Below are 230,686 nucleotides of genomic sequence, written 5' to 3'. Positions count from 1 at the left end.
GAACTTACCATATATAGGGTGTTTTTCCTTAAATTTGGCAGCAACTGTGATGGTTTTATCCATCTTATTGCTCAACACAACCCCTGTTCTTTCTTTTCTTAAATTTCTTGCTTCCATCAAGCTGATCATTTATTGTTAAGTTCTCTTTCGCGCAATTCTGTTTTCATACGCGCAATAGTCCTGCGTAATTGTTTGATTTGAGCAGGATTTTCCAAAGGAGAAATAGAATGATTAATAACCATTTGGTTATAATTAGCTGTTTCCGCCTCTACTCTTTCTACTAAATCATTAGTAGTCATTTCTTTTATTTCTGCAATTTTCATAACACTTACGCATTTTGATTTTGAATATCATAATCACGTCTTACGACAAACTTCGTTGTAATAGGAAGCTTTTGAGCAGCTAAGCGCAATGCTTCTTTCGCGATTTCGTAAGATACTCCTTCAGCTTCAATAATGATTCTACCTGGAGTCACAGGAGCTACAAATCCCTCTGGAGCACCTTTACCTTTACCCATACGTACATCGGCAGGTTTTCTAGTGATCGGTTTATCCGGGAATATACGGATCCAGATCTGTCCTTGACGTTGCATATATCTTGTTACTGCAATACGAGCAGCTTCGATCTGACGGCCTGTAATCCACTTAGTCTCCAAAGCCTTTATGCCAAAAGAACCAAAGGCCAGCTGGTTGCCTCTCTGGGCATTACCTTTCTGACGGCCTTTTTGTTGTCTTCTGAATTTTGTCTTTTTCGGTTGTAACATAGTTTCCTAAAATTCAAATTCGTTTAGCGATTATTTTTCTTTCTTTTGAAGTTCTTTCCGCCGTTGTTTCCACTATTGTTTCCACGACCACTTTCTTTGCTTTGTGTAAAGTTCGGAGCCAATTCTTTCTTACCAAACACTTCACCTCTACAAATCCAAACTTTGATACCTAAAAGACCTACTTTAGTCAATGCTTCTGCATGACAGTAGTCGATATCAGCTCTGAAAGTGTGCAACGGAGTTCTTCCTTCTTTATACATTTCAGAACGGGCCATTTCAGCTCCATTCAAACGTCCTGAAATCTGAATTTTGATACCTTCAGCACCCATACGCATTGTGTTTGCGATAGCCATTTTGATGGCACGGCGATAGGCAATTTTACCTTCAACCTGACGAGCGATGTTGTTAGCAACAATCACAGCATCCAGTTCCGGTCTCTTCACTTCAAAGATATTGATTTGAATATCTTTGTCGGTAACCTTCTTCAACTCCTCTTTTAACTTATCAACTTCTTGGCCACCTTTACCGATAATAATACCCGGGCGAGCAGTGCAAACAGTAATAGTAACGAGCTTCAGCGTACGTTCAATTACGATTCTTGATACACTTGCTTTTGCAAGTCTTGCATTAAGATATTTACGGATTTTGCTATCTTCCAGCAAAGAATCACCGTAATCATTTCCACCATACCAGTTAGAATCCCATCCTCTGATAATTCCTAAACGGTTGCTTATTGGATTAACTTTTTGTCCCATCTACCTTAATTTTGATCTTCGTTATTACTTTTAGCACCAACGAACAATGTTACGTGATTTGAACGTTTGCGAATTCTATAACCTCTACCCTGTGGTGCCGGTCTCATTCTTTTGAGTGTAGCTCCACCATCAACAAAAATCTGTGTTACGAACAACTCGCCACTTTCCGCTTTACGTTCGTTTTTCTGTTCCCAGTTAGCAATTGCAGAGCGAAGCAATTTTTCCACTCTTGCAGCAGCTTCTTTTGAAGAAAATTTCAAAACACCAAGTGCTCTGTTCACTTCCATACCACGGATCATGTCTGCAACCAGACGCATCTTACGCGGAGAAGTAGGAACATTTTGCAATTTTGCAAAATACATGGTCTTAAGGGCTTCTTTTCTCTTTTCAGCCGATATTTTTTTTCTTGCTCCCATTATTATTTATTACTTTATTATTTCAAATAAATCCTGTTATCTTTTCTTGTTACCAGCGTGTCCTCTGAATGTACGAGTTGGAGCAAATTCGCCCAACTTGTGTCCTACCATATTCTCGGTAACATAAACAGGAATAAATTTATTTCCATTGTGAACTGCAACTGTATGGCCTACAAAATCAGGCGAAATCATTGAAGCTCTGGCCCAAGTCTTTACTACGACTTTCTTACCTGATTCATTCATGGCAAGAATTCTCTTTTCAAGCTTAACGTTAATATATGGACCTTTTTTTAATGAACGACTCATAGTTTACTCAATTAATCAGATTACTTTTTTCTTCTCTCAATAATGTACTTAGACGACTGTTTCTTAGGAGCTCTAGTCTTAAGTCCCTTAGCGTACAATCCCTTACGTGATCTTGGGTGACCTCCAGAAGCACGTCCTTCACCACCACCCATCGGGTGATCAACCGGGTTCATTACAACACCACGGTTACGAGGACGACGTCCTTGCCAACGAGAACGTCCAGCTTTACCTGAACTTTCCAATCCATGATCAGAGTTACCTACACTACCGATAGTAGCTTTACAAGTGCTAAGAATCTGTCTAACTTCACCTGAAGGCAACTTAATTACACAATACTTACCCTCACGAGAAGTCAACTGTGCAAAGTTACCAGCTGAACGAACCAGAGCAGCACCCTGTCCCGGACGTAATTCGATATTGTGAATCACAGTACCCACCGGAATGTTTTGAAGAGGAAGAGCATTACCAATCTCTGGCGCTGCTGTTTCACCTGACATCAGAGTCGCACCAACTTGCAATCCATTGGGAGCAATAATATATCTTTTTTCTCCATCAGCGTAAAATAACAGAGCGATACGAGCCGAACGATTCGGATCGTATTCAATTGTTTTAACTACTGCTGGAACACCGTCCTTATTTCTCTTGAAATCAACAATTCTAATCACCTTTCTATGACCGCCACCAATGTAGCGCATAGTCATCTTACCTTCGCTGTTACGACCTCCAGATGATTTCTTACCATATACAAGAGACTTTTCTGGTACTGATGCAGTAATTTCTTCGAAAGTACCAATAATTTTATGTCTTTGCCCCGGTGTTGTGGGCTTAAATTTACGTACTGCCATTTTTATTAAATATTGCTATAAAAATCAATAGTATCTCCTTCTTTCAATGTCACGATTGCTTTTTTGAAAGCATTCGTACGACCATTGATGATACCTGCTTTGGTATAACGGCTCTTATTTTTGCCAGCATACTTCACAGTATTCACATCAACTACTGTAACATTATAAAGAGCTTCAATTTCCTTCTTAATTTCCAGTTTGTTAGCTTCAGGACGTACAACAAAGCCGAAACGATTCAGCTTATCTGTGATTGCAGTCATTTTCTCTGTTACCAACGGTTTAATAATAATTCCCATTATTTAAGCCTCCTTTTTAAATTAAGATATTGTCAATAGCCTTCAGAGAGTTTTCAGTAAGCACAACAACCCCAGCATTCAATACTCTGTAAGTATTTAATCCCGAGATAGTCTGCACATTAGCACCCTCAATGTTACGAGCTGACAAATATACGTTTTTATTTGCTTCCGGTAAAATTACAAGTAGCTTTTTATCGGAAACTTTAAGATTTTTTGTCATTGCAACGAAATCTTTTGTCTTAGGAGCTTCAAATGTGAAATCCTCAACGACAACGATTGCATCGTTTTGAGCTTTATAAGACAAAGCTGACTTACGAGCCAATGTCTTAACTTTTTTATTCAACTTGAAGAAGTAGTCTCTTGGTTTCGGACCGAAAACGCGGGCACCACCTACAAGAACCGGTGAGTTCATATCACCACGACGAGCTCCGCCACCACCTTTCTGGCGACCGATCTTACGAGTTGAACCACTGATTTCACTTCTTTCTTTTGACTTATGAGTACCCTGACGCTGATTAGCCATAAACTGTTTTACGTCCAAATAGATAGCGTGGTCGTTGGGCTCAATTCCGAAGATAGATTCGTTTAACGTAACCTTTCTCCCAGTGTCTTCACCTTTAATGTTATATACGTTAACTTCCATTATTTCTCAATTAATACGATTGAACCTTTGCAACCCGGGATAGAACCTTTAATCAAAAGAAGGTTATGATCCGCGATTACTTTTAATACCTGCAAGTTTTGTACAGTGACTCTGTCACCACCAAGTTGTCCACCCATGCGCATTCCCTTGAATACTTTTGCAGGGTAAGAACAAGCACCAATAGAACCCGGTTTACGAGCGCGGTTGTGCTGTCCGTGAGTAGCCTGACCCACACCACCAAAACCATGTCTTTTTACTACACCCTGGAAACCTTTACCTTTAGAAGTTCCAACAACGTCAACAAAGTTAGCATCGTTAAACATCTCTACGGTAATAGTATCACCCAGATTCAATTCTGTTCCAAATTCTTTGAACTCAGCCAAGTGTCTCTTCGGTGTTACTCCTGCTCTTTTAAAATGTCCCATCAACGGTTTAGTTGTATGTTTTTCCTTTTTGTCTTGGAAACCCAACTGAACAGCTGCATAGCCATCTTTTTCTACAGTTTTAACTTGAGTAACAACACAAGGACCTGCTTCGATAACAGTGCATGGTACATTTTTACCATCGGCACTGAAAACGGATGTCATTCCGATTTTTTTTCCTAATAATCCTGGCATTTCACTAATTTTTAATTATCAAACTTTAATTTCTACTTCCACACCACTTGGCAATTCCAACTTCATCAGAGCGTCTACTGTCTTAGCAGTTGAGCTATAGATGTCGATCAATCTCTTATAAGAAGAGAGTTCAAATTGCTCACGAGACTTTTTGTTTACGAAAGTCGAACGGTTCACAGTAAAGATACGTTTGTGCGTAGGCAGAGGTATCGGACCGCTAACAATAGCACCTGTAGCTTTTACAGTTCTTACAATTTTCTCAGCTGACTTGTCAACCAAGTTGTGGTCGTAAGATTTCAATTTAATTCTAATTTTCTGACTCATTATTTTTTTAATTAATACATTTATAATAAGATAAAGCGGCAGGCTAAGAGTCATTCGCTAGCCTGCTGCTTTAGATATTTTAGAGTAAATCAGCACGTCCTTTTACTTCTTCCAATACAGCCTTAGCAATAGAAGAAGAAAGTTGAGCGTGATGAGAGTAAGTCATTGATGAAGTTGCACGACCAGAAGTGATAGTACGTAAAGCTGTTACATAACCAAACATTTCTGCCAGCGGAACCATCGCCTTCACGATACGGGCACCAGAACGACTAGATTCCATACCTTCAACCTGGCCACGACGTTTGTTCAAGTCACCGATAACATCACCCATATTCTCTTCCGGAGTTACAACTTCCAGCTTCATGATAGGTTCCATCAAAACAGGACCTGCCTTAGCACATGCATTTTTATAAGCCTGCATTGCACAGATTTCGAATGACAACTGATCAGAGTCAACCGGATGGAATGAACCATCAACCAAAGTAACTTTCAATGAATCCAGCGGATAACCTGCCAAAACACCACTCTTCATAGCATTCGTAAAGCCTTTCTGAACAGCAGGAATAAATTCCTTAGGAATGTTACCACCTTTCACTTCGTCAACAAACTGCAGACCACCCAAAGTGAAATCTGCATCAGCCGGACCAATATTCACGATGATATCAGCAAACTTACCACGCCCACCAGATTGCTTCTTATATACTTCACGCAAATTAACTGTCTTCGTGATAGCTTCTTTGTAGTTAACCTGCGGCTTACCCTGGTTACATTCTACCTTGAACTCACGTTTCAAACGATCAATAATGATATCCAAGTGAAGCTCACCCATACCAGAAATAACCGTCTGACCTGTCTGTTCGTCTGTCTTCACAGTAAACGTCGGATCTTCTTCAGCCAATTTAGCCAAACCGTTAGACAGCTTATCCATATCCTTCTGCGTCTTAGGTTCTACAGCGATACCGATAACTGGTTCCGGGAAGTCCATAGATTCAAGTACGATCGGAGCGTTTTCATCACACAAAGTATCACCAGTGTGAATATCCTTAAAACCTACACCTGCACCGATATCACCAGCACCGATTACTTCAACCGGATTCTGTTTGTTAGAGTGCATCTGGAACAGACGAGAAACGCGTTCTTTCTTACCAGAGCGAGAGTTGTAGATATAAGAACCTGCTTCAATTTTACCTGAATAAACACGGAAGAAAGTCAAACGACCTACATATGGGTCAGTTGCGATCTTAAATGCTAAAGCTGATGTTTTTTCATCATCACTTGGTTTACGATCTTCTTCAGCTCCAGTATTAGGATTTGTACCTATTACATTCTCTGTATCAAGCGGAGAAGGCAAAAAAGCACAAACATAGTCAAGCAATGTCTGAACACCTTTGTTCTTGAAAGAAGACCCACAAAGCATGGGGACTACGGCCATCTGAACTGTTGCATTGCGAAGAGCTCTCAACACTTCTTCTTCAGTAATAGTAGAAGGATCATCGAAATATTTCTCCATCAAAGCATCATCAAATTCAGCTACTTTTTCAAGCATCTTGTCTCTCCACTCGTTAGCTTCATCGACAAGTTCTGCCGGAATTTCCTCAACACTGTAGTCAGCACCCATTGTTTCATCGTGCCAATAAATAGCTTTCATTTTGATAAGATCAACAAGACCTTTAAAAGATTCTTCAGCACCAATAGGAACAACAATCGGACACGGATTAGCTCCAAGCACATCCTTCATCTGGCGAACTACTTCAAAGAAGTCTGCACCAGAACGGTCCATCTTATTAACATAAGCAATACGAGGAACGTTATATTTATCAGCTTGACGCCATACAGTTTCTGATTGGGGCTCAACACCACCAACAGCACAATAAGCAGCCACAGCTCCATCAAGGATACGCAATGAACGTTCTACCTCTGCAGTAAAATCAACGTGCCCCGGAGTGTCAATCAAGTTAATTTTATAAGTATCACCAGCATATTTCCATCTTGTTGTTGTAGCAGCAGATGTAATAGTGATACCACGTTCTTGCTCCTGTTCCATCCAGTCCATAGTAGCAGCACCATCATGAACTTCACCTATTTTGTGAGTCAATCCAGTGTAGAACAGGATACGTTCAGAAGTAGTTGTTTTTCCGGCATCGATGTGAGCCATGATACCGATATTACGAGTTAAATGTAAATCATGTTTAGCCATCTTCTAATTCCTTTACTTTAAGTTTATATTTGGTTTCTTACAGTATTAGAATCTAAAATGAGCAAATGCACGGTTAGCTTCTGCCATTCTGTGCATATCTTCTTTACGCTTGTATGCACCGCCTTGTTCATTGAAGGCATCCATAATTTCAGCAGCCAACTTGTCAGCCATTGATTTACCACCTCTTTTGCGAGCAAACAGAATCAGATTCTTCATAGAGATTGATTCTTTACGATCCGGACGGATTTCAGTAGGAACTTGGAAAGTTGCACCACCTACACGGCGAGACTTTACTTCCACTTGCGGAGTTACATTATCCAAAGCCTTTTTCCAGATTTCGAGAGCTGATTTTTCTTCGTTAGGAAGTTTTGCTTTCACTGTTTCCAAAGCGGCATAAAAGATTTCATAAGATGTATTTTTCTTTCCATCATACATCAAGTGGTTCACGAACTTGGAAACCTTTTGGTCATTAAACACGGGATCCGGAAGAATCAGGCGTTTTTTTGGTTTTGCTTTTCTCATTTGTTTGAAAAATAATGTTTTTGTTCTTGGTTGTCTACTTCTTGACTTCTTCAACTCTCCCTCCGGAGAATTTACTCAACCTTTAGCATTTCCAACAAACTAAAACGTAAGTTATTACTTTAATTTTAATTAGGTCTTAATCCTTATTTTTTCTTACCCTTAGCAGGAGCAGCAGCTTGTCCTGGTTTCGGACGCTTAGCACCATACTTTGAACGTCTTTGAGTACGACCAGCAACACCTGCTGTATCAAGTGTACCACGTACAATGTGATAACGCACACCCGGAAGGTCTTTTACACGACCACCACGTACCAAAACGATTGAGTGTTCCTGCAAGTTGTGTCCTTCTCCCGGAATGTATGAGTTCACCTCTTTTTGGTTAGTCAAACGTACACGAGCTACTTTACGCATTGCAGAGTTCGGCTTCTTCGGAGTAGTAGTGTATACTCTCACGCAAACGCCACGTCTTTGAGGACATGAATCCAAGGCTGGAGATTTACTTTTCTCCACCAGCACTTCGCGTCCTTTTCTTACTAATTGCTGAATTGTAGGCATTTTAATTGTTTTTTGATTTATATTATTGTTATATTAATTTCGTAACTATACATTTTGGGCTGCAAAAATACGAATAATATTTGAATATTCAATGCGCTACAACTTTTTTTTCTTTTTTAATGTTTTTATATCATCCTCACGCTTCGCCTTTTACACCCGTCAAAGGAGAAATAGGGGGTTCATCCGAAGTACGAATCGGACCGAATACGCGCTCATACTTTGCTATATTATCTTCTAATGCCCGCAGCAGGCGTTTTGCGTGCTCTGGAGCCACAATAATACGAGATTGCACACCAGCCTTCGGTATGCCCGGCATTACGCGCACGAAGTCAAGGATGAATTCAGAACTCGAATGAGTAATAATAGCAAGATTTGCATAAGTTCCCTGTGCAACCTCTTCTCTCAATTCAATCTGTAATTGTCCGTTGTTATTTTGTTCTTCCATATTTAATATGATTAAAAAGTTATCCTGCAAAATAACACATTTTTCCTGAAACTAATGGTAATACACGCGAGTAAAAAAGAAATAAAAAAAGGAGCAATTACCCAATCTGGCAATCGCTCCTTCTCATATAGTCAATTGAATTGTATTTATTCTACTTCATTGTAGTCAAGTACTGTTTTCTTGTTAGCCAAGATACGGTCATACTCTTCTTTTGATCCAACGATGAGCTTTTCGAACTCGCGCTGTCCGGTACCGGCAGGAATCAAGTGACCACAGATCACATTTTCCTTCATACCTTCCAACTTATCGATCTTACCGTTGATAGCAGCCTCATTCAAGACTTTCGTTGTTTCCTGGAAGGAAGCAGCCGACATAAAGCTTGAAGTCTGCAAAGCAGCACGTGTAATACCCTGAAGGATCTGAGTAGAGGTAGCAGCAACAGCATCACGAACCTCAACCGGTTTCAAGTCACGACGTTTCAACATACTGTTCTCATCACGCAACTTGCGGGCAGTTACAATCTGACCAGCTTGCATATTTTGAGAATCACCAGCATCCACTACGACTTTCTTACCCCAGATACGATCATTTTCTTCCATGAATTCCAGTTTGTCTACGACTTGCTGTTCGAGGAAACGAGTATCTCCCGGTTCATCAATCTGAACCTTGCGCATCATCTGACGAACGATAATCTCGAAGTGCTTATCATTGATCTTCACACCCTGCAAGCGGTATACATCCTGAACTTCATTCACGATATATTCTTGTACAGCTGTAGGACCTTTAATTGCCAAGATGTCTGCTGGAGTAGTAGCACCGTCAGACAACGGAGTACCTGCACGTACATAGTCATTTTCCTGTACCAGAATCTGCTTAGACAGTGCAACCAAATATTTTTTAACCTCACCAGTCTTGGAAGTTACAATGATCTCACGGTTACCACGCTTGATCTTACCCATTGTTACCTCACCGTCGATTTCAGAAACGACAGCCGGATTTGACGGGTTACGAGCTTCAAACAATTCAGTAACACGAGGAAGACCACCCGTGATATCACCCGCTTTACCTACGGCACGCGGAATCTTCACGATTACTTCACCAGCTTTTACCTTCTGACCATTCTCGATGATTACGTGACCACCTACCGGTAAGTTATAAGTACGGATCAAATCACCGTCCTCTGTCAAAATATGAGCTGTAGGAACTTTGGTTTTATCCTTGGATTCAATAATAATAATTTCACGAAGACCTGTTGCTTCATCCGATTCAACCTTATAAGTAACGTTTTCAATTACGCCCTCAAATTCGATCTTACCGGTTGCTTCTGTAATAATAACAGCATTGAACGGGTCCCACCTAGCGATCAGTTTGCCTTTTTCTACCAAGTCGCCGTCACTTACATACAGTGTTGAACCATAAGGTACGTTATGAGTAGAAAGAACAATACCGGTATTTACATCCACAAAACGTACTTCGGCCAAACGACCTACTACCACTTTTGCAGATTCACCCATCTCGTCAACGATATCTACTGTACGCAACTCTTCAAATTCAAGACGTGCATTATTTTTAGCAACGATACTGGCGTTAGCTGCAATATTTGCAGCAGTACCACCGGCGTGGAATGTACGCAATGTCAACTGTGTACCCGGCTCACCAATAGACTGAGCAGCGATTACACCGACAGCTTCACCCTTCTGAACCATGCGGCTCGTTGCCAAGTTACGTCCGTAACATTTAGCACAAACACCCTTCTTAGCTTCACAAGTCAATACCGAACGAATTTCAACACTCTCGATCGGAGACTCCTGAATCTTCTTGGCTACTTCTTCTGTAATTTCTTCACCACCGGCAACAAGCAATTCACCTGTGGTAGGATGAATAATATCATGTACGGAAACACGGCCTAAGATACGTTCGTACAGAGTAGCAATAACCTCATCGTTATTCTTAAGGTCCGTACAAACCAATCCGCGGAGTGTACCGCAGTCTTCTTCTGTAATAATCACATCGTGTGATACGTCCACCAGACGACGGGTCAGATAACCAGCATCGGCAGTCTTCAAAGCGGTATCCGCCAAACCTTTACGAGCACCGTGGGTAGAGATAAAGTACTCCAACACCGAAAGTCCTTCTTTAAAGTTTGACAAAATCGGGTTCTCGATGATCTGACCACCTTCAGCACCTGCTTTCTGCGGTTTTGCCATCAAACCACGCATACCTGACAACTGACGAATCTGTTCTTTAGAACCACGAGCACCAGAGTCAAGCATCATATATACAGAGTTGAATCCCTGATCATCCGAAGAAATTGTCTTCATCAGGATATTAGACAACTCAGAGTTTACATGTGTCCAGATATCGATCACCTGGTTGTAACGTTCGTTGTTGGTAATGAAACCCATGTTATAGTTGTTTACGACTTGTTCTACTTCGTCGTAACCTTTCTGTACCAACGTTTCTTTTTCCTTCGGAATGATAATATCACCCAAGTTGAATGACAAACCACCCTTGAACGCCATCTGATAACCTAAGTTCTTGATTCCGTCCAGGAAGTCGGCAGCCTTAGCCACACCACATACCTTAATTACATCACTAATAATATCACGAAGAGATTTCTTAGAGATAATTGTATTGATATAACCTGCTTCAGGCGGAACAATTTCATTAACAATCACACGTCCTACCGAAGTTTCGCGCATTACGTCTACAATGTTACCATTTTCATCAACGTCTTTCACGATAACTTTCACCGGAGCATGAATATCGACCTTACCTTCATTGTAAGCGATCAACGCCTCTTCCGGTCCGTAGAATGTCAAACCTTCACCTTTCGCACCAGCACGCAACTTAGTAATATAGTACAAACCAAGAACCATATCCTGTGCAGGCACAGTAATAGGCGCACCGTTTGCCGGGTTCAAGATATTATGTGATTGAAGCATCAACATTTGTGCTTCCAGAATTGCTTCATTACTCAAAGGCAAGTGAACAGCCATCTGGTCACCGTCAAAGTCGGCGTTGAATGCCGTACATGCCAACGGGTGCAACTGGATAGCTTTACCTTCGATCATCTTAGGCTGGAAAGCCTGAATACCCAAACGGTGCAATGTCGGAGCACGGTTCAACAGTACCGGATGTCCTTTCATTACATGTTCCAGAATATCCCAGATCACCGGTTCCTTGCGGTCAACGATCTTCTTGGCAGACTTTACAGTCTTAACGATACCACGTTCGATAAGCTTACGAATAATAAACGGCTTGTACAATTCGGCAGCCATCAATTTAGGAATACCGCATTCACCCATCTTCAATTCCGGCCCCACGACGATTACCGAACGAGCAGAGTAGTCAACACGTTTACCCAGCAAGTTCTGACGGAAACGTCCTTGCTTACCTTTCAAGCTATCAGACAATGACTTCAACGGGCGGTTGGCGTCTGTCTTCACAGCACTTGACTTACGTGAGTTATCAAACAAAGAATCGACAGATTCCTGAAGCATACGTTTTTCATTACGCAAGATCACTTCCGGAGCCTTGATTTCAATCAGTCGTTTCAGACGGTTATTACGGATAATTACACGACGATAAAGGTCGTTCAAGTCAGATGTAGCAAAACGGCCACCATCCAACGGAACCAACGGACGAAGTTCGGGCGGGATAACCGGTACGATACGTACAATCATCCATTCCGGTTTGTTGCGTCCACGTGATGCACGGAACGACTCTACTACCTGAAGACGTTTCAAAGCTTCATTCTTACGTTGCTGTGAAGCATCGTTACCTGCACGGTGACGCAATTCGTAAGACAAAGCATCCAGATCCAGACGAGCCAGCAAATCATAGATAGCTTCAGCCCCCATCTTTGCAACAAATTTGTTCGGATCATTATCTTCAAGATATTGATTGTCTTTTGGAAGTGTATCCAAAATATCCAGATATTCTTCTTCAGAGAGCAAATCATATTCAGCTACACCGTCTTCAGCTTTTACACCCGGCTGAATAACAACGTAACGTTCGTAGTATATAATCGAATCCAGTTTCTTCGTCGGCAGTCCGAGCAAATAACCGATTTTATTAGGGAGCGAACGGAAATACCAGATGTGAGCCACCGGCACAACCAACTGGATATGTCCCATACGTTCACGGCGTACTTTCTTTTCAGTAACTTCCACACCACAACGGTCGCAGACGATACCTTTATAACGGATACGCTTGTATTTACCGCAATGACATTCATAATCCTTGATAGGACCAAAAATGCGCTCGCAGAACAAACCATCACGTTCGGGTTTGTACGTACGGTAATTAATGGTTTCAGGCTTCAAAACTTCACCACTCGAATTCTCAAGGATTTCTTCCGGAGAAGCCAGACCAATTGAGATCTTCGAGAAATTACTTTTCGTCTTATTTTCTTTTCTAAAAGCCATACTCTATATAATTGAGATTTGATAATTGAATCATTGGAAATTGAAAAGACACGGATGTCAACAGACCGTCATCGGCTTGTTGACACCACATATTCTTTATTATTTTATTCTAGGTTGATACTCAAACCTAATCCTCTCAACTCGTGCAACAATACGTTCAAGGATTCCGGAATACCAGGTTGCGGCATCGGTTCACCTTTCACAATTGCTTCATAAGCTTTCGAACGTCCTACCACGTCATCAGACTTGATAGTAAGGATTTCCTGCAGGATATGAGCAGCACCAAAACCTTCGAGTGCCCAAACCTCCATTTCTCCGAAACGCTGACCACCGAACTGTGCTTTACCACCAAGAGGTTGCTGAGTAATCAATGAGTACGGACCGATAGAACGAGCATGCATCTTGTCTTCAACCATGTGGCCCAACTTCAACATGTAAGTCACACCCACAGTAGCTGCCTGGTCAAATTGCTCACCTGTACCACCATCACAAAGATAAGTTTTACAGTAACGAGGCAATCCTGCCTTGTCTGTCCACTGATCCAGATCTTCCATTGTAGCACCGTCAAAAATAGGAGTTGCAAATTTCACACCCAATGTTTTTCCGGCACGCCCTAATACAGCTTCGAAAATCTGACCAATGTTCATACGAGAAGGCACACCCAACGGATTCAATACGATGTCAACCGGAGTACCATCGGACAAGAACGGCATATCTTCCTGACGAACAACACGGGATACAATACCCTTGTTACCGTGGCGACCTGCCATCTTATCACCCACACCAATCTTACGCTTCTTAGCAATATATACTTTTGCCATCTGGATAATACCAGCTGGAAGTTCATCACCAATTGTAATAGCAAACTTCTTACGTTTCAATTCTGCATCCAGCTCTTTGTATTTCTTAATGAAATTCATTACCAGATCACGAATCATACCGTTAATATGATCATCACTAGTCCAGTTGCTCAATTGAATAGAAGTAAAGTCGAGTGAATCAAAATCAGAAACACTGAACTTAGAACCTTTCGCAATTACTTCCGCACCCAGATAATCCTTCACACCTTGAGAAACCTTGCCTTCAGTCAAAGTCATCAGTTTCTTAACCAGAATACGTTTCAGGTCAGCTACCTTAGCTTCAAATTCATCATCAATCTTAGGCAATAATGCTTTATCGGCCAGTTTAGAGCTACGATTCTTAATCACACGTGAGAAAAGTTTCTTATCGATCACAACACCTTTCAAAGAAGGAGAAGCTTTCAAGGAAGCATCTTTCACGTCACCTGCCTTATCACCAAAGATGGCACGAAGCAATTTTTCTTCTGGAGAAGGATCAGATTCACCCTTCGGTGTAATCTTACCAATCATTATATCACCCGGCTCGATACGAGCACCGATTCTAACGATACCATTTTCGTCGAGGTCTTTTGTAGCTTCTTCACTTACATTCGGGATATCAGAAGTCAACTCTTCCATACCACGTTTTGTTTCACGAACTTCCAGAGAATATTCTTCTACGTGAACCGAAGTCAACAAGTCTTCGCGCACCACACGTTCGTTCAATACGATAGCATCCTCATAGTTGTAACCTTTCCAAGGCATGTAAGCAACCAACAAGTTCTTACCCAATGCCAATTCACCCTTTTCTGTAGAATAACCTTCGGTCAAGATGTCACCTTTCTTCACACGCTGGCCTCTGTCACAAATCGGACGCAGGTCAATCGTCATGTTCTGGTTAGTCTTACGGAACTTAGGTATTCTATATTCTTTCAAAGCAGGTTCGAAACTTACGAACTCTTCGTCTTCTGTACGGTCATACAAAATACGGATAGTAGTAGCATCAACGTAGTCAACAACACCATCTCCTTCTGCAGTAATCTGCGTACGAGAGTCTCTTACCAACTGACGTTCGATACCTGTACCTACGATCGGCGCTTCACTTCTCAACAAAGGAACCGCCTGACGCATCATGTTTGATCCCATCAATGCACGGTTAGCATCATCATGTTCCAGGAACGGAATCAATGAAGCAGCAATTGATGCAATCTGCTGAGGAGAAACGTCCATCAAATCAACCTCTGTCGGTTCAACAACCGGGAAATCAGCATCCTGACGAGATTTAACTTTGTTACGCACAAATGTACCGTCATCATTCAACGGAGCATTTCCCTGTGCAATAACCTTTTCTTCCTCTTCTTCAGCAGTCAGATAAATCAGACCGTTATCAGAAAGATCCACTTTCCCGTTTTCGACCTTACGATACGGAGTTTCAATGAATCCCAGATCATTAATCTTAGCAAATACACACAATGAAGAAATCAAACCGATGTTCGGACCTTCAGGAGTTTCAATCGGACAAAGACGACCATAGTGTGTGTAGTGAACGTCACGAACCTCAAATCCGGCACGTTCACGGGAAAGACCACCAGGACCAAGGGCAGACATACGACGCTTGTGCGTAATTTCAGCCAAGGGATTTGTCTGGTCCATGAATTGAGACAATGCATTCGTTCCGAAGAATGAGTTGATTACAGAAGAGATTGTCTTCGCATTAATCAAATCAATCGGAGTAAACACTTCATTGTCACGAACGTTCATACGTTCGCGAATCGTACGAGACATACGAGCCAGACCAACAGCAAACTGATTAGAAAGCTGCTCACCTACCGTACGTACACGACGGTTACTCAAGTGGTCAATATCATCCACATCTGCTTTTGAGTTGATCAACTCAATCAGATATTTGATGATTTCAATGATATCTTCCTTCGTGAGGACACGCACGTCCATATCAGTCGTCAGATTCAACTTTTTGTTGATTCTGTAACGACCTACATCACCAAGGTCATATCGTTTTTCAGAGAAGAACAAGTTGTTGATAACCTCCCTTGCACTTGCGTCATCAGCCGGATCGGCATTACGCAACTGACGGTAGATATACAACACAGCTTCTTTTTCCGAGTTACTCGGGTCCTTCTGCAGCGTATTATATATGATAGAGAAATCGGACTGGTTCGGTTCATCTTTATGTAAAAGGATGTTCTGAACTCCCGACTCCAAAATTTCATCAATATGCACCTCTTCCAGTACGGTTTCACGGTCGATAATAACTTCGTTACGCTCAATAGAAACCACTTCACCGGTATCTTCATCAACGAAATCTTCAATCCATGTTTTCAAGACACGTGCAGCCAATTTACGACCTAGCACTTTCTTCAGATTTGTCTTGTTCACCTTTACATCTTCTGCAAGGTTGAAAATCTCAAGAATATCTTTGTCATTCTCGAAGCCAATTGCACGCAACAAAGTCGTTACCGGCAATTTCTTCTTACGGTCGATGTATGCGTACATCACATTATTGATGTCAGTAGCAAACTCAATCCACGAACCTTTAAACGGAATAATACGAGCCGAATAAAGTTTCGTACCATTGGCATGTACACTCTGACCGAAGAACACACCCGGAGAACGGTGAAGCTGTGACACAACTACGCGTTCGGCACCGTTAATGACGAAAGTAGCCTTATCAGTCATATAAGGAATCGGGCCGAGGAATACGTCCTGAATCACTGTATCAAAATCCTCATGATCGGGGTCCGTACAGTAAAGCTTAAGTTTCGCTTTTAAGGGAACACTATAAGTAAGCCCACGCTCTATACAATCATCGATGGTATAACGCGGCGGATCAATATAATAGTCCAGAAACTCAAGAACAAAATTGTTTCTTGTATCGGCAATAGGGAAGTTTTCAGCAAATACTTTATACAATCCCTCATTCTTGCGCTTTTCAGGTGGGGTATCTAATTGTAGAAAGTCTTGGAATGACTTCAATTGTACTTCCAGGAAATCCGGGTATTCGAGCGGATTCTTAGTCGAAGCAAAATTAACTCTTTGATTTACAGTATTTGAAGACATCTATTAATGAATTTGGAGAACTTAATTTGAAATATATACACAAAAAGGTTAAGAACCCTCTTGTGAAGGATTCTTAACCGAATTACCTGATTACCAGGCCAATGTTATTTAAGTTCAACTTCAGCTCCAGCTTCTTCCAATGTTTTCTTCAATGATTCTGCTTCGTCTTTAGCCAAACCTTCTTTAACTGTGCTAGGAGCACCGTCTACCAAGTCTTTAGCTTCTTTCAAACCTAGACCACAAGCTTCCTTAACGGCCTTAACTACCTGAAGTTTAGCTGCACCAGCGCTCTTCAATACTACGTCGAAAGAAGTTTTTTCTTCTGCGGCAGCAGCACCAGCTGCAGGACCAGCAGCAACAGCTACAGCTGCAGCAGCAGGTTCAATACCATATTCTTCTTTAAGGATAGTTGCAAGTTCATTAACTTCTTTTACTGTCAAGTTAACTAATTGTTCTGCAAAAGCTTTCAAATCTGCCATTTTTTGTATGATTTTAATTGTTTAAATACTTTGTTGATTTTTGAAAATTATTCGGGATGTTATTCCCAAGGCTATAACACCTTTTTCCATTTTTACGCTTCGGTACGTTCACCAAGAGTCTTGAGAACTCCGTGTAGGGTGTTACCACCTGATTGAAGAGCAGAAATAACATTCTTGGCCGGAGATTGCAGCAAGGCAACGATATCGGCGATAACTTCATTCTTACTCTTGATTGAAACGAGAGCATCCAATTGGTCAGCACCAATGTAGAAGCTTTCCTCTGCATATGCAGCTTTCAGTCCGGGAATACCGTCTTTTGCTTTGTCTTTGATCAGCTTAGCAGGAACGTTTGCAGTATTGCTAAACATAACAGCAGTAGTACCTTTCAAAGAACCGTAAAGAGGTGAAAAGTCTTCTTCCAAACTTTCGAGTGCCTTGTGAAGCAGAGTGTTTTTAACCACCATCAATTTGATGTCTGATTTAAAGCAATCTCTTCTCAATGCGCTGGTAGCGGCAGCATCCATAGCTGTAACGTCCACCAAGTAGAAGTGACCATATTCCTTTACTGTAGCAGCAATTTGCTCTATAATCGTACTTTTATCTTCCTTTCTCATTATTTCTCTGTTTTATTAGATTTCATCCACTGATTTCGGGTCGATCTTAATACCCGCACTCATTGTACTAGAAAGATAAATACTCTTAATATATGTACCCTTTGCTGCGGTCGGTTTCAGTTTGTTCAGAGTAGAGATGAACTCTTTCGCATTGTCGCGAATCTGATCAGGACTGAATGATACCTTACCGATAGAAGTGTGAACAATACCGCTCTTATCAACCTTAAAGTCAATTTTACCTTGTTTTACTTCTTTTACAGCCTTAGCAACATCCATAGTTACAGTACCACTCTTAGGGTTCGGCATCAATCCACGAGGACCGAGTACACGACCGAGTGCACCAATTTTACCCATGATAGATGGCATAGTGATGATTACATCAATATCAGTCCATCCACCTTTGATCTTTTCAATATATTCGTCAAGACCAACATAGTCAGCACCTGCTTCTTTTGCAGCAGCTTCAGCATCCGGTGTACAAAGTACCAACACACGCACTTCTTTACCAGTACCATGAGGAAGTGAAACAACACCTCTCACCATCTGGTTAGCTTTACGTGGGTCAACACCTAAACGTACATCAATATCCAGTGAAGCATCAAACTTGGAAAAAGTGATTTCTTTTACCAAAGATGCAGCTTCTTTCAGTGAGTATGCTTTCCCTGCTTCAATCTTTTCTGCAGCTAACTTTTGATTTTTTGTCAGTTTACCCATTACAATTGAAGTTTATTAGTTATTAACCGGGAACTCCCCTTTTACAGCGATACCCATACTTCTAGCTGTACCTGCAACCATTCTCATGGCAGCTTCCACAGTAAAACAGTTCAAGTCAACCATTTTGTCCTGAGCAATCGTACGAACCTGTTCCCAAGTAAGCTCGGCAACTTTCTTACGGTTAGGCTCAGCAGAACCACTCTTTACCTTAGCTACTTCAAGTAATTGAATAGCAACGGGAGGAGTCTTGATTACAAAATCGAAAGACTTATCTGCGTAGTAAGTAATGATAACAGGTAAAATCTTACCTGCTTTGTCTTGGGTTCTGGCATTGAATTGCTTGCAAAATTCCATGATATTAATACCCTTAGAACCCAAAGCAGGTCCAACGGGAGGTGATGGATTTGCAGCGCCTCCTTTAATCTGTAACTTGATTAGTCCAGCAACTTCTTTAGCCATTTTTTTATTGATTTATATATAAACATTAAACGAAGAACAACAACAGCGTAACAATTCCGTGTTATTCCTTTTCCACTTGCATAAAGCCCAATTCAAGCGGAGTTTTGCGCCCGAATATCTTCACCATGACCTTTAGTTTCTTTTTTTCACTATTCACTTCTTCAATGATGCCACTGAATCCGCTGAAAGGTCCAAAAGTAACTTTTACAGTTTCTCCCACTACGTACGGAATATTGAGTTCTTCACCCGTTTCCTGCAGTTCGTCCACTGTACCAAGTATACGATTCACTTCTGATTGTCTGAGAGGCACCGGTTTTTCGGAGCCGCCTAAAAAGCCTATCACATTCGGAGTGTTGCGCAGGTGATGAGCGACCTCACCAACCAAAGCAGCCTCCACTAAAACGTAGCCAGGAAGATAACTTCTTTCCTTCACAATTTTTTTACCATTGCGAACCTGGTAAACTTTTTCAGTAGGAATCAATACCTGAGATACATATTCACCAAGGTCGCTGTTCTTAAGATCAGCTTCAAGATATTCCTTTACCTTAGCTTCTTTTCCACTAATAGCACGCAGAACGTACCATTTCTTTTCAATCTCAGCCATTTTCAATTCCTAATTTTTAATGTGGATAAACGATTTTTTCCATGAAGTTCTGGAAACAGACATCCATACCCCATACTACCAATGCAATAAGCAGGGAAGCATATAAAACAACTACTGCACTGTTAGCAAGTTCAGAATACGTAGGCCACGATACTTTATGTACAAGTTCGTCGTAAGATTCTTTAATATAAGCTATTACCTTTTTCATTTCAATAATATTAGCACGGGAGGAGAGGCTCGAACTCCCGACACCCGGTTTTGGAGACCGGTGCTCTACCAACTGAGCTACTCCCGTGTGTACATAATCAGTTCCCGATGAAAACCGGGAACTGATTAATTATTGTGTATTAGTCGATAATTTCAGTAATCTGACCAGCACCTACCGTACGTCCACCTTCGCGGATAGCGAAACGAAGACCCGGGTTCAATGCTACTGGGTAAATCAACTCAACTGTAATAGTTACGTTATCACCCGGCATTACCATTTCTGTTCCTTCCGGCAAAGTGATTTCACCTGTACAGTCCATAGTACGCAAGTAGAACTGAGGACGGTATTTGTTGTGGAACGGAGTGTGACGACCACCTTCTTCTTTCTTCAAGATATAAACCTCTGCTTTGAATTTAGAGTGCGGTTTAATCTGACCTGGTTTACAAAGAACCATACCACGTTTGATTTCGTTCTTGTCAACACCACGAAGCAAAAGACCTACGTTGTCACCAGCTTCACCTTGATCCAACAGTTTACGGAACATTTCAACACCAGTTACAACTGATTTCTTATCTTCACCTAAACCAAGGATTTCGATTTCATCACCAACGTGGATGATACCTGTTTCGATACGACCTGTTGCTACAGTACCACGACCTGTGATAGAGAACACGTCTTCAACCGGCATCAAGAAAGGTTTATCAACATCGCGCGGAGGAAGTGGAATCCAAGTATCAACTGCATCCATCAGTTCCATAACTTTGTCTTCCCATTTTTCAACACCGTTCAATGCGCCAAGAGCAGAACCACGGATGATAGGAGTATTGTCACCGTCGAAATCATAGAATGAAAGAAGTTCTCTCATTTCCATTTCAACGAGTTCCAACATTTCTTCGTCGTCTACCATATCGCATTTGTTCAAGAATACAACCAGACGAGGTACGTTTACCTGACGAGCCAACAGAATGTGTTCGCGAGTTTGAGGCATCGGACCATCAGTTGCAGCACAAACGATGATAGCACCGTCCATCTGAGCAGCACCAGTAACCATATTCTTTACGTAGTCGGCGTGACCCGGACAGTCTACGTGTGCATAGTGACGGTTAGCTGTTTGATATTCAACGTGAGAAGTATTGATAGTAATACCTCTTTCTTTTTCTTCAGGAGCGTTGTCGATAGAATCGAAAGAACGCAATTCTGAAAGACCTTTTTTTGCCAACACTGTAGTGATAGCAGCTGTCAACGTTGTCTTACCGTGGTCTACGTGACCGATTGTACCAATGTTTACATGCGGTTTGGTACGTTCAAATTTCTCTTTAGCCATAGCTTTACTTGTTATTTATTTGATTAATAATCAGCATTTACATCCTTTATGAGCTGTTACCGGGACTTGAACCCGGGACCTCTTCCTTACCAAGGAAGTGCTCTACCACTGAGCTATAACAGCAAGAAAAGAGAGCGGAAGACGGGGCTCAAACCCGCGACCCTCAGCTTGGAAGGCTAATGCTCTATCAACTGAGCTACTTCCGCATTCTTGCCAAAGTTGTCACTCTGATTGTGGGCAAAGATGGATTCGAACCACCGAAGGCGTAAGCCAGCAGATTTACAGTCTGCCCCATTTGGCCACTCTGGTATTTGCCCTTTTCAAAATCAAGAAATAAAAGAACTATTTTCAAACAATATGATAAAGACAGATGTTCTATCTTTGTTCTTCGGTTTCTTTTTGAGCCTCTTGTCGGATTCGAACCAACGACCCCGAGATTACAAATCACGTGCTCTGGCCAACTGAGCTAAAGAGGCAAACTTACTAAAAAATGCAACCGTCACGTTCTAACGCGAGCGAAACGGCTGCAAATTTAGTTATTTATTTCTTTCCCGCAAAATATTTGGGATTTTTTTATTTGCTACGTTGCTTTTCCTTGTATTTAACCAGTTGTTTTACGAGTGCTTCCACATCTAAATCAATTGCCTCTTCAAATGTATCACACACTTTGCTTGCATAAAACTCCCCATTGGGGATTAATATTTTAATGCCTGCTTCTTTATTTTCAGCAACTTCCGGTTTTACTACCTTTAATGACACCTCTACTTTCTTTATATCTTCGTAATATTTTTCCAACTTGGACACTTTCTTCTGAATAAATGCCTGCAATTGCTCTGACGCATCAAAGTGAATTGATTGAATTCTAACATCCATACTTACCTCCTTTTTTTAAGCTCTTGGATGAGCTTGTTTATACACTTTTTTAAGTTCTTCAAATGTGGCATGCGTATAGATCTCGGTAGTCGTAATACTCTCGTGACCCAAAAGTTCTTTTACCGCGCCCAGCTCTGCTTCATTATTCAGCATTGTGGTAGCAAAAGTATGCCTCAACACGTGAGGACTCCTTTTCTTCAGCGTTGCCACCTTTGACAGGTTCCGTTTCACTAAATTATAGACCAGATTCTTATAAAGTCGTTCGCCATTCTCTCTAATAAAGAAAGCCTCCGACCTTTCCGGAATCGTTTCGTTTCTTACATTAATATATTCAAGCATCAACTCCCGCAGTTCATCACCGAACGGTATCAGTCGTTGCTTATTTCTTTTCCCGGTCACTTTCAGAAGAGAAGCCGAAAAATCCACATCCTTATCATCCAAACCTATTAATTCCGAAAGTCTCATGCCAGTAGCATAAAACACTTCAATCACCAACCGGTCCCGACAACCTTTAAATCCTTCGCCAAAATCCGTATCATCCAATAACCGATTCATTTCGTTCTCTTTTAAGAACACAGGCAACGGCTTTTTGTTTTTAGGTCCTTTTATTTTACGCAAAGGATCTATAGTCGTTTCTCCCTGCCTCAAGAGATACTTGTAAAACGTTCGGAGCGAACTTAGCTTACGATTTACAGAAGTTGAGGTATACCCTTTATCCATCAATGAAACAATCCATTCACGAATCAGTTCCGCCTCGACCTCTAACGGATTAAATTTTCCATACTCTTCCTGAGCAAACTCCTGCAGTTGCTTTATATCTTCACCGTACGCAAGAACGGTTTTTTCAGAATAGTTCCGCTCATACTGGAGATAATCAAGAAAAGATTCTATCAACATAATATCGCTACATCTAAAATCGTGCAACGAATGTATGAAAAGAATTCAATAATTCAAAGGAAATTACGAATTATTAATCTTCTACTTGCTGAAGTTGTTGTACGTAAACTGCGCGTTCTTTCTTAAGTCTTTTAGTTACAGACGGTTTATCAAACTGCTGTCTGCTTCTCAATTCTTTTACGATGCCAGTTTTCTCAAATTTTCTTTTGAACTTCTTCAGCGCTTTTTCAATGTTTTCGCCTTCTTTTACAGGTACTACAATCATTTTGTTATTATTAATATGTTATGATTAAAAAAATTCCGCAGTCAAATTGCGCCGCAAAATTACACATACTTTCTTTATTCACAAAACTTTCGGCAAATATTTCTCAAAAACTATTCATAAACAAGTCATTAAATGCGGAAAGTTAGTACCTTTGAAACACTTACATGTCTATAATAATATAATAAGGTATGAAACAGAACATAAAAGAACGAGTACATGCTTTGCGCATGACATTCCATCCCAATTACATCAAAGCATTCATTATCCCCAGCACCGACCCTCATCTTAGTGAGTATGTGGCTCCCCACTGGATGTCACGCGAATGGATTTCCGGTTTTACGGGTTCTGCAGGAACAGCGGTCATCCTGATGGACAAAGCGGGATTATGGACCGACTCACGTTACTTCCTTCAGGCAGCGAAAGAACTGGAAGGGAGCGGCATCACACTCTACAAAGAGATGCTGCCGGAAACTCCAAGCATAACAGAGTTTCTCTGCCAGCACTTAAAACCCGGAGAATCTGTAAGCATTGACGGGAAAATGTTCTCCGTGCAACAGGTAGAACAAATGAAAGAAGAACTAGCGGCACATCAGTTACAGGTAGATATATTTGGAGATCCATTAAAAAATATCTGGAAAGACCGTCCCTCCATACCTGACTCTCCAGCCTTTATTTATGATATCAAATATGCAGGAAAAAGCTGCGAAGAAAAAATATCCGCCATCCGTGCGGAGTTGAAGAAGAAAGGCGTCTATGCTTTATTCATATCTGCACTGGACGAAATAGCATGGACTCTCAATCTACGAGGAAACGATGTACATTGCAATCCAGTTATAGTGAGCTACCTGTTAATTACACAGGACGAGGTGACTTACTTCATTTCACCGGAAAAAGTGACACCGGAGGTCAAAACTTACCTGAAGAAACAACAAATAGGAATACAGAAATATGATGAGGTAGAGACATTCCTGAATTCTTTCCCCGGAGAAAATATTCTTATTGATCCACGGAAAACGAATTATGCGATTTACTCGGCCATTAATCCGAAATGTTCCATTATTCGTGGCGAGTCTCCCGTCACATTATTGAAAGCCATTCGTAATGAACAGGAAATAGCCGGCATCCATGCTGCCATGCAACGGGATGGAGTGGCACTTGTCAGATTCCTCAAGTGGCTGGAAGAATCTGTATCCACCGGAGAAGAAACTGAATTAAGTATAGATAAAAAGCTGCATGAATTCAGAGCAGCACAGCCCCTCTACATGGGAGAAAGTTTCGACACCATTGCAGGATATAAAGAGCACGGAGCAATCGTGCATTATTCGGCAACGCCGGAAAGCGATGTAACTCTTCAGCCTAAAGGATTCCTACTCTTAGATTCAGGGGCACAATACTTGGACGGAACCACTGACATCACTCGTACCATCGCATTAGGCGAACTGACGGAAGAGGAAAAGACGGATTATACCTTAATATTAAAGGGACACATAGCATTGGCTATGGCTAAATTCCCAGCCGGAACCCGTGGTGCGCAACTCGATGTACTGGCGCGTATCCCTATCTGGAATCACAGAATGAACTTTCTCCATGGCACAGGGCACGGCGTCGGGCATTTCTTGAGTGTACACGAAGGCCCACAAAGTATTCGTATGAATGAAAACCCTGTAATTCTCCAGCCCGGTATGGTTACATCCAACGAACCTGGTGTTTATAAGGCAGGCAGTCACGGGATACGTACGGAGAATCTGACGTTAGTCTGCAAAGATGGAGAGGGAATGTTTGGAGAATATCTTAAATTTGAGACTATCACTTTATGTCCTATCTGCAAAAAGGGGATCATCAAGGAGATGTTGACAAAGGAGGAAATCGAATGGCTGAATAATTACCATCAGACTGTCTACGAAAAGCTATCTCCAGATCTTAACGAGGAAGAAAAAGTCTGGCTACAGGAAGCTACCACTTCTATTTAAGAAATAAGATGTCTGACACCCGGGTGTCAGCATGTCCAACACCCGGATGTCAAGCATACCAAGACCCGGGTGTCAAGCATACCAAGACCCGGGTGTCAGGATGACCGACACCCGGATGTCGGACAACATAATATAGTACCAAATAAAAAACATTATTAAATCAAACAAATCTCATGGCTTTAATAAAATCAGTACGCGGATTCACTCCCGAAATCGGAGAAAACTGTTTTCTCGCAGATAACGCAACTATTATAGGAGATGTAAAAATAGGAAATGATTGTAGCATCTGGTTTAGTACCGTATTAAGAGGGGATGTCAACTCTATACGAATCGGCAATGGCGTTAACATCCAAGACGGAAGTGTTTTGCATACATTATACCAGAAATCGACTATTGAAATAGGCGACCATGTATCTGTAGGACACAATGTCACGATCCATGGGGCAACTATCAAAGACTATGCTCTAGTTGGAATGGGATCAACCATCCTGGACCATGCCGTAGTAGGAGAAGGCGCAATTGTTGCTGCCGGTTCATTGGTATTAAGCAATACCATTATTGCACCCGGAAGCATCTGGGGAGGAGTACCTGCCAAGTTTATCAAAAACGTAGACCCTGAGCAAGCCAAAGAACTTAATCAGAAGATCGCTCACAATTATCTGATGTATTCTCAATGGTATAAGTAGAAGATAAACATCAGATAACTAAACAGATATAAAATGAGAGATACATTTCAAAACAAGTATCTCTCATTTTTTATCCACCTAATAACATTCATATAATTATTTCTCATTCTATTTTTAGCTGTCTCCCATCATTCTCCCGCTATATTATTTGACTCCAACCAATCCATTCTGTTGAGTTATTCATATTTTTTCCACATTCAAGTTATTTAACCTATTGGATATAGATAAATTACGAATTATTCGTAGATTTGTAAATCCGTCAAAGTAACACACATAATATAGAAACATATAACCCTACATCATTTATGAGAATAAAACAACTACTTATCATCTTCTTTCTTCCGGCACTGCCCACCATCTATGCCCAAAACTCTGGAAAAGAATATTTAAAGAAGGTACTTACCAAACTGGGAAAGATTGAATCCGCCACATATAACATCACTAATGAAAGCTGGCAGCATGGCGATTCAACAGCATTATCCATCCTGCATGGATTCGTTAAAGAATACAATAATCCCATGGACTCGACCATAGGTGCAAGTTATGTTTCACTGGATGCCAATGATACAACAAAGATGGATTTTTATTATGACGGTAACATAAGAGCATTGACCTATCATGATAACAAAAAATTAGTAATTGATGATTTTACATTCAGGCCACTTCCTTTTAGACCAGTGAGCCCTCCATTCTTCAACCACGCAAAAAACATCATCCAATATGCGCTTACTACCAAAGATCATACTACACTAGAACTAAAAGATGAAGGCAATGATTACTATTTCAAATTAGTAATTGACGAAAATCAGCAGGTTGAATTCTTTGGAAAAGCTTATCACCTGCCTCTTCCTCCATTCGACATTGGCAATACGACTTCCATATACGAACTATGGATTGATAAATCGAACGATCTACCTTATAAGAAACGAAGAGAAATGTCCCATGACATTAGCGTTTCAACGTGTTCGGATCTTCAGATTAATAATTTAGCAATCAACGATTTCAATACAGCTCATTATTTCCCGGAAGATTATGAAATAGTAAAATACAGCGACCTCCATAAGAAAGACGGAGATTCATCAGCCTCCGAACTTATCGGTAGAAAAGCTCCCGCCTGGATATTAGAAAACATAGAAGCACAACCCGTATCATTAGCCGACTGCAAAAGCAAAATCATACTAATCAACTTCACCGGTATTGGTTGTGGTGCTTGTCAAGCAGCTATTCCTTTTTTAAAACAGTTAAAAGATTCATTCAATAGTGAAGAATTTGATCTCATTGCCATAGAATCCTGGAGTCGAAAAACATCTGCTATCCGGAACTATGCAAACCGAAAGGAACTGAATTATATCATTCTAAATGCAACCAATGAGGTTATCAAACAATATCAGACAGGTGGTGCTGCTCCTTACTTTTTCATTATGGGCCATGAGCGAATTATACGAAAAGTCATCAGAGGTTATAGTAAAGAGAATACTGATAAAGAAATAATAAATGCAATAAAAGAACTACTATGAGAAAGTTAGAAGTCAACAAATAAAGTGCCTAGCTACCAATATAGAAAAACAATGAGAAGTGTGCCAAAACTCCTTAATAAACGAAGAATCACCTTTATTACAATTATCTGTGGTAAAGGTGATTCTTCGTTTATTAAGGTTTTGTATTGCCCTCTTATATCGAATTCACATTGATCTACACTATATATTTAGAAATTAATCATGTGCATAATCTTTTCTGTAGCCCCGGCATTACTAGTCACATAATAACCGGCATTTGTTCCTGTTTCACGCAAGAACAATTCATCCGTCAGGAAACGATCCAGCAAAGTTTTCAGCTCATCATAGTCTTTGATAGAATAAGCACCTTTTGCTTCCAGCAATTGAACAGCCTCCATGAATTTCTGATACTTCGGTCCGAAAATCACCGGAATACCATATACAGCCGCTTCCAAGGTGTTGTGGATTCCTACCCCGAAACCACCACCGATATAAGCTATTTCACCATAGCGGTAAATAGAGGATAACAGACCGAAGCAGTCTATTATAAGGCAATCCGCTTTCAATACATTTCTTTCGTCAGCACGGGTATAGCGCACATACGGACGTTTCAATTTACCGATGATCTCAACCAGGTGATTCTCATCGATCACATGCGGAGCAATAATCAGTTTCATTTCCGGATGATTATTGAAATATTCGAGGAATAAATCCTCATCAGGCCCCCATGAGCTTCCTGCAACAAAAGTAAAAGAATTGTCTCCTTTAAATTTCTCCACCAACGGGAGCTCTTTAGCCTCTTCGCGGATTTGCAGTACACGGTCAAAACGGGTATCCCCCACCACTGTCACACGACTAATGCCGATTTTTGACAAATAACGTTTGGATGCCTCATTCTGAACAAACAGATGATCGAAATCTTTCAAGACATTGCGATAAGTGCCACCATACCATTTAAAGAATATTTGTTCGCGACGGAAGATAGACGACACACTATATACCGGAATACGGCGCTTGTGAAGCTCATCCAGATAATTCTTCCAAAACTCATATTTGATAAAGAACGCCATGCAAGGATTTGCAATATCCAGGAACTTCTTCACATTCCTCGGCTTATCAAACGGCAGATAACAAACAATATCCGCCCCCCGGTAATGCTTGCGCACTTCATAACCGGAAGGAGAGAAAAATGTCAGCAATATCTTATAGTTAGGATATTTCTCACGAATCATTTCTATCAGAGGGCGTCCTTGTTCAAACTCCCCCAGTGAAGCAGCGTGAAACCAAATATACTGTTCCCCTTTTTCCACTTGTTGGCGTAAGAGTTCATACACCACCCAATGCCCCTTCATCATCTTCCGGGGCTTGCGGCTAAACGGAGCAGCCAAATGGACGATAAAGTCATAAATGACTATTGCCAGGTCGTAAAGCATAGTACTGTGTCGATTACTTCAAAACCTCTACCGCTCGCTTCATACGAGCTATCGTCTCCTCTTTACCCAATACCCAGGAAATATCGAACATGTGCGGGCCTTTTCCTTCACCCACCAATGTCAGACGGAAAGCATTCATGATATTACCGGTATGGTAACCTTTCTCCGCAATCCAGTCCATAACGACTTTTTCCTGTCCTTCAATGCTAAAATCTTCAATACCGGCAATCACTTCTGCCAATTCGGTCATACATTTGGCAGAATCTTCTTTCCAGCGTTTCTTCACCGTCTTTTCATCATATTCTGTAGGAGCCACAAAGAAGAAGCTACATACATCCCACAGTTCTTTAATGAAACTTACCCGGTCTTTCATCATGCCAACCACAGTCACTACCTTTTCGAAAGGAGCTTCTACGCCTTGTTCTTTCAAGAAAGGTAAGAACAGTTCCGCAATTTCTTCGTTAGGTTTCTGCTGTATATATTGATGATTGAACCATATCCCTTTTTTATAGTCGAACTTAGCTCCCGACTTGCTGCAACGGTGAAGATCAAACAATTTAATCAATTCGTCCATCGACATCACTTCCAGATCATTACCCGGATTCCATCCCAATAAAGCCAAGAAATTAATCACAGCTTCAGGTAAATAACCGGATTCGCGATAACCTGAAGAAATTTCTCCGGATTTCGGATCGTGCCATTCCAATGGGAATACTGGGAATCCGAGACGGTCACCGTCACGCTTGCTTAATTTTCCATTACCTTCCGGTTTCAATAACAAAGGCAGGTGAGCAAATTCCGGCATCGTATCTTCCCAACCGAAAGCACGGTACAACAACACATGCAAAGGAGCGGAAGGCAACCATTCTTCACCACGAATCACGTGGGAAACTTCCATCAAATGGTCATCCACGATATTTGCCAAATGGTAAGTAGGCAGTTCGTCAGCCGATTTATAAAGCACTTTGTCATCCAGAATAGATGAGTTGATTACTACTTCGCCACGAATCAGGTCATTTACATGTATATCTTCATTCGGTTCGATTTTGAAACGAACAACATATTGTTTGCCTTCAGCAATCAGTGCATCCACTTCTTCTTTCGGCATAGTTAATGAATTGCGCATCATACCACGGGTAGATGCATCATATTGGAAGTTAGCAATTTCAGCACGCTTAGCGTCCAGTTCCTCCGGAGTATCAAAAGCGATGTAAGCTTTTCCATTTTCCAGCAAAATCTGCACATATTTCTTGTAGATTTCGCGGCGCTCCGACTGACGGTACGGACCACACTCACCACCGAAACTCACTCCCTCGTCAAAGTGGATACCCAGCCACTTAAAAGATTCGAGTATATACTCTTCCGCTCCCGGAACAAACCGGTTAGAGTCAGTGTCTTCAATACGAAATATCAAGTCTCCGCCGTGTTGACGTGCAAATAGATAATTATACAAAGCTGTACGCACACCACCGATGTGCAATGCTCCCGTAGGACTTGGAGCAAAACGAACTCTTACTTTTCTTTCTGCCATAATTTGGGTTAGTATAGGTAAATCGTGGCAAAATTAAACCTTTTTTTCCACACTATTGTTTTTTTTTGTACTTTTCGCAAAAATTTCAGTGGATATGGAACATTTGAAGAAGAAAAAAAGATTTTCATGGAGAGATTTACTATATAAATCACTGCTGTTTGTAGGCACTGTGGCGCTGATTGTTTATTTCCTGCCACGTGACGGAAAATTCAATTACCAGTTCGACATCAACAAGCCCTGGAAATACGGACAGTTGATCGCTACTTTCGACTTTCCTATTTATAAAGAGGATGCAGTGGTAAAAAGGGAACAAGATAGCCTGATGGCTTTCTTCCAACCTTATTATCAACTGGATAAAAATATAGAAAAAGACGCAATCGCCAAGCTGAAAGAGAATTACCATACGAATCTGAAAGGTATTCTCCCTTCCATCGATTATTTGCGGTACATTGAGCGCACTTTAAAAGAAATCTATCAGGCAGGCATCGTTTCGACAGAGAATATACAGCAGCTTCACAAAGACAGCACTTCATCTGTCATGGTGATTGATGATAAACTGGCTAATCCACAGGCTACCGAGAATCTTTACACGGTAAAAAAAGCCTATGAGCACTTGCTGTCGGCAGACTCCACTCATTTCAACCGGGAAATTTTAAGGCAATGCTCACTGAACGAATACATCACTCCCAACCTGACCTTTGACGAGGAACGTACCCAAGCTGCCAAAGAAGAAATCCTGAACAACTATTCCTGGGCAAACGGATTAGTAGTCAGCGGGCAAAAGATTATTGACCGGGGGGAAATCATCAGCCCGCATACCTATAATATCTTGGAGTCATTACGCAAAGAATCCATCAAACGGAATGAGTCCATGGGACAGAACCGTCTGATTCTCGGCGGACAGATTCTGTTTGTAGGAATGCTGATGCTTTGTTTTATGCTTTATCTCGACCTGTTCCGAAAAGACTACTATCAACGAAAAGGCAGTCTGTCATTGCTATTCACGTTGATTGTATTTTACAGTGTCATAACCGCTTTCATGGTAACACATAATCTATTTAATGTGTATATCATCCCGTACGCGATGCTACCCATTATCATCCGCGTCTTTCTTGATTCGAGGACTGCTTTCCTGACGCATGTCATCACTATATTGATATGCTCCATATCCTTACGCTTTCCGCATGAATTCATCCTGACACAGTTGGCAGCAGGATTGGTGGCGATATTCAGTCTAAGAGAGCTATCGCAAAGGTCCCAACTTTTCCGGACGGCTTTATTGGTTATACTGACTTATGCTGCCATCTACTTCGCCTTCGAATTAATGACAGAGAACGGTCTTTCCACCGACTTTTCGAAGTTGAACATACGAATGTACACTTACTTCATCATCAATGGAATTCTGTTATTATTCACCTATCCTTTACTCTTTTTATTGGAAAAGACTTTCGGATTTACTTCCAATGTAACGTTGGTAGAACTTTCGAATATCAATAATGACCTTTTGCGGCAAATGTCCGAGACGGTTCCAGGAACATTCCAACATTCCATGCAAGTGGCCAATCTTGCTGCGGAAGCAGCCATCCGTATTGGAGCCAAAAGCCAGTTAGTACGTACAGGAGCCTTGTATCATGATATTGGTAAGATGGAAAACCCTGCTTTCTTCACAGAAAATCAGTCAGGAGGAATTAACCCGCATAAGAACCTGAATTACGAACAAAGTGCACAGGTCGTCATCAGTCATGTGACGGATGGATTGAAATTAGCCGATAAACACAATCTGCCTAAAGCCATCAAGGACTTTATCAGCACGCATCATGGACGGGGGAAAACAAAATATTTCTATATTTCCTGGAAGAACGAGCATCCGGACGAAGAGCCGAATGAAGAATTGTTCACTTATCCCGGCCCGAATCCGTTCACCAAAGAACAGGCTATCCTGATGATGGCGGATGCCGTGGAAGCCGCCTCACGCAGTCTTCCGGAATATACAGAAGAAACAATCAGCAACCTGGTCGATAAGATTATCGATTCCCAGGTCACTGAAGGTTACTTTAAAGAATGTCCTATCACTTTCAAGGATATAGCAACAGTGAAAGCTGTGTTCAAAGAAAAACTAAAGATTGCTTATCACACCCGGATCAGTTATCCTGAGTTAAAGAAGTAAGCAAACCTGCGCAAGCATCTTCAAGAACATCAAGTACATATTCAAACCCCTCGGCCCCTCCATAATAGGGGTCGGGGACATGATCTGCAGGAATACGGGTGCAATACTCCGTCATGCGATGAATCTTCTTCCATTCTTCGGGAGAAGGAGCTTTGTCTTTCAAGTCATCTATGTTCCGGTCGTCCATACCGATAATCAGATCAAAATTATAAAAATCTTCCGTACGGACGGGGCGAGAACGATGCACCAATTGATAACCGCGACGGGCTGCATGAGCACGCATCCGGCTATCCGGCAATTCCCCCTGATGATAAGACAGGATTCCGGCAGAATCTATCACAAATTCTTTTTCCAGTCCCGCTTCTTCTATTAAATGAAGCATTACGCCTTCAGCCGTAGAGCTACGGCAGATATTTCCTAAACAGACAAATAATATTTTCTTCATATATACATGATTGTTTCTCAAAATGAGTTCAGTATCTGATTAGCCCGGTTCACGGTTACTGCGGCCGGGATTTCCGGCATACTACCCAAATTGAACGGAGCAAGCATTTTTTCTATTTTCTTTAATCCGGCCTTATTTCCTTTTTTCTCAAATTCCTGACGAAGGATATTGATCTTCTCATGCGCCTGTATGCCTTCAATCAAACGTTCGAAACGAATACAGCTACGAGCTCCCGGATATACAAGATAAGTATCTCCGCCTGCCCAACTGCGGAAACGGGAATCGAGCAGCGGCTCCAATGGCCAGCTGTTATATGCCCAACGCAGATAACCATCCAGATGTTTCTTAGATGAATAATAACTCATCCAGGCTGCTTCTGCAGGATCAGAGAAAGTAAACGTGTTGGGATGGGCTTCCGTACAGCAGGTATAATAATTAGTACGCTTGTTCTCGGCAACACGACGCAGACGCACTTCTTCCGGGAAGTTCTGTCCTATAACAATACAATAATCATATAGATCGGGCTCAATCTCTTCATGATAGTTCCCGGCCAACGATACTTTAAAATCCGGATCAGCTTTACGAATCACTTTCAACGTCTTCTGCATTACTTCCATCGGACGTTCGTCCATCGCAATAGCACAGATATCAAACCATCCCTTTTCTTTCAGATGCTTGGAGAAAGAGGCAAGCATCGCTCCCCACATTTCTTCATAAGCCGCTTCACCCAGTGCAGTTTTCACGAATTGCAAAGAGTTGGTTGCCTGATCGTAGTATTGAAATGACAATTCCCATGGAACCATTGAGTAACAATTAATCTGTTTGTCAATGCCTACACTCATCATAAATTCCACCCAGCGGTCAAAGATAGTATAATCAAAAGCCCATGTTCCATCTGCCCGTTTCATCCAAGTGACCATTGTATCAAAATAATCTTCTGTCTGACCATTCCAAGGCTTGTGCGTCAAAGTAGCCGTGATAATCTTCTGTCCGGCATCTGCCAACATTTTCATTAAAGGACGCATAGCGTCAAAATGCTCCTGACCCCATAAAGGAACCTGATAATAACGTGCCACTGCATAAGGACTTTGCCATAAATCCAAGTGATAAGCCCATTCCGAAGGTTGAGGAAGTTCACGGGAAGAAACGGTAATTTCGAGATTCAGGCGTTGCAATAAACGCGAGCCGTCATTGATTAACAGTTCCCCTTGATAAGTTCCGGGAGTAGCCGATTGAGGAATCCAACACTGCACCCAAACCGGTTGAACAGTACGAGCGGGCAAAGCCATCGTTTTCAGGTTGGTATCAATAGGATCGGCCACCAATAATGAATCATAATCTATAGACTTCCGATGTCCGCAGGCACCTCTCCCATCCTTATTCAATTCATCCGTCATCACATAACGAACAAAACCACCTGTAAATGCACCTTTGGGAAGAATATTTCCCTTTTTGTCTTTAAAATCACCAAAGCTGAAATTCAGGTCTTTCAGTTCTACGCCTGTCCACACAACAGCTTGCGCGTTCACACGTTCGCCACGCCAGCCTTTCAGGGAAACAGTCTGTTGTTTCTTCAACTGCGGGAGTTGATGTTTCGCATACCGGGTATCTGTTGTACCCCAAGAGACTTGAGTGGAAGTCACCGCTGCCCACTCTTTATCAGAAGGTGCAGTAGGATCAGGCAACTCCTGATAAGTCAGTAAAGGGAACTTCGGTTGTCCTGTCGGAACACCACATTGAGTTACTCCCTGCTGGGCAAAAACTGCCCCCACGCTAAAGAGACAAGTCAGAGAAAAAATAGTAAGTCGTTTCATGGTTAGTTAATTAAATTAATAAAGGTTATTATATGGGGAAAATTATTAAATCACATAGGGTCTACATCATAATAGACAATCAAAGATTTATAGCGTTCGTCCGCCAACATCTCGCGCTGAATACGTAGCAACAATTCCCGTGCACGTCCCATTGGGGCATTCTGCTCAATCTTGACAACGATCTTCTTGATAAACAAAGTCTGGATACGGGCAACAGGAGGTTTATCCGGGCCTAATACCCGATTGCCAAATACAGCCCGCAACTTATCCGCCATCACTGCCGCCATCTGATCCAGCAACGCTTCATTATGATTTTTCAGATAAACATATACCAGCCGGTAATAGGGAGGATAATGGAACATCTGACGTTCCACCAATTGTCCACCTACCATATCTTCATAATCATTGGCAATGACCTGATGAATGATAGGATGATCGATGCTCTTGGTTTGCAATACCACCCGTCCGCGTTTATTCTTACGCCCGGCACGTCCTGCTACTTGTGCCATCAACTGAAAAGCACGTTCATAGGAACGGAAATCAGGATAATTCAACATGGTATCGGCATTCAATATACCTACTATACTGACATGATCGAAATCCAACCCTTTTGATACCATTTGCGTACCGATCAATATGTCCGTCTTTCCCTGCTCAAAGTCTGCAATAATCTTCTCATAGGCAGAACGGGTACGTGTAGTATCCAGATCCATCCGGGCTACGGCAGCTTCCGGGAAAAGGATTTTGATATCATCTTCAATCTTTTCCGTACCGAAACCACGGTTCACCAATTCTGTTCCCTCGCAGGCAGGACAGGATTTCGGTAGTTGATACGTATAACCGCAGTAGTGACAGGTTAATTGATTGATTCCTTTATGATAGGTAAGGCTTACGTCGCAATTCTTACACTTAGGCACCCAACCGCAGGTACGACACTCCACCATCGGAGCAAACCCACGACGGTTCTGAAAGAGAATCACTTGTTCTTTCTGTTCCAAAGCCTCTTTCATATATTGTATCAGAAGTGGTGAGAATTGTCCGACCATCCGCTTTTTGCGATGCAGTTCCTTGATATCCACCGGAATAATCTCCGGCAACTGGATTTCTTTATATCGTTCTTTCAGTTGTACGAAACCATATTTTCCCTCCCTTGCATTCTGCCATGACTCGATAGAGGGAGTGGCCGTACCCAACAGGGTTTTAGCTCCGTACATGGCGGCCAGTACAATAGCCGCGCTACGTGCATGATAGCGGGGAGCGGGATCTTGTTGTTTATACGTATTTTCGTGCTCTTCGTCCACAATCACCAATCCCAGATTTCGAAAAGGCAGAAAAATAGAAGAACGAACACCCAAAACAATATCATACCCGTTCTCTCCCAGTTGCTTCCGCCATATTTCAACCCGTTCAGCATCGGGGAACTTAGAATGATAGATACCCAGACGAGCACCGAAGACCCGTTGCAAACGCTCCGTGATTTGAGTGGTTAATGCAATTTCCGGCAACAAATATAATACCTGCTTTCCCTGACGAATCGCTTCTTCTATCAGGTGGATATAAATTTCAGTCTTACCGCTGGACGTTACCCCATGAAGCAGACAGACATTTTTCTCTTGAAAAGACTGTACGACTTCATCAAATGCACGCTGTTGAAACTCATTCAAAGGATTTAATTCGACAATCTCCTTCTCCTGCTTATCCAACCGGCCGATTTCATGATAGTAGATTTCAAAAATCTTCTTATCTACCAATCCATTCAATACAGAAGGGGCCACATTAGCCCGCTGCAACAGTTCTTTCTTGGAGACTTCCTTCGGAGTTCCCGCTCCTAAAACACCGGAACACTCCACATATTTCATGAGTAACGCCAACTGCTTCGGAGCACGAGACAGAATATCAAACAAGATATGAAGCCGCTTTTCATCCGCTGTACCCGCAAGCCGAACCCGTGCCTCTGTTTTAGGTTTATAAGTACGCCTCAACTCTTCCTTTACGAAAATCGCTTCTTTATCGAGCAGAGACTTAATGACAGTAAGAATATTTTTGATGCCGCTGTCCTTCTCCAATTTAGTAACGCACTGTTGCAAATCTACGGCAAGTAAGTCCAAAATACGTTGCTCACGTTCCGGCAATGGCGCATCCGCTTCAAAATCTGGGTTATATTCTACAATCGTTTCACTCTCCAGTTTCAGACCGGAGGGAAGTGCCGCTTTATAGACATCGCCTTGTGTACAGAGATAATAATCAGCTATCCACTCCCAAAATTTGAATTGAGCGGGTAACAGAATGGGAGAAGCATCCAGCAATGCAGATATATCTTTCACTTCGTACTCCGTTGGAGCACAATAATGAACGTTAAGGACGATAGCCGTATAAAACTTCTTCCGCCCGAAAGGAACTACCACACGGCAGCCTATCTTCACATCTTCCGCACATTCATCCGGCAAAGAGTAAGTAAAACTCTTCGGAAGCGGAAGCGGTAATATGACATCTACGTACTTTTTCATTGCAGCTACAAAAATACAATAAAAAAACGGGGATTTAAAAGAAGGGAGAGAGAACACTTAAAAAGAAAAACTCTACTTCATACGAGAATTGGAGAAAATATATTTGAGAGCGCAGCAGGACAATCCCAAACAAAAAAGAGTTTCCGGTTATCGGAAACTCTTTTTCAAATACTATGTAAAGTGATAGACTACTTAAAAAATATAGGCTACAGACACTTGCCAAGTCTTAGTCTTATAAGAAGCATCTGTTCCTTCAATATCAGCAGTATTGCCCAATGGGATATTGTAATTAGCACCCACCTGCAAATGGTTCAGCAACTTCAAACCGGCGCCCACATTGATACCTACTTCAGCTTTCTTCTTATCAATTCCCGATTTCTTTTCAAAATCGAAATAAAAGTCAGGACCTGCAGCCAGATAAATACCAGCCAGGCTTCCCAAACCAATGGTATATTTCAGGTTTACAGGAATATCAATACCGTTTTGTTTAACAGTAATATCATCATTTCCTTCTGAAACTTTGATACCCCGTTGAGCAAAAAGCAAAGATGCATCTACTCCCAACCCTACGATTGGAATATTAAACTCTGCCATCGGGCCGATAAAGAAACCAGTGAAATTATCCTTTTTAAAGTTTTCGCTCACATTAGAGAAACTCGCCTTTGACAAGTTCAAACCTCCCTTTACACCAAAGTGTATCTGCGCCTGAGCAGGCATTGCCATAGCTATACATATAGCAATCATTAAAGCACCAAAAATCTTTTTCATAAATTTACGTGTTTATAATTCGGGACAAAGATATATATTTAGATTAAATAAACACAAATTATTGGTTTTTTGTTCGCTCAAAGTCGTTGTTGTTCACCCAATCCTGCTCCTGTACCTTTATATTTACTTTTCTGCAAATTAAACTTATAGTGAACAGTCAGTTTCACTTCCTGCGTATTCCGTTTTGTCTCCCGGAACATTTTAACCCGATCATCATATTGAGTATTAGCATCCCTCATCGAATGAAACAAGTCGTTCCCCTCCAGCAAGCAATCCACACGTCCGTTGAAAAACGATTTATAGATACTTGTGCTCAAGCAACTAACGGGCCTTGTATAACAGTTCTGATACACTCCCTTGCCTGTATATTCACCATTCAAGCGAAATATATATCCGGCAGGCAATTGAAATGAATTATTCCACCGGACCCCGAATGTCGTTCCGTTCATATTCTTCATTTCATTCAGATAACCGATTTTGAACCATTGAGAGTTGAGGGAAGCCGTCCACTCCGGTTTCCAGCATCCGATACTTGGAGCAAAGACCAGAGAAGCAGTCATTTCATCCCGATGGTCGACATTGCGAAACTTAATAAGAGAGATTTTCGGATCGGAAGTGATCTGTTCGATAGAAAACAGGATATCATCATTATACCGATTGTAGCCGACGGAGAGTTGCAGATCCCGATAGATAGCCCTCATCTCTGCCGCATGAATATAGGTAGGTTGCAAATTGGGAGCTCCTCCCAGATAGGTAAACCGGTTCCCGTAATGAATGGCATTTTTCAACTGTTCATAATGAGGGCGGGCAACCTGAATATGATACCCCAATGCCCACTGCACCTGCCCCATCGCCCCTTCCAGTGACAGGGACGGAAACAGATTGCGATAGTGTTTGCTCTCATCCGACTGATAAAGACTGTTTTCATAGAAATCATAATACACATCTTCATAACGAAGTCCTGCCGAAGCATTTACACCACCCAAACGATAAACACAATCAAGAAAAAAAGCCAGATTCTTCTCTCTGATTTTATCACTGGTTCCCTCTATTTCATCACCGAACCCCGAAAAGTCGCTGGTGCGATGCGTATAACTATATTCACTGCCTCCGGAAATTCTTCCACCTGCCAGCGGATAAGACAAAACTAACTTTTCGGCATACAACTTATTATCGGTTCTGCTAAGAGTTGTTATGTAGAAATCATCATAATTGCGGCTCAATTCGCTAATATGCTCCTCTTCCTTATTCTTGCCAGCCAATACATCTACATTCAAATCCATTTCCAGACTATTCACCTCTCCATGATAATATACATTGGAATGATGGCTGGGATATTCTTTCTCAATCGCAAAGGTATACGTATTCCACACATCGTATAATGCTTGCCCGTCATAGACCTCCGTCCGGTTGTCATTGTTCATTTTATTGCGTGGGGCAGAAGTCAATTCATAAGTAGCGCCCAGAGAGTGTTTTTCATTTATTTCATAATTAAATCCTATCTGACTGAAATAACTGATATTTCTTCCTAAATCCGTTGTTTGAGCTTTCTGCTGCCACGAAGCATCCACATACGTATCTTGTACCGATTCTCCCGTTTCCTTGAGATGCTCCAGACGATATTGGAAAGCTCCGAACACATCCAGTCCCTTCCGGTGATATTCCATATTGATCTGATCGTTGTTTCCTACCTTATGCGCATAATCCACTACCGAGCGCACTCCCACTCCAAAGCCATCGTTTTTATTCCCGGTTGTTTTCAATTTCAAGACAGCTCCTACCGATGCTCCATATTCCGCTCCGGGATTGGTTATCAGTTCAACCTGCTTGATATTTTCAGAGTTCAAACGGTCGAGTTCGTCCAAGTTGCGGACTTTCCTGTTATTGATATAGATAAGCGGAACGCCTTTTCCCAACACTTCCAACGTGCCATCCTGCTTCTTTAGCACTCCCGGCAAAAGCCCTACTACGTTCATGGCAGTACCTGCCTTACTTAATATTGTATTCTCCACTTTCGTAGTCAATCCTCCATTATCCAACCGAAACTGGGGAAGACGCTGCGTAATCACCACTTCATCCAACATCAAATCATCAGGAATCAGCGTGATATTTTCCTCCACAGAGGACGTAACCCTCTGAACACACTTCTTATAACCCACAAAAGACACGGACAACAAATAAGGTCCGGCATCCTGTGCCGTTATTTTAAACACACCTTTGCTATCCGTCACAGTTCCGCCCACAAGTGCAGAATCCGGCACGGACAATAGTGCAACCGTGGCATACTCCACAGGAAGCTGATTTTCACCAATAACCCGGCCGCTAAATATCTGTGCAGAAGATTTTAAAGACACCATCAACATCAGCGCAAACAGTAAAATATAGTTTGTTTTCATTTTTTCTTTTCGTTTATGTAAGTGATTAGTAAGTACCCGGTAGGGCATAGAATCCCCCTTACCAATATCCCGCAAGGGAGATTGATATAACTATTTGCATAGACAGGAGTTTTCCAAACTATCCGCCGGACGGCAGATAGGAAAGAGAAAGTAATTAGTTAATAGAAATCATCAGTAAGTAAGAATATCGTTATACAGTCCTTCCAGTCGTTTACGCAAATGCTTGACGGCATAATGTTTGCGCGAAAGCACCGTATTTGCAGAAGCACCGGTCGCTTCGGCTACCTCTTTTACAGAAAGTCCTTCCAGCTCCATCAGTTCGAAAACCGTCCGCTGTTCGGCAGGCAATTCACCAAGAGCTGCTTCCAACTCCTGCCATACCAGCGAACGCATATATTCCGTTTCAGGCGAAGGAGCCAGATCATCATTGGCAAACAACACTTCCGAAAATTCACTCAAGACGCTTTCTTCCTCTGCGTAGGCAGAAACAGGCCATTCTTCTTCACTTTTCTTTTTTCCCTTATTGATAATCGTGTTTCGTGTCACTCTGTAAAGCCACAACGTCACCTGCTCAATCGGATTCAAAGTGTTGCTGACCGCTTTTACCAACTGATAAAATACATCCTGTAGAATATCTTCCGCATCTTCCTTACTGGAAACCCTCCGGTGGATAAAGGCTTTCAGTTGCGGCTGATGTTCTTCGATCAGCCGCTCCACATCGCCTTCGTGCCCTTTTTGCTTATTCATCTTTTTTCGAAGAGTCTACATTTTCATCCATCTCGAAGTCTTTATCCATCCCGAAGTCACCCCTGTTAAAGAAGTCGTCTCTACCCCAGGGACCGAATCCCATTTTCTTCCTTTTATTAATAAACTCCTTGCGTTGTTCCGGAGTCATCTTCATCCATTTCTCACGAACCGGATTCATTCCTCTTCCGGGCATTCCAGGTATCCCTCCTCCGGGCCTCCCTCCTCTACGGCCAAAACCGAAACTTCCGAAAAGAATACGCATCAGGACGAGCAAGCCCAATGCCTGCCACAGACTAAGTGCAGGCAGACCAAAAATCACGGGCATCAGCCAATTCCACAATAACATGACTATTGCTCCTATTCCCGCAGCTACAACTAGCCAAAGAATTACAAACACAAATGGATTTCTGAAAAAAGAAAACTTACCGCCACATCTTCCATGAAATCTTCTATTAAAACTTTTTGTTGCCATTATACTTCATTTTTTTAATTCATCATTCTTATTAGTTAAAAGAGCCCTCTACTCTTATAGACAATCGAGATGAAGAAATATTTTATGAAGTTACAAAAAAAATAATAGTACCTGCTATTTTTTGTATAATTGCAATGATCCATACAGTAGTTTCACCGGTTGTTGATGTTCCTGGTCCCGGTTATTCAGTAACATACTACGAGTAGAAAAAAGATAATCCGATTTTACTTCCTGATTTTCATACAGATTCTTTTCAGCCAACAGGTACAGCAAGTAGTCTGCCCCAAGACGAGTTCTTTTTCCAACTTCCGCAATCGGTCGCATTGTTTCAGCCATTTGATTTGTAAGGTATCATAGAGGATTCCGGCTGCTTTATATCTTGTGATTTCTTTGTCCTGTTTGCCTAAAAGTGATAGGTATATTGAACAAAGTTTTGATTTATCTATGCAATATCGTTCCAGTTTTTCGATATACATCAAAGTAGCCCCTCTTTCATTTCGACTCATAAACTCCTGAACACTGTCATCACTGATGATGTCGATGCCCGGCCTTTCGTAGTCCACAGTGATTTCTCGCATCTCTATCAAGACCCAGATATATTCTGTCTCGAATCCGTACTTTGCGGCTGCCTCTTCTATACTAATCCATTGTGCCATAGCGTTTGTTTTTCATGTGTGATACAAATAAGGGATGAATAATATTTTATTCATGTATATTAGTACAACGGGCATCCACGCTTTTTTGCAGTCTGCCGATTGGCTAGGTTAAAATTGGGGCAATTTATTACTGGCCGAATACAAGAAAGACGTAGATGCTGCTGTACCATTATCCGATTTCAAGGCTAGCTACACCCTCCAGAGAACAATGATGACAGCAGACACCCACGTCAATCGTTTATATATAACACATCTCTTACGAATATGTTGATATACATCCGTTCACGTGGAGTATCTACCGTATCATCTCCCTCTGTTTGAATTAGCTATTTCTGAAATCGAGAGATAATACGCTTTTACTCCATATAGGAAATAAAAACCGCTTCCTGCCTGTTCCATCACGCTGATGGGCTGAAAGCGTACGGCAAAGATATATGTTTTTTTTGAAACGCAGTCGAAATATGGAAATAAATACTGGAAGTTATGTATTAAAATGAATCTGACAAAAGACGACTCTACTTCTCATTCTTGATTACTGAAATATCTCTCACAAATAAAAGTTATAGCAGTTTTTACTCTCACACTCTCACCCATTGGTTCAATCCCTTTATTCATCGGCATTACAGGTGTGGGAGTAAAGGTAAGGGCATGGTGAGGGTAACTTTTTACCCTCACCATGCAACAGGTTTCTCCATACGAAAGTTCCAGTCCAATAGTACGAATTTTAGTTTCATATAGTGAAACTAAAAGTTTCTCGGTGTGAAACCAATAGTTTCACCGTACGAAACAAAGTGTTTCAAACCTATAAATAAAGAGTTTCAAGCGTATGAAACAAATTGAAACTGCCGTTAACCAAAACTCAGGTTACTTATTATAAGATTAAGAAGTCAAAACAGTCAACCTAAATCCGGACGAGACAATATGATATTCTAAAAGATTAGCAATTATTTCCATATCGAATAAAAGCAGTACATCATCAAAAATCGCCGGAACAGATCAATGATCTGCCCGGCGATTTCTCATCTTAAACCAATCTCCACTTACTATATATCAATCAACGATTCGGGTGAATGTCCAACTTCACCGGTTTTATCATATTTTCAGGTTTTAAGATAGTATCCAAGTCTTCTTTGGAAAGAATGTTATGTTCCAAAACAAGTTCATAAACTCCCTTCCCGGTTTCCAATGCTTCTTTGGCTATTTTGGTAGAGTTCTTATATCCGATCACCGGATTCAGGGCTGTCACTACTCCAATGCTGTTATGCACATCTCTCCGGCATTTTTCTTCATTAGCCGTAATGCCGTCGATGCATAAGGTGCGCAAAGTGTCGAAACCATTCATCAGTAAATCGGCGGACTCGAAACAGCATTGTGCCATCACCGGCTCCATTGCATTCAGTTCCATTTGAGCTGCTTCACCGCTCATGGCCACACAAAGGTCATTTCCTATTACCTTGTAGGCCACCTGGTTCATCACTTCAGGAATCACCGGATTCACTTTTCCGGGCATGATGGATGAGCCCGGCTGCATTGCCGGCAGATTGATTTCTCCCAATCCACAACGCGGACCGGAAGCCAGCAACCGCAAGTCGTTACATATCTTATTCATTTTAACAGCAATACACCTCATCACTCCCGAATAACCTACCATGCAGGAAGTGTCCGAAGTAGCTCCCACCAAATCGTCTGCTAGTTTGATATCCAATCCCGTAATCTTGCGCAAAGCGGCAATGCACTTCTCCGCATATTCCGGTTCGGCAGTGATTCCTGTTCCAATGGCTGTTGCTCCCATATTGACTGCCAGAAAATCCTGTGCAGCAAAATCAAGGTTCTTTATTTCATGTGACAAAATACTTGCAAAGCCATTAAAGGTTTGCCCAAGAGTCATCGGTACGGCATCTTCCAATTGGGTACGCCCCATTTTGATGACATGTGCAAACTCATTCGCTTTCTTCCGGAAAGACTCGATCAGAACCTCCAAATGCTTAACCAATTTCAAATGAGTATAATACAGTCCAATGTGAATGGCTGTAGGATAAGCATCGTTGGTAGATTGTGAACGGTTGACATGATCGTTAGGCGAACAGTATTGATACTCTCCACGCTGATGTCCCATCAGTTCCAAGGCCCGGTTGGCAATCACTTCATTGGCATTCATGTTCGTGGTAGTACCGGCTCCCCCCTGAATCATATCTACGGGGAACTGTTCATGATGCTTTCCTTCAAGTATTTCTTTACAAGCTCTCAAGATAGCATCCGTTTGTTCTTCGGTTAATAAGTCCAGTTCGCGATTGGCGACGGTAGCTCCCATCTTTGTGATAGCCAATGCCTGAATAAACAATGGGTACTCATTTAAATGAAACTTGCTGATGCGAAAGTTTTCGATACCGCGGAGTGTCTGTACTCCGTACAGTGCACTTTCCGGCACTTCACGACTACCTATCAGGTCACTCTCCGTACGAGTTTTTTTTGATAAATTTTGTTCCATATCGGTTGTTTTATAATAATAACAGTTTCGTTAGTTCTTATAATAACCAATGAGTTTAGTTATTGTTTTAATAAATATGCAAAAACTATTCAATAACTTTTTTGTTGTTAATACAAGAAAAAGAAAATACAAAGAAAGAAATCACTTATCTTTGTTTGGAACTTAAAACAGCATTCTATGATATTACAATTAGCATTTGTTCTGACAGCTATTATTATTGGCGCACGCCTGGGAGGTATCGGTCTCGGCGTGATGGGAGGAGTTGGGTTGGCTATACTTACGTTCGTTTTTGGTTTACAACCCACCTCACCTCCTATCGACGTTATGTTAATGATTGCCGCAGTGATTTCGGCCGCCTCCTGTATGCAAGCAGCCGGCGGACTGGACTATATGGTGAAACTGGCAGAACATTTGCTTCGTAAAAATCCTTCACACGTCACCTTGCTTAGCCCGCTGGTGACTTACCTGTTTACTTTTGTAGCCGGAACGGGACACGTTGCCTATTCTGTGTTGCCGGTCATCGCGGAGGTTGCCACCGAAACCAAAATCCGTCCGGAACGTCCGCTGGGTATTGCCGTCATTGCTTCCCAACAGGCCATTACGGCCAGTCCGATTTCCGCGGCTACCGTAGCACTTCTCGGGCTCTTAGCCGGATTCGATATTACTCTGTTCGACATTCTCAAGATTACGATTCCCGCTACCATTGTCGGCGTGTTGGTCGGTGCTTTATTCTCTATGAAAGTCGGTAAAGAATTGGTGGAAGACCCCGAATATCAGAAACGTCTGAAAGAAGGATTATTCAACAATAAAAAGATAGAGATTAAAGATGTGAAGAACAAACGTTCCGCTATGGTTTCCGTCCTTATCTTTATATTGGCAACTGCATTTATCGTACTCTTCGGTTCTTTTGAAGGAATGCGCCCCAGTTTCCTGATCAACGGGGAAATAGTTACATTGGGAATGTCTTCCATCATCGAAATCGTGATGTTATCGGCTGCCGCCATCATCCTGTTAGTAACCAAGACTGACGGAATCAAAGCAACGCAAGGTTCCGTATTTCCGGCAGGTATGCAGGCAGTGATTGCCATCTTCGGTATTGCCTGGATGGGAGATACCTTCCTTCAGGGAAATATGGGACAGCTGACTCTTTCTATTGAAGGAATCGTGCAACAAATGCCGTGGCTGTTTGGTGTCGCACTGTTTGTGATGTCTATTCTATTATACAGCCAGGCTGCCACAGTTCGGGCACTCGTGCCTCTGGGCATTGCGTTGGGGATTTCGCCTTATATGCTGATCGCCCTATTCCCGGCAGTAAACGGATATTTCTTTATTCCGAATTATCCTACCGTAGTGGCCGCCATTAATTTCGACCGTACCGGGACAACAAAAATCGGTAGATACGTGTTGAATCATTCGTTCATGATGCCCGGCCTGATATCGACGATTGTTGCCATTGCCCTGGGATTGCTCTTTATACAAATATTTTAATATACATATATTATTAACCTAAACATCATTCAGTTATGAAACAATTCAAAAGCTTTGGACTGGTAGTAGTCACACTACTATTTTCTGTAACAATGGCATTTGCCGCAAAACCGAACATTCATATCCTTGCCACCGGAGGAACGATTGCAGGCACAGGAAGTTCAGCTACCGGAACCAGCTACACAGCAGGACAAGTTGCCATCGGCGCACTGCTCGATGCTGTACCCGAAATTAAGGAGATCGCCAACGTGACCGGAGAACAGATTGTCAAAATCGGTTCGCAGGACATGAACGACCAAGTTTGGCTGACACTTGCCAAAAAAATAAATGAACTATTGAAACGCCCGGACATTGACGGCATCGTGATTACTCACGGAACCGATACAATGGAAGAAACTGCCTACTTCTTGAACCTGACCGTTAAAAGTGATAAACCGGTGGTACTGGTAGGTGCCATGCGTCCGTCTACTGCTCTAAGTGCCGACGGCCCGTTGAATCTTTATAACGCCGTAGTTACCGCCGCCGCAAAAGAATCCAAAGACAAAGGAGTACTGGTTGCCATGAACGGACTGATCCTTGGAGCACAGAGTACAGTTAAAATGAACACGGTCGACGTGCAAACTTTCCAAGCTCCCAACTCCGGCGCGCTAGGTTATGTGTTAAACGGAAAAGTATTCTATAATCAGGTGACGCTAAAAAAACATACCACCCAATCCGTTTTCGATGTTACTCATCTGAACGCACTTCCTAAAGTAGGTATCGTATACAGCTATTCCAACATTGAAGCAGATATGGTCACTCCGATGCTCAACAACGGCTACAAAGGCATTATCCATGCAGGAGTAGGAAATGGAAATATCCATCAGAATATCTTCCCGGTACTGACAGACGCCCGTCAAAAAGGAATCCTTGTAGTCCGTTCTTCCCGTGTCCCGACAGGTCCTACCACGTTGGATGCAGAAGTAGACGACGCCAAATATCAGTTTGTGGCTTCACAAGAACTGAATCCGCAGAAATCACGCGTTTTGTTAATGCTTGCACTAACCAAAACAACTGACTGGAAACAAATTCAGCAATATTTTAACGAATACTAAAAGCCTGACCTACTTATGAAAAAATGGATATTTATGTTGCTCCTCGCGGGCAGCATACAGGGAGTATATGCTCAAAAAACGGAGAAGAAGGATAAATTCAACCCGAACACTCCCCTGTTTGAAGAACTGACAGACGTGAAAAAGAAAACAGATAAGTTCAATCTTTATCTGAATATGCAAGGGAGCTTTGACGCTCATTTCCAAAATGGTTTTCAGGAAGGTGACTTCAATATGCACCAGCTCCGTATCGAAGCCAAAGGAAATATCAACAACTGGCTTTCTTACCGCTATCGTCAACGCCTCAACCGCTCGAACGATGCAAACGGTATGATTGACAATCTGCCTACTTCCATCGACTATGCCGGAATTGGTATCAAACTGAATGACCAGTTCAGCCTCTTCGCAGGAAAGCAATGTGCCGCATACGGTGGTATCGAGTTCGACCTCAACCCAATCGACATCTATCAGTACAGCGATATGATCGACTATATGAGTAACTTTATGACCGGACTGAATGTAGGCTATAACATTACTCCCGAACAGCAACTTAACCTGCAAATACTGAACAGCCGCAACAGTTCGTTCGACAGCACTTACGGAATCACGGAAGATGCCGAAGGAAATCTTCCCGATCTGAAATCCGGCAAAATGCCGCTGGTTTATACTTTGAACTGGAATGGTAATTTCAATAACGTATTCAAGACCCGTTGGTCGGCTTCTGTCATGAACGAGGCCAAAAGTCACAATATGTATTATTATGCTTTAGGTAACGAATTGAATCTCGGCAAATGGAATGCTTTTGTCGATTTCATGTATTCAAAAGAGGACATTGACCGCAAAGGTATTATTACCAGTATCGTAGGCCGTCCGGGCGGGCATAACGCTTTTGATGCTAACTATCTTTCGGTTGTTGCCAAATGTAATTACCGCTTTCTTCCGAAATGGAATGTTTTTGTGAAGGGTATGTACGAGACGGCTTCCGTGAGCAAGGCATCCGAAGGAATAGAGAAAGGCAATTACCGTACTTCCTGGGGATATTTGACCGGTATCGAATATTATCCGATGGAAACCAACCTGCATTTCTTTGTGACGTATGTAGGACGTTCGTATGATTTCACCTCCCGCGCCAAAGTGCTGGGACAGGAGAATTACAGTACCAACCGGATTTCCGTAGGATTCATCTGGCAGATGCCTGTATTCTAAAAAACAGCCTCATTATTATACAAAAAATACCCGATAGCCTTCTTGCAAAGGTTATCGGGTATTCTTATATGTTCGGTCTTTTTTAATCAATACTCTTCCTCATTAAAGAAGAAATCCTCCTTACTAGGATAATCCGGCCAAATATCTTCGATACTCTCATAGATTTCGCCCTCATCTTCCATCTCTTGGAGGTTCTCAATAACTTCAAGAGGAGCACCCGAACGCATGGCATAATCAATCAATTCATCCTTGGTTGCCGGCCAGGGAGCATCTTCAAGTTTTGATGCTAGTTCCAATGTCCAATACATAATCTTGAGTATTTAAAATGAATACTAAATTTGTCTCGTTTTCTATTTTTCGGCAAAAGTATAATAAAATCTATCATTTCCAACTATTATCCCAAAATATTTCATTATTTTGTTCATCAAAATTAATTTTTCGGGATAATACAAACAAATAATCTGATAATCTGTTGACAAAAGCTAATACTTCGGGAGAAATTGTACAAGTTTCGGACAAAGCCAGAATGCGTCTTTCAGCTCTCCGGCAAATCGTGCGGCAAACATGGCAAACGGCTGCTCCACGACTTCCGCCGGGAATGATGAAAGCACAAAGTTCGGGTAATTGCTCGTCCAGCTTATCAATCTCCCGCTCAATACTTTCCACATGTTCAGGGGTAATGATACTGGCGGGTTTCAGTTGTGTTTTCTCCTGGTCGGTGGCCAGGTGTGAACCGATGGCGAATAACTTATGTTGAATACTCAAGATAAAATCCCGGTCGGACTCCTCCTGCAGATAAGTGTGCAGCCATCCCAGGTGAGAATTTAATTCATCCACCGTTCCGTAAGCTTCCAGGCGGATATGAGTCTTTGGAACGCGACTTCCGCCGACAAGACTGGTAGTTCCTTTGTCTCCGGTCTTTGTATATACAAGGCTCTTTTTCATAACTTTCTTTTTTACTATTATAGATGGTAAACGTACAAAGGTTCTTAGAAGTTGATGATATACTGCTGTTTTATCTTCGTTTTATCAAAAAATAGCAAACCGACATCATACAGGTCGAAAGTTATTCCGACCCTTTCGTCAGCCTGCCACTTTTTCCAAAGCACTTTCATCTCTTTGGAATAGCAGATACCATGGACTACAAATACACTTTTAAGGGTAGTACGGTGTACGCAAACCCGAAATACGTCTTCCAATAAGTCCGGATTTTGGTAATCGTTCAGATACAGAAAATCGACTGAAGTATCCGCATCCAGAAACAGTTCCGACAAATCGGAAGCAAAGAGATAAGAAGCCGATGGTTTAGCAGACTGTAAGTACAGGGCTGTCGAGGAAGGACGCCCAACCTCAATAATCGTATCAGGCTGCACTCTATTTACCAACCGGAACAAAAAACGGTTTACCTTTTGAGAACCTTTGGTCCACCCACACTCTCTTACCATCTTTTTTTGTTCTTCTTTCAAAGAAGAATAAGCATAGTAAGGCATCTTCTCATAAATTACATCGGTAATGAGACTGAAAGCAAATGGGGAATGGACACCATATCCGCAACGATGACGAAAGCGGGAAAGCCAGATAAAAGGTCTTTTTATACAGAGTAGAAGATTCATAAAACAATCATTCGTATTTTTATTCTCCCGACAAAGATATATTTTTTTATTGAAAAAGGGTTGGTTCTTTGCAGGAACCAACCCTTATTCATTTATTCCAAGTTACTACTGCAGTCTGAATGACACAGGCACAGTATATTTCACTCGAACTTTCTTACCATTTTGCACTCCGGGAGTCCATTTCGGCATAGAACTTATCACGCGGATAGCTTCTTTATCCAAATAAGGATCAACCCCTCGCACCACTTCAGGATTAGAAATCGTTCCGTCTCTATCTACTACAAACTGAACAATGACTTTTCCCTGTGAACCAGTTTCTTGCGAAATCGTCGGATATTTGATATTGCTACCTAAATATTTCATTAAAGCAGCTGTACCTCCAGGAAACTCCGGCATAACTTCAACACTTACGTGAATAATGTCTTCAACTACCGTTTCTGTTTCTACCACTGGTGGTATCCAAATAACGTCATGAACTGCATTCATATCCTCTGACACTGTAGAAACGTTATCCGTCACCTCCATATTGTTTTCCACTATTTCGAACAATTCTGTTACCTTAGTTTCGGGAGGAGGAGGCGGTTCCAGTTTCTCTTCAGGGAATGTGATCGGAACTAGCTCTGTTACAAAGATGGATTCATCATCTGGTGATAGTGCTACAACTCTGACATCATGTTGTGTCCATTCGAACGAAACGAACATGAAGGCTAGCGCAACAACCAAACCCATCAACAACCAAGAACCCCGTTGATTCTCAATTGCAGCCTTTTTTGATTTCTTGGCTTCCATAAAAAATGTGTTTAAGTAATTAATAATAGAAAATATATAGTATATATACTACTTTTCGTTTTTCCTCTTAAGCATTACTTAAAGTGCTCTCTCGCTGCAATAAATATAGTCTTTTTATGGATAGGTTGTTACGACGCCCCTTGTTTATTTTATTCTTTTCTCTTCTTTTCGATAAAATTTATGAATTACTCCTCATATCAGGCGACCTGTCCATTCCTGTCAACAATAGTCCTTGAATATATGTCTTTCAAAGCACACAAGAATAAATCTTTGCTACTCGCCCAATCTTTCATCTTTCACCACTTATCACATTCAAAGGAACAGCTATTTCTTTCCTGAACTATTAATAGATAAGTTCTGTTTCATTAAATATAAACTTCCTTTTCATTAATAGACAACTTATTCTTCACCTGATTCAAACTATAAATGCAAGTTCTGTTTTTATAAATGAAACTTGCGTTTATAATAACAGAACTTGCATTTATATAATCAAAGCTTTCATTTATAGATTACAAACAGCCAAAAGTAACTTCTCTATTAGACGAAAGAAACTTTGCATAGGAAAGAAAGGAAGTTTTCTATTAATAGCCAATGCAAGAGATAGTACATAAGAAGATTCCAATAAAGAGAAGATTATATATTTGGAAAAACAATCAACGGTATGTAGTTAACCGGATATAACGGCATATTTCAGCAATAAGCGGGATGCCGAACTGTCGCTAAATAGGTTCGCACTCATCAATATGGATGAATTTGACCAGAACCGAGTGAGCCAGCAGTCACTTCTGAAACATATTCTTCAAAAATCGGTTGTCAACGTCCGGCGTCCGCATAGCACCGCTACTCAAGAGATGCGCCGATACAGAGGATAAATTTGCAATAAAATGAGATACGGTGAAAGATGGCAGATCAGTGACAGATCATTTTACATCTATCACCAACGTACAACTACCATAGACAGGAAGTTTCAGCAGAAGGTGAAAGATTGAAAGATAAAAGCATGAAAAAAAGCTTTAGTGGAGGGAGTATAGATATAAGACGAAACATCGTCTAACTAATTTTCGTTCTACTTAAATTGAAAAATAGACTCATTTAAATGGAGCCTGCATTCAACTTTAGTAGAACGAAAATAGTCATGTAGATTAAATAAATTATTTATGAAAGAACCGAAAATAAGTATAGCGTCATAACAGATTATCTTTTACGATTCTCCGTTTGACAGGTTTAGATTAAACGAATAGTACTTATTTTGCTTTTTTCTTTTTCTTCGCGTTATCCTTCTTACGCATATCCTGGTATTTCTTATATTGTTCATCGGTCAGAATGCTTTTTATTTTAGCATCTATTTCCTGCCTTTTCTTTTGCATTTCTTCCCGCGTAGGCCTTTCATTCGATTTATTTTTCGCAGGTCTCATTTCTTTCATTGCAGCTTTGAAATCTTTGGCCTGCTTTTCATTCAAGCCCAGATCGGCAACAATCTGTTCCATACGTTTCTCTCTATCAGCCTTTCCATTCTGACGATTTTGAGCCATACATACAGTTGAGCCAATCAATAACGCAACTGCCAAACTTAAAATTTGCTTTCTCATCATTTTAATTCTCATATTAAATAAGTTATGTATGTTAGACCTCACAAATGGGTGAAAGTTAATTCGATAATGAGGCTAAAACTGTTTTTTCACATTATTTATCAAAGGGCAGCTAGTATCACATCGAAAAACGAATAAACGTTTTCTTATCCGGTAAAAAAACAGCAGCATCCAGTTTATCGGTTTAGAAATATTATTTCTATATTTGCAGGAAACAGATCAAAAGCTTGACATACCCTTATGCAAACCTATTACAAAACCGATTAATAATTAAAACGATGAGAACACTTTTCTTTATTCTGCCATTTATCTTTATCACTACAGGATGTATTAAACAGAATACAGAAAAAAGTGATATTTTGACAACAGAGGATATAGCCAAATTTGACAGTTTATTTAATGCCTGGGAAAAAGAAATACACAACAATCCCAAAGTACAATTAAGTTCAAGTACCCGTGCTTACACCATTTTACCCCAATTCAAAGAGCTAAAAGCTATGGGTAAGAAAATTATCCCATGTATCATAGAACAGTTTGAAAAGGACAATAACACTTTTTTTGCTTTACCTCTTTATGACGAATTACAAGATAATGACAGCCTAAAATCTCACAGAGAAACAAGCGAACAAGATAAAGTGAGCGAGATTGTACAGAAATTCAGAGAACAGGAAAAAAGAAAGATGTGGGAAGAAGCCAATAGCTACAAGACGTCTATAACCGACACTACTTTCCTGAAGACAAGAGGGACGATGTCGTATGCTGCAATAGATTTATTCACGGGACGAGGTTTCAATAAAGATTACGCATTTAATCAGGTTGTCTATTTGAAAGCCTTACAAAGAGCCCAGAAACATCTGTCTGTCGTAAATGGTCAGTTGGCATGCGACTTAAAGTCAGGTACAGAAATATATATTTCCGAAGATTTATACCTATTTATCACCGACCTTTTTAAGGATTGGAATACGTGGCTGGAATCGGGAAAATATGAGATAATAAAAGACGAACAAGGGCTTTATACAGTGTTACCTAAGAAAACCAACCAGTCATCGCAAACGAACTCCGTCACATTGCGACCTATTCCCCGTGACATTCCGACTGGAGAGAACATAAGTCCCGCTTCGCTTTCTATAGAAACAGAACACGATCATTATCCGCTATCAACTACAGAAGTAAAAATAACCATCACCAACCACTCTCACTATGAATATGAGTGCGGAGAAAAATACAGCCTTGCTTACTATAACAAAAGTAAACGGCAATGGGAAACATTGCCGACCGATCCTGTCGTTAATGATATACTGTGGATTTTCCCACCGGAGCACCCGAGTCACCAACAAACAATTAAACTCTATACATCAGAATCCCCCAACCATCCAGGGAAATACCGTATCTACAAATCATTCAACAGAGGCACCAAAGTGGCTTATGGAGAATTTGAATTACTACCTTAATGTGAATTTCCAACAACAAGCACACTCCAGATCAGTAACATTCGGATAACGGCTCAGTTGTAATTCTTGGGGGATTAAGTTTAGTCAATTCCCTTCATGCATATACCTTTGCTAGCCTAAAAAGGAAGAAACTCATATCCACTACTCCTCTAAATGATGCCCTAAATGCTTTGATTTTAGCATTAAATGCTTCCGCTGCTGCATTTGTACTCCTGTTCACAAAGAAGTTCAAAATCCTTTCATAATGGTTCTCAATAGAGTTTGCTACTGTTGTGAATGTATCGTATCCATATTCTTCAATCTTATTATACCATAGTGCCAGCTTTGCTCTTGCTACATCCTTGTCATAGTTTGTGGAAAAGATCTTTCCCAACTCCAATGAGTAGTAATATACGTGCTTAATATCTTCAAACTGCTTGAAAAGTAATTCTGCCCTGATTTTCTGGCTCTTGGTCCATTTATCAGGTGATTTAAATAATAAATATCTGCTTCTGGCTAATAATTGCCTGAGTGTATCTCCGTTTTCGAGTTCTTCTGCTTTATGTACTTCCCCCTTCTCTTTTGCCGCTTTCATGGCTTTATTCTCCTCTTTTATCACTTGCCATCTATATGTAATACGCAACTCTTGTACCGCTTCGTATACAAGTTTTTGTACATGAAACCTATCAATCACCTGCATGGCACGTGGAAAGCACGTTTTCGCAATCTTTTGCATGCTCCCGGCCATATCCAGTGTAATCAAACTCCAGTCACGACTATATGTCTGCCCAGTGGATGGATCTTCCCAGCGACGACGCTTGATACGTAAATAAACGGCTTTACCACGGATAGGGAAGTCCTGAACTTCAATCTCAGGGAGGAAACCTTTGGAGTGAAGATGTAGATCTGAGTACTCAGCAGGAATAGTGGCTTTCTCCTCTAAATAAAGAATAAAGCAAGTATCCTGAGAAACATGATTGACTAGGGTAAAGTAATCAAGGATTCCTGAAGGCAAGAACAAGCTTAAAGAAGCAACAGGATCAATCGTTTGGGAAGAGGATGTTTTCATGATGCAAAAATAAGAATTTTAACGCAATCCCCCAAGTTTTCAGACTGAGCCGCAATCCCCCAAGTTTTCAGACTGAGCCGGTATGACCAACGAGTTACGAGGAGTAGAAAAGAAAAGCGGAGAGAGTATTTCTACTTTCTCCGCTTCAGTACCCAGACCCGGGGTCGAACCGGGATGGAAGTGAATCCACTGGTGTTTGAGACCAGCGCGTCTACCGATTCCGCCATCTGGGCGCATACTTGATTTCTCAATTGCGGTGCAAAGATACGACATTATTTTGATTCCACAATAGTTTGGCAAAAAAAAGGAGAAAAAAATAATAAAACATATCTTAAACACTTCTCTATTCAGAGAATAAACCGTACATTAGCAGAAACTTTAAAATAGAGTCACTATCATGACAAACCAGGATAATTATTGCGTGATTATGGGTGGCGGCATTGGAAGCCGCTTCTGGCCGTTTAGCCGCAAAACATTGCCCAAACAATTCTTAGATTTCTTCGGAACGGGCCGTTCACTTTTACAACAGACTTTCGACCGGTTCCAAAAGGTTATCCCAACAGAAAATATTTTCATCGTTACCAATGCAATGTATGCGGACTTAGTGAAGGAACAATTGCCCGAAGTGAACGAAGAACAGATTCTGCTGGAACCCGCAAGACGAAATACCGCTCCGTGTATAGCATGGGCCGCTTACCACATCCGGGCACTGAACCCGAACGCCAATATCGTAGTCGCTCCTTCAGACCATTTAATTTTAAAAGAGGATGAGTTTCTTGCCGCTATCGAAAAAGGACTTGATTTTGTTTCACGCTCGGAAAAGCTACTGACATTAGGTATTAAACCCAATCGCCCGGAAACAGGGTACGGATATATACAAATAGACGAACCCGCAGGAGGAAACTTCTATAAAGTAAAAACATTCACTGAAAAACCGGAACTGGAATTAGCTAAAGTATTTGTAGAGAGCGGAGAATTTTATTGGAATTCCGGCCTATTTATGTGGAATGTAAATACAATCATCAAAGCAAGTGAAGATTTACTGCCTGAATTAGCTTCCAAACTGGCACCGGGAAAAGATATTTATGCCACCGACAAGGAGAAAGCATTCATCGAAGAAAACTTCCCAGCATGTCCTAATGTATCCATCGACTTCGGCATTATGGAGAAAGCGGATAATGTGTATGTATCATTAGGAGATTTTGGCTGGTCCGATCTTGGAACTTGGGGATCACTTTATGATTTATCGGAAAGAGACCCGGAAGGCAATGTTACGCTGAAGTGCCATTCACTTATATATAACAGTAAAGATAATATGGTAGTACTTCCGAAAGGCAAACTGGCCGTTATCGATGGACTGGAAGGATTTCTGATAGCCGAATCGGACAACGTTCTTTTGATTTGCCGCAAAGATGAAGAACATGCCATCCGTAAATATGTAAACGACGCCCAAATGCAACTGGGCGATGATTTCATTTAATAACACGCAACCTGACGCCGGAGCCAAAACCGGATAAGACCATACAAATAGTGAACGGTGAACAAACTGCATAATTGATTGCAGAGAGTTCACCGTTCACTGTTTATAATCGAAAAACTTTGTGTGTCTTTAAATAATCATGAGTCTCTAAATAATCTCTATACCCTGCTCTTTACAAAGTTGTAGTCCCAGATCTTTCAATCTGAACTTCTGAATCTTTCCACTACCCGTCATCGGGAATTCATTCACAAAGAAAATATATTTCGGAATCTTATAACGGGATATCTTATTTCTGCAGAAATCACGTACATCGGCTTCCTGCATTTGTACTCCTTCCTGCAAAATAATAAATGCTCCGACTGCCTCACCATACTTTTTAGAAGGAATACCAGCTACTTGAACATCTTTCACTCCATCAAGCTTATAAAGAAACTCTTCTATTTCGCGCGGATAAATATTCTCGCCACCACGAATAATCATATCTTTGATACGTCCGGTAATCCGATAATTTCCATCTTCATCCTTAATACCCAAGTCGCCGGAATGCAAGAAGTTGTTTTCATCAAGCACTTCCGCCGTTGCTTCCGGATTCTTATAATATCCTTTCATGGTATTATAACCACGGTTACACATTTCACCTTGTACCCCAACCGGACATTCTTCACCTGTTTCAGGATCAATCACTTTCACCTCCGTAAATTCGAAATCATGTCCTACCGTATTACAACGTACATCGAACGGATCATCAATACGGGTGGCCGTCATACCGGGAGCGGCTTCTGTCAATCCGTAGACACTAGTCACCTTCATATACATTTTCTCTTCTACCTGCTTCATTAGTTCGACAGGACACAGAGAACCTGCCATAATACCTGTACGAAGACAAGACATATCAAAGAGATCGAACATCGGATGATGCAACTCGGCGATAAACATAGTCGGCACACCATAAAGAGCCGTACAACGTTCTTTATGAATAGAGGCCAGCACAACCAACGGGTCGAAACGTTCTACCATCACTTGTGTACAACCATGAGTCAGACAGTTCATGGTAGCCAATACTACCCCAAAACAATGGAACAACGGAACGCAACAACAAAGTTTGTCATCTGCCGTGAACTTCATGTGTTCCCCCGTCAGAAATCCATTATTGGTGATATTATAATGTGTCAACATCACCCCTTTCGGAAAACCGGTAGTGCCCGACGTATATTGCATATTTACTACATCGTGACAATCCACTTTGCTTTTTAGTTCGTTCAAACGGTCATCTTCCACATTATCTCCCAACAGCAGGATCTCCGCTGTATTATACATACCACGATGTTTTTCCTGACCTACATATACTACATTTCGCATATATGGAAAGCGTTCGCTCTTTAAATGTCCACGCTCACAAGTCTTCAATTCAGGAAGCATCGTGTATGTCATCTGCACAAAATCACTATCCTTCTCACCATTCACAATACAAAGCGTATGCATATCCGAGTTCTGGCAAAGATACTCCAATTCCGATTGCTTGTAGTTCGTATTCACTGTAACATATACCGCACCAATCTTCGCGCAGGCATATAGCAATGTCAACCAATCGGGAACATTAGCCGCCCAGATACCCACATGAGTACCACGTTCCACACCAATGGCAATAAGCCCTTTTGCCATATCATCCACACGACGGTTCAACTGACTCCAGGTAAAACGGAGATTTCGGTCGGAATATACGATATATTCCTTATCGGGAGTCTCTTCAGCCCAGTGTTCCAGCCACTGCCCCAAAGTACGATCAAATAATTGCATGTAATTATACTTAAGTCTTGGTTCCTACTATTTCATTAAATCGGTGTGTAAACTACTGCCAGGATTTTTGCAGCCTGTCCCTCATAAGCATGTACATGATGAGGAACAATGGAATCATAATAAATACTATCACCCTCTTCCAGCAGATAAGTGTTCTTGCCATAGCTGATTTCCATGATACCTTCCATAACCATGATAAACTCTTCTCCTTCATGAGAAGAAAGCACGAAGTCAGTATCTTCCGTCGGCATCACATCGATAATAAACGGTTCCATGTGACGGTCCGCCTTTGACTTGGACAACGAGTGATATTCCATGTGTTTGCGAGAGTGAATCGCATTATTGGAAAAACTGATCGCATCCTTGGCTTCTTTCTTACGGCATACGACCGGTCCGACTTCATCCTGATCATCAAGGAAAGTACCCAGACGTACTCCCAACACACGCGCAATCTTAATCAGCGGTGCGAGAGAAGGTATATCAATGTTATTCTCAATACGTTCAATCTGTTCGATAGCCAAACCTGAACGTTGCGCCAACTCTTCTATGCTTATTGATTTATCTTCGCGGAGGGCTTTAATTTTTTCGCCAACAATCTTACTTGTATCCATTTTGAAAGCATTTTAGTTATCAAAGGTGATAAATTATAATAATTAAGCTGCAAAAATAGCAAAATCTTTAGATGAATACAATTATAACCGAAGAAAATACGATTGTCAGGAAGAAAAAGAAGAAACTAAAAAAAGCCGCTCCTCTATCATGAGGAACGGCTTTAAATCTTTTCGCGACAAGTAGATTACTTACGCAAACCGAGCTCTTTAACAATAGCACGATATCTTTCGATATCTCTTGCTTTCAGGTAGTCGAGTAAGCGACGACGCTTACCTACCAACATTGTTAACGCTCTTTCAGTACTATAATCTTTTCTGTTGAGCTTCATGTGCTCAGTCAGGTGAGAAATACGGTAGGAAAACAATGCCACTTGGGCCTCAGCTGAGCCGGTGTCAGTGTTAGACTTTCCGTACTTTCCGAAGATTTCTTGCTTTTTAGCAGCGTCTAAATACATAATTCTTAGAATTTTAATTGATAAATTATTCTTTTGAGCGTGCAAAGATAGGCATTATCTTTATATCACACAACGATTTACAAGAAAAAATTGCTATCATTGCATATATTTCTAATCCTATTTTCGTACCTTTGCAGCCAAATAATAGGTATTATATGCAAAATATTCGAAACATTGCAATCATTGCCCATGTTGACCATGGGAAAACAACGCTGGTTGACAAGATGCTATTGGCCGGAAATTTATTCCGCAGCAACCAAAATAGTGGTGAACTTATCCTGGATAACAACGATTTGGAACGTGAACGTGGTATAACGATTCTCTCCAAAAACGTATCCATCAATTACAACGGTACAAAAATTAATATTATTGATACTCCGGGACACAGCGACTTCGGTGGTGAGGTAGAACGTGTATTGAATATGGCCGACGGTTGTATTCTGTTGGTAGACGCCTTCGAAGGTCCGATGCCCCAGACTCGGTTCGTACTGCAAAAAGCGCTGGAAATCGGTTTGAAACCTATCGTGGTAGTTAATAAGGTAGATAAGCCTAACTGCCGTCCGGAAGAAGTTTACGAAATGGTTTTCGATTTGATGTTCAGCCTGAACGCAACGGAAGACCAACTGGACTTCCCAGTAATCTACGGTTCCGCCAAAAACAACTGGATGAGCACCGACTGGAAGCAACAGACTGACAGTATTACTCCGCTACTGGATTGTATCATCGAAAATATTCCGGCACCTAAACAACTGGAGGGTACGCCCCAGATGTTGATTACTTCTCTGGATTATTCTTCTTATACCGGTCGTATCGCCGTAGGTCGCGTACATCGCGGTACATTAAAAGAAGGTATGAATATAACGCTTGCGAAACGCAACGGCGATATGTTCAAGAGCAAAATCAAAGAACTCCATGTTTTCGAAGGTTTAGGCCGCGTGAAAACAAACGAAGTTTCTTCCGGTGACATCTGCGCACTGGTAGGTATCGACGGATTCGAGATTGGAGATACAGTTTGTGATTTCGAAAATCCGGAAGCATTGCCGCCAATCGCTATTGATGAGCCGACCATGAGTATGTTGTTTGCGATCAACGATTCTCCTTTCTTCGGCAAGGATGGTAAGTTTGTGACTTCACGCCACATCCATGACCGCCTGATGAAAGAACTCGATAAGAACCTGGCTCTCCGTGTAAGGAAGAGTGAAGAAGACGGTAAATGGATTGTTTCCGGCCGTGGTGTACTCCACCTTTCTGTATTGATCGAAACGATGCGTCGTGAGGGATACGAATTACAGGTAGGTCAGCCGCAGGTTATCTTCAAAGAAATCGACGGTGTGAAATGCGAACCGATTGAAGAGTTGACCATCAACGTACCGGAAGAATATTCCAGCAAGATTATTGATATGGTTACCCGCCGTAAAGGTGAAATGGTAAAGATGGAAAATACAGGCGAACGCATCAATCTTGAATTCAATATGCCTTCACGCGGTATCATCGGTTTGCGTACCAATGTACTGACGGCTTCTGCCGGTGAAGCCATTATGGCACACCGTTTCAAAGAATATCAACCGCACAAAGGAGAAATCGAACGTCGTACGAACGGTTCTATGATTGCTATGGAAAGTGGAACTGCTTTCGCTTATGCCATCGACAAATTGCAGGATCGCGGTAAGTTCTTTATCTTCCCGCAGGATGATGTTTATGCAGGACAAGTAGTAGGTGAGCATTCTCACGACAACGACCTGGTTATCAATGTTACCAAATCGAAGAAGTTGACGAATATGCGTGCTTCCGGTTCGGATGATAAAGTACGTCTGATTCCACCTATCCAGTTCTCACTTGAAGAAGCACTGGAATATATTAAGGAAGACGAATATGTAGAAGTTACTCCTAAAGCAATGCGTATGCGTAAAGTGATTTTGGACGAAATCGAACGTAAACGTGCAAACAAGAGCTAACACCATACTTATATATATAAGAAACGGGAGACAGAGTTATCTGCCTCCCGTTTTTTTTAAATCAGGAAAACTGAAATCATTTCCGGTTTACAATTTCAAAAGGAACACGTAAGGATACTCCCTTTTTCATCAAATTCATCATATTAGGATAAAAACGTTTTTTAAAAGATTCCCAATCACGATGTTCCATTTGTGTCCATCCGGCTTCCGCCAATGCCATACCACGCGGATAAGTCATGTAGGTCACCCGGTTCATATCCCGTATCGCTTCTCCCCAAAGGGTTCCCATAATACCTTGAATATGTGCCTGATCCGCGGCAGATACTCCATATCCCGGATCGAATTGATAGCACTTCTCTAAAGTGGTGACAGGCATTCCCCAGTTATTAAATTCCGGAAGGTCACCTTTATACTGGGGATAATCCAGATAAGCATATTCACTCGGTGCCATAATCAACGGATTACCATATTTACGGGTAAGTTCCAGACAAGTAGGAGTCAGTCCTCCCCGCCAACTAACCAATGTTACATTCTTGGGATAAGGAAACAAATAATCATTGGCCGGCGGATAAATACGATCCAATTCACACCAAAGTATAGGAGTCTTACCATTCTCCTGAACAAACGTAAGCATACGGTCGAAGAAAGGAATCATCAACTGGGAAGCTTTCTGATATCCCAGTTCTTTCATCATCGCCTGGCAACGTTCGCATTTGGTCCAGTTCTTCTCTACTACCGCTTCGTCTCCCCCAGATGGATATAGCGGGATGGGAATAACTCCGATATTTCTTTGATAATATTCCGATAGACAGTATACACTTTCTCATTGTTGGCACACAACATCAAATCCAATGTCTTGCCTACAATCTTCGGTAGTGTATCCGTATGTGTACAACCCAGTTCAGGATAGGTGGCCAATATAGCAACAGTATGTCCGGGAATATCCAGTTCAGGTACAATCTCCACATGGCGTTTTGCGGCATATTGAATCAAGTCGGCAAGTTGCTCTTGGGTATAATAATCTTTCCCCACCAGTCCGGGATACTCTTTTATCTCTACGCGCCATCCCTGATCGTCCGTCAAATGCAGTTGCAGCGTATTGTATTTGTACCGAACCATCTGATCGATGAAAAATTTCACATCCTCAACCGGAAGAAAATTCCGGGCAGGATCAAGCATCAATGCACGATAAGAGAATCTTGGCGCATCGTCTATAATAACCGAAGATATTTTCTTCTGAGCTGTGACACACATATCACCTAAAAGAAGCTGGTCCACGGTCATCACTCCGTAATAAACAGCTGCGGCAGTCTTTCCCCGGATAACCATTCCTTTAGTATTTGTTTCAAGACGGTAATGCTCTTCTCCATCCATAGCAGGATCAATCAGTAACCGGATATCTGCACGATCCGATTTCGAAAAAGGAACTTCCACCTGCATTCTGTCATGCAGAATATCTTGCAGGCTATGCGCCGCAAATTCCAGTTCAGACTGGTTCAGGTAAATACACGTTTTCCCACTATGAACGGCAAACGGTTTTTCCTTACCAAAAAGAATCCGATTGGGCATGGGCAACAATGCGGAAGTACAGTTTTGAGCAGATAAGCATCCCGCCAATGCACACAAACAAATACAAATAAAAGTTCTCATAGCAATATAGATTTAATCAAATATTTGAATTCTCAATATAAAACGAATCCTACCACACCCGCCAGACAAATCAACAGAATAGGATGAAGATTCCATTTCCATGTAACCAAAAAGGCGGCTGCGAAAATACCGATACTTTTATAGTCTATAAAATTCTCTCTATTCATCATAAGCAATGCAGCCGAAGCAATCAGGGCGACCGACATAGGAAGCAGTCCGGACATAGCCGCTTTAATATACTTATTATCCTTACACTTCGCAAAGAAATAAGAAATGAGCAACACCAAAATAAAAGAAGGCAAACAAACAGCTACAGTAGCCAACACAGCTCCCCAAACACTTTGTGTTACCGCATAACCTACGTAAGTAGCACTATTTATACCAATCGGTCCCGGAGTCATCTGCGAAATTGCGACCACATCCGTAAACTGTTGAGGAGTCAGCCAATGATGGAGATCCACTATTTCATGTTGAATCAGGGAAAGCATCGCATATCCACCCCCAAAACCAAACATACCTATTTTAAGATACACCCAAAGTAATTGCCAATATATCATACCTGTTTATTCGCTATTTTTTCTTTCAACCATAATGTATATACCAATCCCCCTATAATTCCGGCCAACACAATATAAATAGGTGATAAGCCGAACTGCCAGATCAACACGGTGGCTATGGCAGGAGCAACCAATTGCAAATACTTCAGCTTCAAAGCTCTAACAGCAGAAATGCAAGGAAACAGAATCAATGCTACCACGGCAGGACGTATTCCATTAAAGATACGAATCATCACTTCATTATCCTGAAACTGTGCAAAAAACATGGCTATCAGCATCATGATAACGAAAGAGGGAAGAATCGTAGCCAATGCACACACCAGGCTACCACCCACCTTATACAACTTATACCCTACGAAAATGGAAATATTCACCGCAAACACACCCGGAAGCGACTGCGTCAAAGCAAACATCTCCATAAATTCTTCCTTATTCATCCATTGCTTGTTAACAATCTCCCGTTCAATCAACGGAATCATGGCATAACCGCCACCAATAGTAAACATCCCAATCTTCGCAAATGTCACGAATAATTTTAAATACTCCAGTACCATCCTTTCTTTCTAATTTTCCGATATTTTGTGTTTAATTTTTAATGAGCCCTTTGGCTGCATCATATCCAATCTGATAACTGCGTCCTTTCACAGTTTTAAAGGAGATAGTCTGATCCGCATACTTTATGACACAGTTGCCTCCTGCATTAGAGCGTACAACAGCTTCTTTCAATTGATGATTCTCCCAAATCATATCCACCTCAAAATTTCCTTTTGCACAGATACCACTGATAGAACCGTCTTTCCATGCATCCGGCAAAGCCGGTAATAATTGAATAAAGCCCATGTGACTTTGGAGCAGCATTTCGGTGATTCCCGCTGTCCCACCAAAATTTCCATCAATTTGGAAAGGCGGATGCGTATCCCACAAATTATCCATGGTTCCGTTCTTCAATAAATTGCCGAATAAAGTATAAGCATGATTACCATCCTGCAAACGCGCCCACTGATTCAACTTCCAACCCATACTCCAACCGGTAGCACCATCACCACGATGCACCAATACCACTTTAGCAGCTTTCGCCAGTTCGGGAGTAGTGACCGGAGAAACAGTATGTCCCGGATGCAGGCCGAACAAATGATTCACATGACGATGTTCATCTTTCGGATCATCAATATCCACCGACCATTCCATCAACTGACCATAACGACCTATTTGATAGGGAACGAGATTGGCAAGCACATGCTCCCATTGCTTACGTTCTTTCTTATCTACACCCAACACTTTGCTTGCTTCAATCGCATCCATCAGAATTTCACGCACTACGGCATGCACAAAAGTAGCTCCCTGATCGATAGGACCATGCTCGGGCGAAGTGGACGGAGCAGCCGTATAGGTTCCATCCGGCTTATGCCACAGGTAATCGACTGCAAAATCCGCACTACTCTTAATTAGTTCATAGCCGGTTTCTTTCAGAAATTTCAAGTCTCTTGTATAGTCGTAATACTCCCATATATGAGTAGCCAGCCAGGGACCTGCCATCGGATTGAAGTTCCACGACATATCCTGACTTTCCAACGGAGTGGTAAAGCCGAAAATATTGCCGGAGATAGATGCCGTCCATCCTCTTGCTCCGAAATAAGCTTGCGCAGTCTTCTCCCCCGGTTTCACCAGTGTACGGATAAAGTCAATCAACGGAAGCACGCACTCATTCAAGTTGGTAGAACAAGCAGGCCAATAATTCATCTGGATATTGATGTTATTATGATAATCCACACGCCACGGTCCATCGACATTATTGTGCCAAATCCCCTGCAGATTAGCAGGCATATTGCCCGGACGGGAACTGGCAATCAGAAGATAACGTCCAAATTGATAATACAACTCTTCCAGATAATAATCCGGCTGTCCTTTCCGATAATTTTTCAGACGTTGGGAAGTAGGCAGATTCACTCCTTTCACCGCTGGGTTCAGATTCAGCCGAACCCGGTTGAACAGAGTAGCATAATCATTATAATGTTGATTGAATAAAGCCGTATATCCCTGCGCCACTGCATTATTCATCCACTGCTTTGTCGTTTCTTCGGGGTTAACGCCTATATATGTTTTCGGATCTTTGAAATCCGGATCAAAGTTAATCTTATAGTCAGTGTCCGCTGTGATATAAAATACAACTTCGTCTGCATCCTTCACCGTCAACTTTCCATCTGCATTACACAGTGTTCCTCCTTTTGTTTCTGCCTGGATGCGCACAACATATTTCATTCCATTATTATCCAAAGAAGCTGTGTAAACCAGTCCTTTATTTCCATCAGAAACCATGCTGCCGGTAGACAGGGGATTAGGTGCATAACTGAAAACCAGATTTTGCTTCCCCGATTGATCCGCGCTGAAACGTACCACCATTACATTGGCAGGGTAAGAGATAAAAAAGTTGCGTTGATAAGCCACACGATCCTTTTTGAATTGTACGACTGCCATAGCCGAATCCAAAGAAAGAATGCGCTTATAATCGCTCATTCCTATCATATTCAGTCCGGTTTCTACATAAAACTCTCCCATTGTAGTAAAGCTACCAAAACGGAAAGGATTTTCTCCGTCAGCTTCATACGAAACTTCACTATTGAAGTTCTGTCGCGTCAGCATTTCAGCCTTTTTCTGATCTCCCTCTGTAAATGCTTTGCGTATTTCATCTAAAAGACGGGCCGATTGTTTATTGACATTCCAATAATAGTCCGCACCTTTCGCTGTGTTCGGACCACCGCGCCAAAGCGTTTTTTCATTGAAAGTGATACGTTCGGCTTCCACCGATCCCATAATATTTGCGCCGAGGCTACCGTTACCAATAGGCAATGACTGTGACTCCCAACTGGCATCCAGATTATGTCCGCTTCCTGCTGTTATCGGTTTATTTTCACCTTTCCACAAATCCGGTCTTCCGCCATACCAGGCAGCATATCCCTGCAAAGTATTCGGAGTATCAAACCAGATGGAAAGCCCTTGAGTATAATCTGTTTCTCCCGCATAAAGCCCGGAGGTAAGGAATAGGGAACTAATAAGAAGGAAATAAAAATTCTTCATGGTCGTCGCGTCGTTATTTAAGATTAATAACCCATTTATAGTCTGTACAAAAGTAGTCAAAATATGCTTCTATTAAAAATAAAGCAACTTCTTATATTTTCAAAAATACTCCATGTTTATACATCATTCGTAATATCAGGAATACAATCAAATAGTTGGCAAAGCTAAGCCACACTGCATAGTAGTTTCCCATATACTGTTCCAACCCATAACTGACAGAAGCAGCAATGCAACGGAAGTTTACCACTTCCCCCAGAATATAAGCTGTTATGGAGTTCATCCCATAAATTTTCAGCCAGTTCAAGCCATTGGAATGTCCTTTATAGTCAATCCAGTAGTAAAATATTCCCATCAAAAGGAAACAAAGTCCACCAGAGAACAGTGTCATACTACATGTCCATATTCTCTTAATAATAGGCATTTGCAGACTCCAAAGCAAGGAAGCACCTATCAATGCAACGCCTACCAACAATAGAACCTGTACCACTCGCTTTCTATCAGCTTTTCCCTCTTTCATGATACGCCCGGCAAAAGTACCCAGCAACACGGTCACTCCAAAAGTTAGACTGCTTAAAATCCAGGTATAGGTATAATAAGGTGAGAAATGCCAGTTCCCGTCTTCGCTCCAATATGCACCGTCGCGGAAATGCCCGAGCACCATACGGTCCACTTTCTCCGCAAAGTTCCCCTCCGGAGTAAAATCTCCCAGAAAAGTCATCGGCACCCAGTATGCCAAAAGCAACAGACAAGTGACGATGATCTGCCACTTAAAAGAGCAATGCAACAGAGTGACAGATGCAATCAGATATCCGGTCGCTATAGCCTGCAAGGTATTGGAATACAAGTAAAGCCTTTGAGGGTCAAGTCCCAACAAATTACCTTGCACAATCATACCAAAAATAAAAAGCAGAATAAAACGTTTGATGATTTTACGATAAATAGCTCCCTTGTTCGGGTCATCCTTAAACTTGGAAAAAGAAAAAGGCATCGATACCCCTGTCATAAACAAGAAGAGAGGCATGATAATATCCCAGAAACGGAAACCAACCCATACCTCATGATCAAACTGATACAAAACTGTGTTGAGCCAAGGCAGGTTAAGACAATGCGCCAGGGCAACAAATACCGGTTGAAAAAAGACTAAAAGAAAAAGGTCGAAACCACGTAAAATGTCAAGGGAAGCTAAACGCCCGGAGGGCGTGGGGGGAATAAGCTTGTTCATAAAATAGTATTAGTTAATAATTAGAAATCGCAATAAAGATACGATAAATCTAGGCTATATCAAACCCGACAGTAATTTTTTCACGACCCAATACCCGACTCTGGCCTCTGAAATCCCCATCAACAACCGATGAGGACAGACAAACGCATCATCAATAATTTCTGCTTCCATATAATAAAAGCAACAGGAAGAATCCTTTTCAAAGGCTTTCGCATATTCCAGAATATGTGTCGATATCAAAAAATGACAATGAGAGAAGCCTTTCAATAATTCATTGACGGCAACGGAGGCTTCAAACGCATCTTTAGCATTCGTCCCGCGAAACATCTCATCCAATACCACCAAACAGCGTTTTCCGGTCACGGCTTTTTGCATCACGTCTTTAATACGGAGCACTTCCGCCATAAAATGACTTCGTCCATCCCGCAAAGAATCCGGCAGATTGATAGAGGTATAAATCCCCTCGTAAAGAGGACAAATCATTGATTTCACAGGAACAGGCAAACCGCAATGTGCCAACCAGACAGCCAAGGTCAATGCCTTTAAAGTTGTTGACTTTCCCGCCATATTAGAGCCTGTAAAAATGCATATATTTCCCCGGGACATCTGCCAACTGTTTGGCTGCGCATCTTTCACAAAAGGATGAACGACTCCCTCCACCGAGAAGTCCATTGTCGGTACCATTACCGGCATACAACAGAAGTTCTTCTCTTTTGCCACCCGGTGAGCTGTACGGCAAACATCAAGTAGATATATAACAGACAGAAGTTCCTTCAAAGATAACAACCGAGTACACCGGAATAGATAATCGAATTTGTCTATGACAAAGTTAGATAGTCGTTTTTCCTCATCAGAGGTCTGCTCCAATACTTCCTCCAATTCACTTCCATGGAGAATATTATCAATCATAGCAGCAGATTCTTTCATGAGTTGTGGGGCGTCCTGTGGTAGTTCTGTCGCCCATTCCTTCAGACAATGCAAGAGATGAACCACTAATTTCACCCCTCTGCAGATCACATAACGGGTCGAATCATATCGCACCAGACGGTCGATAACAGTAGCACATGAAAGTAAAATATGAGCTTCCCGTATCTGGTCACGATAAGCCAGGTAATACTCAATAAAATCCAGCTCTTCTTCATTCAAAAGAAGTTCAGGCAAAGCATCCCAGACAATAGCCTTCTGTCTTTTACGGATTTCCCCCAAATCACTTAGCGGATACATAATCCAGTTCAACATCAGCGCTTTTCCTTCTTTTGTCTCTGTTTTGGAAAACAAAGAGAAAAGAAATTGCTCATTATTAGCAGTCTCTGTAATGCTTAGATCCGCATAGGTCTGTTTGTCAGTAGCTAGATATACCATAACCGCCTTTAAAGGTTAGTACTCCTGTTTTGGCAAATATAGGGAAAAGTTTTAAACAAACAGCATTTATTCTCATAGAAAGGCACAGGCATAAACAAAAAAGGCGGTTCGAAATCGAACCGCCTTCCATATTATATCTGATTCTCCAATTAGAGTTTCGGACCAGCAGCAACCAAAGCCTTACCAGCTTCGTTACCAGTAAATTTAGCGAAGTTCTTGATGAAACGTCCAGCCAAATCTTTTGCTTTTTCTTCCCATTGGCAAGCACATTCGTAAGTGTCGCGTGGGTCAAGGATCTTCGGATCAACACCCGGAAGTTCTGTAGGAACAACGAAGTCGAAGTAAGGCATAACCTTAGTAGGAGCTTTGTCGATAGAACCGTCAAGGATAGCGTCGATGATACCACGAGTATCTTTGATAGAGATACGTTTGCCAGAGCCGTTCCAACCTGTGTTCACCAAGTATGCTTTAGCACCAGCTTTCTTCATCTTCTTAACCAATTCTTCACCATATTTAGTTGGGTGCAATGACAAGAAAGCAGCACCGAAACAAGCAGAGAATGTCGGAGTCGGTTCAGTGATACCACGTTCTGTACCAGCCAATTTAGCTGTAAAACCAGAAAGGAAGTAGTACTGAGTTTGTTCCGGGTTCAGGATAGATACTGGAGGCAATACACCGAATGCGTCAGCTGACAAGAAGATAACTTGTTTAGCGTGAGGACCTTTAGACACCGGTTTAACGATGTTTTCGATGTGATAGATAGGATAAGAAACACGAGTGTTTTCAGTTACTGACTTGTCAGCGAAGTTGATTTCGCCTTCAGCGTTAACTGTACAGTTTTCCAACAGTGCATCGCGTTTGATAGCATTCCAGATGTCTGGTTCGCTTTCTTTATCCAAGTTGATAACTTTAGCGTAGCAACCACCTTCGAAGTTGAATACACCTTCGTCATCCCATCCGTGTTCGTCATCACCGATCAACAGACGTTTCGGGTCAGTAGACAAAGTAGTCTTACCTGTACCAGACAGACCGAAGAAGATAGCAGAGCTCTTACCTTCTTTGTCAGTGTTAGCAGAGCAGTGCATAGAAGCCATGCCGTTCAAAGGCAACAAGTAGTTCATGTAAGAGAACATACCTTTCTTCATTTCACCACCGTACCAAGTATTCAGGATAACCTGGATCTTTTCAGTCAAGTTGAATACAACTGCAGTTTCTGAGTTCAAGCCCAGTTCTTTGTAGTTTTCAACCTTAGCTTTAGAAGCGTTCATGATAACGAAATCAGGTTCACCGAAGTTAGCCAATTCTTCAGCTGTCGGACGGATGAACATGTTTGTTACGAAGTGAGCTTGCCATGCAACTTCCATGATGAAGCGCAATTTCAAGCGAGAGTTTTCGTTAGCACCACAGAAAGCATCAACAACGAACAGTCTCTTGTTAGACAATTCTTTAGTTGCCAATTCTTTAACTGCTTTCCAACATTTTGCGTCAACTGGTTTGTTGTCGTTTTTGTATTCTTCAGAAGTCCACCATACTGTATTTTCGCTGGTTTCGTCTTTTACGAAGAATTTATCTTTAGGAGAACGTCCTGTATAAACGCCAGTCATTACGTTTACAGCGCCCATGTTAGTTACCTGGCCTTTTTCGAAACCTTCCAAACCTGGTTTTGTTTCTTCAGCGAACAAAACGTCATAAGACGGATTGTGCACAATCTCGGTCACACCTGTGATACCGTACTTGCTTAAATCTAAATTTGCCATTTTCTTTTGAATTAATTAAAATTGGTATTTTGTTTTCTATCTCTTTTCACCTTAACATGGGGAGCTTTGGATACCCCCTTGTAAATCCGGCTACAAAAGTAATACTTTCTTTGGAAAGGAAGAAGGTATTAGAGAAATTTTTCCCTAATTGAAACTCTTTTATAAATTCCTAACAATATCTGCAAACTGAATATTGCAATTTGAAAGATTATCGTTTACTTTGCAAGCCAGTATGTTATCAATACTATGAAAATGAGATTAAAATTTGATTAAAATATAATATGAAAGTAATTGATTTTGGCCAAACTAATTCGATTCTAAACCAGTACATATCCGAAATTAGAAATGTAGAAGTTCAGAACGACCGCCTGCGTTTCCGCCGTAACATTGAACGGATCGGAGAAATCATGGCTTACGAAATGAGTAAAGAGTTTAAATACTCGGTAAAGAATATCCAGACACCACTGGGAATTGCTCCGGTCAGTACGCCGGACAACAATTTAGTAATCAGCACTATTCTACGTGCAGGTCTGCCTTTCCACCAAGGTTTCCTTAGTTATTTCGACGGGGCGGAAAATGCATTTGTTTCTGCTTACCGCAAATATAAAGATACGCTGAAATTCGATATACATATAGAATATATCGCATCTCCCCGTATTGATGACAAGACATTGATTATCACCGATCCTATGTTAGCAACAGGAGGCAGTATGGAACTAAGTTACCAGGCAATGCTGACGAAAGGTCATCCCGCTGAAATTCACGTTGCTTCCATTATTGCCAGCCAAAAGGCCATTGACCATATAAAGAATGTATTTCCTGAAGACAAGACAACCATTTGGTGCGCTGCCATTGATCCGGAAATCAACGAACATTCTTATATTGTTCCGGGACTGGGTGACGCAGGCGATCTTGCTTATGGTGAAAAAGAATAAATGATTCAAACCGATACACAATCTGCTGATCCAACCGGCACAGGAATAGATATAGAAATCTATGTATATCCGGTTCTCTCTCATATATAAAAACTGAAATCCTCTTTCAACCTATCACCAGCATTATCAAACCCTTTATCCATAGTGTTTTCAGAGCGGTGATAGGTTGTCAGTAACCTATCACCTCATCTATCACCTATCACCATCTAAATTAAATAAGAGTTATTGCTAAAGAGAATATCAACACGTTCTTTATAGTTTTTCCCGTATTGAAACTATTTATTTCAGGCTGTGGAACTATCAGTTTCAAGCGTTAGAAACTAAAAGTTTCAAGGCAGGAAACTAAGAGTTTCACACCGGGAAACCAACAGTTTCAAATAGGGAAACTACCAGTTTCAACGCTTGAACTACTTGTTTACCACCTCGTAACTCCTTTCCGTCCCAGGGCATAGATGATATAAGGCCGCAGGAGAAAGTAGAGTCGAGCTTTTGATAGACAAATCTCCGCACTTAGTCGATTTTATTTTTATCTGTTCCGATATCTGCTTAGCTTTGGAGTATTAAAACAAATAAAAGCATAAGAGAGATGAGAAAAAACATGAAATTGATAGGATTGGCAGTCTGCTTAACGTGCTGTGCAGGTTTTATAAATGCACAAGAAGCCAATGAGCCGCAAGAAAGGCAACAAGAAAAGCGTCTTCCGCGTGAGGTGTTGAATCCGGAAAAGGTAGCCACGCAGATGACAAACCAAATGAATAAGTTACTCCAGCTGACAGATAAACAATATAAAAAAATATACAAGCTGAACCTGGAAGAGCAGAAAGCTTTCTTCAAGGCTATGCAAAATTCGGATGACCAACGTCCGCCAATGGGAGAAGGCCCTGGAATGCGGGGAGGACGCCCACCAATGGGTGGAGGCCAACCGCCTATGATGGGAGAAGGTGGTTTTCCCGGCAGAATGGGAGGTGGACCGATGATGAACAAAGACAGCAATTCTGCCGATTCACAAAAGAAAGCTGCAGAAGCCAAAGAAAAGAAGATAAAAAAGATTCTGACAAAAGAACAGTACGAAAAGTGGCAGGCTGAACAAAATGCCGCACGGAAAAAGGCTGCTCAAAGAAGAATGCACAAAGATAATCACTCTGGCGAAAAACCGGATTTTGAACAGAAAAATCTCTAAAACATCACACTTAATATGTTTCTATGAACAGCGTTTGTTTTTCATAATTTTTTAGTGAATGCAAAGTAGCGGCTCTCTTCGTGAGGAAGAGAGCCGCCCTTATTTTATAACCTTACAATACACTATAAGGTTGATGCTGTTACATTTTTGCTTAAGGCTTCTTCGCTATCTTGCTCCGCTGCGTCCACGCAAGAAGCATAACTCCGATTAACAATAAAGCCAATGCTGCATAAGCAATACTTTCCGTGACGTGTATGCTTTGCGGATCAAACCACATCTCGATGGTATGTTCCCCTGCCGGCATATTTATCGCACGCAAGATATAGTCTGCACGGGCAATATCCACCGGCTGGCCATCGATAGTCACCTGCCATCCCGGATAATATATTTCAGAGAAAACAACAACTCCGTCTTTAGGAGTGGAAGCCTTATAAACCAAACGATTTGGCTCGTAACTGGTTAACTGGATGGTAGATAGTGAATCTTTATATCCTTCTGTCACACCTTTCAGCTGTTCTTTAAACTTCACATCCACTACGGCTGTTTCCGTTGGAAGAATATCGTTCAAAGCATCTATTTCTTCATTTGCATTATTTACATACTGCACCTTATCTACGAACCATGCATTACCGTATGCATAAGGATTCACGACAGGAACAGCCTGCCCTTGCTCTCCGGCAGGGAAAATGAAGTATTTGGTATTCAGCATATTCAGTACACGGAATTTGGAAGCATCCACACTGTCCATCTGTCCACCGACAGTAGCCACAGCCTGATAAGTTTCTTTCATTTCGGGCACGATGTGATGGTCTATCATTTCCTGATAGCGGCGAAGTTTCGCTGCATGATAGCCGCCGACACTCTTATGCCAATATGCTGTATTGTTTTCATTAAATGTATTACCGGGGAAACCGATGAAGTTCAGTACACGATAATTCGGAGTCGTATCCTGAAGAATAATCTCATCCGCCTGTGTTTTCACGAATGCTTCTGACTGCTTCGACTTCGGCACGAACTGTTCGTCATTCAAATAGCGTTTATTGACACTCCACATATCTATCAGACACAAAAGCGCAATACCCGCCAGTGTGAAAGAGGCTTTCAACTTCCGCAGTTGATACAAGAATAAGAACAGGCAACCGATCACTATAATAAAGAAGCTGCGCCATGCATCCGAAGCAATAATGGCTTCGCGCATTTCAGTCAGATTAGCCACAAACGGAGCCAAATGTTCGGCAGGAAGTGCTTGTTTCGAAGCAGTCATCTCCTGTGTCGTTATAAAGCTGGAGAAGAAAACGCCCGGTGCGACAGCTAAAATGAGTGCAACACCGGCAGTCAGTACCAACGCAGCAATCACTCCTCTGCAGTTCTTTTCCTGTTTCAGCATATCCGGTTTACTCAAAATCTCTTTCAAGGCAAAAATCGCCAACAAAGGTATTGTAAATTCAGCTATTACCAGAATAGAAGATACAGCGCGGAACTTATTATACATCGGGACATAATCGATAAAGAAGTCCGTCAGTCCCATGAAATTCTTTCCCCATGAAAGCAGAATCGAGAAGATAGTAGCTCCCAGCAGCGCCCATTTAAGAGGCCCTTTCACAATGAAGCACCCCAATACAAAGAGGAACATCACAAATGCACCCACATATACCGGACCGGCTGTCCACGGCTGCTCACCGAAATATTGAGGTAACTGTGAGTAAATACCGTTATACATTGGATTAGCCTTTGCCATAGCAGCTTCGCTCTGTGACATCGTAGATCCTGATCCTCCGCCCTTTACATTCGGAACCAGCAACGTCAACGTTTCACCGATACCATAACTCCAGTTGGTTATATAATCACGATCCAATCCGCTACTAGTCTGACTGGCAGCAGCTCCCTCCTGCTTCAATTCGCTCTTGCCGCGCATCGTCTCCTTACTATATTCATACGTATGATACAGATTGGAAATATTGATGCAGACTCCTACCACGGCAGCCAGTGCTAAAACCCCGCTAGCCTTGAAGAAATGAGGCAGTTCTTTCTTTTTATAAGCATCTTCAAAGTAAGCTCCTACAAAAAACAGGATCACAAACATGAAATAATAGCTCATCTGAATGTGATTCGACTGAATCTGAAGGGCGATGAACAGGGCCGTAATGATTCCGCCCAACAGGTATTTCTTCCGGTAAGCCAGAACGACACCTGCAATCGTAGGTGGTATATAAGCCAATGTCACAAACTTCCAGATATGCCCTGCCGGTATCAGAATGAAGAAATAGGAAGAGAATGCCCATATCACTCCGCCTAATCCTGCCAGCCAGGCCGATATTCCGAATGCCCGCAAGAGGATATAGAATCCCAGCATCATGATAAAAGTCAGCACTACATAATCCGGGAGAAAGAGGCGATAAACCCTCTCCACCCCTTTCAGAGACGTTGTCGAGTCGTAACTCGGAGACATCTGATAGGTAGGCATACCTCCAAAAATCGAATTCGTCCAGCGTGTACGTTCTCCGGTACGTTCGAGGTACTCTTTCGATTCTTGTCCTGCACCCACTCCGGCAGCCGTGTCATGCTGAAACAAGATACGACCTTCGATATCAGCCGGAAAAAAATAGGCGAAAGAAAGAATGATAAAAGCCAGAATGGCTATTAAGTCGGGAAGAAACTTCTTCATATAATTGAGAATTGAGAATTGAGAATTGAAAACTAAAAACCGAAAATAACAACCGCCGAATCATACCTTATCCCGCCAATTATTTCTCAATTTTTAATTCTCAATTCTCAATTTAATTAGTATCTATAATGATCTGCTTTATAAGGACCATCCACTGACACACCAATATAAGCGGCCTGTTCGGGAGTCAGCTTAGTCAGTTTCACACCGATCTTTTCAAGATGCAGGCGAGCCACTTCCTCGTCCAGATGCTTCGGCAAGCGATATACATTGATATCATATTTCTTGTTGAACAGTTCTATCTGAGCCAACGTCTGATTGGTAAATGAATTACTCATCACGAATGACGGGTGTCCTGTTGCACATCCCAGATTTACCAGACGACCGTCAGCCAACAAGATGATGCTATGTCCATCCGGGAAATAATAACGGTCTACCTGCGGTTTGATATTCACACATTTGATACCCGGATAATGTTTCAAAGCATCTACCTGAATTTCATTATCGAAATGGCCGATGTTGCAAACGATAGCCTGATCTTTCATCTTCGCCATGTGGTCGATACGGATAATATCGATATTACCTGTCGTTGTCACGAAAATGTTACCTTCCAGACAAGCCTCTTCCATCGTCACTACTTCGAAACCTTCCATTGCAGCCTGCAATGCACAGATCGGGTCTACTTCCGTTACGAGCACCCGCGCTCCGTAAGAACGCATGGAGTGAGAACAGCCTTTACCCACATCACCATAACCGCATACCACTACTACTTTTCCGGCAATCATCACATCTGTTGCACGCTTGATTCCGTCGGCCAACGATTCGCGGCAACCGTACAAATTATCAAACTTAGATTTCGTTACCGAATCGTTCACATTGAATGCCGGGAACAGCAATTTGCCTTCTTCCTGCATCTGATACAAACGGTGTACGCCTGTCGTTGTCTCTTCAGATACGCCACGCACTTCTTCCGCTACACGATGCCAGCGAGTACTGTCTTCTGCCAACACTTTCTTCAAGATGGCATTCAGTTCTATTTCATCCTCTGCGTGTACTTCCTTATCCAATACGGCAGCATTATTTTCTGCATCATAACCCACGTGGATCATCATTGTCGCGTCACCGCCATCATCTACAATCACATTCGGTCCCTTGCCGCCGTCAAAGCTCAATGCCTGCAACGTGCACCACCAATAATCGGCAAGAGTCTCGCCCTTCCATGCAAATACCGGTACACCGGCAGCAGCTATCGCAGCAGCAGCATGATCCTGCGTTGAATATATATTACAAGAGCACCAACGTACTTCAGCTCCTAAAGCCACTAATGTTTCAATCAGCACAGCCGTTTGAATGGTCATGTGCAACGACCCCATAATGCGGGCACCTTTTAACGGTTTGGATTCTCCATACTTTTCGCGAAGAGCCATCAGGCCGGGCATTTCTTTTTCTGCCAAATCGATTTCCTTGCGTCCGAAATCAGCAAGTGTAATATCTGCCACCTTATAGGGCAGAGTAGAGAATAATTCTGTAGACATATTGTAAATCATTTATATATAATGGATGCAAAGATAGAACATTCTGATTAGTAGGGCAAAAGCTATCCGTTTTTTTTATATTATAATAACTAGGGAGGCTGTCAGCATCTCGGAATATTGTTTTATATTTGCAACAGATAAAACAACTTCTACAACATTCTAATGAATAATAACGAATCTTCTATGAGAAATTACGAAAACAAAACAAAGGAAGATCTTTTAGAAATAATCGAACAATTAGAGGAGAAAATAGATTTTCTTTCCTCTCATTCTTCTGATTCTTCCTCTCCTTCCAAAGAACGTTTTCGTGATAAATATAGTACCCGGATACTGGATGCTCTTCCTGACATGCTCACCGTCTTCGACCATGACGCCAATATCATAGAGCTTGCTTCTTCTCCGGCAACTAATCACGTAGAAGGTATCAGCCCCAACAATATCACTACCACTAACGTAAAAGACATTCTGCCCAAAGAGGCTTATGAAAGTGTCCGCAAGAATATGGATAAGGTGATTCTCACAGGAGAAAGTTCAACAGCCAGACACGATCTTATGCTGGATGGTGTTTTACATCACTACGAAAACCGTATCTTTCCTTTGGATAAAGAGTATCTGTTGTGTATGTGCCGTGATATATCCCAACAGTGGGAGGCGGAACAGACGAATGCCCAACAACAGAAAGAACTAAAGGCCGCCAGAATCAAAGCGGAAGAGTCGGACCGGTTGAAATCTGCTTTTCTGACAAACATGAGCCATGAAATACGTACCCCGCTCAATGCCATTGTAGGATTCTCCAAACTAATCACTTATGCAACATCTGCAGAAGAGAAGAATCAATATTCGGAAATCATCGAACGAAATTCGGAAATGCTGCTGAATCTATTCAATGATATTCTGGATCTGGCATCGCTTGAAGCTGATTCTCTAAAATTCAATATCCGCCCGATCAAATTAATAGATATCTGCCTGCAGCTGGAACAACAATTCTGCCATAAGACGCAAAACGGTGTCAAACTTATTTTGGACGACGTAGATGCGGACATGTATACTTCGGGAGACTGGAATCGCATCATACAAATTATAAGTAACTTGCTTAGTAACGCTACGAAGTTTACTCCGAAAGGAGAAATTCATTTCGGATATCGGGAAAAAGAGGATTTTGTAGAGTTCTACGTTAAAGATAGCGGTATCGGCATTCCGGCAGCAAGAATTGCCACAATTTTCCGACGCTTTGGAAAGGTCGACGATTTTGTTCAGGGAACAGGATTGGGATTAACTCTTTGCAGAATGTTGGTAGAGAAGATGGGTGGACGTATCTGGTTGCGCTCCCAGGAAGGACAGGGAAGCAGATTTTATTTCACCCTGCCTTTGATTCGCCAATAAAAATCGATTAAGGATACAAATATCAGTGTTCGGGCATGACCTTACAGGACTTTTACAATTAAATATGGATATACAGAAAACGCGGCTTGTTGGTAACAAAGCCGCGTTTTCCGCATATATCTATGTTCGAAATATATTCATTTATTCCTTAGCAGCCGGAGCACTAAGCATTTCTTTATATTTCACCGGATCATTCAGAATTTTCATTGCTTCCTTCAAACCGTCATCATCCTTCAACTGCTGGATGATATTACCACGTTGGTAATAGTAACGCTTGATAATTTCAGTAGCAATCATCTTCTTTATATCAGATGAGAAATAATCCAAGTCGCGGTCAAGATCATGGTTCAACTTCTTTTCAAGTGCTTTGAACTCCTCTGAAGCATCATCCATATACCCTTCAAACTCGGCAGCTTCTTTCAACGTTTTCAGAATTTTCTCGCTTTGCTGGTCATATTTGAAGTCGGCTTTCTTCACCAACGCTTTAAAATCATTATAATCGGCATCTGTCACCTCAAACTTCTCCGGAGGAACGATGGTAGGATGTTTCAAACAATACTGTGTTGCATAATCGAAAATCAGATTATCGCGTACCAGATAGAAGAGGATATTCGGTAATTTCTCCTGTTTGATAACAATATCCGGCATTACACCACCTCCGTCGCGTACTTCACGTCCGGCAGCCGTATGGAATACCTTAGTCAAACTATCAGGAATGGTTCCTACACTTCCATCTTCATTACGATGCTTGTAATCAATAGCCTGTACACAACGTCCACTTGGAATATAATATTTAGAGGTAGTCACTTTCATCGTTCCGCCATAAGGCAAAGAGCGGGGAACCTGTACCAATCCTTTTCCGAAGGTACGGTTACCAACGATAACGGCACGGTCGAGATCCTGCAGAGAACCTGATAAAATTTCGGAAGCAGAAGCGGTTCCACTATTTACCAATACTGCAATCGGAATATCCAAATCCAACGGTTCGCGCAATGTCTTATAAGTGTTACTAGCCTGTTTGATTTTTCCTTTTGTCGTCACAATCACCTTTCCACGCGGTAAGAAATAATTCGCAATTTCTACTGCTTCATCCAGCAATCCGCCGCCATTACTACGAAGGTCTATCACCAACGAAGTAGCGCCCTGTTTCTTCAAATCCAGAAATGCTTTCTTAAACTCTTTGGAAGGGTTGCCGGAGAAAGTGCTAAGGCTGATGTAACCCACCTTATTATCCAATACGGCAGTATAAGGAATCGCCGGATTCTGAATAGACTCACGTACAATCGTGAATTCCATCGGTGTACGTCCACCTTTCTCATTCGGGCGCTCAATCTTTAGCTTAAAGCTGGTACCTGCCTGTCCGCGTAACATCTGGCTGACTTCCGCGTTATTCTTACCGGCAAGATCCTGTCCGTCAATCTCCATCAGGATATCTCCCGCTTTCAGACCGGCTTTTGCAGCAGGCGTTCCCTCGAAAGGTTCAGAAATCATCGAACGCTTTAGTTTCGTATTATAAGCAATGTAAGAACCCATTCCACCAAATGATCCTTTAATCATCTGCTCCAGTTCACTCTGATCTTCTTCCGGGAAATATTCCGTATAAGGATCCAGCGTATAAAGCATATTATCGATTCCTTCCCGAATCGTTTTATTCGGATCAATGGTATCTACATAGAACATATCCAGTTCTTTCACAATCGCATTAAATATATCCAGATTCTTTGCAATCTGGAAATTACGGTCGTCTCCACTCTTGAAACTAAAGAAAGCAACTGTGGCTATCACCGCTACTGCAACAATAGCTATCTGCCTGTTCAGCAATTTTTTCATACCTCTTTCAATCTAAATGAGTCGTAAAAGTAGCTCAATCCTTTGTTATTCCGCCAGAATCCTGTTAATATTTAACTTAATTTCATCCCAACGTTCCTGTGGTATCGTTGTTCCGATTACCTGAATAACATTTCCCGAGAGAATAGAACCTATTTTTGCACATTTATCCAACGAATATCCGCAAGTCAATCCGTATAAGAATCCGGAAGCAAAATAGTCACCGGCACCGGTAGTATCCACCACTTTTTGAACCGAAATGGCAGAAACCTTTATTTCTTCTGTCCCTTTACGGATATAAGAACCGTTTGCCCCAACTTTTACAATAGCAATACTACATTTCTTGGCAATCACTCTCAAAGCTTCCTCCGGCTCCTTGCCGGTAAAGGCTTTCGCTTCCTCTTCGTTTGCAAAGACAATGTCGACATATTTGTTGATTAGCAAGGTGAAGAATTCCAGATCATTAGCCACAATGTTATAACTAGCCATATCGAGACAAATCTGCAAACCAGCTTCTTTAGCCAGTTCAATGGCATGAAGAATCATTTCATGGTCCTGAACAAGATAGCCTTCTATAAATAGGTACGCATAACCTTTAAACATATCCAAGGTCAGTTCCTCTGCTCTCAAAGAAGCCGCTGCTCCCAGATAGGTTCCGAAAGTGCGCTCTCCATCCGGTGAAATAAAAGTGGATGCCACACCGGAAGGCAGTCGATCTGAAGTCAATAATTTGTCTTCAATCTTATTTTTCCGCAGATTTTCACGAAAAAATTCTCCATAATTATCATTTCCCACTTTTCCGATAAACCCTGTTCCGGCACCCAAACAAGCCAGTCCGAGGATGGCATTTCCTGCCGATCCGCCTGTTGCCAAGTGGGTTTTCATCTGTGAAAATTTCGTGTTAATCTGCTGTAACTTAGCGTCATCGATGAGCTGCATGCTTCCTTTGGGTAAACCCATTTCATCCAAAAGAGTATCATCCTTCAGGGTTGCGAGTACGTCTACCAGGGCGTTGCCCAATCCTATTATTTTGTCCATTCCTAATATTTTTTTTGCAAAGATATTGCATATTTCAAAAAAACCTAGTACTTTTGCATCGCAATTGAGAAAAACATTCTTCCTTAGCTCAGTCGGTTAGAGCATCTGACTGTTAATCAGAGGGTCCTTGGTTCAAGTCCAAGAGGAAGAGCAAAGTTGAAAATCTTGATTGCAAACATTCTTCCTTAGCTCAGTCGGTTAGAGCATCTGACTGTTAATCAGAGGGTCCTTGGTTCAAGTCCAAGAGGAAGAGCAAAAAAGAAGCCACCTGAATGGGTGGCTTTCTTTTTTTAATATCATTAATAGAACTTTCTTTTAAAGAGAGTTACGTATAATCACTTTCGTCGGGTTACGCTTATATATTATATTTTTATTCAAGATAACAGAAGCCGCAGCCTTCCCCATCATCTCAAAATCTGTAGAAATGACAGTAATACCTCCTTCCAATATTTCTTTTACAGCTGTGTCATTATAAGAAATCAAACCTATTTCCTTACCTAACTCATATCCTTTCTTCTTTGCCAGTTTAATCAAGGATACATCATCCGTATCATATCTACTAAAAGTAATATAAGCATTCCCTTTACGGAAATTTTTCTCTTCTACATTCGATTCTATAGAATATGGCAGTTCACTTTTTACACAATAGTGCAGAAAACCATCAATTACTTGTTGTGCATGAATTGCTTCCGGACGCGCTATCAGAATCAGTTTTTCATATTTTTTCAACCGATCCTGCAACTGTAAAAGACTACAATAGATATCATAGCCATAATCTTGATAAATACAACTATAGTTACCACTCAATCCTTGTTGGTTATAATCTATGATTATTCTTTTTTCAGCCGGAATCAGGTTTAAAACATCTGTCACATCTTCCTTCAAAAAAGTAGCTATAATATAATGCGTATAATTGCCCAAGTTTTCTTTAATGAGTTTCTCAAAAACTTTATAGTTATGATGATGAAAGTAAATGTCAATATCTCCCACATCCTTCAAAGATTTGAAGATAGAACGATAGATCTGTTCACGCATCACATTCATCTTATCCAATAACAGAAATACATGATAAGAATGGTTTATAGAGACCTTCTTTACAAAATACCCTTTTCTATAAATTGCTTCAATTACCCCCATCTCCAACAAGTAATTCAACCCTTTCAGCAAAGTCTCCTTACTCATGCGCAATTGCGTTTGCAGTTGGTTAAGTGAAGGTATTTGATCGCCTATCTGAAGTGTTCCATCTTCAATTAGTGAATTAATATAATCCACTAACTGAAGATACTTCATTCGTGAAGCAGGTTTCTTCTGTTCCGTTATATCAAGATTTTCGTTTTGCATTACGACCAAGATTAAATAAAATTTTAGCAAATATACTTAAATACCATGATAAAGCAAACTATTAGACAGACAAAATCTTGTACCTTCTCCACACTCTCACAAGAACAATATTTTATTCAAAATATATTGAGTTATTCATAACACTTTACTGCAAATAAAGCTGCTGGAATCAGGCCGGAAGGATGTTCCAGAACGATTCTGATCTCATCCGTAACCAACTTCTCTGGAAATATAATCTCATTTATCGATTGATGATTATCATTCTTCTCATAAATCAATTGATTTGTGCCATCATATATTCTATATTTCTCTACACAGAACGGCATTTTATATTCCGGATGTGTCATTTGAACTGTTTCCATAGGCTGATCATAATCTGTATCAAAAAAGAGAGAGAGCTTCCCGACAGAAATAGCAGCATCCCATTTAATTGTCAAAGTCGGATTCGGATCTTTCAATTCTGCCACCCAAGCATTGGGTGATTGAACTGGACGGTCAATACCATTATTAATATTCGAAACAGGAAAAGCATAACAGTCTTTTTCTGTTCGAATAGCGATATTATATCCCTCTGGTCTCCGCTTCGGACACCAGAATTCAAATTCCTCTATTCCAATATCTTCTGGGGGAGTTTGTTTTCCAAAATTGGAAACAGCTTCATTCACCGTATTAAATACAGACAAAATTCCAGTAATCCTTTCTTGAGTATATTGCAACTGCACCAAAGGATTTTTCTTGAAAACAAGAAAAATATATTGCTCCTCCGGCATCACAGTTCCAAAAACTAACTCTAACTGTTGTTTACCTTGATGCAAAGCTAGTATTTTAGTTTCCAGAACCACATCCGGAGTATGATTGAATGCTTTACTGCTAATACGAAGTTCCACTTCCAAAGCTGTTTCTTCAGAAGCACAAAGATCAACTTGCACTTTTCCCAATACATCCCCTTTTTGTAAAGGAATCATTTGAGCTACAGACTCATCCAGCACCTGCATCTCCCCATCCGCCGGAAACCCCTTAAAATGGTACTCACTGGATGCAGTCAAAGTAGCTTTCGTTACCAAATTCTCTTCGTCCCTGATTATCATATCAGGGATATACTGCCCCATTCTTGATAATTTCTTCTGCAATTCAGATACTTTCCCTAAAGAATATACTTCTCTCGGAGAGATGTTTTCTTTCAGACACATCGCCGCAGCCATCGCAACAGCCTGAGCACTGTGTGCAGAAGTAGCCATTACACGGGTTGAACCGAAAGCAACATGCGATACACTAATAATTCTTCCTGCAAGAAAAAGATTCTCAATTCCCCTGCTATAAAGACAACGGTAAGGAATCTGATATACCCCTTTCGCATGCCACTGATTACAAGCAGATTCCTCACCGAACACGCCGGCTGCCGGATGTAAATCAATACTCCATCCGCCATAAGAGACCGCATCTTCATGATGTCTTTGTTCTATGACATCCTGCTGAATCAGCATATAGTCGCCTTCAAACCTTCTGCTCTCCCGTTTTCCGGGAATACAGCCTACCCATTCCAGCGTCATTGTCTCCGCTTCCGGATATTTACCCGAGTTCTTGATATAATCCCACGCTCCATAAATAACCTTCCACAGTTCCCATTTAATTTGTTCCGTATCATGTACCGTATCCAAGTCGCCACCATATTCAACCCACCATAATTTACAACCATGTTCTTTCGCATTGAAACTACGAAATCGGGGAACAGTCTTCGTTACATCCATTGCATAAGAAGGAGCTACATATTTAACCGGCTTGCCAGTATCCTTTGTGTAGAAATATAAACTGTGTCCCAAAAGTTCACCATAATCCTCTGCCGGTGCAAACTTTTCGCCAAACTCCTCTCTGCTTTCAGCCCCCATACGGTAAGGAGCCCCGGAAAGAAAACCGACAACGCCATCACCGGAAGCATCACAAAATAAAGGAGCAGTTATTTCGTACATAGTACTGTTCTGGCTACAAAACCCTCTGACACTTTCTATTTTATGACCGGCACTCTTTTTTACCTCATACACGCAAGTATTCAGCAATAAAGTTATATTTGGTTCGCTTACCACCTTGTCAAGCATGACAGAATCAAAAATGATCGGATTCCCCTCCGAATTACGGAACGTATTTTCCACCATAATTTCATCTATCACACCGCCTTCACGCGCCCAGCGATTATTATTTCCCATATGAGAAGTTGCTCCAAGCATCCACAACCTTATTTCGCTGGAACCATTCCCCCCCAATACCGGACGATCTTGTATAAGTACCACTTTCAGACCTTGGCGAGCCGCGGTTATAGCAGCACAAACCCCTGAAATACCTCCACCTACTATTACAAAATCAGCCTGAAGGACATCCGTGTTAAACATTCTCACACTATTAAACTTATCAAGTACCATCTTCTCGTATCTAATTAATTTTACTTCTATTTTAGCTCTAAACCTACTTTTCTATCTGTATCACCTTACGCAACCGGATGTCGTCAGACGCACTTCCTACAAGCACTTCGTAACTTCCCACATCATAATCAAAATCTTTCAATTCCGTCTTATAATAAGAAAAAGCATCCTTATCCAACGTTATTTCTATTTCTTGTACGGTATTTTTCCTAATAAAATGCTTGGCAAACCCTTTAAGCTCCTTATAAGGTCTTTCAACCTTCGGGTTTATAGGTCGAATATATACCTGTGCTGTTTCTGCTCCGTCATGCTTCCCTGTATTTTTTACAGTAAACCGAATCTTAACCACCAAGTCTCTGCCTTTTTCCCTATCTATACGTAAGTCAGAGTATTTAAACGTGGTATAAGACATTCCATAGCCGAATGCAAATTGAGGTTTCGTTTCACTGACATCATAATGCCTATACCCCATAAAAAGTCCCTCTTTATATTCTACCCGCTTATCACCATCCACATCGTAATAATATGGATAGGCCGGATTATCTTCCCATTTCTTTTCAAAAGAGATAGGTAGTTTCCCACTGGGGTTTACCTTCCCAAACAGAATTTCAGCAACAGCCGTTCCACCCTCCTGACCGGCATACCACAAATGTAACAAAGAAGGAACTTTATCTATCCATTTTGACATATCCACATTTCCACCCGCATTCAGCAACACAACCGTATTGGGATTGGCAGCCGTAATACACTGTACTAAACTATCCTGATATTCGGGCAACTCGAAAGGACGATCATTACTTTCACGTTCACTACTTTCATTAAATCCAATGTTCACAATAGCCACATCAGATTTCCTGGCAATCTCTACAGCCTCATCAAAAAGCAATCTATCCTCTCTCCATCCAAAAGAAATATCAACAGGATGCACATTAGCAAAATATTCAAGGACAACAGGATATTCCTTCCCGGCCTCCAACGCCAATACAGTCTCACGAGTCGTTATTCCTTGGTCTCTCCACTCATTAATCAGCATTTCCGTACCAATCTTCAAGCGGAACCCATCGAATCCTCTGACTATGAACCGGTAATTAGCAGTCTTCTCCGGACGTACGACTCCACTCCATCGCATGGAACAGTGGTCATACGGAATACCTTTGTTTTCGGCAGCAATATGCCAGCCGTTACCTATATTAACAATCGTATCTATCACAGTTCTTGCCGGCGCTCCCTTTAAACGAATATTATCAAAGTATTCAGCTTTAAGTCCTTTAATCCGACTCCCCGCTTCTGTGTAAAAAATTGCATTAACAACTGTTTCTGTCAAGGTAGGTACTCCGGGTGCATACGAAATCTGAAGATCCTGTCCGACATTCTTTAACCCATCCAATACTGAAACAGAATGAAACGGAAATGTATAAGAACTTCCACCTCCCGATATATAAGAGTTTGCATTAGGACCAATCACAGCAACTGACTTCACTTTTGAAGGATTCAATGGAAGTAGATCATTCTCATTCTTCAATAATACAATACCTTCTCTAGCCAACTCCAATGCCACTTTTGCCGCTTCCGGATTATTGTATGGAATAGAGCTATCCAACTGTTCATTATCAAAAAAACCGAACCGAAACATTATCCTCAGAATTCTCTTCACTTTCTCGTCAATAGTCGCTTCCTTCACTTTTCCAGCTTTTATCGCAGGCATCAGATTCTCCTTATTCATCCATTTGGCACGCGGCATTTCCAAATCCAAACCACCATTAGCAGCCTCCACAGCGTCATAAGTAGCCGACCAGTCACTCATAACAATTCCATCAAATCCCCATTGTTTTCTCAACACCTGATTATTCAAATAATCATTCTGCGTGGCATGTACTCCATTCACCGGATTATAGCTATCCATAACGGCACCCGCACCAGCTTCCTGAATGGCGGCTCTATAGACAGGCAGATATATTTCATGCAACACACGCTCATCAATATCACTGCTTACATTGTTCCTGTCCCACTCCTGATTGTTCGCAGCATAATGTTTCAGAGTAGCCACCACTTTCTGATCCTGCAATCCTTTTACGTAACCTATAGCTACCTGAGAGTTCAAATATGGATCTTCCGTGAAATACTCAAAATTTCTTCCGCACAAAGGAGAACGAACGATATTCACACCCGGTCCCAATAATATATGTACACCACGTGCTTTAGAATCTCTCCCCAATTGCTTTCCCAATTCATACACCAGCTCTCTGTTCCAGGTCGAAGCAGTCAGTACCCCTGCCGGATAAGCTGTCGATTTTCCATCTTTATGCGTACCGACAGGACCATCCGTCAACTTTATCTCGGGCACGCCCAAACGTTCGATTCCCCTTATATAAAAGCCTTTATATCCTCCTATATAATCTAATTTTTCTTCCAATGTCATGCGGTGGAGCAAATCATTCGTCCTGTCCTCCACAGGAGCTGTTTTATCTTTATATATCTGAGCAAAGCCGCCCATAGAAAAACAACTCAAAATCCCAGCGATCATTAAATGCTTCATCATTCTATTCTACTATTTGTTATTTAATATACTTGGAGATAACCTCTTTCCACACTGCATAACCTTCAGCCGTCAGATGTAACCCATCCTCCCGATAATGTTCCGGAAATAATTCCCCTTTTGGTGTAAACATCGGATTATATACATCTGCGTAAGCAGTATTCATTTGTTGCTCTACAAACTCTTTTATCAACGCATTTGTCTGCTCGATCCTCTCTTTGTCCTTCAATCTCCGCACAGACGGTTTGATAGAAATAAAGATAATTTCCGCTTCCGGTTTTTCTTTCCGGAGAATAAAGAACAATCTCTTAATCTGCTCCAATATTTCATCCGGAGTCCATTGGTAACCAATATCATTATCTCCTTCGTAAACAAAAATCTGTTTAGGATGATAAGGGCTTATCAAGCGGTCTTTGTAATTAATCAAATCTATTGTTTTCGTGCCGGAAACTCCCCGGTTAAGAACCGGCTTCCCGGGAAAATCATCTGCCAAAGTTTTCCAATTCTCCATCGTCGAACTACCCACAAAAAGAATCAAATCTTTTGCCGGAGGATTGATGGAATCCGCCTTTTCATAACGCTTCATTTTCTGTTCCCACTTCAGTTGTTGTGGCAGTTTAGGCACTCCCTTTATGCGTTCGCATGGAATCGGTTTTCCACGTAAGAGTATCCTTCCTAAATAAATTGTAGACTGATCATACTTTTCAGGATGAGCTGTTATATCCTCCCATTGTTTATTACCGAGTATTTTTTTCTTGTCAGCTTTCTCAGAAGAGACTCGAATAGTTACTTGATGAATACCTTTTTTCAACTTTATCACATCATACTGCCCCCGATAACGATTGTTACACCAAGAATTAAAACGATTCAAAGTATAATTCCCGATACGATCATTCGCCTCATATAGATGAAAACCTTTAGTACTAATCTCTTTCAATCGAACAAATTTTCCATCAATCAGAACTTCCACTTGCCCTACTTCTGGACCGCCAATATCAAATAAGCCTATCATATCTCCTTCAAAGCCAAAAGAAAATGATGACCCTTCCTTACTACTAGTCATCACTGTATCGAACCAGCCAGAAAACTTCTTTAAAGAAGGGGTCACTGATGTATTAATCTCTTTCCATGAATTATCACAAGAAGCAATCTGTGAAGGGATATACATTTCGGCTTCTTCCCACTCCGAACCGAAAAGCGGTTCAGGAAGCATATGTACCTGCGAAGCACTATTTTCTTTTCGTATTTTCTCCAGTCCTCGTGCAATCGCGGAAGCATATAAGTTCCCTCCATCAGTGATAGGGTGTACCCCGTCATTAGAGAATAAAATTTTCCCAACGGCAACTTCTTTGGTCCCTTTCCAAAGTAGCTTACCAGCCTTTTCAAGTGCTGCCGCCTCCATGCCTAAATGAATAGAAGGGAGTTGGTAATACGTTGCAATATCTTCCAATCTTTTAATCACTTGTGGAACATCCCCTTTCTGATAGACAGTAGCCTGATTCGTATAAATCGTATAAATCAAACAAATATCCGTATGAGGATTCTCTTTTATAATCTTTCGGATCATTCCCTCCATTCCGTCAGGATAACCACCATTTACGGCAAATTCAATAAAAATAAGATCCGGTTTGTACTGTAATACTTGTTCCCGAATCCGGAAAGCACCCAAATCCGTACCCGTACCAGACACTCCGGCATTAATCCATTTAAAACAGGTATTAGAAAAAGTATTTTCCATGTATCGGGTAGTTTGCAAACGATAGCAATAATCTCCTTGCGTTATGCTACCACCAATAAAAGCAACCGTAATTTCCTGCTCTTTCTTTATTTTTGAGTAAAAGTTAGGAAGCCCCTTTCTTACCGTACATTCTTTCTCATCATAATAATTTCCGAGTTGTATCAATGGAATTTCCTTATCTGCCGTTGTATACACCAAAGGAGAGGCCCCTGCCTGCGAAGCAGCAATCTTATCCAAATCAGCGCGACTTTGTCCATAAACGCAGGGAAATACCGTCATTAATACCATTCCTGCAATAATAGTCCCTAATTGTCGTATCTGTATCATTTTCATTTTGAATTAAGTATGATTTCCTCCGTTTTATCTACCTGTCCTTTCGAACTCACCGTTACTTTGACAATGGCTTTTTCGTCCATTCCCAATTTATAGAAACTCCATTCAAAGGGATAAGAAGAAACAGTACAAGATTGTCCATTACACACCACCGATACCGACATTTCTTTTTCCTTAGCCGGCGCAGTTTCAGCAAACCCATATACTGAATCCCATCCGAATGGAGAACGGATACGGAATAAGAACACCTTACCGAAAGGTTCTCCCATATCAACCACTTTTATTCCATTTTTCAATACAGGGTAACGATTCTCCTTGCGAGTTTCAGCTAAAGGAAACGCCAAAGCCCTGAAACCTTTCCCCGAAACAGATACCTTAATCGCATTTCCAACCCGGTTTACTTTTGCTGTCTTCCCTTTCTCCGTATATTGTACAATATCACCTTGACCAACCAATTCGGCAACCTTGTCCAAGCGAATAGTAAGTGATTCTTCTTGTTTAGATTCACCGGATAAAATCACCCAAAAATACTTATCGGAAACCGCAGTCAGATAGTTTACTGTCGGATTATCTATCTGAATCAACCCTTTCTTTATCCAAAGCTTTGCCTTGCTGTCTCCAAATATTTTCCCCTTCTCATTCCCGTAGATACGGTTCGTAAACCATACAAAGCCTTCCTGCTTGCAGAATGGAAAGTTAATATTCCCATTAGAACGTTCTATAGCTTCAGACACCAGGTAATCCCACGTAAATGCCAAATGGGGCGGAATATGGTGATAATAGATAGAGCTTACATCCGGACCCTTATAAGGAAAGTCTGGTGACAGAGTAATATCTGTATATCCTGTAGCATAATATCCCGGATAATTTGTAAACCGCCCAATTACTCCATTCCGGGCATAAGTCTCGTAAATAGGCTTACGAGTATATTGATAGAGACGAAGCAGATGAGGAGCCCAGTTACTCATAAAGACCGGACGCACTTGCTTTCCCTTTGTCCGCAGGAAATAAGTGGAAGGCTGTTCAAAACCTAGTCCGACCGGTGAAACAAGCCATTCCGGCACTTGCTTCTCTTGCGCATCGTTCGCCACGCGGGGGAATCCCAGACGATATTTCTCTTTTCCTTTCCACCACAGGTTTGTATTCCCATCAAAACGGTTTCCCGGATGAATCGTTTGTAAATCCTCTGTAACGGTAGGGAAAGATCTGATTCCCGCGATGGTATTAGAAGCTCCATATTGAGCCGCTTTCAAATATTTCTCTTCTTTTGTCAACTCATACAAGTCAATCAAGTCCCACCACGGAGCATACACATTCGTATTATAAAAAGACATCAATCCCACCGGTTGGGATGAGTTCTTATATATCTGCAAATCTATATACCGGTCGGCTGTAGAAGTAGCAAACCGTTTCCATTTCTCGTCTCCTGTCAAATTATAAGCGGAGATAGCCTGCACCCAAGAGAGAACTTGTGTAGAATATCCCTTTGTTTTTCTCAATGTATCCCCCGGCAAAGCAATAGAAACCAGCCACGGATTCAACCCTCCTAACAGACGATGTAAACCTTCATAATAAGAAGTATTGAACTGGGAATTAAAAGGATTGAGCCGAAGCGTCTCAAGCGTCTTGTTGTATCCGCTTGGAACCAGGTCTGTAGCCCATCTGTATCCACTCCGAGACAATGTATATTCTATTGTTGGCAAAGAGCGTGACAGATAAAACTCCTCGTCTTCCGAGAGGACAGACGCTGCGATAATTGCCAAAGGAGCAGCATGTACTACCGTCGGAGCCGTTTCCGGATCCCCTTCAATATCATAGAATCCTTTAAGATGGGCATCCCATCCGCCATACTCTTCATTACGCATCAAATCCAGAATATTAAACATTGCCTCAGTCAGTGATACCTCTTTTTGCTTCCTGTAATCTTTTACCTTATATACTTGATCCGAAATATATTCTATCACCTCATTCCAACCTGCCGGAAGTATGCCTACCACAAACTTACGTTCAATCACCTGTCCTGCCTTCACATGAGAATCCTTCATCCCCATAACAGGAGCAAAAGCTACCGGCTGAACCACATTCTGCTCATTCTTGACGGAAAATCCCATCGGAGAAAAATCTACACTTCCCCATTCTTGCGGGAAAGTACTATCATCCCCACATATAAACGATGACATTACTCCACCCAAAGGAGTAGCAGATTCTGCAATAGCTAACGGCTGTTGCATCATTGAAGAAAGCATCATCACCGGATGTGAAGAAACTCGTTTATACTGAAACATCGGCGAAAGAAGTATATTACTCATATTCGGTTGGGGCACAGGCTGAAAAGCTGAAAGCCCCATACTATACATTCCATCAGTAGCCGGACGACAAGATAATCTCACCTCAACATGATTGCCTTTGGCAGGCAGCGTCCAGTAACCAGTGATAGAAGATCCATTCTTCGTAATGTATTGTACTTCAATACTGTTATTGTCCTTGTTCACAGCTTTCACCGGAATAGCTTCACTGAGCACTCCCGCAACATAAGGATTCAAATAATCCTCGTCAGACTGTACCGTGTATTCTTTTCCACCAACAGTAAATGAACTTTTTGACACCGCATTCTTCCAGGAAGGAAAGAATTTATCATTATCTACCGGACTTTGCTCCGCAGTAATAAGAAATACCTTATGGTCTTCCATAGTAGACAAGAAACGGCGCCAGGTTCCTTTCACCTTAATTTCTGTCCGGCAGGCAATCGCCTGGTTGTTTGCTCCAGCTTTTACAAAACTCACCCGAATATTCGGATTCTCTATATTAGCCACCACCTCTGCATCGGGCGATAATAAAAGCGGAGTAGACACATTATCAAAACCCGAACCTTTCGTCTCTATTTTAACGGGATTTTTTCTCCATTTGCCCACTTCTTTTCTATCCATCTCATTGGGGTTGATAGAGTGATCTTTTACCAATAGGATTGCGTCACATCGGCCGAAATTCCTCTTCGTATCATGCAATCGCAATAATACCTGTTTTTTTGCCAACTGCACACAGCCTGCATTTTCCCAATAGAATCCGACTTTTCCATGTTTTCCAGATTCTTTCATTGGTTTCTCATCCACACTTAAACGGAATAAGCGTGTCCCCGGCAGTTTATCATAATCCGCTGACCTCACCCATACATTATAGTCTCCTTCTTCCATTATATTGACGACCGTAAGCGCATCAAACTGTTCATCAAGACTTCCGCCACCGTTCAAACGGAGCATTGCACTCCCCATGCAATCTGCCGATCTATCTGTTGACCATTTTCCTTTGAACTGAAAAGCCTCAGCTTCAATCAAATATTTATCTTTTTGCGCATATATATTCAATCCTCCAACCACCAAAAAAAGGGTGCAAACAAGATTCTTTACTATCCAGTGATTTATGCTCATATCCTATTTATATTTAATCTTTAAAACCGTCAAGCCATATGCATCAATCGTTACATTCCAATTCTCCACTCCATCTACAAGTGTAGAATGACCTTGATTATTCAAGCTAGCAACGTTCTTCACCCGGATTTTCTTTCCAGAGAACAAACATTTCGTATCCATTTCAATCAGAGAAGTCTGCTTTTCATCATCATTATTCAGCAAGATAAGGAAAACTGTTTTCTCCTTCTCGTTCAAAGCAGCCATATATTCTATATAAGGATTATCCAGTTTAAATAATCCCGGGCGCATTATCAAATCGGCTTTCGTACCAAATACCATACCAGACGTAAAACCATAAGTTAGATGGGGGCCCACTTTAGGAGTAATGAATCCACCCGGATAAGTTATCCCGCCATTTGAACGGAGAGATATTTCAGACAATAAATAGTCGGTAATCCATCCCACCTGCCACCAAGCATGATGTGGATAAGGTCCGGCTCCATTATTCATCGAGTCCCAATAATAGGAAGCGACTCCCGTTTTAAAATCCACAAATGCATCTCTTCCTATGGCAGCCGCACGTGCCATATTCAAAAATAATGAATCTTTTGTCAGCCTATACATCCGTACGAACATTCCGGCATGGCTAGCCAATAATATTGGTCCGCGATGATTGGCAGAACCAGCTACTCCACCATGCTCAAAACTCAATCCCACCTGACTGATCTCCCAATCTTTTCGTTCTATCCCTTTCACTTGTTTTACTACTGACGTCGGTATAGGATGCGTATAAACCGATGCCGTATAAATCTTAGCAGTTGATATAGCAGCTTCCTTATACTTTTCGTTTTTCGTCACATTATACAGTTCCAATAAGGCTTGTGCACTTTGGGCTGTGGCGAAATCCGGAACAAAACGAGTATCACCGCAAACGCCTAGGAAATGTCCTTTCTTTACAGCGTTCTCCACATACCAATCCGCTCCTTGTATAGCTGCCTGCAGATATTTCTTATCTTTCAATATCTCGTAAGCAATCAATAATCCATAAAACGTTGGTCGTAAATCTGTAATATCAGTAAAAGTAGGCTTTAATGTCTTATTCTCATAAGCTACTTCCCATTGTCCGTTGGGCTTCATCCATTCCAACAAACGGTCGGCAGCCAGTTTGACATGCTGTTTTAATTCCTTCTGCTGCGGTTCAAAAAGCAGAATATTACCCATATCCATCAACATATAATAAGTGGTTGCAATGGGTTCCGTATAAGGTCCCCACTCTTCGGTAAACCGTTTACTTTTATACAAATAATACTGTCCGGCAGAGGAACCACAAAGGAAATCTTCCTCCGCATGTTGTTGCATCAATTTAAAGTTCAACGCATTCGGCAGTCTTTTCTGTGTCAAGCGAGGATCATCCGTCAACTTTGCCAACATCCACATAGCTCCATAATCGGAGTTTTTCATGGCATCTTTTTCTGAATCATACACACCACCCAGATAGTCTTGTGCTCCAATTGTTACTCCCTTATATACAAGGTTATGCCATTTGGAAGTGCTGTCATTAGTAAGATATGCGTGCATATCATAAAGTCTTTGTGTCAATGAATATTTTGTCTGTTTCAACCTTAGAAAATCAGTGAAACGATAAATATCATTAATCGTATGTTTCAATACAGCATACCAATCTGCTTTCTGAATAGTATAACGGAAAGAGAAAGAAAGACTGTCCCCTACATTCATCAATGAATTCTTCTCTCCCAACACAGGATGATAAAGTGTAGGCGAGAATTCCCCTTCCCGGTTCATAACCGACAATCCGAGTTGCCATTCCGCATGCATCTTTTTATCCTTCGGCCAAGGATCTCTGCCAGTACCAGGTTCCGCTGTTACAGCAATAGTCACACCCTTTCTATCCGTTATCAGTGAGGATAATGTAGAAGCAGTACGTTCTCTTGCCACTACCGGTATGTCGGGGATTCCCTGACCATAGCCATACGCTTGTACAAAGTCTGTATTTATAGCATTCCCCTGAAATATTCCGGGAACGGTAGCCCATTGGAAATTATATTTATCTATTGAAACCAGCGAAGGGGTTGCCAAAGAATAATAACCTGTCTTCTTGGAATGCAATATAAAATCAACTTTTATATCATTCTGATGAAGAGAATCCATACACCATTTTTCCGTAATCCGCATCGTCTCATTTTCGTATCGGAAACAGATTTCTGTATCAGAAACACGTTTCACTGCCGAAGGATAAAAAACTATATTCTCTCCTGCTTTATTCATGGCAACAGCATTTGTGTTCTGTTGCCATGAAGGTATAATATAACGATATTGCGGAGCCGGGAAAAGAATCTCTTTTCCCGTATTATCATATAGTGCCTGTGGTGCCGTTTCCGGTTTTGAGGAAGCATATAAAACATTATGCTGATACTTAGCTATTTCCATTATCTCCCAACCATTCGTTCCCTTCACTTTCAACGTTTCTAATGTATATCCACCAACGCCCTTTTTCCATCCAAGTTCAAGTTGCTCATTAGTCAATCGCACAACGGACAATTCCTGGGCTGATAAAGCGATAGATAAGCTTAAAACTACGACTACAGAAAAATAGTTAATGAAATTCTTTGGCATCCCTTTCATTTTTATCAGTTATTCTTTTACTTCAATATTTAATTTCACTTGCGAATAATTACTTCCATCATACCAGTCAAATACAACCTTATAAACACCGGGAGTATTGTAAGTGTAGGTATAATCTTTGGAAGTAACACTATTTAAAGAGACTCCTTTATCGGGAGTACCTTTTCTGATATAAACAGGTTTGGAGATAACCCAATCGTCATTAGTTGGCTTATTAGTACCTCCTATTAACACTAGCTGTTGAAGAGTTACATTCCAATTTCGGTTCGGATTTAAACAGTCAACGGCTGTCCACCAATCTTTCGTAGACATCTTCGCTAAATTACTCCTAAAACCTTCCGGAGAAATCAAGTCCATTTCGAACGTTCTGACAATCCAATCATTCCGTTTCTCTACAGCTTCCTCTTCATCTTTATGATGAAAAGCCACAAATATCCGGGCATTAGGATCATCACCAGCAGCTTCTTTCAGACTAACTTCACCTGAAGGCGTTTTATCTGCTCCTGTCGAGAAAGCAAATTTATCTGACAAATCAACCCACGTAGCAGCTTCTACATGTCCCTTTTCGTACACACCATCAAAATCTGTTGATATTTTAAACTTTAAAAGTTGATCCACATCATAACGCACCCATGTCGAAAAATTCACCACGATGTCATTATCCGCATAAAACCTTTCTCTGAAATCAAAGTTATGTCCACTTTCTCCGGAATAGAAAACTACATTGCTGGCATTATTACCTGTCAAACTAAACGTTATAGGCTCTCCTACCTTACATTCCACTTTATCCGGCAAGACACTCAACGAAGCAGGAATCTCTTCTTCTACTTTACCTTGCACCTCCACAGTAAGCTTCGTCAATGCATGATCATTGCCATTATACCAGTCGGATGTGGTTTCGAATACAACCTCATAGATTCCCGGTTTAGTATATACGTACTTATACTCATCCATCGTGGTACTGATATTCTTCAACGCAACGCCCGTATCCGGAGTTGTTTTTCGGACATCAAAAGCCTGCGAAATAACCCAGTCTACATTCTTCGGCTGATTAGCTCCACCATCAATTAATATCTGGCTGGTAGAAGCAACATTCCATGTCACTGCTGGATTTTCAAAATCAACCACCTTCCAGCCCATAGTAGACATCGTAGCCAAATTGCTTCGTACCCCTTCGGCAGAAACGCAGTCAAGTGTGATGGAACGAATAATCCAGTTGTTCTGCCGTGCTTTCTGTTCATCTTCATAACGGAATGCAACAAATAACTTTGCATCCTCTTCCGCACCGACATACTCTTTCAAATTTACCTCCCCGGAAGGAGTCTGATCATCCCCTACTGAAAAACGGAACTTATCAGACAAGTCAATCCATGTAGCTGCTTCCACATTCTCCTTGTCATAGATTCCACTAAAATCAGAAGAGACTAAGAATTTCAGATTATGATAAATATCTCCATAACGCACCCAAGAATTGAATTTGACCAACAGGTCACCATCCGCATGATATCTTTCTTTATAAGCATAATTATGCCCTACCTCTCCCGAATAGAACACTATATTATCCGGATTTCCGTTCAACTTGAAAGTTACAGGTTCGCCCACCTGATAGACTTGTTTATCCAGCGCCACGTTCAGTTCCACACTTGGAGCCTCATCTTCCATGCAGGAAACCAGCCCCACAAGTAACAAACCGCAATATCTTATTATATTTTTCATGTTCGATTATTTTAAAAAGATAAAAAATCAATTACCAACCCTCATTCTGCGTCATTAGCTTGTTGACGGTAATCTCCGTATTCGGAATCGGGAAGAGAACATTACGGTCCGTTATATTCTGCCCTACTCTACTTGCATATTTGAATTCCGACGGAGCAGTCGTTGAAATTTCCGTACCAAAAGCCTTCATTGTAGCCACATATTCTCCCCAACGAAGCAGATCGAGTTTACGCATCCCCTCAAAGCAAAGTTCCCTAAACCGTTCTTTTTTTACTTCTTCCAAGAAATCCGTCTTAGCCAAATCTGCGGGAAGGTCCACTGTCGCATCAACAGTATGAATCGGCTTCCCATAAGCTCTTCTTCTCACCTGGTTGATTGCGTCGTACGCTTCGTCGGTAGGACCGTTAACTTCATTCTCTGCCTCTGCTTTCATCAGCAGGACATCACTGTAGCGGACAACAGGAAAATTTGTGGAATTAAAGAGACGTGCTTTTTGTCCTATTTCGTACTCTCTTCTCCATTTACCTGGGTTACGATTATATATCTGAGTAGCCGAGAACATTACTTTCTTAGTTACCTGAACCACTTCCACCTCCTGTGTTTCCTCATTGACCTTTGTTTCTTCCACTACATTATAGTAATAAGGAGCTACATTCCAGTCCTTACGCAAATCACCTTCTCCATATGAATCATAAAGTCTTTTAGAAGCCTTCATCGGACCTCCTGAGTAGCCTATTGATTCATCACGGCACAAAATGCCATTCTCCACTCCTACGGAGCCGGCCAAATCTACCGTACCAATTTTGTTACCATACATGCCTATTTCCCAGATACACTCCTTGCTTTCATTAATATCTTGCGAATGATTAATAAAGATTTGTTTATAATCGGGGTTCAACTCATGCTTCGTAGAAGCAATCACCTTGTTGGCATATTCCAAAGCATCCGCATAGCGCGTCTCGTCTTTCAGAGGTTCACCCGCCATTTTAAGAAATACTCTTGCCAAAATAGCCTGAACCCCCGTTTTGGAAATTCGTTCGTTATAGCCAAGTGCATCAATATCCAATACCAGTTTTTCCGCCTCTTGCATATCCTTTACAATCTGTTTGTAAATATCCGTCAATGGCGATTTCGCCAAATAGTTATCATTGGCAGACATTGTCGGAGCAAGTTTCAAAGGTACTTCACCAAAGAAAGAGGTCAGCAAATAATAGTAATATCCTCTCAAGAAAAGAGCCTCTCCCTTTGCTGCTTTCATCATGTCGGTATCCAATTCTTTACCTTCAACACTATACAACAGAAGATTGGCTCTGTTCACTCCTTCATACAACACTTCCCAGAAACGTCCGACATCCAGATCAGCGGCGTCCATTACGCCTGCACGGATATTAGTGTTATTAAAATTATTAGTATAAAAAGACTCGTCACTCAGTACAAATAAGCTAAAAAGTCCCTTACTGTACATTCTTCCGTTTGTGTCAATCAGACGATTATACACTCCGTTCAACGCCTGTAACAGTTCGCTTTCCGTATTATAATAATAATCAGGAGAAACAAAATCAGGTTCCTTATCAAGTATGTTCGAGCAGGAAGTTCCTAACAGACATACAGTCATCCATAACAATATATTATGCTTCATATATACGATTTGATTTTAAAGGTTTAAAAAGAAATATCAACTCCTAGTGTTAAAGTTCTCGGCCTTGGATAAGGAGACCAATCGAAAGAGGGCGTCAACGCTGTAGGGCGAGTAGAAACTTCCGGGTCCGGTCCTGAATATCTAGTCCATGTAATCAAGTTCTGCGCAGAAGCATATACTCTCAATGACTTAATATTTATCTTTTTCAGCCATGCGTTCGGCAATCTATATCCTAATGATACCGTTTTCAAACGCAAGAAAGAACCGTCTTCAATAGTACGCGACGAATAAACAGCCGGTCCTTGCCCACCTATCCGGTAGAGTTCGTTTGTCTGGTTCTCGGGAGTCCAACGGTTGGCAAACGAAGCAAACATATTGAGTGAGGTACGAGCATTCGGATCACCACCTTCAAACTCAATACGGTTGGCATTCAGCACATCACCGCCATAGCTCCATTGAAAGAATACGTTTAAGTCAAAATTCTTGTACTGAAAGTTATTACCAAATCCGCCGATATGCTTTGGATTCGGATTACCGATAATAGTCAGGTCATAGTCATTCACCACTCCATCGCGATTAATGTCCTTGAATTTGATATCTCCCGGCTGAATTTTCTCACGTGCATTTCCATTATTGGGAACACCGTCTTTCAATATATAAGATTCCCCTACCTTATCGAAATCTGTGTACTGATAAACTCCATCAAAAATATGTCCGTAGAACATAGCAATCGGATGTCCCGGAATGGCAATATAAGGATAAGCATTGTTGAAATTACCCCAGTTCACACGGCTTGCCAAACTCGGTTCATCATCGTTCAATGACAAGACTTTGTTGCGATTGAATGATATATTGAAGCTGGAAGTCCATGAGAACTCTTTCGTTTGTATATTTTTAGTGTCAATGGTCAGCTCAAGTCCCGAATTGGAAACCGATCCTACATTTCTATAAGCAGACAAAAATCCCATACTAGGTGCCAATGTAGCATTCAACAGCAGGTCTTTCGTTTTCTTATAGTAATAATCTGCCGTCAACGAAATCCGATTATCCCAAAACGACATATCCAATCCAATATTAGTCTGTACGGTAGTCTCCCATTTTAGTTTAGGATTCCCCAACGTTTTCGGCACTACCCCTTTACCCGGTGTATTACCTGTACTGTACCCAGAGTCTGCCGTTATCTGTAAGGCTGTCAGTGCAGCATAGTCCGTCACACGATTGTTACCTGTCGTACCGATACCTGCCCTCAGCTTACCACTACTAATCCATTTTACATTTTTCACGAATTTCTCTTCACCAAATCCCCAAGCAGCGGAGGCAGACGGGAAATAAGCCCAACGGTTATCTTTTGGGAACTTCGACGAACCGTCGGCACGGAATGAAACGGTCAACAGATATTTGGACTTATAATTATAATCCGCTCTTCCTAAATAAGAAACCAAGCCGTTGGCTGTCTTGCTGATAGTGGCGGACGTCAGCTCACCCTCATCCAGTCCGGCGATCCCCAACGCCTCATTAGGAACATTGATTGCTCTGATTTCATCAATAAATGTACTATTATCCTGCACAGTGAAACCGCCCAACACTTTCAGACGATGTCCCTTCTTCAAAGGAACATCATATGTCAACGTATTTTCGTTCAACAGGCTAGTTCGCTCCGTGTTGGTTATCCAACCATTCACCTTGTTATTGGTATGACGATGTCCCCCTCGAGAGTTAGAGTTGAAAAAGACTTCTTTCCGTTGATGTATCTTATTATATCCACCAGTAATCTTGAGAGTCAGGTTTTTTAAAATTTTATACTCAAAATAAGCGTTACCGATGAAATTGTAAGTAAACAATGGGTTATACTCATTCTCGGCTGCCATCAGAGGGTTGATACGAAGATCAGTAGTCGGATCGGTTGTCTCATCATACAAGTCATTCAGCAAATCACCGTCATTGACACCTGCCACTGGACGGTACCCCCACAACGCATACATCAAACTTGCCGTCGGACTAGTCTGCGATTCAGATACAATGGTACCATATTTCTTCGAATACGTATAATTAGCATTAATACCTACTTTTATTTTCTTAGTGATTGTCTGATCCAATACAAAACGACCTTGATATTTTTTGTAACCGCTGTTCAACATAATACCTTGCTGATCCACCAATGAACCGGAAACAGAGTATCTCGTCTTTTCAGTACCACCCCTGACAGCTATATTGTGGCTATGCACCAAAGCATCCCTATACACCTTGTCCTGCCAGTTAATACCTTCGATATTCCGATAATCTTCCAATGTCCTTTCGCCAGCCAAGTAGCGCTTACTGTAAACGTTGTAATCTGCTTCCAACTGATAACGCACAAATTCATAAGGGTCAAGCATTTCCTGCTTCTTGATAATCTGTTGTACACCTACCCAGCCACTATATGTCACGGTAGGCGAACTAACTTTTCCTTTCTTTGTAGTTACCAAAATTACCCCGTTCGCACCTCTCGCACCATAGATAGCCGTAGCCGACGCATCTTTCAATATTTCAATAGACTCGATTTCTTCGGGGTTCAGCATATTCCCCACTGCCATTTCCAGTGGAAAGCCATCCACTACATATAATGGGGAATTATCCTGAGTTACCGAATTATTACCACGGATAACAATCTGCAAGTCACTACCCGGCTGTCCGTCGGAGGAAGTTACCTGTACACCTGCTACACGACCTGCAAGACTTTCTTCAAAGTTAAAAACCGGTGCTTTACGCATATCTTGCACATTCGCCTTTGCAATAGCTCCTGTCAAATCCTTACGAAGTCCGGAACCATACGCAGTAATCACCACTTCATCTAACAATTCTGAAACGGCACGCAAACGAATAGTCAGCTTCTTTCCATCCTCTACCATTACTGCCTGTTTTTCGTACCCAATAAAAGAAATCTCTAATTTTGTATTATCTCCATCTACCCGGATAGAAAAATTCCCATCCAAATCACTGATAGTACCCACACTTTTCCCAGCAACTGCCACAGAAGCCCCAATAATAGGTTCTCCTGTTTCAAAATCAATCACCGAGCCAACTACCGTTCGCGTTTTTGCCTGTTGGGCAATCGCTACACTGTTCATTTTTGAAACATCTTCTGCTGAATGTACTACAGAAGAAAAGGAAATAGATAAATACACAAGACTACAGCATCTAATGTACCACTTCGCTTTTGAAATAACTGCGTTCTTCATGGTGCAATACTTAATTTCTCGTTAACAATTTAAATGGTATATCTAAGTTTTCAATCTTAGCAACTGGTCTATTCTGGTCTGCTAGGTTTTGCAAACATAGCGATTATTTATTAAACTCCAAATAAATTTAAAGAAAAAAACATAATCACTCTTTCAGAGCTCACTAGAAAGCCCATAAACAAAGGAAAGTGTATTTTTATTTATTTTCAGAAACAAGAAAAAGAAAAACGGAACATACCTCTTTAATATAAAAAGGCTATGTCCCGCAAATAATTCGATCTGAAAAAACGAGGTTTCAACTCGTCCTTCTAAGAGAAGATTCCCTGATATTTAATTTTGCATCCAGAATAATCGACTTCGACAGCATTTTATCCTCATTATTGACATTATGCTTGATTTGCTCCAATAATAATTGTGCAGCATTCCGCCCCATTTCAAAAGTAGGTTGTTCCACACTAGTCAGATTAGGTTCCACAATAAACGCTTCCTTAGATTCGGAAAAACCAACTACTGCCATATCCTCCGGAATTCTAATCTTGTTTTTCTGAAGAGTTTTCATCGCTCCTATCGCCACCGGATCGTTCACTGCAAAAATTCCATCTGGCATTTTTTCCATTTCAAGAATCTGATGAGCCGCCATGATTCCTTTCTCCATCATTATTCCGCAGTCGATAATCAAAGACTCTTCAACCAGCAAGCCATACTTTCGCAAGGCATCCATATATCCATTTTTGCGTTTCTGCGCGATAAGCAAATCTTCAGAACCTGCCAAATGAACAATCCGCCTACACCCTTGCTGTATCAAATGTTCAACTGCAGCAAAAGCCCACTTATAATCATCAATAACTACATGGGGAGCACTCAACTCTGCACAAATCCGATTGAAGAAAACCACAGGAAAATTATTCCAGATCAAGTCAGAAAAGTAACTAGTATTTTCCGATTCCTGGGTAACCGAAATCAGAAAACCATCCACCATCTGCGCTTCCAACGCCTTCATATTCCGCAATTCATTCTCATGCGATTCATTAGATTGCATTATCAGCACATGATATCCTTCAGGATTCAGCACACTCTGAATACCCATAATTACTTCAGAAAAGAAAGAATTGACAAATTCAGGGACAATCACTCCGATAAACATGGACTGGCTTTGTTTCAGACTCAAAGAAATCGGATTCGGCTTATAATTCCATTTTTCTGCAAGCTCCAGAACAGCTTTGCGTGTTTCTGGATTAACATCCCATTTATCACATAAAGCTCTGGAAACAGTAGAAGTCGAAATCTTCAGTTCCTTGGCTAAATCCTTGATAGTCACTCTTGGTTTACTCATAGACTGTCACTCACTCTAAAAAATTTCCCGAATATAATCAAATTCCGGCAATTGGAATGTTAAAACTCCAAGAGTTTAATTTCGGGAACGTTTGCGGTAACGTTCCCGATGATTTATATTCCGAATTGTTTGTTTATCTGTAGAATCAAAAATATATTTGCTGTCAACTTAGATGTTTTTCAAACCTGTTTTGTTAACTAAATCATTTGATATGACTACTCTCGACATCATTACTATCGTACTATTTTCCCTTGGAGTTGTTTTAGTCGGATTGGCTTTCTCCCAAAAAGGTAAAAGTATGCAATCTTTCTTTGCCGCAAACGGAACCATGCCGTGGTACATGAGCGGCCTCTCACTGTTCATGGGATTTTTCTCTGCTGGCACATTCGTCGTATGGGGTTCTATCGCTTATTCTATGGGCTGGGTTTCAATCACTATCCAATGGACAATGGCGATCGCCGGTTTCATTGTAGGATTACTCATCGCGCCCAAATGGCATAAAACAGGAGCACTCACAGCAGCAGAATACATACATAAGAGATTAGGCAAGTCCACACAGAAGATATATACCTACCTGTTCTTATTTATCTCTGTGTTTCTTACAGCATCTTTCCTGTATCCAGTAGCCAAAATATTAGAGGTTTCCACCGGGCTGCCTTTAAATACTTGCATTTTATTATTAGGAGGGTTATGCATTTTGTATGTGTCTGCAGGCGGATTATGGGCAGTAATTTCCACAGACGTACTTCAATTCGTTATTCTGACAGCAGCGGTTATCATCGTGGTTCCTTTATCTTTCGATAAAATTAACGGAGTTACCGCACTAATAGAGCAAGTGCCCGACACATTCTATAATCTTCTGAACGATGAATATACTTTTGGCTTCCTGGTAGCTTTTGGAATCTATAATACTATATTCCTGGGTGGAAACTGGGCATATGTACAGCGATATACCTGCGTCAAAACACAAAAAGATTCCCAAAAAGTAGGTTATTTGTTTGGAGCCCTATACATAATCAGTCCAGTGCTATGGATGCTTCCACCAATGGTTTACAGAGTATATGACCCTTCGCTCTCATTACTTGATGCAGAAGGCGCATATCTGATGATGTGCAAGGAAGTACTTCCTAACGGGCTTTTGGGCTTAATGATCGGTGGCATGATTTTCGCAACGACCAGTGCACTGAATTCAAAGCTGAATATTGCTTCAGGAGTCATCACCAATGATATATTCAAAAACCTAAGGCCAAAAAGTTCCGACCGTACCCTTATGTACGTTGCAAGAATCTCGACTATTCTCTTCGGAGTATTCAGCATATTGATAGCCATGCTTATTCCTAAAATGGGGGGAGTTGTAAACGTTGTTATCAGCTTGGCGGCATTGACAGGCGTTCCTTTATATCTGCCTATCATTTGGACACTATTCTCTAAAAGACAGACTGCGACTTCTAACATCACGACTACTTTATTAAGCTTGGCTATCAATGGTTTATTCAAATTCATCACTCCACTAATGGGTTTCTCCCTCAATCGTGCCGAGGAAATGATTCTTGGAGTTACTTTCCCAATCCTATGCCTGGCCATTTTTGAGATATATTATAAAGCAAAGAACAAGGAATCGGAAAAGTATCAATCTTACTTAATATGGAATAAAGAAAACAATGCCCGGAAATTGAAAGAAATCGAAGAAAATGAATCGACAGAGAAAGCGGGCAATAATTTCAGCAAACGGGTAATCGGTTATGGCATCTTCGCTTCCGGAGCTGGCATTGCGATATTGGGTGGTATGGCAGATAACGGACAAAAACTTATCATCACAACTGGCGTCGTTTTTGCTCTGCTCGGATTACTAATGACAAGAAAGTCCAAACCAACAATATCTAAAGATTGAGAATTATGAGAAGCTACTATTTTCTTATCACACTGATGAGCATTTGTGTCATCTCCAATACTATACAGGCACAGAACAAGAAAAAGAAAAGCTTCAAACCCGGAACAGTGTGGGTCGATAACAATGGAAAAACTATTAATGCACACGGCGGTGGTATTATATATGTAGATGGCATCTATTATTGGTATGGTGAGCACAAACTGCCCAATAAATCTGAGAAAGAAAAAGCAGATGGTGGTGTACATTGTTATTCATCCACTGATTTGTATCATTGGGAAGACAAAGGAATAGTATTATCCGTTGACTATAAAAATGAAAAAAGTGATATTGCTGACGGCTGTATTCTCGAACGCCCTAAAGTAATATACAACAGGGCGACTTCTAGATATATGATGTATTTCAAACTCTATCCCAAAGGACAGGATTATAAATACGGTTATCTAGGAGTCGCTGCGGCAATTTCTCCTACAGGCCCCTTTACATACAGTCACAAGTTTTTAGGAGCAGATTCTCCATACGGTTCAGGAGATTTTTGTATCTACAAAGATGATGATGGCAAAGTATATCATTTCACGGTACGCAAGCCTGATAAAGCTTTTGTGGCAGGTGAATTAAATAAGGAATATACTTACCCACAGGGAAAGTACAAGGTAGTCACGGGAATCACTAACGAAACAGAAGCACCTGCCATCTTCAAGCATAAAGGTACCTACTATTTGCTGGGATCAGGCTCTAGCGGTTGGAAGCCCAATGCCGCGCGCATATTCACATCAAAATCAATAACGGGTGACTATACGGAAAAATCAAATCCCTGTCATGGCGTCAATCCATATAATGGACTTGGCCCCGAAAAAACTTTTGGGGGACAATCATCCTTCATTATTCCTGTACAAGGAAAGAAAAATTCCTATATTGCCATGTTCGATATATGGAAACCGGAAATGCCAATTGAAGGACTTTATATATGGCTACCCATTAAAATCCAAACTAATAGTATAAATATAAAATGGAGAGATGAATGGAATTTAAATATATTCTCTGACGAAAAGAAGATTATTCCACCGTTGCCAACGTCAATATACTAATCCGTATTCCCTCCACTTTCACCAGACAAGAAGCACATGCCAGCGTAGTAGAACCGGTGGTCAACACATCGTCAACGATCAGTATGTGTTTCCCGACAAGTGCTTCGGGACGTTGAAGTTCAAAGATACCTTCCACATTATCCCGACGTTCAAGTATGGATTTGTGTGTTTGCGTTTCCGTATTTTTCTTACGCAATATGGATTCTGTATCTATGGGGATTCCTGTTACAGCAGTGATTCCACGGGCAATCCATTCACTCTGGTTATAACCGCGGATTTGCTGTTTCTTCTTGTGAAGCGGTATAGGGATTATAACATCAATTCCTTGAAAGAAATGGGAAGATAAAAGTTCTGCTGCCATATACCGTCCCATAATTGCACCTATTTCCTTCTGTCCACCATATTTCAAACGGTGAAGAATCAGCCGGAAGTCACTTCCTTTCTCATAAAAGAAAAAAGAAGTAGCCCGTTCCAGAGGAATTTGTCCCCAGAAAAGCCGCTCTACCGGATTATCTTTTCGAAGATGATAGTTCGTACGAGGTAGTTTGATATTGCATACTGTACAAATACATTCCTCGCCCTTTGCTAACGGTCGGCCGCAAACAACACAGCAACGGGGAAACAGTAAAGATAAAAAAGAACTAAGCCAGTCTTTTACAAGAAGTGTGTGTTTCATAATAATAGAGATTTTAAAGTTGCAATACCACTTACATATTCAATGGAGGGACTTCTGCCAAAAGTTTCTGAAAGAAAGAATGCAGAGTTCCGTTCGTTGCAATAATATGATGTCCTTCTATGAAGTTATCTTCGCCATAGAAGTTAGTAACCTTTCCTCCCGCTTGCTGGACGATCAATGCCGCTGCAGAATAATCCCATTTTCCGAGAAACGCTTCCATCCACGCATCGAAACGCCCAATAGCTACATAGCAAATTGCAGCGGCAGCCGAACCATTCATGCGAATACCTCCCACTACTCCATAAAGTTGATCGATGAGATGAAGAGCGGTCTGTTTATATTGTAGATGATTATAAGGTAATTCTGTAATAACAAAAGCATCTTGAATATCCTCAACACTCGACACATGAATTTCTTCACCATTCATAAAAGCCTTTCCACCTTTCCAGGCATAGAAACATTCATCCCGGCAAACTTCATAAACAACACCTAAAAGAAGTTCGGTACGATTGCGTAAAGCGATACATACACAATAAGGAGCCTCATCATGAATATAATTTGTAGTTCCATCCAACGGATCAATGACCCAACAGTAGGGTTCGTCCTGATAAGTGGCAGAGCCTTCTTCTGTTATGAATCCCGCTTCGGGCAGTAGAGCAGCAAGTGCTTTCACCACTCGCACCTCTGACTCTTTATCTACATAAGACACATAATCATGTGCATGTTTTTCCTCCACACGCTCACGACGGAAGTTCTTCCGTTCTTCTTTCAAAAAATGTCCAACCTCTGTAGCAATCTGGCATACATCAGTGGTAAGTTGCTTTAAATCTAACATTCTATCTTTCGTAATTTAGGCAATCTGCAAATTAATGCCAAAATTATCACTTTTTTTGATAGAAATAAGAGTTTTACAGGAAAAAGATAAGTAATTCCAAGGCATACTCTATTAAATTACTTTTGCACAGAAAACCTATATTCCGTAACGGAATGATATTTCTCATGAGGTCGTAACACACAGGATGGAAATTCAGGATGATGTGGCGTGTCCGGATGATGGATGGTTTCCAATATAAAACCACCATATTTCTGTTGTGGACCACCTTTAGCCACAATCTTTTCAGAGAGTCCGATGCCAGTATAAATCAGTAAACCGGGCTCTGTTGTGTAAGTTTCTATTCGACGTCCACTTTGAGGTTCTGTGATCGTTGCGGCATAACGCAGATCTCCATTATAATCACGAAGTATCCAATTGGCAGAATAACCACCCATAAGTTTCATATGCTCATTGGGAGAGTTGGCACGTTCCGCAAAACTGTGAGGAGTACGAAAATCCAAAGGGCCTCCTGCTATCGCTTCTACCGAAGCCGGCACATACCACGGAGTATTAACCGTGACTGAATCCGCATTAATTTGCACAATATGATTTAAAACCGAACCTCCGTCATACCCCTGAAGGTTAAAATAGCAATGTTGCGACATATTGACGATAGTCGGTAGATCGGTTACCGCCTCATATTCTATACGCCAAGTATTATCCGAAGTCCAGAAATAAGTGACTTTACAATCTAAGTTACCAGGATATCCTTCTTCTCCGTCAAGACTGCGGCGGGTAAAAACAATTCCAAGCGTATCAGGAGTATTGATTGGCATAGCTTTCCACATAACACGATCAAATCCTTTCATACCACCATGCAAATGCCCCGGATATCCGTTGGGAGATTCATTGCACGATAGCTGATACCGAATCGAGTCAATCATAAAAGCACCACCGGCAATACGGTTGGCATAACGCCCTAATAAAGCCCCGAAAAATCTCTCGGCTCCAATCTCGTAATCTTTAAGATTCTCATATCCAAGCACTACATCTGCCATTTTCCCCTCTCTGTCCGGCACTATAATATTCGTTATACGACAACCATAGTCAATTACTTTGATTTGAGCACCTGAAGCATTAGTCAGAGTATATTGAGTAACGGTATCACCATCTTGAGTAATACCATAAAACGCTGTTTTCATTCCAGGAATAACTTCACATTCCGCACAAGCAGTAACAAACACAGCTAAATACAAAAAAGCAAAAAATCTATTCATCTGACATTCAATAGTAAAGAATAAATATTTTATCGAATAAACAGCCACAAAAATGCAAATGCAGAAGAAGATAAGATCTCTCTTATTCGTTTGAGCGCAATGCTTATTTGTGTCTCTACTGTTTTTACAGAAATCCCGAGACGTTCGGCAATCTGCCTATAAGAAAGTCCCTCCTTCCGGCTCAAGGAAAATATCTCCCTACATCTCTCCGGAAGCTGTTCAATTGCCCGATTCACCACTTTTGTCAAGGCATCAATGTCAAAACAATCTTTATATTTCCTTTCTTCCAGTTGCTGGTTAAACCAATTTTCTAACAACTGATGCCTGTTTTCCTCATCACGAAGATAGTTTAATACCCGATTTTTGGCAGCCCGGAAAAGATAGGTTTTGATATAGGTTATTTCAATACAATCTTTATTCTCCCATAGTTTGAGAAACACCTCCTGAATAACATCTTCTATGACTGCTACATCATGCGTATAGAAGTTGAGAAAACAACAAAGTTGTTCATAGTATGTATCGTAATAATTTCGAAAGGCTTGAATATCCATCGTTCCCGGAATTGTGTTTATCAGTCTCACAAATCTACAAAAAATAATCTTCTTTCGGAATATATTTTCGTAAAGAAAACCATACCTTCAAAACACTTTCTAATACTAAAACCGAAATTACATTAATTGCACTAAACAAAGATGCTGATAATGAAGCGGATCATACAGATTCTTTCTAAATATAAATCTGTATGAATCCGCGTCCAAATGAGCTTTACAAGATCGTTCAGAATTGTCTTTCTGCAAAAATATTCAGAGCATAAGGATCACTCACCGCTGCCTGCTCAATATATTTCTGTGCCAGCTTCGTATCACCGGTGTAGCGATAAGCCAGCGCTAGTAAATAACTATAATAAGCACTCCTTTGCTGTACGGCACGATCGCAGAAACTTATAAAGAAAGGAGTAGTGGCAAAATAACCCGCATCAACAGTCTTCATGCCTTCTTTCCAATCTTGCAGTTTATAATTGATGAGCATATCCCCCTTGAAAGGCATACCCGTTTCACGATAACAAAGTGCCTGATAAAATGGCAATTCCGGTAAGTTCATATTACTAAAATAATCGACCTCAATACCCGTTATAAAATCAAAATTCTCATTGGCCTTGTCTTCCTGCCCCAAAGATTTCAAACAGATTGCTTCATAATATTTAAATGGAACCAATCTAACGATATTCCACAAACCTGCTCCCAGATTTTGAGGCAGAGTTTGCGCAGCCTTAAAACAATCAACCGCTTCTTGCATTTTATTTTCTTTCATTAATCTACGCCCTTTCAGGAAATAAGCAAACATATACTGTTCTGCTACGGCATGTTCTCCACCTTCAGCCGGGACAAAGTTACGTCCCCTAAGAAGTTCTATTGCCTTATCCTCCTGTCCTGCCATGTTATAAGCTCGTGCCCATTCAAGCATAATATCATCGCGGCTAATTACAGACTTATGATTATTCAGGAAAGAAATACGTTCAATAGGAGCAACTCCTAACTTACCCATTACATAGACCGTTTCAAAAATCAACTGTTCGTCATTCGGCTTCAAGGATAATGCCTGCTTCAATAAGGGTAACACTTCATTTTTACGATCCATGTGTGAATAGTAAGCGACAGCCAGATTTCGTGCAGCACGATAATCAGTACCGGACAAGCCTTCCCAAAGAGCGACTGCCTTCTCATAATGTCCTTTGGCGTAAAGGGCACATCCCAACAGCAACTGCGCCTTCCGACTTCCCTGTTTTGCCCAATGAGACAAACTGTTCATTTCAATTCGCCGACTTGGGAAAGCAATCCCCTCCGTTGCCGAATCATTCGGAGAACCGCCTTTTATATCTGCATATATGGCAGACAGACTAAAAATCAGAGGTTCGTGTGTTTGCAACATCTCTATCAGGGAAACAGTCTCTTTCTGCAGATTAGCGACAAGCAAAGTTTCTATAAGATCGAGACATACCTGATTCTTATCCGTCCGTATCTTTTCCATAAAATCCCGGGCACTAACTTTACCGGTCAACACACCGAAATAACGTGCCAAATGATTAAGTTTATCATTCGCTTCTACAGACAAATATTGACGTTCCGATGCTTTTTTATCTCCCTGCAAATAAGAAGCATATATCATCAACGCATTGGCTACAGCATTATCTTTATGATAAGTAATGGCAGTAGTAAGATGTTGAACAGCCTTGTCATACTCCAGCTTACGTATGTCAAGCATAGCCGCATAAGTCATGGCTGAAGAAACATAAGCACTGCTCCATGCCGCTTTCCGGAAATAATCATAGGATTTCTCCTGCTCATCGAGCGCTAAATAAACATGCCCTAACAAATAGTACAGTTTCCCATTTTCAAGACGCGTATTGAACCGTGTCAACACTTTTTCCGCCCTCAAAAGATATTCCAAAGCCTCACTGTAAAAAGCATTGCGTAATTTTGCTTCTCCTAAAGCGATCAATGCAGGAGCAAAATTCGGATCACGTTCAAGAGCTTCTTTATAATAACTCTCTCCTTTAGTGGCAGGATCACGGTATTGGTCCACATGCAAACCTTCAAGATACAACAAATGCGGACTTTCAACCTTTTTGATATTCGGCATATCCTGTGTTGTATGAGGAATATTAAAAGTATCGTGTTTCTTCACTGTATAAGACATTAAAACAGTTCCGTCATTAGCGGTGACATCTATTGAATATCCCAACTTCATTCTTACATCCGCAGGTAGCATATATTCTTCTCTGGCTTTGACCGTAGCTTTTCCTGAATACAAAATCTGATTATCACCTTTGACCGTAATCTTCACATTACGAGTCTTGTTCAGTTGCACTTTAATCGTATCCTTGACGTATATAGCTCCTGTCGTGTTCGCAAAATCCGGAACCCCGATTTCTCCGATCGGGAACCAATATTGCGAGAAGGTTTTAGTCTCCATCGGTTCAAGCCATGTAAAGTCCGGCTGATTGTCAGAATAACTGCCTGCCATTAACTCACAATAGGCTCCATCTGTATCTGTGAGAGCATTTTCCCAAGACTGGGACAACTGATTGTAAGCCCATGTAAACATCTTCTTACCAGGTGATACGTGATGATCTCCGATGTGTACAACCCCGCATTTCCTGCCCGTATCATAACCGCCAAAGAAATCATACTGTGATGCCGCACTAAAATAAGAGGTAGGCTGAATCGTATTCTTATGCTTGCTTATATCAACTGCACCGTCATAACGAATACCGTTAAATATTCCTGCCGCATTTGTTGCAACCGGATAAGTAGTAACCGAACGTTTGTAATGGAAAAACACATGGCTTACATCGTGCGGAAAGAATATCTCATAATTCTTATTCGAAGGTACCGCCACATTCTCCCACCATAAAAACGAATGTCTTAACGGGGTGATATTCGACAATTTGACTCTCGTTTCAAAGATAGACTCACCGGGGTTAAGCACAATGCCAACCATACCTTTCATCCGGTCTGTCGGATCATGTTCCGAAACCCAAACGATCACTCCACCCCCCGGCAGTTTTTCTATTTCATAATCAGTGGGCATAAAAGACGAAGCCCGATGATGAAAAGGCCAGTTAAACTCCAGTCCACCGGAAATCCACGAGCCCAAAGCACCGATAAGAGCAGGTTTTATGACATGGTTCTTATAGAAAAAATCATATCCATTCGTTTTATCTTTGGCAGCATATATCTTACCTCCAATTTCCGGCAATATTTGTAGTTCCAAATATTCATTCTCTAATTTGATAAGCGTATATTCTTTATCCACTTTTTGTTCCCGATTCACTTTCAGAACGATTTTATTAGGATAAGGATTGCCACTCGAACGCTGGTGTACCCTGTTTTCGGCAAACATCGGCAATTCTTCACGCTCCGGTTCTGTGTATGTCGGAATACTGACTTTGCTTACAGACACCTTGACCGATTGCGCTTTTGCGCTTGTAGTAAGAAACAAAATCAGAAACAAAATATTGAAATATTTCATGAGTGCATGTATTATTATGATTAAAAAATATCTTTCATTTTACTCCATCCTGACGCAACGGACAGATGCTGCCGAAGCACGATCCATACCTGTAAAATTAAGATTTGCATTATTATAATAGAAGTAATAAGCTCCTGTTGTTCCTGGATTACTAGTCCATTGATATCCCCGATATTCCTGATAAGCAATCTTATTAGTTCCCTTATCCAGATAGCCTCCTGTCGGGAAGTAAGAAGTTTGCGAACCATCAATCACAAACAGATGCCCGTAATTGCTATCACATTCCGTTTTTGAAGTAAAGGTGAATCCCTGATAGCAATTCTGATCGGGCACACAATAGCCTTCCGGACAAGGATCATACACAGTCTTTACATTCTTAGTCAAACCGTCTGAATTTCCCCACAGTCCGTTATTCCGCCATTCATTATGCCAGTCATTCGCAGAAAAGATTCTTGTATCAGGATTGGAGATAGTATAACTCACAGTTCCTACTTCGGCAGAAGTGGTTGCATTGGCAGTTAATTCCTTATCACTCACAGTCGTCGCACTCGAACGGACAATATCAAGCGGACGCGGGAACGGATCTTTGCGCCCCCACTGATACCATGCACCATAAGCATTCTGGTCTTTAGGAGTAACAGAAGTTGCACCCAAATTACGATCCATCATTTTGAACGTTCCCCGTTCCTCGTTAATATAGGTAAGATCCGATGCTTCAGTCACCCAAATATGGAAAGACCATACATTCTTGCCCGATGCATCTCGAATAGCCACAAGGGCATTTCCTTTCACGCCGCTTACAGGGACTTTTAAAGTAGTTCCCTCCAATGCAGGAACAGCAGAAAGAACATCTCCTGATGAAGACGAATTCGTTTGTGTCCACAAAACAGCCGCAGACACAGCCTTATCTACCAATTCCCCATTGACATTCACTCTCGGACGATTTTCATAAGTATAATCTCCTGCCAATGAATAATAAGGTGTAACATCTATTTCAAGTGTTCCAGCAGATGCCGTACGATAACAGTTTGCCTTACCATAATACAACGTCACCGGCAACAATTCCATCGGTTTTACAACTCCGACTTCAATAGTGAAAGCGCCCGGAGTTGCTTGTTCGTAAATCCGTCCGGCAGCATCCGTTATGACGAAAGTCAACCCTTTGGTATAATTTACCGCAGGAAGAAATAAAACAAAGTCTGTATGAGCCGAGGGATTATTATCCGTAGAAAGAGGTACGCTTGTATCACAAGTAACCAATGCAGTAGCCGCAGCAGAAGGAGTGGAAGACTTCCGAAGTGATACGATTCCATCCGCTACATTAACATCAGCTATACCCGACACCTGTTCTCCGTCATTACCGCGTACTGCTACAGACTTAATACTAATTCCCATTAATTGATAATCAGTCAGCTGTAGTCGTACTCCACCACACAGATTCTTAAAAGAGAAGGCTTCACCATCAGAGGCTGCCGCCATCGGCAAAGATGATATTTCACTATCGGCATTGAACGCACCCATCCATTTCTGTCCGGCAAGTGCCGAAAAGTCAACAGCAAGTGTCGTACCTTCAAGTTGGCTGCCTGACGCAGCCGACGCCGGATAAACAGCATATCGGATGGCATCATCTACAGAAGTGTCCACCGGGTCAAAAACAGCGGTACGAACACTACTGGCAGAAGTAGTATAAACAGCTCCATTCGGTGTTGAAGTGCCAAACAGCCGTATCTCATCATTTTGGGTCCAAACCACATTCATGGATGCATTAAGCGACGTGCGTGTTGTGGCGGTAACAGCACAAATGGCCGTAATGGATTTTTCTCCTCCTTTTACGGCCGGTTCCGGAGAAAACGCCTCGTCATCAGTTTGCACACAACTACCCAATGATAAACCAATTACCAGAAGAATCAGGATTTTATTTTTTTTCATGGTCTCGCAAATTTAAAATGTTATCATTATTTCCATGTACCTTCCGTATCGCCATTATTCCAGGACGGTCCGGTACCGGTATCTCCTTCCCCCGGGAGAGGTTCAGGATCCGTAGCAGCTTTCAAAACGATTGGTAACCATTTCTCATAATTCGTAGCAGTCAGTCCAGTGAAGGTATCACTACCATTCTGATCGTATAAGGTAGCATTAAACATCAAACGGTCGGCCAGCACCCGAAGTAAAGTCCGTGGAATAGCCATTTCGACTACATATCCCTTATCGGCTGCCGTATCACCAAAAGTTCCATGAACCGCACCTTTACAAGTTACTGAAGAATGACTACATTTAATGGTATATTGAACTGCATCCGGAATAAGAGAGATTTTAAGAGGAGTTCCGGTAGCATCTCCACCCTGAAAAATCAATTCCATGCTGTCGTCTGTAGTCAAGTCTTTATCAAGACGTTCCACCAGACAATATACATTTTCTGCATCATAAGCAAAGCGGAACACGGCTTGTGTAGTGGACACACTTCCGATAAATAGTGCATCACTGACTGCACTCCAATCCGAATTGTCGGCGTCTATCACCGGTGTCATTCCGGAAGCATTAATCCGATGATTCAAAACAAACTGTCCAATCTGAATACGGGCAGCATCTTTATTCTCGCTATTGACAAAAGTAGCAGGCATGGCAGCTACAAGAGTATGCGGATCAATAATTTCCGTTGCTCCCCAATATCCTTTTCCACTGAATGGCTGATACGTTTCTCCCCATTGGGAAGCCTCTGCGTTACCCACCTGCATGGTAAAGAGAGAAGAAGCATTGTACGACAAGACAGTCTCTCCCGAGGGGAATTGTACCAGATAAGGTGCTGCAGCCTTCTGCACAAAATTGAGTTTACGGTCCGAAGGCCCTACTTCATCTCCGGTCAATGGAGCCGAAGCCCAGTTGTCGGAGCTCCACGCCATTGAAATATGATAAACGTCGCCTTCATCTCTGAAACGTGTTTCTGTAGCTACTGCAATCTTCGTCGAATTATTTAATTCGCGGGCAGAAGGCATCTGATCCGAATAAATTTGTTTGCCCGAACCATCTATAGCCAGTCCAGTCTTTTGACGGATCACCTTTCCAACGACCGTCCATGTCCGCCCATTATCCATAGAGCGCAGCATGGCAGTCCCCGAATCGGCTGTGAGAGGCTCGCTATCCGTAAAATAGACCTGTATTTCACCCGAACGAAGTTGTAATGCATAAGGTTCCCAAGTCGTTCCCTGATAAATAATCTGGGCAGTCGACCAGGTACGTCCATTATCGGAAGAACGCCTCATCATAATGCCATTACTCTGCGGATCGACCCTGTATCCCTGATTCAAGCGAAAGGAAGCGAATGCCAAAATATCCTTATTTGCCAGAACGACTGCATCACATGATGAGAAACAGCGTGTATCACTGGCACCGGAAGTTTGTTGGGCACTTTCGCTCTGAAACAGAGGACTGGATGCATTCTGCCATGTAATCAGATTAGTACTTAAAGCATAATAGACATTCCAAGCCTGTGGTCCCTGCTGGTATAATAGCAAATAGGTCCCATCACCTAATTTCTTGATACGGGGATAAAGAGCATTCACAGCCGACAGTGCCGGACTTTCCAAAGTCAGCAACCGGCGATAGTCTAATTCGAGAGAACTATTCCCCCATTCATCCGCATGAGAGTTCACTGCTACATTTTCACTTTTATTGAGCGACTGAATAGAGGTAATCTCTCTAGTGACCGGTTCAGGGTCAGGATTTGAATTAGGGCGCGGATTGGGCCACTCATCCGTTGAGGTATAAGATGTACAAGCAACGAGAAGCCCCATCACTGTTACCAAAAGGTATCTATGAGTTTTTAACTTTTTCATCATATTCATTCTTTTATTTATTCAATCCGTTATCTATCAGTTTGAAGTCATACTTTTTATAAAATCAATTTCTTGTTGACTATAAGGTGTACCATCCAGACGGAATATATCATGAAACCAAATTTCAGGTTCCGGATCTCCGGCCTTGCTCGACCACTGTAAATGGAAATTACACTTTCCTGCTGTCAATCCCCAACTGATGGCACCTACCTTTTCACGTTTAAGAATCGGCATTATTTCTTCAAAAGTTGAACGAGGACGTCCCATATACTCCTGACAGATAACCGGACGATCAAACTGCCTCATGAAAGCGATGAATTTTTCCATTTCTTCAGGTCCATAATAACAGTGAAAGGTCATAACGTCACAATTCTCACCCAGAAAACTGATAATCGGCAAATTACTGCGTGTGCCATGTCCTCCGGGATAAATCCATATCGGAGACGACAGCGGTTGCGAGGGATTCACCTCACGCGCCCAACGGAACACTTCGCGCAACAATGGCATACTGTGTGCTTTCTGCTTGAAGTTTTCCGGTTCGTTATATAAACACCACAATAAAATACGATCATCTGCTTTAAAGGTAGTCATCACATCTTTCACGTAACGTTCCAGACGCGGATACGTTGACGGATCATTGACGGATGGCGCTCCGGGACTCTGTATCCATTGAGAGTTATGAACACCCTGTACAGAAGCCGGTTGTACACCGAGTTTCGGACTCTCAAAACGCCCGCCATTCGTAAAGAAAGTGACGATGGCACGCATACCATGTTTCTGACAGATACCCAGAAATGTATCCAGTCGTTGTTTAAACCCTGCCGGATCCGCTTCCCACACCATATCATGCAGGAATATGCGTACCGTATTGAATCCGAGTTCCCCGGCACGTCCCAACTCCAACTCCATGGTTTTCGGATCAAAAGTCTCCTCTTGCCACATCTCAAACTGATTGATTGCCGTAGCAGTAACGTAGTTGATACCCACCGGCCATTTTTGAGATGCGTACCATGCGTTTGCTTTTTCCGTCGACCATCTTTCAGCCTGTTGGGCACAACCGGTTGTTGTCAATAAAAAGAGAATTGTTACAATCAGTATATTCAATCTATTCATAAGAAATCAAATTAATTAAGTTGTTAATACCCAGGATTCTGGTCTTTTGTCTGATCCAATGCCATATTATAATTAAATTCATCGGTAGGGATAGGCCACCAGTAGGCTGCATCTCCCACTTCGGATAAAGCCGAAATACGTCCGGCAGCCAAAGCTGCTTCTGCAAGCTTTCCACAACGCTTCAGGTCATTGTAGCGTTTACCCTCAAAAATCGTTTCGTAGCCACGCTCCTGCAACACCAGTGCAAGGAAAGCATCTTTACTTGCATAATCAGCCAGTTTGTAGTCTGAAGAAGAAGCTTGTGTCGGTTTCTGTCCGTAAGCACGTCGCCGCACCATATTCAATTTTTCCATGGCATCATCGGTAGGAGCTCCTTTCCAGCGACAAACAGCTTCTGCATAATAAAGCAGAATATCAGCATAACGATATACCGGGTTGTCATTGGAAGTTGTACTGCTCCCTGTCCATTCCGAATCTCTGAATTTCGAGCAGACCATACCCGTTTTAGTCAGTGCATTGAGTGTTCCATTCTGCGTTTGTTTATACAATCCGAACTGATAGCGTAAATCATTCTGGTCCCAATTCTGAATAAATTTATTCTTCTGATAATCGGTATAAATTCCTACAGCTCCCATATTCACGAAAGGATTGGGCTTGCAGAGATACATATAGGCGATGGTCGATCCACTATCGCGGTTGAACTTTATATAGAAAATTTCTTCAGAAGTGGCATTAGCTGTATGACCGTAAAGGTCGAGGAAATCATCCGCTTTGCCAACCTCAACCAGAGAATATCGTTTGGATGAAATAATTAAACCGGCTGCTTCAGCCGCTTCTTCATAACGACCGGCATAGAGACAAGCTTCTGTTTTCAATGCCAATGCGGCATAACGCGAAGGACGTCCGGCAGATTTAGCCACTTCCGGTAGATTGGATGCAGCATAATCGGCCTCATCAATCACAAACTTCCAGATATCAGCTTCCGGAGTACGGGGTTTATTAAAGTCATTCATGTTCTGTTCATCGAAAAAAGGAACGGCGCCCCAATTTCGTGCCAGCCATGAATAGGCGAATGCACGTAGAAAACGTGTTTCCCCGGTGAGGTTGTTATACTCCTGTTGCGAGAGTGGAGTATTACCTATACCGTCAAGAATATTATTGGCAAAACGAATGGCACGATACAACACCGCCCAGCTGTCTTTGGAGAAGCCCACCCCACCACTGGTAAGCCCGGTATCATAAGCTGTGGCATAGTTACCTCTTCCAATACAATAATCCGCCAGTCCTTCTTCCAGAACAATCAGATAACGGCTGAATCCCGGATCACGACGGAGTTGGAAATAGATGGAATTGATAACACTCTCCACTTCTTTGGCATTCGCCATAAAAGTCGTTGCATCCACTTTCTTCGGATGTTCTTCCAAAGAGCCCATATCTTCACAGGATGTGTTCATTGCCAGTATCATAGCAAAAGCGGCAATATATATCAATAATTTTTTCATAAGACATCAATTTTTATATGTTAGAAAGTGAGTCGGCATCCAATCGTATAAGTACGGGCACTAGGATAACAATACGAATCTACCCCCTGAATCATCGAGCTTCCACCACCATTGGCATTTATATCCGGATCCCAGAAAGGGTAGCTCGTAATAGTAAACAGGTTTTGGGCACTCACATAGACACGGGCGCGCTTGATGAATTTGCTACGGGCACAAGGTACATCGTAGGCCAATTCGAGGTTTTTCAGTCTGACGAAGCTGCCGTCATAAACAAACCGGTCGGACATTTTATAGGAAGTCTGGTCGAGATTGGGATATTTTGCGGTAGGATTCTCGGGGGTCCAGTGATTGTAGTACACCTCGCGCAACGTATTCCCGTTATATCCATAATCATAAGCTTGTGCAGCCATACTAAGCGAATATATATCATTACCTATTGAACTCTGGAAGAAAGCGCTTAGCGTAAACCCTTTATAACTGACTGCTGTAGTTAGATTGACCAGAAAATCAGGATTAGGATCACCGATGATGGTCTTGTCTGCTGCTGTGATGGCAGGATCGTCATCCATATTCTTATATACGATATGACCGTTCTCATCGTATCCATCTTCAACATATCCGTAGAAAACATACATTGGCTCACCCACACGCATCAGATTGAGCTGGTCTTTCAGAATGGTGTTATCCAATTCGCCACCGAAAATATCCTTATCTTCCGAAAGGACTAACACTTTGCTGCGATTAAGCGAGAAGTTGACACCCAAATCCCATTTCACAGCACGATCAATAATCCGCCCGTCGAGTTGCAACTCAAACCCCGAGTTACGGATGGAACCGATGTTACGCAGGGCAGTGGTGTATCCACTTGAACGAGGCATCTCTACATTGTTCAGCAAATCAGTCGTTTTCTTCCGATAGTAATCCGCAGTCATGCGGAGACGATTATTAAACAGGGACAGATCAACCCCCACATTAAACTGTGAGGTTGTTTCCCATTTCAAATCGCCGGTGTAGGTATCTGACGGGACATACGCCACTGTTGTATTCTTATCGAATACTACATTTTCCGTCCTCAATGTGTTCTGCGTAGAATACGGTGAGATGGCAGTGCTACCGGTCACTCCGTAACTCAAACGGAACTTTAGATCCGAAAGCCACTCTACATCACGCAGAAAAGACTCTTGCGAAAGACGCCAGGCCGCTGCTGCTGAAGGGAAGTATCCCCATTTGTTTCCTTTACTATAACGTGAGGAACCGTCAGCACGAAGACTGGCAGTCAACAGATAGCGATCAGCATAATTATAGTTGACACGTCCCAGAAATGAGAACAAGCGCCAATCTGAATAAGAAGATGTCGGCAGCCCCTTAACGGTAGCTGCATCCATGTCATAGGTTTCGGTCACATCACTCAAGAAGCCTTCGGCCGTACCCGTTCCCGCAGTTTTCGATGTACTCTGTTCGTAGGTAAAACCACCCATCACACTCAAATGGTGTTTTTTTAGAAAACTCTTATTATAGGTTATGATATTATTACTTGTGATACCGACTGTTTCTCCAAATGTAATAGAGGCAGCCCCTTGTGAATTAGGGTATTGCAATGATTTGTAATAATCTTTGCGATTCTGGTTATTGTTAACGTTGGCAGATAACTGAATTGAAAGTCCGTCTATCGGTTTTATTGTCAATGAAGCATTTGCCATAATCCGGTTGGCGTACCATTTATTATCCACTTCTTTCACATAAGCCAACGGATTTACCGGTGCAATCGGTTGTGTCTGGAAGTCATTCCAAGTTCCGTCGTCATAATGAGGTGTCGCTGTTGGCGGCAGAATCAGTGTAGAACCGATAACAGACGTTCCCCGGCTACCTCCCTGCGAATTCATCTGATTATGATTGGAGCGGCTGAAAATCAAGTTGCTCGACACGGTGACATATTTTGATATATGATAATTCAGGCTCGAACGGATAGACATACGTTTATAGCCACTTTCCTTCACGATACCTTGCTGATCGAAATAGCTGGCGCCTAACGTTCCCTGAACTTTTTCCGTACCACCAGAGACATTCACAGAGTGGTCGGTAACGAGGGCATTACGAAACAGTTCACGCTGCCAGTTGGTACTATGCCGGGTAGATTTAATCTCTTCATCGGTATATATCGTCGGCTGATTATTAATCGCTGCTTTTTCATTCAGATAGCTCATATATTCCCAAGCATCGAGCAGCTCAAGTTCTTTAGCCAGACTCTGCACACCGAAGCTGGCATTGTATTCCACGGTAATCTTCCCCTCTTTAGCTTGCTTCGTCGTAATCAGAATGACACCATTGGCACCACGTGAACCATAGATAGCAGTTGCGGAAGCATCTTTCATCACTTCAACAGATTCGATATCGGCCGTATTAATCATATTAATGTCACCCGGAAATCCGTTGATAATCCAAAGCGGTTCATTGTCACCCCGAATAGAATTAGAACCACGTACCCTCACTTGTATTCCGGCTCCCGGCTGGCCATTAGTTTGCTGAATCTGTACGCCTGACACGCGCCCCTGTAATGCTGACGCAACAGAAGTATTTGCATATTCAGTAATGATATCGCCTTTGACGGAAGCTATCGAACCGGAAAGGTCCCGTTTGCGTTGTACGCCGTAACCTACCACTACTACTTCATCCAATGTCTCTGTATCTTCTTCAAGAACGAAATTCATTGAACGTACTCCGGCCACCACCTTTTTGCTCTGTGGGGCGTAACCTATAAACGTCACATCAATAGTGGCACTTTCTGGTACATTCTGCAACTCAAACTTTCCGTTAAAATCGGTAACCGTACCGTTGGTGGTACCTTTTACCAATACGCTCGCTCCGATGACCGCTTCTCCCTGCTCATCTTTCACCACACCCGAAATCGTCCGGTTGGTCTTCGTCTGCACCTTTTGTAAAACAATCTGTTTGCCTACTATTTCATACGCAATGTCACTTTTATCAAAGGCCTGTTTCAACACATCCGAAAGATATTGAGAACCTCCTTTCAGGGAAACAATACGTGACAGAGGGATAGAATTATCGAACACAAAAGTATAATCTGTCTGTTTTTCAACAGCTTGTATCAGTTTTTTTAAAGAAATCTGCCTGGCAGCGATATTGACTTTAGTCTCTTTCTGCGCCCATAGCGAAGGGCTGGAAAGCAGGCTGCCCAAAACAAGAATGCTACATAATATTTGTTTTAGCTTCAACATTGTAAACTCATTTAAGGTTAAATAAAGGAATTAATTATTACCTTTGTCTGCATAAAGCAAGGCTATACCTGTGCCATCCGTCTGACGGATAGCATACATACGCAGGTTTTGCTCTTCGGACGTGGAAGATGGCACTCTTCTGCGTCCTTTTTTATTCTTCGATTACTTTCTTCCGGTTATGCTCACCTCCTCTCCGTTAATAGTGTATGTAATCGGAGTCACCCGATTAATGATCTCAAGCATCTCTCGCAAAGATTCTGTTTTAATTGTCATCCAATAACGTTTATTTTCCGGTACATCATGTAATTGAATTTTGATGCCATACCATCGTTCCATTTTTTGAACTATTTCCTGCAGATTCTCATTTTCAATTTTCAGCTTGCCCAATCGCCATACAGATTCTACTTCAGCATCGCAAGCCGCCAATTTACACTTCTCCATTTCACGCAAAGGAATAATGGCTTTCTGATTGGGTTTCATATCTGCCAGCAGCTTGTCCGTTAAAGCCGAGACAACCGTCACGTGCCCTCTAAGCAGTACAACTTCCAATTCTGAATGGTCTCCATATCCATTGACATCGAATGCCGTACCATGAACCAACACTTTCACATCACCCACTGATACATCAAACTGTCTCTTACTGTCTCGCACCACATCAAAAAAGGCCTGTCCGTTCAATTTTACAGAACGGCGGTCTTTGGCATAATCCGTAGAATAGGTCAAAGTAGAACCGGAATTCAACCAAACTTTAGTGCCATCCGGCAAACTGACTTCAGCTTTCTGGCCAACAGGAGCTGTAAATGAGACTAATCCTACTTCTTCCTCTTCCGAAACCAGCAGAGAGAGTGAGAAGCCCAACACCAGTGCCAGCATAGCAGCAATTCCCACTGCCCGATACAACAACCGCCGCGTGTACATCTTCACAGGTTTCACCAGATTCAGATTACTCATTATCTTTCCCCACACACGTTCTTTATCAGGAATTACCGGGTGTATTCCCGCATGAGCTATCTGCCAGCTCTCGCACAGTTCCTGAAATTCCTGTTCGTGCCCGGCATCAGCATTCCGCCATTCCATGATTTCTTTCTCCTCCTGCGGAGAAGCAGTTCCCAATAGATATTTAGATATGATAATATAAATGTCTTCCATATTTAAATGTGTTTTATAAGCTCTTTTATTAAATAGACCCGTAACTTTTGAATTACCCTGAAAGAGCTTAGCTTTTTTTTTATAACATGCATAAAAGAAACCTATTTTCTTGTTTAATGCACAAACTAGTACCTATACCCGAAAAAAATAATAACTTTGAGTGCACAAATTAATTCGTCGGACTGTAGTCTATCTTTCATCGGACTATAGTCCAACGAAAGGAACACTATAGTTAACGTTGCGTCGGACTATAGTCCGACGAATAAAATCATGCAATCGGAGACAATATTTACTGAATAACTAAAAACAAAATAAAACATGAGTGTTTATTATGATCTTTATGCCAGTGGCAACCCACAAAAAAAGGATGAGCAGCAGCCACTTCACGCACGAGTGATTCCATCAGGAACTCTTGATGCCAAGAAATTCATAGAGTTAGTATCTAAAAGTAATGGCTTCAGCCAAGCCACCATTGAAGGATGCCTGCAAGCTATTACTGATGAATTACAACATTGGTTAAAACAAGGTTGGACTGTAGAAGTTGGAGAACTGGGCCATTTCTCTTTATCGCTGAAATGCGGCCGACCGGTTATGGAAAAGAAAGAAATTCGTTCTCCTTCCATCCACCTGAACAAAATAAACCTCCGTATCAACAAAAAATTCCGCGAAAGCATGGAACCGTTACAGTTGGAACGTATGGAATCTCCCTACCGTAACGATGGCAGTCTTAATGAAGACAATTGCCGTACCGTCCTTATACAACACTTGGAAGAACAAGGCTGCATCACCCGAACAGATTTTATGAGACTGGCTGGAATAAACCGGGACAAGGCAATTGGATTATTGAATAAATATATAGAAGAGGGAATAATACGAAAATATGGAGGAGGCAAGACAGTAGTATATTTAAAAAGGTAAAACATACAGTTTACGCTCTACATTTCGGATAACATCAATAAACGTAAAGAATATAAAACATACAAACAGTTATACCACAAGGAATTATCTCAATATTAATTATTTTGTGAACGCACTTCTTCAAAATCGCTTGCCCAGCAATTTGAGACACCATATCTTTGCAATGTGATCACAAAATAATAACTAGATTTACTAACGATTAAAACTATTAAGAATTATGGCACTGAAATATGTAGTCAAGAAAACGACCTTTGGCTTTGATAAGGAAAAAGCCGAAAAGTATGTAGCTAAACCATTCAACGTGGTTACTGTTGATTTTAAAATGCTATGCGATCAAGTAACAAAAGTAGGATTCGTTCCACGCGGTACTGTAAAATCCGTCCTCGATGGATTGATTGATTCACTGATAACGTATATGGAAATCGGGGCATCAGTCAGCCTTGGAGAATTCGGAACTTTCCGCCCTTCTTTCGGGTGTAAAAGTCAGGATGATGAAAAAGAGGTAACTACGGAAACTTTAAAGAACCGTAAAATTATTTTCACTCCCGGAAGTATGTTTAAAGGTATGATAAAATCGATAAGTATCCAAAAGTTGGATAGCTCTAAAACCAATAGTTCCGGTACGCCTGACAATGGAAATGGAGGCAGCGGAGAAGGTGGTGGTGAAGCACCGGATCCAGCAGCATAAGAAATCGTATGAATGATTAATATTTAAAGACAAATCCGGCTTAAATGAGCTTAAGCTGGATTTGTTAATTTCTCAAATAACTTGTTTTTCTCACAGAAATTCCCGATTATTGCAACCTAATACTAATCGAAAGGGCTTCATGAAAAGAGTCGATTCCGTTATTTCCTTAATATATTCACTATCGAAATCTGAAAAGAAACACTTCTCTTTGCAAGTCGTCAAAGATAAGGAGGAGAAAGACTATCTGGTTATTTATGATATTATCACAAAGGGCAAACAGCCCAATGGAAATGCAGTGAAAGAAGAATTTTATAAGCGCAGACCTAAAGGTTCTTTCGAAGTATCCATTCAATATTTATATGAGAAACTGGTAGATACGCTACTCACATTAAGAAAGAAGAAAGACATCTACTATGATTTGCTAAATGATCTATGCAAAGCCCGTATGCTTTATGAACGCTCTCTATTCGAAGAGTGTTTCGAGATTTTATCCAATACAATAGAGCAAGCACAATTTTATGAGAATAACGAAATTCTGACGATTGCTCTGAAACAGGAACTGGAATATCTGCTACGGCTGAATTTCCCTAACATGACAGAACAGGAACTTTTTCACAAGCATTTTATTCAGAATGAATCTTTAAAGAAAATCCGAAAGATAACGGAGCAATCCTCACTACACAATTTACTGAAATATCGTCTCTCTCATATCGGGGCGATACGGACTTCAAAACAGAAACAGGATATGAATGACCTCATGGTCAACGAACTTTATATAGCCGCTTCTTCAGATGCGGAGGGAAATTTTGAATTGACACGAAACCATAAACTTTTTCAAGCAAACTATTTAATGGGAGCGGGAGATTACAGAGCCGCCCTAAACTCATACAAGGAACTGAATTCTTTGTTTGAACAGAACCAACAGTTTTGGTCGAATCCACCCATTTATTATTTGTCAGTGCTCGAAGGAGTGCTCGGAAGTTTACGTTCAGTAGGCAACTACAACGAAATGCCGTACTTTCTGGAAAAATTAAAAAGACTGATAGCTGAAGATTCTTCTCTTGAATTTAAAGTAAATGCCACCTGCCTGCTCTTTCAGTACGAACTGTTCCCTTATTTGGACAAAGGAGATTTCTTAAACTGTACAGAGGTCATGAATCGTTATCAGGAGACGCTCTACGACAAAGAAGCCTGGCTAAGTCCTATACGCAAAAGTGAACTATTGCTTTATACAACGATTGTACATATTGGTAATCAGAACTATAAAGCAGCCAAAAAATATATAAGTAACGCTATTGTCGACCATAATATTAAATACCTCCCATTGATGAGAACCATTCGTCTGGTTCGCCTCATCGCTTATTACGAAACACAAGAATACGAACTGATCCGGCACGAATCACGTTCCATTACCCGAAGTCTTTCTTCACCGAAAGAACAGACATTTAAGACTGAACGAATTATTCTATGGTTCCTGAATAAAAGGAACCTCCCTATCCTGCGCAAAGATCGGGAAGCCTTTTGGGAAAAGCTGTCTCCGGAAATCCAGGAGCTATATAATGATAAATACGAGAACCAGCTTTTACGCATCTTTGATTTCACAGCATGGATGGAATCGAAAATCCGGAAAGAAAAGCTTTCCGAGGTCCTCGGATGGCGCACAAATGCTAAAGAATTTTAAAATCAAAGATTCTAAAGGCATTTCCCCAGCATAAAAAAGCACTTTTCAAATCTCCTTTTTCTCTTTGTTATTATATAAAATGTTCTCATATCACTATTCTATATCTTCTTGTTATTAAAGACAATCTATCACATTATATCCTCTTTGAAATTATATAAATCAATTATTAATGTAGAAAATGATGCATCTTTATTTCTTTCATTTGCATTGTTTTAATTCTTAATACCATGGAAACTATATCTATTCACAAACCTAAGGTAGTAGTAATTGGAAGTTGCAACACAGACATGGTTGTGAAAGCCAACCGACTGCCTGTACCAGGTGAAACCATATTAGGAGGCACTTTTTATATGAATCCCGGAGGTAAAGGTGCCAACCAAGCTATTGCAGCATCCCGCTTGGGAGCCGAAGTAACTTTCATCTCCAAAGTCGGATATGATTTATTCGGATTACAAGCATTAGAAATATATAAATCGGAAAAGATTAACACCGATTTTATCTTCACCGACCAAAAAAGTCCGTCAGGCGTAGCACTCATCTCTGTTGACTCTTTCGGAGAGAACAGTATTATCGTTGCGCCAGGTGCAAGCCGTTCCCTCTCTATTGAAGATATCAATAAAGCTGAAGAAAAAATCAAGGAAGCTGATATTATCTTAATGCAACTCGAAATACCTATAGAAACGGTGGAATATGCAGCCACTATTGCAAAGAAATATAACAAGAAAGTAATACTCAACCCGGCACCGGCCTCTACATTGAGTAATTCTTTCCTCAACAATGTACATACCATACTCCCTAATCGTATTGAAGCAGAAATGCTGTCGGGTATTAAGGTGATGGATATTGACAGTGCCCACCGAGCAGCTGAGGCTATCGGAGAAAAAGGTATAGAAAATGTTGTCATCACTCTAGGAAAAGATGGAGCATACGTGAAAGAAAAAGACCAATATGCCATGATTCCTGCCAAAGAAGTAGAGACAATAGACACAACTGGTGCCGGAGATGTATTTTGTGGAGCATTCAGTGTCTATCTGTCCGAAGGACATTCACTGGCGGAATCTGTCACATTCGCCAATGCAGCAGCTGCTCTTGCCGTGACACGCATCGGTGCACAAAGCGCTATTCCATACAAGAGAGAAATAGTTCTATAAAACAAAGAGAAACCTAGGTTAATCACATAAATCTGATTCAAATGAAAGTAGTAGTTATTGGAAGTTCAAACATCGATATGGTTGCACAGGTCAACCATCTCCCGGCACCCGGCGAAACAGTTGGAGATGCCAATTTTATGCAGTCCCTTGGAGGGAAAGGAGCCAATCAAGCTGTAGCAGCAGCCAGGCTTGGTGGTTCTGTCACATTTATCACTTCTTTGGGAAATGATATGTATGCGGATATTTTAAAGAAACACTTTAAAAAAGAAGGTATCACTACAGATTACATCATTGATGACGTGAATCACCCCACAGGAACTGCACTCATCTTTGTTGCCAATAGTGGTGAGAACTGCATAGCAGTGGCCCCCGGAGCCAACTATTCTTTGCTACCCGGATCAATTGCACATTTCTCCGAAGTAATCGACGCAGCGGATATTATCGTTCTACAAGCTGAAATACCCTATGAAACTAATAAAAATATAGCTCTATTAGCCAGACAAAAAGGCAAAAAAGTACTGTTTAATCCTGCACCCGCCTGCCTAATTGACGAGGAGCTGATGAAAGCTATTAATATATTAGTTGTCAACGAGTTGGAAGCAGCATTCATTTCCGGTATAGAATATACAGGAGATAACCTTGAAAATATTGCTCAGACATTAATGGAGACAGGTGCGTGCAACGTTGTAATCACACTAGGAAGTCAGGGAGTATATATGAAGAACCAAAAAGAAACCATCCAGCTTCCCGGCTATAAAGTAAATACAATTGATACAATTGCAGCCGGAGACACATTCTGCGGAGCACTAGCTGTCATCTGTGCCCAAAAGGAAATAGATCAGGAAGCACTCAATTTTGCAAATGCTGCAGCAGCAATTGCAGTCACACGATCGGGTGCACAACCTTCTATCCCAACTCTCGACGAAGTAAAACACTTCATGTTAGAAAAAGATTTAGCCTTATCATTCAATTTTTAAATTTAATGAACCATGAAAAACAATCAACATTCTACCCTTTTAGGGAAAGTTGCTCAACAAGCAACATTCAAGATGAGATATAAGCTCATATTATTAAGTTTCCTACTCGTATGTTCGACGAATATTTATGCCCAGAATTATGTATCGGGAACAATCAAGGACAATAATGGAGAAGCTATGTTGGGAGTTTCTGTAATAATAAAAAACGGAAATACAACTTTAGGGACAGTCACAGACGCAAACGGATATTATCAAGTCAAAGCAGATCCCAGTGCCACTATTGAATTTAGCTTTATCGGATTCAAAACAGCACAGTTTTCAGTAGGAGATAAAAAAGTAATAAATGTCACATTAGAGGTAGATGACCATTTGCTGGACGAAGTAGTTGTCGTAGGTTACGGTACCCAGAAAAAAATTAATCTGACAGGTTCAGTCGGAGTCATCGACCAAAAAGCTTTTGAAGCGATCCCCGTTACAAATGCCGTCCAAGCATTACAAGGGCAAGTGCCCGGATTAAATATTTATAGCACCCAAGGAGGTGGACTTAACCAGAAGCAATCTATCAATGTGCGTGGAATCGGGACCATTGGAGAAGGTTCCACAGGAAGCGCCTTAATACTAATAGATGGTATGGAAGGTGATATTTACTCTATTAATCCACAAGATATTGAGTCCGTTTCCGTCCTAAAAGATGCTGCAGCTTCTTCAATTTATGGTTCAAGAGCCCCATTCGGAGTTATACTGGTTACTACCAAAAAAGGAAAAGCCGGAAAAGCACAAGTAAACTATAATAATAGTTTTCGCATAAGCAGCCCTATCAACATGCCTTCTTCCCTTGATTCTTACAAATTCGCCCTATTCTATAACGACGCAGCAGCCAATTCTGGATGGGGACCCTACAACTGGGTTTCAGAAGAACGTATAAACCGTATCAAAAATTATATGGATGGAAAAATCACCACCTCAACCATACCTGTTCCCAATAATCCTTCTTTGTGGGCAGACGGATATTCGCAAGGGAATGATAATATCGACTATTATGATTACTTCTTTAAAGATAATGTATTTGCCAATGAACATAACATCAGTGTAACCGGTGGAAGCGAAAAGATACAATATTATCTGTCCGCCAATTACTTAGGACAGGACGGAGAACTCAGAATTGGAGATGAAAACTCAAACAGATATACCGCATCTGCGAAGATCAACGCTCAACTATCAAAAATGGTATCAGTCGGATTCAACACTCGATTTATCAGGAGCGATTATACGCAACCTACACACTTGGATAATAACTTTTTTGCAGAAATCGGACGACAATGTTGGCCCACTAAACCCTTATATGATCCGAATGGCAATCTATATGACGACCATGTTCTTCAAATGAAGAATGGAGGCGAAAAACAAGAACGAAATACCTGGCTATACCAACAATTAAATATTACAATAGAACCAATCAAAGGCTGGCGTATGGTAGGAGATTTAAGTTACCGATACAACACACAATATTCTCACTGGGACTACCTGACCGTGCATCAGACAGGTGTAGATGGAAAAACGAAAGGCAATACATGGAATAATGACTCACAGGTACATGAAGGGAGCTATGCCAGTGACTATTTCAACATCAATCTCTATACCGATTATACAAAAACATTCGCCAAATCACATCATACAAAAGTTCTCTTCGGTTTCCAAGCAGAACAAAACAACTACAAGGATTTAGCTGCCGAAAAACTGGGTGTCACTTATCCGGGTAAACCAACAATCAACACCTCTACAGGAATAGATTCGAATAATCAGAAAGTAGCTCCTAATGTAGCAGGAGGGCACAGTAGATGGGCAACAGCCGGATTCTTCGGAAGATTAAATTATGATTTTCAAGAAAAATATCTTCTAGAGGTAAATTTACGCTACGACGGCTCCTCACGCTTCCGCAGTGACAGCCGATGGGGATTTTTCCCGTCCGCATCACTCGGCTGGAATATAGCGAGAGAACAGTTCTTCCAACCTGTAACGAAAGCTGTCAACACATTAAAAGTCAGGGCCTCTTATGGTAGCCTCGGCAATCAGAATACTTCTCTATTATACCCCACATATTCTACAATCGGAACCGGGGCAGGCAGTTGGATTATTGACGGGACTGTAGCCAACATTGCTTGGGCACCGTCACTTGTTAGCTATAATCTCTCCTGGGAAAAGATTCGCACTTGGAATATGGGAATAGATTTCGGTCTGTTCAATAACCGATTGACCGGTTCATTCGACTACTACATCCGCAAAACAGATGATATGGTAGGCCCTTCGGAAAAACTACCGCTAGTTCTTGGTACGGCAGTTCCCAGTTCCAACAATACCAACCTTAAAACATACGGTTGGGAACTGGAATTAATGTGGAAAGACCGACTTAACAACGGATTGAATTACAGCGCCCGTTTTACATTGGCGGATAGCCGTACCCAGATTACCCGTTACTCAAATCCTTCGGGATTGATAGACGGATATTATACAGGCAAGTACGCAGGCGAAATATGGGGATATGAGACAATCGGCATAGCCCAAACCGATCAGGAAATGAACGAGCATATTGGAAGATTGACTAATGGCGGACAGAGCAATTTGGGACAAGACTGGAAAGCCGGGGATATTATGTATAAAGACCTGAATGAGGACGGAAAAATAGACGCCGGTAGCCGCACATTGCAAGATCATGGTGACTTGAAAAGAATTGGAAATTCTACTCCCCGTTACAATCTAGGATTAGAACTGGTAGCAGACTGGAAAGGATTCGATATCAGAATGTTTTGGCAAGGTACACTAAAAAGAGACTATTTCCAAGGAAGCTATTATTTTTGGGGAGCAAATGGGCGTCAGGGACCTTGGTTCTCTACAGCATTAAAAGGACATGAGAATTATTTCCGGAATGACGAGAGTAGTCCTTTAGGAGTGAATCTGAATTCTTACTATCCGAGACCACTCTTCAATACGGATAAAAACCAACAATCACAAAGCAAATACCTACAGGATGCATCTTATATGCGCTTAAAAAATCTTCAGATTGGATATAATTTACCGCATAATATAGTCCAAAAAATGGGTATACAAAACCTGAGAATCTTCGTATCAGGTGAAAACCTACTGACTATCACCAGCATGATTGACTTCTTCGACCCAGAATCCATCGAAGGAGGTAGTTGGGGACACGGAAATGTCTACCCACTCTCCAGAACCTATTCTTTCGGACTTAATGTAACATTCTAAAAACAGAAAAATATGAAAAAGCTTACTATATCAACGTTATTGAGCAGCATGCTTATTCTGGCAAGTTGCAATGATTTTCTAAATCAAGAACCTCTCGATCAGCTCTCTCCCAATGAGTACCTGACAACAGAAAGTAATATTGCGGCTTTTGCTACAGACCAATATCAAGTGCTTCCCACACATGGTACTTATGGGTACGGAACCTTTGAAAATGATAACAACACTGATAATATGGCAGGTATACAACCAAATGTAATATATGCTCCGGGATACTGGAAAGTTGGACAGGAAGGTGGTTCTTGGTACTTCGGAGATATTTACAGGTGCAATTACTTCTTCGAAAATGTACTTCCTTCATACGAAGCCAATGCTATTGTAGGGAATGCAACCAATATCAAACATTATATCGGAGAAATGTATTTCTTTAGAGCATTTATGTATTTCGAAAGACTAAAGTCATTAGGGGATTTTCCTATCATTACAAAAACCTATCCCGATGAACGTGAAGTTCTGATAGAAGTCAGCAAACGTGCCCCTCGTAATGAGGTTGCACGATTTATCTTATCAGATTTAGATAAAGCGATTGAGATGATGCAAGACAAAGCGCCGACAGGAGGAAAAAATCGTTTAAATAAAGACTGCGCCATCCTATTTAAATCAAGAGTTGCCCTGTACGAAGGTTCATGGCTGAAAAACTTTAAGGGAACAGCTTTTGTCCCTAATGGCTCCGGATGGCCGGGAGCAAAAAAAGACTACAATGCCAGCTATACCTTCAAAACCGGAAGTATAGACAAAGAAGTTGATTTTTTCTTTGACGAAGCGATTGAAGCAGCCCTGACTGTTGCAGAAAAGCACAACATATTAACAACGAATACTGGAAAATTCCCTCAAAGTTCTTCCGAACCGGAGAACCCCTATTTCAGCATGTTTTGTGACATAGATATGGAAAAATATGATGAAGTGCTATTATGGAGACGTTATAACACCGGATTAGGGGTTGTCAATGAGGTCTGTCAATACGGATGCGTTGGAAATAACGGAGTAGGAACTACGAAAAGTATGGTTGATGCATTTATTCTTAGAAATGGAGAACCCATCTATGTATCTCCAATGTGGGCAGATGAGAACTCTTCTTATTGGGGTGACAACAATCTTACACATATTACTAAAAACAGAGATACCCGAGCTGATATATTCATCAAAAAGCCAGGACAGAAAAACTTACACACTCCGGCAGGTGACCATGGTGTTGAAGAAGAATGGGGACCTAATATCACTGCTTCTTCCGTCACAGAGAAATACAACACCGGATACGCTTTACGCAAAGGTTTGAATCCTGACGGAAAATACACCAACAACACCCAAAGCATTGTCGGTTCTATTGTGTTCCGTACTGCCGAAGCATATCTCAATTATATAGAAGCATATTATGAACGCCACGGTTCACTAGATTCGTATGCAGAAAAATACTGGAAAGCCATCCGCCGCAGAGCTGGTATTGACGAAGATTATGAAAAGACGATCAGACTAACCAATATGGAGAAAGAAGCAGAAACTGACTGGGGAGCTTACTCCGGTGGTGAAATCATTAATGCTACACGTTATAATATCCGTCGTGAAAGAAGATGCGAACTGATGGCAGAAGGATTGCGCAGCATGGATTTACACCGGTGGCGTTCTATGGATCAGATGATTACGGTTCCTTATCATATATTAGGAATGAACCTATGGCAAGAGATGTATAGCTGGGACTGGTATAAAGACGCCAATGGAAATTCAATCTTAAAAGAAGGGGAAAATGTCTCACCACGAAGCTTCAGCACCTATCTTGCTCCTTATCATATTACAGCCAATAATATTGCTTATAATGGCTATAAATGGAATATGGCTCATTATTTAGACCCAATAGCCGCTGAACATTTCCTGGTTACTTCATCAGGAGGTGACTTGAATACTTCACCTATCTACCCAAACCCGGGATGGCCCATGACCGGAGGAGGAACACCTCAATAAACTCAATATTACTATTAACTAAATAATTAAAAATCATTATGTACAGAAGAATAATTATACTAACTTATACATTAGTTTTCTTTTCGATGTTTGCTATAGCATGTTCCGACAACAATAATGAGAAATATGTCGAATCAGTACTACCCCAAATAGAGGTGAGTAAACTGATAACCGAAAATAACAAAACATACGTCTCAGTTGATGGTAAACCTTTCCCATTTCTCGGAGCACAAATTCGGCTTGATGCGCTCCTCTATTGTGACAAAATGACCATTAATGAGATTGAAAACTATTTCAAAAAAGCTCATGAGCTAGGGTTAAACTGTGTACAAGTTCCCATCCCATGGAATATGATAGAGCCTAAAGAAAACCAATATGATTATAGCATTGTAAATTCAATCTTACAATTCACCAATAAGTATAATCTAAAAATGGAATTGCTTTGGTTTAGCACAAATATGGTAGGAGATTCATTCTCCTATCTAGTCCCTCAATATGTTCTCCGGGAATATGACAAAAGGCTAAGCCGCAATGACGAAGGTAGTTTTTGGAACTACTATGGCTATCAATATACAATGATTCTCGACGATAAGTGGGTATTGGAAAAAGAAACAAAGGCCATTACCGCATTATTCAACCATATCCGATACTGGGACTCACAAAACGGAGAGAAACATCCAGTAATCTCGGCTCAAATTCACAATGAGCCTGACGCCTTAATGCGTTGGAGACTGGAACAAAAAGATTTGAAATATCGAGACGGAACTTCTCTCACTAAGGAAAAAGCATGGACAATGATTACAAATGCGTTGAATATAGTTGGAAAAGCTGTTAAAAACAGTTCCTATAAAGTAGTTACCCGTGTCAATCTAATATATGGTGATGGAGTTAATCCATTTCCAGAAGCAAATAATGCACGTCCCAAAGACATATTCGATTTAGAAGGAATTGACTTTATCGGAGTCGATGCCTATAAAGATAATCTTAAATCACTCAAAAATGAAGTAATTGCCTATGCATCAATAGCTGGTAACTATGCATTAGTTGCTGAGAATAAAGGTAGTTATTCCAATAGTCCAAGCCTTATATTAACAACATTTGCCTTAGGAGGAGGATATGATATCTATGATCTGGCTACCAGTAATTTTTTTATAAATAATACAACTGAACCAGATCAGATAGATCATGGAATTTACACCTGGGATTTACAAGAAAAAGAGTTCACCGAAGTAACCCGAAGGCTAATAAAAGGTTTGGCTGCCGCTTATATGGATGTTGCCAAAGTCAAACCGGAGAATTTTGCCGCATTTAATATTAGTGACAATAGACCAATGGACAACAAAGAACAGGAGATACGTACTACTGGAGTACAAATTACATTCCTTACTAACAATGCTTCATTAGGATTCGCACTGGATATGGGTAGTTATCTACTCGTTTATGCATTGAATGATTCCCAATTCAAATTTGAAAATGGTACATTCGGAGATATTATTTCGGGACGGTATGACAGTAACGGTACATTTATTAAAGAAGGAACCGCTACTATGGAAAAGCAGACTCTTAATGCCCAAGGAGGTATACTTTATAAAGTAACCTACTCTCCACAACAAGCATTAACTAGCAATACAATCGAGAATATTGGAAATAACCTATAAAAACGCACCATCATGTTGAGATATATTACGTTTACTCTCACCTTTGCTTTGCTACTTTGTTCTTGCACACAGCAAAAAGAAAATACTCTGGTAATACCGATTATCTTTGATACAGATGCCGGCAATGATATCGATGATGTATTGGCCATGCAGATGCTTTTCAATTATGAAAAGGCAGGAAAAATAGACTTGTTAGGTATCACCATCTGCAAATCTAATCCTTATGCAATAGAATATATAGATGGCTATTGTCGTTTCAATGACAGAAATGAGATTCCATTAGGATATGCATACAATGGAGTAAACCCGGAAGATGGTAATTATCTCCGGCAGACTTTGGATACTATCATTGATGGTAACAGGATATTGCAACCTCAAAGAAGTATAAAGGACAATCTGCCGGAAGGCTATAAGTTACTACGTAAAATACTGGCTACGCAAAAAGATAACTCCGTAGTATTTATTGCCGTAGGCCCGGAAACAAACCTGGCACGTTTGCTCTCTTCCACAGCTGACGAATATAGCGAATTGGACGGACGGTCACTTGTTGCCCAGAAAGTTAAATTACTATCTGTCATGGGAGGCCGTTTTGGCAATGGAGCCGACTCACCCGAATGGAACGTCATGCAAGACTTAAAGGCAGCACAAACAACCTTTGAAGAATGGCCGACACCTATCGTTACCAGTGGTTGGGAAATAGGAACCAGTATAGTATATCCACACCAAAGTATTCTGAATGATTTTCCCAATAGTTACAAGCATCCTCTCTGTGTATCATACAAGATCTACCAGCAAATGCCTTACGACAGGGAGACATGGGACCTGACTTCCGTACTGCAGGCTATAGAGCCGGAAAGAAACCTTTTTGGATTATCAGAGAAAGGCATCATAAGTATAGACAGTATCGGACAAAGTCTTTTTGCTCCTTCAAAAGAAGGCAAACATCAATACCTGACCATACGGGAGAAGAACGATATTCAAGCTATAACAGACGCGCTTGTGTATCAGGTTACAGGTAAAGCAAATGTCAAACCTTAAAAAAAGAGATTGTTATGTATATAGTCAATAGTTACACATTAGCTGTCGTCTTTTGTTTTATAACCATGATATGCTGGGGGTCCTGGGGAAATACTCAGAAACTGGCCAGTAAGAACTGGCGTTACGAACTTTATTATTGGGATTATACCATTGGTATTCTATTGTTTGCCTTTCTCTTGGTATTTACATTAGGAAGTTTTGGAGACTCTGGAAGAAGTTTTATAGAAGACATACAACAGGTAGAATCCCAATACATCATTAGCGCACTGATTGGAGGTATCATTTTTAATGCTTCGAATATATTACTTTCAGCATCCGTATCCATAGCCGGAATGGCAGTTGCTTTTCCTTTAGGAGTGGGGTTGGCATTAGTATTAGGAGTATTTATCAATTACTTCAGTTCTCCCAAAGGAGATCCGCTCTGGTTATTCATAGGAGTGATTCTGATTGTTATCGCTATCATTTGCAATGGTATAGCAGCCGGAAAAAATCAGAAAGCAGGCACCAACAGCAACAAGAAAGGAATCATCCTTGCCACTATTGCCGGCGTGCTAATGTCTTTCTTCTATCGCTTCGTGGCTGCTACTATGGATCTTGATAATTTTGAATCACCAACAATCGGAATGGCAACTCCTTATACAGCTTTCTTCATCTTTGCTATTGGTATTTTCCTTAGTAACTTTATATTCAATACTTTTGTAATGAAACGTCCATTCGTGGGTTTACCTGTAAGTTACAAAGAATATTTTGCAGGAAAGATCAATACACATATGGTAGGCATTCTTGGCGGATGTATCTGGGGACTTGGAACCGCATTAAGCTACATTGCAGCAGGAAAAGCAGGAGCAGCTATCTCATATGCCTTAGGACAGGGAGCACCGATGATTGCTGCACTATGGGGAGTATTTATCTGGAAAGAGTTTACAGGAAGCTCCAAAGAGACAAACAGGCTATTAGGTATAATGTTTGTGTTGTTCATCTTGGGATTGTTCTTTATTATCCTTTCCGGAGGTAATTAAGAAAAATATAATACACAAAAAGCCACAGAGAAACGTTTAAAATTTCCTCTGTGGCTTTTATCCTATTTCTATTTTCTCACTCAAAACTACCTAAACTGTAATATCCAACAAAACCTCCCCTTTCACATTCAACACCTTAATCCTCAATTCATCTTTCTTCTTTTCCAGAATCATCACCGTAGCGCTATCCATCTTATATCCTCCACCAATAATGACCGGGTAATTGTTTCCCAACTCACCTTTCGGATAATAGGCATACGTATGAGTATGAGCATTCAGGCTCACATTGAAAGGTGCTTTTTCCAATAATTTAGTCCATAGATCTGCACAGAGATTCTTTCCATCATTACCATAAAGCGGAATATGATGAATAAGAACACGTTTCTTCGCTTTCTTGAAGTCTTTGGCAGATAACTCCTCTTTCAGAAAATCGACTTGTTCATTACGTAACTGTGTGAAATCATTCAAATCGTAATACACCCAGTGAGAGTCTAGCTTATCCTCTCCACAATCAAGCATGACAATACGGGTATCGCCCCAATTAAAAGAACCATAGGTCTTATCCCCTACATAGTCATAATGGTCGCGCAGACCGATAGAATAAGCATTGCGAATCTCATGATTGCCACGCATAAAAAAAGTTGGAATGCGATCACTGCGTACACCTTCGGTAAGTTCACTAATAAAAGTCGTTGCCTGTTCGTGGTCAACAGGATCGTCTACACAATCACCATTGAAAACTACAAAGTCATAGTTGATATTCTGTATCCGTTTGCATAAAGCACGAAAGGTTTTTGTATGCTGATGCAAATCATTGAAAACAATAGCAGTGAAAGAATCTGTATCCGTTTCCGGAAGCGTAAATTCAGAGAAATCTGACTGGGCAGTATTTCCGAATACTTTCTTATATGCTTGATAAAGCAATATTTCTTGCGAACATACGCGATAATAATATTTCTGTCCCGGTATCAGATCGTTGATACGTATTTTATGTAGTTTATTATTGCAGACTACCTGCCCGTCAACAATTGTACGAGCGCGTTTCAGTTGAGTAGTGTCTGTTCCATATTCCACCCAACAGTATGCCGGAACGGTAGTTTCCCACATAACTGTCATACCATTACCTATGGGATTCTGTAAATAAGGTTTAGTACGGAATATTTTATCTGCCTTTTCAGCGGTACGCAGTTCTACAAGAATAGGGCGATGATCGGAGGCCATCGGTTCATCCAACACTTGAGAGAATATAAGAGCGAAGCCATTAGCATTTGACTTCAATGCAGTAATATAATCTATAGTCTCCTTGGGTTCAGGAGCCGGATAAGTAGATTGTTTAGGATTGGAGAGTATCTGGAAGTCTTTCTGTAACTCCTTTATAAAGTCGGATTCCGGTTCAGCATTCATGTCCCCAGCCAGAAAAAGAGGCTTTTTATAGGAAACAGTAAATGACTTCACTATTTCCAGGGACTTCATGCGATCTTCTTCCGTTAATGACAGATGAGTACAACAATAAATATAATCCTCAAATTCTGCCAGAATCAAGGTGCGGGCCTCTTCTCTACCAGGTAAAGGGATAGCTTGTAAACGTAGCGGAACTTGCTTTGTCAGCAGTCCGATTCCATATTTACCTCCATCAAACTTTATGGCAGGTGCAAAACAAGCATGCATCTGTGTACGTTCAGCTATCTCACCCAGCACATATTTCTGTCCGCTCCGACGGGTCATACTGTCTACCTCTTGTATAGCCACAACATCAGGAGAAGCATTATTTATCACATTGGCTACCCGTTGAAAATTACAAATATCATCCATGCCGTTCGCATTTTTAATATTATAAGTCATCAGTCTCAATGTATGCTGGGCCTGTACCGGAAAAATAAATAGGATTACGGAAATTAGTAAAAAGATCTTTTTCATGTTTTCATTTTTGGGGGTTAATGTTAAGCCCTCAAAGGTAAGAAAAAAATAAAAAGCCACAAAGATATGAATTCATACCTTTGCGGCCTCTTATTGCCAAGAATAGCTTTTCTCTAAATGGGGGGATGAGAACAAAGCTATATTATTTACAAGGTCGATTTATTATCTTATTATTTCTTTTTCCACTTTGCGGTAGTATCCCACATTTGCGGGTCTACGCTATTAAAGTGCCAAAAACCGATTTGAGAGATTCCCAGTTCATCGGCTAGTTCAAGTAGTGCTTCTGTACTTTTGGCATCACTTGCATAAAACATATGCCGATTACCATCGGTACCATCATACAGATACATGTTTACCTTTTCGTAACATAACCAAGTAGGAGAAGGCAAAATTCCATTTATACTGTCAGGCACAGATTGATAAACCTGCCTTCCTTTAATGTCACCAGTTACAGCATAATCATTTGCATAAGCAGGCAGTGCCATCACTAATTTATCATTCGGAATGTGTTTCATCCAGAAAAGCATCGCTTCTTTAGTCCATGGATAGTTGGACGTAGGTCCAATGCCCATACAATCATCTCTGTGCTTGAGCTCGGGCTTATTTATTCCCGGTGCAAAATACATATCGTAGCACATCACTCTCACTAAATCACAGGTAGCATTCAAGACTGCCGGATCGTGAAACATCTTAGTTTCGTTATCCTGATACAAAGCCGGATAAAAACTCACGCAATGGCTTAATTTCTTTCCAACAGCATGAAGTTCTTTTGAAGCAAGTTTCAGGAATTCGGTATATGCATCCTGAATATCAGGACGCAAATGTTCGAGATCAAGATCTATTCCATCATATCCATTTGCATTGCAATCGCTTATATACTTCTCAACAAGTGCCTTTCTTTTCTGTGGCGTATCAATCGTTTCTTCATTTCCACCTACAGCCTGATATACTTCAATATGATTCTGATGACACTCATCGATAAATGATTTCGGAGGATTCCCGAAAACGCTAATGGAACTAATTATCTCTTTCACTGGTTCTATATCCTTAAAAGAGCTTCCATCTATATAGACATACCAAGGAAATACTTTTTTCTCCAAAGTGGTGGAAGCGAGTGCTTCCTGCTTGCAGGAAACACTCGTCATTACCAACATTACACAGCATATAGCTGTTCCAATTATACTTAAATACCTCATTGAATGTAAAGTAAACTGTTATTCTTCATCATAGTTATACTTCTTATATTCTATATAGTCATACTTAGCTGTATACGTTTTTGCAGTAGGCTTATCTCCTTGCCAACCACCGCCGTCAGCAAAGGTCATTATTGAGAATCCAAATTTGAACTGTGCCGGAGTATACCAGGTAGTGAATGTTTTCGCCACTTCACCGTCTATAATCCATGCCGCCCAATATGCACCATCTGCATTAAGTCTGAGGTCAATAGTCAGAGTATGTTTACCCGGATCAATAGGTACACCGTAAACTCCCATAGACTCTGTATAACAACGTACCAGCATTTGACCTGGAACAGGAGGAATAGTACAAGCCGCACGATCATTTTCAGTACCTGCGAAAACAAACATAGAGAATGATCTTTCTTCAGCGTTAGTTGCAGCGATATTACCACCTGCCAACCATTTTTCACCTACCCCTACCAAAGGAACATCTATTTCCCATGTATATTTTCCAGCTCCTATCTCCGGACCATAAACGAAGTTATTCCCGTTAGATAGATTCAAGTTTCCATCTGCAATCGTTCCTCCATTATTAGTCCATCCAACAGGTACAAAACCTGCTTCCTCAAAGTCCCACTTCACTGTTGTTCCCTCTGGTTCGGGAGGAAGCTGACCTTCAACAATCGGCTTCATTGAATAATCATAAGGAACATATTCAAGATAATCAAATAAGGCATAATTTTCTTGAGTTGCCGCATGATCGCCCATACCATAAAGATTCTCGACACTAGATATAGCACGGAAATAAGCTTCTTCACCATAATCTAATTGTGCCCTCTTTAAAACTTTACCATCAACCGACCACTCCGCCAGATATTTCTTATTCTCTAACTTCAAATCCAAAACAAACGTATGCCAAGCTTCAGCCTTGATTGGTGTGAACTCAGAGAAAAAAGGATTAGCCTGACTAGTCACAAGACACAGCATATCATCTGGTCCGGCACTATGTGCTGCACGGTCTGCAGCCGTACCGGAACAAATTTCAAAATCCAACTCATGCCCATCGTCAAAATATAAGAATGCTCCAATACTAGCTCGGTCATTCATTCCGAATTTAGGGACATATATCCTCCATTCATAACGACCTGATCCGAATTGTGTTGTTGTTTGCACTTTGAAACGATCTCCATTAGTACCTTCATACTCTTTACCTGGCCGTGTATAGATTCTTAACGCTTTTCCATCTTCACATTCGTCATTGTCTACGATAGTGATCGGATTGATCCCTGCCACAAGTCCTGTTTTTTGCAATCCAGTAAAGTCACCGTAATTATAAATGGTTCCTTTATAGCCATCCTGAATAATTGTAATGGTTCGAAGTTCAGCACCTTTCGCTGCTATGGTCAAGGTTGCACTGCGTTTTGGACCGCTATTCTTATCAGCAGAAATTGTTAGCGTACCATTACCAGTTCCTTCCAAAGGAGAAACAGTAAGCCAATTACCACCTGCCTGATCCACTGCTACTTCCCAAGCTGCTTCTGACGTAATATCTACAGTCTGAACTTCAGTAGAGGAGACTCCGAATGTTAAAGCATTTGTGGAGATTCCGCATGCAACAATCTCTGTTTTCTCTTTGAAGCTATCGCCGCATGATACTAAAGAGGCATTACATAATACACCTATTGCTAAATATAAATATCTTAGTTTCATAATGATTGTTTTTATTGTTTCACTCAGTTCTTCAAATTCGGATTAATAGACGAGTCTACAAAAGGACGGGGAAGATACATCTTACTGTCATTCCACGTGCCAGATACGGAAACAGCTTCTTTCCTAAAGACTCCAGGAGCCACTTCAATCTCCGGATTCAATTTTCTGTATTCAAAATGATCTTTAATACGATTCATGCGAAACATATCCCTTGCTCTGGTGGCAATATTTCCCCAATAATATCCGGCTATTTCCCAGCCATGTTCATTATAGGCAGCTTCTGCCAGATCATCATACGACATGGTTGTCTTATAAATATCCCGGTCTGCAACAACAGATCCATTGGCACGATTACGTACCTCATTCAATAAGTTGACAGCTTCCGTGATACTACCTGTTTTTGAACGACCTACAGCTTCGGCGTACCAGCAATATACTTCTGCCAAGCGAATAATCTGATGCGTCTTTTCTCCATTCTGATTCATCGAAATTTTCGGATTCGTATAGTCGAATTCTTCTCCAGTAGTCGTTTCTACTTTCTTCATGAAACAGGGAGCAACAACCACACGTGGTGCTTCCGGATTGGGGTCTTCCCACCAATCACGCAACTTCGTCTCATTCTTCAATATAATTTTCGGAAAATAAGATGCATCTTTGCGTGAGCCTTTCGGGAAATCATACCAGAATTTAATTTCTCCGTTCGTATCTCCCCATCCACCGCCACCATAAGCATAGTCTGCCAGGAAATCGGCTAGAGGAGCATTGGTAAGTGCATCTATTCCCAAATTATAGTAAACACCAAGCAACACTTCAGGATTATTCTTATTATACTCCATCGAATATACTTGCTTGTAATCAGGTAATAGCTTGTAGTAGTAAGTACCTTTCTTCGAAGCATCGATTACTTCTTTTGCCTTTGCAGCGGCCAGTTGATAATATTCTGTTCCTTTGTTCAACGGCCATCCCGCCATTGCCATATACACATAAGCCAATGTTGCTTTTACAGCTCCTTGACTAACAGCAATGTTTACCCCATTCCTTGCATAGGGATCTTTAGTATAATTGGCAGGGACCATTGTTTCTGCCTTTTTCAGGTCAGACACAATCAGTTCGTAAATTTCAGAAACGGTTGCCAATGGCATTTTATAATTGATTTCATCTTTCACAACCATAGGTACCTCTCCCCAAGCCATTACAAAATAAAAGTAAGAATAGGCACGCCAATAATAAGCTTGTCCAATGGCTGCATCTTTCTCTTCCTGGCTCACCTCCGGAGTTCGTCCGGCATTATCTATAATGAAATTAGCAGCTTTTACTAATCTCCAACGAGCTCCCCACAATTCAGTCACCCAAGTGTTATTGTCCGAAACATTATAAGTATCTACCTCACGCAACCCCTGTTTATTAGCTGCAGGGTGTGTAGAAATATCATCACCCATCACTGATTCGAAACCTGCCCAAATATTTGCATACATATCACTCGCAACTTTGGAATACATTCCATTCAGAGCCAAGTCCAGATCACCTTTTGAATTGAAGAAATTAGTTACCGCCAACTGCCCTTTAGGATCTTCTGTCAGTAAATCCTGGCAAGACACCATCCAAAGTGCTATCAATGCTAGTCCGACAGATTTGAATATTCTATATATTGTTTTCATATCCATGTATAGTTAAAAGATTAAAAGTTAAGTTTCATACCAAAAGTGAAAGTTCTTGGAACAGGATAAGAGCCCATATCTACGCCATTAAAGCCGTAATCGGATTCACTGTACACTTCTGGGTCCATACCTGTGTATTTCGTTAATGTAAACAGGTTTTGAGCACTGACCGACAGTTGAATATCGGCTACTTTCGTTATCTTCTTAGGAATATTATACGTAAGGCTTATATTTTTCAGTTTCACAAATGATGCATCTTCAAGCCAGAAATCGGAATCAGGATAGTTTCTATTATCCGAATTTTTATGACTTGCATACACAGCATCTGCTTTATTGGCCACTTTATCCCAACTTTTGTAATAAGCATCAGATAAAGAGATGAAACGATATACACCTGTCATAGATCCCATCGCATAGCGGCTTACGTTCAGTCTATCTTGTCCTAATGCAGCATTGATAAAGAGATTGAGCGTCCAGTTTTTCCAAGTGAATGTATTATTCCATCCGAAAGTCCAATTAGGCTCGGCCTGCCCTTTAGTAACCAGATCGTCAGCACCCGGATTGGTTGTCAAACTTCCATTAGATTGATGTTTATACAAGTTGGCGCCCTGGTCATTAAAGTTTGCCCATTCATAAAGATAGAAAGAACCAATCGGATACCCTACTTTTTTAATTTGAATGGGACCACCGCCAATACTTGTATAATTCTCCCCAACGATAAAATCACTACCCGCCAGATCGATTATCTTATTCTTTAAATAAGATGCATTCAGCGATGTTTCCCAACCAAATATATCTTTGTCTGTCAAAGGAGTAGCTGTGATGGTGAATTCAACACCAGAGTTTCTAACCTCACCTTGGTTGACCCAGAAAGAGCCACCTCCGTTATACTGCGGAGCAGGTTTGCGAAGCAACAAGTCCTTAGTATCTTTCCGGAACCATTCGGCTGTAAAACTCAAGCGACCGTCTAAAACACTGGCATCCAAACCTATGTTATACTGATAGGTGCTTTCCCAAGTTACATCTGGTGTAGCGAGATTTCCAGTCCAATAACCTGTATGGATTGCATCGCTACCATAACCGTCATAATTTGTAGGGGCCAACATACCCAATGTTGTGTAAGCACCGATACTTTGATTACCAACAACACCAAAACTGGCTCTTAGTTTCAATTGCTGGACAATGTTTTGTTTGCTCATAAAGTTTTCTTTGGCAACATCCCAAGCAACAGCTGCTGACGGAAAATATCCCCATTTATTCTTCTTCTGAAACTTAGATGAACCATCGGCACGGAAAGTACCTGTCAGCATATACTTCCCTTTGTAATTGTACATAATTCGACCAAGCCCGGACACAATAGCTTCCGCGGAATAGCCATTCTCTCCATCGCGTGTCTTTGCATTTTTTGCATTCCAATAACCAACAAACTCATTGGCTAAATCACTTCCGGTCAGTTTTAGATTTCTGCCTTCGGCACCACTTGCTTCAAATACAGCTGTTGCAGTCAGATGATGATCGCCGAAACTTGTGTTATAAGTCACATTATTGGTATTCTGCCAGAATAGATTCATCCGGCTCGCATTTTCCATACCACTAATTTGTCCGGGTTTTGCTAACGACGAGGTAAAAGAATAACTCGGAACATGAGAGTAATTAGCGGCCCCCTGTACAGACAATGTCAACCCTTTCATTATTTTGAAAGTCAAATCCATATTAGTATTCAAAGCATACACATATGAGTCACCATAATTTGCGACACGTGCACCATAAGGGTTTCCATTTACTGAATTATAAGGGTCCATATTATAAACGCCCGTTACCGGATCTTTCATTTCCATCGTAGGAGAATAGTTCAGGAAGTTCATAATGTCAATACCCCCATTATGACTGTGAGTACGTGAAGCATTAATTTTGGTAGAAAGTGTCAACCACTTGGTGAGTTCATTATCCAAATTTATCCGTAACTGTGCACGTTGATACTTGGTCGTGATGGTCATGGCTGTCATATTCAGTACATTGGCTGAAATAAGATACTTATTTTTAGCCGTTCCACCCGAAATACCTAATTTATAGTCCTGACTAATACCGGTCTGCAACATCAAATTCTGCCAGTCAATGCCTTTGGAGCCATTCTTATAGGCTTCCATCTCATCATCTGCAAATGAGATACCATTATACTCCTTTAATGCAGTCGCATATTCATAAGCATTCAGTAAGTCATATTTTTTAAGAATGTTCGATACGCCTATAGCCACATCTGCATAAATCTGCACTTTACCTTCCACCCCTTTTTTAGTAGTTACCAACACCACACCATTAGCGCCGCGTGAGCCATAAATAGCTGTTGCCGAAGCATCTTTCAGAACTTCAATAGATTGAATGTCGGCTGGATTTACATCCAGTCCACCAGACATAATACCATCAATGACATACAGGGGGTCATTGCTGGTATTAAGAGAAGTGGTACCACGAACACGAACTTTAACTGTACCACCAGGTAAACCATTTACGCTCGTCACTGCCACACCTGCAGTACGTCCTTGCAGAATATCTTCCACCCGCTTTACCGGCTGATCCTTAAATTGTTTGGAAGAAACAGAAGCCACAGCACCGGTTATATCTGATTTTTTCACTACACCATATCCGATGACCACTACCTCACTCAATTGGTTCTGATCCTCCTGCATTGTAATCTTCAAACTGGTATTCGTTCCCAGTTTAACCTCTTTAGTCATGTATCCGATATAAGAAAACAATAGTGTAGACCCAACAGGAGCACTAATCGAGAATTTTCCGGAAAGACCCGTTACGGTGCCTGTTTGTGCGTCTTTAAGGGTTACGTTGACACCGATGACAGGTTCATTGCTGTCGGCATCCGTAACCGTACCCGAATACTGCTTTGCAACCTGTGCATAAGTAGATGTAACTGCTGCAAAAAGAAATAGTAGCAAGCAGCCAAGCGTTTTTCTTAGATTATCCATATACTTTTCATTTAGTTAGAATATAATGATATTAGATTTTTAGGAATTTTAGATACAAGTCAAGGCATTTAAAATGTTCCCAACATTACTCCGCCTCTTCATTCTACAGTTTTAGGATGTATCCATAGTAAATAGTCTTTTTTTTAAGGTTTAATACGTTTCGTATTTAGTGTTAACTGTGCAAATATAGGCGCAAAGCATGGAAATAGAGATCAAATAACATCCATAATTAGTCCGCTACTGTTCAAAAGGATCATTCTGAATATCCTTTCTAGCTATCTAATGAGCTTTGTGGACAAAAGAAGATGAAATCTATTGTACAGTTTCATAACTTCTTTTATATTTGCTCTATCAAAAGAACATAACTATGTCAAAAGCACACGTACTAAAGAGGTATTCTTTTCTAATCTGGATATTATTCTTTGTTCTTTCTACCAAGGCTGAACAACAAGACTACTACTTCAGACAAATTTCTTTGGAACAGGGATTGTCACAATCAAGAGTGCAGTGCATTTACAGAGATCATCAAGGAGTCATATGGATAGGTACCAAATGGGGATTAAATAGTTATGACCAATCTGAACTGAAAAGTTATTTTCATGACCGGGAGCAGCCCAACTCATTGCCCGACAATTTCATTCGTTTTATTACAGAGGATCGTTTAGGCGATTTATACGTTTCTACCAATAAAGGAATTGCCATCTACAATAAAGCAGAAAATCAGTTTCAGCCATTGAAATATAACGGGAAGCCATTTAACGCTTGGTCTTATCTTCAAATAGGTGACAATTTCCTGTTTGGAGGAGAAGAAACTTTATACCAATACAATCTGACGGATAAAAGTATTACGACGATCTTCCCCGACATCGATGGAGACAAGTTAAAATGTATCAATCGCATCTTTCAGTGGAGTCCCGATATGCTGATAACCAGCAGTAAAAAAGACGGGCTTTGGATGTACGACTTGACAAAAAAGAAAATGTATCGATGTCCATTTGTAAAAGAGCGCGAGATAAACACCATATTTGTTGACTCTCAAAACCGGCTTTGGGTATCATTCTATGGCAAAGGAATAGCCTGTTACTCGAAAGAGGGGAAAAGGCTTTTCAGTTTATCCACCAAAAACTCCGGGCTCAACAACGATATCATTTTTGATTTTCTTGAAAAAGGCAACCAACTTTGGATAGCTACTGACGGAGGAGGTATCAACATACTTGACTTCCAGACTATGAAGTTTTCTTATCTTAAACATATTTCCGATGATGAACAATCCTTGCCGAATAACTCTATCTACCGGCTGTATAAAGATCAGATGGACAATATATGGATAGGCAGTATACACGGAGGATTATTCGCCATTAAGAAAGTGTTCATCAAAACCTATAAAGATGTTCCACTGAACAATCCCAATGGAGTTAGCGAACGTACCGTGGTTAGCATCTTTGAAGATAAGGATACATTGCTTTGGATTGGAACAGACGGAGGAGGTATCAACTCATTTGACCAAAAAACGAATACATTTCATCATCACCCTACTACATACGGGGAGAAAGTTACCTCTATCACAGATTTTTCTGAAAATGAGCTCTTATTATCATGTTTTAATAAAGGGGTCTTTACCTTTAATAAGAGAACCGCACAGATGCAACCTTTTCCCATTATCAATGACTCTATTTCGAAAAGAGAATTTTCATCCGGTGATTTGGTAAATCTATATGCTACAAAAGATAATATTTACATATTAGGAGCAAAAGTCTATATCTACAACAAGCATACCCGGCAAACATCTATTCTCTACGCACCCCAAATAGACATTCAACGCCAAATAGCTATGCAGGCAATTTATTCCAACGATACGCATCTGTATCTAATGGGAACCAATAACCTGTTTAAACTAAACTTCAAAACCAACGAACTGTCTTCATTAGTCAATATGAAAGAGGGAGATGATTTCACATCGGCCTGCCGGGATGATAAAGGTAACTTTTGGATAGGAAGTAATTTCGGACTGCTCTTCTATAATAAACAGACTGGAAAAACAGAAAAAATACATACCAACTTGTTCAACAGTGTATCCAGCCTTGCCTATGATAAAAAAGGAAAAGTCTGGATAGGAGCGCAGAACATGTTCTTTGCGTATATTATCAACGAAAAACGTTTTGTTATCCTGGACGAATCCGATGGAGTTCCTTCCAACGAATTGATATTTACCCCTATTCCTGCTCTTCGTACTCCCAATCTGTATATGGGAGGTACTATGGGACTGGTACGCATTAATACGGATATTATTTTCGAAAGCAATTCGTCTCCTATTCTCAAGCTACTTGAAGTAAAACTGAATGGTAAATCAACTCTGAAACAGGTTAATAATAACTGTATTTCGATTCCCTGGAATCATTCATCGTTCAACATTAAAGTGATTGCTGACGAAAAGAACTCCTTCCGAAAACACCTTTTCCGATATGTCATCACAGGAAAAGACAAAATGGTGATCGAGAGTTATCTCCAGACACTCGAATTGGGTACATTAGCATCAGGAGAATATACCATCAGCGTATCCTGCGACAGCTCCAACGGTGAATGGAGCCAGCCGACAGAGATCTTAACTATTATAGTCTCACCTCCTTGGTGGAAATCTACCTGGTTTATTATACTATGCATTTTCTTTGCATTTCTAGTGGCAGGAGTGGTCTTCTTTAGTTTGATAAGAAAAAAAGAAAATCGGCTGAAGCGTGAGATGCGGGAACACGAGAAAAAGATATATGAAGAGAAAATACGCTTCTTAATCAATATCAGCCATGAGCTACGTACCCCTTTGACACTCATCTATGCTTCCCTGAAACGAATTCTCAATAAAGAGGTGAAGCAAGACGAGCTGCCGGAATATCTACAGGGTGCATTCAAACAGGCGAATCAGATGAAAGATATTATTAACATTGTGCTTGATGCACGCAAAATGGAGGTAGGACAAGAAGTGCTACACATCTCTTCGCATCCTTTGCACAAGTGGATACAGGAAGTGGCAGAAACATTTCAAACTGCATCGAAGGCCAAAGAAATTGAAATTACATACGACTTTGACGACAGTATACAATCTATCGCGTATGATGACACAAAATGCAAAGTTGTTCTTTCCAATCTGATTATGAATGCTTTGAAATATAGTCCTAATCAGACTCGTATTGTTATAAAAACCATCCGTACAAATGAAAGTATACAAGTACACGTACAAGACCAGGGAATCGGATTGGATAATGTAGATATAAAGAAGCTCTTTACCCGTTTCTACCAAGGCAAACATAATGAGGGAGGAAGTGGTATCGGTTTATCTTATGCTAAAATGTTGATTGACTTACATGGAGGCAGGATGGGTGCTTTCAATAATAAAGACAGAGGGGCCACATTCTTTTATGAAATACCGGCTAATCTACAAGAACAAGAAGTATCATGTCCTCAACATTCCTACCTCAACGAACTTTTAAGTTCTCCGGAGGAAGAAGAGAAAATAGAATCCGGGGCTTTCTCTCTACAAGGGTATTCACTGTTGATTGTAGAAGATAAACAGGACTTAAGAGAATTCTTAAAAAGTGCCCTTAAGGATAAGTTCAAGAAGATCTATCAGGCAGAAAATGGATTGGTAGCGTTGGAAGTTATTAAGCAACAGCAACCGGACATTATAGTAAGTGATGTAATGATGCCACAAATGAATGGCTATCAGCTATGCAAGGAAATTAAAGAGAATCTGAATATTAGCCATATCCCTGTCATCCTGCTTACCGCCAGAGCCGATTCTGAAAGCCAGATGTTAGGATACAAATTAGGAGCTGATGCCTATTTACCCAAACCATTTGAAATGGAAATGCTCCTTAGCGTGATCCAAAACCAGATGAGAAATCGTGAATATATTAAATCCAGATACAGGGGCAATCAATTCATTCTGTCTCCGCAAGAGGCTACTTTCAGCAATGCGGATGAACAATTTATGATTAAATTGAATGAAATGATCGATCAGAATCTGTCTCAACCAGATTTGGATGTGAAATTCCTGACTACTCAAATGGCAATGAGCCGGACATCCTTATATAATAAGATCAAGGAACTGACCGGCATGGGAGCAAACGATTATATCAATCGTAGAAGAATCGACAAAGCAATCATTCTTTTAACTCAGTCTGACATGAGCATTACTGAAATATCAGAGCAGGTAGGTTTCACTTATCAACGATATTTCAGTACGTTATTTAAAGAAATGAAAGGAATGACTCCTTCTCAATTCAGAGCACAACACGGTTGCACCCAACAACAATCAGAATAGATTCAGCACTTTAGTTTATCATTTATATAGAAATTATACTTCCCGGAACAGAGCGATTAAGATTTCCAGTGCAGATTTGAACGTTTCATGATTTGAAATGACTAAAATCTGATGAGTAGAATAAAGCATTCGACTACTTTTGCAGCAAGCAATTGATAGAAAACGAATACACTTAAATTCAATTATTATGAGAAACTACTATTTAACTCTGTTGCTAATATGCATTTACGGCATTTGCTTTGCACAGCAACAGACCAATGACATCAGTACTAAAAATCCGCCAAACAAAGAATGGAACTTCAACAATCTGGATGGATGGAAATACGGACATCAGGATAACAACCCGGATAATCAATGCATATTAGAGAATGGTTACTTACGGATCTTTACACGGGCTAACTCGGTGGATCGGAAAAAGGTTCACACTGTAGAACGGATTTATACAACAGGAAGATATACCTGGCGTACTCATATCCCGCAAATGGGAATAGGAGATCAATGTAGCGTGGGTTCGTGGATATACCATGACGACCAACATGAATTGGATTTTGAAGTCGGATATGGTAAAGATACAGTTCGCAAGGAGTTAAATGCAGCTCCGGACGAAATGATTGCTTATATGACATCGCAGGCATATCCTTTTTCTTCCGTTCCTGTAGTAATCAAGACCGGATGGCATCTGTTCGAGATTGATCTGACATTAAAAAACGGGAACTATTACATCACCTGGTTAATAGACAACGAGCCCAAACATGAACTCCAACTGGAATTTGGGAAAGACATTGCATTCCATATTTTTTGCAGTGTAGAGAATCTTAAATTTATTGGAGAACAACCGGCACAGCAGGAAAATTCCGGATTGTTTGATTTCGTCAGATATACATATCATGACTAAATATCAAATAGCCCTCGCTACAAATCTGTAACGAGGGTATTTTTTAGAGGAGTCATTCCTCCTCTTGCTAATGTTATGTTTATGTGCTTTTTATATCTGAATATGTCAATCAGATAATCCCCCTCACTCGGTCATCGAATGCAGAAAGTGCAGCTTTCGCTCCTTCGCCCATAGAGATAATGATTTGCTTATAAGGAACCGTAGAAACATCTCCGGCTGCATAGATACCCGTCACATTCGTACGGCAATGTGCATCAATCATGATTTCGCCCGGTCGGTTGGTTTCCACTATGTCGCGGAATACACTGCTATTCGCAGAAAGCCCGATCTGTACAAATACACCATCCAACTCAACCAAACGTTCTTCTTCCGTTTTACGATCTTTGATGCGCAGGGCAGTCAGTTTATCACCATTTCCTATCACTTCCGTGGTCTGTGAACTTACAAACACTTCCACGTTCGGCAATGATTTAAGTCGATCTTGAAGTACACTGTCCGCTTTCAGCTCATCCATAAATTCAAAAACAGTCACTTTGGAGCAGATACCAGCCAAGTCAATGGCTGCCTCAATGCCGGAATTTCCTCCACCTACTACTGCTACATGCTTTCCCTTATAAAACGGCCCATCACAATGAGGGCAGAAAGCAATACCACGACCTATATATTCGGCTTCTCCCGGAACATTCAGTTTACGCCAGCTTGCACCAGTTGCAATAATCAGTGCCGGAGCCAGGAATTTCTCCCCAACAGAGGTAGTGATCTGCTTTTGTTTTCCAACCACTTCTACTTTCTCTATTTTACGATGTTCCAATAAATCTACCGGATAACGCAGTAAATGAGTTTTCAAATTATTAGCAAGTTCATTTCCCGTGGTTTCTGGGACAGAAATCAGATTCTCAATGCCGACAGTTTCCTTTACTTGCCCTCCGATGCGTTCGGCTACAATAGCCACACGCAGCCCCTTACGAGCTGAATAAATAGCGGACGATACTCCGGCAGGACCTCCACCAGCTACAATCACATCATACTCTTTCACCTCATTCATCGCTTTGGTATCGTCAATACCATATTGTTCCTCCAGCTTGGCGAGCAGCTCACTGAATTCGCCACGACCTACATGAAGCAGCTTTCCATCGGCAAATACAGAAGGTACTCCCTGTATCTTCAATGCATCTACTTCATCCTGATAAAGTGCGCCGTCTACCATTTCGTGAGTAATGGCAGGATTCAGCGTTGTCATTGCATTGAGAGCCTGTACCACGTCAGGACAATTCGTGCAAGTCAGTGAGACGTAAGTAACTAAGTGTATAGGACCTTTCAGTGCTTTCACACGGTTACAAACAGCCTCATCGGGAAAGTTCTTCCCTTTACCATCCAGATTGAGGATAGCAAGCAGCAAAGAAGTAAATTCGTGTCCGTTCGGAATACCGCGGAAAGTAATTCCTGTGGCGTTACCATTCTTTAATAAAGTAAATTTCAGCCCGTTTCCTTCATTCACCGAATAAGTGATATGATCGGAACAGTCTGCCACATCTCCCAAAAGTTCCAGCAGTTCAGCACGATTCTCATGACTGGACGATACGGATATATCAAAAGCGAAATTTGCCTCCAGTCCGGCAAAGATACCCTTCAGTTGTTCTTTTAATGCAGATTCTAACATACTTTTTCTCCTTTATTGTTTCTTCTCTCGCTTATTCTTTTCTCTCTCTTTTTTCTCTTCATTACTTGTACTCTCTCTCCACTGCTTAAAAAAGGCCGGCAGCGTTTCCCGTTACCGGCCTTTCGTCATCACCATTATCAAGATCTATCAAATCTTACCTACCAGGTCAATGCTTGGTTTCAGGGTAGACTCACCCTTCTTCCATTTAGCCGGGCAAACTTCTCCGTCATGGCTGGCTACAAACTGTGCAGCTTCCACTTTACGAAGCAATTCACTTGCATCACGGCCAATATTGTTATCATTCAGTTCCACCACTTTAATCTTTCCTTCCGGATTGACAACAAATGTACCGCGATAAGCCATACCTTCTTCTTCGATATATACACCCAGTGCACGGCTCAAAGCGCCAGTCGGGTCTGCCAACATCGGGTATTGAATCTTGCGAATGCTTTCAGAAGCATCATGCCAAGCTTTGTGCACGAAATGAGAGTCAGTACTTACCGAATAGATCTCTACACCCATCGCCTTGAACTGATCGTACTTTTCAGCCATATCCACCAATTCAGTAGGACATACGAAAGTAAAGTCAGCAGGATAGAAGAAAAGAATCGCCCATTTACCTTTCAGGTCATTGTTGGTTACAGTCTTGAAAGCTCCGTTGTGAAAAGCCTGAACGCTGAATTCAGGAAGTTGAGAATTTAAAATTGGTTCCATAATCTTTATTGCTTTTATTGTTATTAATTGATTTGACTTATAACATCAGAAACAATGTTTTGTTTTTTGTTTCTGATGCAAAGATAAAGGCAGAACCCCCGCCTTTGCAAAAAAAGCCCAATCGAATATTTCTATGCGGTGATAGATGAAATTAATAAAAGCATTTTATACCTTTGCATGCATAAACAAAAAAACTGGAAAATATATACGATTATGGAACATCCTCTTGACCAATTCTTATATTGCCCTAAATGTGGTTCCTCTCATTTTGAGATTAACAACGAGAAATCTAAAAAATGTGCAGATTGCGGCTTTGTCTATTATTTCAATCCTTCTGCCGCCACAGTAGCACTCATCTTGAATGAGAAAAATGAACTGCTTGTCTGCCGGCGTGCTAAAGAGCCGGCAAAGGGAACTCTCGACCTTCCCGGAGGATTTATCGATATGAACGAGACAGGTGAAGAAGGCGTAGCCCGTGAAGTGCTGGAAGAAACCGGATTGAAGGTAAAAAAAGCTATTTACCAGTTTTCACTTCCCAATATTTATGTCTATTCAGGTTTTCCTGTACACACACTTGATATGTTTTTTCTCTGCACCGTAGAAGACATGAGCCATTTCTCCGCCATGGATGATGTAGCAGATTCTTTCTTCCTACCTCTCTCCGAGATTCATCCGGAAGATTTTGGGTTGGATTCTATCCGTCGCGGACTTAGCTTGTTTCTAGCTCAATGCCGCTAAGATAATCTCATCAGCCTGATAGATTGAGAGTATTTCATCTATAGTTATGTCCCATTTTTAAGATATTCCTCCAAAACATCAGATAAAAAAATAATGATCTGGAGAATAAAATGCATAAAAACATGCAACTGTATGCAAAATCACAGGCTAATACCGTATAAATTCAAGTCGAATATGCATCTTTTTCTATCAAGAAAAGATTCGTTGGTTTAAAACCAAGGAGTTCTTCCCCACCGAGGAACGCTTCCTTTCTCACCGACGAAGCAGCTTTTGCTCGGTGAGGAAGACAAATAAGGGAAAATTAAGACCGTTTTTCTTCTATTTCATCACAAATATCGAAAAGGCAACAAACAACAAAATGCCAGTTTCTAACCACATTTCAGTTTACACAACAAGTGAAAAAGAAGAAAAGCATTACAATTTAATCGACAAACATCTCCTATAACAAAAAGAAAGAATTTCGCACCTACAAATCTCTGCGTTTTTTTATATTTCTCAATCCCTCCCAGTAATTACGCCTTTTATTCTCGTTTAAATATTCCTTTTCTTAAGATGGGCCATTTTTCAGTAGCCAATTGATGTATTTGTAAAATAGAAGTTCATCTCAACCAAACAGATCAAAGTAATTTATCACATAATCTTAAACAATCATATTATATTACTATAAATGAACAAAATACAACATATTGTGTTATCTTTGTAACCACCATTAATTTAATGGCCATTAAATTAACTGCCATTAAGATAGCAATAATATGAAGTTCTACGACCGAAAGAAAGAAATGGCGATACTGTATGCAGCTAAAAAGCAATCACAAACGAGCGCTTGCTTTACTGTAATGACCGGACGCCGACGAATCGGAAAAACAGCTCTACTCTTAGAGTCTGTCAAAGACACCCGATTCGTATATATATTTGTAGCAAGAAAGAGTGAAGTCCTGCTTTGCGCACAATATCAACCTGTCATTCAGGAAACGCTTGGCATTCGTATCTATGGAGAAATCAGAGAGTTCGCACAGCTCTTTGAACTGCTGATGCAACATTCCCAAAAGGAAAATTTCACATTAATCATTGACGAATTTCAAGAATTTCTCTATATCAATCCGTCTATCGTCAGTGACATACAACGTATTTGGGACCAATATCACGCGACTTCCAAAATCAATTTCATTGTATGCGGTTCCGTTTATTCAATGATGAAAAGAATATTCGAAGACCGCAAGGAGCCACTATACGGACGCCTTACCGCCCGAATTGCTCTGCATCCATTCACCACCACCGTTATCAAAGAGATTCTAGCAGACCATGCCCCCAAATTCACATCGGAAGATTTGCTTTGCTTGTATTTGCTGACAGGTGGAGTAGCCAAATACATCACCCTATTGATGGAAGCGAAAGCATTTAATAAAACAGCCATGATAGATTATGCGCTTTCCGAAGGCTCACCATTTCTGACAGAAGGCAAAGACATGTTGATTTCCGAGTTCGGGAAAGACTATGCCAATTATTTTTCTATCCTATCTCTCATTGCAGAAGGAAAAACAACACAACGAGAGATTGATTCCATCATCAATAAAAACACCGGTTCCTATTTAGCCAACCTTGAGGATGAATATTCATTAATCAAAAAAGTGAAACCGATGTTCGCTAAACCTAATAGTCGTGCTACCCGTTATTGCCTGCAAGACAATTTTCTACGATTCTGGTTTCGCTTTATTTTCCCAAACAACGCAGTACTGGAAATGGGGAAAAACCATTTACTGATAGAATATGTAGAAAAGAACTATGAACAATACAGCGGCCTATTGTTAGAAAAATATTTCCGTGAACTTATCGCTGAAGAAGAGGAAGTTACCGACGTAGGTAACTATTGGGACAAAAACGGAGAAAATGAAATAGACCTGATCGCCCTCAAGCGGTTTAACAAAACAGCACTTATCGGAGAAGTAAAAAGAAATCCGAGAAAAATAAGTATCCCGGCATTGGAAAAGAAAGGAGAAACTTTACATAAAGAATTAAATGATTATAAAATAACTTTCAAAGGATTCTCATTGAAAGATATGTAGTACTTTTGCATAAACACCCGATTATGAAAAAAGAAATTACTAGACTCATTTGTGCCGCCATCTGCTGCACGCCCATTATAGGATTTGCCCAGACAGGTGACAAGTTCACTTCGACTGACAACCTTTATAAAGAAGGGAAAGAACTTTTCCAAGAAAAGAATTATGCAGCTGCTCTGCCGGCATTGAAAGCATTTGTAAAACAAAAGCCTGCAGCCAGCCTTCTTCAGGACGCAGAATATATGCTAGTCAGTTCGGCTTACGAACTGAAAGACAAAAACCGCATCGAACTCCTCCGCAAATACCTTGACCGTTATCCTGATATTCCATACGCTAACCGTATTTATGCGCTGTTAGCCTCCTGCTATTTCTACGAAGGAAAATATGATGAAGCACTGGCACTTTTCAACTCTGCCGACCTCGATTTGTTAGGTAATGAAGAACGGGACGACTGCACCTACCAACTGGCTACCTGTTATCTGAAAACCGATAATCTAAGAGAAGCAGTCATCTGGTTTGAAACTTTGCGTGCCAACAGCCCCAAATACGCCAAAGATTGTGATTACTATCTTTCCTACATCCGCTATACACAAAAACGTTATAGTGAAGCATTGAAAGGTTTCCTTCCCTTACAGGACGACTCGAAGTACAAAGCACTCGTCCCTTATTACATAGCCGAAATTTATACGCAGCTCAAAAACTATGATAAGGCACAAATTGTAGCTCAAAACTATCTGTCAGCCTATCCGAATAATGAATACGCAGCAGAAATGTACCGTATTCTGGGAGATGTCTATTACCATTTCGGACAATATCACCAAGCCGTAGAAGCATTCAACAATTACTTGAATAAGGATCACTCGGCTCCCCGCCGGGATGCCCTTTATATGCTGGGACTCTCCTACTACCAAACAAAAGTATACTCCAAAGCAGCCGAAACATTAGGTAAGGTGACAACTGACAACGATGCCCTTACCCAAAATGCATATCTCCACATGGGACTCTCTTATCTGCAACTGGCAGAGAAAAACAAAGCACGCATGGCTTTTGAACAGGCAGCCGCCTCCAATGCTAATATGCAAATCAAGGAACAGGCAGCTTACAATTACGCTCTTTGCCTGCACGAGACTTCTTTCTCCGCTTTCGGTGAATCAGTTACTGCCTTCGAGAAATTCCTGAATGAATTTCCGACTTCTCCATACGCTGAAAAAGTCAGCAGCTACCTGGTAGAAGTTTACATGAATACACGTAGCTACGATGCAGCTTTGAAATCAATCGACCGGATTGCCAAACCAAGCGCGCAAATATTGGAAGCCAAACAAAAGATACTGTTCCAATTAGGAACTCAATCTTTCGCTAACGCCGACTTCGAACAAGCTCTGAAATATCTGAACCAATCCATTGCCATCGGACAATACAATCGTCAAACCAAGGCAGACGCTTACTATTGGTGCGGAGAATCCTATTACCGTCTAAACCGAATGGTAGAAGCCGCGCGTGATTTTAATGCTTATCTGCAACTCACCACCCAACCCAATAACGAAATGTATGCGCTTGCCAATTATAACTTAGGGTATATCGCTTTCCACCGGAAAGACTATACGCAAGCAAGCAATTATTTCCAAAAATACGTTCAACTGGAGAAAGGTGAAAATGCAACTGCACTTGCCGATGCATACAATCGTATTGGTGACTGCCACCTGCATGTACGTAACTTTGAAGAAGCCAAACAGTATTATTCGCAAGCCGAACAGATGAATACTTCTTCCGGAGACTATTCTTTCTATCAGCTGGCTCTTGTATCCGGTCTGCAGAAAGACTATACCGGTAAGATTACCTTGCTGAACCGTCTGGTAGGAAAGTACCCTGCTTCTCCTTATGCCGTAAACGCTATTTACGAGAAAGGACGTTCCTATGTTTTGATGGACAACAACAATCAAGCCATTACCTCTTTCAAAGAATTGCTTACTAAATATCCTGAAAGCCCGGTCAGCCGGAAAGCTGCCGCCGAAATCGGATTATTATATTACCAAAAAGGAGATTACAACCAAGCAATCGAAGCCTACAAACAGGTTATTGAAAAATATCCGGGCAGTGAAGAAGCACGCCTTGCCATGCGTGATTTGAAATCTATTTATGTAGACCTCAACCGTATCGACGAATTTGCAGCTTTAGCAAATGCCATGCCGGGACACATCCGTTTCGATGCTAACGAACAAGACTCGCTTACGTATGCCGCCGCAGAAAAGATTTATGCACGAGGCAGAATGGAAGAAGCCAAAACAAGCCTCAACAAATACCTGCAAACTTTCCCGGAAGGAGCCTTCAGCCTGAACGCACATTATTATCTCTGCCTGATCGGAAACGAGCAGAAGAATTATGATATGATTCTTCTCCATTCCGGTAAGTTGTTGGAATATCCAAACAATCCGTTTGCAGAAGAAGCACTGATCTTGCGTGCTGAAGTGCAATTCAACCAGCAAAATATGGCTGAAGCATTGGCTAGCTACAAAATGCTGAAAGAAAAAGCAACCAACGTAGAGCGCCGCCAACTTGCTGAAACGGGTATTCTGCGTTGCGCCTTCCTATTGCGAGATGACATAGAAACCATCCATGCAGCTACCGACCTGCTTGCAGAAGCCAAACTTAGTCCGGAGCTAAGAAATGAAGCTCTTTATTACCGTGCTAAAGCCTATACCAAGCAAAAGGCTGACAAGAAAGCAATGGAAGACTATCGTGAACTGGCCAAAGACACACGTAACTCTTACGGTGCCGAAGCTAAATATCAGGTTGCACAATCCCTCTACGACGCAAAAGAATATGCCGCTGCAGAGAAAGAGTTGCTCAACTATATAGAACAGAGTACGCCACATGCTTATTGGCTAGCGCGCAGTTTTATCCTTCTATCCGACGTCTATCATGCTACGGGTAAAGATCTGGACGCACGCCAATATCTGCTAAGTCTGCAACAAAATTATCAAGGGAATGACGATATTGAAAGCATGATTGAAAGCAGACTTAGTAAATTGAAAGTTGAGAATTGAGAATAAAAAAATAGAAAAGTATGAAACGATCTCATTATATAATAGGAGGACTCGCATTGGCAATCTCAATGCCATCCTGCCTTCAAGCCCAAACCACCCAACCGAAGGATACAACAATGACCCGCACGGTCGTTGTGGAACAAGAATATAACCCGGACATTATGGATGCTTCGAAAGTGAACGTCCTGCCTAAAGTAGAAGAACCGACAGTGAGCAAGAAAGAAGTAGAATATGCTACAACATTCTTTCCGGCCACTTCCGTTCCGGCAGGCCTGATGCGCCCCTATACCGGAAAAGAAGTTCAACCCGGCACTACCCCGGGATATGTACGTGCCGGATATGGTAATTATGGCAATTTGGATATTCTTGCCAATTATTTATTCCGTCTGTCGCAGAAAGACAAATTGAATGTACGTTTCCAAATGGATGGAATGGATGGTAAGTTAACTCTTCCCTTCACAGATGGAGAAAAATGGAATGCATTTTATTATCGCACACGCGCAAATGTAGATTACACACACCAATTTAATAAACTGGACTTAAATATTGCCGGAAACTTCGGATTGAGCAACTTCAACTTCCAACCGGGAAGCGTAAACAGCAAGCAGAAATTCACATCCGGTGACTTCCATGCGGGCATTCATTTCACTGATGAGACTGCACCACTGCGTTTCAATGCAGAAACAAATCTGTTGATGTATGAACGTCAGCATAACATGTTCAATGAATCTGAAGCCAATACAGGTATCAAGGAAACAATCATACGCACCAAAGGCGATGTCACGGGAGCTATCGGCGACCAACAATTAATAACTATCGCTTTGGAGATGAACAATCTTCTCTACAACGGATATACAAAGAATGTTTCCACCGGAGATGAATACTTCAAAAACTACACAACGCTTCTTTTAAATCCATATTACGAACTGGATAATGATGACTGGAAATTGCATATCGGAGCCAATGTAGATTTATCTTTCGGATTTGATAAGTCTTTCCGTATTTCACCCGATATCACTGCACAGTATATTTTTTCTGATAGCTACATTGTTTATGCAAAAGCAACCGGCGGTAAGCAATTTAATGATTTCCGCAGATTAGAAAGTATCTGTCCTTACGGTGAACTGCCGGAGGCAAATACCACTGCTACTTTGGGATACGTACAACGTCCTTATGATACTTACGAGCAAATCAACGGTAGTATCGGATTCAAAGCAAGCCCTTATCCGGGACTTTGGTTCAACGTGTTCGGTGGTTATCAGAATCTAAAGAACGACTTATCTTATTTAGGTTTTGACCCAAGTAATATTCATTCAGGCTCTTATCTTTCTTTTGCTCAAGATAATACAAATAATCTCTACCTTGGCGGTGAAATCAGTTACGATTACAAAGATATCCTCGGAATATCAGCTAAATATACTTACCGTAATTGGGACAGCAAAACAGAGGAATATCTGTTGGCTGTGAAACCTGTCAGTGAAATGTCTTTCAATGTACGTATTCATCCGATCTCTGCTCTTAACATAAATCTAGGTTATGATTACATCAGCCGGAAAGAAGTGAAAGAGTATGCAAAAATGACCGCAATTAATGATTTGCATATCGGAGCCAGCTATAATGTATTCAAAGGAGTATCCGTTTATGCTCAAGTACATAACCTGCTGAACAAGAAATATCAATATTATTTGGGCTATCCTACGGAAGGATTCAATTTCTTGGGAGGATTGAGTTTCCGGTTCTAAGAGAAATAGACAGAATATAATAAAAACACAATATGCCCACCCGTACTATTCGAGATGGGCATATTGCATTAAATATCATCTTATTTCATTTTAATATATACCACCGAACGTCCTGAATCAAATTTTAAGATTTACCATATTAGCCTTTACCTTCACAGATGTAAATTTCAAGATTTTATTAAATTCTCCTTATAATATAAGGTAGGGAGAATCTTTTTTTTTACTTTTGTCCCCGAATATTGTGGTACAAGCCATTATAAAAGAAAGAATTATGCAGAAAAACCTTGTCATTGTCGAGTCTCCGGCAAAAGCAAAAACGATTGAAAAGTTTCTGGGGAAAGATTTCAAAGTCCTTTCTAGTTACGGACACATACGCGATCTGAAGAAAAAAGATTTCAGTATCGACGTAAATAATGATTTTAAACCCAGCTACGAAATCCCGGCAGACAAAAAGGCGCTGGTTAGCACACTGAAGACAGAAGCTAAAGAGGCAGAAACCGTATGGCTCGCATCCGATGAGGACCGCGAAGGAGAAGCGATTGCCTGGCATCTGTATGAGGTCTTAAAACTAAAACCGGAAAACACAAAACGAATCGTATTTCATGAAATTACGAAAAGCGCTATTTTAAAAGCGATTGAGCAACCACGCGACATTGACCTCAACCTCGTAAATGCACAGCAAGCACGACGGATTCTGGACCGTATCGTAGGTTTCGAACTCTCTCCCGTGCTTTGGAGAAAAGTGAAACCGGCACTCTCTGCCGGACGTGTCCAATCAGTTGCTGTCCGCCTGATCGTTGAGCGTGAACGTGAAATACATGCTTTCCAAACGGAAGCTGCTTATCGTGTCACTGCCGTATTCCTCGTTCCGGACACAGACGGAAAACTGGTGGAAATGAAGGCTGAACTGGCTCGCCGTATCAAAACAAAAGAAGAAGCAAAAGCTTTCCTCAACGCATGTCAGGGAGCAAGCTTTGCTATCGACGATATTACTACCCGCCCGGTCAAGAAAACGCCTCCTGCTCCGTTCACAACATCTACATTGCAACAGGAAGCCGCACGCAAACTGGGATATACCGTAGCGCAGACCATGATGCTCGCGCAACGCTTATACGAATCGGGATTCATCACTTATATGCGTACGGACTCTGTCAACCTCTCGGAATTTGCGACAACAGGCAGTAAAGACGCTATCATCAAAATGATGGGTGACCGCTACGTACACCCCCGTCACTTCGAAACAAAGACTAAGGGTGCACAAGAAGCGCATGAAGCCATCCGCCCTACCTATATAGAAAATCAATCCGTTGAGGGAACAGCACAGGAAAAGAAACTGTACGACTTGATCTGGAAACGTACCATCGCTTCACAAATGGCAGATGCTGAACTGGAAAAGACAACTGCTACAATTACAATGAGCAGTGGCAGTGATGTATTTACAGCTATCGGTGAAGTGATTAAGTTCGATGGATTCTTGCGCGTATACCGTGAATCTTATGATGATGACAACGAACAAGAAGATGAGAGTCACCTACTTCCTCCTCTGAAAAAAGGCCAAAAGTTGGAACATGGGCCTATTATCGCAACCGAACGTTTCACCCAACGTCCTCCACGCTATACGGAAGCAAGTCTTGTACGCAAGTTGGAAGAACTGGGTATCGGACGTCCGTCTACATATGCACCTACTATCTCTACCATCCAACAACGCGAATACGTGGAGAAAGGTAATAAAGACGGGGAAGAACGACAGTTTAATGTCATGACATTGAAAGATCGTCAGATTAAGGATGAAAACCATACTGAAATTACCGGTGCAGAAAAGGCGAAGTTATTCCCAACGGATACCGGCACTGTGGTAAATGATTTCCTTACCGAATATTTCCCAGACATTCTGGATTTCAACTTTACCGCCAGTGTAGAAAAGGAATTTGACGAGATTGCAGAAGGAGAAGTGAAATGGACTTCTATCATGAAGAATTTCTATGATAAGTTCCATCCGTCTGTAGAAAACACATTGGCTATCAAGACGGAACATAAAGTAGGCGAACGTATTCTGGGAGAAGAACCGGGAACAGGCAAGACTGTTTCTGTTAAGATTGGTCGCTTCGGTCCTGTTGTACAGATTGGTACTGTAGAAGATGAAGAAAAACCACGCTTCGCACAAATGAAGAAAGGTCAATCCATGGAAACCATCACTTTGGAAGAAGCACTGGAATTATTCAAATTACCTCGTACACTGGGCGAATATGAAGGAAAATCAGTCAGTGTAGGCGTAGGCCGTTTCGGTCCGTATGTCCTGCACAATAAGGTATATGTATCGCTCCCGAAAACACTTGATCCGATGGAAGTTACTTTGGAAGAGGCGGAACAACTCATTTTGGACAAACGCCAGAAAGAAGTGGAACGCCACATCAAAAAGTTTGAAGAGGAACCGGAACTTGAGATTCTAAACGGACGTTACGGACCTTATATTACTTATAAAGGTTCTAATTATAAAATCCCTAAAGATATTGTCCCGCAGGATTTAACGTTAAAAAGTTGTCTTGACTTAATCAAGCTTCAAGACGAAAAAGGAGCGAATCCAGCACCAAAAAAGAAATTTTCGAAAAAGAAGTAAGAAAATAAAATAAGAATGATGGCAGATATATAAAAAGATTTATATATCTGCCATTTATTTTACTCTGTGCGGATGGTACGACTTGCAAAAGTTGAATCGATAATTAAAAGAAAACGCCATCAAAACCTTTAATTTCTTTTTTTTAACCGTCTTTTTTTGATAAATTCATATCTTTGTCACGTAATATCAAAAGAAAGAGAAAAAAATGGCAATGCGCACTATATGGGAAACGGAGTTTGAAGAGTTGTTCAAAAAGAACTATTCTCCACTTTTCTACAATGCACTCGACTGGGTAGAGGATGCCGAAGCAGCCAAAGACATTGTCAGCGAATTGTTCAGCGAAGTATGGAGTCAGTACGAACATCTTCGCAAAGAAAAAATTGAATCTTATCTTTTCCGTTCTGTCCGCAACCGCTCCATCAATTATTTAAAACACAAATCCGTGGAAACTCAATACCAGCAATCTTTTCTGGAGATGAAAGAAGAGTTCATAGACGAAGATGCCGCCACGCATGAAGAAAACCTATGCTTAATCGACTTGGTGATAAGAAATTTCACGCCACAAACCCGTTTCATCTTTGAGCAATGCTATTTCGAAGGCAAGAAGTATCAGGAAATCGCAGAGCTGATGAATATCAGTGCAAGCACTGTACATAAACACATGAACAAGGCGTTTGCCACATTCAGAAAAGTTTTTGCGGAAAAGAAGAAAAAAGAGACTTCGGAAGGGTAGCCAATTTCGGGGAATAGTTGTTATATAATATATACATCATATATGAAAGAGAATCAAACCATAGAAGAACATTCATCTGAATTTGGACTAGACAAAGAGATGAACAAGTACATACTTCTCGCCCGCATGGCAGAGAAGCGGAAGAAAGTGGTTTGTCCGGACAGCGAACAGGCATGGCAAGCCCTCAAAAAAGCAAAAGAAGCGCAATCGGTTGCGAACAAACGGAAAACTGAAGCGTGGCGTATATGGGGAGTCGCACTCATCGGAGCTGCCGCAATGCTAGCGGGGATTATCTTGTTCAACTATCTCTTTCCGACAGGAAATGAGGGGACAGAGGCAGTCGTGGCAATGAGATATGATGAAACCCCACAAAGCATCACTTTACAAAACAAAGATCGATTAGTCGACTTATCCAACAAAGACTCCATATCATTTTTGGCTTCCGTTGCAAAAGGGACTGTCACACAGGACATTTCTCCCGAGCAAGCTGTCTCACAACGGCCGTCATCTGTTACCAAAACTCAAAAGCTCTCCACTCCACGGGGCATGGACTTTAAGGTAATCCTACCCGACGGTTCCGAAGTGTGGCTGAATGCGGAAAGCACCATCGAATTTCCGGCGGCATTCTCCGGGAAAGAGCGAAATGTGACACTGAAAGGAGAAGCCTACTTCAAAGTAGCCCGAAACGAACAATCACCTTTCATCGTCACCTCTGATAAAATAACAGTCCGCGTGCTTGGCACCGAATTTAATTTCAAAAGCTACGCTTCCGAAACTACGCACGTATCGTTGGTGAAGGGTTCAGTAGAAGTGCTGCATCCCAACCGGGAACAGCCGGAAATAAAATTGGTTCCCGGACAAGATGCGTGGTGCGACGAAACGGGAACAATCAACGTACGTGAAATTGACACATACGCTGTCACTCAATGGGTTAACGGGTTCTTCTATTTCGACAACCTCCCTCTGGTGGAGATTCTCCGGGAATTGGGACGCTGGTATAATCTAGGAGTCATTTTCCGCAACCCGGCATATATGCACTATAAAATACACTTCAGCGCTTCCCGCAATGAAGACATCCATCAAGCGGTAGAAAACCTGAACCGCCTGCGGAAAGTACAAGTAAAGATAGAAGATACCAATCTGGTCATTTATTAATCTATCTTTATCGAAGTTTGCCATCCCGGCCAAACGTTTGCAAAACTAGGCAAAATCAGAAATCCGACTAAGCATAAATCCCCTTTTACTATAAAAAGAATCACTTTCTTTCATTTTTTTTAGTTTTAGGGGTATCCGAATTACATAGTGAGTTGTTTTTATTTAAAAGTACATTCAAATTAACGTGTAATAGTTAAATAAACGATTCATTATGCAATCTGTAACAAAGAAAAGAGAGAAGAGTGGAAGGATTTGGTTCCTGATGCTACTTGGGTGCATACTGTCGATAGGCACAGCCTTTGCACAGTCCGCAGGAACGGACAAGCCCGCAACTGATCCGGGCAAAAGAATCACGTACCAATGCAATAACGAACAACTATCCACCGCCATCCGGCAGATAGAACGTTTGTCAGGCTATTACAAAATCCAGTTCGCCTATGACGACGTAGAGAAATATAAGATAACAGTCCAACTGAAAGACGCATCGGTGGAAAAAGCAATGACACAGCTTCTGAAAAACACTGACCTTCGCTATGAAATCAACGGAAGGTTCGTGCACGTTTTCACTGTAAAAAGACAAACGGACAAGAAAACAATTCGTGGAGCTATCAGAGATACCAACGGCGAACCGCTGGAAGGTGCAGCTATTCTCAACAAGGCGGAGAACAACGGAACGATTACGGACATGGAAGGAAACTTCGTGTTACCGGTGAGAAAAGAGACGGTTACGCTCGTCATCACCTATGTCGGCAAAAAGCCCCTGACGTATAAGGCAAAAAGTGGCACGGTCGTCCACATCACACTAGAAGATGACGCCACGCTGATGAGCGATGTGGTAGTGACGGGATACCAGAATATCGACCGCCGCCACCTGACGAGTGCCGTTACTTCCGTCAAAATGGAGGACATACAGATTCCGGGAGTTACCAATCTGAACCACATGCTTGAAGGGAAAATCCCCGATTTGATAGTTTCCAACAACAGTGGCGAAGTGAACGCCACTCCTCGTCTGCGTATCCGTGGTTCGTCTACCATTATCGGCAACCGTGAACCGCTGTGGGTGGTGGACGGAATCATCGTGAACGACCCGGTCAATCTTTCTTCGGACGTGCTGAACGACCCGGACTACGTGAACCGCATCGGTAACGCCATCTCCGGATTGAACCCGCAGGACATCGACCGTTTGGATGTACTGAAAGACGCTGCCGCTACGGCACTCTACGGTACACGCGCCGCCAACGGTGTAATTGTGATTACTACCAAAAAGGGACGCATCGGCAAGCCGGTCGTTTCCTATTCCGCCACGGCAACCATGCGCCGCCGCCCGCGCTATACGGACCGGAAAATAGATTTGATGAACTCGCAGGAGCGCATACGGTTCTCACAAGACTTGGTGGCCAACCATTATATTTATCCGAGCAATATGCCGGTTGTGGGTTATGAAGCGGCCCTTCAAAACTACTACAACGGAACCAGCACCAACGAGCAGTTCCAGTCGGAAGTGGCACGGCTGCAAACGATGAATACCGACTGGTTCGACTTGCTGACACACGACTCGTTCTCGCACGACCATTCCGTCAACGTGTCCGGAGGTTCGGAAGCCGTCCGCTACTATACCTCAATCGGATATACGGATGAAGACGACGTTATCAACAACACGACCAACCGCCGATACACCGCCACAGCCAAACTGGATATGACATTATCTAAAAAACTCCTGCTATCGTTCAACGTCAACGGTTACCTGAACGAAAGGGAATATACCCAGGATGATTTGAATCCGATTAACTACGCCTATAACACCAGCCGCGCCATTCCCGCCTATAATGCCGACGGGACTTACTCATATTACTTGAAACCGCTATCATACGCCAGCTTTGATTCGGGCACCACCCACATTGGATATAATATTCTGAACGAACTGGAGAACAGTTATCAGAAACAGAACACCAACGGATTCACGGCAACCGCCAACCTGCGCTACAACGCCACCGACTGGTTGAATGTGAGCGCTATCTTTTCCGGGACACTGACCAACGCGGATATAGAAGGCTATTGGGGAGAAAAAGGTTTTTACGCCAGCGACTTGCGCCGCTCGGAATACGGCGTAACTCCGCCCACCGACAGTATGCTGCCATACGGAGGGGAACTAAGCACGAATACTTCCAAAACAAAAAGCTATACCGGACGTCTGCAAGCCAATATCAATAAGTTCTTCGGTGCCGAAAGCCAGCATTACTTGAGTGCCTCCATTGGTGGAGAAGCCAACTCCAACCGTTACAATGGCTATCTGCATACACAGAGAGGTTATTATGCCGACCGTGGAAAGTCGTTTATCGCCGACATTGACCCTGCCGTATTCAACAACTATTATACAGGATTCGTCATGTCCAACGTGCCGACACTTACCGACAACCGGACCAACCTGCTGTCTGCCTACGCCACCGCTTCCTATAGCTACAAGGATTATTTCACTGTCAATGCGAACACCCGTTACGACGGCTCCAACAAGTTCGGCTCGAGAAGTAACGAGAAACTGCTTCCCGTATGGTCCGTATCCGGCATGACCGACCTGAAGAACGCGATCGGCATCCATGCCGACTGGCTCGACAACCTGACCTTCAAAGCCTCTTATGGCGAACAAGGCAATATGCTCGACGGACAGACACCGGTGCTGGTACTTAGAAAAGGAAGCCACAGCAGTTATTACGATGAACTGACTTCTACCGTTGCCCCCAATGGTTTCGCCAATCCCGATTTGAAATGGGAAAAGACACACTCTACCAATGTCGGTCTGGAGTCTTCTTTCTTCAACGGGCGTCTGACGTTCGGTGCGGAATACTATTATAAAAAGACAACGGACGCTTTCATGGAAAAACCAATCTCGGACATAAACGGTTATACCTCTTATATTGTCAATTCGGGAACGGTCATCAACAAAGGATATAACCTCAACCTGACCGTTGTCCCGGTGAAGACTGAAGATTTCAACTGGATATTTTCCACTTCCTTCTCCAAAATCATGAACGAAATGAAAACAGCCCCGGGACAAGAGACGTATGAGCTGGAAGATTTTCTCAACGGTACGGCCGTCGTCGAGGGACAGCCCATCGGGACATTCTATTCTTACAAGTTTGTCGGACTAAGCCCTGTAGACGGAGGCCCGTTGTTCGACGACTGGGAAGACCGCCAGAGCGAACTGAAAGGACTTAGCAAATATGATACCTACATCCGTGTACTCACTCCTTCGGGCAAACGCGACCCGGACATCACCGGAAGCATCAACAGTACGTTCAACTATCAGTCGTGGAGACTCGGCATCACGCTAAACTACAGCTTGGGAGCCAGCACACGCCTGTTCCGCATGATGAACAACTTCATCAATGGATATTCCGCCGAAATGAATATCAACCGCGAACTGCTGAACGCATGGAAAAAGCCGGGAGACGAGTTGACAACGAACATTCCCTCCACAATGAGCAGAAACTCCAACGGATACTATTACTATAATGCCCACTGGAGTTCCGGTTCTCCTTATGAAGGAACCAAAATTGCCGACGACGCATGGACGATGTATGACTATTCCGACTTGCGGGTGGTAAGTGCCGATTACCTGAAAATCGCGAATGTATCTTTGACTTACGAGTTTCCCAAAACCGTTTTAAGCCATTGGGGGCTGCAACGGCTCGCTCTGACATTGGGAGCTACCAACCTCTATACATTCTGCGACAGCAAACTGAAGGGACAGACACCCACGCAAGGCGGCTTCTCCGAAGTGCAACTCTCGGACACACCGACTTATACACTGGGACTGACTGTTAATTTCTAAAAAACCAACTAAACAACATAAAGGATATGAAACATCTTATCTATATAAGTTTGATTGCCTGTCTGTGCAGTTGCTCCGATTTTCTGGAAGAATACTCACAAGACACCTATTACGTTTCTTCGTACAAGGATTTGGATGAACTGCTGATAGGCGACTGCTATCTGCCCGTACAAGGGTCGAATTCGGCTGCCCTCACTACCAACATCGGATATTTTCTCCCATTCCTTGCCGATGAAATGGAAGAACACAATGCGGGATATTTCGACGACTACGGAAGTGAAGCTGTTTTATACGACGTCAAGGACAAAGTATTCGGTTGCTACACCTGGCAACAGCGAATCGGGCAAACTCCTTCATACAGCGGATACATCTCCGAAGACGATACATGGACGGAACTTTATCGGCTGATCAACGTGGCCAACAACATTCTTGGCAGTGTGGACAACGTGCCGCAGAGCAGCGAAGAAGACAGGCTGGGAGTCACCCGTGTGAAAGGAGAAACACATTTCCTGCGTGCCGCTTACTACTTCTGGCTGGCAAACCTGTACGGCAAACCTTACAACAAGGCGACGGCAACGTCCGACCTTGCCGTTCCTCTCAAAACGACAGAAAAAGTGGACGACAAGATTTACCAGAGAAATACCGTGCAAGAGGTCTATAGTCAGGTCTTGGCAGATTTGCAGGAAGCGGAAAAATGCCTGTCGCAGACAGAAAAGCCCAAATCCATCTACCGGGCAGACAGCACAACCGTACATCTGCTCGAAAGCCGTGTCTACCTGTACATGCAAAATTGGGAAATGGCAGCACACTATGCCGACAAGGTACTGAAAGCGCGCTCCACATTGACAGACATGAACACGACTGCACCGGCAAGCGGTTTCCTTTCTAAAACATCTAAAGAAACGCTCTTCTCAATGGGAGGCAATGACATTCCCTGCAACATGGCCTATGCCTGCCAATCATTCCGCGTAGCCAAAGAACTATATGACACGTATGAGGAAAACGATTTGCGCAAAAGCCAATGGTGGTGGACACGGAACGATTTTATCGGATACACCAAGACGGCTCACGGGAACAGAAATGAAGAACAATATATTGTGCCGGAACGAGACGACTATTATTGTTACGGATATAGCGATGGATACATACACTACATGGCAGAAGTTTCCGACAAATTCCTGTTCCGCACCGCGGAAGCCTATCTGAACAAGGCGGAAGCGGAAGCATATACCGGCAACGAAAGTGAGGCTCGTTCGGCTCTGAATACGCTTCGCCGGAATCGCTATGCGACAGGAAGCAACTACGAAGTGGCTGCCAGCGGGGAAGCATTGGTGAAAGCCATCCGCGAGGAACGCCGGAAGGAACTGGCTCTGGAAGGTCACCGCTGGTTTGACTTGCGCCGTTACATGGTCTGCGAAAAATATCCCGAGTCCAAGAAAATCACCCACAACTATACCTACTACACCGGACGTCTGGATGCAACCAAGGTGACGACCCATGTGTTCGTATTGGAAGCGTACGACCCGGCCTACACACTGCCCATCCCACAAGAGGTGATTGACTTCAATACCGGCATGACCAACAACGAACGTCCTTGGAGAAACTATACAGAGACAAACCCGAACTAAAAAAACAGATTGAATCATGAAATATCATACTTTACTTTTATATAGCTTGTGCCTGATGGGCCTGACAGCCTGTGGCAGTGAAGACGAACTGACCGCCATACCGGATACGATGACCGATTGCTTTGCTCCCGACCCCAACGCGACGGATGCGGAATCCGTACTACGACGGGAATTTTACCAGACAGAGAAATGTTATCTGCTTTTCAATGACACTCTCCGCCACGAAAAACATGGAACGGACTTCAACGGTGACGATTACTATTTCACCGAAACATTGGATATGGGATATATTTTGGGAAGCAGTACGACAGTAACCAACACCTATACGTATGAATATTTGCAGACTCTGGAGGAAAAAAAAGCTGTCGCTGCTTTTCTAAAAGAGTATGTGCTTCCGCACCTTCCCAACTTTCTTCGCCCGTTCTCATGGTTCGCGGTTTACTCTATCATGAACAATACCGAATATACGTATCCCGAAACATTGTACGGACAGCGAAGTGTTGCCATTGCAGTCGGCTATTCTTTTGAATATCTGACAACAGAGGAGAAACAGGCATTGGCTACCTCTATTCTGACAACGACACTAGGCGGTTCGTTGCAAGCACAAGAGACAACCCTCACTCCTTTCTATAACATCTGTAACGGATTATACGATGGAGATTTTATGATTGACGACCCCGAAGACCACGAACTTAACATGAAAGCACTGAATGAAGCCGGATTTCTGGTCGAAGGGTTATTCTGGGGAGTAATTCCCACTACGCAGCTATATCCCTCTAAAGCACAAGACTTGGTTTCTTTCACAGAACTCGTCATGAATCACCCCCGTCAAGAGGTAGAAGAACTGTATGCGGAATATCCCATAGTCATAGAGAAAGCGGAATTGCTAAGAACACTGATAGAAGAATTAGGTTACATTTATTAATAAAAAGAATCACATGAAACTATATAAAATAACAGTATGTCTGCTATGTACCTTGCTGGGAACAGCTTGCAGCAATGACGATGACAACACCTTGCCGACCGTGACTCCCGAAGCCACAGGAACTTTCACCGACGAAAGAGACGGTGCAGAATATCACTGGGTACGCATTGGCGGACTAGACTGGATGGTGGAAAACTTCCGTTATCAGCTGACCATCGAGGATGAATGGTACGGCACGATTATGGACGAAACCAAATGTTGCTATTACTTAGATTACAACGCTTATCAAAGCGGCAACATAGACGAAGATAAATGGTCTGCCAAATATGGGTATCTTTATACCCAACAGGGAGCACTGGAAGCTACCCCCGACGGATGGAGGCTACCTACCGATGAAGATTGGATGAGTCTGGAAAAAGCATTGGGTATGTCTCAAGCCGATGCGGATGCCGACGAATGGCGCGGCACCGTGACAGGACAATTGATGCGCCAGTCTTCCGAAGGCACTCTGTTGAATATGCTTATGGCCGGATACTATACCCAACATACCATCATGAGTACATCGGGCTACCGCTTCATGGGTTCGTACGGTTTCTATTGGACCGCCACAGCCGACCCATCCAAAGAAGGGGATTATTACTTCTATCGGAAACTATATTATCAATCTTCGCAAGTATATCGCCAAAGCATGGAACCGGATGCCAACAAATTGAGTGTCCGTTACGTACGAAACGCCCATTAATAGAGCAACAACATGAAAAAAATTCCTTTTCTTTTATCTGTCCTTTTCTTGAGCCTGCCTGTCTGGATGCAAGCACAGGAAAAAGGATTCGTGCTGAAAGGATGCCTTCCCGGAATGAGGGACGGTGTCAAAGTGGCACTCCTAAATTCCGAAAACCTTTCATCGGAAACCATCGTAGAAACAACGGCAAAGAACGGATGCTTCGAACTGCGGGGAAAAGTGGCACACCCTATTCTTTGTACACTGACTACCAACAATCTCGACCTCCTCGCACAGTATGCCCCCCATCCGGATTCTGTCAACACCGATTCTATCCGGTGGACGTACACTTCCGTCTTTTTGGATAATGCCGAGATGAAAGTGGAAGCCGCCCGATACAGCGACTTATTTACGGATTGGTCTGTCACTCCCTACTTCCGGATTACCGGTGGAGAGGTGCAGAATGACTTTAATGAATACAATTTATCCCTCTATCAGGCCTCCGACGGAAACCCGCAAAAAGACGATCAGACCGAAACGGAAAAGAGTTGGGATTTCATACTCTCACACCCTCATTCCGTCATCTCCGTCTATTTTGCGAACAATATGCTCCAAAGAGGATACGGACTGACGAAGGAACAGGTAGACAAGCTGGAGAAAGCCGTTGTTTCCGTTCCTGCCGACACGGCACGCTTCACGCTTTTCAAAAACCTGATTGAATATGCCAAACAGACTACGGTAGGTGCTCCGCTCGTCAACCTTGAACTGACAAGCACGGACGGAAAGACGGTCAATCTGGAAGACATTGTACCGAAAGACAAATTCGTATTGATTGACTTTTGGGCAAGCTGGTGCGGTATGTGCCTGTATGCCATGCCGGACATCAAAAAGTTGCAGGAACAATACCATGAACAGTTTGTCGTGATAGGAGTATCTTGCGACCGGGATGAGAAAGCTTGGAGAAACATGATGGAAAAGAAAAAAATGCCGTGGAAGCAATATCTGCTTAGCAAACAGGGATATGAAGATTTCTTCAAGAAGTATCGGGTAGGAAACAGCGTACCCTACTATACAATGATAGCACCGGACGGAAAAGTGATGAAAGCACCGTCAGGAGTGGAAGAAATCAGTACCATATTGAAACTTTATTGCAAATAAATAATTTAAAGAAAAAAAATGAGAACATTTACAATCACAGCGTTAACATGCCTTTCCGTGATAAGCGCATGCCAACAGACACCGGGCTACAAAATAACCGGTAACATCACCGGAGCTCAAGACGGAGACACAGTCATGCTATTGAAATTCGTAGGATGGAATCCCGACACATTGGCACAGACCGTTATAAAGAATAACGAATTTACATTTACCGGACGGCAGGACACGGCAGATATCCGCTATATCTCTTATATAAAAAACGGAGAAGGGAAAGCAGGAAGCCAACTTTTCCTTGAGAATGGGGATATACAAATCAACATCGACCCGAAATCTTTCACGCTCGATGTCAAAGGTACTCCTACCAATGAAGCATGGTGCGCCTTCTACAATGAAGACGAAAAGAGATGCGGCAAGAGTCTGGATCTTTATCGGGCATTGAACGACACGGTTCATCCGCTAGACTCCATCACAGCCAAACAGAAACAAACCGAAATGGAAGCTTTGGACAAAGAAACCCTTAAACACCGGATTCAGTTCTGCAAAGACAACATACAAAACGTGGCGGGAGTCTACACCCTGCTCTTCTCTTACATGAAAGATTTTGAAGAGGAAACGGTTGCCCAACTATTGGAACAGGCTCCTTCCATCTATTTCTCGGAAGACATCGCCTTCATCAAAGAAGAATTTGCCAACAAGAAAAAGACTGCCGTCGGTCAACCATTCATCGATTTCTCGCTCAATACTCCCGACGGGAAAAGCCTTAGCATAACGGAAATAGCCAATGCCAACAAAGTGATTATGATCGACTTCTGGGCAAGTTGGTGCGGACCTTGTCGTGCCGAGATGCCCAGTGTAAAGGCCGCTTATGAGAAATACCATCAAAAAGGGTTTGAAATCATCGGCGTTTCACTGGACAATAGCGAAGACGCATGGAAAAAAGCCATTGAAAGCCTCGGTCTGACATGGCCGCAAATATCCGACCTGAAAGGTTGGGAATGTGCAGGAGCCATGCAATATGGAGTAAGGTCCATCCCTGCCACTTTCCTCATTCAGAATGGCAAAATCATCGCAAAGGACTTGCGCGGAGAAGAGATTGAGAAGAAACTGGAAGAAATACTTTAATTCAACTTTTGCAAGTCGTGCCATCCGCACAGAAGGAGGAAAAGTTATCCAGAATACTTGCGAAACTACAATTATTCATGCGAATCAGCAGTTGATAAACATCAGCCTTTTCGCTTGTTAAAATGTTATTATTCAGTTAATTATCTCATAAATTAATTTTCTAATCTCCTTGAAAATCAGTATATTAGAAGAATAAAACCACTCATTGTTCTAATTATGATTCCCAAGGAGAAAGAATTAAAACTTATAAAAACATATATGTATATCTGCGATGTTTACGAGTTTTCACTCAAGTTCTACTGCCAGAGGTTCAGTAATAACAATCATCCAATCTTTACCGATCAGGAACTGCTTACTGTATATTTGTTCTGTGGAGCTTATCAGCAATACTTTAAAATCAAAGACATACATACCTTTACCAAGGAATACCTGCTTTCATGGTTCCCTGACTTGCCTTCTTACCAAACATTCAATTATAGATTGAATTTGATGCCGGAAGCAATCAGCGAACTCGTCAGGCAGTTAATCCATTCATTCAAACCTCAAGATTGTGACAGTATGAAATCATTAGTTGACTCGATGCCTATCATTACTTGCGCGGGAAAGAACAAAGTAGGAAAGGTAGCCACTGAGATTACTTCCAAAGGATATTGTTCGACAAAGAACATGTATTACTTCGGACTAAAACTCCATGCAGTGGCTTTCCGTAGAAAAGGAACTATACCTTTTCCTGAAATGCTCATACTTTCCGCTGCGGATGAAAATGACTCCACTGTATTCAAAAGAGAATGTGTGGGAAATCTGAACAATAGAGAAATATATGCCGATAAAATATATTCGGATATACCATTCTATAAAGAGACGAAAGAATACAAAAAACTCGAGCTATTTACTCCTGTAAAAGCTATCAAAGGAGAATCACCTGAAATAACAAAAAGGGAGAAAGCGGCAAGAGACTTGTTTTCAACGGCAGTCTCAAAAGTCAGACAACCCATTGAATCATTTTTCAACTGGTTGAATGAAAAAACAAATATTCAAAGAGCGATGAAAGTCAGATCTACATCTGGACTGCTGGTACATACGATGGGAAAAATTGCCATCGCATTGATTTATCTAATTTTTAACTAAGGAATCAACTACTGATTCGCATAATTCATTTATAAATTGAGCGTTCTTTAAAGGAAATCCCCTTATTCCACCATTCCTAACTGGAAGGACAGGAGGTTAATAAGGGGATTCGTATTTGAATAAAATTCTACATTCTGGAAGGTACTTCGATACCCAGCAAATTCATTCCCAAGCGAACAACTTTAGCTACATTAGCAGACAGAGCGATACGGAATACTTTCACTGCCTCATTCTCTTCGCGCAGAATACTATAGTCATGATAGAACTGATTGTATTCTTTCACCAAGTCATAAGTATAATTAGCAATAATAGACGGGCTGTAATCTTCACCGGCTTGTTTTACAACAGCAGCAAAGTCAGCAACCATCTGAATCAGCCCTTCTTCCTTTTCACTCAATTCAATACCAGCCGGAATCTGTTCAGGAATTACGATACCTGATTCGGCAGCTTTCCGAAGTACAGACTGGATACGTGCATAAGTATATTGAATAAACGGACCTGTATTACCATTGAAGTCGATAGATTCTTTCGGATTGAATGTCATATTCTTACGGGCATCGACTTTCAGAATGAAATATTTCAATGCTCCCAGACCCACAATACGGGCAATATCATCAGCTTCTTCCTGTGTCAAACCATCCAGTTTGCCTAGTTCTTGTGAAGTTTCTTTAGCAGTAGCAATCATTTCCTCCATCAAGTCGTCAGCATCAACTACCGTACCCTCACGGGATTTCATCTTACCTTCCGGCAGTTCCACCATTCCGTAAGAGAAGTGTACCAGACTCTTACCCCATTCGAAACCAAGTTTATCGAGCAAGATAGAAAGCACCTGGAAGTGATAGTTCTGTTCGTTACCTACTACATAAATCATCTTATTAATCGGGTAATCGGCAAAACGAAGTTTAGCCGTACCGATATCCTGAGTCATGTAGACAGAAGTACCGTCACCACGGAGAAGGAGCTTATGATCCAGTCCTTCGGCAGTCAGGTCGGCCCATACGGAACCGTCTTCTTTCTTGTAGAAGAAACCTTTTTCCAGACCTTCCATTACTTTTTCTTTTCCTTCGAGGTAAGTATTGGATTCGTAATAGATCTTGTCGAAGCTGACACCCATCTTCTTGTAGGTTTCGTCGAATCCTGCATATACCCAGTTGTTCATCATTTCCCACAATCCGCGTACTTCCGGATCACCGGCTTCCCACTTCACCAACATTTCGCGGGCCTCCTGCATCAATGGAGATTCAGCTTCAGCCTTTGCTTTCGCTTCATCGTCACTCATTCCCTGCGCTGTAAATTTAGCCATCAGCTCCTTTACTTCCGCTTTATAATGCTTATCGAAAGATACATAATAATCACCTACCAGGTGGTCACCCTTCTTACCCGAAGTTTCAGGAGTTTCACCGTTTCCGTATTCCTTCCATGCCAGCATGGACTTACAGATGTGGATACCACGGTCGTTTACAATATTTGTTTTGACTACCTTATTGCCGTTTGCCGCTACAATGTTAGCCAATGCGTTGCCTAAAAGGTTATTACGCACGTGTCCCAAGTGAAGCGGTTTATTTGTATTCGGAGAAGAATATTCAATCATCACCAATGGAGAAGCGTCAGTGACCTGCACTAAGCCGTACTGTTCATCTGCCTGAATCTCGTTCAGCAACTCAATCCATGTAGCCGATGCAATAGTCAGGTTCAAGAACCCTTTTATCACATTAAACGCTGCTACAGCTGGATCGTTTGCCTTCAGATATTCACCGATTTCCTGTGCCGTTTGCTCCGGTCCTTTTTTTGACATCTTCAGGAAAGGAAATACCACCAACGTCAAATGTCCTTCAAATTCTTTCTTCGTTTTTTGCAACTGCACCATCTTTTCAGGGACTTCCTGACCGTAAAGTGCTTTGAGTCCGCTGATAACGGACGCTACAAGTTTATCTTCTATCTTCATAATCAAGTTATTTCTTGCGCGCAAAGATACAAAAAAAGGAGACGCATCACGTCTCCTCTCTTAATTTCTTTCAACTATCTATCTTATTCAACAGCTGCAGATAATTCAGCACCAGCTTTAAATTTAGCTACTTTCTTAGCAGGAATAGTAATAGTTGCCTTTGTAGAAGGGTTAATACCAGTTCTTTCAGCTCTTTCGCTTACAGAGAAAGTACCAAAACCTACGAGAGATACTTTGTCACCAGCTTTCATAGCATTAGTAACTGAAGTGATGAAAGCATCAAGTGCTTTTTTTGCATCGGCTTTGCTCATTTGAGCTTCAGCAGCCATTGCACTAATAAGATCAGACTTATTCATAATACGTAAAATGATTAATTAATATATTTGTTACACAAAAGATTATCCCACAATGGATTGATTCCACAAATATAGCCGAACAAAACAACATATCAAATAAAAACATAAAAAAAACGCAGCAAATTATTGAAAAAGAGCTAATAGGAAGCGTTTTTCATGCTTTAAAACAGAATTTATTCGTACTTTTGCGTCTATTATCTAAATATTCAGAAATAAAAATGATGCCAACTGTAACTAAAAACCTGATAATTATCAATGTACTAGTATTTTTCGGGACAATCGTAGCCCAACGTTACGGCCTGGATTTAACGAATTATCTGGGATTACATTTTTTCCTCGCAAGTGACTTTAATCCGGCACAGCTTATCACTTATATGTTCATGCACGGCGGATTCAGCCACATTTTCTTTAATATGTTTGCCGTTTTTATGTTCGGACCGATTCTCGAACAAACCTGGGGACCCAAACGTTTCCTCTTTTACTATATTCTCTGCGGTATCGGTGCGGGACTTATCCAGGAAGGGGTACAGTATATTCAATATGTAACGGAACTTAGCCACTACGCACAAGTGAATATAGGTACAGGTGTTATCCCAATGGAAGAGTATCTGAACATGATGACCACCGTAGGTGCTTCGGGAGCCGTTTACGCCATATTGCTGGCATTCGGCATGTTATTTCCCAATAACCGGTTGTTTATCTTCCCGCTGCCATTTCCTATCAAAGCGAAGTTCTTCGTTATAGGATACGCCGCGATTGAATTATGGTCAGGACTTGCCAATAGCGCCGGAGACAATGTCGCTCACTTTGCTCACCTGGGAGGAATGTTATTTGGATTGATCCTGATTTTGTATTGGAGAAAAAAAAGCAATAACAATGGGACATATTATAGCTGATTTAAAGGAGACATTCAGAAGAGGAAATATTTTCATCCAACTGATTTATATCAACGTAGGCATCTTTGTGATTGGCACGTTGATTAACGTTTTCTTGCGACTGTTTGAAGTAAGTACCCCCGATATATTCGGTATATTTGCCCTGCCGGCATCCTTTATCGGATTTATTCATCAGCCGTGGTCGTTATTTACTTATATGTTTATGCATGCCGGTGTCCTGCATATTTTATTCAATATGCTCTGGCTGTATTGGTTCGGAAGTTTGTTTCTCTACTTTTTCTCGGCCAAACATTTAAGAGGACTATATGTATTAGGAGGTATCTGTGGAGGTTTACTGTATATGGTTGCCTACAATGTATTTCCTTTATTCAGTTCGCAAGTAGCGGGTGCAACATTGGTAGGAGCATCAGCTTCCGTATTAGCCATCGTAGCTGCTACGGCTTATCGTGAACCAAATTACAGGGTGCAACTTTTTCTTTTCGGTGCTATCCGTCTCAAATATCTGGCACTGGTTGTTATCGGAATCGATGTATTATCCATCACCTCAAGTAATGCCGGAGGACATATCGCCCACCTGGGCGGTGCTCTTGCAGGACTTTGGTTTGCCGCCAGCCTAAGTAAAGGAACTGATTTGACTTCCTGGATCAACTGGATTCTGGATGGTTTCACTTCCTTGTTTCAAAAGAAAACATGGAAACGGAAACCGAAAATGAAGGTACACTATGGAAACAGTGCCATCGGTCGCGAGAAGGATTATGATTACAATGCCCACAAAAAAGCACAGTCTGATGAAGTGGACCGTATTTTGGAAAAACTAAAGAAATCCGGTTACGACAGTCTGACAACTGAAGAAAAGAAAAGCTTGTTCGACGCAAGCAAAAGATAAAAGAATGGAACATATTGGCAAATTTGTCGCATATCTGATACTTGCTGTCAACGCTCTCTTCGTGGGAACGTTGATATTAAGCGCTTATAGCCCTTACCTTAACCCGAAAATAAACCCACTTGCTTCCAGCTTGGGACTTGCATTTCCGATATTCCTGACGATTAATCTGATTTTTATCGGCTTCTGGGCATTTGTCAATTACCGCTATGCGCTCTTGCCTGCCATCGGTTTTCTAATTTGTATTCCGCAGATACGGACTTATATTCCTTTTAACTCCACCACTAAAACCATACCGGAAGGAAGCATCAAAATCCTATCCTACAACGTAATGAGTTTCAACAATTTGGAGAAGAAAGATGGAAAAAACCCGGTATTGTCTTATCTTGTAGATAGTAACGCCGATATTATCTGTCTGCAAGAATATAACACCGCTACCAACAAGAAATACCTGACGGAACAGGACATTAAAAAAGCATTGAAAGCCTATCCTTACCAATCCGTCCACCAACAAGGGAAAGGAGATGTGCAACTTGCCTGTTTCTCTAAGTTCCCCATACTCTCGATACATCCCATCGAATATGAAAGTAATTATAACGGCTCCATGAAATATGTACTGAATGTGAATAACGACACTCTTACATTAATCAACAACCACCTGGAATCCAACAAGCTCACCAAAGAAGACAGAGGGATGTATGAGGATATGATTAAAGACCCGAATGCCAAGAAAGTAAAAACCGGACTTAGGCAATTAATAAGAAAACTGGCGGAAGCATCGGCTATCCGGGCTACACAAGCAGATTCTGTGGCTAAAACCATTGCAGAAAGTAAATATCCGACAACCATAGTATGCGGCGATTTCAACGACGGTTCTATCTCATATACCCATCGCATCCTGACTCAAAAACTAGACGATGCATTCACACAGTCCGGTAAAGGATTGGGGATTTCCTACAATCAGAACAAGTTCTATTTCCGCATAGACAATATCTTGATCAGCCCCAACCTGAAAGCCTACAATTGCACAGTAGACCGGTCTATCAAGGCATCAGACCATTACCCGATCTGGTGCTATATCAGTAAACGATAAGAACTGAAAACTCTAATAAAAAACACTTATGATGATTAAAAAGACACTAACCATTTTAGCAGTAAGTTGTATGATGTACTCCTGTGCTACGAAAACAGAAAGCAATCCTTTCTTTACAGAGTTTCAAACCGAGTATGGTGTTCCTTCTTTCGACAAGATTAAATTAGAGCACTATGAACCTGCCTTTCTAAAAGGTATAGAAGAACAGAATCAAAATATCGAAGCCATCATCGAAAGCCCGGAAATTCCGACATTCGAAAATACGATTGTGGCTTTGGATAACAGCGCACCCATCTTAGACCGGGTAAGCATCATTTTCTTCAATATGACAGATGCGGAAACTACTGATTCGCTGACCGCACTTTCCATCAAACTGGCACCGGTTCTTTCGGAACATAATGACAATATCTCCCTGAATGGGAAACTATTCAAACGGGTGAACGATGTCTACCAAAAGAAAGATTCATTGAACCTGACGTCGGAACAAGAACGTCTGCTGGACAAGACTTATAAAAGATTTATCCGTTCCGGAGCGAACCTTGGCGAAAAGGACCAAACTCGTCTCCGCGAAATCAACAAGGAGCTTTCTACACTTGGCATCACTTTCAGCAACAATGTGCTGAATGAGAATAATGCCTTCCAACTTTTCGTTGACAAGGAAGAAGATCTGGCAGGATTGCCTGAATGGTTCCGCCAAAGTGCGGCCGAAGAAGCGAAAGCAGCCGGACAACCGGGAAAATGGTTGTTCACCCTGCACAATGCCAGCCGTCTGCCTTTCCTGCAATATTCTGAAAATCGCCCGCTCCGGGAGCAAATATACAAAGCTTATATCAACCGCGGCAACAACAACGACGGAAACGATAACAAGGAAAACATCCGCAAGATCGTTTCTCTCCGCCTGGAAAAAGCGAACTTATTAGGTTTCGACTGTTATGCAAACTTCGTCCTGGATGAAACCATGGCAAAGAACGCCAACAACGTAATGAGCCTTTTAAATAACCTCTGGAGCTACGCACTGCCAAAAGCAAAAGCAGAAGCTACCGAACTTCAGAAATTAATGGATAAGGAAGGAAAAGGAGAAAAACTGGAAGCATGGGACTGGTGGTATTATACCGAAAAACTACGGAAAGAAAAATACAACCTGTCTGAAGAGGATACAAAACCTTACTTCAAACTGGAGAATGTACGCGATGGCGCTTTCGCCGTAGCCAACAAATTATATGGCATCACCCTAAGCAAACTGGAAGGCATACCAACTTATCACCCTGATGTAGAAGTCTTTGAAGTGAAAGACGCAGACGGTTCCCAGCTCGGTATCTTCTATGTAGACTATTTCCCACGTCCCGGGAAAAGCGGTGGTGCATGGATGAGCAACTATCGTGAGCAACACGGAACAACCCGTCCGTTGGTATGCAACGTTTGCAGCTTTACCAAGCCGGTAGGCGACACCCCCTCTTTATTGACCATGGATGAAGTGGAAACCCTGTTTCACGAATTTGGTCACGCTCTGCACGGACTGCTGACAAAATGTGAATACAAAGGAACATCGGGAACCAACGTGGTACGCGACTTTGTAGAGCTTCCTTCTCAAATCAACGAACACTGGGCGACTGAACCCGAAGTGCTGAAAATGTATGCCAAACATTATCAGACAGGAGAAGTGATACCCGACGAAATCATCGAGAAGATACTGCAACAGAAAACTTTCAACCAGGGCTTCATGACCACCGAATTACTGGCTGCCGCCATCCTCGACATGAACCTGCACACGATGACAGATGTAAAGAATCTGGATATGCTTGCATTCGAAAAAGAAGCGATGGACAAGCTTAATTTGATTCCCGAAATAGCACCGCGTTATCGCGTGACTTACTTCAATCATATCATTGGCGGATACGCAGCCGGATACTATAGTTACCTATGGGCCAACGTATTGGACAATGATGCTTTCGAAGCTTTCAAAGAACATGGTATTTTTGATAAAAACACCGCCGACCTGTTCCGCCATAACGTATTGGAGAAGGGAGACAGCGAAGACCCGATGGTGCTTTATAAGAATTTCCGTGGAGCGGAACCAAGCCTGGAACCACTACTGAAAAACAGAGGAATGAAATAATTCAGCAAAAAAGCCCTTAAACATCAAATATTTGAGGGCTTATTACACATGAATGTGAAAAAAAAACTATATTTGCAGCCTTGTATGCGGCAAAAAGAACTTGTGTACGACAGAATTTAACTGAAAATTAAATTAAAAAAGTAATCATCATAAATTAAAAGTAAAATGCAAAACAAAGGATTTGTAAAGGTTTTTGCGGTATTACTCACACTGGTATGTGTGTTCTATCTCTCCTTCTCCTTCGTAACACGCCATTATACCAACAAGGCGAAAGAAATTGCGAACGGCGACCCGAAAGTGGAACAAGACTACCTCGACTCTCTCTCCAATGAGAAAGTGTGGTTGGGTAACTGGACGCTGAAACAATGTCGTGAGATGGAGATTAGTTTAGGTTTGGACCTAAAAGGTGGTATGAACGTTATCCTTGAAGTTTCTGTACCTGATGTTATCAAAGCACTGGCTGACAACAAGCCGGATGAAGCTTTCAACAATGCATTGGCAGAAGCTGCAAAACAGGCTGTAAACAGCCAGGATGATATCATCACGCTATTTGTCAGAGAATACCACAAAGCTGCTCCTAACGCAAAACTTTCCGAACTCTTCGCAACACAACAGTTGAAAGACAAAGTTAACCAGAAATCATCGGATGCAGAAGTTGAAAAAGTATTGAGAGCAGAAGTAAAAGCTGCTGTTGAAAACTCATATAACGTACTTCGTACACGTATCGACCGTTTCGGTGTTGTTCAGCCGAATATCCAGAGCCTGGAAGACAAAATGGGTCGTATCATGGTGGAATTGCCGGGTATCAAAGAGCCGGAACGTGTGAGAAAACTTCTCCAAGGTTCTGCTAACCTGGAATTCTGGGAAACTTATACAGCTAAAGAAGTTCTTCCTGCCATGCAATCTGCTGATGCTAAATTGCGTGCTGTATTAGCGCAGGAGACAGATGCAGACTCTACCGCTGTAGATTCCACCAAAGAAGCTCCGCTTGCAGAAGCTACTCCGGCCAAGAAAAGCGTAAGTGCTGCCGACAGTCTTGCTGCTGCCCTGAAAGGAGATGCTACAACTACTGAAGATAATTCAACAGCTAACCTGGCAGAAATTAAAAAGCAATACCCTCTGTTGGCTATCCTGCAGTTGAACTCTAGCGGACAAGGTCCTGTGATCGGTTACGCTAACTACAAAGACACTGCTGATATCAACAAATATCTGGCTATGCCGGAAGTTAAAGCAGAACTCCCGAAAGACCTTCATTTGAAATGGGGTGTTTCTCCTTCTGAATTTGACAAGAAAGGACAGACGTTCGAATTATATGCTATCAAGTCTACCGAACGCAACGGTAAAGCTCCGTTGGAAGGTGATGTAGTAACAGACGCGAAAGATGAATTTGACCAATACAGCAAACCGGCTGTCAGCATGACTATGAACTCTGACGGTGCACGTCGTTGGGCACAGTTGACTAAACAAAACATCGGTCGTTCTATCGCTATCGTTCTTGATAACTATGTATATTCTGCACCAAACGTAAACTCTGAAATCACAGGTGGACGTTCACAGATTACAGGTCATTTCACTCCTGAACAGGCAAAAGACTTAGCAAACGTATTGAAATCAGGTAAGATGCCGGCTCCGGCTCACATCGTACAGGAAGATATCGTTGGTCCGTCATTGGGTCAGGAATCTATCAATGCAGGTGTATTCTCATTCGTAGTGGCTCTGATTCTGTTGATGATCTATATGTGTATGATGTACGGCTTCATACCGGGTATGATTGCCAATGGTGCATTGTTCCTGAACTTCTTCTTCGTATTAGGTGTCCTCTCCTCCTTCCAGGCAGCATTGACAATGTCCGGTATTGCCGGTATGGTGTTGTCACTAGGTATGGCAGTGGATGCGAACGTACTTATCTACGAACGTACTAAAGAAGAACTTCGTGCCGGTAAAGGTGTGAAGAAAGCACTTGCTGACGGTTATTCCAACGCATTCTCCGCTATCTTCGACTCGAACCTGACATCCATCATCACAGGTGTCATTCTGTTTAACTTCGGTACCGGTCCGATCCGTGGTTTTGCTACGACATTGATTATCGGTATTCTAGTATCCTTCTTCACCGCTGTGTTCATGACTCGTATAGTTTACGAACACTTCATGAACAAGGACAAACTGTTGAACCTTACATTCACAACCCCTGTTTCAAGAAACTTGATGACCAACACACGTTTTGATTTTATGGGAACAAACAAAAAATCCCTTATCATCACTGTAGCCATCATCCTCGTTTGTATCGGTTCATTTGCCATGCGTGGTTTAAGTCAGAGTATCGACTTTACCGGTGGACGTAATTTCAAAGTACAATTCGAGAATCCGGTAGAACCCGAACAGATTCGTGAATTGATCTCCAGCAAGTTCGGTGATGCTAACGTTAGTGTTATCGCTATCGGTACAGACAAGAAAACTGTACGTATCAGTACCAACTACCGTATTGAAGATGCAGGAAACGATGTTGACTCTCAAATCGAAGCATACTTATATGAGACTTTGAAACCTGTGCTGACTCAAAACATCACTCTAGCTACCTTTATCGACCGTGATAATCACACTGGTGGTAGTATTGTAAGTTCTCAAAAAGTGGGTCCAAGTATCGCAGACGATATCAAGACAGGTGCTATTTATTCTGTAGTATTGGCATTGATTGCTATCGGTCTGTATATCTTAATCCGTTTCCGCAACATCGCATATAGTATTGGCTCTATCGTAGCTCTATCGTGCGATACCATCATGATTATCGGTGCTTACTCATTGTTATGGGGCATCGTTCCATTCTCACTGGAAATCGATCAAACATTCATTGGGGCTATCCTGACAGCTATCGGTTACTCTATCAATGACAAGGTGGTAATCTTCGACCGTGTGCGTGAGTTCTTCGGCCTGTATCCGAAACGTGACAAACGTCAGTTGTTCAACGATTCATTGAACACTACACTTGCACGTACTATCAATACATCATTAAGTACATTGATCGTATTGCTGTGTATCTTCATCCTTGGCGGTGATTCAATCCGCAGCTTTGCATTCGCAATGATCTTGGGTGTTGTTATCGGTACATTGTCATCACTGTTCATTGCATCTCCGATTGCATACAACATGATGAAGAACAAAAAAGTTGTACCAGTAACTACGGAAGAATAATAAATTCCAGAAATAGAAAAAGCCTCTTCCGAACAATTCGGTAGAGGCTTTTTCTATTGATTATTAAAACAAATAGAAGCTATAAGACGTTCATCTTAAAAGAAGCCATTGTTAAACTTAAAACCAGATACAGCATGAAAGCAAACCAAAACAACTTCTCACAGATTCTCCGTAGTAGCCCCGAGGGGAATCGAACCCCTATCTAAAGTTTAGGAAACTTCTATTCTATCCGTTGAACTACAAGGCCGCTTCAAATTTGCTTGCAAAGATAACGGTTTCTGTCGATTTAACAAGAATAAAAATACAGGTTCCTTTCAGATATTTCAAATAATTGGCGTCAATAGGACAATAAAGTTCGATTTATTTTGATAATTCGATTAACTTTCCGACCTTTGCGCTCACAAATTGAAAGTAAAATCAGTTTTTAAATTAAATATAGTAATTAAAGTTATGGCAGACGAAATGATGGTTAAAGAATTGGAGGAAGTAGTAGTACGTTTCTCCGGCGACTCCGGCGACGGTATGCAGCTGGCCGGCAACATCTTCTCGAACGTGTCGGCTACGGTAGGAAATGACATCTGTACATTCCCCGACTACCCGGCAGACATCCGCGCCCCGCAAGGTTCACTGACCGGTGTTTCCGGTTTTCAGGTCCACATCGGTGCCGGACAGGTTTACACTCCCGGAGACCGTTGCCACGTATTAGTGGCTATGAATCCTTCCGCACTGAAAACACAAATCAAATTCTGTAAACCGCAAGGACTTATCATTACCGACTCCGACTCATTCGAAGCCAGAGATTTGGAAAAAGCACAATTCAAGACTGACAATCCTTTTGAGGAATTAGGCATAAAACAGGAAGTGCTGGAAGTTCCCATCTCTTCCATGTGTAAAGAGAGCCTGAAAGACTCCGGACTAGACAATAAATCAGCACTCCGTTGTAAGAACATGTTCGCACTCGGACTGGTTTGCTGGTTGTTCAACCGCAACCTTGCCGCTGCTGAAAAAATGTTGCGTGAGAAATTCGCCAAGAAACCCGAAATTGCAGAAGCTAATATTAAGGTATTGAACGATGGTTTCAACTATGGTGCCAACACACATGCTTCTGTCTCTACTTATAAAATTGAAAGTAAAGCTCCGAAATCAAAAGGACTTTATACAGATATCAACGGAAATAAAGCAACGGCTTATGGCTTGATTGCTGCTGCCGAGAAAGCAGGTCTGGAACTCTATCTGGGTTCTTATCCTATCACTCCGGCCACTGATATTCTGCACGAATTAGCTAAACATAAATCACTGGGAGTAAAAACCGTACAGTGCGAAGATGAAATCGCAGGTTGTGCTTCTGCCGTTGGTGCCGCTTTTGCCGGTGCTTTGGCTGTAACGACTACTTCCGGCCCCGGTATCTGTTTGAAAAGTGAGGCTATGAACCTTGCTGTAATTGGCGAACTTCCATTGGTGATTGTGAATGTGCAACGTGGCGGTCCGTCAACAGGTTTGCCTACTAAATCAGAACAGACAGACTTATTGCAGGCACTTTACGGACGCAATGGTGAAAGTCCGATGCCGGTGATTGCCGCAACTTCACCGACAAACTGTTTCGATGCCGCATACATGGCATGTAAGATTGCTCTGGAACACATGACTCCGGTTGTACTGCTGACAGATGCTTTCGTTGCTAACGGCTCGGCTGCCTGGAAACTTCCTAACTTAAACGAATATCCTGCCATCAATCCTCCATACGTGACTCCGGACATGGCTGGTAACTGGACTCCATACCAACGCAATGAAGAAACCGGTGCACGCTACTGGGCGATTCCGGGAACTGAAGGATTCATGCACCGCATCGGTGGTCTTGAAAAGAGCAATGAAACAGGTGCAATCTCTACCGAACCTGAAAACCATAATAAGATGGTTCATCTCCGCCAAGCTAAAGTGGATAAGATTGCAGACTATATCCCCAAACTCGAAGTACTGGGTGATGAAGATGCAGATTTACTGATTGTTGGTTGGGGCGGCACGTATGGTCATCTCCGTCTGGCTATGGACTTTATGCGCGATCATGGAAAGAAAGTGGCTTTCGCACACTTCCAGTACATCAACCCGCTGCCAAAGAATACAGCCGATGTATTGCGTAGATACAAGAAGATCGTAGTAGCTGAACAGAATTTGGGACAATTCGCAGGTTTTTTACGGATGAAGATACCCGGATTGAACATCAGCCAGTTCAACCAAGTGAAAGGACAACCTTTCGTTACGAGAGAATTGATAGATGCATTCACTAAATTATTGGAGGAATAAAAGATGAGCGATAAAGTATATACCGTACAAGATTATAAATCAGGCCAACCTCGCTGGTGTCCGGGATGCGGTGACCACGCTTTCCTGAACTCACTGCACAAAGCTATGGCCGAATTGGGAGTAGCTCCGCACAATATTGCCGTCATTTCCGGTATCGGTTGTTCTTCCCGCCTGCCCTACTATGTAAATACGTATGGCTTCCACACGATTCACGGACGTGCCGCTGCTGTTGCAACAGGTGCAAAAGTGGCCAACCCTGATTTGACAATCTGGCAAATTTCCGGTGACGGTGATGGTCTGGCAATTGGTGGTAACCACTTCATCCACGCATTACGCCGTAACATCGATTTGAATATGATCCTGCTGAACAACCGTATCTACGGTTTGACAAAGGGACAATATTCACCGACTTCGGAGCGTGGACTTGTAACTAAATCATCTCCTTACGGTACCGTAGAAGATCCATTCCATCCGGCAGAACTTGCTTTTGGTGCCCGTGGACATTTCTTTGCACGTTGTATTGCAGTAGACGGTGCCGCTTCTGTAGAGGTATTGAAAGCTGCCGCTAATCACAAAGGCGCCTCTGTTGTAGAAGTTCTGCAAAACTGCGTGATCTTCAACGATGGAACTCATGCTTCTGTAGCCACCAAAGAAGGACGTGCCAAGAACGCTATCTATCTGGAACATGGCAAACCCATGTTGTTCGGTGAAAACAAGGAATTCGGATTGATGCAGGAAGGTTTCGGACTGAAAGTGGTGAAACTTGGTGAAAATGGTATCACAGAAAAAGATATTCTTATTCACGACGCACACTGCCAAGATAATACGCTTCAACTGAAGCTGGCTTTGATGGAAGGTCCCGACTTCCCGATTGCACTCGGTGTAATCCGTGATGTAGACGCTCCAACTTACAACGATGCTGTCGTTGAACAAATCGAAGAAATCAAAGGCAAGAAGAAATATCACAATTTCCAGGAGCTGTTGATGACTAATGAGACTTGGGAAGTGAAGTAATTCACTGCTTATCAATAATATAAAAGCTGGAGGAAGGATAAAACAATCCCTTTCTCCAGCTTTCATTATAAATACACCTCAAGTTTGCTTAAAGGTCATCTTCAGTCATCCCACAGCATACTGGGCGTCACCCCACAAGCCGTGATTTGTTTCATTCCATGAAACCATTTGTTTCTCACCGAGAAACGAAATGTTTCAAGCAGGGAAACAAAGTGTTTCACGCCGAGAAACAAACAGTTCCAAACAGGGTTGGAACTAAACGACTGCAATGAAATCAAAAGCGCTCCATTATCTCCATACACATACGCCCGTTATGGTAAGGACATTTCCAAAATCCGGCTTTATCATCCTCACGGTTGACAGTCCCATCAGCCGAAAGGCTCCAGTACCATTCTCCATTTGCATAATCAATTAAATGCTTTTTGATGAACTCCCAACACCGGACAGCGCGTGACAAAGATAACTTGTCACCGAAATGTTGATATAGATTCATAAATCCTACCACTGTTTCAGCTTGTACCCACCAATGCCGGTCGGCATCAATAGACGAACTGTCAGTCCGTAATTCGTAAATCATTCCTCCGTCGGAAAGAAAGCCCTCCGCAGCAGCTTCAGCCATCTCAACGATATACATTTCTATTTCGGTCAATAGTTGGCGGTCAGCAAGTACGAGTGCCGCCTCATGAATAAGCCACGACGCTTCAATATCATGACCGTAAGATATAATATGGTAATTGCTTCGCCAGTTGTCGTCAAAGAAAAGTTGCAGATGCCTTGTGTCCATATCCATAATCTCATCAATGAACAAACGGATAAGATTATGCAACCGGCTTTTCAGCATTTCATCCTTCCATACCCGGAAAAGATTGGTATAAGGCTCAAGAATATGCAAATGAGTATTCATCGTTTTGCGTTCATTAGCATCCTTGTCACTGAGACGCATATCTGCTATTTCTTCCCATTCTCTGGAAAACGCTTCATAATACCCATTTTTTCCTTTGTCAAAACAATGCAATTCGATGTCATGAAAAAGGCGGACAGCATATTCCAAAGCCTCGTCGTCCGCCGTTGCCCGATGATACTCACTCAGTCCATAAATAGCAAATCCGATAGCATAGACCTGCTTCTTTGTATCCAAAGGCTGCCCATGAGCATCTATGCTCCAATAAATTCCTCCAAATTGTGTATCATAAAAGCGGTCGATTATTTCACGTTTGGCACGAGTGGCAATTTCCAGATATTCGGTCTTATGCAACAGGCGGTAAGCAGCAGAGAACGTCCACAGAATGCGTGCATTCATGACAGCTCCCTTCTCCGCTTCAGCAACCAAACATTCCTGCCCTGTGATGCGACCGTAAAATCCTCCATTCTCTCTATCCTGCATTTTTTCTATCCAATAAGGGAGAATATTAGTGGTAAGCACTTGTTGCACCTCCTCTTTCAGGCGTTCAATAGTAGTTTCCATAATCCAAAATGTTTAATGTTGGTTTCTCTTCTGTTCCAGTTCCCCAATGATTTCTTTCATTCTTCTTTCGGATAGCGGATACATGCTGATGAATAAAATACTCAATAAGGTACCTATGGCAGGCAAAAAGCTGAGAAACATCCTGATACCATTAATAGCCTGGTCGTTTTGCACCACATTCGCCTGGAAACCGAAGTACCCCAACAACCAGCCAGTGACAGCGCTACCGATTGCCCACCCGAACTTCTGGCTCATGGATGAAGAAGAAAATATCAGTCCGGTAGCCCTGTTACCCGTTTTAAGTTCGGAATAGTCTACACAATCGGCATACATGCTCCATAAAAGAGGAAAAATACTGCCGGCACAAATACTGATAAGTATTTGGAAAATAAAAATGAGTATGAGATTCTCTTTTTCGAACCAGTAGAAAACGATACTGAGCACCGTTGCAACTACCATAGCCCACATATAAGTTCTTTTCTTCCCGATGCGGTTGCTGACCGGAGCGACCAAAACCACTCCGACAATATTAGCCGCCTGTCCAATAGCCAGGTACAGTCCGCTTAATACAAATGGGATACCTAGAAAAGTAACCGGCTCATTAGTATTTTCTACAATAAAGTACTTGAAATAATACACAGTGGCACCGTCACGAATGGAATTGAAAATCAAGGCAGCAATACCCGCTCCCAACAAAATCCACCAGGGACGGTTGTGCAACAAATCTTTCAAATCATCTTTCAGCGGGGCTTGCTTCTCCCTGATAGGTTTCACACGCTCACGGGTCAAAGCAAAACAACCGATAAAAAAGACAGTACACATGACAGCTATCACAGTCACAGCCATTTCCCAACCATATTGCTCGCCATGTCCCTCGCTAAAAGCATTCACCATAGGCATGAACAGCAGCAATGCGATGAAACTGCCCAAATAGGCAAATACCATGCGGTAGACAGACAGTACATTGCGGTCGTGCGGTTCGGTACTCATTACACCTAACAGAGAAGCATAAGGCACATTGATAGCAGAATAAACCATCATCATCAGTGAGTAAGTAATATAAGCATATACAATCTTCGCCGTCATGCTCCATTCGGGAGTAGTAAAAGTAAGGATTCCGATGAAGGCAAACGGAAAAGCAAGAAATAGCAGATAAGGGCGGAACTTCCCCCACCGTGAATGAGTGCGGTCGGCAATGATTCCGACAATAGGGTCGAATGCCGAATCCCATACACGAGTGACGAGGAACATAGTCCCCACAACGGCTGCCGACATTCCGAATACATCCGTATAGAATATCATAAGATAAGAGCCGAACAACTTCCAGAACATAGAGGAAGCCATGTCTCCCAAACCGTAGCCAATCTTTTCTTTTAGTTTTATCATGGTAGACCGTTATTTAAGGATGCTGTGCATCAACTCATCAATTTCAGGTTTTTCGCAATCTGGCGTTTCAGTGTTTCCACAGAAGCAGATGAAGAATAACCGTCTTGCGGAGTATTCAGACAATAATCCACCAATCGGTCTATGGTAGAAGTTGCCACATGCATACGTGTATCACTCGAAGCGTAATAAATGAATACTTTTCCGTCTTCATCTGCAATCCAGCCATTGGAAAACAGTACATTCGAAACATCTCCCACACGCTCCCCACCTTCGGGAACCATGATTGCCCCGGCAGGAGAAGCTATCACACGCGTCGGGTCTTCAAGAGAAGTCATATACATATAAAGAACATATCTTAACCCGGCGGCACATCCGCGAACCCCATGTGCTAGATGCAGCCACCCTTTAGGAGTCTTGATAGGATGCGGTCCTTCTCCGTTCTTCACCTCTTTGATGGTATGATAATAGCGCCGGTCGATAATCGTTTCCTCTCTTACCTCCGCATGAGTCATATCGTCCACCAATGCCCAGCCGATTCCCCCTCCGCTTCCGGCATCGATGAATCCGTCCTGCGGACGGGTGTAAAGTGCATATTTCCCATTGACGAATTCGGGATGAAGCACGACATTGCGTTGCTGGCTTCCGGTCTTCAAATCAGGCAGCCGCTCCCAGTTCACAAAATCTTTGGTGCGAGCTATGGCAGCAGTGGCAGTTGCCGACGACAAGTCGCCCGCCGGCGCTGCCGGGTCATGTCTTTCCGCACAGAAAATGCCGTACACCCAGCCGTCTTCATGCGCCGTAAGGCGCATATCATAAATATTGGTAGCCGGAATCACATCTTCGGGCATCGTAATAGGATAATCCCAAAAACGGAAATTGTCAATGCCATTAGGACTCTCGGCCACCGCAAAAAACGATTTACGGTCGGCACCTTCCACACGTACTACCAACAGGTACTTGCCGTTCCATTTAATAGCTCCGGAATTCAATGTAGCGTTCATACCGATACGCTCCATCAGATTAGGGTTGGATTCAGGATCCAAATCATAACGCCAGAAGACAGGAGTATGGGCAGCTGTCAGTATCGGATACTTATAACGGGCGAAAATACCGTTACCGTCTTCCAAAGGCACATTCTTGCGGGTAATCAGTTTATTGTAATCATCAAACAGAGTATTCAACTTCTCTTTAAATGTAATCATATCAATCGTCAAATTAAATGTCGTTATTCTCTTATATATATTCACTTAACCTCTTCCAGATAAAGTACCCGGCTGGAATAATCACTCAACTTATGGTAATCCACTTTGTGATTATAAGGCATTTCCAGCCCGTTCGCCATCAGATACACACCGCTGAAAGCTTTTCCTTCGTAATCCAGAGGCTGGTTGTCTATCTTGTTCAGCTCGGTCACCTTATAAATCTTATCCGGATGAAGCCCCGCCATCCTGATACGCGGCAAATGCTGGTTGCAAAAATGCTCGGTCTTCCACCAATAGAACACAGCCTTCTCTTTTTCCGGTGCGACATACATCAGCGAAGCTGCTCCAAGCCTGTCATACGGAGAAAGCAACCGGTAAATATCTCCCAACTGTACCACAGGACGAATCATTTTATAATCAGCAATAGCTTTACGGCATAGCTCTTTCTCTTCGCCTGTCATATTCTTGGGCTGTATTTCCATTCCCAAACGACCGCTCATAGCCACATCAATACGATATTTCAAAGGAATGGTGCGGAAAGTCTGATGATTGGGCGCAGCACTGATATGTGAAGCCATAGCTATAGCCGGAAAGAAATAAGAGGCTCCCCATTGCATATAAATTCGTTGCAACGCATCCGTATTGTCACTCACCCAAAACTCATCAAAGTAAGGAAGCACTCCATAATTGGCACGCCCGCCTCCACTGGCACACGCCTGTATGGTGAGTTCCGGATATTTGGCACGTATCCGGCGGCAAACATTCTCAAATCCCCGATGATAGGCAATATACAGATGACTTTGTTCATCCTTCGGCAGATAGTCCGACCCATGATTCATAATAGCCATGTTCGCATCCCATTTGATGTAATCTATTTCCGGATAATTGGTCATCAAAGTGTCTACAAGATTGAATATGAAATCCTGCACCTGCGGATTACCCAAGTCAAGCACCACCTGCGTCCCTCCACGCCCCAATACCGGTTCGCGCAAGGGAGCTTTCAATATCCATTCCGGATGTTTTTCGTAAAGTTCGCTAGTGGTATTGGCCATTTCCGGTTCAATCCATATACCGAACTTCACCTTATATTGGCGGGCATCGTCCACCAATTTACGGATACCACCGGGCAGCTTCCCGGTATCCACCTTCCAGTCGCCCAATGAAGAATTGTCAGAGTTACGTTTGTATTTATCGCCAAACCACCCGTCATCCATCACAAACAGTTCACCGCCCATAGATGCGATATCTCCCATCATCTGGTTCATACCGTTCTCGTTGATATCAAAATACACTCCTTCCCAACTGTTCAGCAATATTTTACGGAGAGAATTTCCATGCGCCAGTTTGTATTTGCGCGCCCAACGATGAAAGTTACGGCTGCATCCGCTCAACCCTTCAGCACTATAAGTCAATGCTAAAGCCGGAGTTATGAAAAGCTCTCCTTTCTTCAAGTTATAAACTGAATTTTCTTCATTTATGCCGGCATAAAACTGGTGATATTCACTGTCGTCCGTATCAATGCGCAGTTTGTAGTTTCCGCCATAACAAAGAGCTGCTCCAATGACATTGCCATAGTTCTCCTGAGGTTTCCCGTCAAGCGAGAACATCACCTCGGCATGTGCCGTATGTGAATTTCTCACACCGTCCCGGTTCTTTATCACTTTCATGCCCGGTTCAAGAGGTTCCTGCACAAGCCTTCCCTCGTTGGCCCATGAGCCATACAGACTTGATAACCACACATCTCCCCTTCTCACAGGCAGAAAAGCCGAATCAAACTTACGTAACATAACGTTCTTTTTCTCCGCATGGGCTATCTCCGTCCAAGTCTCTATGATATCGACATCGGAGTAGGCCTTGTAGCACACATTCACAGAAAACGGATAGACCTTGTCTTTCAGTTTAATGACAGCAGTAACTGCTCCGTCAGTGTTCTTTATTTCCGTACCAGCCACTTCCATTTGCAAAGTCATATTTCCGTCGGCATGAGTCACTGCCAGCGCCGACTCACCCGGGCAGTTCATACCATATACCGGAAAAGCCGCATGTTGCATGGTAGGTGCATTATAAACTTCGCGACAGTCATTTTCAGTAAGCTTACTGCCATAATATACATACTTCAACTCTCCTCCCGCCGGAGCCGAGAGCACCAGTGAGGTACGAGGGGTTGACAAATGTATATTTTGGGCAGCCAGGTCTCCTGTTACAAACAAAAGCATAGTAAACAGGCAGATTCTAATCAGGTTCTTCATCATGTTTCCTTATTTATAGAGTTCAAAATTGTCTCCGACAAACAATATTTTCGGAGACCGACTGAATTTCACAAAATCATCGGCAGATACTTGTCCGGGATAGGGAGCATAATAATGAGTGGACTTTTCACGCGCATTACGCCAAACCAGTACATAACTGAGGGGATATTTCTCAATGACAGGCAACAGAGTCCCTGTCCACCACAAAGAATCGGGAATGCCTTCCAATCCTGTTTCGGTCAGAGCAATAGGCTTATCGTGCTTCTTGCCCGCCTCGGTTAGAATCGTCAGCATCTTGTTCAATTGCTTGATATACTGGGAACGTTCAAACTGATATACATCCGTACCGAGAACATCTATAATATCATCCCCCGGATAGCGTTCAAGATATTCCTCAACCGTATCAGATTCCATTCCCGGAGAGTAAGCTAACAGCACATTATTCACTCCCTTCAGACGCAAACGGTCATTAGTCATCCGCCAAAGAGTCTTGTACTGTTCCGAAGAGCACAAATCCTTTCCCCACCAAAACCAGCTTCCGGTATGTTCATGCCAAGGGCGGAACACCACAGGAATGAGTACACCCTCCTTCGTCTTCAGCGAAAGCAGGAAATCGGCCACACGGTCTATCCATTCGAGCATTTTCACATGGTTCTCTCCCCCTTGCATGACAGAAGCCACTACGGTGCTATCGGTCACATCCCATGAGTCACCGCCCGTTTTCGGATTACGTACATGCCAACTGAGCGAAATCATGCCGCCACGGGCATACTGCTCGATAATATATTCACGAAGATGCGCAAAGGATACTTTGTCAAGATTATGTGTTCCTCCGAGTTCAATCTCGCCCAAATCGAAAGACATCACCCCCGGATAGGCACCGCAGACACTTTTAACATCGCTACGACCCTTATCTCCTTCCCAGCCTATTCCGTAAGCAGTATCATCATGATGACCGAAAAGAATGCCTTTCCGTTCCGCCTGTTTCAAGTTCTGCAACAAGGCAACTGTTTCCGGAGTTTTTCCACCGGTCTCTCCACTTCCGCTACATGCAGTCGGCAAGAGGAGGCAAAATATCGCATTAATAGTCAGAATAATATATTTCATCAAAAAAGTTGAATAGTCTGTTATTTAAACGAAGGCAAATCACTACGGCAAATTACACCAGGCTGGCTGAAAGCGTTGTTCCACCAGGCTTTGTCGGCATGTTCGTGCTGTCCGGAATTAAAAACAGGCGCAGTAGTGTCCTTTGTCACTTCATAATCATACCAAGTCATGAACCATGCCCATTGGACTCCGACTGCCAGTTGCTTGTCTATGGTTGCCACATCACCACATTCGCTAAGTGCAATCAGCTTGTCCGGAAAAGCTTTTTTTAGTGCATCAAAATCCATTGCCAGTCCGGCAGCGCTGGTCTTGTGATACACGTCCCGTCCGATAATATCCACGTATGCATCACCGGGATACCAGTCCCTGTCATTCGTTTCGCTAGTCCATACCCAGATAAGATTGTTCAGTCCTTTCTGCTTGAAAGTCTCATATACGAGTTTCCAGAGCCGTTTGTATGAAGCTGCATCTTTCCCCCACCAGAACCATTTGCCTGCAGCTTCGTGCAACGGTCTCCAAATTACAGGAATATTCTTCTGCTTCAAAAGCAGTAAGTAACCCGCCAATTCTTCCAAATCGGCTTTAATGATTTCATTTTCCCGGGTTCCCTCCTGCAATGCCTTGGCGATGTCAAAATCCGTTTCACTAATCATACATTTATACTCACTGCTATTTTCCGTGACCGGCACATTCCAATGCCAGCATGCAGCAACCAATCCTCCGGCATTCCACCAGTCTTCAACAACCGATGTCTTATTATAATCAATCCAGTCGGCCGGTGAAGCGGGAAGGTTCATGTAATCAAAGCAGGCAATGGCAGGATGCTTCCCGGTCTGACGGTTTACCCATATTGCTTCATTGACGTTCCATGCCACGTTCGCCATTGTACTGCTTAAGGTTTTTCTCCCCCAGCAGTTTCTCAGATATGTATACACTTTCTTAGCCTCAACGGATGCACCTTCGGTGCAAAGTTCTTTCTTTATCAATGAATTGTCCACCGGTTCCGGCTCCGGAACCGGAAAGTCTTCCCCGGACGAGGAAGAGCATCCCGCTCCTATGCCGCAAAAGATGAAATAAATCAAAAAGTTATATATATTCTTCATACCTATTTTCTATAATCATTTACCGGATTTTCTTCTCAATACGGATATTGGCGAAACTGTGGTCTACGTTCCAATCCGAATTGGGTTGGAGAATGAATGACAACCCTGTCCATCCTTCCGAGAAAGCATTGCCCGACACAGTCTGCAAATCAATCGAAACAGTACACCACTTCCCGTAAGTATTGAAACTGCCATTCGCAGAAGGATTCCACGGATAATTGCCATTATTAAGCTGAATCAGATAGCCATATCCAGCCGAATCGTAGAACGGATGTCCCGTCGGAGAGTAAACCTCAAACTTAAAGTTGTAATCGGCAGGAGCTGCCGCCACATCAGCCGGACAGTTGAATCCTCCGCAAACAAGATTCGTCCAATTCCAGGCACCATAACTGCCGGTTACTCTAAAATAAGGTCCATAGAGAATCTCGGGCTCATTGTCGCCTGCTTCATTAATGATAAGTTCTTTGCCTGCCCAGAGTCCGTAATCATCAGGATGAGAAAGGTTCCAGATAATCGCATCCGTCATACGATAAGGGATTTTTTCGGTATGTGCAACAGAACCCGCTCCCATATAACTCACTTCGATGACAGAGTTATCCTGAGCATCTTCAGGAATGACAACTGACATATATTTGTCCGAGATGGAATCTACCTCAAGCTCGACACCATTCATTTTGACAGTAGAAGTGGAATTCGCGCCTCCGAACCCATAGAGGTCGAAGTATTTACCTTTCAGCTGTACAGATGTGCCGGGAAGAGCAAACTCATTATACAGACCGTCCACCTGAACCAAAGGTACAGACACCGTGAAATCATAAGTGGTACTTCCCAACTCCGTTTCATAATAGAGTTTATTATTCACTTCCAACGGAATCTGACGGGGAATGGGAAGGTAGGCACTGCCGGCAGTCGCATATACCTCACCGACAGGAAGTTCAACATCATTGAACATCACTTTCCTCACACGGCTTAAATTGGAACCGTCGAGTACAATCATCTGCTCCAGATTTCCGTCAGTGATTGGCAACAATTTATCCCTGTCTTTGGAGTCATACACAGCGTCAATAACGGGGGCACCGCTTGACGCCATTTCGTCATCATAATTATCATTATAGGTCACTATGTCCTGACAAGCACCAAAGCTCAACGCCATACAGCACATAAGAGTTATGGATTTGAAAGATAATCTTTTCATGAAATATTGATTTTAAATTTCTGACTTTATTCTAGAATAGGGAAGGCACTTTAACTCCAACCCGGATTATTGCTGTCAATCGCTTCATTAGTAGAAACCTCATCAGAAGGCAATGGAAAGAGCAAATGACGCTGTTCACGATGTTTGTTCACACCGGCTTCATCGTAGTGGGTCTGAGAACCGTCCTTGTTGATTCCGCCGATAGAGTTCATCACTTCCACATAGATTCCCCAACGAATCAAATCCCATCGCCTGTCTCCTTCCAGCGCAAGTTCTTTGGCACGTTCTTCAAAAATGGCGGAACGCAGGGCTTGTTTGGAAGCAATGGCTCCATCACCGGAACTCGATGCAAGAGTAGCATTCGAACGGATACGTACCCTATTCAATGCACTGATAGCCTCCGAAGATACTCCATTATCCAATTCACATTTCGCTTCTGCGTAAATCAGCACGATGTCAGCCAGACGAAGGAAAGGCCAGTAGGCATCCGATTTTTTCTGTGTGGCGTCTGTAACGTCTGCATATTTGTTGGTGAATGCCAGACACTCGTTCGATACGTTAAAGTAATAGTTACGTCCGTCGTTGTAGGGAGCTTCCGGTTCTGCCACATAATTTCCGTTAGCATCATAGCCTGTGGCCTTCAGCACGTACTCCGGCGTGTTCGGATAGAAAAAGCCGCTCTTCGGTTTTCCCTCTTCGTCCTGATAGCTTACTATAAAACGATGTTTCACTCCTTGTGTGATACGGTAATCCTGAGAGGTGAACAGAGTATACCAGTGATAACGATTGCCGATATACAGACCGCTGGCCACTACACCGCGTCCATTGTCAATCCCATTATACCATTCAAAGATACTGTTTCCATAAAGTTCATCACCGTTGGCACCTTGCAAGGCAAACAGGTGTTCGGTACTTTGCCCCAGTCCGGAACGCTTCCACAGTTGGTCATAAGGAAGCAGATCATGGCTGCCGTAGTTGTTGTCCGGAGTAGGATAGAGCAGATATCCCGCCCATTTGGCAGCCTTTTCATAGCAATCCCTCCAATCGAAACTTTCGTAACCTTTCACCTGAGTCTTTACAAACTCCCGCCTTACAGGCATATCCAAGACTTTATCGTCACCATTGTATGAATAAGACGAACCGGTCATCACTGTCATTTTCTCACCTGCAGGAAGTGCACCGGAAGCCATGGTTGCATATACTTTAGCGAGCAGTCCGACAGCTGTTCCTGCACATACATGCCCTGTCTGATACTCCGCATCCGTATTCTTATAAAGACGGGGAATGGCTTCCTCTTCCAAAAGACGAACTATTTCAGCATAGACATCGGCTATCGGACGGCGAGGATTGTTGTATCCCGCCCCGTCCGTGACAGCCCTGTCAAACAACGGAATCTCACCATACGCCTTTACCAGCATAAAATAGGCAAAAGCCTTTTGGAAATACACCTCACCCAGACCATTCGTCTTTACCCGTTCATCGGCACCCGTGATTGCATTGATATATTTAATAGCCACATTAGCGCGATTAATCAAGTTATAGCAACCCTTCCAAATGGTATTGGTCACATCATCTCCCTGATAATTGCCGGCACCTGCATTGCTGAATGCCCAGTCAGGACCGGAAGCATAGTCACAGTCCATATCAAGCACGCGGGGGAAATTCCCCCAACGGAACATATCGTCCGCCCATTTACTGTACACGCCGGTCACCCATTGGCTGACTGCAGCATCATCGTTGCCCACCTCTTCCGGGCCCACAAAAGAATATGGCTTTTCGCTCAAGAAATCCTGGCAAGCGGAGAAAGTTGTCATGCCTGCTAAAGAAAGAGATAACAGGATATATATTTTTTTCAGTTTCATGGAGTTACATTTAATTGTTTATCATCTTAAAAATCTACTTTTATGCCCAATGAGAATGTGCGGCTGCTGGGATAGGAATACACATCAACACCACGCCGGGAGGCATCCGAACCGAAAGCATTCACTTCGGGGTCGAACCAGCTATAGCCGGTAATGGTGAAGATATTGGTTGCGCTGGCATACACATTGACATTGCTGATACCTTTGAAATTAGGTTTCCAGACATACCCGATATTCAAGCTTTTCAGCTTCAAGTAAGAGCCGTCTTCTACATAACGGTTAGAGATAAGCATATTACGTTCGTAGCCCGAAACGGCTTTCGGCCACTTTGCCTGGGCGGCATTGGCTTCTGTCCAGCGGGTATTATAGGCTTCACGGGTGATATTACCCACATTCCCCATCTTCATATCCATCAGGTTGCCATTGAAAATGTCGTTTCCCTGACTTCCTTGCAGGAAAAAGCTCAATGTAACGCCCTTCCACTCGAAGTTGCTGGTAAGTCCATAAACAAAATCAGGATTCGTATCTCCGATAATCACCCGGTCGGCCGAAGTAATATCGGGATTATCATCAAAGTTCCTGTATTTTATTTCACCAATCATACCGGCGCCTTTTGCGCGGATATCTGCACTGGGCGAAGCCATCACCTCTGCCAGATTATCATAGAATCCATCTTCTACATAACCATATATAGCCCCGATAGGACAACCGTTGCGCTGTATGAACACCTCATCAGCCGAACTCCATAATTTCTGCGCAAACTGGTCAGCTTTCAGTCCGCCAATCCTGTTGCGGTTGAACGAGATATTCGCATCGATATTCCATTTCAGCGGTGTATTCTGCAATACATAAAACTTACCGGTCAGTTCAAGCCCTTCATTAGTGATGTGTCCGCTATTGACCATCATGCTACCGAAACCGGTACTTGAAGGGATTTTCACATCCTGAAGCAAATCGCGTGTTTTCTTATGATAATAATCCACCGTCAGGTTAATGCGGTTATTCAAGAATCCCATATCAATTCCCACATTATATTGGGCAGTCGTCTCCCAGCGCAAGTCATCGGAAACCGGGCCTCTCCAGTCCACTTCGGCAAAGCCGCTGTTGATAGCCCCGCCAAAAGGATAGTTTGCCATATTAAGCATTGGCAGCGTACGATAACTTCCGATACCTTGGTTACCCGTTTCACCATAACTCAGGCGCAACTTCAAGTTACTGAATATCCCCAAGTCTTTGATAAACTTCTCTTCCGACATACGCCATGCAATAGCTCCGGAAAGGAAACTAGCCCACTTGTTCTTATCGGTAAACTTACTCGAACCGTCAGCACGACAGGATGCAGTAAGGATATATTTATCCATGAGAGTGTAATTGACACGTGCCAAGAATGAAGCTAAAGCTGCATCTCCCCTGTCAGACCTCAATTTGCCCGGATTAGCTCCCAAACTCATATCGAAGTCCTGAGTGATGTCGTTGGGAAATCCCGTGGCCGACATTGCTTTGCTTCCCCAACTGGATTTCTCTGCCGTAAAACCTGCCACCGCATTAACGCTATGGATACCGAACGTCTTATCGAACGTCAACAGTGATTCGGCGGTGATTCCCAACCACCAGTTGCTTGACTGTTCGGCCTTGCCATTGATATTAGTAGTGGACGAACCTTCCTGCGTTTCGCGGCCATAGTACATGCCACGGTCATTGTTAGTGTAACTGATACCCAAATTCTGTCTGAACTTCAGAAAAGGCAAAAGTTTAACCTCCATATAGCTTGAATTGAACACATTTATGCTGCGCAAATTATCTTTTGTGTTGGTTATATAAGCCAACGGATTGGATGCAAGCCAGCTCAATTCACCAGTTTCTGCTTTATTCTTCTGCGGATCATACGTCGAGGGAAACACCAATGCAGAACGGATAACACCACAATCAGAAGAGTTGGTCTTCGAGAAATCCGTATCAGTATGCGTGAAACTGGTATTCATGCCCATTTCCAACCATTTGGTTATATACCTGCCTATATTGGAACGTAATGAATAACGAGTAAAACCGGAATTCTTGATGATACCGTCCTGTTTGAGGAAGTTACCGGAGAATGAGTGCCAACCCTTGTCCGAACCGCCCGATACACTGATATTATATTCCTGCGAAAAGCCGTTCTGATAAATCAAATCCTGCCAGTCGGCCACCCCCACATAGGAAATGTTACCATATTCATCTACATAATCACCCGGTCGGAGGAAGTCTTCCGGTGCCGGCAGGTATTTGCCTGCAGAAGTATCGTTTCCGCCACCCGGCAAGGCCGGATATTCCCAAGCCCCGGGATACGGCAGCTTGCCATAAGGTTTATTACTATATTTATAATCATTAAGCACTTGTTCGTTTTGATAATTGGCATAAGTGAATGCGTCGAGCACATCCATACGTTTCGCTATCTTCGAGAATGTAAAGTTGGCACTGAATTCCACCTTTTCATTTCCCTTCTCACCTCGTTTGGTGGTTATGATAACAACCCCGTTCGCCCCACGGGAACCATATATGGCAGTCGCGGAAGCATCTTTCAAGACATCAATACTCTGAATGTCGTGCGGATTGATAAATGCCAATGGGTTTGATTTATTCTGACTGTTATTTGTGTCACTGGCTGGGGTATCTCCCGTATCAAACGGCACGCCGTCTACAATATAAAGAGGTTGTGAATTGGTAGAGAAAGAGTTCGTACCGCGAATTTGAATACTGATGCCGCCCCCCGGAGCGCCGTCACTCTGATTCACCTGCACACCGGCAATCTTGCCCGCCAACCCCTTACTCAAATCAGTAGGATTGCCTTTCATCAGGTCGTCACTTTTTATCTGCGAAACGGCACCGCTCAAATCACGTTTCTTCATTGTACCATAACCCACTACGACAACCTCGTCCAGCAGTTCCGCATCATCCTTAAGAACAACAGTCACCTGGGCCTGTCCGTTCTTTAAGGATACTTCCTGCTGCTTATAGCCAATAAAGCTGACCTGTAAAACCGCCCCTTGCGAAACGGTTAATGTAAAATCACCGTTCAAATCAGTGATAGTTCCGTTTGTCGTACCTTTCTGTACTACATTTGCACCAATCACCGGTTCTCCCGAAGCATCCGTCACCCGTCCTTTTATTTTAACGGATTGCTGTTGTATCATTGCTGTCGTGTCGGCAGACGCATTAGCGGGAAGAGGAACACCACTAACCAGAGATGCCAGGCAGAGCCCTGTGATAAATACTGTTTTTCTGGATTTTAGATTCATAATATAAATATTTGATAGGTTTTTATTCTGTCGATTTAAGGACTTCCTTTTGACTGTGGCAAATGTACGAATAAAAAAGTACCGCCTATTTCTCATTTGATTTTCAAACTATCCGAATTGTATCCTGACCGGAGAATAATCGATTCGGGATAGAAAAAGATACAAAAGACACATATCTTCCCCTAAAATGATACATTCGGGATAAGGGATTTATGAACGGAATTCTTAACTTAGCAACGTGAAAAGATACAATTATGAAAAGACACTTACGAATTCCTTTGTTTCTTCTTATCTCCTTGCTGAATAGCCTGGCATCATACGCTTCAAACGAAATGAGTTTTCACCAGCTGGGAGTAAAAACAGGCATGTCCGACAATTATATTCAAGCGATAGAACGGGATAAATATGGGTTCATGTGGTTTGCTACCCGTGATGGCCTGAACCGCTATGACGGTTATCATTTCAAGACTTATACTACCCTCCGGCAAGGAGCTTACAACAATAGCGTAGAATGGGTAGCAGAAGATGCAGCAGGCAATATATGGATAAAAACTCCGGTTAACTATTGTTTTTATGACCGTGAAATGGACGAACTGGATAACAGAACGGAGCTTCTTCTGCACAAGATAGGTATCTTTGAAAGCCCCAGGCAATTATTCATAGATGACGACAAGAACCTGTGGTGTGTTGCAAACAACACATTGTATTACTACATCTTCTCCGATGAAACGCTATACAAACAGTCACTTCCGGGCAGCGTAAACATTGCCGACATGGCATGCCGCAACAAGAGATGTTACATTCTCATGACCGATGGAAATGTAATTAACATAGATTGGATGCATAAATCCATAACCAAACTGTTTCATACGGAAATACATACCACTTATGTGCCTCACATTTATCTGGACTTTTCTTCCCGGCTTTGGGTGTACGCCCCGCACAGCGCAGATGTCAAATGTTATTCTCTGACAGAAAACAACTGGATTGACTTTGCCGCCCGAACGGAACTCAGTAGAGAACGAACCATGATTACCACAATAACCGACGACGGCAAAGGGAATATCTGGATAGGAACCGATGGCAGAGGAATATTCATATGCCCGTATGATAAAGAAAAGGGCAAGGTGACGCGTCTATTCAAGGATGTCGACAAATTATATTCCCTGCCGGACAATCACGTGACCTATATCTATAAGGACAACCGCGACGTGATATGGATAGGAACCGGCAAACAGGGCGTAGCCTATTCAGGTTTGAACAATCTGATATTCGAAAACCATTATTGTCCCCAACTGGAGGATGTCAGTTGTTTCTACGAAGACGGAGAGGGCAAACTATGGCTGGGATTTGACGGTGAAGGCATAGCCAGTTACGACAAGGATAAAAACACCTATACTTATTATAAATCAAAGAACAAAGAGATTCCTTCCGACTTGATTGTTTGTTCTTTCCATGACAACAAAGGCAGAGTGTGGTGGGGAAGTTTCGGCGGTGGAGCGTTTTATTATCAGAACGGGCAGTTCACTCCGCTCAAAGCGCCGGAAAATAATCCGGTGGAACTGCCTCAATACATACGTCGTATCACACAGGATAATGCCGGTAACTTATGGTTTGCCACTTACTCGCAAGGACTCTACTGCCTGGAACCTTCCGGAATGCTCAAAGATTATACAATGAGTAATTCAACTTTACTGACCAATTACATTGCCGACCTGGCATATGTTGATGGTCATTCTCTTTATGTGGCTACCAGTTCCGGAGTGTACCACATGAATACTTCCACCCGGGAAATGACGATATTGGAACAAACTGCCGACGGTGAAGAAGTGATACAAGATAAGTTCGCCAATTGCATCTATCAAGATTCACGCGGACTACTATGGATAGGCGGACGGAAAGGGGTCAATGTGTATAGCCCGAAGCAAAATAAGTTAATCAATTTGAATACCGCAAACGGTGTTTCCCATTCATATATACGTGCCATTATCGAAGATGCATCTCACAATATGTGGCTCACTACAGACCATGGCATCACCCACGTGGAAGTAGTGGAATCCGATGCTACCAGTATGCCCGACTTCCGTTGCCACCCTTATTATGAAGAGGATGGAATCGGTAACCTTACTTTCAATAATTTTTCAATCTTCTGCAATCACAGGAATGAAGTAATTGCCGGAGGCGGAGGAGGATACGTAAAAATTATCCCACGCGGCAATGACTTGTTTTACTTCGACCGCCAAGTAATATTCACCGACTTATATATTGATAATGAGTGTGTCAATGCAAACAGGCCCGCACACAACGGACGTATCATTCTCACAAAGAACATCCAGTTGCTTAACAACCTCAACCTGAACTATTCAGACAACAGTTTTGCTGTGGAAGTCTCGGCTATGGACTATGGCAATCTGCACAAGCTACAATACGAATACAGACTCAATAAAAACGAAGAATGGACAAAGCTGGAGGGAAACCGGATTTATTTCAATAAACTGGCTCCCGGAACTTATCAACTTCAAGTACGGGTAATGAAGGTTCATGATTATGAAAACGATGCAAGTGCTACACTTTCCATCAATGTGTATCCGCCATTCTGGCTTTCTAATATAGCTTATAGCATCTATGCATTACTGTTGGTGAGTGCCATATCACTTATTTTTATCCACATGAAACGGAAACACCGTCGATTATTGCTTCAACAAAAACGTGATATGGAAACGGTGCAGCAGCATGAAATTGACGAAGCCAAATTACGCTTTTTCACTAATGTAAGCCATGACCTGCGCACTCCTTTGTCACTTATCATCACTCCTCTTGAGCAAATATTGGCTACTAATACGGCACAAGACATAAAAAAGGAATTGAAGTTGATTCATCGCAATGCATTGGCACTCCTGGACGTTATCAACCAACTGCTTGATTTACGTCGGCTGGACAATGGTAAAGCCCAACTCAATCCTTCCCACGGCGATTTGGCTGATTTCATCAAAGAAGTATGTGATTCTTTCTATTCGTACGGAGACAAAAAGAATATTGCCTTCAGCCTTTCATTGAAAACCGATAATCTGGAAACAGACTTTGATAAGAATAAAATGCAGCGCATAATGCTTAATCTATTATCGAACGCATTCAAATACAACGTGAATCACGGAAGCGTGAACGTAGTGCTGGATCGTATCATAAAAGATGAAAGAGAATATGCCTGCATCCAAGTGGCGGATACCGGAATCGGGATACGTGAAGAAAACAAAGCTAAAATATTCGACCGTTTCTATCAAGAAGAACACTCATCCACTGATTATATCGGCAGTGGCATAGGCATGCATATAGTCAAAGAATATGTTACTCTCCATAATGGCGACATTCAAATTCGCGATAATCATCCCCAAGGTACTATCTTTGAATTTATGTTCCCCATACGACATGAATGCAAGAACATAAATCCCACGGCAACGCCAACTGAAAGACCAGACATACAGGAAGAACCGGAGCAAGCAAAAACGCCAACAGGTTGTTCATTACTTATTGTGGAGGACAACGAAGATTTCCGACAATTCATTGTTGACTGCCTGAAAGACCGATTTACTGTTTATGAGGCCGAACAAGGTGAAAAAGCAATGGAGATATTGGCCCTGCATGATATCAGCCTTGTAATAAGCGATGTCCGTATGCCGATAATGAACGGACTGGAGCTATGTAATAAGATAAAGGGAGACTTCCGTTACTCACATATCCCTGTTATTTTACTAACTGCACGAACCGCCCAGGAACATATGCTGGAAGGATTGCGTGAAGGTGCCGATGACTATATAACCAAGCCTTTCAATCTGGATATTCTTCTACTCCGTATCCAAAAGCTGTTAGAATGGAGTAGCCGCAACCATCAACGATTCGGAAAAGTTGAAGTGTCTCCTGCCGAGATTACCATCAGCACTATTGATGAAAGGCTTATTGAGCGAGCCATACAAGCAGTGGAAGAGAATATGGACAATACAGATTTCTCTGTCGAAGACCTAAGCATGACTGTCGGAATGAGTCGTGGTCACTTATACAAAAAACTAATGACGATAACAGGCAAGTCCCCTCTTGAATTTATCCGTGTCTTGCGCATAAAAAGAGGAAAGCAATTATTGGAACAGAGTCAGGAAAGCATTTCTCAAATAGCTTATCAAGTAGGACTGTCACCCAAACAATTCGCTAAATATTTCAAGGAAGAGTTCGGATGCCTGCCTTCAGAATTCAACTGTAAAAAGGACTGATTCCCTATAAGAAAGCATACTTTTGTTGCAATGAAAAATAAAAGATGGAGAAAGAAACTCGGTTCCCTTTCTTGTTACAGTCAAATTCCTTACTAACTATTAGAATAAAAACCGCCTTCAGCCTTCAGTTCTTTAAAAAAGCCCCTTTTCATCGGTGATTTTTGCTGAAAGTACTCCTGAAAGCAAAAGTGTTTAACTCCAGTTCCTTTTGCCATATTTACTTTCAACAGAGGCTCTGTTGTAACAAAACGGAGCCTGCATTTCATTGTAACAGAGCCTCTGTTTTACCCAAATACAGGCTCTGTTTTGTTCAGCCCACGTGCTGGCGTGTTCGAGCCCACGCGCAAGCAGCCATAAGCCCACATTTCACCTCACTTTTGCCCACGTGGTGGATCTATAGATCCCGCTTGGTGGACATGTATATTCAGCATGGTGAGTATATATACCCATCACGCTGAATATATAGCTCTATAGCTATGAGGGCATACGCCATTGTCCCATACGCCAGTTCTTAATGGAGTAAACCATACGATATACGAAAAATAAATGCAGTACACCATTAGGTTACCACGAGCAATCAAATCGCCTTTGGTGTGCTGCATTTACATTTGAGTCAAGTCATCTATAATACCATGGGGTTTGCTGCAAGACAGGCGGCAATGTCCATTGTTAGTTAGTAATAGACAGCTCGGTTACCTTATACGGATGTTTCACTGCTGCATGGGCAGCTTTCTGGGCAACAGTTTTCCGCGCCTCATCCAACCCTTCCGGTCCATAAGGATTCCCGACCACATTGCGCTTGAAGATACGTTCGAACCAAGTACAGGCAGCGGTATAACGTCCAATCTTCACATCCAGATGATAACCGTCCCTGTTCAGATGGTCGCCGATAAAAGAAGTACGGGCATTCTGTATGGCAGTGCCCGAAGGGATGACAATCTTTATCTTATTCGCCTTAGCCGCTTTCTTCACTGCATCGGCAATAGCCTGATACATGGTCAGTTGATTGCAGTTGTAGTTTTTAAATCCACTATGCTTGGAAGTAGACGCATACGCCCAGGTTTGGTGCAACATCAGCTTTGTTTTCTTTGGAAGGCGTGCTTTTACATATTCTATAAGTTCCGGCAGAGAGGCTTCATACGTCTCGTACATTCCCGAAAAAGGACTTGCCTGTTGCAGGCTGACGTAATCCCAGTCTTCATCTGCCAGCACCGTTTCCAAAGACATCTTGCCCTTTTCCCGTTTCTTTCCATCCGTACCGATTTTCCGGTAGGCATAGGCAGGAGCATTGTCACGGGCATTTTTCACATGACGTTCCAGGGAACAGCCGCCAATAAACATATTGCCGATGATGGTTGAAATGCCTTCGGCTTCCGCAAGTTCATGCAGATATTGCTCCACGGCATCTTGGGAGAAGCTGTTGCCGATGGCAAGTATCCTGACCGTCTTTTGCTGCGCATACGCTCCTCCGGCAAGAAGGAGCAGTATGCACATACAAATCACTACATTTCTATATTGCTTCATTATAATCAAATATAACTAAACTTATCGGTTATTTCTCTTTTTCATGTAATAATCTCTCATCAAATACCACGCTTTCTTACGCATACCCTGGTCGGATATGAGTCCTTTGCGGTTCCAGCCATCCTGATTGGTGGGGTGGAAACGGAACGGCGAACGGAAGTCGAACAGAATCCAGGGAGATACACCACGCAGGTTCGGGATATTGTCGAACATACGGATATTATCCCTATACAGACGTGCCTGATATTCCTCACTCCAGGAGCTGACCACATTCTCATCACCGGACTGACCGTACAATGCTTCGCCGCCAAATTCCGAAATTATCAATGGTTTGTCCGTCACGACTTCCCATATAGCGTCTTTCGGTTCCACAGGCCACGGATGATACCAGCCCATATATTTATTGATAGCTACAACGTCCAGTTGGGAAGTAAAAGAATCCTCCATTACAAAACGCTGTTTTTCGCTATTGAAGTGCACAAGGTCGAAAGCGGCAACATACAGGCGGGTAGTGTCCAGCTGTTTTCCCGTTTCGAGCAGGGAAGTAAGGAATTCATTCCGTTCTTTGGAAGGCTGTGTTTCATTGGCAACACCCCAATAACCTACCGCGCAGCGGTTTTGATCGCGCTTAATCATTTCAGAAAGCATCCTCTGCGCTTTCTTACGGGTATCATCGTCTGTAAAGTCAATGCCTTGCCAAATAGGAATTTCCTGCCAGAGAAGGAAACCCATCTTTTCTGCCAAGCGTACCGTGTATTCATTCTGCGGATAATGTGCCAGACGAATCATGTTCACACCAAGCGCCTTAGCTTCATTCAGCAACATGGCTGCATCGGCTTCCGAGAAAGCACGTCCCATGCGCTGCGGAATCTCTTCATGGAAAGAGATGCAACACATAAATGTCGGTTTCCCGTTCAGGTAAATATCCGTTCCTTTCACTGTGATGTTACGGAAGCCTATTTGTTCCTCCACGCGGTCGGTACTTGAAGAAATGGCCACACCATAGAGTTTCGGTTCTTCGGGCGACCAGCGTTGCAGTTTCTTTGCATTCAATACGGTTTCCGCTTTTCCTTCCGCATCAGTGGTAAGTTCCGCATTGATTTTAAGTTCGGGGATGGCGACTGTCACCTTTTCACCTGCCTTTCTATCAGAAAGACGTACACGGGCAATGATCCGGTCGGGAGCATTTTTATCCAGTTGGATGAAGTAATCTTCTATAAATGTGCGGGGAGTTTTCACCAGCAACACATCTCTTGTGATGCCGCCATAATTCCACCAATCGAACGCCATAGCAGGAATGGCGTCCTTGGTACGACGATTGTTCACTTCTATTGCCAGGAAGTTATCGCCATCTTTCAACAGGTCCGTCACTTCTACTTGGAAAGGGGTAAAACCACCTTCATGTTCTGCTATTTCTTTTCCGTTCAGGTAGACTTTGCAACGATAGCTGACAGCACCAAAATAAAGAAACTGACGCTTGTCTGCCAGACGTTTGGCTTCAAAATGACGCGCATACCATACAGTACCCTCATAATATTTCAGTTCGGGCGACTGCGAGTTCCAGTCTCCCGGGACATTAAGACGCAAGCCGCCTTCGAATGCATATTCGTAGAAATCAGTATTTCCTTTCGGTTGCTGATTTTCATAGATTTTCATTCGTTGTCCCTGGTCGTACAGGTCGATAATGGCATTCCATTTACCATTCAGTGAATGAATGTCACGACCGTAGACATTCGTTATCAGTTCCTGTGCCGCAACGCTTCCTGCAAAAGCGATCAGCAACAACAGACATAGATTTAATTTCTTACCTATTTTCATTTATCTATTAGTTTGTGGTATTTATACATTATTCGTTTCTCGATTCATTCTTCAGGAAATTCATCACCCAGTTCCAGGCAGCACTCCACTGCTCTGTATAGGCATAATGGGCGGTCGTTTCGGCCACGAACAACTCTTTCGGAGCATTAATCATGTTGTAAGCCGAATAAGTGGTGGTAGGCGGACAGACCATATCATTATAACCGAAAGTATAGAATCCCGGTACTTTAACCTGCCGGGCAAAGTTGACTACATCAAAGTACTGAATGGTTTTAATCTTCTCCGGTGTCCGGTTCCTTTCATCCTTAAACATGTGCGGCCAACCTCCTGCGCGACCATGAGCATAGCCTGCAATATCACACAAAGCCGGATAGAAAGAAACTAATCCTTTGACACGGTTATCCAGTCCGGCAATCACTATGGAAAGTGCTCCGCCCTGACTTCCACCGAAAGTTGCCAGATTACCATTAAATTCGGGAAGTGTGTAAATGAAATCAATGGCTCTTACACAGCCTGTATAAACCCGTTTATAATAATACTTATCCCGATCGTCCGTATTGAATGAATGGTAATTCTTCAAGGCCCCGTTATAAAGTCGGTGATATACATCCCCCGTCAGGTTGACCGGAATGCCGTGAATACCGATCTCCAAAATGATAAAACCATTTCCGGCACGTTCAGGCTCTCCGTTATATGCGCGGATACCTGCACCCGGTACTTTCAAGATGGCCGGATATTTTCCGGGAGCTTTCGGCACACAAAGGATGCCATACATACGGGATGCATAGTCATTATTCGCAAAAGAAACATGATATACATTCACTTTGTCCGTACACTTTTCCGGCAATAAAGTCATTATAGGTTCCAGCGCCCACTTTTCAGCGGCTTCTTTGGTGCTCTTCCAGAATTCAAGAAAATCGGCGGGCAACGGAGTAGTCGGTTGTAGCTTCTCCGGATCAAAGCCGACGGTAGCTACACCTTCATATTCACGCCCTTGATAACTGACAAAAGCACGGCAACGCAGGAAACCCTCTTTTTTCATTGTACCTGCATTAATTTCGAGCTTTTCATTCTTCAAAGGTTGTTTACCTGTCTGATGAGGTTTCATCATATCTTCCGAAATCTCATAACGCACTTCCAGATGATCCTGTGGAATATTGCATTTCAGTACAGCTACTTTGAATTTCACTTTTTCTCCCGGTTGATACAACCAATTGGTGTGGTCGGGAGTGACCAGCACTTGAATCAGCCTTTCCGCCGGTTGCCCGTACACAACGAATTGCACGGCAACAAACAAAGCAAGAAAAACAGAACGCAAACTTTTTATCATAATTCCATTATTGTTTATAGTCTTTTCATGGTTTTACCTGATATTGATAAAGAGTGAAAGAATTCTTATCATTCAACTCGAAACTTACTTTACCCTGTACACCAACTTCAGCAACAAACTTTTTGCCATTTCCCATCAAAGGAGTAAAAGTTACCTTCTTGCCCTCCGGAAGCCAAGTATCAATGGTTCTTTTGGCTATATCATTGTCTTCGCGGTAAATAATGAGATAACCTTGCGTGTCAGAGACTATTGATTGAAATCCTGTCCACGAGCGTCCCGAAGGTTCTTCACCAATGGGTAATATGATGCCTTGATGAAATTGAAGTTGCAAGGGTTGATATTCCTTGAGCAGAGTTGCCGTAGCATAAGCCTCTTCGGGCAGGTTCGAAGCCTCCATCCAAGCCAATGGCTGTGCCGCCAGGGTGATGGCAAAGAGGTAGTCGAAACTATAACGAGCGGGAGCAAATGGATCGGTAGTGCTGTACTTATCGGCATTACGCCATTTATTAAGGAATTCTATCTGCATCTTCTCGGCCGGAACATAGCGAGACAGCATCCAAAGATTACGCAAGGTGCGATAGGGATAATAGTTGCCCCAATCGGTATAACGGTTTTCCAGGAAGATATTGCCATACTCATTCATATAATGATATCCACCGCGACGACCGGCAGTGGCATCGAGGTTGAAAATCACCTCATGGTTGGTTTGTGCTAACACGGCATCAAACAACCGGCGCAAATTCTGTTCGGCTGTTTTAGTAGGTATTTGTAAGCCATCTATCTTGAAACAGCAGATGCCATACTCCTTGTAAAGCCCGATAATGACTTGCGCGTCTTTTTGCCAATCGGCAAAATCATTCTGTATACTAGGATTGAACCATAATCCGATACGAATACCCAATTTCTTTCCTTTCTCTACAATGCGTTTCAGTCCATGAGGGAATTTCGTGGGGTTGGGCGTCCAGTAATCGGCATTTTTCCAAATATCTTTAAAGCTGCCTCCGGCTGTCTTTGAGTTGGGACTTTTTCCGCTCTGCCAACCATCGTCCAGTTGAAAGAGGGTGACACCCAGACGTGCGGCACGATCCAGCTCAGCCAGACAGAAAGCCTCATCTATTTTGGCATCCTGACTACGGTCACCCCAGGTATTGAGCATAATCATCTCATCCTGTGCGGCAGTGTGGTGGCGCAGTTGTTTTTGATAAAGGCGCAATGCTGTTAGTGCTTCTTGTTCATCTCCGGTATAGACACCGGTAACGCATCCATAAACACGAGTCCAGCTATCCGGTTTCACATCATCAGATGCAATGCCCAGACCCACTACCATAAAATCGCTAAAGTCGGCCACGAAGTCGGAACCATTATAATGTAATTGGGTACTGCTGCAAGGAGCCTCTTTCAAGAAAAAGAAACCTTGCCGGGTAGCCACATCGTGAGCAAAAAGCAGATTACCACGATAGGTATTGCGACGGTAAGGAAGCCAGGTACGTTCTGTCACCAGATTGTCGTTCCAATCAGTATAGTCGAAGAACTCTACCGTACGGGCACGCCAATGATTACCGGAGAGTTGCAATCTGTCAATCGTCGGAGTTTTCACCCCCGTAGTCATATCGGCTGTGTGCTCTATATTTTTACGATCGGCATTAGAACGATTGTCATCTTTATTCTGGTAAAGTTCTACTTGTCCTTTCAGATAGGTATCGCAGGCAATGGCGGGACAATCTGCATAAATGCGATAGCGACGTTCTATACTTAGAGAACCGATGGTGCAAGCCACAGTGGCTTGCAGATAGCTGGCATGTATACCATTCGTTGGAATCTCATTCACAGTGAAAGTAGCAGCTGTAGAGATGCCTTTCACAATCGAGAAGTCGGGCTCTTTGCCTTGAGCCGGGATTATTTTTCCACATAGCTTATCGGTGAGGCTAATGGTGACAGGTGTACCATTATTCCACAGCATGGTACGCTCCATGTAGTTATTGCCCATACGTAGTGTATCACCTTTCAGGAAAGCATAATAGTGCTGTCCTCCCCAAAGCGGCAATCCCAATATGGTTGAGAGAAATATCGTGATAATACTTTTTTTACTCATAGTTTGTCTGCGGTTTGATGTAAGCCGGAGCCTCCAACAACTTGTTGGGTTCGTTGAAACGTTGGTTATCGGGTACATTGTGTTTGCCCAAGCCTGCCTGCATAAGCTGCTTTAATTCGGGCAGATGATGATGATAGATATCACGCGGTTCTACGCCATGCTTATGACAGAGTCCGGCTGCCATACCTACTACTTCGCCCATCATACCAGTAGTACGCATCACACGCACCGTACCCAAGGCTACGTGTGTGCAACTCATATTACGACCTGCCATAAAGAGGTTATCCACATTGCGCGAATAAAGACAACGATAAGGGACAGCGTAAGGATGAATCCAACGATGCACCGTTGCCGACTTGAATTCATTATCAGGAAAACGCACACTGTTCACGCTATCGGGGAAGTGGAGGTCGATACTCCAAGTGGTAGTAAACGAAGCATCCTCGTGCGCCACATTTTTGTCTATATCGTCTTGTGCTAACACATAGTCGCCCAGAAGACGGCGAGATTCACGTTTACCGGAAACATACGCCACCCAATCGAGTGAACGGTTGGCATACTTTTTACGATCCGCATAGTGATTCTTCAGATAGCTCCAATTGGAATATACCACCAAAAGTCCATAGTCGCGTATGCGTTCAGCCTCGGTGATTTGATTACGGTTCATTCCTGTTTCCCATTTCCATTCGCCCATAGTTACAGGCTCGCAATTATCAGCGCCAAAGCGCATACCATATTCGAAGTGGGGGAAAGAGGTCTTCTTCTTCATGTCCTTGCTATACCATTGTACCGATGCGCCCATCACTAGCGAGTCGGGCTGCTCGGGAGCGAGACTTTCGCCATATTCATCGCGGCCTTCACGTCCCATAGTCCAATCGGCACCGGCTAAGTAGCCTGTGGTAGCATCGCCAGTACAGTCACTAAAAAGAGGAGCGGTAAGTTCGGTTTGTTCACCCGTCTCAATATGTTGAATAGTGACTGATGCTATGCGATCACCCTGCATCTTTACGGCCACAGCACGTTGCGAAGCATAAAGGGTGATATTCTTTTCGGCAGCTATAAAGTCTTCCTTTTTCTGATCTTCATAATAGTCACCCGGTTGGGCATTACCGGAACGTTCATGACCGAATTCGCGTATCATACGGCCTAACCCCTCGTTGGGCCCCTTTTCGATGATACCACCCAGGTGTACACGTATCTCCGACGAGTTATTACCACCCAGTACAGGACGATCGTTCACTAATGCCACCCTACAACCTAACCGGGCAGCAGCCGTAGCGGCACACATGCCGGCTACGCCTCCTCCCACTACCACAAAGTCGTACTGATGGGTGGGCACCGTTTGTTGTTGTTGCAAGCGGGCACGAAGTGCAGCTGTCTCTGCCTCGCCCCATGCAGTGGGTTGCGCATTCATATCAGTCGTGAGATAGATAGCATCACAACGACCATTAAAACCTGTAAGGTCTTTCAAAGCAAGGGTGATAGTACCCGCTTTCAATACGACCTTGCCGGCGGACTGCCATTGCCAGGAATTACCGGTGTGTCCCAACGTAGTTTTCAGTAACTTACCACCTAAAGCCAGACGAAACTTTCCGGGCCCTTCGGCATCGGTCCAAGGTGAAGTCCAGTTGTAGGTGCGGGCATATACATAGTAAGTGCCCGCCTGGGGAATATTGATTTCTGCCGTAGCATCGGCCACAGGAATACCCATGCCATGTGCCATGAGATAGGGTGAACCCATTTGATCCATGAACTGCTGGTCGAGCACCCAGCCGCCTCGCTGGCTGAAGCTTTCTGCTTCGATGAGCAGTTCTCCGGCTACAGCCACAAGGCTACAGGCTACGGCTATGCATGTCAGTAAGATTTTTTTCATCATAGCACAGCGTTTTTTAATTATTGAATAGTTATATCACCCACTTTCACCCAACCTTTGGAGGTTTGATACTCATCGCGGGCTGAAATTAAGATACCAATGGCATTCTCTTTGGTAGTATCTACCAATCCTACTGCCCAAATGTAATTCCCTGCGGCTACATCAGTGAGTTTGATATTAGTAGTGTAAGTCTTGGGAGCTCCCTTCATCCAAGTGGCAATGTTTGCTTTGTCTTCTATATAGATGCGGACGGGCTCCTCTGTATTCTTATCGAGCAGAGCGATAGCAAGTTTGTACTTGTCACCATACTGCGGCAAATTGGTAGGACAGTAACCCCAACCCAAGTTCGACCAGCGGTGAGTAAGTGATACACTACTGCCACTACGAGCTATAGTAGGAATAGACAGACGGTCGGGATAGAGACGGTAACCACCTTCGGCAATAAACTCCTTCACCAAATGGAAAGCTGTATTGAACCAAGAATGAGTTTCACCTTTGTTCACGTTGGTATCAAAGCGGAGGTCCATCATGTTGACATAACCACCCTTGGCTTCATCATATTCTCCCTGGCGCACCTCGGCAAAATTCTTGTAACCATCGCCGGCAATAGAACCACCGTGTGATGATTCTACCCAACCACCTTCCATAGTGATAGGTACGATACCATGATAGGTAGTACTGATGCCACGCTCCCAATCCTTATAATATTGCTTCATGCCGAAAGCATCGTGACGCAAACAGAAGCCTTTGGCTACGGCACGTTTCACCATATCGGCAGCTACATCGGTATCGGTATCACTAAACTCTTTGCCACTAAGCAAACAGCGATGATAATTAATCATGATAGGCACTTTAGTGAAAAGGCGTGACATTACGTCTGTAATCCATTCAAATACTGCTTGTCTAGGAGCTTCATCACCTGTAGAGTATTTCAGGGTGTGAGTCTCGCCCCATTTGCCTAATCCAAAACCACTCACAAATTGAGTGACATCAGGATCATTGTATTTGGCTGCAAAAGCAGTAAGGAACTCTTCATACTCCCTCTGGAAAATGGGATCGTCCGGATAAGGTGTCCATACGTTTACACTACCGGTAGTAGTGGTAAATCCTTCAGCACCGGCCTCTTTTACATAATCGGGACAGGCATCTTCATGTTTGTCACGACTATCACACACAAAGGTAAAGGCGAGCTTCAAGTTTCGTTCTTTAGCTCCTTCCACCAGCATACGAAAACGCTTGGCAGGTTCGGTCTGTACACTTTCATCCCATACATATTTGCCTTTTTCAGGATTAAAGTTACTCCAAAGACCACGTACGTAGAGCGTATTGCCATAGTCAGATACCTTCACAGTACCTTCTGACGACTCGAAGTTATCATAAAGATCCCAGAAATCCATCATCATACCACTTCCAATACCCGCGTAAATGACCCATCCACTCATAGGGTTACGCTGCAGTTGGTAGCGTTCAGGCATGATATTGACGGTCGTGTTGCCTTCAATGTTCCAACTATAATCGGTTATAGGGGCATCATCGTCTGAACAAGCAGTGCCAATGAAAGGCGTAGTAGCCAGCAGACACATCGACAAGGTCTTGATGCTGTTTTTTATTATTTTGTTCATAAAATATATCTCGTTTATTGTTATCATTTAAAGGTAGAATAAGAAGTGAAGTGATAAAAGCTCCACCTCTTATTCTTTCATTTTGGATTTATTTAATATCAAAGAGTACAGTGTTGTTCTCCAGGTCCACTACCACATAGTTACAGCCCTCCGGGATGAGGAAATAAGCATAGCGGTTATTGCCCTGACCTGTTACGGCTCCTTCTATCTTACCTGCTGTTACTGTAGTGTATCCATTGTAGCTATTACGAACAGCATCAGCAGTAGAACCAACGAACCATCCGTTATTAGCATATCGCAGCGTGCTGAAGTTCACCCAACCGGCATTTGTCTTCCCATAATTATCCTTATATTCATTACGTGGCAATACATCACCTTTATAAACGAATACTTTCGGATTGGCAACACTCTGAATAAGGTTATACTTCACTTGACAGTACTTGAAGCTTTTTCCGGTTTCTTCATCAATACCCGAATCGTAAGCAAAACTATTGAAACCACCATACATGTGCAGTACATTGACTTCCTGACTCCATGGGTTTTTCCCCAGTTCGGTATTGTTGAACGATACGGTGAGTGGTTTCAGATCGGTAGCGGTCGAATAGATGGTAATAGATTTCTCCTCCTTATTCAATACAATGCGGTAAGTTCCATCGGCCGGAATTGTCCAATATTGTTTATCCACTTTGCTAATGAGTACTTGTCCGAATGTTGACAATTGACCATCTTCGATGTCATGACTATCAGCTATTTCCGGTACAATGGCCATCGCTTGTTCACCTTCGAAGGTGAGCGGGATGTAAAGGTTACCAGCTTTCAGTGCACCACGCCAAGCATAGATCTGGTCATTTTCGAGGGCTTGAGCCATCTCAATCTGTTCCCCACCTACGGCACTACCAGCCAGGAATATCTGGTCGGCTTCAACTACAGCACCAGCTTCTACTATCTTCACCGTCTGTTTACTCATATTCACAGTGATACGATAGGTAGCTGCAGATGGAATTAACCACGAATTGGCTTCAGCGCGATCGGATATGACGCCTGCCATTTCACCTGTGGTGATGGGGGCATCGTCGGTTTCCGGGCCAATGGCATTCAATTCGTCGGCGTAGTCAACGGGGAAGTTTATCTTACCGGCAACCAAAGCTCCTTCGTAACTATAAATTCTGTTTGTCTCGTCTTTCAGCGTCATCTTAATATTATCATCGCCTACGGCAGTACCGCCCACATAAAGGTTATCAGCTTTATACTGTTTGGGGCCATAAGTTTTGAACTTCACCGTTGCAGTAGCAATATCGGGCACCATAAGACGGGGACCTTCAAAGTTGGCTGTAACAGTAAAAAGAACTTCGCCAATGGTACTGGTGGTAAGACCGAAGTAATCGACCAATATATCCTGCATCTCTTTGTTGGTGTACGAGCGAAGAAATTCACCATCATCATCAAATTCCTTGATATTTGCAACATCGCTACCGATAAGCTGCATCTCGTATTTATAAGTTGTGATATAATCTTCACCAAAATTGTGAGCGGTGCTCCACTTCAGTGTAAAAGCTGTCTCGTTGGGTTTACTTTCATCGAGCTTAATATATTCGCCCGAAGGAGTCAACTCAATCTCCGACTGATTGCGTGAGGCAGTATTGTCTATCTCCTCTTCGCACGAGGTGGCAAGCATGCTCATCATTCCCACAGCCACCATTCCAAGGTTTCTATATAAATGCATTGTTTTCATGTTCGTAATAGTTTATAGGATTAATAACCCGGATTGTTGGGTAACAAGTTGGGACACAACTCCACATCATGTGTAGGAAGCGGCCACAAATATTCGCGTTCGGGGAAGATGCGTTTAGCACCCTGCGAACAATAACCGGCATTAAAGAGAGCTGCAAAGTCTGCTAAACCATCTTCGTCGATTTGCGGAGTCATTCCCCAGAACCAGAGGTTCTTGTTCACGATATTGTTCAGCAATTCTGTGGGGTCGATAAGCATGATGTAATTGTAACCATTCAATGCTTTTCCTGCCAATTTCCAGCGCATCAAGTCTTGCAGGCGTTGGTTCTCCATAGCAAACTCCATGCGGCGCTCTATACGCAGGGCACGTCGCAGTTCGGTTTGGTTGGTAGTGGTCACGGCAGGATAACTATCAGTAGCTGTTACATTCACACCATAAGCACGAGCACGTACCATATTAATGGCTTTCAGCACGCTGTCGTCAATCAGGTTCTGTTCTATCATGGCTTCAGCATAAATCAACAGTACGTCAGCATAGCGCATTATGATATAGTCTTGTTCTACCTTTTGGTCTACTGTCCACGTAGCATCAATACCTTTCTTCCACAACAATCCTGTATATGAACTATATTGATTCACGATACGGGTATCTTGGTTGCTTTGTGTCTTACCTGTGGTATAGTTCATTACAGTTTTAGCTGCAGGACTGGGGTCGTATTCGAAACCACAGTGCTCGGTATTGAATTCAACGATGGTCATTGTACAACGCGGGTCACGGTTCTTGAAAGGCTTGCGAGGATCAAACAACGGTGATTCGTCAATAGGTAGCCCGTCAGTACAGAGATATGAGGCCAAGAGGTCCCATGAGGGATTGTATGAGCCATATCCTCCGGCATTACGAGGAAGACCGTTCTTCACAATCCAGGAATCGAGCATCACTTCGTTTTCAATGGAGCGAGGTATCACGAACACTTTCTCGTCATTCAGTTTGGTGCTCTGCTTGAAAAGTTTAGCATAGTCAGGTTCCAAAGAATAGAGTTTAAGATCCATACAAGCTTTGGCGGCTTGTGCAGCTATCTCATAATCACCCATATAGAGGGCAAAGCGCGCTTTCATAGCCAGGGCTGCTCCTTTGGTAGGATGGATATTTTCGTCTTTTCCATAGCTTTCAGGCAAACCGGCAATGGCTTTATCGAAATCAGCATACACCAAAGGAATCACTTCCGCTTTAGGTCTGCGACCACGTTGCAAAGCTTCGGAAATGGTTATAGTCTCTTCCTGATAGGGCACATCACCATAAAAGAAGATCAGTTCAGCATATTTGCAGGCACGACAGAAATAAGCCTCACCGGCATAACGATTATAAACTTCCTCGGTCACAGCACCCTTTGCCTTGTGAATATTTTCGAGCATTGTGTTGGTGCGGGCAATAAGTTTGAATGATTGCTGCCACAAAGCATATACTTCATACTGCTGGCCGTTCAGGGTTCCATCAAGCACGGTTCCACCACTTCCCGGGTTACGGTTCGTCTGACGATAGGTTGTGTTGTCCGACCATTGTTCGGATGAGCTAAGAGGTTCTTGCCAATAACCTAAAATATAGAAATCATTGGAAGCCAAACGCAATTCTGTTTCGGATGTGTACCAAGACTCGGTATTACCTTGCGATTTGGGTACCAAGTCCATGCTCTCGCAAGCAGCAAGACTCAGGCACATTCCGGCTAATAATATCTTTGTTTTCATATTCTATTCCTATTTATTTAAAAGTTAACTTGTATGCCCATTACTAAAGAGGTGGTAATAGGATAATCCGATGTACCCATTTCAGGATCCCAACCACTAGGGAAATTGCTCAAACAGAAGAGGTCACTACCACTCACATAGAAGCGGGCACGGTTTATACCGGCTTTTTGTGTCCAACTCTTAGGCAGGGTATAGCCTAATGTGATATTCTTCAAACGGAAGTATGAACCGTTGAACATCCAGAAGTTAGAGGTAGCATAGTTATTGCTCTTCGACACATTCGAAAGGCGGGGATACTTGGCTGCTAAATTCTCTTCAGTAGTATTGAAAGGACTCCAATATTTACCCTCGAGAATGGCTGGTACGTTACCATAGTTATCACGCAAAGGTTGTACCATAGAAGTAGAGAGGTAAGAATTTTGCTTGCCGATGCCTTGGAAAGCAAGACTGAAGTCAATGCCTTTGTACGAAGCGTTAAGGCTACCACCATACTGGAAACGAGGCAGTGAGTTACCCAAAGGTACACGGTCGTATTCAGGACTGATTACGCCATCGGGTACACCATCGGGACCACTGATGTCACGATACTTCAAGTCACCAACTGTAACGGTAGTACTAGTGCGAGCCGAGTTGTTCACTTCTTCTTGAGTTTGATAGATGCCCTCGCACACATAACCATAGAATTCATTGAAGAGCACGCCGGCACGTTTAATCTTACCACCGCTGATTTGCTCACCATCATTCATATAATCAATCTTTGAAAGGAAGTCGGAGAAATTCACATTTACACCATACTTAAAATCTCCTATCTGGTCGTTCCATGCCACTTCAATATCATAACCATGAGTGGACATCTTACCTGCATTCGTACTAGGGTTGTTATATCCCATAAAATAAGGGATTTCGATATTCAGCAACATGTCCTTGGTCTCTTTCCAATAGTAATCGAAATGAAACTGCAGACGGTTGTTCAAAAAGTTGACATCCAGACCTAAGTCAGTACTGGTAGTCGTTTCCCAAGTAATATCTTCTACAGCCAACACAGCAGGACGAGCAGTTTTATCAGAAACTACACTTCCATCAGCCATATAGAAAAGTGAATTACCAAAACTCATCAAAGCAATGTAGGGGAAGTAGTTGCTGCCGATACGTTCGTTACCTAACATACCCCATGAACCACGCAACTTCAAGAATGAGAGCCAATCCCACTTGAGGTTCTTCATGAACTTCTCTTCACTCGCTACCCAACCAGCTGAAAATGAAGGGAAAGTACCCCAACGATAACCTTTGGCAAAACGTGAACTACCATCGTGACGTACGTTAGCCTGGAACAGGTAACGATCGGCATACGAATAAATAACACGGCCAAAAACAGAGTTTGAAGTATACTCTGAACCTGTACCGCTATTGGTTTGGAAATCTTCCGAACCGATATTGAGGTAAGGATAACCGGTCAGTTCATATTTATCGCGCGCAGCACCGAGACTTTCGCTCTTCATATAGTAGTTTTCGAAACCGGCCATTACTGTGAGATTATGACTGCCAAAGGTTCCCATATAGTTGGCAATTGCCTGGCTAGTGACATTATAATCATCGTTACGAGTTTCTGTGAGCGAATTGGTAGTCCAAGTGCTCCCGGAGTCGAAATAACCGCCAAAGGTTTCGGGATCATCGGGCAAGGTGTATCCACATGAATTTTTAAACGCTTTCTTCTTTTGATAGTTGATAAAAGGAGATACGATACCCGAGATGCTTAGCCCCTTGATAGGCTTGAAGGTTAGCGAACCTTTACCTGCCACCTGCGTACTGTGAGCTACCGAATTACCACCGGCTACAAGCAATCCATAAGGATTTGCACCACTCTTACCCGAAGCTAAACGACCATCATCCCAGGTTGCGGGGTAAATGGCGGGCATTTTACGCATGGTATCAAAAGGGTCATAGTTTGTGGCAGTACTCTTAGCATGACGGATATTTACGTCTATTTGAGCACTAAGTTTATCATTGATATTAAAGTCGTTGTTCGAACGGAACATGTAGCGTTGGAAACCACGACCGTCATAAAGACCGTCTACTTCGTCATACGAAAGGGTAGCTACCGACTTTACCGCTTTGTTACCGCCTGATACAGAGAGAGTATGAGTCATACGGGGAGCACTTGACTTCAAAATCAGATCAGTCCAATCGGTAATGGGGTAGTTGTTCGGATCAGTAGCATTATACTTCACCCAATTCTTGGTTTTGTCAGCCGTATATTCTTGGAAAAAACCACCAGTAGGGTTATCGTTGTATTTCAACTCGTTGCTCATCTCCAAGTAGCGAGTGACTCCCACCATACTAGGTTGTTTGGTAGGAATTTCCCAACCAAATTCAGCATTATATTTCAGATTGATTTTACCGGTATCGTTACCGCGCTTGGTAGTAACTAAGATAACACCAGCAGCAGCTTTCGAGCCATAGATACTGGCAGCCGCAGCATCTTTCAATACAGATATGCTCTCTACATCATTAGAATTCACATAGTCGAGCGAACTCTGCACACCGTCTACAATCACTAACGGGCTCGATTCACCCATAGTGGTAATACCACGCACACGAATAGAGGCGGCTCCTGCACCGGGAGCAGAGCTATTACGCGTCACCATCACACCCGAGAGTGATCCTTGCAATGCATTGGAAAGCATGGCTGTACGCTTGTTCACCAGCTCTTCTCCCTTCACGGCTGCCACCGCACCGGTAAGGTCTTTCTTCTTTACCACACCGTAACCGATAACAACTACTTCGTTGAGCGCTCTGCTAGCTTCTTCCATTACTATGGCATACATATTTTTGCTATCTATCCGCACGATTTTATCCACAAAGCCCACATAGCTAATGAGCAATTCGCTACCCTCGGGAACGTCTATCTGAAACTTACCATCAAGGTCGGTGATAGTAGCTGCATCACTACCTTTCACACGAACCGTAGCACCAATCATCGGAAGATCAGTTGCATCGACTACCTGACCAGAGATGCGCTTCGCCTTTTTCACTTGAGTAGTAGCCTTTTTAGAAGGATTAGCAGTGATGGTTACTTGACGGTTCTGAATGGTATATTTCAAATCGGCTAGCCGACATACTTCCGTCAAAATAGCATCGATCGACTTTCCTTTCAACTCGATGTTCACTTTGTTGTTGAGACGATCTTTTACAGGTTGATCATAGACAAAAACATATTGGCTATGTTTTTCAATGTAGTCGAACACTTGTTTCACTGTCGAATCTTCGGCTTTAAGGATATACATCCCATTTACCTTTTCGAACGAAACAGTCGACGCACTAGAATAAGCGGGCACAGACAGTAGTCCAGCCAAACAGAAAGCTTTTGCCAAGCTTACCACCGTAGTTGTGATTGTTTTTCGATTCATAATATAAGATTAATAATTAATATTTATTGCATAACGATTTATGAGTAATCTACCAGTTAGTTGTTGATTTTAAGTTTACCGACTTTGCACCATCCCTCAAATAAAAGATTCTTGTCGACCGCCATTTTCAAGCCCGGCTGGCATGCTTTGGTTGTATCAACCAAACCAATAAGCCAAGTGTAGTTTCCCTTTTGAAGTCCATCCAAATTGACAGTTGTGGTATAATGACCATCACGCCCCTGTACCCAAGTTGAAAGATCAGCCTCATCTGCAAGCTGTTTTTTCACAATGTTATGATTGTCATCCATCAAAGCGATGCAGACTTTATATTTTCCTTTCCATTGAGGAATATTGGTAGGACAGTATCCCCAACCCAGATTGCGCCAATTGTGTTGCACGTTCACACGCTCGCCTGAACGGGCTTTATTTACAAAACTGACCTCTGTGGGATAGAGCCGGTATCCTCCCTCACGTTCGAAACGCTTCACCAAATCGAAAGAGCTATTAAACCACGAGGCTACTTCATCACCAATGCGAAGATCCATCATATTGACATGGGCATTACGGCTTTCTTCGTACTCGCCCCAGCGCACATCTTCCGAATGCCCCTGGCGATACTTGCCACTAGGATCAATCCAGTAACGGTGGTGCGCTCCGGTAATCCATCCTCCCTCCATAATGATGGGCAAGCGAAAGCGGTAAGCACGGGCAAAATCTTTTTCCCACTGTTCGTAGTAACCAGTCATGCCAAAAGCGTCGTGACGAATGGTGTATCCTTTGGCAATGGCTCTTTCGAGCAATCTTTTACTATCAGGGTGTGGTTCTGCCCAGCTGATGGTATCTCCCACCAAACGATGGTAGTTTATCACCAATGGTACACGTTTGAAAGCTTTTGCATAGGTATCGGTAATCCATTCGAATACTTCTACTTTATTTGAGTAGTTATTATACTTCACGCCATGTGCTTCTCCCCATTTACCAAGCCCATAAGCATCAATAAAATCTACTTTATCGGGATCGTCAAAAGCAACAGCAAAGGCTTGAAGAAACTTTTCGTATTTCTGTTGAAACACAGCATCGTCAGGATAAGGCGACCATATTTGGGGATTATTAGGATCTTGAAAACCTTTCGCACCGGCTTCCTTTACATAAAGAGGTGTGTTCTGTCCTTGGTCGCGGCTGTCTACATTGATACGGAAAGCCAGTCGCATACCACGTTCACGCACCGAAGCAAGCAATTTATAGATACGTGAGTCCGGATCGTTCCATACATAATCTCCCTCTTTACTCTCAAGCATATTCCAATTGATGCGAATGTAACATGTACCGGCGTAATCGCTCACGCGAACAGTGGAATCCCCACCATTTACGGGCATAGCATCATAATGGTGAGTTTGCCAAAAGTTTTCATCCCATGCACGTCCCAAATACATCACCCAACCTGTTAGGGGATTTTTGAGTACAGAAGTAGTATCAGGCTCAAAATATACTGTTTGACCAAGTGCCTTCACTTCTTTAAGCATAGCTGATTGCGTATGCGCTGAAACCCATCCACAGTGTATTAAAACGGGCATAAAAAGCATAAATGTACGTAACAAAGTGTATCTTTTCATATTTTCCAATGGTATTAAAAAGCATTGTTTCTCCTTACGAGAAAGCATATAAGTCTCCTCTACCTTGCTATAAAGGCATTACAAATTGGTTGACAATAAGTTTTTATGTAATTATTTCAGTCAGTAGCAACTGCGAAAAAAATCAATTACTTCTTCACTAAATAAATCGTATCACCATGAATTTCCATACGAGTTTGCGTCATGGTTTCAATGGCCTGCAAAGCTTCACTCACACGATCACCAAGCATTAGTTTGCCGTAAAATTTATCTG

General features: G+C 42.2%; 155 protein-coding genes, 9 tRNA genes and 2 pseudogenes (2 of these 166 cut by a window edge). 51 read left to right on the top strand and 115 right to left on the bottom strand.

Annotated features, from left to right (window positions below; all coding sequences use genetic code 11):
- From rpsQ to rpsU, 32 genes are all read right to left on the bottom strand, one after another.
- A protein-coding gene (gene rpsQ, locus CJF29_RS02295; protein ID WP_004296341.1) for a 30S ribosomal protein S17 crosses the window boundary here: on the bottom strand, positions 1–129 show its beginning. It extends 141 nt beyond the left edge of the window; only the first 129 of its 270 coding nucleotides appear in the window; it begins with the start codon at positions 127–129; its stop codon lies beyond the left edge, outside the window.
- Complete coding sequence (gene rpmC / locus CJF29_RS02290; RefSeq protein WP_004296342.1) at positions 126–323, bottom strand: 50S ribosomal protein L29; 198 nt, start codon at positions 321–323, stop codon at positions 126–128. The genes rpsQ and rpmC overlap by 4 nt, the downstream gene beginning before the upstream one ends.
- 5 nt (positions 324–328) lie before the next feature.
- A complete protein-coding gene (rplP, locus tag CJF29_RS02285; protein ID WP_004291234.1) occupies positions 329–763 on the bottom strand; it encodes a 50S ribosomal protein L16 in 435 nt (144 codons plus the stop codon).
- A 23-nt stretch (positions 764–786) separates the two neighbouring features.
- Positions 787–1,518 (bottom strand): 30S ribosomal protein S3, encoded by a 732-nt coding sequence (gene rpsC / locus CJF29_RS02280; RefSeq protein WP_004296343.1) that lies wholly within the window; start codon positions 1,516–1,518, stop codon positions 787–789.
- 5 nt (positions 1,519–1,523) lie between these two features.
- Positions 1,524–1,934: a 50S ribosomal protein L22 gene (gene rplV / locus CJF29_RS02275; RefSeq protein WP_004296344.1), complete on the bottom strand. Its 411-nt coding sequence runs from the start codon at positions 1,932–1,934 to the stop codon at positions 1,524–1,526.
- Between the two features lie 36 nt (positions 1,935–1,970).
- Positions 1,971–2,240 carry a 30S ribosomal protein S19 gene (gene rpsS / locus CJF29_RS02270; protein WP_004296345.1) on the bottom strand — a complete coding sequence of 90 codons (270 nt, stop codon included), beginning with the start codon at positions 2,238–2,240 and terminating at the stop codon, positions 1,971–1,973.
- Between the two features lie 20 nt (positions 2,241–2,260).
- On the bottom strand, positions 2,261–3,085 hold the full coding sequence (gene rplB / locus CJF29_RS02265; protein WP_004296346.1) for a 50S ribosomal protein L2: 825 nt from the start codon (positions 3,083–3,085) through the stop codon (positions 2,261–2,263).
- A gap of 5 nt (positions 3,086–3,090) precedes the next feature.
- Entirely contained in the window at positions 3,091–3,381 is a 291-nt protein-coding gene (gene rplW, locus CJF29_RS02260) for a 50S ribosomal protein L23 (RefSeq protein ID WP_004296347.1), read from the bottom strand.
- Positions 3,382–3,397: 16 nt separating this feature from the next.
- Positions 3,398–4,024, bottom strand: a complete 627-nt coding sequence (rplD, locus tag CJF29_RS02255; protein ID WP_004296348.1) for a 50S ribosomal protein L4 — start codon at positions 4,022–4,024, stop codon at positions 3,398–3,400.
- Positions 4,024–4,641, bottom strand: a complete 618-nt coding sequence (gene rplC, locus CJF29_RS02250) for a 50S ribosomal protein L3 (RefSeq protein WP_004307533.1) — start codon at positions 4,639–4,641, stop codon at positions 4,024–4,026. The genes rplD and rplC overlap by 1 nt, the downstream gene beginning before the upstream one ends.
- Positions 4,642–4,659: 18 nt before the next feature.
- Positions 4,660–4,965, bottom strand: a complete 306-nt coding sequence (gene rpsJ, locus CJF29_RS02245) for a 30S ribosomal protein S10 (RefSeq protein WP_002558075.1) — start codon at positions 4,963–4,965, stop codon at positions 4,660–4,662.
- 79 nt (positions 4,966–5,044) lie between these two features.
- Positions 5,045–7,162 (bottom strand): elongation factor G, encoded by a 2,118-nt coding sequence (gene fusA / locus CJF29_RS02240; protein WP_004307538.1) that lies wholly within the window; start codon positions 7,160–7,162, stop codon positions 5,045–5,047.
- Between the two features lie 45 nt (positions 7,163–7,207).
- Positions 7,208–7,684: a 30S ribosomal protein S7 gene (gene rpsG, locus CJF29_RS02235; RefSeq protein ID WP_004296352.1), complete on the bottom strand. Its 477-nt coding sequence runs from the start codon at positions 7,682–7,684 to the stop codon at positions 7,208–7,210.
- Positions 7,685–7,827: 143 nt separating this feature from the next.
- A complete protein-coding gene (rpsL, locus tag CJF29_RS02230; RefSeq protein WP_002558078.1) occupies positions 7,828–8,238 on the bottom strand; it encodes a 30S ribosomal protein S12 in 411 nt (136 codons plus the stop codon).
- A 136-nt stretch (positions 8,239–8,374) separates the two neighbouring features.
- The gene (locus CJF29_RS02225; protein ID WP_004296354.1) at positions 8,375–8,683 is read right to left on the bottom strand and encodes a DUF3467 domain-containing protein; all 309 of its coding nucleotides are present in this window, start codon (positions 8,681–8,683) and stop codon (positions 8,375–8,377) included.
- Between the two features lie 146 nt (positions 8,684–8,829).
- A complete protein-coding gene (gene rpoC, locus CJF29_RS02220; protein WP_099145750.1) occupies positions 8,830–13,113 on the bottom strand; it encodes a DNA-directed RNA polymerase subunit beta' in 4,284 nt (1,427 codons plus the stop codon).
- Between the two features lie 104 nt (positions 13,114–13,217).
- Complete coding sequence (rpoB, locus tag CJF29_RS02215; protein ID WP_099145749.1) at positions 13,218–17,030, bottom strand: DNA-directed RNA polymerase subunit beta; 3,813 nt, start codon at positions 17,028–17,030, stop codon at positions 13,218–13,220.
- A gap of 104 nt (positions 17,031–17,134) precedes the next feature.
- Positions 17,135–17,509, bottom strand: coding sequence for a 50S ribosomal protein L7/L12 (gene rplL, locus CJF29_RS02210; RefSeq protein ID WP_004296358.1), 375 nt, complete (start codon positions 17,507–17,509; stop codon positions 17,135–17,137).
- Between the two features lie 92 nt (positions 17,510–17,601).
- Positions 17,602–18,123: a 50S ribosomal protein L10 gene (gene rplJ, locus CJF29_RS02205; RefSeq protein ID WP_099145748.1), complete on the bottom strand. Its 522-nt coding sequence runs from the start codon at positions 18,121–18,123 to the stop codon at positions 17,602–17,604.
- A 15-nt stretch (positions 18,124–18,138) separates the two neighbouring features.
- Entirely contained in the window at positions 18,139–18,837 is a 699-nt protein-coding gene (gene rplA / locus CJF29_RS02200; protein WP_004296360.1) for a 50S ribosomal protein L1, read from the bottom strand.
- 15 nt (positions 18,838–18,852) lie between these two features.
- On the bottom strand, positions 18,853–19,296 hold the full coding sequence (gene rplK / locus CJF29_RS02195) for a 50S ribosomal protein L11 (protein ID WP_004296361.1): 444 nt from the start codon (positions 19,294–19,296) through the stop codon (positions 18,853–18,855).
- Between the two features lie 61 nt (positions 19,297–19,357).
- Positions 19,358–19,900, bottom strand: coding sequence for a transcription termination/antitermination protein NusG (nusG, locus tag CJF29_RS02190; protein WP_004296362.1), 543 nt, complete (start codon positions 19,898–19,900; stop codon positions 19,358–19,360).
- Between the two features lie 16 nt (positions 19,901–19,916).
- A complete protein-coding gene (gene secE / locus CJF29_RS02185) occupies positions 19,917–20,108 on the bottom strand; it encodes a preprotein translocase subunit SecE (RefSeq protein WP_004296363.1) in 192 nt (63 codons plus the stop codon).
- A 14-nt stretch (positions 20,109–20,122) separates the two neighbouring features.
- Positions 20,123–20,195 (bottom strand) — tRNA-Trp (locus CJF29_RS02180).
- A gap of 52 nt (positions 20,196–20,247) precedes the next feature.
- Positions 20,248–21,432, bottom strand: a complete 1,185-nt coding sequence (gene tuf / locus CJF29_RS02175) for an elongation factor Tu (protein ID WP_008997824.1) — start codon at positions 21,430–21,432, stop codon at positions 20,248–20,250.
- 51 nt (positions 21,433–21,483) lie between these two features.
- Positions 21,484–21,555, bottom strand: a tRNA-Thr gene (locus CJF29_RS02170).
- A 10-nt stretch (positions 21,556–21,565) separates the two neighbouring features.
- A tRNA-Gly gene (locus tag CJF29_RS02165) sits at positions 21,566–21,638 on the bottom strand.
- 28 nt (positions 21,639–21,666) lie between these two features.
- Positions 21,667–21,749, bottom strand: a tRNA-Tyr gene (locus CJF29_RS02160).
- 85 nt (positions 21,750–21,834) lie between these two features.
- Positions 21,835–21,908, bottom strand: a tRNA-Thr gene (locus CJF29_RS02155).
- Between the two features lie 97 nt (positions 21,909–22,005).
- Positions 22,006–22,305, bottom strand: a complete 300-nt coding sequence (hpf, locus tag CJF29_RS02150; protein WP_004296365.1) for a ribosome hibernation-promoting factor, HPF/YfiA family — start codon at positions 22,303–22,305, stop codon at positions 22,006–22,008.
- A gap of 15 nt (positions 22,306–22,320) precedes the next feature.
- Entirely contained in the window at positions 22,321–23,202 is an 882-nt protein-coding gene (xerC, locus tag CJF29_RS02145) for a tyrosine recombinase XerC (protein WP_099145747.1), read from the bottom strand.
- Between the two features lie 73 nt (positions 23,203–23,275).
- Positions 23,276–23,467: a 30S ribosomal protein S21 gene (gene rpsU, locus CJF29_RS02140; RefSeq protein WP_002558090.1), complete on the bottom strand. Its 192-nt coding sequence runs from the start codon at positions 23,465–23,467 to the stop codon at positions 23,276–23,278.
- 188 nt (positions 23,468–23,655) lie between these two features.
- Between rpsU and CJF29_RS02135 the strand changes: the two genes are divergently transcribed.
- From CJF29_RS02135 to CJF29_RS02125, 3 genes are all read left to right on the top strand, one after another.
- Positions 23,656–25,437 carry an aminopeptidase P family protein gene (locus tag CJF29_RS02135; protein WP_074560058.1) on the top strand — a complete coding sequence of 594 codons (1,782 nt, stop codon included), beginning with the start codon at positions 23,656–23,658 and terminating at the stop codon, positions 25,435–25,437.
- Positions 25,438–25,610: 173 nt separating this feature from the next.
- Positions 25,611–26,123: a gamma carbonic anhydrase family protein gene (locus CJF29_RS02130; RefSeq protein ID WP_074560055.1), complete on the top strand. Its 513-nt coding sequence runs from the start codon at positions 25,611–25,613 to the stop codon at positions 26,121–26,123.
- A 305-nt stretch (positions 26,124–26,428) separates the two neighbouring features.
- Entirely contained in the window at positions 26,429–27,640 is a 1,212-nt protein-coding gene (locus tag CJF29_RS02125) for a TlpA family protein disulfide reductase (RefSeq protein WP_099145746.1), read from the top strand.
- Between the two features lie 188 nt (positions 27,641–27,828).
- Here CJF29_RS02125 and CJF29_RS02120 read toward each other — a convergent pair whose 3' ends face one another.
- Together CJF29_RS02120 and gltX are read right to left on the bottom strand one after the other, a co-directional pair.
- Positions 27,829–29,052, bottom strand: coding sequence for a 3-deoxy-D-manno-octulosonic acid transferase (locus CJF29_RS02120; protein ID WP_074560050.1), 1,224 nt, complete (start codon positions 29,050–29,052; stop codon positions 27,829–27,831).
- Between the two features lie 13 nt (positions 29,053–29,065).
- Positions 29,066–30,583 carry a glutamate--tRNA ligase gene (gene gltX / locus CJF29_RS02115; RefSeq protein ID WP_074637435.1) on the bottom strand — a complete coding sequence of 506 codons (1,518 nt, stop codon included), beginning with the start codon at positions 30,581–30,583 and terminating at the stop codon, positions 29,066–29,068.
- A 94-nt stretch (positions 30,584–30,677) separates the two neighbouring features.
- Between gltX and CJF29_RS02110 the strand changes: the two genes are divergently transcribed.
- Positions 30,678–32,750 (top strand): HD family phosphohydrolase, encoded by a 2,073-nt coding sequence (locus CJF29_RS02110; protein ID WP_008997818.1) that lies wholly within the window; start codon positions 30,678–30,680, stop codon positions 32,748–32,750.
- On the opposite strand, the gene CJF29_RS02105 is transcribed toward CJF29_RS02110, so the two are convergent.
- The 9 genes from CJF29_RS02105 to CJF29_RS02065 all read right to left on the bottom strand — a co-directional run bounded on the left by CJF29_RS02105 (position 32,725) and on the right by CJF29_RS02065 (position 45,043).
- Positions 32,725–33,195 (bottom strand): low molecular weight protein-tyrosine-phosphatase, encoded by a 471-nt coding sequence (locus tag CJF29_RS02105; RefSeq protein ID WP_004296375.1) that lies wholly within the window; start codon positions 33,193–33,195, stop codon positions 32,725–32,727. The genes CJF29_RS02110 and CJF29_RS02105 overlap by 26 nt on opposite strands.
- Positions 33,196–33,212: 17 nt before the next feature.
- Positions 33,213–35,009 carry a DUF4091 domain-containing protein gene (locus tag CJF29_RS02100; protein ID WP_099145745.1) on the bottom strand — a complete coding sequence of 599 codons (1,797 nt, stop codon included), beginning with the start codon at positions 35,007–35,009 and terminating at the stop codon, positions 33,213–33,215.
- Positions 35,010–35,059: 50 nt separating this feature from the next.
- On the bottom strand, positions 35,060–37,516 hold the full coding sequence (gene priA, locus CJF29_RS02095) for a primosomal protein N' (RefSeq protein WP_099145744.1): 2,457 nt from the start codon (positions 37,514–37,516) through the stop codon (positions 35,060–35,062).
- A 192-nt stretch (positions 37,517–37,708) separates the two neighbouring features.
- The gene (locus CJF29_RS02090) at positions 37,709–38,284 is read right to left on the bottom strand and encodes a porin family protein (protein ID WP_099145743.1); all 576 of its coding nucleotides are present in this window, start codon (positions 38,282–38,284) and stop codon (positions 37,709–37,711) included.
- Between the two features lie 77 nt (positions 38,285–38,361).
- Positions 38,362–40,680, bottom strand: a complete 2,319-nt coding sequence (locus CJF29_RS02085; protein ID WP_255299302.1) for an outer membrane beta-barrel protein — start codon at positions 40,678–40,680, stop codon at positions 38,362–38,364.
- A 171-nt stretch (positions 40,681–40,851) separates the two neighbouring features.
- Positions 40,852–41,427 (bottom strand): RNA polymerase sigma factor, encoded by a 576-nt coding sequence (locus CJF29_RS02080; protein WP_099145742.1) that lies wholly within the window; start codon positions 41,425–41,427, stop codon positions 40,852–40,854.
- Positions 41,420–41,899, bottom strand: a complete 480-nt coding sequence (locus tag CJF29_RS02075; protein ID WP_074560034.1) for a hypothetical protein — start codon at positions 41,897–41,899, stop codon at positions 41,420–41,422. The genes CJF29_RS02080 and CJF29_RS02075 overlap by 8 nt, the downstream gene beginning before the upstream one ends.
- A gap of 224 nt (positions 41,900–42,123) precedes the next feature.
- Positions 42,124–42,555, bottom strand: coding sequence for a hypothetical protein (locus tag CJF29_RS02070; RefSeq protein ID WP_004296383.1), 432 nt, complete (start codon positions 42,553–42,555; stop codon positions 42,124–42,126).
- A gap of 1,054 nt (positions 42,556–43,609) precedes the next feature.
- Complete coding sequence (locus tag CJF29_RS02065; RefSeq protein ID WP_099145741.1) at positions 43,610–45,043, bottom strand: aspartate ammonia-lyase; 1,434 nt, start codon at positions 45,041–45,043, stop codon at positions 43,610–43,612.
- 177 nt (positions 45,044–45,220) lie between these two features.
- Here CJF29_RS02065 and CJF29_RS02060 point away from each other — a divergent pair, with 177 nt between their 5' ends.
- The 3 genes from CJF29_RS02060 to CJF29_RS02050 are packed head-to-tail and all read left to right on the top strand — an operon-like array spanning position 45,221 to position 48,828.
- Positions 45,221–46,531, top strand: a complete 1,311-nt coding sequence (locus CJF29_RS02060; protein WP_099145740.1) for an anaerobic C4-dicarboxylate transporter family protein — start codon at positions 45,221–45,223, stop codon at positions 46,529–46,531.
- A gap of 35 nt (positions 46,532–46,566) precedes the next feature.
- Positions 46,567–47,625: an L-asparaginase 2 gene (gene ansB / locus CJF29_RS02055; protein ID WP_099145739.1), complete on the top strand. Its 1,059-nt coding sequence runs from the start codon at positions 46,567–46,569 to the stop codon at positions 47,623–47,625.
- Between the two features lie 15 nt (positions 47,626–47,640).
- Entirely contained in the window at positions 47,641–48,828 is a 1,188-nt protein-coding gene (locus CJF29_RS02050) for a porin (protein WP_008023077.1), read from the top strand.
- Positions 48,829–48,914: 86 nt separating this feature from the next.
- On the opposite strand, the gene CJF29_RS02045 is transcribed toward CJF29_RS02050, so the two are convergent.
- The 5 genes from CJF29_RS02045 to CJF29_RS02025 all read right to left on the bottom strand — a co-directional run bounded on the left by CJF29_RS02045 (position 48,915) and on the right by CJF29_RS02025 (position 52,819).
- Positions 48,915–49,136, bottom strand: a complete 222-nt coding sequence (locus tag CJF29_RS02045; RefSeq protein ID WP_002558131.1) for a DUF2795 domain-containing protein — start codon at positions 49,134–49,136, stop codon at positions 48,915–48,917.
- A 73-nt stretch (positions 49,137–49,209) separates the two neighbouring features.
- Positions 49,210–49,773, bottom strand: a complete 564-nt coding sequence (locus CJF29_RS02040) for a cob(I)yrinic acid a,c-diamide adenosyltransferase (RefSeq protein WP_004313274.1) — start codon at positions 49,771–49,773, stop codon at positions 49,210–49,212.
- A 44-nt stretch (positions 49,774–49,817) separates the two neighbouring features.
- Entirely contained in the window at positions 49,818–50,441 is a 624-nt protein-coding gene (locus CJF29_RS02035; RefSeq protein ID WP_099145738.1) for a hypothetical protein, read from the bottom strand.
- A gap of 105 nt (positions 50,442–50,546) precedes the next feature.
- The gene (locus CJF29_RS02030) at positions 50,547–51,230 is read right to left on the bottom strand and encodes an energy transducer TonB (RefSeq protein ID WP_099145737.1); all 684 of its coding nucleotides are present in this window, start codon (positions 51,228–51,230) and stop codon (positions 50,547–50,549) included.
- A gap of 1,244 nt (positions 51,231–52,474) precedes the next feature.
- A complete protein-coding gene (locus CJF29_RS02025; RefSeq protein WP_008015740.1) occupies positions 52,475–52,819 on the bottom strand; it encodes a hypothetical protein in 345 nt (114 codons plus the stop codon).
- Between the two features lie 278 nt (positions 52,820–53,097).
- Between CJF29_RS02025 and CJF29_RS02020 the strand changes: the two genes are divergently transcribed.
- Positions 53,098–54,270, top strand: coding sequence for an immunoglobulin-like domain-containing protein (locus CJF29_RS02020; protein ID WP_099145736.1), 1,173 nt, complete (start codon positions 53,098–53,100; stop codon positions 54,268–54,270).
- A gap of 94 nt (positions 54,271–54,364) precedes the next feature.
- On the opposite strand, the gene CJF29_RS02015 is transcribed toward CJF29_RS02020, so the two are convergent.
- A complete protein-coding gene (locus tag CJF29_RS02015; protein ID WP_099145735.1) occupies positions 54,365–55,318 on the bottom strand; it encodes a transposase in 954 nt (317 codons plus the stop codon).
- A gap of 149 nt (positions 55,319–55,467) precedes the next feature.
- Positions 55,468–55,551: transfer RNA gene (locus tag CJF29_RS02010), tRNA-Leu, on the bottom strand.
- Positions 55,552–55,715: 164 nt separating this feature from the next.
- On the opposite strand from CJF29_RS02010, the gene CJF29_RS02005 reads away from it, so the two are divergent.
- On the top strand, positions 55,716–56,798 hold the full coding sequence (locus tag CJF29_RS02005; protein WP_004317553.1) for a mannose-1-phosphate guanylyltransferase: 1,083 nt from the start codon (positions 55,716–55,718) through the stop codon (positions 56,796–56,798).
- A gap of 147 nt (positions 56,799–56,945) precedes the next feature.
- Here CJF29_RS02005 and CJF29_RS02000 read toward each other — a convergent pair whose 3' ends face one another.
- The 3 genes from CJF29_RS02000 to rpsO all read right to left on the bottom strand — a co-directional run bounded on the left by CJF29_RS02000 (position 56,946) and on the right by rpsO (position 59,661).
- Positions 56,946–58,595 carry an AMP-binding protein gene (locus CJF29_RS02000; RefSeq protein ID WP_008776966.1) on the bottom strand — a complete coding sequence of 550 codons (1,650 nt, stop codon included), beginning with the start codon at positions 58,593–58,595 and terminating at the stop codon, positions 56,946–56,948.
- Positions 58,596–58,630: 35 nt separating this feature from the next.
- Positions 58,631–59,206, bottom strand: coding sequence for a helix-turn-helix domain-containing protein (locus CJF29_RS01995; protein ID WP_099145734.1), 576 nt, complete (start codon positions 59,204–59,206; stop codon positions 58,631–58,633).
- A 185-nt stretch (positions 59,207–59,391) separates the two neighbouring features.
- On the bottom strand, positions 59,392–59,661 hold the full coding sequence (rpsO, locus tag CJF29_RS01990) for a 30S ribosomal protein S15 (protein WP_004296393.1): 270 nt from the start codon (positions 59,659–59,661) through the stop codon (positions 59,392–59,394).
- A 155-nt stretch (positions 59,662–59,816) separates the two neighbouring features.
- Between rpsO and typA the strand changes: the two genes are divergently transcribed.
- Positions 59,817–61,616 carry a translational GTPase TypA gene (gene typA / locus CJF29_RS01985; RefSeq protein WP_099145768.1) on the top strand — a complete coding sequence of 600 codons (1,800 nt, stop codon included), beginning with the start codon at positions 59,817–59,819 and terminating at the stop codon, positions 61,614–61,616.
- A 76-nt stretch (positions 61,617–61,692) separates the two neighbouring features.
- Here the strand turns inward: typA and CJF29_RS01980 are convergent.
- From CJF29_RS01980 to pckA, 7 genes and pseudogenes are all read right to left on the bottom strand, one after another.
- Positions 61,693–63,266 (bottom strand): annotated as a pseudogene (locus CJF29_RS01980) (beta-N-acetylhexosaminidase).
- A gap of 32 nt (positions 63,267–63,298) precedes the next feature.
- Entirely contained in the window at positions 63,299–63,823 is a 525-nt protein-coding gene (locus tag CJF29_RS01975; RefSeq protein WP_099145733.1) for a chromate transporter, read from the bottom strand.
- Entirely contained in the window at positions 63,820–64,377 is a 558-nt protein-coding gene (locus CJF29_RS01970; protein WP_009000949.1) for a chromate transporter, read from the bottom strand. The genes CJF29_RS01975 and CJF29_RS01970 overlap by 4 nt, the downstream gene beginning before the upstream one ends.
- A gap of 31 nt (positions 64,378–64,408) precedes the next feature.
- On the bottom strand, positions 64,409–66,898 hold the full coding sequence (locus CJF29_RS01965) for a glycosyl hydrolase family 95 catalytic domain-containing protein (protein ID WP_099145732.1): 2,490 nt from the start codon (positions 66,896–66,898) through the stop codon (positions 64,409–64,411).
- Between the two features lie 91 nt (positions 66,899–66,989).
- On the bottom strand, positions 66,990–68,120 hold the full coding sequence (locus tag CJF29_RS01960) for an acyltransferase family protein (protein ID WP_099145731.1): 1,131 nt from the start codon (positions 68,118–68,120) through the stop codon (positions 66,990–66,992).
- 54 nt (positions 68,121–68,174) lie between these two features.
- Entirely contained in the window at positions 68,175–69,482 is a 1,308-nt protein-coding gene (locus CJF29_RS01955) for a MutS-related protein (protein ID WP_099145730.1), read from the bottom strand.
- A 149-nt stretch (positions 69,483–69,631) separates the two neighbouring features.
- On the bottom strand, positions 69,632–71,239 hold the full coding sequence (pckA, locus tag CJF29_RS01950; RefSeq protein ID WP_004302393.1) for a phosphoenolpyruvate carboxykinase (ATP): 1,608 nt from the start codon (positions 71,237–71,239) through the stop codon (positions 69,632–69,634).
- A 281-nt stretch (positions 71,240–71,520) separates the two neighbouring features.
- On the opposite strand from pckA, the gene upp reads away from it, so the two are divergent.
- The gene (upp, locus tag CJF29_RS01945) at positions 71,521–72,174 is read left to right on the top strand and encodes a uracil phosphoribosyltransferase (RefSeq protein ID WP_004310703.1); all 654 of its coding nucleotides are present in this window, start codon (positions 71,521–71,523) and stop codon (positions 72,172–72,174) included.
- A 586-nt stretch (positions 72,175–72,760) separates the two neighbouring features.
- Positions 72,761–73,354, top strand: a complete 594-nt coding sequence (locus CJF29_RS01940; RefSeq protein WP_099145729.1) for a hypothetical protein — start codon at positions 72,761–72,763, stop codon at positions 73,352–73,354.
- Positions 73,355–73,505: 151 nt separating this feature from the next.
- Here the strand turns inward: CJF29_RS01940 and CJF29_RS01935 are convergent, their stop codons facing one another.
- Both CJF29_RS01935 and ahcY read right to left on the bottom strand, forming a co-directional pair.
- Positions 73,506–76,019, bottom strand: coding sequence for a YfhO family protein (locus CJF29_RS01935; protein ID WP_099145728.1), 2,514 nt, complete (start codon positions 76,017–76,019; stop codon positions 73,506–73,508).
- A gap of 116 nt (positions 76,020–76,135) precedes the next feature.
- Positions 76,136–77,554 (bottom strand): adenosylhomocysteinase, encoded by a 1,419-nt coding sequence (gene ahcY / locus CJF29_RS01930; RefSeq protein WP_009000954.1) that lies wholly within the window; start codon positions 77,552–77,554, stop codon positions 76,136–76,138.
- A 183-nt stretch (positions 77,555–77,737) separates the two neighbouring features.
- Between ahcY and CJF29_RS01925 the strand changes: the two genes are divergently transcribed.
- Positions 77,738–78,937, top strand: coding sequence for a PAS domain-containing protein (locus CJF29_RS01925; RefSeq protein WP_074559307.1), 1,200 nt, complete (start codon positions 77,738–77,740; stop codon positions 78,935–78,937).
- A gap of 141 nt (positions 78,938–79,078) precedes the next feature.
- On the opposite strand, the gene CJF29_RS01920 is transcribed toward CJF29_RS01925, so the two are convergent.
- Positions 79,079–80,767: a S41 family peptidase gene (locus CJF29_RS01920; RefSeq protein ID WP_074559298.1), complete on the bottom strand. Its 1,689-nt coding sequence runs from the start codon at positions 80,765–80,767 to the stop codon at positions 79,079–79,081.
- Between the two features lie 45 nt (positions 80,768–80,812).
- Entirely contained in the window at positions 80,813–81,802 is a 990-nt protein-coding gene (locus tag CJF29_RS01915; RefSeq protein WP_074559297.1) for an adenosine kinase, read from the bottom strand.
- Positions 81,803–81,879: 77 nt separating this feature from the next.
- Between CJF29_RS01915 and CJF29_RS01910 the strand changes: the two genes are divergently transcribed.
- Together CJF29_RS01910 and CJF29_RS01905 are read left to right on the top strand one after the other, a co-directional pair.
- Positions 81,880–81,953, top strand: a tRNA-Asn gene (locus tag CJF29_RS01910).
- 28 nt (positions 81,954–81,981) lie between these two features.
- Positions 81,982–82,055: transfer RNA gene (locus tag CJF29_RS01905), tRNA-Asn, on the top strand.
- 62 nt (positions 82,056–82,117) lie between these two features.
- Here CJF29_RS01905 and CJF29_RS01900 read toward each other — a convergent pair.
- From CJF29_RS01900 to CJF29_RS01855, 10 genes are all read right to left on the bottom strand, one after another.
- A complete protein-coding gene (locus CJF29_RS01900) occupies positions 82,118–83,143 on the bottom strand; it encodes a GntR family transcriptional regulator (protein WP_009000958.1) in 1,026 nt (341 codons plus the stop codon).
- A gap of 131 nt (positions 83,144–83,274) precedes the next feature.
- The gene (locus tag CJF29_RS01895; RefSeq protein WP_255299303.1) at positions 83,275–85,527 is read right to left on the bottom strand and encodes an FAD-dependent oxidoreductase; all 2,253 of its coding nucleotides are present in this window, start codon (positions 85,525–85,527) and stop codon (positions 83,275–83,277) included.
- A 73-nt stretch (positions 85,528–85,600) separates the two neighbouring features.
- Positions 85,601–88,096, bottom strand: a complete 2,496-nt coding sequence (locus CJF29_RS01890; RefSeq protein WP_099145726.1) for a beta-glucosidase — start codon at positions 88,094–88,096, stop codon at positions 85,601–85,603.
- A gap of 16 nt (positions 88,097–88,112) precedes the next feature.
- On the bottom strand, positions 88,113–90,158 hold the full coding sequence (locus CJF29_RS01885; RefSeq protein WP_218014235.1) for an SGNH/GDSL hydrolase family protein: 2,046 nt from the start codon (positions 90,156–90,158) through the stop codon (positions 88,113–88,115).
- A 2-nt stretch (positions 90,159–90,160) separates the two neighbouring features.
- Complete coding sequence (locus tag CJF29_RS01880) at positions 90,161–93,589, bottom strand: hypothetical protein (RefSeq protein WP_074559295.1); 3,429 nt, start codon at positions 93,587–93,589, stop codon at positions 90,161–90,163.
- 3 nt (positions 93,590–93,592) lie between these two features.
- On the bottom strand, positions 93,593–96,205 hold the full coding sequence (locus CJF29_RS01875; RefSeq protein ID WP_009000963.1) for a hypothetical protein: 2,613 nt from the start codon (positions 96,203–96,205) through the stop codon (positions 93,593–93,595).
- 18 nt (positions 96,206–96,223) lie between these two features.
- Positions 96,224–97,930: a DUF5017 domain-containing protein gene (locus tag CJF29_RS01870; protein ID WP_081352709.1), complete on the bottom strand. Its 1,707-nt coding sequence runs from the start codon at positions 97,928–97,930 to the stop codon at positions 96,224–96,226.
- 31 nt (positions 97,931–97,961) lie between these two features.
- Entirely contained in the window at positions 97,962–99,569 is a 1,608-nt protein-coding gene (locus tag CJF29_RS01865) for a RagB/SusD family nutrient uptake outer membrane protein (protein WP_009000965.1), read from the bottom strand.
- A 23-nt stretch (positions 99,570–99,592) separates the two neighbouring features.
- On the bottom strand, positions 99,593–102,676 hold the full coding sequence (locus CJF29_RS01860; protein ID WP_074637918.1) for a SusC/RagA family TonB-linked outer membrane protein: 3,084 nt from the start codon (positions 102,674–102,676) through the stop codon (positions 99,593–99,595).
- Between the two features lie 406 nt (positions 102,677–103,082).
- Positions 103,083–104,120 carry a LacI family DNA-binding transcriptional regulator gene (locus CJF29_RS01855; RefSeq protein ID WP_009000967.1) on the bottom strand — a complete coding sequence of 346 codons (1,038 nt, stop codon included), beginning with the start codon at positions 104,118–104,120 and terminating at the stop codon, positions 103,083–103,085.
- A 211-nt stretch (positions 104,121–104,331) separates the two neighbouring features.
- On the opposite strand from CJF29_RS01855, the gene CJF29_RS01850 reads away from it, so the two are divergent.
- On the top strand, positions 104,332–106,011 hold the full coding sequence (locus tag CJF29_RS01850) for a sodium:solute symporter family protein (protein WP_009000968.1): 1,680 nt from the start codon (positions 104,332–104,334) through the stop codon (positions 106,009–106,011).
- Positions 106,012–106,016: 5 nt separating this feature from the next.
- Positions 106,017–106,760: pseudogene (locus tag CJF29_RS01845) on the top strand (family 43 glycosylhydrolase); the annotation flags it as partial.
- A 304-nt stretch (positions 106,761–107,064) separates the two neighbouring features.
- Here CJF29_RS01845 and CJF29_RS01840 read toward each other — a convergent pair.
- The 11 genes from CJF29_RS01840 to CJF29_RS01790 all read right to left on the bottom strand — a co-directional run bounded on the left by CJF29_RS01840 (position 107,065) and on the right by CJF29_RS01790 (position 124,728).
- Positions 107,065–107,772 carry a ComF family protein gene (locus tag CJF29_RS01840; RefSeq protein WP_009000970.1) on the bottom strand — a complete coding sequence of 236 codons (708 nt, stop codon included), beginning with the start codon at positions 107,770–107,772 and terminating at the stop codon, positions 107,065–107,067.
- A 31-nt stretch (positions 107,773–107,803) separates the two neighbouring features.
- Positions 107,804–108,607, bottom strand: a complete 804-nt coding sequence (locus CJF29_RS01835) for an inositol monophosphatase family protein (protein WP_009000971.1) — start codon at positions 108,605–108,607, stop codon at positions 107,804–107,806.
- Positions 108,608–108,723: 116 nt separating this feature from the next.
- Complete coding sequence (locus CJF29_RS01830; protein ID WP_099145765.1) at positions 108,724–109,863, bottom strand: aldose epimerase family protein; 1,140 nt, start codon at positions 109,861–109,863, stop codon at positions 108,724–108,726.
- A 29-nt stretch (positions 109,864–109,892) separates the two neighbouring features.
- A complete protein-coding gene (locus tag CJF29_RS01825) occupies positions 109,893–110,414 on the bottom strand; it encodes an RNA polymerase sigma-70 factor (protein ID WP_032849707.1) in 522 nt (173 codons plus the stop codon).
- Positions 110,415–110,640: 226 nt separating this feature from the next.
- On the bottom strand, positions 110,641–113,895 hold the full coding sequence (locus tag CJF29_RS01820; RefSeq protein WP_099145725.1) for a DUF5107 domain-containing protein: 3,255 nt from the start codon (positions 113,893–113,895) through the stop codon (positions 110,641–110,643).
- A 39-nt stretch (positions 113,896–113,934) separates the two neighbouring features.
- A complete protein-coding gene (locus CJF29_RS01815; protein ID WP_099145724.1) occupies positions 113,935–115,824 on the bottom strand; it encodes a hypothetical protein in 1,890 nt (629 codons plus the stop codon).
- Positions 115,825–115,850: 26 nt separating this feature from the next.
- A complete protein-coding gene (locus CJF29_RS01810; protein ID WP_099145764.1) occupies positions 115,851–117,728 on the bottom strand; it encodes a hypothetical protein in 1,878 nt (625 codons plus the stop codon).
- A 36-nt stretch (positions 117,729–117,764) separates the two neighbouring features.
- A complete protein-coding gene (locus CJF29_RS01805; RefSeq protein ID WP_008776977.1) occupies positions 117,765–118,841 on the bottom strand; it encodes a cellulase family glycosylhydrolase in 1,077 nt (358 codons plus the stop codon).
- Between the two features lie 23 nt (positions 118,842–118,864).
- The gene (locus CJF29_RS01800) at positions 118,865–120,343 is read right to left on the bottom strand and encodes a RagB/SusD family nutrient uptake outer membrane protein (RefSeq protein ID WP_074558656.1); all 1,479 of its coding nucleotides are present in this window, start codon (positions 120,341–120,343) and stop codon (positions 118,865–118,867) included.
- A 20-nt stretch (positions 120,344–120,363) separates the two neighbouring features.
- Complete coding sequence (locus tag CJF29_RS01795) at positions 120,364–123,579, bottom strand: SusC/RagA family TonB-linked outer membrane protein (protein ID WP_074558657.1); 3,216 nt, start codon at positions 123,577–123,579, stop codon at positions 120,364–120,366.
- Positions 123,580–123,741: 162 nt separating this feature from the next.
- Positions 123,742–124,728, bottom strand: a complete 987-nt coding sequence (locus CJF29_RS01790; RefSeq protein ID WP_008646404.1) for a FecR family protein — start codon at positions 124,726–124,728, stop codon at positions 123,742–123,744.
- Positions 124,729–125,046: 318 nt separating this feature from the next.
- On the opposite strand from CJF29_RS01790, the gene CJF29_RS01785 reads away from it, so the two are divergent.
- The 10 genes from CJF29_RS01785 (at position 125,047) to CJF29_RS01740 (ending at position 139,132) form a co-directional block, all read left to right on the top strand.
- Positions 125,047–125,646, top strand: a complete 600-nt coding sequence (locus tag CJF29_RS01785; protein ID WP_074558659.1) for an HU family DNA-binding protein — start codon at positions 125,047–125,049, stop codon at positions 125,644–125,646.
- 217 nt (positions 125,647–125,863) lie between these two features.
- Positions 125,864–126,334 (top strand): DsbA family protein, encoded by a 471-nt coding sequence (locus CJF29_RS01780; RefSeq protein WP_074558661.1) that lies wholly within the window; start codon positions 125,864–125,866, stop codon positions 126,332–126,334.
- A gap of 139 nt (positions 126,335–126,473) precedes the next feature.
- The gene (locus tag CJF29_RS01775; RefSeq protein ID WP_074558663.1) at positions 126,474–128,015 is read left to right on the top strand and encodes a hypothetical protein; all 1,542 of its coding nucleotides are present in this window, start codon (positions 126,474–126,476) and stop codon (positions 128,013–128,015) included.
- A 227-nt stretch (positions 128,016–128,242) separates the two neighbouring features.
- Positions 128,243–129,166: a ribokinase gene (gene rbsK, locus CJF29_RS01770; RefSeq protein ID WP_176553085.1), complete on the top strand. Its 924-nt coding sequence runs from the start codon at positions 128,243–128,245 to the stop codon at positions 129,164–129,166.
- A 41-nt stretch (positions 129,167–129,207) separates the two neighbouring features.
- Positions 129,208–130,143 (top strand): ribokinase, encoded by a 936-nt coding sequence (gene rbsK, locus CJF29_RS01765; RefSeq protein WP_099145722.1) that lies wholly within the window; start codon positions 129,208–129,210, stop codon positions 130,141–130,143.
- Between the two features lie 12 nt (positions 130,144–130,155).
- Entirely contained in the window at positions 130,156–133,404 is a 3,249-nt protein-coding gene (locus CJF29_RS01760) for a SusC/RagA family TonB-linked outer membrane protein (protein ID WP_099145721.1), read from the top strand.
- A gap of 12 nt (positions 133,405–133,416) precedes the next feature.
- A complete protein-coding gene (locus CJF29_RS01755; RefSeq protein WP_099145720.1) occupies positions 133,417–135,417 on the top strand; it encodes a RagB/SusD family nutrient uptake outer membrane protein in 2,001 nt (666 codons plus the stop codon).
- 38 nt (positions 135,418–135,455) lie between these two features.
- A complete protein-coding gene (locus CJF29_RS01750) occupies positions 135,456–137,075 on the top strand; it encodes a DUF4969 domain-containing protein (protein ID WP_099145719.1) in 1,620 nt (539 codons plus the stop codon).
- Positions 137,076–137,087: 12 nt separating this feature from the next.
- Positions 137,088–138,113 carry a nucleoside hydrolase gene (locus CJF29_RS01745; RefSeq protein ID WP_099145718.1) on the top strand — a complete coding sequence of 342 codons (1,026 nt, stop codon included), beginning with the start codon at positions 137,088–137,090 and terminating at the stop codon, positions 138,111–138,113.
- A gap of 14 nt (positions 138,114–138,127) precedes the next feature.
- Positions 138,128–139,132, top strand: a complete 1,005-nt coding sequence (locus tag CJF29_RS01740) for a GRP family sugar transporter (protein WP_074558677.1) — start codon at positions 138,128–138,130, stop codon at positions 139,130–139,132.
- Positions 139,133–139,222: 90 nt separating this feature from the next.
- Here the strand turns inward: CJF29_RS01740 and CJF29_RS01735 are convergent, their stop codons facing one another.
- The 5 genes from CJF29_RS01735 to CJF29_RS01715 all read right to left on the bottom strand — a co-directional run bounded on the left by CJF29_RS01735 (position 139,223) and on the right by CJF29_RS01715 (position 148,576).
- Entirely contained in the window at positions 139,223–141,049 is a 1,827-nt protein-coding gene (locus tag CJF29_RS01735) for a metallophosphoesterase (RefSeq protein WP_099145717.1), read from the bottom strand.
- Between the two features lie 170 nt (positions 141,050–141,219).
- Positions 141,220–142,203 carry a glycosyl hydrolase family 18 protein gene (locus CJF29_RS01730; RefSeq protein WP_099145716.1) on the bottom strand — a complete coding sequence of 328 codons (984 nt, stop codon included), beginning with the start codon at positions 142,201–142,203 and terminating at the stop codon, positions 141,220–141,222.
- 60 nt (positions 142,204–142,263) lie between these two features.
- The gene (locus tag CJF29_RS01725; RefSeq protein WP_074558683.1) at positions 142,264–143,937 is read right to left on the bottom strand and encodes a BACON domain-containing protein; all 1,674 of its coding nucleotides are present in this window, start codon (positions 143,935–143,937) and stop codon (positions 142,264–142,266) included.
- A gap of 23 nt (positions 143,938–143,960) precedes the next feature.
- The gene (locus tag CJF29_RS01720) at positions 143,961–145,595 is read right to left on the bottom strand and encodes a RagB/SusD family nutrient uptake outer membrane protein (protein ID WP_074558714.1); all 1,635 of its coding nucleotides are present in this window, start codon (positions 145,593–145,595) and stop codon (positions 143,961–143,963) included.
- 20 nt (positions 145,596–145,615) lie between these two features.
- A complete protein-coding gene (locus CJF29_RS01715) occupies positions 145,616–148,576 on the bottom strand; it encodes a SusC/RagA family TonB-linked outer membrane protein (RefSeq protein ID WP_099145715.1) in 2,961 nt (986 codons plus the stop codon).
- A gap of 367 nt (positions 148,577–148,943) precedes the next feature.
- Between CJF29_RS01715 and CJF29_RS01710 the strand changes: the two genes are divergently transcribed.
- Both CJF29_RS01710 and CJF29_RS01705 read left to right on the top strand, forming a co-directional pair.
- Positions 148,944–152,891 (top strand): two-component regulator propeller domain-containing protein, encoded by a 3,948-nt coding sequence (locus CJF29_RS01710; RefSeq protein ID WP_099145714.1) that lies wholly within the window; start codon positions 148,944–148,946, stop codon positions 152,889–152,891.
- Between the two features lie 187 nt (positions 152,892–153,078).
- Positions 153,079–153,786: a hypothetical protein gene (locus CJF29_RS01705; RefSeq protein WP_099145713.1), complete on the top strand. Its 708-nt coding sequence runs from the start codon at positions 153,079–153,081 to the stop codon at positions 153,784–153,786.
- Between the two features lie 109 nt (positions 153,787–153,895).
- Here the strand turns inward: CJF29_RS01705 and ahpF are convergent, their stop codons facing one another.
- Together ahpF and ahpC are read right to left on the bottom strand one after the other, a co-directional pair.
- Positions 153,896–155,446, bottom strand: a complete 1,551-nt coding sequence (gene ahpF / locus CJF29_RS01700) for an alkyl hydroperoxide reductase subunit F (protein WP_004323864.1) — start codon at positions 155,444–155,446, stop codon at positions 153,896–153,898.
- Positions 155,447–155,593: 147 nt separating this feature from the next.
- On the bottom strand, positions 155,594–156,160 hold the full coding sequence (gene ahpC, locus CJF29_RS01695) for an alkyl hydroperoxide reductase subunit C (protein WP_004307892.1): 567 nt from the start codon (positions 156,158–156,160) through the stop codon (positions 155,594–155,596).
- Between the two features lie 213 nt (positions 156,161–156,373).
- Between ahpC and CJF29_RS01690 the strand changes: the two genes are divergently transcribed.
- The 14 genes from CJF29_RS01690 to CJF29_RS01625 all read left to right on the top strand — a co-directional run bounded on the left by CJF29_RS01690 (position 156,374) and on the right by CJF29_RS01625 (position 178,763).
- Positions 156,374–156,898 (top strand): NUDIX hydrolase, encoded by a 525-nt coding sequence (locus tag CJF29_RS01690; RefSeq protein WP_008770568.1) that lies wholly within the window; start codon positions 156,374–156,376, stop codon positions 156,896–156,898.
- 755 nt (positions 156,899–157,653) lie between these two features.
- Positions 157,654–158,964, top strand: coding sequence for an ATP-binding protein (locus tag CJF29_RS01685; protein WP_099145711.1), 1,311 nt, complete (start codon positions 157,654–157,656; stop codon positions 158,962–158,964).
- A gap of 23 nt (positions 158,965–158,987) precedes the next feature.
- Positions 158,988–162,005 carry a tetratricopeptide repeat protein gene (locus CJF29_RS01680; protein ID WP_099145710.1) on the top strand — a complete coding sequence of 1,006 codons (3,018 nt, stop codon included), beginning with the start codon at positions 158,988–158,990 and terminating at the stop codon, positions 162,003–162,005.
- 20 nt (positions 162,006–162,025) lie between these two features.
- Positions 162,026–163,747, top strand: a complete 1,722-nt coding sequence (locus tag CJF29_RS01675; RefSeq protein ID WP_099145709.1) for a TonB-dependent receptor — start codon at positions 162,026–162,028, stop codon at positions 163,745–163,747.
- A gap of 271 nt (positions 163,748–164,018) precedes the next feature.
- Entirely contained in the window at positions 164,019–166,364 is a 2,346-nt protein-coding gene (topA, locus tag CJF29_RS01670) for a type I DNA topoisomerase (RefSeq protein ID WP_074558696.1), read from the top strand.
- Between the two features lie 211 nt (positions 166,365–166,575).
- Complete coding sequence (locus tag CJF29_RS01665) at positions 166,576–167,097, top strand: RNA polymerase sigma-70 factor (protein ID WP_175486905.1); 522 nt, start codon at positions 166,576–166,578, stop codon at positions 167,095–167,097.
- Positions 167,098–167,139: 42 nt separating this feature from the next.
- Positions 167,140–168,252: a FecR family protein gene (locus CJF29_RS01660; protein ID WP_074558700.1), complete on the top strand. Its 1,113-nt coding sequence runs from the start codon at positions 167,140–167,142 to the stop codon at positions 168,250–168,252.
- Positions 168,253–168,463: 211 nt separating this feature from the next.
- The gene (locus tag CJF29_RS01655; protein ID WP_254780841.1) at positions 168,464–172,081 is read left to right on the top strand and encodes a SusC/RagA family TonB-linked outer membrane protein; all 3,618 of its coding nucleotides are present in this window, start codon (positions 168,464–168,466) and stop codon (positions 172,079–172,081) included.
- 26 nt (positions 172,082–172,107) lie between these two features.
- Positions 172,108–173,709, top strand: a complete 1,602-nt coding sequence (locus CJF29_RS01650; RefSeq protein ID WP_081353372.1) for a RagB/SusD family nutrient uptake outer membrane protein — start codon at positions 172,108–172,110, stop codon at positions 173,707–173,709.
- A 16-nt stretch (positions 173,710–173,725) separates the two neighbouring features.
- The gene (locus CJF29_RS01645; protein ID WP_074558704.1) at positions 173,726–174,634 is read left to right on the top strand and encodes a hypothetical protein; all 909 of its coding nucleotides are present in this window, start codon (positions 173,726–173,728) and stop codon (positions 174,632–174,634) included.
- Between the two features lie 13 nt (positions 174,635–174,647).
- Complete coding sequence (locus CJF29_RS01640; RefSeq protein ID WP_099145708.1) at positions 174,648–175,376, top strand: fibrobacter succinogenes major paralogous domain-containing protein; 729 nt, start codon at positions 174,648–174,650, stop codon at positions 175,374–175,376.
- A gap of 12 nt (positions 175,377–175,388) precedes the next feature.
- On the top strand, positions 175,389–176,513 hold the full coding sequence (locus tag CJF29_RS01635) for a TlpA disulfide reductase family protein (protein WP_099145707.1): 1,125 nt from the start codon (positions 175,389–175,391) through the stop codon (positions 176,511–176,513).
- An 18-nt stretch (positions 176,514–176,531) separates the two neighbouring features.
- Complete coding sequence (locus tag CJF29_RS01630) at positions 176,532–177,635, top strand: TlpA disulfide reductase family protein (protein WP_074558709.1); 1,104 nt, start codon at positions 176,532–176,534, stop codon at positions 177,633–177,635.
- Between the two features lie 258 nt (positions 177,636–177,893).
- On the top strand, positions 177,894–178,763 hold the full coding sequence (locus CJF29_RS01625) for a transposase (protein ID WP_099146221.1): 870 nt from the start codon (positions 177,894–177,896) through the stop codon (positions 178,761–178,763).
- Positions 178,764–178,890: 127 nt separating this feature from the next.
- Here the strand turns inward: CJF29_RS01625 and argS are convergent, their stop codons facing one another.
- Positions 178,891–180,708: an arginine--tRNA ligase gene (gene argS, locus CJF29_RS01620; RefSeq protein WP_099146191.1), complete on the bottom strand. Its 1,818-nt coding sequence runs from the start codon at positions 180,706–180,708 to the stop codon at positions 178,891–178,893.
- Positions 180,709–180,791: 83 nt separating this feature from the next.
- Positions 180,792–181,064, bottom strand: coding sequence for an HU family DNA-binding protein (locus CJF29_RS01615; RefSeq protein WP_004296482.1), 273 nt, complete (start codon positions 181,062–181,064; stop codon positions 180,792–180,794).
- Between the two features lie 221 nt (positions 181,065–181,285).
- On the opposite strand from CJF29_RS01615, the gene CJF29_RS01610 reads away from it, so the two are divergent.
- The 5 genes from CJF29_RS01610 to secDF all read left to right on the top strand — a co-directional run bounded on the left by CJF29_RS01610 (position 181,286) and on the right by secDF (position 189,241).
- On the top strand, positions 181,286–181,960 hold the full coding sequence (locus tag CJF29_RS01610; protein WP_008776855.1) for a rhomboid family intramembrane serine protease: 675 nt from the start codon (positions 181,286–181,288) through the stop codon (positions 181,958–181,960).
- On the top strand, positions 181,941–182,846 hold the full coding sequence (locus CJF29_RS01605) for a rhomboid family protein (RefSeq protein ID WP_099146192.1): 906 nt from the start codon (positions 181,941–181,943) through the stop codon (positions 182,844–182,846). The genes CJF29_RS01610 and CJF29_RS01605 overlap by 20 nt, the downstream gene beginning before the upstream one ends.
- 4 nt (positions 182,847–182,850) lie before the next feature.
- Positions 182,851–183,936, top strand: a complete 1,086-nt coding sequence (locus tag CJF29_RS01600) for an endonuclease/exonuclease/phosphatase family protein (RefSeq protein ID WP_004296485.1) — start codon at positions 182,851–182,853, stop codon at positions 183,934–183,936.
- Between the two features lie 31 nt (positions 183,937–183,967).
- Positions 183,968–186,052: a M3 family metallopeptidase gene (locus CJF29_RS01595; RefSeq protein WP_085930438.1), complete on the top strand. Its 2,085-nt coding sequence runs from the start codon at positions 183,968–183,970 to the stop codon at positions 186,050–186,052.
- Between the two features lie 165 nt (positions 186,053–186,217).
- Positions 186,218–189,241, top strand: a complete 3,024-nt coding sequence (gene secDF, locus CJF29_RS01590; RefSeq protein ID WP_099146193.1) for a protein translocase subunit SecDF — start codon at positions 186,218–186,220, stop codon at positions 189,239–189,241.
- Between the two features lie 175 nt (positions 189,242–189,416).
- On the opposite strand, the gene CJF29_RS01585 is transcribed toward secDF, so the two are convergent.
- A tRNA-Arg gene (locus CJF29_RS01585) sits at positions 189,417–189,488 on the bottom strand.
- Between the two features lie 203 nt (positions 189,489–189,691).
- On the opposite strand from CJF29_RS01585, the gene CJF29_RS01580 reads away from it, so the two are divergent.
- Entirely contained in the window at positions 189,692–191,542 is a 1,851-nt protein-coding gene (locus CJF29_RS01580) for a 2-oxoacid:acceptor oxidoreductase subunit alpha (RefSeq protein ID WP_074558009.1), read from the top strand.
- Between the two features lie 3 nt (positions 191,543–191,545).
- Positions 191,546–192,556, top strand: a complete 1,011-nt coding sequence (locus tag CJF29_RS01575) for a 2-oxoacid:ferredoxin oxidoreductase subunit beta (RefSeq protein WP_099146194.1) — start codon at positions 191,546–191,548, stop codon at positions 192,554–192,556.
- A 274-nt stretch (positions 192,557–192,830) separates the two neighbouring features.
- Here the strand turns inward: CJF29_RS01575 and CJF29_RS01570 are convergent, their stop codons facing one another.
- The 9 genes from CJF29_RS01570 to CJF29_RS01530 are packed head-to-tail and all read right to left on the bottom strand — an operon-like array spanning position 192,831 to position 207,400.
- On the bottom strand, positions 192,831–194,021 hold the full coding sequence (locus tag CJF29_RS01570; RefSeq protein WP_099146195.1) for an AGE family epimerase/isomerase: 1,191 nt from the start codon (positions 194,019–194,021) through the stop codon (positions 192,831–192,833).
- A gap of 12 nt (positions 194,022–194,033) precedes the next feature.
- Positions 194,034–195,407, bottom strand: a complete 1,374-nt coding sequence (locus tag CJF29_RS01565; RefSeq protein ID WP_099146196.1) for an MFS transporter — start codon at positions 195,405–195,407, stop codon at positions 194,034–194,036.
- 29 nt (positions 195,408–195,436) lie between these two features.
- Entirely contained in the window at positions 195,437–196,609 is a 1,173-nt protein-coding gene (locus CJF29_RS01560) for a glycosidase (protein WP_099146197.1), read from the bottom strand.
- A 41-nt stretch (positions 196,610–196,650) separates the two neighbouring features.
- Positions 196,651–198,861, bottom strand: coding sequence for an alpha-galactosidase (locus CJF29_RS01555; RefSeq protein WP_099146198.1), 2,211 nt, complete (start codon positions 198,859–198,861; stop codon positions 196,651–196,653).
- 6 nt (positions 198,862–198,867) lie between these two features.
- Positions 198,868–199,968 carry a glycoside hydrolase family 26 protein gene (locus CJF29_RS01550; protein ID WP_009038903.1) on the bottom strand — a complete coding sequence of 367 codons (1,101 nt, stop codon included), beginning with the start codon at positions 199,966–199,968 and terminating at the stop codon, positions 198,868–198,870.
- Positions 199,969–199,985: 17 nt separating this feature from the next.
- Positions 199,986–201,068 (bottom strand): glycosyl hydrolase, encoded by a 1,083-nt coding sequence (locus tag CJF29_RS01545; protein ID WP_009038902.1) that lies wholly within the window; start codon positions 201,066–201,068, stop codon positions 199,986–199,988.
- 19 nt (positions 201,069–201,087) lie between these two features.
- Positions 201,088–202,263, bottom strand: coding sequence for a glycan-binding surface protein (locus CJF29_RS01540; RefSeq protein ID WP_022276212.1), 1,176 nt, complete (start codon positions 202,261–202,263; stop codon positions 201,088–201,090).
- A gap of 50 nt (positions 202,264–202,313) precedes the next feature.
- A complete protein-coding gene (locus tag CJF29_RS01535; protein ID WP_099146199.1) occupies positions 202,314–204,125 on the bottom strand; it encodes a RagB/SusD family nutrient uptake outer membrane protein in 1,812 nt (603 codons plus the stop codon).
- A gap of 26 nt (positions 204,126–204,151) precedes the next feature.
- Positions 204,152–207,400, bottom strand: a complete 3,249-nt coding sequence (locus tag CJF29_RS01530) for a SusC/RagA family TonB-linked outer membrane protein (protein ID WP_099146200.1) — start codon at positions 207,398–207,400, stop codon at positions 204,152–204,154.
- A 254-nt stretch (positions 207,401–207,654) separates the two neighbouring features.
- Here CJF29_RS01530 and CJF29_RS01525 point away from each other — a divergent pair, with 254 nt between their 5' ends.
- Complete coding sequence (locus CJF29_RS01525) at positions 207,655–211,662, top strand: hybrid sensor histidine kinase/response regulator transcription factor (protein ID WP_249225929.1); 4,008 nt, start codon at positions 207,655–207,657, stop codon at positions 211,660–211,662.
- Between the two features lie 669 nt (positions 211,663–212,331).
- Here the strand turns inward: CJF29_RS01525 and CJF29_RS01520 are convergent.
- From CJF29_RS01520 to CJF29_RS01470, 11 genes are all read right to left on the bottom strand, one after another.
- Positions 212,332–213,186, bottom strand: a complete 855-nt coding sequence (locus CJF29_RS01520; RefSeq protein WP_099146223.1) for a DUF4886 domain-containing protein — start codon at positions 213,184–213,186, stop codon at positions 212,332–212,334.
- A gap of 21 nt (positions 213,187–213,207) precedes the next feature.
- Positions 213,208–215,004, bottom strand: coding sequence for a glycoside hydrolase family 2 protein (locus tag CJF29_RS01515; RefSeq protein ID WP_099146201.1), 1,797 nt, complete (start codon positions 215,002–215,004; stop codon positions 213,208–213,210).
- A gap of 28 nt (positions 215,005–215,032) precedes the next feature.
- Entirely contained in the window at positions 215,033–216,334 is a 1,302-nt protein-coding gene (locus CJF29_RS01510) for an acetylxylan esterase (protein ID WP_074558016.1), read from the bottom strand.
- Positions 216,335–216,359: 25 nt separating this feature from the next.
- Positions 216,360–218,426 carry an alpha-galactosidase gene (locus CJF29_RS01505; protein ID WP_004302512.1) on the bottom strand — a complete coding sequence of 689 codons (2,067 nt, stop codon included), beginning with the start codon at positions 218,424–218,426 and terminating at the stop codon, positions 216,360–216,362.
- Positions 218,419–220,299 carry an FAD-dependent oxidoreductase gene (locus CJF29_RS01500; protein ID WP_099146224.1) on the bottom strand — a complete coding sequence of 627 codons (1,881 nt, stop codon included), beginning with the start codon at positions 220,297–220,299 and terminating at the stop codon, positions 218,419–218,421. Before CJF29_RS01500 ends, CJF29_RS01505 begins: the two co-directional genes overlap by 8 nt.
- 20 nt (positions 220,300–220,319) lie before the next feature.
- Entirely contained in the window at positions 220,320–221,921 is a 1,602-nt protein-coding gene (locus tag CJF29_RS01495; RefSeq protein WP_004302514.1) for a hypothetical protein, read from the bottom strand.
- A gap of 88 nt (positions 221,922–222,009) precedes the next feature.
- Positions 222,010–223,653, bottom strand: a complete 1,644-nt coding sequence (locus CJF29_RS01490; protein WP_099146202.1) for a SusE domain-containing protein — start codon at positions 223,651–223,653, stop codon at positions 222,010–222,012.
- A gap of 20 nt (positions 223,654–223,673) precedes the next feature.
- Positions 223,674–225,395, bottom strand: coding sequence for a RagB/SusD family nutrient uptake outer membrane protein (locus CJF29_RS01485; RefSeq protein WP_004302516.1), 1,722 nt, complete (start codon positions 225,393–225,395; stop codon positions 223,674–223,676).
- A gap of 17 nt (positions 225,396–225,412) precedes the next feature.
- Positions 225,413–228,802 carry a SusC/RagA family TonB-linked outer membrane protein gene (locus tag CJF29_RS01480; protein WP_004302517.1) on the bottom strand — a complete coding sequence of 1,130 codons (3,390 nt, stop codon included), beginning with the start codon at positions 228,800–228,802 and terminating at the stop codon, positions 225,413–225,415.
- A 56-nt stretch (positions 228,803–228,858) separates the two neighbouring features.
- Complete coding sequence (locus CJF29_RS01475; protein ID WP_099146225.1) at positions 228,859–230,415, bottom strand: DUF4832 domain-containing protein; 1,557 nt, start codon at positions 230,413–230,415, stop codon at positions 228,859–228,861.
- A gap of 146 nt (positions 230,416–230,561) precedes the next feature.
- Positions 230,562–230,686 carry the final stretch of a FecR family protein gene (locus CJF29_RS01470; RefSeq protein ID WP_099146203.1) on the bottom strand. The gene runs 802 nt beyond the window's last position, so the window shows 125 of its 927 coding nt (coding positions 803–927); its start codon lies off the right edge, out of view — the gene reads right to left on this strand; its stop codon occupies positions 230,562–230,564.

The organism is Bacteroides celer (assembly GCF_002632415.2).
Lineage (GTDB): Bacteria > Bacteroidota > Bacteroidia > Bacteroidales > Bacteroidaceae > Bacteroides.
Note: the sequence above shows the minus strand (reverse complement) of the source record. Positions and strands in the feature narration are given on the sequence as shown.

Bases quoted from the DNA above. Each gene is read 5' to 3' on its own strand.
- secDF (WP_099146193.1), top strand. From the start codon at position 186,218: ATGCAAAACAAAGGATTTGTAAAGGTTTTTGCGGTATTACTCACACTG.
- CJF29_RS01850 (WP_009000968.1), top strand. From the start codon at position 104,332: ATGACTACTCTCGACATCATTACTATCGTACTATTTTCCCTTGGAGTT.
- CJF29_RS01525 (WP_249225929.1), top strand. From the start codon at position 207,655: ATGAAAAGACACTTACGAATTCCTTTGTTTCTTCTTATCTCCTTGCTG.
- CJF29_RS01875 (WP_009000963.1), bottom strand. From the start codon at position 96,205: ATGCCAAAGAATTTCATTAACTATTTTTCTGTAGTCGTAGTTTTAAGC.
- rpsS (WP_004296345.1), bottom strand. From the start codon at position 2,240: ATGAGTCGTTCATTAAAAAAAGGTCCATATATTAACGTTAAGCTTGAA.
- CJF29_RS02025 (WP_008015740.1), bottom strand. From the start codon at position 52,819: ATGAGAAAGCAAATTTTAAGTTTGGCAGTTGCGTTATTGATTGGCTCA.
- CJF29_RS01975 (WP_099145733.1), bottom strand. From the start codon at position 63,823: ATGATATATTGGCAATTACTTTGGGTGTATCTTAAAATAGGTATGTTT.
- CJF29_RS02060 (WP_099145740.1), top strand. From the start codon at position 45,221: ATGATATTACAATTAGCATTTGTTCTGACAGCTATTATTATTGGCGCA.
- CJF29_RS01500 (WP_099146224.1), bottom strand. From the start codon at position 220,299: ATGAAAAAAATCTTACTGACATGCATAGCCGTAGCCTGTAGCCTTGTG.
- CJF29_RS01555 (WP_099146198.1), bottom strand. From the start codon at position 198,861: ATGATGAAGAACCTGATTAGAATCTGCCTGTTTACTATGCTTTTGTTT.
- CJF29_RS01955 (WP_099145730.1), bottom strand. From the start codon at position 69,482: ATGGTATATCTAGCTACTGACAAACAGACCTATGCGGATCTAAGCATT.
- nusG (WP_004296362.1), bottom strand. From the start codon at position 19,900: ATGGCTGAGATTGAAAAGAAATGGTACGTTCTGCGTGCTATTAGTGGA.
- CJF29_RS01630 (WP_074558709.1), top strand. From the start codon at position 176,532: ATGAGAACATTTACAATCACAGCGTTAACATGCCTTTCCGTGATAAGC.
- hpf (WP_004296365.1), bottom strand. From the start codon at position 22,305: ATGGATGTTAGAATTCAATCAATTCACTTTGATGCGTCAGAGCAATTG.
- CJF29_RS02080 (WP_099145742.1), bottom strand. From the start codon at position 41,427: ATGAATAAGCAAAAAGGGCACGAAGGCGATGTGGAGCGGCTGATCGAA.
- rbsK (WP_176553085.1), top strand. From the start codon at position 128,243: ATGGAAACTATATCTATTCACAAACCTAAGGTAGTAGTAATTGGAAGT.
- rplV (WP_004296344.1), bottom strand. From the start codon at position 1,934: ATGGGAGCAAGAAAAAAAATATCGGCTGAAAAGAGAAAAGAAGCCCTT.
- CJF29_RS02075 (WP_074560034.1), bottom strand. From the start codon at position 41,899: ATGGCAACAAAAAGTTTTAATAGAAGATTTCATGGAAGATGTGGCGGT.
- CJF29_RS01625 (WP_099146221.1), top strand. From the start codon at position 177,894: ATGTATATCTGCGATGTTTACGAGTTTTCACTCAAGTTCTACTGCCAG.
- fusA (WP_004307538.1), bottom strand. From the start codon at position 7,162: ATGGCTAAACATGATTTACATTTAACTCGTAATATCGGTATCATGGCT.
- CJF29_RS02120 (WP_074560050.1), bottom strand. From the start codon at position 29,052: ATGCTTTACGACCTGGCAATAGTCATTTATGACTTTATCGTCCATTTG.
- CJF29_RS02070 (WP_004296383.1), bottom strand. From the start codon at position 42,555: ATGGCACAATGGATTAGTATAGAAGAGGCAGCCGCAAAGTACGGATTC.
- CJF29_RS01705 (WP_099145713.1), top strand. From the start codon at position 153,079: ATGAGAAACTACTATTTAACTCTGTTGCTAATATGCATTTACGGCATT.
- CJF29_RS01885 (WP_218014235.1), bottom strand. From the start codon at position 90,158: ATGATACAGATACGACAATTAGGGACTATTATTGCAGGAATGGTATTA.
- CJF29_RS01730 (WP_099145716.1), bottom strand. From the start codon at position 142,203: ATGTTGGTAATGACGAGTGTTTCCTGCAAGCAGGAAGCACTCGCTTCC.
- rpsJ (WP_002558075.1), bottom strand. From the start codon at position 4,965: ATGAGTCAGAAAATTAGAATTAAATTGAAATCTTACGACCACAACTTG.
- CJF29_RS01865 (WP_009000965.1), bottom strand. From the start codon at position 99,569: ATGAAGCATAATATATTGTTATGGATGACTGTATGTCTGTTAGGAACT.
- CJF29_RS01560 (WP_099146197.1), bottom strand. From the start codon at position 196,609: ATGATTACATTTAAAGAGAAGTTGAATACTCTGTTTGATGATTACAAT.
- CJF29_RS01840 (WP_009000970.1), bottom strand. From the start codon at position 107,772: ATGAAACACACACTTCTTGTAAAAGACTGGCTTAGTTCTTTTTTATCT.
- pckA (WP_004302393.1), bottom strand. From the start codon at position 71,239: ATGGCAAATTTAGATTTAAGCAAGTACGGTATCACAGGTGTGACCGAG.
- CJF29_RS01925 (WP_074559307.1), top strand. From the start codon at position 77,738: ATGAGAAATTACGAAAACAAAACAAAGGAAGATCTTTTAGAAATAATC.
- topA (WP_074558696.1), top strand. From the start codon at position 164,019: ATGCAGAAAAACCTTGTCATTGTCGAGTCTCCGGCAAAAGCAAAAACG.
- priA (WP_099145744.1), bottom strand. From the start codon at position 37,516: ATGAAAAAGTACGTAGATGTCATATTACCGCTTCCGCTTCCGAAGAGT.
- CJF29_RS01780 (WP_074558661.1), top strand. From the start codon at position 125,864: ATGGCACTGAAATATGTAGTCAAGAAAACGACCTTTGGCTTTGATAAG.
- CJF29_RS01600 (WP_004296485.1), top strand. From the start codon at position 182,851: ATGGAACATATTGGCAAATTTGTCGCATATCTGATACTTGCTGTCAAC.
- CJF29_RS02000 (WP_008776966.1), bottom strand. From the start codon at position 58,595: ATGCAATTATTTGATCGTACTTTGGGGCAGTGGCTGGAACACTGGGCT.
- CJF29_RS01665 (WP_175486905.1), top strand. From the start codon at position 166,576: ATGCGCACTATATGGGAAACGGAGTTTGAAGAGTTGTTCAAAAAGAAC.
- CJF29_RS01820 (WP_099145725.1), bottom strand. From the start codon at position 113,895: ATGAAATATTTCAATATTTTGTTTCTGATTTTGTTTCTTACTACAAGC.
- CJF29_RS02035 (WP_099145738.1), bottom strand. From the start codon at position 50,441: ATGAATCTTCTACTCTGTATAAAAAGACCTTTTATCTGGCTTTCCCGC.
- CJF29_RS01970 (WP_009000949.1), bottom strand. From the start codon at position 64,377: ATGGTACTGGAGTATTTAAAATTATTCGTGACATTTGCGAAGATTGGG.
- rpsU (WP_002558090.1), bottom strand. From the start codon at position 23,467: ATGATTGTAGTACCTGTAAAAGAAGGCGAAAACATTGAAAAAGCGCTG.
- CJF29_RS01790 (WP_008646404.1), bottom strand. From the start codon at position 124,728: ATGGAAGACATTTATATTATCATATCTAAATATCTATTGGGAACTGCT.
- CJF29_RS01755 (WP_099145720.1), top strand. From the start codon at position 133,417: ATGAAAAAGCTTACTATATCAACGTTATTGAGCAGCATGCTTATTCTG.
- CJF29_RS02015 (WP_099145735.1), bottom strand. From the start codon at position 55,318: ATGAAAACATCCTCTTCCCAAACGATTGATCCTGTTGCTTCTTTAAGC.
- CJF29_RS01640 (WP_099145708.1), top strand. From the start codon at position 174,648: ATGAAACTATATAAAATAACAGTATGTCTGCTATGTACCTTGCTGGGA.
- CJF29_RS01745 (WP_099145718.1), top strand. From the start codon at position 137,088: ATGTTGAGATATATTACGTTTACTCTCACCTTTGCTTTGCTACTTTGT.
- rbsK (WP_099145722.1), top strand. From the start codon at position 129,208: ATGAAAGTAGTAGTTATTGGAAGTTCAAACATCGATATGGTTGCACAG.
- CJF29_RS01895 (WP_255299303.1), bottom strand. From the start codon at position 85,527: ATGTTTAACACGGATGTCCTTCAGGCTGATTTTGTAATAGTAGGTGGA.
- CJF29_RS01740 (WP_074558677.1), top strand. From the start codon at position 138,128: ATGTATATAGTCAATAGTTACACATTAGCTGTCGTCTTTTGTTTTATA.
- CJF29_RS01565 (WP_099146196.1), bottom strand. From the start codon at position 195,407: ATGATAAAACTAAAAGAAAAGATTGGCTACGGTTTGGGAGACATGGCT.
- CJF29_RS01800 (WP_074558656.1), bottom strand. From the start codon at position 120,343: ATGAAAAAATTATTGATATATATTGCCGCTTTTGCTATGATACTGGCA.
- CJF29_RS01775 (WP_074558663.1), top strand. From the start codon at position 126,474: ATGAAAAGAGTCGATTCCGTTATTTCCTTAATATATTCACTATCGAAA.
- CJF29_RS02005 (WP_004317553.1), top strand. From the start codon at position 55,716: ATGACAAACCAGGATAATTATTGCGTGATTATGGGTGGCGGCATTGGA.
- CJF29_RS01735 (WP_099145717.1), bottom strand. From the start codon at position 141,049: ATGAAAAAGATCTTTTTACTAATTTCCGTAATCCTATTTATTTTTCCG.
- CJF29_RS02135 (WP_074560058.1), top strand. From the start codon at position 23,656: ATGAAACAGAACATAAAAGAACGAGTACATGCTTTGCGCATGACATTC.
- CJF29_RS02030 (WP_099145737.1), bottom strand. From the start codon at position 51,230: ATGGAAGCCAAGAAATCAAAAAAGGCTGCAATTGAGAATCAACGGGGT.
- CJF29_RS01935 (WP_099145728.1), bottom strand. From the start codon at position 76,019: ATGAAGAAGTTTCTTCCCGACTTAATAGCCATTCTGGCTTTTATCATT.
- rpsG (WP_004296352.1), bottom strand. From the start codon at position 7,684: ATGAGAAAAGCAAAACCAAAAAAACGCCTGATTCTTCCGGATCCCGTG.
- rplK (WP_004296361.1), bottom strand. From the start codon at position 19,296: ATGGCTAAAGAAGTTGCTGGACTAATCAAGTTACAGATTAAAGGAGGC.
- rpmC (WP_004296342.1), bottom strand. From the start codon at position 323: ATGAAAATTGCAGAAATAAAAGAAATGACTACTAATGATTTAGTAGAA.
- argS (WP_099146191.1), bottom strand. From the start codon at position 180,708: ATGAAGATAGAAGATAAACTTGTAGCGTCCGTTATCAGCGGACTCAAA.
- CJF29_RS01750 (WP_099145719.1), top strand. From the start codon at position 135,456: ATGTACAGAAGAATAATTATACTAACTTATACATTAGTTTTCTTTTCG.
- rplA (WP_004296360.1), bottom strand. From the start codon at position 18,837: ATGGGTAAACTGACAAAAAATCAAAAGTTAGCTGCAGAAAAGATTGAA.
- CJF29_RS01915 (WP_074559297.1), bottom strand. From the start codon at position 81,802: ATGGACAAAATAATAGGATTGGGCAACGCCCTGGTAGACGTACTCGCA.
- CJF29_RS01505 (WP_004302512.1), bottom strand. From the start codon at position 218,426: ATGAGTAAAAAAAGTATTATCACGATATTTCTCTCAACCATATTGGGA.
- rplW (WP_004296347.1), bottom strand. From the start codon at position 3,381: ATGGGAATTATTATTAAACCGTTGGTAACAGAGAAAATGACTGCAATC.
- CJF29_RS02130 (WP_074560055.1), top strand. From the start codon at position 25,611: ATGGCTTTAATAAAATCAGTACGCGGATTCACTCCCGAAATCGGAGAA.
- CJF29_RS01535 (WP_099146199.1), bottom strand. From the start codon at position 204,125: ATGAAACTGAAAAAAATATATATCCTGTTATCTCTTTCTTTAGCAGGC.
- CJF29_RS02090 (WP_099145743.1), bottom strand. From the start codon at position 38,284: ATGAAAAAGATTTTTGGTGCTTTAATGATTGCTATATGTATAGCTATG.
- ahpC (WP_004307892.1), bottom strand. From the start codon at position 156,160: ATGGAACCAATTTTAAATTCTCAACTTCCTGAATTCAGCGTTCAGGCT.
- upp (WP_004310703.1), top strand. From the start codon at position 71,521: ATGAAAGTAATTGATTTTGGCCAAACTAATTCGATTCTAAACCAGTAC.
- xerC (WP_099145747.1), bottom strand. From the start codon at position 23,202: ATGTTGATAGAATCTTTTCTTGATTATCTCCAGTATGAGCGGAACTAT.
- rpsC (WP_004296343.1), bottom strand. From the start codon at position 1,518: ATGGGACAAAAAGTTAATCCAATAAGCAACCGTTTAGGAATTATCAGA.
- secE (WP_004296363.1), bottom strand. From the start codon at position 20,108: ATGAAAAAGGTAATAGCTTATATTAAAGAATCTTACGACGAACTTGTA.
- CJF29_RS01485 (WP_004302516.1), bottom strand. From the start codon at position 225,395: ATGAAAACAAAGATATTATTAGCCGGAATGTGCCTGAGTCTTGCTGCT.
- rplB (WP_004296346.1), bottom strand. From the start codon at position 3,085: ATGGCAGTACGTAAATTTAAGCCCACAACACCGGGGCAAAGACATAAA.
- CJF29_RS01635 (WP_099145707.1), top strand. From the start codon at position 175,389: ATGAAAAAAATTCCTTTTCTTTTATCTGTCCTTTTCTTGAGCCTGCCT.
- CJF29_RS01965 (WP_099145732.1), bottom strand. From the start codon at position 66,898: ATGAAGAATTTTTATTTCCTTCTTATTAGTTCCCTATTCCTTACCTCC.
- CJF29_RS01785 (WP_074558659.1), top strand. From the start codon at position 125,047: ATGAGTGTTTATTATGATCTTTATGCCAGTGGCAACCCACAAAAAAAG.
- CJF29_RS01480 (WP_004302517.1), bottom strand. From the start codon at position 228,802: ATGAATCGAAAAACAATCACAACTACGGTGGTAAGCTTGGCAAAAGCT.
- CJF29_RS01830 (WP_099145765.1), bottom strand. From the start codon at position 109,863: ATGAATAGATTTTTTGCTTTTTTGTATTTAGCTGTGTTTGTTACTGCT.
- CJF29_RS02105 (WP_004296375.1), bottom strand. From the start codon at position 33,195: ATGAAGAAAATATTATTTGTCTGTTTAGGAAATATCTGCCGTAGCTCT.
- rplP (WP_004291234.1), bottom strand. From the start codon at position 763: ATGTTACAACCGAAAAAGACAAAATTCAGAAGACAACAAAAAGGCCGT.
- CJF29_RS01725 (WP_074558683.1), bottom strand. From the start codon at position 143,937: ATGAAACTAAGATATTTATATTTAGCAATAGGTGTATTATGTAATGCC.
- CJF29_RS01675 (WP_099145709.1), top strand. From the start codon at position 162,026: ATGAAACGATCTCATTATATAATAGGAGGACTCGCATTGGCAATCTCA.
- CJF29_RS01715 (WP_099145715.1), bottom strand. From the start codon at position 148,576: ATGGATAATCTAAGAAAAACGCTTGGCTGCTTGCTACTATTTCTTTTT.
- rpsL (WP_002558078.1), bottom strand. From the start codon at position 8,238: ATGCCTACAATTCAGCAATTAGTAAGAAAAGGACGCGAAGTGCTGGTG.
- CJF29_RS02225 (WP_004296354.1), bottom strand. From the start codon at position 8,683: ATGGAAGAACAAAATAACAACGGACAATTACAGATTGAATTGAGAGAA.
- CJF29_RS01920 (WP_074559298.1), bottom strand. From the start codon at position 80,767: ATGAAAAAATTGCTGAACAGGCAGATAGCTATTGTTGCAGTAGCGGTG.
- CJF29_RS01890 (WP_099145726.1), bottom strand. From the start codon at position 88,096: ATGATGAAGCATTTAATGATCGCTGGGATTTTGAGTTGTTTTTCTATG.
- CJF29_RS02040 (WP_004313274.1), bottom strand. From the start codon at position 49,773: ATGAAAAAGAGCCTTGTATATACAAAGACCGGAGACAAAGGAACTACC.
- CJF29_RS01825 (WP_032849707.1), bottom strand. From the start codon at position 110,414: ATGGATATTCAAGCCTTTCGAAATTATTACGATACATACTATGAACAA.
- CJF29_RS01605 (WP_099146192.1), top strand. From the start codon at position 181,941: ATGGGACATATTATAGCTGATTTAAAGGAGACATTCAGAAGAGGAAAT.
- CJF29_RS01570 (WP_099146195.1), bottom strand. From the start codon at position 194,021: ATGGAAACTACTATTGAACGCCTGAAAGAGGAGGTGCAACAAGTGCTT.
- CJF29_RS02050 (WP_008023077.1), top strand. From the start codon at position 47,641: ATGAAAAAATGGATATTTATGTTGCTCCTCGCGGGCAGCATACAGGGA.
- CJF29_RS01960 (WP_099145731.1), bottom strand. From the start codon at position 68,120: ATGAACAAGCTTATTCCCCCCACGCCCTCCGGGCGTTTAGCTTCCCTT.
- CJF29_RS01610 (WP_008776855.1), top strand. From the start codon at position 181,286: ATGCCAACTGTAACTAAAAACCTGATAATTATCAATGTACTAGTATTT.
- rplD (WP_004296348.1), bottom strand. From the start codon at position 4,024: ATGGAAGTTAACGTATATAACATTAAAGGTGAAGACACTGGGAGAAAG.
- CJF29_RS01660 (WP_074558700.1), top strand. From the start codon at position 167,140: ATGAAAGAGAATCAAACCATAGAAGAACATTCATCTGAATTTGGACTA.
- CJF29_RS01900 (WP_009000958.1), bottom strand. From the start codon at position 83,143: ATGCAAAACGAAAATCTTGATATAACGGAACAGAAGAAACCTGCTTCA.
- CJF29_RS01645 (WP_074558704.1), top strand. From the start codon at position 173,726: ATGAAATATCATACTTTACTTTTATATAGCTTGTGCCTGATGGGCCTG.
- CJF29_RS01595 (WP_085930438.1), top strand. From the start codon at position 183,968: ATGATTAAAAAGACACTAACCATTTTAGCAGTAAGTTGTATGATGTAC.
- CJF29_RS01760 (WP_099145721.1), top strand. From the start codon at position 130,156: ATGAAAAACAATCAACATTCTACCCTTTTAGGGAAAGTTGCTCAACAA.
- CJF29_RS01835 (WP_009000971.1), bottom strand. From the start codon at position 108,607: ATGTTAGATTTAAAGCAACTTACCACTGATGTATGCCAGATTGCTACA.
- CJF29_RS01795 (WP_074558657.1), bottom strand. From the start codon at position 123,579: ATGTTGAAGCTAAAACAAATATTATGTAGCATTCTTGTTTTGGGCAGC.
- CJF29_RS01475 (WP_099146225.1), bottom strand. From the start codon at position 230,415: ATGAAAAGATACACTTTGTTACGTACATTTATGCTTTTTATGCCCGTT.
- rplJ (WP_099145748.1), bottom strand. From the start codon at position 18,123: ATGAGAAAGGAAGATAAAAGTACGATTATAGAGCAAATTGCTGCTACA.
- ahcY (WP_009000954.1), bottom strand. From the start codon at position 77,554: ATGTCTACAGAATTATTCTCTACTCTGCCCTATAAGGTGGCAGATATT.
- CJF29_RS02100 (WP_099145745.1), bottom strand. From the start codon at position 35,009: ATGAAACGACTTACTATTTTTTCTCTGACTTGTCTCTTTAGCGTGGGG.
- CJF29_RS02085 (WP_255299302.1), bottom strand. From the start codon at position 40,680: ATGAAAACAAACTATATTTTACTGTTTGCGCTGATGTTGATGGTGTCT.
- CJF29_RS02045 (WP_002558131.1), bottom strand. From the start codon at position 49,136: ATGTATTGGACATTGGAACTAGCATCAAAACTTGAAGATGCTCCCTGG.
- ansB (WP_099145739.1), top strand. From the start codon at position 46,567: ATGAAACAATTCAAAAGCTTTGGACTGGTAGTAGTCACACTACTATTT.
- rplL (WP_004296358.1), bottom strand. From the start codon at position 17,509: ATGGCAGATTTGAAAGCTTTTGCAGAACAATTAGTTAACTTGACAGTA.
- rpsO (WP_004296393.1), bottom strand. From the start codon at position 59,661: ATGTATTTAGACGCTGCTAAAAAGCAAGAAATCTTCGGAAAGTACGGA.
- CJF29_RS01685 (WP_099145711.1), top strand. From the start codon at position 157,654: ATGAAGTTCTACGACCGAAAGAAAGAAATGGCGATACTGTATGCAGCT.
- gltX (WP_074637435.1), bottom strand. From the start codon at position 30,583: ATGGCAGAAAGAAAAGTAAGAGTTCGTTTTGCTCCAAGTCCTACGGGA.
- CJF29_RS01860 (WP_074637918.1), bottom strand. From the start codon at position 102,676: ATGAACAGTGTAGCGATTGCCCAACAGGCAAAAACGCGAACGGTAGTT.
- CJF29_RS01995 (WP_099145734.1), bottom strand. From the start codon at position 59,206: ATGGATACAAGTAAGATTGTTGGCGAAAAAATTAAAGCCCTCCGCGAA.
- CJF29_RS01720 (WP_074558714.1), bottom strand. From the start codon at position 145,595: ATGAAAACAATATATAGAATATTCAAATCTGTCGGACTAGCATTGATA.
- CJF29_RS01490 (WP_099146202.1), bottom strand. From the start codon at position 223,653: ATGAAAACAATGCATTTATATAGAAACCTTGGAATGGTGGCTGTGGGA.
- CJF29_RS01545 (WP_009038902.1), bottom strand. From the start codon at position 201,068: ATGAAGAATATATATAACTTTTTGATTTATTTCATCTTTTGCGGCATA.
- CJF29_RS01815 (WP_099145724.1), bottom strand. From the start codon at position 115,824: ATGAAAAAAAATAAAATCCTGATTCTTCTGGTAATTGGTTTATCATTG.
- CJF29_RS02020 (WP_099145736.1), top strand. From the start codon at position 53,098: ATGAGAACACTTTTCTTTATTCTGCCATTTATCTTTATCACTACAGGA.
- CJF29_RS02125 (WP_099145746.1), top strand. From the start codon at position 26,429: ATGAGAATAAAACAACTACTTATCATCTTCTTTCTTCCGGCACTGCCC.
- tuf (WP_008997824.1), bottom strand. From the start codon at position 21,432: ATGGCTAAAGAGAAATTTGAACGTACCAAACCGCATGTAAACATTGGT.
- CJF29_RS01495 (WP_004302514.1), bottom strand. From the start codon at position 221,921: ATGAACAAAATAATAAAAAACAGCATCAAGACCTTGTCGATGTGTCTG.
- CJF29_RS01510 (WP_074558016.1), bottom strand. From the start codon at position 216,334: ATGATAAAAAGTTTGCGTTCTGTTTTTCTTGCTTTGTTTGTTGCCGTG.
- CJF29_RS01880 (WP_074559295.1), bottom strand. From the start codon at position 93,589: ATGAGCATAAATCACTGGATAGTAAAGAATCTTGTTTGCACCCTTTTT.
- CJF29_RS01655 (WP_254780841.1), top strand. From the start codon at position 168,464: ATGCAATCTGTAACAAAGAAAAGAGAGAAGAGTGGAAGGATTTGGTTC.
- CJF29_RS01540 (WP_022276212.1), bottom strand. From the start codon at position 202,263: ATGAAAAGATTATCTTTCAAATCCATAACTCTTATGTGCTGTATGGCG.
- CJF29_RS02110 (WP_008997818.1), top strand. From the start codon at position 30,678: ATGGAACATTTGAAGAAGAAAAAAAGATTTTCATGGAGAGATTTACTA.
- CJF29_RS01690 (WP_008770568.1), top strand. From the start codon at position 156,374: ATGGAACATCCTCTTGACCAATTCTTATATTGCCCTAAATGTGGTTCC.
- typA (WP_099145768.1), top strand. From the start codon at position 59,817: ATGCAAAATATTCGAAACATTGCAATCATTGCCCATGTTGACCATGGG.
- CJF29_RS01710 (WP_099145714.1), top strand. From the start codon at position 148,944: ATGTCAAAAGCACACGTACTAAAGAGGTATTCTTTTCTAATCTGGATA.
- CJF29_RS01615 (WP_004296482.1), bottom strand. From the start codon at position 181,064: ATGAATAAGTCTGATCTTATTAGTGCAATGGCTGCTGAAGCTCAAATG.
- CJF29_RS01580 (WP_074558009.1), top strand. From the start codon at position 189,692: ATGGCAGACGAAATGATGGTTAAAGAATTGGAGGAAGTAGTAGTACGT.
- CJF29_RS01855 (WP_009000967.1), bottom strand. From the start codon at position 104,120: ATGAGTAAACCAAGAGTGACTATCAAGGATTTAGCCAAGGAACTGAAG.
- CJF29_RS01515 (WP_099146201.1), bottom strand. From the start codon at position 215,004: ATGAAAATAGGTAAGAAATTAAATCTATGTCTGTTGTTGCTGATCGCT.
- CJF29_RS01680 (WP_099145710.1), top strand. From the start codon at position 158,988: ATGAAAAAAGAAATTACTAGACTCATTTGTGCCGCCATCTGCTGCACG.
- CJF29_RS01940 (WP_099145729.1), top strand. From the start codon at position 72,761: ATGAGAAAAAACATGAAATTGATAGGATTGGCAGTCTGCTTAACGTGC.
- CJF29_RS01520 (WP_099146223.1), bottom strand. From the start codon at position 213,186: ATGAAGCAATATAGAAATGTAGTGATTTGTATGTGCATACTGCTCCTT.
- CJF29_RS01870 (WP_081352709.1), bottom strand. From the start codon at position 97,930: ATGAAAAATATAATAAGATATTGCGGTTTGTTACTTGTGGGGCTGGTT.
- CJF29_RS01530 (WP_099146200.1), bottom strand. From the start codon at position 207,400: ATGAATCTAAAATCCAGAAAAACAGTATTTATCACAGGGCTCTGCCTG.
- CJF29_RS01650 (WP_081353372.1), top strand. From the start codon at position 172,108: ATGAAACATCTTATCTATATAAGTTTGATTGCCTGTCTGTGCAGTTGC.
- rpoC (WP_099145750.1), bottom strand. From the start codon at position 13,113: ATGGCTTTTAGAAAAGAAAATAAGACGAAAAGTAATTTCTCGAAGATC.
- CJF29_RS01575 (WP_099146194.1), top strand. From the start codon at position 191,546: ATGAGCGATAAAGTATATACCGTACAAGATTATAAATCAGGCCAACCT.
- rplC (WP_004307533.1), bottom strand. From the start codon at position 4,641: ATGCCAGGATTATTAGGAAAAAAAATCGGAATGACATCCGTTTTCAGT.
- rpoB (WP_099145749.1), bottom strand. From the start codon at position 17,030: ATGTCTTCAAATACTGTAAATCAAAGAGTTAATTTTGCTTCGACTAAG.
- CJF29_RS02065 (WP_099145741.1), bottom strand. From the start codon at position 45,043: ATGGAACAAAATTTATCAAAAAAAACTCGTACGGAGAGTGACCTGATA.
- CJF29_RS01810 (WP_099145764.1), bottom strand. From the start codon at position 117,728: ATGAAAAAGTTAAAAACTCATAGATACCTTTTGGTAACAGTGATGGGG.
- CJF29_RS01805 (WP_008776977.1), bottom strand. From the start codon at position 118,841: ATGAATAGATTGAATATACTGATTGTAACAATTCTCTTTTTATTGACA.
- ahpF (WP_004323864.1), bottom strand. From the start codon at position 155,446: ATGTTAGAATCTGCATTAAAAGAACAACTGAAGGGTATCTTTGCCGGA.